The sequence below is a fragment of the Lysinibacillus sp. FSL M8-0134 genome, assembly GCF_038069745.1.
Lineage (GTDB): Bacteria > Bacillota > Bacilli > Bacillales_A > Planococcaceae > Lysinibacillus > Lysinibacillus irui.
In genome coordinates, this window is the sequence record NZ_JBBPAJ010000001.1 from 1,845,486 (window position 1) to 2,075,061 (window position 229,576).

Genomic DNA, 229,576 nt, shown 5'->3' on the forward strand with positions numbered 1-229,576 from the left:
GTGTTTACTGCAAAGAAGATATTTTAAATACGACATCTTTTTCAATCATTAGTTTCATACTCCAAACCCATAGTATATGTGTGTTTGGAGAGGATTTAATACCTCTATTACCAAGATATAAAGCGAACGAAGCTTTAGCGAATGACCACCTTATTCATTTACAGGGACAAATTAAAATTGCCTATGATGACCTTCAAGACAATTCTGATGTAGAGGATATTAAAGATTGTTGTAAATGGATTATGAAAATTATTGTAAGAGCAGGACTTGCACTTACCATAACTAAGGAAAACACATATACAAGGGATTTATACCCCGCTTACAAATTGTTTTCGGAATGTTTCCCTGAAAAGGAAAGTGACATGAGAAAGGCACTTGAATATGCGATAACACCCATCAAAGATACAAACGAATTGTTATTGTTTTTAAATGAATTTGGGTCGTGGATGGTCAGTGAAGCTGACAAATGGTTACAATGCCATAACCCTAATAGAGAATTAAAGCTGAAATGGTAATAGTTTGGTTAAATAACAAAAAGGTAATCGCATGCACGCTTGTGATTACCTTTTATTTTAACATTCTTAATAATGCTCATGGCATTATCGAAGACCCATTCGGAATTTAAATACAATATTTTACTTTTCAAAGGGATTGTTGATGTAAGGGCCTTTAATAGTAATACGCATTAACTGCGTTGCCATAAATTTGGGCGTATACGGCATGTCATTTTCTAACCACCAAACAATCACCTCGAGAAAGGCAGCAGCATAAAAACGTTCAGCCATCTCACGGGGCACTGTCAGCTTTTGATCGTCAGGCTCCATAAATTGAATACCACTTGAGACAAAATTAATAATAATGTCTTTTAGGCCATCAGAAAAATAAGGGATATTTTTTTCCGTAAGATACACTTTATAAAGCTTACTATTTGATGCAATTTGCTCAAACAAACGCATAAATGTGTCATGTGGCTGATCGTAATTAGGTAATAAATCAAACTCCTTTTTCTCTTCAAAATTTGGGTGAATACAACGAACTAATTGCTGTAAAGTTTCCATAGAGCTTTGATAAAGAAGGTCTAATTTATCGCGAAAATGTAAATAAAAAGTAGCTCGGTTTAAAGTGGCTCGTTTTGTAATATCTTGTACTGTAATTTTCTCATAGCCTTGTTCATCGATTAATTCCACCAGTGCATCTCTCAATAATTGGCGTGTTCTTATTACGCGTGGATCCATTTTTTTCGACATTTTTAAGCTCCTTGTATTAAATGATCGATTTAATCAACGTTTTAAATTAAGTTGTTGCGAAAGCGTCACATTCGCGTTCGCTGTTGTTTGCCCTTTTCAAATAGCAGGTTATAATTATATTAACGACACGGTGTCGATAATACAACTAGTTGTTAACATGTTCACGAATTGTTCATTTATAGATAAAGGAAAGGAAGTTTTAATATGGGTCGTTTAAATGGGAAAGTAGCAATTATTACAGGAGCGGCAATGGGAATGGGCGCATCAGAGGCAAAATTATTTGCTCAAGAAGGGGCAAAGGTGATTGCAACAGATGTACAAATCGAGCCATTGAACAACTTAGTTAAAGAAATTAAAGAAAACGGCGGAGAGATTATTGGTCTTCAACATAATGTGACTTCTGAAGATGAGTGGAAGGCAGTAATCGCAGAGGCTGTGAAGGCTTATGGTAAGGTGGATGTTCTTGTAAACAATGCAGGCGTTTCATCACCAAAAACAATTGCTAATATGGAAATGGATGAATGGAATAAAGTCATGGACATTAACCTTAATGGCTGTATCATCGGTATGAAATATGTCATTCCTGAAATGCAAAAAGCTGGTGGCGGCTCCATCATCAATATTTCTTCGATCGGTGGTATCGTAGGAATGGCTGGGACAAGCCCCTATACCGCAGCAAAAGGCGCACTACGCGTTCTTTCTAAATCGGCTGCGATCGAATACGGCAAAGATAAAATTCGCGTAAATTCTGTGCACCCAGGTATTATCGTTACACCAATGGTAGCACCTACCATGGAAGAGGGCGGTGCACTGCCATTCTATCAAACTTACACACAACTACCATACTTCGGTGAACCTGAAGATGTAGCGTATGGCGTAGTCTTCCTAGCATCTGACGAATCCCGCTTCATGACAGGCGCAGAGCTAGTCATCGACGGCGGCTGGACAGCAATTTAATAGAGTACAAGAAAAACTAGGCGACACGCAACGTGAGCCTAGTTTTTTTGTTGAATTAAGTGAATACCCGCGGAAGGGAAGTGAATATCCGCGGAAGCGAAGTGAATACCCGCGGAAGCGAAGTGAATACCCGCGGAAGAGAAGTGAATATCCGCGGAAGAGAAGTGAATCCCCGCGGAAGGGAAGTGAATCCCCGCGGAAGCGAGGCTAATACTCGCGAAGTGAAGCGAATACCCGCGGAAGCGAAGTGAATCCCCGCGGAAGAGAAGTGAATACCCGCGGAAGGGAAGCGAATACCCGCGGAAGCGAGGCTAATACCCGCGGAAGAGAAGTGAATCCCCGCGAAGGGAAGCGAATACCCACGAAATCAGATCCACACGCTAGAAGTAAAATCCCATTCAAATCAACGTTGTGAACAGGCAAAAGAGCACAAACATAGTGGATAATTGTGCATATCATAGGGGGAGAAAGCGTTTTCTTCATTTATATAGAAGAAAGTCAGAACGGAAAATTTCACGATTATGTGAACGTCACGAAAAAAAATTCACAAAAACCTTAACTATTTCATATGAAATCCGTATAATAAATCAAACAGTACGAAAAATGTCCATATTTCTCGATAAATTGCGTGAATTTTTTAAATTGTATTGACGTAGGAAACGATAATTTGTACACTGTGTACATTCAATTGTTTTTTGGAGGCATACAATTAATTTGAAAAAGTTAGGATTTGATAGATATGATCGTGTGTAAATTTGGTGGAACATCTGTAGCAAGCGCAGAACAAATTCAAAAAGTGGCAAACATTGTGAAATCTAATCCGGCACGTAAGATCGTTGCCGTTTCAGCACCAGGGAAACGTTCTGGTGACGATATAAAAGTAACAGACCTATTAATACAATTAGCAAATGCAGCGTTACAACAAGAGAATACGGAAGAAAAATTGCAGACTGTTGTGGATCGATTTAGAGCGATTGCGGATGGTTTGGGGATAGATTATGCCATTTGTGACGTGATTGCGGAAGATTTACGTGAACGTGTACAAGGTGACAAAACGAACGTGGAATTATTCATCGATAGCATTAAAGCGGCAGGTGAAGATAATAACGCCAAGCTCATTGCTGCCTATTTTAACGCGATTGGTATGCCCGCACGCTATGTCAGTCCTAAAGATGGGCTAGTGGTAAATGATTTACCTGAACGAACATTTGCTTTACCAGAAGCGTATGCTAATTTAGCCCCTTTAAAAGATACAAAAGAAATTATTGTTTTCCCAGGTTTCTTCGGTTACACTAGAGCGGGCGTATTGCGAACATTTGACCGCGGTGGCTCTGATATTACAGGCTCCATCTTAGCAGCAGCTGTTGAAGCGGAGCTCTATGAAAACTTTACGGATGTGGATTGTGTGTTCTCTGCGAATCCGAAAGTCGTCAATGATCCAGTGGAAATTAAAGAAATTACGTATCGCGAAATGCGCGAATTATCATATGCAGGCTTTTCAGTGTTCCATGATGAAGCGTTAATGCCTGTCTACAAGATTGGGGTGCCAGTTAACATAAAAAATACAAATAATCCATCAGCCCCAGGTACACGTATTGTACCAAGCCGTCCTGCAACAGGTCGTCCAGTTACAGGTATCTCGGCAGACAGTGGCTTTTCAACTTTATATGTCTCTAAATATTTGATGAATCGTGAAGTAGGCTTTGGACGAAAGCTACTCCAAATTTTAGAAGATGAAAATATTTCTTATGAACACACACCATCTGGTTTAGACGATATTTCTGTCATCATGCGTTCAAATCAACTAACACCAGAAAATGAAGCACGTATTATTAGTCGTGTAAAAGAAGAGCTGCATGCAGAGTATGTAGAAATGCGTCACGGTTTTTCAATGATCGTGATTGTTGGCGAAGGGATGCGTCATAATACAGGATTAGCTGCCCGTGCTGCCACAGCGATTTCAAGAACTGGCGCAAATATTGAAATGATCAATCAAGGTTCTTCTGAAGTGAGCCTCGTGTTCGGTGTCCTTCAGGAATATGAAAACCGCATTTTACAAGCGCTTTATGAAGAATTTTTTGCGCATGCGAATGCATAATGACACAATCATCACTAATCCAAGACTTTCTAGCTTGGATTAGTGTTTTCTTTTTGCTGAGAATACGGTAAAATCGAGGGCGTACATAGTTGGGAGGGTTTTTCGTGAAGAATTTAACAATTGGTATGCTTTTTTCGATTATTGGGATACTTTTTGTCTGTTTAACGATTATGGATATTTTACCGTCGTCGACAAAAACAATGAAAATTGTTTACATAGGCATTGGTTGGGTCTTTATTATTATTGGCTCTGTGATCCGCTTTAAAAATCTGAAACAGAAGCAACAATAACGCTTTGAAAATGGAATTGTGGCAATAGGCAAATTTGTGATACAATTTCAAAGAAAATAAATAATTTGAGTATTATGAAGTTGTTATTCTGTACAAACGTTCAGAAGGTTCAAATTTTAATAAAGAATCGACAGTACAAATTCTTCTTTGTAAGAATTTGTTTTTTTATGTTCTATTCCATCTTTATCGCGAGGAGGCGATCGATTGCCTATACTGACAAAGGATTGCATTCAAATTTTTGACCAATATGTGGCCCTACAAACCGATTCACCCATGAAGGTTGTATCCTCAGCCATGCATAATCCTGGCTTTGGTCATTATACCCATCTACTGAATCGAACGGTGCCTATTACCTATGATGAGCGACAGCCACATCTTGAATTACAGCAGTATTTGCAGGCACAACACTTTCCGTTAGACAACACGGTGGCGATGATGACGGCAGTCCAGGCCAAGTTTGCGACCATTCGTGACTTTACATATGAAGGTATTCAGCTTGTCGTTATGATTACTGCGGGATTAGGAAATGCGGTGGATATTACGCGGGCTTTTCATCGGGAGGAGCAGTACCATGCAGGCACCATTAATACATGGCTAGTCATTAATGGAAAACTATCTGATGAAGCGTTATTTCAAGCCATGATTTCAACAACGGAAGCCAAGGTCAAAGCGTTAATGGATGAAGGGATTACAGACCCAACAACAGGCACACAAGCTACAGGTACTTCTACTGATAGCTTGTTGATCGCTTCAACAGAAGAGGGAGACTTTCATCAATATGCTGGTCCTATTACCATGCTTGGTAAGGTCATCGGTTACGGTGTCTATGAGACAATGCGTGAGGCGATCAGCAAATACAAAAAAGATAAAGAGGAGAGGGCTTTATGATGGCTATCGTAATTGCCTGTATCATTGGGCTTTTGTTTGATTTACTCGTAGGAGACCCTCCTAAACTCCCTCATCCTGTACGCTGGATTGGACACTTGATTCAATCGCAAACGGCGCTCTGGAATAAGGGCAAATGGCGAAAGCTGCGTGGCATGGTGATGGCTCTTGCAGTCGTAGGCACGACCATGTTTGTGGTGACATTGATTTTGCTTCTTAGCTATCAGGTAAGTATTATTTTTGGCATCCTTGTAGAGGGACTTCTCATTGGGATTGGACTCGCTCAGCGGAGCTTGAAGGAGGCTGCGATGGCTGTATATGAGCCACTTGCTAAAGGTGACTTTGCAGAGGCACGTGTCAAGCTGTCGTGGATTGTCGGTCGTGACACCGATAAGCTGGGAGAAGATGAGATTGTGCGTGGTGTAGTAGAAACGGTGTCTGAAAATACAAGCGATGGTGTGACAGCTCCACTTTTTTATGCCTTCTTATTTGGTGCAATTGGTTTATGGGGCTATAAGGCTGTCAATACATTAGATTCAATGGTTGGCTATAAAAATGACAAATACAAAGACTTTGGAATGTTCTCGGCAAAGCTCGATGATGTATTGAATTTTATTCCAAGTCGAATGACAGGCTTCCTTATTGTCCTTGGCACGAAAAATGAAACGGATCGAACGCTTGGCAAGCGGCTAAAGATTTGGGCACAGGACGCTAAAAAGCATCCAAGTCCAAACAGTGGCTATTTAGAGGCAGCGACGGCCGTTCAGCTAGGTGTGCAGCTTGGTGGGAAAAATACGTATCAGGGGGTTGTCTCTCATAGGGCTATTATGGGAGAAAAATTAGTCCCTTTGACGAAGGAACATATTGCAACATCTATTATTCATATGCGTATTGCCACAATACTCTTTACGCTTGTGATGTTAGCTGTGGAGGTGCTTATTTATGCCATTACCTAATCACGGAGCAAATCCGCACAATGTCTATCAGCAATTAGGCTTAACGATGCCAGAAGTAGTTTATGATTTTAGCGAAAATGTCAATGCTGAGGGACCACCAGCCTTTGTAGAGGCTCGTTGGCGAACACTTTATCCGCTTATTCAGCGCTACCCAGATCCTGATGGCGAGCCTTTTTTAACGAAGGTTGCTGCTTTTCATCAGGTCGCAAAGGAGACGATTTTACTAGGCAATGGGGCATCAGAGCTCTTTAGTGTAGTAGCAAGACGCTATGCGGGCAAGCGTGTCATTATCGTACATCCAACTTTTTCTGAATATGAGCGAACATTGCGGGCTGCAGGTGCGGATATTGTGCCTATTTTGGTGACTGATTTTATTCATTACACATTGCCAATGGATGTGCTCAAGGAGGAAATGGAGAAGGCGGACGCTCTTTATATTTGTACGCCAAATAATCCAACAGGGGTATTACCGAAAAAAGAAGATTTACTCGCTTTAGTGGAGCACGGAAGAAGTGTTAGCTGTGAGCTTGTGATCGACGAGGCCTTTATGGATTGGGTGGGTGAAGCGTATTCTATGATTCATCATTGCGCGCAAAATCCACATGTGATAGTGGTGCGTTCGATGACCAAAATGTATGCGATTCCAGGTTTACGACTTGGTTATTTAGTCGCGCATTCTTCCATTGTAAGCACTTTAAAGGACATGCTGCCTCATTGGAATTTAAATGCCTTTGCACTTGTGATTGGTGCAGGCTGTTTAGATGAACAGCAGTATTGTCAGCAGGCGATTGCCTATGCGACAACACAAAGAGGGCGATTACATCAGTATTTACAAGAAAACGGCTGTCAAGTAACGAACAGTGTGACGAATTATGTGTGCTTCACGTTACCACAAGGACAGCAGGCCGATCCCTTTTTCACGTATTGCCTTGGACAAGGGGTTGTCTTACGTCATACAAAAAACTTTCAAGGGTTACAGGGTGAATGGTTCCGTATAGGGATAAAAGATATTGCGGCCATGACTTCTTTACATAATTGTCTGCAAGCTTGGTTTAACGCAAATAAGGGGAGAGAAAAGTGACAACTTTTTATCTAGTAAGACATGGGGAAACACAATGGAATCAAGAGCAACGACTACAGGGCTGGCTGGACTCTCCATTAACGGAAAATGGTAGAGCAGCAGCACAAAGACTTCACAAGCAACTCCAGCCTATTCAGTTTGCAGCTGCTTATTGTAGCTCAAGTGGACGTGCAAGGGAGACGATGGACATTTTGACCACTAAGCGCAAGCTTCCGATTATTTATGAGGATGATTTACGTGAAATCTATTTAGGGGATTGGCAAGGCCAAACAATTGAAGACATTCTCGCCAATCATAAGCTTGATTATGAGCTCTATACTAATTACCCAGCACAGTTTGTTGCAACACATACGGAAAGCTTTGGTGCTGTGACAGAAAGAGCCATGTTTACATTAAAGAAAATAGCGGATCAACATCCCGATGAAACGGTACTCATTGTCTCTCATGCAGTAACCATTAAATGTATCGTTAACGCTATTTTACAGCGAAGTATAAGTGAGCTATGGACAGCCCCATACATTCATGGAACAAGTGTGACAGTGATTGAACGACAAGAGCAACAATGGGCTGTGAAAGAAATTGGCAATCTTCATCATTTACAATAGGAGGTGTCCTGATGCCACTCATTTTTATTACAGGTGGTGTTCGTAGTGGGAAATCCCATTTTGCTGAGCGAACAGCGATTCAGCATTACCAAGCACAGCTAGGTCCCACAAAACGTTTAATTTATCTGGCTTCTGGCATCGCCTTAGATCGTGAAATGGCTAAGCGGATTGACCGACATCAGGCAGATCGGCAGGCACAACCTGTGCAGTGGCTAACGGTGGAGGCACCCTATGACATGGCAGAGGTTTTAGCAACACTCCAAAATGGGGATGTGGTGCTGTGGGACTGCGTGACAACGTGGCTAACAAATGCTTTTTATGAGGGCTTTGACAGTGGTACGCCATGTATAGATCAGCCAGGCTGTTTAGAAAACAAGCTACTGAACATCAAACAGGCCATCCTTTCATTACTAAATAAGGATGTGACTTTTTTAGTTGTCTCCAATGAACTGTTTGATGAGCCACCATATGATAGTGATGAAGTAGAGTTATACCGACGAACACTCGGCCAATGGCATCAATGGTTCGTTGTCATTGCACAGGAGGCCTATGAAATGAATTATGGTATTGTAAAGAGATGGAAATAATCGAGAAAGAAGGCAAGACGATGAAAACTGTTTGGCATAGCCTACAATTGGCATTTCAATTTTTTACGGTTTTGCCAGTACATAAAGAGCTACCGTTAACTAGGCCAACGATTACAGGGATGTTCGCCTGTTTACCGTGGATAGGAGCGTTAATGGGAACAACTGTGGCAGCCGTACTCTATGGTCTCACACAGTGGACAGCGAGCAGTGAAGTCATGCTAGCTTTTATAATCATAGCGCTTTTTGCCTTATGGACAGGTGGTTTGCATTTAGATGGCTTTATTGATATGGGCGATGCTTATTTTTCCTACCGAGATCGGGACAAGCGGGTAGAAATTTTAGATGATCCACGTGTTGGCGCTTTCGGTGTATTGTCTGTGCTGTTTTTACTAATGGGGAAATTTGTTGTCCTCCATGAGCTTTTCGTCCAACAGAAATTCGCCTTATGGATGGTGCTGTTTGTGCCTTTTCTGACTAGAGTTGGGATGAGCTTTTATTTTATGTCCCTCGACTGTTCGAAAGAAAAAGGTCTCGCCTATTTTTTTAAATCCCATATTCACGCAAGTCTATTAAAAGTGTTCATGCTGCTATCACTTGGCATAGCTCTGACGGTTGTTTTGATTTTCACCCAGTTCTCTCTGCTGCCCATTGTATTAGTTATTGTTTTAGCATTCGCACTGATGATTTTTAGACAATTTACGCTACGTAATTTTGGTGGTGTATCAGGGGATTTACTTGGTGCATCTATTGAAGGGATGGAGGTTGTGCTATGGGTGACATTGTTACTGTGCGCTTGATGAGGCATGCGCCAACAAAGGAGAATCTAGAAAAACGCTATCTTGGTTGGACAGATGCCCCATTAGCTGATCCAACCACGCTTTCAGTTATAGACGATGCTGTAACAAACGTATATGGGAGTGATTTACGGCGGTGTCGAGAAACCGCCGCTCATTATTTTCCGAACGCAAGCTATCATGCAGATGCTCGCTTTCGTGAGACGAATTTTGGTGCATTTGAAGGGAAAACATATGATGAGTTAAAATCGAATGCTCATTATCGTGCATGGCTAGATGATCCGATTAAGATGCCACCGCCACAAGGAGAGGCTTTTCATGACTTTGTGGCACGTGCTGTGGAAGGCTTTTGCCATTTACCGAAGGATGAGGATCAGTATGATTTAGTGGTGCATGGCGGGGTGATTCGTGCCTTACTCGTCGCCTTTGCCCCAACAGAACAGCCTTTTTGGTCGTATGATGTGCCACATGACAAACAATTTATTTTAACGTTTACAAGAAAGGCTTGGGAGGAGGGAGCAAGATGCACGTCTTTATTGGAGGCGCCTATAACGGTAAAACCGACTATGTGATGGGCTTGTATAAAGAGCGACAGGTCGCCCTTGTCGATGGCGATCTACCAGAGATTGCACCGGCCTGTGAAGTACTGGTAATTAGAAATTTAGAAAACTGGTTGGTGACACAAAATCTAGAGGACGATGACCAAGTGGTTCAAGCGGTACTTGCAACTTTAAGGAGGCTTGAACAGCACTGTACGCTAGCGCTCATTGTTAACGATATGGGGCGTGGTGTTGTGCCAATAGACAAACAAGCGCGACTCCTACGCGATACATGTGGTCGCTTATATCAGGTGTTATTTACTGAAGCTGAGCAAGTTGTACGTATTTGGTACGGAATTGCCGAACAGCTGAAGTAAGGTAGACATACTACAGAAAAGAGGACATGGAATGGATCGACAAAGATTAAGGAATTGGATATTGACGGCAATGGTTGCTGCCATTTGTGCAGTAGGGGCAGTCATTAAGGTGCCGGCATTTATTTCGACTGCTGCACTCGACTCGGCTCCTGCCTTTTTGGGCGTAGTCTTTTTATCCCCATTTTTAGCAGGGCTTGCTGGATTTATCGGTCATTTTATTACAGCGTTGACTGCTGGATTTCCATTAGGACCACTACATCTTATCATCGCGTTCGAAATGTTCATCGTCGTATGGATCTTTGGTGTGATGCATAGAAAAGGTCTACATGTTTGGAAATGGCCAGTTGCACTCGTATTGAATGGCATTGTGGCACCATTACCGTTTTATTTTTTAATTAGCCCTGCCTTTTTCTGGGGTGCATTAGGTAGCATTTTCATGGCAACCGTTATTAACCTAGTCATTGTTGCGGTAGTGATGCCGGTTTTATCAAAGGTCTTTTTACGTAAGGAAGGACGCGTTCAATGAGAAATGCTATGAAAGTGGGCACGTTCATTGTGACAATGGATAATGCGGCAGCCATTGGGGAAAAGCCACAAGATGTAGTGTCAGCATCTGACCAACTAACAGCTTACATGACAGCACGTGTGACATTTTTAGAGCAGCTTGCGGCACAGGCATTACCTTGCCAAGTTTTACTCGCTAATTTCTCTGGTGATACGGCATGGAAACGTTATGAAAGAGGTATTCAACAGGTGTTTGAGGAAACTGGTATAGCCTGTCCTGCAATTGCAGGAAGTACGGAATCGAATATGCCCACGCTACAGTCAGGTGTAGCCATTACGATGCTTGGGGAAATACAACAACGTCAACCATTTGACCATGAACAGCTCAGCTGGTACACTTATGGCTTGCCGCTTGTAGGGGAAGAAGTGTTAGCGCAGCCAGAAGACGTAGCACAGCTTCAGCCCATTTTTCAGGCATGGCAGGCGGAGATCGTGCAGCAAGTTTGGCCAGTCGGGTCAAAGGGGCTACAAGGCGAATTAGCGCGTCTTTTTGGACAGCAACAAGTTGAAAGTTCGCTTGATCTGACCAAATCAGCAGGTCCTTGTTCGGTCATTTTGCTTGGCATCGATCCTAAAAAAGAGCAGCAGGCACAAAATTTTTTCCAAAGAAATTTTGAAAAACTACGCAAAACTGCACCGTAATAGGGCTTGTTTCGAGCAAAAGGGCTGCGTTAAAAATCGCAAGGTACGAAACACCTATTGCAACACGAAACACAATATGTTAGATTTGTTTAGGAGTTAAAACACAATATATAGTATTTGGACAAGCGGTACCAATATGGTTTAAAAGGGAATTCGGAACAAGAGTCATCTTAAGCCGAAGCTGTCCCCGCAACTGTAAGTGCTGACAAATAATCAAGAGGCCACTGTTGAAAAAACGGGAAGGAGATTATTTGGAGGAAGCATGAGCCAGGAGACCTGCCGAGTTGTTCAAGACAGCAACACATTCTTCGGGGATTGAGAAGTGGAGGCGAGAGATTTGTTCACTTCTTTGTGTGCATGTCCTTCATTTCCATTTCCGATTTTACAGCGATCACGTAACCGATAGATGTTGCGTGATCGCTTTTTGTGTTGCTTGGAGAAAGAAAGGGAGAGAATGTGTACATGACAATTCAAATCGAACAGCAACTAGCTAAGTTAAAAAATAGTTATACGGAGGATGAGCTTGAAAGCTTTGTAAGGTTATCGGATCGTTGGCTACGAAAAAACGACAATGCCACATTTGAAGCATGGGCGGATGCGATGATTTTACAAACACTTAGCCTAATTGATGAGGAAGAGCCCTATTGGACATTTGTGGCTGCACACATTTATTTAGAAAAATTATACGATCAATTTGCAACGCGACGTGGCGTTTCACCAAAGGATGTTTATCAAGAATTTCCAGCTCATCTTGCACAATACACTGAAGCGGGCTTATATCATGAAAGCTTAACAACAAAATATAGTGAGCAGGAGCTTCAACAATTAGCAAGCTATTTAGAACCTAGTCGTGACGAGCTATTCACGTATATTGGCTTGAAGACATTAATGGATCGTTATGTTGTACGTGATTATACAAAAACACCTGTAGAGCTCCCACAAGAGCGTTGGATGGTCATAGCCATGACATTAATGCAGGATGAAACAGAAAATCGTCTAGAAAAAGTGCGAGAAGCTTACTGGGCGATGAGTAATTTATATATGACTGTTGCAACACCGACACTATCAAATGCTGGTAAGACACATGGTCAGCTTTCAAGTTGCTTCATCGATACAGTGGATGACAGCCTACAAAGCATTTACGATACGAATACCGATGTTGCAACATTGTCTAAATATGGTGGTGGTATAGGCGTTTACATGGGCAAAATTCGTAGCCGTGGCTCGTCCATTAAAGGCTTCAAAGGTGCATCAAGTGGTGTGCTACCGTGGATTAAGCAGCTCAATAATACGGCTGTCTCTGTCGATCAGCTAGGGCAACGTCAAGGAGCCATCGCGGTTTATCTTGATGTTTGGCATAAGGACGTCTTTACGTTTTTAGATTTACGCTTAAACAATGGTGATGAACGACTACGTGCCCATGATATTTTCACAGGGCTATGTTTACCAGATCTATTTATGGAAACAGTAGAAGCCCGTGGAGAATGGCACTTATTTGATCCACATGAAGTACGTGAAGTGATGGGCTTCTCTTTAGAGGATTTCTACGATGAAACAAAGGGCAATGGCTCCTTCCGCACGAAATATGCAGCATGTATTGCTAATCCATTATTAAGCCGTGAAGTAGTACCAGCCATCGATATTATGAAGCGTATTATGCGCTCACAACTCGAAACTGGCGTTCCATTCATGTTTTACCGAGATGAAGTGAACCGCATGAATCCGAATAAGCATGAAGGAATGATTTATAGTTCGAATTTGTGTACAGAAATATTCCAGAATATGTCAGCAACGGAGTTTGAATCCATTACATTAGAAGACGATGTTATCGTGACTCGTCGCAAGCCTGGAGATTTTGTGGTTTGTAACTTGTCCTCTATTAATCTAGGAAGAGCCGTGCCTGCTAGTGTCTTAGAGCGGTTAATTCCGATTCAGGTACGTATGCTTGATAATGTTATTGCGTTAAATACTATCCCTGTGAAACAAGCAGAGCGTACGAACCTACGCTACCGTGGTATTGGACTTGGCACATTTGGCTGGCATCATTTATTAGCCTTAAAGGAAATTCAGTGGGAATCAGATGAAGCTGTAGAATTTGCGGACAAGCTTTATGAGGACATCGCCTACCTAACAATTCGTGCCTCTAACGCTTTAGCAAGCGAAAAAGGAGCGTATCCATTATTCGAGGGCTCTGATTGGCAAACAGGTGCCTATTTTGAAAAGCGCGGCTATGACAGCGACAAATGGAATGCTTTACGTGAGGCAGTGGCGAAAGAGGGAATGCGAAATGGCTATGTTATGGCAGTAGCCCCTAACTCATCGACATCGATTCTAGCAGGAAGTACGGCGTCAATTGATCCGATTTTCCAAAAGAGCTACTCAGAAGAGAAGAAGGATTACAAAATTCCTGTAACGGTACCAGATTTATCACCCGTAACGACTTGGTACTATAAATCAGCTTATTTCATCGATCAAAATTGGACAATCAAACAAAATGCAGCCCGTGCTCGCCACATTGACCAAGGCATTTCACTAAATTTATATGTTCAAAATACGATTAAAGCAAAGGATTTACTGGCACTGCATATGAATGCTTGGGCAAGTGGTGTGAAAACGACCTATTATGTACGCTCCACATCAGTAGAATTATTAGAATGTGAGTCTTGTGCAAGCTAGGAGGAAAAACAATGACAACGATTACGAAACGACAAATTATGGATAAGGAAGCACCTAACCGTTCTACAGGTATCGTTAATGGGCGCTCCTCCAATATTTTAAATTGGGATGATGTCCGCTTTAGCTGGGCGTACCCTAAATATAAAAAAATGCTAGGAAACTTCTGGACACCATTTGAAATTAATATGAGCAATGATGTTAAGCATTTCCCTGAGCTGACGAAAGATGAACAAGAATCATTTTTAAAAATTATCGGTTTATTAGCGCTATTAGATAGTGTGCAAACTGATTTTGCAGGTAAGGTAGCCGATTATTTAACAGATTCTAGTTTAAATGCGTTAATGATTATCTTAGCGCAGCAAGAGGTTATTCATAATCATTCCTATTCGTATGTGCTTTCCAGTATCGTCAACAAGGATGAGCAGGATCGTACCTTTGATTTTTGGCGTACAGAGCCTGTTCTAGAACGACGCAATGATTTTGTTATAAAAGGCTACCAGGCTTTCTCAGAGGAGCCGACTGTCGAAAATATGCTTGAGGCCATTATTTATGATGTCATTTTAGAGGGTTTATTCTTCTATTCGGGCTTTGCCTTCTTCTATCATTTAGCACGCAATCAAAAAATGGTCGCTACGTCTACAATGATCAATTATATTAATCGTGACGAGCAGCTCCATGTCGATTTATTTGTGAAAATTTATCAAGAATTATTAGAGGAATATCCAGAATACGATACACCTGAACGTCAGGCTCGTGTTCAGGAAATCTTCCGCGAAGCCGTTCAACTAGAAATCGATTGGGCCAATGAAGTCATCGGCGATAAAATTGAAGGCCTTGATGTTGAGGACGTCCATGATTATGTCCACTTCTATGCCAATGTTCGCTGTAATCAGCTTGGCGTAGACCGTCCATTCGAGGGCTACCGCAAAAATCCATTAAAATGGATTAAAGCCTATGAAGATGTAGACCTTGGCAAAACTGACTTCTTCGAACAACGCTCCCGCCAATATGTCAAAGTCAACGTCGAAGATAACGGCTTTGATGATTTGTAATCATCGTGTCACACCACCCCCATGCCCACTTGCATGGGGGTGTTTTACTTGGGTGGATTGCTACGAGGTTGAGAAGTGTTCGCTCGATATTGGTTGATTGGCTCGGTGGAAGGGGAGCCTCCTCTTTGAAGAGAGTAGCCTACATGAAAGGTGGGGACTCCGCTCGAAAGTGTGAAGCAACCGCTCAAAGGAAAAGTGAATCCGCTCGAAAATGTGAAGCAACCGCTCATAAAAGGGTTGTCCCCGCTCGAAAATGAGAGGAAACCGCTCAAAGGAAGGGTGAACCCGCTCGAAAGTGATAGGAAACCGCTCAAAGGAAGGGTGAATCCGCTCATAAGTGAGAAGCAACCGCTCAAAGGAAGGGTAAATCCGCTCATAAGTGAGAAGCAACCGCTCAAAGGAAGGGTAAACCCGCTCAAAATGTGAAGCAACCGCTCATAAAAGGGTTGTCCCCGCTCGAAAATGAGAGGAAACCGCTCAAAGGAAGGGTGAATCCGCTCATAAGTGAGAAGAAACCGCTCATAAAAGGGTTGTCCCCGCTCGAAAATGAGAGGAAACCGCTCAAAGGAAGGATGAACCCGCTCATAAGTGAGAAGCAACCGCTCAAAGAAAAGGTGAACCCGCTTGAAAGTGAGAAGCAACCGCTCAAAAAAGGGTTGTCCCCGCTCGAAAATGAGAGGAAACCGCTCATAAGAGAGAAGAAACCGCTCAAAGGAAGGATGAACCCGCTCAAAAATGTGAAGCAACCGCTCAAAAAAGGGTTGTCCCCGCTCGAAAATGGGAGGAAGCCGCTCAAAGGAAGGATGAACCCGCTCGAAAGAAAGAGGAAACCGCTCGAAAGAAAGAGGAAACCGCTCAAAGAAAGGGTGACTCCGCTCATAAGTGAGAGGTCCGCGCTCAAAGGAAGGGTAACCCCGCTCAAAAATGTGAAGCAGCCGCTCAAAGAAAGGAGGAATCCGCTCAAAGCGAGAGAACCCCGCTCATCAAAGGCTTGACTCCGCCCGAAAGTGAATGGCCCCAGCTCAAAAGTCAGAACCCACTCATCCATTTCGACGAGGCCAGAATATTACGTGACTCGAAAAATTATTGCCAAATGGGAATGATTTTCAGTTATAATGAGGAACGAATGGGATTTAAAAAGAACGGAGACGAAGGTATGCAGGCAGTTAAACAGTTAGGGCAGTATTTGGGGCCCTATAAATTTTTCACGTTGATTGCACCTCTTTTGATGGTGTTGGAGGTGACGATGGATTTAATTCAGCCGACCATTATGCAGCATATGATTGATACGGGGATTGTCCAAGGCGATCATCAGTATGTATTGAATATGTTTGTGTTAATGCTCGGCAGTGCAGTACTTGGGCTTGTTGGTGGGGTTGGTTGCTCCTACTATAGCTCGAAGGCGGCGATTCATTTTGCGTCGGATGTTCGGCAGGCTCTGTATGAGAAGATGATGACGTATTCGGCTAAGGAGCGAGATGCGTTTACGACAGGGAAGCTTATCACCATTTTAACGAGTGATGTGGAAAGTATGCAGCGGGCGTTTATGATGACGCTGCGTATTTTTGTGCGAGGGCCGCTGTTGTTTATTGGGGCAGTCATTATTGTGTTTGTAACAGCGCGGGAGCTTTTTTCCATCCTCCTTATTATTGTGCCATTGCTGATTATCGCCATGTATTTTTTCACAAAGTATTCGGGCGTGCTATATCGTCGTGTGCAGGAGGCTATTGATGCGGTCAATACAAAGCTGCAGGAAAATTTGGCTGGTATCCGGGTGGTCAAAGCCTTTCGCCGTGAGACGCAACAGGTGGCGCAGTTTGGTGATTTAAATCATACGCTAACGAAACGATTTATTACCGCTGAGCAAATTGTTGGGGTATTGGTGCCCTTTACGATGTTCGTTGTCAATCTGGGGATTGTTGCAGCGCTTTGGCTTGGCGCAATCAAGGTAGAAGCAGGTACTGTACAAGTTGGGGTTATTCTCGCTTTTATTAACTATTTAACGATTATTTTAAATGGGCTGATGTCCTCAAGTATGGTACTCATGCAAATTGCGCGAGCATTGCCATCTGGAGAACGGATTGTCGATGTGTTAAACAAAGACATTGCTGTTAAGGAAGCACAACAGCCGCTGACAGACCCCATTAAAGGAGCGATTGACTTTGATCATGTAAGCTATCGTTACTATGAGACAGCAGAGGATGTCCTTAAAAACATTTCGTTTTCTGTTAAGCCGGGGCAAACGGTAGGAATTATTGGGAAAACAGGTAGTGGTAAATCAACACTGGTAAAGCTGTTGCCTCGCTTGTTTGATCCAACAGCTGGGGAAATTCGCTTAGATGGTAAACCACTAAAAGCCTACTCCTTATCAACGCTACGAGAGCATATTGGCTTTACCTCACAAAAAGCCCTGCTGTTTTCAGGTGCGATTGAGAAAAATATACGACTCGGCAAGGACGATGCGACTGCGGAGGAGATTCAACAGGCCTTAGAGGCGGCGTGTGCCAGTGAGTTTGTGGAGCGTCTTGATCAAGGCTTAGCCCATGAATTGTCACAGGGGGCTACGAATTTATCAGGGGGGCAAAAGCAGCGCCTTGCTTTAAGTCGTGCGTTCATTCGCAAGCCTGCCATTTTAGTGCTTGATGATACAACCTCTGCGCTCGATAGTGCTTCAGAGCAACATGTTCAGCAGGCAATTGCCACACAGTATCAAGATACAACGACGATCATTGTGGCTTCGAAAATTGCCTCTATTCAGCAAGCAGATGTCATTTTGGTTCTAGAGGATGGCGGCATTGTTGGGCAAGGAACCCATCAGCAACTACTACAATCAAATACACATTATCAAGCAATTTACGCGTCACAGCAAAAGGCTGGTGAACAAGGATGAGTCAAAGTCAACCAAAGCAAATGAATTTTGGACGTGGTCCACGCATGGGAGCGCCAGCTGAGAAAGCAAAAAATCAAAAAGCAACACTAGCACGAGTATGGCACTATGTAAAACAGCAAAAATTAGGGCTGTTTTTATCCATCTTCTTTGTCATGGCTTCTACATTTTTAAGTCTTGCAGGACCTTACATGATTGGCCATATTATTGATGACTATATTATAAAAAAGGATATTGATGGAACGATTCGTCTTGGCATCGTGTTGGCTGTCATATTTACGATTGCGTCTATTCTGACATGGCTACAAACGTATGTCATGATTCAAGTGGCCATGAAAACCATTCGGACATTACGTCTGGACCTATTTCAAAAGCTTCAAACGCTGACATTACGATTTTTTGATCAACGTGCGCTTGGCGACTTAATGAGCCGTGTCACAAATGATATTGATAATTTAAACACGGCACTGGCTCAAAGTGTCACACAAATCGTATCATCCATCTTAACGGTGATTGGTGTGAGTATCGCTATGTTCACATTAAGCTGGCAATTAGCGATCGTGACATTAATTATTATTCCGCTAATTGTTTTCACGACCAAGCAGATTATTAAACGCAGTAGTAAAAACTATGCAGCACGTCAGCGAGATCTTGGTAAGCTCAACGGCTATATCGAGGAAATGATTACAGGAGCAGAGGTGCTCACGCTTTTTGGTAAGGAGCAGCAAACAATTGACACCTTCCATCAGCAAAATGAAAACCTACGAAACTCAGCCCAGCGAGCAGAAATTACCTCGGGCTTACTTGGACCTATTAATAACTTTATGAATAATTTAGGCTTAGCTGTCGTCATTGGAACAGGAGCCTTCTTAGCTGTAAAAGGTGTTGTGACGGTTGGCATCATTGCAGCGTTTGTTACTTATACAAGGCAATTTTTCCGTCCGCTGAATCAGTTATCCAATCTATTAAATACTTTTCAATCTGCCATTGCTGGAGCAGAGCGTGTCTTTGAGATTATGGATGAACCATCAGAAGTAAGTGATGTACCAAATGCTATCGAGGCGTCGTCGTTAAAAGGAGATGTTGTTTTCAAGCAAGTGTCATTTAGCTACGTGCCAGATAAGCCTGTTCTAAAAAACATTCACTTCCATGCGAAGGCAGGGGAGACGATCGCGCTTGTTGGTCCAACAGGCTCTGGAAAAACAACGATTATCAACTTACTGACGCGTTTTTATGACGTGGATCAAGGTGAAATTCTGATTGATGGGCACAATATCGAGCACTATCAAATGGCGGGCATTCGTCAAAGAGTCGGTGTCGTCTTACAGGACACATATTTGTTCTCCGGCACCATCCGAGAAAACATTCGCTTTGGGAAGCTCGATGCGACAGATGAAGAAGTCGTCGAAGCGGCGAAAATCGCCAATGCCCATCATTTTATTAAATATTTACCAGCACAGTACGATACTCCAGTCCAGGCAGGCGGTGCTAATTTAAGTCAGGGACAACGACAGTTAATTGCGATCGCTCGGGCTATTTTAGAAAATGCTGATATTTTAATTTTGGATGAAGCGACATCGAGTGTGGATACACAAACGGAGGTCGATATTCAAAAGGGCTTACAGCATTTAATGCGGGGCCGCACAAGCTTTGTTATAGCGCACCGTTTAAAAACAATCGAGAATGCGGATCAAATACTCGTAATTCAGCAGGGTGAAATTGTCGAGCAAGGCAGTCACCATGAGCTCATGCAACAACAGGGGATTTATCGTCATCTACAGCAAAAGCTATTGTTAGAGCAGGTAGAATAGGGAATAATAGAGATATTCTTTCTGAAAGCGAGGGATTAGGATGTACGAATTAAAGACGAAAGAAACGGATGCAAGTGTCATTGAATTTATCGAGAGTGTAGACCACCCGAAAAAGCGGGAGGATGCCTTTCGACTATTAGATATTTTTACAGAGGTCACAGGCTACGATGCTAAAATGTGGGGACCGAGTATTATCGGGTTTGGTCATTATCACTACAAATATCAAACAGGCCATGAAGGCGATGCACCACTTGTTGGATACTCTCCTCGCAAAGCAAAAATTAGTCTATATTTTGCTCCAGGTGATTCTGAGCGAGAGCAGCTATTGCAGCAATTTGGTAAGCATACAACGGGAAAAGCCTGTGTTTATATTAATAAACTTGCTGACGTGGATGAAGCTATCTTAAAAGCACTCATACAACAATCCATCGCTTTTTTACGAAAAACCTATCCAGAAGCCTAGCACAAAGAAAGCTGCCTATCACTATGTAGGCAGCTTTTTTGTATCAATATGTGTAACGATACTAAATTGAGTACGTCTAAAAGGATAGAGAGTAGAAAGCGGGTGAAATTCATTTGCGTAAACTAAGTTCTATGATCCTTTTGTTATTCTTATCCTTAAGTTTATGGGGTTGTGCAGGGAAAAATAATGAACCTAATATAGTAGATGAAGCATCATCAAATGATAGGGAAAGGGTTGCAGATATAGAAGGAATTATAATCGACAAAACAGAGAAGTCTATTACAGTTGTTTGGAATGTTGCGGAAAAAGACCTTGCATTAAGTAAACGCGAAATTTTAGAATTGGCCATGCCAAATGCTTTTATTGTGTTTTATTCAGATACGAGTGATTTTACCATTGGTGATCGAGTAGCCATTTGGACTACTGGTACTTATCTTGAGTCATACCCAGCGCAGGGTACTGCAACTACGATCCAATTAATCGAAAAGTAAGAATAACAGCTCAATCATTTGGTGAAGAAGTGCCAAAGGGTTGAGTTTTTTTACGGATTTCCCGCAAAAATTAATTAGAAATTTATTTTTAACGTGTATCCTTGCAAGTATCAACGGAAAGGAGAAGCGTATGAAAAAGAAAGTAAAGAAATGGTTTGTTTACTTTGGGGCATTGCTCGTGCTTGGCATCGCGATCGTATGCATTTACCACTATACTTTAGTACAGAAGGAATCTGCCATATTACAACCTAACGGCACACTAGTGAACGTCGATGGGCAAAACATCCATGTTTATCAGGAGGGTTCAGGCAAGGATACGTATGTCTTTATGGCTGGATCAGGCATTGCAGCACCTGTTTATGAATTCAAAGGGCTTTATCGCAAGTTTTCACAGCACAATCAAATTGCTGTTGTGGATCGTGCAGGGTATGGCTATAGCGATATAGCCCATGATGAAAGAGACATTGATACGATTCTAGCGCAAACAAGAGAAGCCCTCCTGCAAAGTGGTCTTCAGCCTCCTTATACACTCGTCCCTCATTCGATCTCTGGGCTTGAAGCTATTTACTGGGCACAAAAATATCCAGAGGAAGTAAAGGGCATCATCGCACTTGATATTAGCTTACCTAGTCAATATATCAAGCATCAAATGGGGACTGTCGATAGATGGATGATAAAGGGCATGCACCTAGCCACTAAAATTGGCTTCCATCGACTTATGCCCTCACAGGTGTATAATCCACAAGTGCTGAACATGTCTTTTTTAACTGCCGAGGAAAAGAAAATATATCAGGCATTGTCCTTTAAGCAATTTTTTAATGAAGCTATGAAAAATGAGCTGTTACAGGTCTATGAAAATAGTTTACAATCAGAACAGCTTCCAAAGCCGAAAAATACGCCGGTATTACTAATTGATGCCATTGCGGAAGAAAAGAAAGATTCAATATATACGAAGCAAAATAGGCAGGATTATACTGTTTTTGCGAAGCAATTCACTCATGCAGAGGTAAAAGAGGTAAGTGGTACACATAGCATTTATCTTTATCAGCCTGATGAAATCTATCAACTAACGATGGAATTTATGACAACGAATGCTAACAGGAAAGGTCGATAAGATGCAAGGATTTAGGATTTTAATTGTGGAAGACGATGCGATGATTGGTGATTTACTACAAAAAATAGTGCAGCGTGAGGGCTATGAAGCTGTCTGGAAAACAGATGGCAAAGATGTAATGGCGCTGATTCAGCAAGTAGATTTAGTTATTATGGATATTATGCTGCCAGGAGAGGATGGCTATCAAATAAGCAAAACTATTAAACGATTAGGCTTAAACATTCCTATCATTTTTCTCTCGGCACGGAATGATATTGAAAGTAAGCTAGAGGGCTTAACGGTTGGAGAGGATTATATGACAAAGCCGTTTGACCCAAGAGAGCTTTTGCTAAGGATGAAAAAAATGCTGACTCAGCATTATGGTACATTTACACATATACAGCATTTATTTATTGATGGGGTACGGCGGAAAGTGTTTTATCAGAGTCTCCATGAGGAGATCGCCTTGACAGCAATTGAGCGCAAAATTTTCTTTTATTTATTTGATCACCGCGATAGAGTATTAACAAAGGACCATTTTTTCGACTATTTGTGGCCACTAGATGAACGCAATCATAATCTTCTCAATGTCCATATTAAAAAAATACGAACAAAGCTACACGATCCAGCAGGTACTATCTTACAAAATATCTATGGGGAAGGGTATCGGCTGAATACCTACATCAAAAAATGACCTTAAAAAACAAATACCGTACTTTATTATTTTTAGCAATTGTAAGTGTACCGTTGGTGATACTAGGTATTAGTGTGACAATGTCTATTCTTTACGATAAAGCTTTTAAAATGAAAAATGATGGGACTCCCTTTCATGAGTCATTTGCCTATCCGCTTATGCTATTTGCGTTTGTCATTTCTTTTGCCTTATTAGCTTTGTTGTTTTCAACATCGATTCATTCCTTACTGAAAAAAATCACCATGCTCAACAACACAATCCGGGAGCTGGCAAGTAATGAGCGCATTCCAGAAACGCTAGCTGTCACAAGTGAAGATGAGATCGGCCAGCTGATTCAATCAGTTAATCTCCTAATTGAGCGTACAACATACCGAGAATTAGAGCTAGCACAACAGCAGGAGCTGCAAAAAGAGCTACTACAAAAATTGCGACATGACATCCATACACCACTAACAGCTATTCGCTTGCAATTGTTTTATCTAGAAGAACAATTGCAGGAGCAGCCTAAATTGGTGGAATCGTTAACTGAACAAATTCACTATATAACAAATTTAACGAATGAATTTCAGCTTCAGTCCTTTGACACAAGCGAAAATGCCTATGTTATGCAGGAAGAAGTACAGCTTGCACAGCTATTAACAACGATGATAAAGAAATGGCGTTATTTATATCGCATGCAAAATATTGCCCTTCATTTTCATCCTGAAGATGCGCATGTAATCTGGATAAGCAATGAATTATGGCTCCAGCGTTTATTTGATAATGTTTTTCAAAATACGTTAAAGCATGCTCAAGCATCCAAGCTAGAGGTAATTATAAAAGATGGGCAAGTCATCATGTCTGATGATGGCATCGGCTTTACGCCTAATGATGCGCATGACGGACTTGGACTGACAATCATTCAAGATATTGCCAAGACGTTACATATTGAAGCTTTCTTACAATCAAACAAGGATGGTACTACCTTCCGCTTCACACACGAATAAAAAACAACGGCAGCCTTTGCCGTTGTTTTTCCATTTAAGCTGATTTACGTTGTTGCAATAAAAAGAGGGCGAGGCCTAGTAAAATGACTAGAATACCAACACCTTGTTGCACCGAAATCATCTCATCTAATATGAAATAGGCTAGTATACATGTGCCAATCGTTTCTCCTAAAATACTCATGGAGATGACCGTGGTACTTAACCATTTTAATAGCCAATTAAAAATAGTTTGGCCGAAAATCGTGGCAATGACGGCTAATCCTACAAGGGCCCACCATGTCGAAGCTGAATAATCGAAAAACGATTCCTTCATAAAGAGTGCATAAATGGCTAAGAAAATGGAGCTACTGCCATAGCCGATAACTGAATAGGGAATGAGTGATAAATCTTTGCGCACAGATTGCCCAATAAAAAAGTAGGCGGTAATAATGCCCGCTGCAATAAAGGCTAGAATATCACCATAGAGGGCTTGTCCACTAATTTGGAAATCCTGCCAGCCGATAATGAAACAGCCGATGATGGCAACGAAACAGCCAACAATGGCCCCTTTTGAAAAACGCTCCTTAAATAAAAAATAGCTTCCTACTAAAGAGAATAATGGCTGTAATGTCACAATAACCGTTGAACTTGCCACGGATGTGTAGTTCAATGATTCAAACCATAAGACATAATGGCACGATAAAAATAAACCTGATAGAATGCCAAGCCCCCACTGCTTTTTGGAGAGGCTCGTAAGTTCCTGACGCAAGCCCTTTTGCGCTAATAAAAAGGGAAGTAACACGAGCATCGCAAAAAATAGTCGATAAAAGGCCGTAATGGCAGGGGGTGCATCAGCTAATTTAACAAAAATAGCTGAGGTCGATAACGCAAATAATGCAAAAAACAACGAGATGTAATAAAACATGATGTACTCCTATGCTTTTACTAGAATAATAAAGACAAACCTATTATAGAGCAGTCACAGCATGAATAATATATTTTTTTAGAATAGTAGCACAAAATAAGGCTCAACGTTAGTTCCTCTCAAGCAATGACTCAATCACCTGTTTTAATTGCATAATAGGGGCTAGCTTACTGTCGTTTTTTTTATAAATAAAGACGGTTTCAATGACATTGTGAAGATTGTCCAAGTGATAATAATGCAAATCAGGGCAAGGATAGAGTGCGAGTAATTTTGTGTTTAACACCGCCAATGTATGCTCGATTTCAAGAAAATCAAGAATGCTACTCACGGATTTTATTTCTTTCATCGTAAAGGGTATTTGCTTGTTTGTAAGCCACTGTGCTAATGCCTTCGAATACATACACCCTTTACTTAGCACGAGTAAGGTAACAGGCGTTCGCTGTTCAAAATCAATAACATGAGCAGGGCTTGAGATCACTTCAAATGTTTCAGTAGCGATCAAATCATAGTGCAAATCGGCATAGTGCTTCAGTGGATTGCTGGTCAAGGCACAATCCAGCTCGGCATGGTGTACTCTATGATTTAACGATGTACTAGACTCTACTGTGAAATCCACATCAATCGGACTATGACTCGTTTGGAGCGCATTCATAATCGCTGCCCCATATATTTTAATGGTTGTATGAGAAGTACCAAAATGGATACTCGTTTGAGTCGATCCAATCCTATGTAAAAATTCCTCATAGTCGTGAGCGACCTTTTTTAGAAATTGTAAGTAGTGATCGCCTACCTCCGTTAGCTTTAAGCCTTGGGGCGTTCGTTTAAAAACCTCTTGTCCAATCTCACTTTCCATTTTTTTAACCTTGGATGTGAGGGCGGATTGTGTATAATTGGTGATTTCAGCGGATTTACTTAAGTTTTGCCTTTCTAAAAGCTCCATTTTTAAGGCGATTTCTTCAATGTTCATGTTGTTTGTCACACACCTATTAAATTTTTTGATAGTCGCTATCATTTTCCTCCATTTTACGTAGTGGATCGGTCAACGTAAACTCTAGATAACGAACATTATACTGCACAAATAAAGCAGTATAGCACTTATGGAGGGAACATATGCATACATATTATAAATGGATTATTTTGCTTGTGGCTACACTTTCGCAGACAGCAGCAACCTTTGTCACATACGGCATGGGGCCTGTTGCTTCGTTTTATCAAATAGAATGGGGTCTATCATCATTTCAAACTGGACTGATTGTCTCAGCTGTTAATATAGGGCCGATTTTCTCCATGCTTGTATTCGGCTATTTCATGGATAAAAAAGGAGAAAAACAACTAATCGGATGGGGCTCCATTTTACTTGGACTTTCTAGCTTATTATTAATTCCTGTGCACCATTATACGACATTGCTACTCGTATTAATAGTTGTTGGGATTTGGTATGGCAGTGCACAAACTGGTGGTAGTTCAGCTATCGTCAAGTGGTTTCCAGATAAGCATCGAGGGCTTGCTATCGGTATTCGTCAGACAGGAATTCCAATCGGCGGTGCGTTGGCCTCAAGCATTCTAACCTATCTGTACCAACACATCCACCTAACCTCTGTGCATATAACACAGGGCTTGGTAGCAATTGCGGGAGGACTGTTATTTTTACTGCTGTATCAGGAACCTAAACAGCGTGTAACCGTTGCAGCAAATCCTGTCACCTTTAAAGAGAAGGTGCATGCCATTAAGAACAATCGCGCGCTCTATCCTATTTATTTTGTAGGCATTGTCATGATGTCCTTACAAATGGTGATCATTGCCCATTTGATGAGCTATTTGCATCAAGAAGGTGGTTATTCATTAACGGAGGCTGGAAAGTATTTAAGTATCATTTTGCTTGGTGGAATGGTAGGAAGAATTGTGCTTGCGTGGATAAGTGACTGTTATTTCTCTCAAAAACGTGAATCATTATTAGTGCTCGTCATGGTAGCCACCTTTATTATGATTGGCTGTCTGCCTTTTGTCATGTCTGCGAAGAGCTTGATGATCATCTTTTGTTCGATCCTTGGATTTTTTGCTCTTGGCTGGTATTCCTTATATATCGCTTGTGTAACAGAGCAATCAGATTCTCAATCAGTAGGACTGACTGTTAGCACGGCGCTAACGATCAATCAATTCTTTATTGTCTTAGCACCAACATGCTATGGGTTATTGGTTGCCCTTTTCTCCAGTCATCAACTGGCCATGGATTTAATAGCGGTGATGGTCATCATTGGAGCGTTTAATTTATATAGAACAACCAACAGTAGTCTTACACCTGAAAATTCGGTAAAATAATGGAAAATAGAAATTGGAGGGTGTTGGAATGACAAGTTCAATTTGGATTAATGCGGGGATTGATGACGTCTGGCAGGCCATTACAGAGGAGCAATCCCTCTCCAAATGGTATGCGCCAGGCTCGACATGGGACATCCCAAAATTGGCAGCGGGGGAGAAGATGACGTTTACGTTAATGCCGAATGCCCATAACCAATTATCTGAACAACTACCTATGGAGCTAACCATTCAACAGGTAAAAAAGAATGAGACATTTTCATTTTACTTAGAGGTTCCTGAAACGTTAATAGCCATTACGTTAGCAAAACAACACAGTGGCACTAATGTTAGCTTCAATTCGTCAGGCTATGATGCCTCACTCGCTAATTTGAAAGCTTTGCTGGAGGGGCGCGCCATCCCTTATCCATAGCAGTTTCTAAGTCTCAGGTCTTAGGAAAATTTCAAGCGTAAGGTCGTATTTTAAATTATTTACTCCTATATAATGAAATTATTGGCAGATTATATAGCGGGAGGAAATAATGTTGAAAAAATTAGTTGGGTTAGGTGTCGTGATGGGCACATCTGCATTGCTATTATCAGGGTGCTTTTCCGTTTTTCCAAGCAAAATGCGTGAGGAAACGATTTTGGTGGAAAAGGATAAAGCGAAAGCATTAGAGGTAGACATCGAATTAGGTGTTGGTGAAATGAATGTATCAAGTGGCGCCAAGGAATGGGTTGAAGGCAAGGCTGACTATAATATTAAAAAGCTTGCCCCTCACGTAAGCTATGATAAACATGGTGATACAGGGGAAATCGAAATCAAGCATAAAGGCTCTACAAAGCTAGGTCTTTCTAAAATTAAGAACACATGGGCGATTCAGCTAAATGACGATATTCCAATGGATTTATCTGTGGAAACAGGTGCAGCCATTGCTAATCTCGACTTACAGGGGCTCCAGCTTGAACAATTAGATATTGAAGCAGGTGTCGGGGATCTGACAGTGAATTTAGGTGGCGATTGGAAAAAAAGCTTTACCACAAACATTGAAACGGGAGTAGGTCAAACAACTGTTATTTTACCTTCAAAGGTTGGAGTCAAATTAACAACAGAAAAGGGCATTGGTTCTTCAAATGTTGAAGGTCTTGTGTCCAAGGGTAATGGTGTTTATGTCAATGACGCCTATGATAAATCGGATGTCGTGCTAGAAATCAATTCAGAATTAGGCGTTGGAGACATTACGTTTAAACTAGATAAATAAACAGTTCGTAGGCTACTTTATGAAGTAGTCTACTTTTTTGTGTCAAAGGTCAATTGTATTTGATGCTGATTGTATGGTAGCTTTAAGAAAGCAATTGTTGAAGGAGCGAACGTAGTGAAAACTTATACATACAAGCAACCAGCAGCCATCGAATCAACAGAGGTCATTAACATTTTCAATGAAGCGGGAGAGGTGTCGTCCACTGTGCAACGTGTGTATACCAATGCGCTAAAGAAGGCCTTTGATCGAACAATGGACTATCGTTATTTTGTCCGTTTTGATGTCCATGATACAAAGGAGCAGCCTCTTTTTACATGTAAAAAAGTATCTCGACGTGGTCGTGTGCATTTTCGAGGCAAGGATTTAGTAACAGGAAAAGACTATATGATTGCATACGATGGCTGGCAAATCATGATACCTGATCTTCTAATTACGGATGGAGAACAACAAATCAAGCTCAGCAAAGAAATGGAGGACTGGTCTGTTTTTACTGTGAATGAGCAGCCCATTGCACGCTGGCAAGCTACTTTCTGTGACACTCATTTTGACATCACGTTGCAGGTGGAAGACAGTAGTCCGATTCAGCATGAAGCCTTCTTCATTGCCATTGGACAGGCTGTGTTGTTTGTTGGGGCATAAATGCAAATGAGATCAGCTTTCAGGCTGGTTTCATTTGCCTGTTCAGTGGGGAAAGAAAGTACCAATAAATGAGTGGTCGTCACCTCCTTTATTAATTGACGTATGTGCAACGCGATGCTACAATTATCTCGAATTCGAGATAATATAATTTGCTGCAATGACAAATCAAAAAGGTGAGACATGTCATTCAATATTTTTAATCGATCAAGGAAAGGTGCTTAGACTATGGTAAACATACTTCCAGCTAAAGAAATTTACTTACAAGGAAATGAGCATGCCCTATTGCTATTACATTCCTTTACAAGTCATACAAGAGATATGAAGAAGGTTGCTGCTAAGCTACATGAAGAGGGTTATACATGCTATGCGCCGCTATACCGTGGACATGGCAATGCACCAGAACAATTATTACAATATAATGTAAACGACTGGTGGCAAGATGTCGTGAATGCCTATCAGTTTTTACTCGATGAAGGCTATCAAAAGATTTCTGTTATCGGTATCTCCATTGGAGGTATTTTCACGTTGAAGCTTGCACAATTAGAACAGCTCGAACAAATCATCGTTTTATCTGTACCGGTTGAGAAGGAACCCGAACAACTAAAGCAAAGAATCATGGACTATGCTTATAATTATAAAAATATAGAGGGCAAATCAGCACATCAAATTTCTAACGAAATCGAGCCATTTACGAACATGCCGTTAGATTCTTTTATTGCATTCCAACATTTTATCAAAGATACAATGCAACATCTCAATAAAATTACAATCCCAATCGCTATCTTCTATGGTGAACGAGACGAAGATATATACGCCCAAAGCGCTGAAACAATTTATCAGCAAGTCCATTCCTCTAAAAAGAAACTAAAGGGCTTTGCAAACTCCAAACATTTAATGACTTTAGGTCGAGATCAAGAGGACATTATGAAGGAAATGATGGAATTTTTACGGTTGAATAATGGGGATCTTACCCAATAGAGAGTATTGACTACCACTCAAAATCATGATATCATTATCTCGAATTAAAGATATTTTAATTCGAGATAATTTTAAAGTATATCTCGAATTCGAGACAAATAACAAGAATGGTTTTGACGTTTTGACAAACCCTATAGGGAATCAACATGAAGTACAGGGAGAGATTTTACATGCTAACAATCACAGGACACCATCATATCTCAATGATTACAAAAAATGCACAGGAAAATCATCAATTTTATCATCAAATTTTAGGGCTTCGTCGAGTGAAGAAGACCGTCAATCAAGACGACCCAAGTATGTATCATCTATTTTACGGTGATTTAACAGGTAGCCCAGGGACAGGCCTCACATTTTTTGAATTATCGCACGCAGGTCGTACACATCGTGGGACAGATGCCATCACGAGAATTGGTTTACTTGTTCCTTCTTACGATAGCTTACTCTATTGGGAAAATCGCTTAAATGAATTTGCGATTGAGCACAGTGGCTTAACAAAATACGGTGAAACGGACGCGATTCACTTTGAAGATCCGGATGGTCTACGCCTTGTATTTTTAAATAATCAAGATAAGCAAATTCCACAAGAATGGACAAAGTGGGGAGATTCACCTGTTGAGATGGCGCATCAAATTTTAGGAATGGGGCCAGTGGAATTAACAGTTAGCTCATTAGCAGAGGCTGAACAAACTTTGGTCCAACTGTTTGGCTATACAGAGCTAACACGATCAACATCCCAAGCTGTTTTTCAGGCTGAAGAAGGTCAGTTACAAGGTCAAATTGTCGTCGTAGAACAGGATGGTCCTAAAGAAAAGCCTGGAAGAGGAAGTGTTCACCATTTAGCCATTCGTGTGAAAAATAAGGAAGAGCTAGAACAATGGGAACAAAAAATTAAAGATTTTGGCTTTAGCATCATAAAAAAAGCGGATCGCTATTATTTCTCTAGTATTTATATGAAGGAATCACACGGAATTATATTTGAACTTGCAACAGATGGACCAGGCTTTACAGTGGATACGACTGTTGAAGATTTGGGCAAAGACTTAGATTTACCACCATTTTTGGAAGGCCGCCGACATGAAATTGAAGAGAAATTAACACCGATTGACTAACAAGCATATGGTAGAGGTGGATGGACAGCTGCTGGAACTAGTTTTGAACAATACGAATAATACCATTTTTACAATTGGCTATGATTATTGCGACTCCATGTTAAATTGAAAGAGTCTTATCCAATTAGCCACTATGAATGGTGAGTTATTACAAATATTAGGATTTCTACTTTTCCGAAAGACGAAGATAATGTGAAAACTTTGATTCAAGCATTATATACCGCTAAAAAAAAGAGATAGTTATGCACTTTATAAATAGATTATAATAGAGTTGCAACTAAGAAGATAAAACGAGGGGGCAAACATATGGGGTATCGTGCATATGAAGGAGAAAAAATAACTGTTTATTTTGATAAAGATATGTGTCAGCATGCAGCTGAATGTGTAAAAGGCTTACCAGAGGTATTCAATGTCAAAGCGAAACCTTGGATCAAAGCAGATCAAGCAGAAGTCGCAAAAGTAGAAGAAGTTATCAATCGCTGTCCAAGCGGTGCACTAAAATATAAACGAAAAGAGGGAGAACACGTTTTGGAAATTAAACAAGGTAGCCAATCATTCTATATTGGGAACGAAGAAGATAGCGAAGCAGAGGTTCATTTTGTGCGTGTCGGAGAGACTCGGATCATCCTTGATCATACACATGTTTCCGAACATCTAAGAGGACAAAATGTCGGCCAGCAATTAGTCAAAGCCGCAGTCGACTATGCGAAAAAAGAAAACTTACAAGTCATCCCTCTATGTCCTTTCGCCAAAGCCGAATTCGAAAAACATCCTGAATACCAAGAATTATTAGGATAATAGATTGTTTTGCACTCCAAAGATACTGGAGTGCATTTTTTTATGGGATAATGCGTTCGATTTGGAGATGAAAATGCCACAGTGAGAGACGACGCTCAATATATGAAGAAAATGTCGCTCGAGAGTGAGTAAAAGTGATCAAAAAAGGTGCAACGCCGCTCCAAAGTGGACGGAAAGCGCTCAATCCCGGGTCATTTCCGCTCGAAAGTAGAGTAAAACCGCTCAATCCAGTGGAGAATCCGCTCCAAAGTGGAGTAAAAGCGCTCCATCCGAGAGTAAAACCGCTCCAAAGTGGACGGAAAGCGCTCAATCTAGTGGAGAATCCGCTCCAAAGTGGACGGAAAGCGCTCAATCCGGGGTCATTTCCGCTCGCAAGTAGAGTAAAAGCGCTCAATCCGGGGTATTTCCGCTCGCAAGTAGAGTAAAAGCGCTCAACCCGAGAGTAAAACCGCTCTAAAGTGGACTGAAAGCGCTCAATCCCGGGTCACTCCGCTCGAAAGTGAAGTAAAAGCGCTCAACCCAGTGGAAAAACTGCTCAACCCGAGGCCACCTCCGCTCCAAAGCGAACAACAGCCTCCTCAAATTAAAGAGGGGGCTGTTGTTTCTTATATGTCTACTATTTCATTGGCTAGTTTTTGGCGGCTAATCCAATAGCCTTGTAGAGCAAACACTATGAGTGTGGCACTTAATAGAGTGATGCTGGTGATGCCTATTGTTAAGAGGTCATAGGACATCGGGGAGCCGTCGTCGATAAAGGCTAGCATTCTTGTTAGAATTAAGCCTATAAACGTGCCAATAGTTAGACCATATAGCACGAATGATAGGACTTGTGTCAAGATGAGCTTCATTAATCCGTTGTCGCTGTGCCAGCAACAAATCAGCGCACCTTCAATTTTCCAGTGAGCCAAATCCGCGGCAAACTACGTCATGAACATCAACCACACCCCGGCTTGGTTGATGCTCTACAGGATTTTGTGGATACAACGAAGCTACACCCGGTCATTTCGGATTTCTATGAACAAACGACTAGCTATCGTTTGTTGGCAACAGTCCAGTGGAAAACATGGTTTAAGCCTTTTGCCTTTCTTTATCAAGGTATGAGTCGTTTGCTACAACAACTCAATTTGCCTTTTTCCAATCAACAAATAGAGATGACGGGAAGAATTGTTAAGGTCGATGAAGAACAAGATAGCCGTCAATCTCCGCGTGCATGGATTCGGACAATCAAGCAGCAAACTGTTTTTGTCGCGATTTATTCGAGGCACACAAGTAATCAAATAACCTATATGAATATAGCGTTACCACTACCATTTTCAACAATGGTCGGCATCCTGTATGCCTACGAAGAACAAGGTCAGCTCCACCTAACAAGTCAACAGGGAGAAGATGCGGGGATTTATTTGGCGATAGGGAACTATGTGATGAAGCTACCATTACAGGAGCATTTTCGAATTGCTGCAGTAAATGATCAGACACTTACAGCAGTACATAAGATGACACTATTTGGTATACCTTTTTTACATATTGACTACCATATCCAAAAAAATCAGCAGACTAGGCAGGGGATTTCCGGTTACAAAGAGAAGGTCCTTATAGGAACATATCAAAAGGAGTGATTGGGTGCGTTTAACGAAAGGTATTTCAGGCTTTGATGCAGAGCATTTAATCGAGCAGGATATGCGCATGTTTCAGTCAATGGTGTATCATTTAGCTACGAGTGAAAAACAGGTGAAGGTATCGGAATTTATTGATCAACCGCACTTAGTTTATATGCAGGCAGTTGTAGAAATAGATAGGGAGATGCTGACGATTCTTCATCATCGCTTCATGCCGTATATTGCCTTTGCGATGCATGATGAGGAGCTTAGCTTTACTTTTCTGTCAAAGGCCGGGCTACACAAATATTTTCCCATGCGCAAATGCTTGGAAGCGGCTACCCTCAATACATTACTTTCAAAGGATCAAGCATTGCATCACTTATCTGCTACCGAATGGAAATACATTTCTTACTTCAATAGCCAAACGATTGGAGACGTTATGTTTAATGCTTGGGATTAATGCAGTATACCCTAGATAAGAAAAAAGTAGCTATAAAAAACATGATATTGACGAAGTTATATCTGGATATCTAGTAAAAATTCCAAAAGACACCAATCTTTTTTATTAAGTGGTAAATTACTACTTATGGAATAGATTTGGAAAATAAGGAGTTTTTGCAGATGAAGTTCAAAACAATCAGTAGACGCATTGTTTTTTCCTTTAGTGTGGTAATCGCCATCATGATCAGCTACATTGTGTACAATTACTATGCCATCACACAAAGCAACAATGCGACAGAACAAATCGTTCAAAATGAATTACAATTATTAATGATCGACTACGAGCAAGCACAAACCATCGATTTAAGAATAGCTGCGGCAAGAGGCTATGTATTGTCTGGTAATGAAAAATATAAAACGATTTTCCATGACAATGTAGCACGAGAAGCTAAAAATGAGGAAAAACGATTAGCCTTAACAACCACCGGCGATTTCGGTAAGTTTATGGAGATGGCCAAAGAGTGGAATCGTTATATTGAACAAGAAGTATTTGCCATATATGACCAAGGGAATACCGAACTCGCCATTGAAAACTTAACGAAAATGGATGAGACAGCAACGACTATTCGTGAGGGCTATGAAGGCTTAGCAGAGCAACGGAAGCAAGCCATTAATGAGGTAAGCACCGATATCGTTTCCGCTGGTGAAAATGAACAACTAATCGCTATTATCGTAGGTATTGTTATTGTCCTTCTAGCAGTGATGATTGAACTCTTAAGTGCTCGTGGTATTTCGAGACCCATTATTACATTAACCGAGCGTATGCGACGAATAACAAATGGAGATTTGAGTCACCCTCCTTTAACAATTCAATCAAAGGATGAGGTTGGACAGCTAATGGAAGCAACGAATACGATGTCTGATATTTTGAATCGTCTATTGAAGCATATTCAAACGGTCTCCCATGATGTGGCTGCACATAGTGAGGAGCTATTGCAATCAACGTCAGAGGTAAAGACAGGCACAGAACAAATTGTTGATACTGTTACAGAAATTGCGAGTGGGACAGAGCTACAGGCAAGTAATGCTTCAGATGTCGCTTCCTCCATGAACGATTTTATTGGCAAAGTATCAACTGTTCATGCCAGCAGTAAAGACGTTCAACAGTATTCACAGAACGTTAAAACTTTATCAACAGAAGGTAGAGACTTAATGTCGACTTCCACAAAGCAAATGGAAGAAATCCAACATATGGTGAAGGGTGCGGTAAAACAAGTAGAAGGTTTAAGTAATCAAGCACAAGAAATCTCTCAACTTGTAGCAATCATTCAAAATATTGCAGCCCAAACGAATTTACTAGCACTGAACGCAGCGATTGAGGCGGCCAGAGCTGGGGAGCATGGCAAAGGCTTTGCTGTGGTGGCCGATGAGGTTCGAAAATTGGCCGAGCAGGTAGCTTTTTCAGTAGATGATATTACAGCTATTGTAAGAAAAATTCAGGAAGAATCACATACAGTAACTTTCTCGCTAGAGCAAGGCTATGAGGAAGTTGAAAAAGGGGCAACGCAAATTGCTAAAACGAATACCACATTTTCTCGAATTGCAGACGCAATCGATGCTATTGCGTTAAACATTGATGACATGTCATCTAGCTTAGAAGAGGTTGTTCACAATACTGCCACAATTAATAAATCGGTGGATGAAATTGCTGCCGTCTCCGAACAATCAGCAGCAGGTATTCAGGAAACATCGGCTACAATTGAACAAACCGCAAGCTCCATGGACGAAATTAAACTTAGTGCAGAGCATTTAGCGGAAATGGCCGAACAATTAAATGCCCTGATTCGTCAATTTAAGCTATAAAAATTAACGTTGAATTTCAAACTTCCATCACATTTCATCTGTATACTATGGAATTGGAAGGTGGAATCATATTGAGAAAATATTTACTTTTATTACTCATGAGTACTTTATTCATGGCACCTGTTGCCTACGCCCATACGATGGATAAAAGTACACTATTTACAGACGTGCCTGAAACAGCAGAAAATATTCAGGACATTATGGTATTACATAGTATTGGGCTACTTGGGTACAATGGCAAAGATATGGCCTTAAACCCAACAGACAACTTATCACGCAAGGATTTTGCAGGCTGGGTAGGTGGCTTCTTTGGATTAGAGGGAGCAACAGTAGATGAGCTGGCACAAGCAGCACAACAAGAGGATTACGTGTCTTCGTTAGAAGGAGACATTACGTACAAGGAAATCAATACAGCACTTTTTCATCATAAATTAGAGCTAGCAAATCCTGATGCAACGATGACGAAAGATGAGTACATTGCGTTTTTAACAGAGCATCTTACATTTGACATGGGTGGGCATACGCTCATTCTAATGGGCGGCTTTGCAGAAGGTCCAACTGGTACCATTGAAGATGTCGTAACAGGGGACGAAACTGGGATCACGATTGACGGTAAAACATATATGCTGTCAGGACATCCTCGTATCTATGCTGATTCAACAGATGTCAAAAGCTGGGTAGGTCAGCAACTTGAACGCTCTATCTTTACAACAGCTGGCGATCACCATCATGGTCACGACGGTGGACAGGAGGAAGGGCATGGTGAGCATGCGGATGGTCACGGAGACAGCCAAGAGCACGAAGCAGCCCCAACCAATACAACCACACTTCAATATGTGCAAATCAGCTCCTCACAAGTAGCAAATGAAGACGTAAAAGAAGTAAAGTCAGCAGACGCAACACCAAGGGAACAACAAACTGCTACAGATGACACAACATCCAACGCAAGCACGATGTGGATGGTTGCGATCCTAGTAGTCATAGCAGCCATTTTTGCCTTTGTTTTTGTAAAGCGAAAAAAATAAAATAATTTCATGCAACCAGCAATGATCTGAAAAAGGATCTTTGTTGGTTTTTTTATAGAGACCTTCTAAACACACACCCATTCATAAAATCTTCAAACATTTCACTGTAAACTCATGCATATTCCAGCAATTTTACTCAAAATTGAATAACCTTAAGCCTGTTCGGTATATAAATAGGGTACGATCATTTTTTTGTTGAGGAGTGTGTAAATGGCAGTACTTGTGGTGAAGCGGAGTATTATGCATCGTTATCAAAGTATCGGGCAGGCCATTGAAGAGGCTGCGCCGGGGGATATGATTGAAATACGGGATGGTATTTATGAGGAGAGCTTGGATATTGGCAAGCGCCTGACGCTATATGGGGTTGGCAATGTGACGATCAAGGGTGGCGTGTTTATTCGCTATCAAACCCATGTGGATATGCGAAATTTAAGGTTTCGACAAGGCCAGGGGCTGTATGTGAAGGGTGATGTACAGCTAGAAAACTGTATTATTGAGGAGCAGTTAATTCGGACACAGATTATGGTGAGCTATGGTAGTTTATTGATGAAAAATTGTGCTGTTCTTGCTACACCGCTTAATCATTTCGGTTTGCGTGTGGCGAATGGTTCAAGTGTTATTCTTGTTGACACGACCTTTGAGCATCATGTGAAGGCACAGGTGATTGCGCAAAACTGTGAGCTTACCTTGGCTAATTGTATGTTGCTAGAAGGGAAGAAGCATGGGATTTTTGCGATTCGACATGTCAAGATGACGCTGGAGGATTGTGAAATTCATGGGCATGAAAAGGCACAACTGATTGCAGCGTCTAGTGAGATTTCGATGACCAATTGCCTCGTTCATCAGGGGCAGGGGGTAGGTATTCAACTATTTGATAGCACGACTTTTAGGATGGATGGCTGTGAAATTAAGGAACACCTCGACTCGAACATGGTCGTACACCGCAGTGAGTTAATGGTATCTGATTCAATATTTTCAGACGGTCAAGGTCATGGGGTTTTTCTTGGCGAGAAGACGGAAGCTAAGTTTTATGATTGCCAATTTTCTAGACATGTGAAGGCACAGGTTTTCATCGAAAATAGCAAGGTGGAGCTTCGCAAATGTCAGGTGAGAAATGGCATGGCTGTTGGTGTCACAATTGTGGACGAAGCGGATGTTTCGATGGTTGAATGTCAAATTCAAAACCATCAGCAATTTCATATTATTGTCGATGCCAGTGGACTTCAGCTCCAGCAATCCACTATTCAATTTGGTCAATCGGGTGGCATCTATGGTAATGACCATGCCAAAATTATGATGCAGCATACCATCATTCGAGAGCTGACAAGTCACCATGTCTACATTAATAATGCTCGTTTGTTTACACAGCATTGCACGTTTGAACAAATGATAGGAAATGGGATTACTTGCATTGATGCTATTTTCGAAGTAGCAAACAGCTATTTTAAAGATGGTCAAGAAAGTCCCTATGCTATGATTTGGTCGGATCAATCGATGGGGCGTATTGAACATTGTACGGTGGATGGGGCAGCTCGTCCGTTTTTAGCCTTGTCCAATAAATCATTAATGGAGATGCGCCATACAGATATTAGTACCGTTAAAGCACCAGCTGTAGTACAGGAGAATAGTCAATTATTTATTCAAGGGCATGTGCATTGCGCGTCATGGCAGAAGGATACAGCATCAAAGGTTACTCGTATTGAGGGCATGTCGTTAAATAGGGAGATGAAAGAATTACTGAAACATGATATTAAGAAAATAATTTAAAAGCCGATTATACACATAAGATAAGTAGTTTCAATTTTGAAATTACTTTTTTTATGCATAAATGAGTAAAAGTTTCATTCTCGCAAAAAGTGGGTATAGGAATATGTTTGCGTAATTATATCTCCTTTTAAATTTACTAAATAGTGCTAAGATTCGACAAAATGACAGTTTGTTTTTATAATGGTATAGATGTCTTTACAGCAGTTAAGGCAATCTTTTGAAATATCATCCGAAAAATGCTACAGTCCCGTATGTAAGTTATGAATAAAATAATAAAATTTATATTTAATGTAAAAAAATTATTAAGTAATAATGGAGAATAGATTGATTATTTTCCCTGGATTAGCCTATAATTAGTAAAAATGGTTCATAGGTTAAGATAATAATACGTTAATTGCGAAATGTGTGTCATGATTTTACAATAATAAATTGAGAGAGATATTGGGGTGAGATGAGATGTTTGGGCTGACAAAAGAAGAAATTATGTTACTGTTAGAGGAGATTGAATTAGCAGAAAAGCAAAAAAATGTGATTGCTGATATCTTACATCTAAACAATATGCGAATCGAACAACAACTGGTATTAATGATTCAATTAATTATAGAAGAGCGCGAACGAACTATTTCCAACAATACATATCTAAATTAAATAATGTGTAAAAACACAAGTGCCACGTAAGACACTTGTGTTTTTTTATTTTATAATTTTTTCGTGAAGCAAATGATACGATTAGCTTCCGTAAAGCCTAGCTGCAGATGGACCTGTAAACTTTCTTCGTTGTGCATTTCACAGTCGCTGGCAAATTCTAAACAGCCTTTCTCCTTGGCCCACTGTTCACAACGTTCGACCAGTTGTCTTGCATAGCCTTGCTGTCGATACCCCTCCTTAACGAAAAGTCCTTCAAGATAGCCAACTGGACTAGAATCGGTACCCTCTACATAATCCGTTCGTAATTGACATTGGGCAAATCCAATTGCGTTGTCATAGTCGTATGCGAGAAAAATAGCTGCGCTATCTTCCGTTAGTAGCTTTTCCATTTCTTCTGTAAATTCCTCGATCGTATGATTCGGCCAAAGCAATAAGGCCAATGTAGCTGCTGCTAGCGCGTCCTGTTGTTTCGCTTGTTGTATCATCTGGAACCTCTCCTTGTTGTTTTATGGTAAAAAATGAAACGAAATGAATTTTAGCACGTACAAAGTAATAAGAGCTCTTGATGTTATGCTTATTGTAACATCAGGATCTACAGAGGGGGTACCTATGAATGTCACTCTTACAAAGGTTGATTGAACAGGCGAAAACACCAAATGGATGGATCGGCTCCTGGATGCTACGGATTATGAATATCACGCATCGAGGTATGAATGCATGGTTTATTAGACAAGGGGCTATTAATGATGGAGATCGTGTGTTGGATATAGGGTGTGGTGGAGGAAAAACACTCCAAATTTTATCAAAATTGAATCCAAATGGTATAATCTATGGTATCGATATCTCCTCACAAGCCGTAAAGGAATCGATTAAAATGAATGTAGCACAAGTCAAAAATGGCACGGTTATTGTCAAGGAGGCAAGTGTATCGAGTATTCCATACGAGGACCAATTTTTTGATGCCATCACTGCCTTTCAAACACATTATTTTTGGCCATCGTTAGAGCAGGACGTTACGGAAGTATGGCGTGTGCTAAAAAGCGGAGGGAAATTGATTATCATCGCAGAGCTTTACAAAATGAACTACCATATGGAAGCTTATCAAACACCAGCTACCATGAAGGAATTATTAGAACGTACCGGTTTTCAAACAGTCTATGTTACGGAAAAATCGAGTAAAGGATGGCTCTGTATTACAGCCATTAAGTAATCTATACATAAAAATGGAGGATCAAAAAATGAAAAGATGTGATTGGGTCAAGCTTGATGAGCCGTTGTATGTGGAATACCATGACAAGGAATGGGGTGTACCAGTCTATGATGATCGGCATTTATTTGAGATGCTTTGTTTAGAGGGGGCACAGGCAGGGCTAAGCTGGTGGACAATTTTACAAAAGCGTGAAGGCTACCGCGAGGCGTTTGATGGATTTGATGTGGAAAAAATTATCCTTTATACAGAGGACAAGCTGCAGGACTTACAGCAAGATACGCGAATTGTGCGCAATAAATTAAAAATAGCGAGCGTTGTAACGAATGCCAAGGCATATTTGCAAATTCAAGAAAAACATGGTTCATTCTCTAATTATATTTGGGGATTTGTTGATCATAAGCCCCTCATCAATGAATGGGCTTCTATTTCAGAAGTCCCCGTGACGACAGATAGTAGTGATCGTATGAGCAAGCAATTGAAGAAGGATGGCTTCAAATTTGTTGGTAGTACCATTTGTTATTCCTTTATGCAGGCTGTGGGTATGGTGAATGATCATATAATGGATTGCTGCTGCCGACAACAGGAGTTAGCACATGACAATTGAAGAAATTAGGGCTCAACTGGCAAGGCCCGCTACGGTTTTTCAAACGGGTGGCGTTCGACCTACACATCATTTGATGGAAAGCTGGATAGGGTATGTAGGTTGGTCTTTCCCAGAGGAGCAGCAACCATCCGGCTATCAGCCACTTGCTACATTCTTTCTTCAAGACCTACCATATGTACCTACAGCACTCAAATCCTTTCAATTACTAACTATATTTGTCCATGACCACGTATACGACCATTTAAATGAGGATGATCTTCGTCCTTATTTTGATATTAGAGCGTACACAACATTGGAAGGCTTGGTAAAACGTGAATGGCAGCATGATCAACTACGAGCCTTCCCGCTAATGCCAAAGCTTATCACGAATGACTATCCACTATGGGATGGTGGGGGTATGCCTGCTCAATTGGAGGAGAAGATTTTGACCTTGGAGCAGGAAGGATCGCTGGATTATTTTGATGATATCGTGGAAGAACTGTATCCGCTTCATAAAATCGGTGGCTACCCAACCTTTTGCCAAAGTGGCATTGATTTTGGAGAGGGTTCTCCATTTGTCCTTCAAATTGCCTCAGATGCCAAGGCACAGCTTAACATTGTGGATAACGGCAATTTTTATTTTTTCTATCATGAAACAACACGGTCTTGGCACGTTTATTGCGATTTCTACTAAAAGTTAGGGTCTCACTCTTTCTTGAATTGTAAAATTGATTAGTTGATAAATAACATCTAACCCGAGATAAGCACCTGTGATGAGGAAAATGGGGTGTAAGAAAACAGCGTGAATTGTTGTCATAAAGACCGCATCCTCAAGAATAATTTGCGTAATAGAGGTAGCGGCAATAACCGCTAAAATGTTGAGAGAATGGCGAAAGCTAGTCCATTTTTGCTGAAGATAAACCATGAAGCACGGTATTACAATAAGGACAGCCAGCATGGAGATGGTCATCCTATCACATCCTTTTCTTGTAGGTTGCCCTTGTTTGCTTGTGCATAAACAAAAGATCACGTTAGGAGGGAAAAGCGTTGAGGTGGCAAGATGGAGGGGTGAAAAGAGTAAAGAGGGTGAAAAAAGTGGAGCATAAAACGGTCGTTAAAAATGGTATTGGCTTTGGTTCGGTTTTGGCGATTACGATTTCATGGAGTGTCAATCATTCTATTATTTGGGCAATCATCCATGGCTGCTTTAGCTGGTTGTATGTCATTTATTATGCCATTATTCGCTAAGCTTGCATGTCAAACTATCAACTTGTTTGAATAAAAATAACTTTGGGTACATAAAAACTAACCAATCATAAATGATGATTAGTTCGCATAAATAACAAAGTGCTCTTTTTCCAAAGAACAAACAGATCGGTATGAACGAAGAAAGGTTGATAGAATGACACATCAAGTAACGGCTTTAAGTAATGTTAATGGGAAAGCTACAGGAGTAGAAAGTATTTTACAAAATGTAGCCTTTATTTTATCGACGTTTACGATCCCTTGTCCGCTTCGAGAATATGTGACAAGGTCTGATATTCGTAAACCCTTCCAACGTATGAAGAAAATAAACACAAAACGCCTCATAGAATGTATCCAACGATTTGAGCCACGAGCTGTCGTAGTGGACGTTGATTATCTTGGCGATGTGAATATAGGGAAACTAGAGCCTATTGTTAAAGTGATTGTGAATGAATAAAAATCAAAATCAAAATCTAATTCTGCCAGGTGCGATGACTAGAACCTGGCAGAAGATAAAATGTGCGAGTAGTTATACGATTTATAGTATATGAACTGGTATCAAAAGCTTCTATTACGCAGGATTTGCGCTTCTAATCGCAACAATTTGTTGGCAATCAATAATGAGTGGGGACGCTGCAGCATTCTCTACCTCAAAGAACGTAGCACAGCAAGTTTTAGGATCTAAGCTAACGAAATAAACACCAGTGAAGCTACCCCCACCTGCTAAAATAACGTCAACAAAAGCGCCAGTAGATAAGCATCTTAATTGATGACAGATACAGCCTTTACAGCGGTGATCTTGCTCTTCTTCGCAACAACATTTCTCCTCTTTTTTACAAGGGCATTTATCTTCCTTATGTTCCCACTCACATTTACATTTCTCATGTTTTCGTTCCCACTTATGCTCACACTTACATTTGTCCTGCTTTTCTTCACATTTCTTTTCTACATGACAATTGCATTTTACATTGTGTTCGCAGGATTTTTCTTTCTTTTTATTCCAATTCATATAATGATTAAATCTACTATCTTGCATCTTTTAATCTCCCTTTTTGTTAGTTTTAGTAAGGGTAGCGCTAACCTTTACATTCATAATCTATGAAGGAATAAACATTACACCTTAGTAATTTGCCCCCTGAAACAGATTAAAATTATTTTTTGAAAAACAATGAGAGAACTAACTATTTAAATGAGTAATAAAAATAACAGCTTCAGGGCTACAATTTACTAGAATTCCGCCTTTTAATTTCGTGGAGAAATGGAGTGAATGAATGAAGAGCTTACTTCAAATCTTCTGCTTATTTATATGTCTGATGGTGGTAATCCCGTTTCTAATAGAAGAAAAGAAGCCTGTAACTTCAACCACGAGCCCCGTTAACTCATCTCCTTATGCAGTAGAATTTGGCGAAAAATTACAGGCTACTAATTTTACAAAAAAGGTGTTACAAGCAATACGAGAGGCAGGTTATTCTCCTGATAGTACAGTTGGTTATTTAATAGATTCTCCTGATCATCAAGTCATTACGATTCAATTACATGATGGGGAAGAGATTGATATCAGTACAGAGAGTGAAATTCAATCCATTATCGACGAGCTGGCTAAAAAGAATAATTTGCATCTATTTATTGTCAATGTGGAGTTGCTAGAGAAATAAGAATTAGGACGGTGTAGTTTGTCCAACCTCCTGTGAAGGTCAAAACCCTTTTAACATATAATGGCGTGCTATAATGACAGGGAGGTGAGACAAATGAATATGTTAGTTTTAGGTGCTAGTGGGCGTGTAGGTCGTCATATTGTTGCACGAGCCATACAGGATCAACATACTGTGACAGCATTGGTTCGTGATCCTAATAAATTACAGCTGGACGATCAACATCTGCATGTCATCCAAGGAAATGTTTTACACAAGCAGGATGTGGAGCGAGCGATGGCCAATGTGGATGTCGTTGTGAGCGCGTTAAACACGGATGGAAGCGATACATTATCTACTAGTTTACCGTTGATTTTAGAGGTTATGACACAGCAACAAGTCAAACGAATCATTACGATAGGAACTGCAGGAATCTTACAAAGTCGAGTAACCCCGTCTATTTATCGTTATCAATCGACGGAATCAAAACGAAAATCTACCTTTGCGGCTCAGGAGCATCAACGTGTTTTTGAACAATTACAGCAATCGGAATTGGATTGGACCATCGTTTGTCCTACCTATTTGCCTGATGGCGCTTTGACCGGGAGCTATCGGGTAGAGCGAGATTTTTTGCCTGAAGAGGGCACACAAATTTCGGTTGCAGATACAGCGGACTTTGCCTACAAGCAAATTTTTAGTCAGGAATTTCTAAAAACGCGCGTTGGGATTGCATACTAAGAGGGGCGAAGGAAATGAAAGTGATTCATTCTATTATTGGGATGATGATTACTCTTGTTGGACTTGCCTTTCTCTGTACAGCCATTGATGATGCACCTATTAGAAATATCATGCTAAAAGTCTATGGAATAGTGATTGTGTTCGTTGGTACATTTTATCTCAAAAAAATCGCGAAATTTGGTAAACAGTAGCCTTTTTACTTAGATATAGGTCAAATGATTTAATGTGATGACAGTGTTCTGAAATGTAGATTGCCAAAGTGGACGAAAAGTATGAAAAAATATATGTATATTTTCCTTTTTATAGAAGGTTTGCTATACTTTATATTGAATATATCTTATAAGAGGTGATTGTTTGGACAATGAGATATCAAATAACTGTCAATATCCTAAACACCTAACAAACCAAGATGGAATCGAAACGACAGAATTATATGTCATCAAGATAACAAAGGAACAAGTGGATAGGTTGATAGAGGATATCGATCAAACTTTAAAGGCGTCTATATGACGTCTTTTTTTGTTCACTAAAATGAAAAAAGTCACCTTCCTAGGGAAAGTGACCTCAAAAACAGGAGAGGAAAGGTTAGAAATGCTTTACACTACTATACATATGTGAAAGTAGAGTCGTTTGCTAGCCATTTGCCCCAGTGGTAGATTAAAATTTCTTATATTTCTAGCATAAGCATTTGCCCCATCCCCATATACATTATGTACAACCTCAGTCCTTTTGACATGAAAAAGAATAATTCAATGCCAAATAATCTCGTACGATTTTTGGCTGTCCTCCATTTTCAAGACATAGCTTACTAGCGATTTTAATTTCCTTTTGATTATAGTGGGATTGCACACCAATTAAAAATATGCCCGACAATATGACTAAAGTACCGACCGCCAAAACATATTTTATAATTCTTTTCAATCATCTTACCCCCATCTTCTTACGTCATTGCTCTTCTTTAGCATATGTTCAATCAACAAAGGATTATGTTTAATAGACACTACGTATACATTTGTATACAATATGATCTAATTAAGTGTATACAAATGTATACAAAGGAGGGCTTTTACGAGATGAGAGGTACAGGATTTAGAGAACATATGAGAGAAGGACATCACCGTGGGGGGCGTCACAGAGGCATGGATGGTACAGCACAGCGAGGAGCTAAAACATTCCGACGTGGAAAAGCAGTATCCTTTTTAGAAATGCTACAGGTCAAACGGGCAACAATTAAACAGCAATTGGAGCAGCCAGAGTTTCAATCGATTCAACAAATATTAATTGGCGAATTAAAGGCTATTGATATGGTCATTCAGGAATTTAGTCAGCTCTTTGACATTCATGAAAGCGAAACGACGGATACATCTGATGGCTCACAGGAGCAAGAGGGAGAAAACGTACATGAAACAACTGAATAACTATATGGATGAGGTATATTATCAGCAAGATAGTATATTGGAGGATGTTCTTGCCTCCATTGCGGCTAATGGCATGCCCGCTATTTCAGTATCACCTTCCTCTGGAAAGTTACTGACGATGCTCGTATCGATTACAGGGGCTAAGGCTATTTTAGAAATTGGTGCACTAGGTGGTTATAGTGGCATCTGTTTAGCAAGAGGAATCGAGGGGGAGGGCTCATTGACCTCTCTAGAGTTAGAGGAAAAATATGCACAGCTAGCCGCTAAAAATCTTGCCAAGGCAGGCTTTGCTGAGCGTGTTACGTATATAACGGGTCGAGCACTTGCTAGTTTGGATAGGTTAGTGGCGGAGGAGCGACTTTTTGATTTCTTCTTTATTGATGCAGATAAGGAAAACTACGAAAATTATTTAGCTTATTGCATTAAGCTGGCAAACCCTGGAGCATTAATCGTGACAGATAATGTCCTCGCTGCAGGCAGTGTAGCAGATCCTACAATCGCGCCAAAGCGTTATACGGCCATCATGAAACATTTCAATGTGACAGTGGCTAATCATCCACAGCTTGAATCCATTCTTCTCCCAATTGGAGATGGCATGACCGTTTCCAAGGTCAAAAAATAGTTAATGTTTGTGGCAACTAGTAATGGTAAAATATTGATAGAAAACCATAAGGGAGAGATGCTTTTGAAGCAAGCACTAGTCGTGATCGATGCGCAGCAGGAATTGATAGAAGGAAATGACAAGGAACAAGCCGTCTATCGCAAAGATGAATTACTGGAAACAATCAATGCCGTTATTGAAAAGGCTAAAGAGGCAAATGCACCTATTATTTTTGTCCGAGATAAAGATGTAGCTGATGGAGAAGGGGATGGCTTTCAAGTACATCAAGCAATCCAAATACCCGGGACAGCAAGCTATTTTGATAAATATGCAACAAATGCTTTTTACAACACAGGCCTACTCGAGTACTTACAGGCAAATGATATCCAACATGTAGTTATAATGGGCTGTAAAACGGAGCATTGTATCGATACAGCAGTAAGAACCGCTACAATTCATGGGCTTGATGTCACCTTAGTTGCTGATGGGCATTCAACGAACGGTTCAGATTACTTATCACCAGAGGATACAGTAGCACATCATAATAATATTCTGCATGGCCATTATAATGTCGATCATTTCTCACTTGTGCGAAGTGCTGACGAAGCATTATTTGAACCGACTCATAATAGATACCGCTAATTCAAAATGACCAAGAATGCTCTGTTCTTGGTCATTTATCATCCATTTACATATAGAGAAAATTGAGTATCCAGCCTCCTATAGTGCATACAATGCCAAATATGATTAAAAGTAGCCCATGTCTCGCTGCATCATAATCCTTTCGAAGCACGACCCCCATACATATAGCCCTAAGCCCGCAAAAAGCTTGGAATAAAAGAAGGGCGAACGCCACATTGACCCAACCGATCAAGAGGAGTAATCGCTTACTATTATGTTCTTGTACCATTTATTGTTCTCCTTTATCTTGTATATGTAAATAAAGTGCATAGCTAATTGCGACTAGTAGTAATAGTTTTCCTATTAATAGTGTACAATTCCTGTACAATAGTACAAGCGGTGATTTCAAAAATGAAGACATGTAGAGGTATGTATGTTATCCCATTAAAAGTAAGGGGAGATCTTGTCCAATTATTTTATTTACAAATATTGTAACATAAGCTATTTTTATACACAAAGGTTGTTCATCTTCATAGGGCCACTGAGTGAGCAGTGACCCTACGTATCAAGTCAGGAGGTGTAAGGCTAAAATTAGCTTTACACTATTATATGTATGAAAAAGTAGCTTTTAATGCTAGTTATTGGCCTGTGTAATAGATTATTTTTTGTCGGACGACTAAATAGTGCACCAATTGTCGGATGAGGTGCTACGTTTCCTGCTATTGTTGTGACTAAGGGAGGTAATGGATGTGGATTCATTAACAAGATTGAATGAGGCTATTGCTTATATCGAGAACAATTTAACAGAGGACATTAACCTAAAGGAGGCTGCTAGAATTGCCTATTGTTCAGAATATCATTTTAAACGCATGTTTTCTTTTTTAGCAGGAGTCTCGTTGTCCGAGTATATTCGTCGTAGGCGTTTAACTCTCGCTGCGCTGGAACTATCGAACTCCTCTATGAGAGTTCTCGATATTGCGGTGCGTTATGGCTATCGCTCTGCAGACGCTTTTACAAGAGCCTTTCAGCAAATGCATGGAGTCACACCATCCGAGGCAAGACGAAGTGGTCAAAACTTTAAAGCTTTTCCAAGGATGACCTTCCAACTAACAATTAAAGGAGGTAGTGAAATGAATTATCGACTCGAGCACAAAGAAGCATTTCACATCATTGGTATTATGAAAAGAGTACCAATTGTCTTTCATGGAGAAAATCAAGCCATTACAGAAATGGCACGCACTTTAACTATGGAGGACATTGAGCAACTTAAAAAGCTGTCCAATGTAGAGCCAAAGGGCATCATCCAAGCATCTGCTAATTTTTCAGAGGGGAGAATGGAGGAAAAGGGTGAGCTTGATCATTACATCGGTGTAGCCACAACAAAAACCGTTTCTACCCATTTTACACAGTTGGATGTACCTGCTTGTACGTGGGCTGTCTTTGAAGCGATCGGGCCTTTCCCGCAAACCCTTCAAGAAACATGGGGACGCATTTATGCCGAATGGTTCCCGTCATCTGGCTATGAGCAAATAGCAGGGCCTGAAATTGTCCGTCATGCAAGCACTGAATTCTCTTCGCCAACCTTTACAAGTGAAATTTGGATACCTATTCAAAAAATGGAGCCTCTTGTATAAAGCGAGGCTCTCTACCGTATTTTCGTTCCATTAGGTACGGCTTGGTCAGGAGTTAACAGAATGACATCGCCTTCAACTGGCACCCCACCAATCACTAACACCTCTGACTTAAAACCAGCGACTCGGCGCGGTGGGAAATTGACAATCGCCACGACTTGCTTACCAATCATTTTATCGGGTGAATAGCGCTTAGTAATTTGGGCAGAAGACTGTTTAACACCAAGCTCCTCACCAAAATCGATTGTCATTTTAATAGCAGGTACTCGTGCTTTTGGCAGTTCTTCAGCTTCCAACACCGTGCCAATTCGTATATCAAGTGCTGCAAAATCTTCTATTGTCGCCATAAATAGACTCCTTTTTATAGCAATGTTATCATTATCTAGAAAAATATTCAAAAAAGAAGAGCACGCATAGTGCTCTTCCTTTTTTAACGACGGTGCTCTACAAGGTCAATGGCTCCTAACACAATGTGTGCTAAGCCAAAGCCAAAAAGGGTATTAGCTACCATTTTGTTGGAACCATGTTTTTGCTTCATGGCATATCCTGCTGCAGTAACTGCTGACCCTAAAATAGTGGGGATTAAACCTTCACGAATACCATTCATAAATAGATCCCTCCGTCGTCTAATTTGGTATGATTTTCACACCATTCTTACTATGAACGATTCGCAACCATACTATACTAAGCATCTACCGTATCGATAATAAAAGCAGTAATTGCTGTTTTTTCTGCATTCGTAAAGGCTTTGCAAAATAGCACAATAGCACTTTCTTCATGGTCAAACCATAAATAGCGTATCTCTGTTACAAAGTAACTTTGATCGTTCATTTCATACACATCAATGTCCAGCAATGCTTCATCAAGTGGCCATGTCAATTTGCCCTGTAACTCGAAAACCTCCTGCAAAAAGGTAGCCGTTTCCTCCGTTAGTGTTTGCTCTCGTATAAGTTTTTCATATCTTTTATGTACTAAATCTTCCAATGTCTTTTTTGTTAATGCGATTAATTGCTCCTCCATTTGCATCGTATTCCTCCACATTATATAGTCAATGCCTCCTGCAAAATAACATGTGCTAACTTATGATCGTTGATTAAATCAGGCACTCCCTCGGGCTCCACCCAAATCCGGTCAATTGTTTCATGCTCACCCCAAAACGGTAGACACTCTTCAATGGTCATTTTGTAAAAAAGCTGATAGCCAATCATTGGATATTTACCGCCTTCAATAAAAAATGGGTTTTCTTCGTGACTTACTTCAATCGCACCGATATATTGAATAGAACCTTTCACATAACCTTTCACATAACCTTCTTCTAAAGCCTCGCGATGCAGCGCCTCCTCTGGGGTTTCCCCAAATTCAACATGGCCACCAGGATAATTAAATCCACGATTTTTAACGTACACGAGTAAAACACGACCATGGTGAAAACAAATACCATGTACACTGGTCACTTTACTACTTTCTTGTAAGATTTGTTGAGGAAGCCATGTCAGCTTAATAGACTGTCCGCTCCAATTGACATACTGTTGTATCATCCATGTTACCTCCTATCGTAACTATTGTAGTGAATTTTAAAAAGTTTGTATATGTACATTTTGGGATAATTTTGAAACGAAAGGCACAATTAATCGTATACTAGAATAAGGGGGACTGCATATGAAGTATGTAAGTATTGGAACAGTATTGTCAATTGTAGGTGTGCTCTGTTCAATCTTTTTCTGGGGCACGGAGAAAGCCCATTTACTTCCAGGGCTGTTAGGAGGAATCTTCATCGTCGTCTCGATGCTACTGTCAGGTGCCTTGGCGAACGGAGATAGAATACGTGCCAATTTCGCCACAGAAACGGAACAAGATCGAAATGACCGCAATCGCATCATGAAAAACGCCTTACTACTAGCATTACCAAATATGATTGTAGCCATTTTCGCCTATTACATGTGAGGACTTGTAAAAAAGGGTGACCATCTGTCATGGAATGGCTATCGATCAAACTAGGAGCGCTAACCACCAGAAAGTCCGTTGTATCCATCACATATAGATTTTTATCCGCCATTTTAGGGACCCAAACCATCTGGAGCGGGGCTATCGATCAAACTAGGAGCTCTATCCACCAGATAGCACGTTGTATCCGTCACATATGGAATCCTATCCATCAGAAAGCCCATTTTATCCATCACATTTAGATTACTATCCGCCAGTTTAGGCACCTAAACCATTTGGAGTGGGGCTATCAATCAAAAAAGGCGTGCTATCCACCAGATTGTCCGTTGTATCGATCACATTTAATGTTTTATCCGCCAGTTTGAGCAGCCAATCCGTCTGGAGCGGGGCAATCAATCAAAAAAGGCGTGCTATCCACCAGATTGTCCATTGTATCCATCACATATAGATTTCTATCCGCCAGTTTAGGCACCTAAACCATTTGGAGAAATGCTATCGATCAAAAAAGAAGGATACATTATTCATCACCTCCAGTAACCCAACCGTTTTCAAAAAATCCAATCCATCTAACCAGAAAGGATGTTGTACCCTATGGAAGAAGAAAAAGATTATTATCCAGAAGCCTCCAGATATACGTTGGCTGTTGTACTTTTTACGCTTATTGTTTGGGGTATTTATGATTGGCGAAATGCCCATGTCTATAGTTTTCAGTTCCTATTAATTAATGAAATTGTTATTACGCTTAGCATCGTGCGCTATATTTTGAAGAAGAGAGATCAGAAACGTATGCGCTCTTCATAGTCGTTACATATAAAATCATAAAAAGTGTCACATCTACCCTAGGTGTGGCTTTTTTTGTTGCATTTAATAGGGATGAGTACATTTGCAATAGAGAGGTGGTACTATGCAATTAACAGATGGCACACGGACATTTGAAACGGACATGATTGATGAGGCTGCCATTAAAAAGGATCGTGATGAGCAGGAGCGGGAAATGCTCAATGCCTTTGCACGTTATGCTTACTTACGATACAAGCAAATACGCGACAAAGTAAATCCTCGTAAATGCAGATATATGTATATCCATCAAGTTCGCCAGCAACTAACATCTCCCGCTAGGCTCCAACGTGTTTGCAAGTTGTTATCGATGACGGAAGAAGAAGTTCTATACATTGTGGAATTTGTGCGAAAGTATCTGAAATACGTGAAGTAAACCTCATCTCAATAGATGGGGTTTTTTTACATAATTTCTAGAGAGAATTGTTTCTCAACCACCCACTGGATATAGTATGATGAACGTGGATAAAGGAGTGAGAGTAGTTGAGATTTATTAAATTTCTAGTGGTCATCGTAATTTTCCTTGGCTTGGTTGGATACGGTGTATTACATTTCGGTACAAAATTTGCCTCAGAAAAGATTGTTGATACATTATCAACAGAATTAGAAAACAGTGGGCAAATGGACGAAATTAAAAACACGATTGAAAATGATCCGCAATTAAAGGCCTATATGGAGGAAGCCCAAACGGTAGATAGAAGTACATTGCCATTTACGACAAAAGAAGAGGCGACTAAAGTGTTGATTCAAAAAGTGGGGATCACAGAGCTGAATGATATTCGAGTAAAATTACAAGATGGCTCGATGACACAAGAAGAAGCCCTGCAAAAGGTTGAAGGGAAACTGTCAGATGAGGAAATCGCCGCTTTAAAAGTCATCGTTTATGAAGAGCTATATCAATAAAATGAAGCAGAAGCAAACGTTTGCTTCTGCTTGCTCATTAACCATCACAAATCATTAAAATATTCCCATCTAAATCTTGAATGTTGAAGTAAGCAAAGTCATCAAAACGTTCTATTTCACGAACAATTGGAATGCCTTTGTCTTTGATATATTGATAGGCATCGTCAATATTATTGGTGTAGAAGTTAAATAACACATGTTTTGATGGCTGAAGCTTAAAGCCCGGATCAAATGTGTGATCATCTAGGGTAATACCTGTTTCTGAGGTAACGGGTAGATTGTAAACAGGAGATACTACCTTTTCTTGAGAATAGGGCAGACCGAGAAGCTGACTATACCACTCTGCTGATTGATGTAAATCTCGGACATGAATAAAAACATTATTTACTTTTTTAGTAAGAGGGGACGCTGCAATTTTCATTTATTTACCACCTTTCCATTGTTTTAGTATAATTTCGCTAAAAATTTGATTTCACCTGCTTGTAAAGGCGTGCTGTTATGGCATGTCTTTTTTTTATGAATGTCCCTTTTTCTCGGAATTTCTTTATATAAGTATTGAAGATAGACACAACAGCAAGAAAGAGGGATGGGTATGATTTATCGTGTAGCGAAAAAGGGGAATTTTGTTGTATTGGACAAAGAATTTTTAAATGATGACCAATTAAGCTGGAAAGCAAAGGGGTTACTTGCCTATATGCTGTCTTTGCCAGATGATTGGTCTTTTAGCCTTTCAGATTTAGCGACACGAAGTAAATGTGGGCGAGAAGCGACAGCGAGTATTATGGATGAACTGATAGAGGCGGGCTATTTACAAAAAGCACAAAAAAGAACAAAGGATGGTAAGTTTGGCAAGGTGGAATTTTTCGTCTTTGAAGCGCCAACATGTGCTGCCATGCCGTCAACGGGATATCCGTCAACGGTAACACCGCAAACGGAAAAGCCGACACTACTAAAGAATAAGTTACTAAATAACCAATTACTAAAAAATAAAGATCATGATGATAAGAAACCTATGTCCACTGCCTCTCACTTTTATGTGCAACAAGGCTTTGGCTCTCAATGCGCCTATATCACGAGTAAAATTCATTATTGGCTCACTATTTTTTCGGAGGAAATGGTTGTCCATGCGATGAAGCTAGCTGTGGAACACAATGTTTTACGCTGGATTTATGTAGAAAAAATCCTGCAAAATTGGTTTAATAACAAAATAAAAAGTCTGGCAGATATCGCAATCGATCAACAGCATTTTCAAGCACGTAAGCAACAGGTGCAGCCGAAGAAAGCTAAAAGACGTCGAGAAATCATTCCAAAGTGGTTTCATCAGCGTCATGAAGAAGACCCTCCAAGTAATCAGCAGCCAGCTATTGATTTTGAAGCAGAACGTCAAAAAATATTAGCATTATTAGGGAGCGGATAATCATCCGTATACCATATTGGCTTCGTCCATGAAAAGTGATCATGATCCTGTAAAATTAGCTGAATTCTCTCTAAGGCGTCGTCAAAGGATGGTGGGTCATATTGACGTGTCCACACAATGGTTGAAAAAACAGTCATGGCAGCATATAAGGCATAGAGCTGCCAAAAAGTCTCGTCTGGAGCAGAGGGGAAATAGCCATTGATTTGCCCTATACAAAAGGGGATGCTATGTCGTCTACTAAATAAGGCGATGTTATAAAAATCATGATAGGGATCGCCCACATCAAAGCCATTAAAATCGATAATCCCATTGAACGTCTGGTCTTTACAAATGATGTGACCAAGATGGAAATCATCATGAAGTAGAGTAATGGGACGGTGCTTTAAAAGTGGCAAATGGGCATCAATAAAGCTCACAAGTTTAGTTTCCTGTGGAAGATGATAGGAGTCCTGTTGGTATGCCTTAAAATAAGTAAAGAATTTCTTTCGCTGTGATGCCTCCCAATTCATGTTTTGAGGGGGTTTCACTCGATGAATAGCGCTTAATTGTTTCCCAGCAGCTAGCCCAAGCTGATATTGCTCGGAGTCAGAGAGTTGATGGATAGTCTCATCTGCAGGGGAGCCTTCCAAAAAACTGACGACCATTGCGGATAAATTGGCCTCACGAAGCACCGTATAGTCAATCGCTTTATGCGTATGAACACCTTGTTTTGCTAGGTCTTGTAGCAATGCAAATTCCTTTTGGCGTTTTTCGTGATGCACAAGGTCTGATAATCGTACGAAATAACGCGTTTCCCCAACGGTTATGAGATATTTGTCATCAGGTGAATAGCCTTTGTTGACTTTTGTCATGTGCGTAAAACCGTGTAAGCTTGGTAATTGATTCATAATATCTACTAAACGCATATTTTTCTCCCTCTCTTTCAATATTTTAGAAGATACAAAATACTACAGGAGACATTGCTTTGTCAATATCTTGGAGAGAAGGAAGGGGTAAAAAATTCATATTGAAAACATAGTAAAAGAGCACAACTAACTAGAAATCACATAAGTGCGAGCATTTACTAACAATAAGGGAATGTCTTTGCTTTCAAGGGTCCTTCCCTCTCTAGCAGTAAGCCCCATGAGTACGATCCTCTTAGCAACAAACATTTCCCTAGAACTGTAAATAAAAAGTATGATTTGTAAAAAATTGATAGGAAAGGACGGTGCACTATGAGTTATGTTATTGAGAAACAAATGATGTCAGGGTTACCTAATCAGGCGCTTGTAGCAGTAAAATACGTTGTGGCGCATGAATCAGGGAATAGCAGTAATACAGGGCCATACGCATTGGAAAACGAGATTGCCTATATGAATAAAAATAAAGCCAATGCCTTCGTATCCCACTGGGTAGGCGGTGGTGGACGAATCGTACAAGTAGCCCCAGTGAATCGGGTGCAATATGGCTGCGGTCCGAAAGGCAATCCGTATAGCTATGCCCAGGTCGAGCTGGCGCGGACGTCTGACAAGGAACAATTTAAAAAGGATTATGCGGCATATATATGGCTGTTACGTAAACTAGCCATCGAGGCAGGGGTTCCTACTGTATTAGATGGAAGTGGTAATGGCATTAAGTCCCATCGTTGGATTGCCGACAATTTGGGTGGAACCACACATTCAGATCCTTTTGACTATTTAAAAAGCATGGGGATTACAGAAGCACAGTTCCAGCAAGACATTAAAAATGGACTTGAGGAGGGATTAACCGTGTCACAATATAATGAGCTGAAACAGGAAATCGAAGCGCTAAAAAGCTTGTTGGCTGAAAAAGCGAGTTTACAATCAAGCAGGGATGTAGGCGCAGCCCATAAAGAGGCGTGGGAATGGGCTGTTAATGAGGGCATCATCCGTGGGGATGGCAGTAAGAATATGAACCCAGCCGGCGTCCTCACGCGTGAGCAAATGGCGACCATGCTCAAGCGGTATTACGATAAATTTATAGCAACCAATTAACTTGGGGATACTGAAGGATAAAGCTCATTAGCAATCAAGAGCTTTATCCTTTTTCTTAGAATAGAGGTATTCTCAAACTTTTGTCGAATGTAGTAGAAGAGAGGAGGGGTTTGGATGATAACAAAAATAAGAAAAGTGAAATTTGAACAAGAAAGGAAAAATCCATTATATCAAGTAATTATGGAGTGTCCGGATGGAAAACAATTATATGTAAAGTTTGATTATACCTATAAAACGAAAAATTTTTGGCCACTAGAAGTAAATTATAATAAAAAGAACTACGGAGCGAAATTAGCATGGTATACCAATAAAGTCGAGAAAATGACAGTCGCTTTATTTTTAGAGACGATTGCTAAAAAAATCAACAAGAAATACGACTTTGACTTAAAGCAACAATAAAAAAGCAGCACCCTAACAAGAGTACTGCTGAAAAGCCTGTTCTTTATTTTGTCGAGATATAAACAATCAATGCTGCCTCATCAAATGTTACGTTTGCGCCAAGAGCCTGACTAACAAATCGTAAAGGCACCATTGTTGTTCCTTGATAAATTTCAGCAGGATGGCTAAGCGTGATTGTTGATGAAGTACCATTTGCATCAACATAAGCTTTTTTATTCCCCACACCAATCACAATTTTTTTACTGTCCTTTACTGCCGTCACTTTTTTTGTGGCACTATCATAGGAAACCGTTGCCCCAAGCGATTCAAAAATAGCCTTCATTGGCACGAGGGTTGTACCATTTTTCATATAAGCACCTGGCGTATAATTTTGTTTTTCATTATTCAAATAAACCGCCACTTTTGTCAATGCAGGAGCAACAGTTACTACAGGTGTCTGCGTATAGTTGCTTTGTCCGCCTGAAGACGATCCACCTTGATTGCTGCCATTGCCATTATGATAATGGTAGCCTGAACAAAGACCCTTTGCCTTTGATTTTTCTGAACAGTTGTGACCGCCATTACTATCTAGACGTCCAGGATGAGCGTCCGCAATAGAGGTTGTAGCGAAAAACAATGTCAGCATCGCTAAAAATAATACTAATTTTTTCATATAAATCCTCCTAAAATTGAAATACATGGTTATTATACTATTAAAAAGTAAATTTTGACATGTTTTTATAGGATTTTAGATTGAGAACAATGATAAATGAATACAAAAGTGGCACTAACAGACAATGGAATGCGTGTCTTGTTAGTGCCTTTTTTATACCTAAGTTTATCCAAAAAAGAGCATCAACCCTTTTTTGGATCAATGCCCTGCAACGAATTAACATCTTACATATTTACGTTTAAATCCAACTCGTCCTCGTTCTACTTCCTTTTGGATATTTTCATATGCGTGGAGTGTCGTGCTTTTTTTGTTATCTCGCTTCATTTCTACTGGACCAATAGCCTGTGCCGTTTCAACAGCCAGGTCGTGAAGTGGCACATAGGAAATGGCCACAGTGTAGAGAAAATTATTCATCGCAGATTTAGTCCGTTCTGGCGCATTATGAATGGTCGTTTTCACCACTTCGAGCATGTTGGCCAACTTGCTCTCTGAAAATTCGTTATCCTTGCGATTTCCTAATAACCAGCAATAGCAGCTCCAACCCGCTGACATTTTCAGCTCCTCACCGCTCGCAATCCATGCATCCGCCACTTCTTGGGCAATCGGTGCTTCCGCTAAAGTGACCGCTACGACATAATCAGACAGCATATAAAAATAAGCGGAATCCATCCAGCGATCAAAATCTTCTGCAGTCATTGCCTTTGGATCGGCAATAACCCCAGCAAAATACATCGCATCATAATTGCCTGTAGCATAGAGCTCCTCCGCTAAAGCCTGATCAATTTTTATTTTCTTCGCGATAGGCTTCATAGCACCTGTTGCTACGCCAAACAGTGGCTCATGCGCACCATTCGACATATACATTTTTTTCGTACGTTCCTTGCCTAGAGCCTCTAGCTCCTGCATCACCATTTCTGCATCCATACTAGCACTTCCTTCTTCGCTTTTTTCTACGTCATTCTTATTATCCTATAGTGGATGTCCTTTTGTCATGGTCGATGCTGTTTCACGAAGCGTGTTAAAGTCTATTCCAAATAAACATAAATTGTGCGGCATCAGACTCGAGGGCAATTTGGTGATAGTCAGTAGAATCATCATCTATAATCAAGCGACCTTTTTGCACATTTAAAATGGCATGTTTCACTGATTCTGGATGTTCCGTTGAGTAGTGGGAATCCTTTAGGAGGGTCAGGGCAGATCGACATTTATGTTTATCAATTCGCTCATTTTTTCCTTTGAAATATAGCTTTATTAGATAGGGGGTATCATCGATAATTAAACCGAGTTCAGGATTTGATCTTACTGTTAATTCCTCACAATACCAATTAGCCTTACCAGGTTCAAACCACTTTACATCTTTATTTTTAAAGAATTTCACATAGGCTTTTACAGCTTCTTGATAATTTTTCTGTCGGGCTGGGAGGGCATTGTCCACAATGTCGAGTAAATAGGAGTCATTCAAGCGCTGTTCATGGTATTTTTTTAAACCGTCGCGTAAGGCCTTCCAATAATCTTTAATCGGATGATAATCTCCCTGATATTTTATATCTTTCACAAACTTCGTCTTAGCTGCACTTCCTTTCATCGTAAAGTCTGTAAATTGAGTTAAACCAATTGATGGCTTTGTTATAATCGTCACGCTCACATCACCCTTCTTTCATCTTCCATAGATTAGTATTATATTGGCAAGCGTAAAATTATATGATTTTATCGAGATTTTGAACGGGGTAGAAAGAGTTCTATTAAGATAGAAAAATAAGTTTTTTAAGAAAATATGTTTAGATGTGTTTGAGCTGGGAATATAAATAGCGAGCTAGTCAAAGCTCAAAAAAATATTTAGGAGGAATAGAAATGGCTAACAAGCAAAACAATCGCAACAGAAACAACAATGAAAACATGACTGTCGAAGAAGCGGGACGTAAAGGCGGAGAAGCTACCTCCAGAAATCATGATCGTGATTTTTATGAAGAGATTGGACGTAAAGGCGGAGAAGCTACGTCTAAAAATCACGGTCAAGAATTTTATCAGGAAATTGGACGCAAGGGTGGGGAAGCTACGGCTGAAAACCACGGCGAAGAATTTTATGAAGAAATTGGACGCAAAGGCGGAGAAGCTACCTCAAAAAATCACGACGGCGATTTTTATGAGGAAATAGGCCGTAAAGGTGGAGAAGCTCGCAGTAAGCAGCGTAGTGATAACTCCAACGGTAACCGTCGTAATAACGATAACAACTAAATTATTCACGTATAATATAATCCTTCACACAAAAGGCGTTTGTAGTTGATTAACTACAAACGCTTTTTTATTGTGCATTTCCTCTAAAGCGCAGGATAAATTTGTTGAATTTCTCCTAATTGTAGTATATATTTAATCCGCTTCTATTATAGTATCAATAGCTTGTGTTTTAGAGGAAATGAGGATAGAGACATGACAAAAGAAAAAGAACTATATGATGTAATCTACGCCGTCATACAGGCTGTTGGCATGACGGTGACGATAAAACAAGACCATTCGGGTATTAATATGAGTTACAATTTCATTGGGGATTATGTAGGATTCGATGCAAAACGATTAATAGAAGCGAGAAATGAGCTAAAGCTGCCAATTTCACTTGAGGTGTATGTAAAAACAATGACCTTACATGAACTAGGGCATGCGATGGATCGTGATGCATTACAAGCATCACTACCACGCACAATTGAAATTTTTACGATGAAAAAACAATATTCCTTAAATGAGATTTATCGTCAGGAGCATCTATTAACGATGATGCTTGAAGAACACGAAATGAATATTCAATTTGAGCAAACAGCATGGGATAACGCAAGAGCTCTTAACCATATACACCAGTTCGTATCAGAAACAGACTTTGACAATATAATGCAGCATAGCCTTGCAACATATAAGACATTATATGAGCACGATGTGCAAGCCTATCACCATCTTTTGAACCAGCAGGTTGTTCAATTAGCATAGCTAGAAATCATTATTTCATACCTTGCTGGGAATAGATCATACCAAATAGGGCAATGTAATACTACTTGGAGGTGATTATTTTGACAAAAGGTAAGCAATATAAACGCCAGTCAGAATTGGCGGAATTAGCGACAGATTTAAGTCCAGATGATTTAGATGTGCGTGAAGATAATCCTTTAACACAGGAACAAAAGAAAAATTCGAACGAAAGTAATCGTTCAAACAAAGCACGCAAATCTCAATCATAACCTCTACACCACAATCACTTTGATTGTGGTGTTATTTTAATTTGGTAATTTTTGGACCGATGTCGAGGATACTTCGCTTTGAGGGGCGTATCCTGTAGCTTATTACAGTGTTCTATCCATCACTTAGCGCGTGCTATCCGCTACTTTTCTAATTTTATCCGTCACTTAACGCGTGCTATCCACCACTTTCCTGATTTTATCCGTCACATTGCGCGAGCTATCCACCAGAATAAAACGTATCCTCCACTTTGATTGCTCAATCCGTTACTTAGCGTGTGCTATCCGCTACTTTTCTAATTTTATCCGTCAAATTGAGCAATCTATCCACCAGAATAAAACGTTTCTTCCACTTTGATTGCTTTATCCGTCACTTAGCGCGAGCAATCCGCTACTTTTCTAATTTTATCCGTCACTTAGCGCGAGCAATCCGCTACTTTTCTAATTTTATCCGTCACTTAACGCGTGCTATCCACCACTTTCCTGATTTTATCCGTCACATTGCGCGAGCTATCCACCAGAATAAAACGTATCCTCCACTTTGATTGCTCAATCCGTTACTTAGCGCGAGCTATCCGCTATTTTTCTAATTTTATCCGTCAAATTGAGCAATCTATCCCCAACATAAAGCGTATCCTCCACTTTGATTGCTCAATCCGTTACTTAGCGCGTGCTATCCGCTATTTTTCTAATTTTATCCGTCAAATTGAGCAATCTATCCACCAACATAAAGCGTATCCTCCATTATTGGTCAACAGGTAGAGAGAGGCAACAGATATATTTACAAATATCGTCAATGCCTACTTTAAACAGAGGAATATATGTTAGAATTTATATAACTAATGAGAGGAGTTGGAAAAATTGTCTTTATTTATTGTATTTTTAGGGATCATTGTTATTGTTGGTATCGTCAGTAACGTAAGTAAACAACACAATAAATCGAACGATGAATCACATCATATTCACTCAACAAACGATTTTCTAACCCATGATACACAGATTTCCTCACAAGACAGCCATCATTGTGCTGATTCAAGTTCACCGACCAGTGATTCGTCCTGTGGCTCATCCGCTGACTGAGTAGAAAATGGAAGATGATTCTTTAAAAGGGTTGGATACTAGCTCGAAATAGTGACTGGAGTGATCAAGTTGGAGTGGAATGCGCTCCAAAGTGAGGTCAAAGTGATCCAAAGTAGTTAGGACCCGCTCCAAAGCGAGGTCAAGGTGATCCAAGGTAGTTAGTCCCCGCTCCAAAGCGAGGTCAAAGTGATCCAAAAGAGAGTGAACCCGCTCCAAAGTGAGTTCAAGGTGATCCAAAAGAGTTAGTCCCCGCTCCAAAGAGTGATCAAAGTGATCCAAAAAAGTGTGGACCCGCTCCAAAGCGAAGTCAAGGTGATCCAAAAGAGTTAGAACCCGCTCCAAAGCGAGGTCAAGGTAATCCAAAAGAGTTAGGCTCCGCTCCAAAGCGAAGTCAAGGTGATCCAAAAGAATGGGAACCCGCTCAAAGGAGTGACCAAAGTGATCAAATAAAGTGTCAAACCGCTCCAAAGCGTCATCTAAAGTGATCCCAAAAAGTTACCCACCGCTCAAAAGCAAGTCAACTGTTAAAAGCATATATTTCAGAATGCCCAAGACCTCCGTAGAACCTCCATTATCAATAAAGCTGGAACCTAATATACAGGTCTCCAGCTTTGGTTATATGTACGACTTATTTTAATTGTCTTGTTTTTGCATCTAGCATGTACTTAGCCAGATTGACATTAGGGGGAATTATACTTGCAGTCACTTGCCATTCAACGAGGGTTTTCTTAACTGTGTTAATCCTTTGTTTTCAGGAGCAGGTAATAAATATCTGGGACTGGTTTCTCTACAATTTCTATTTATTGCGCTGATTCATCGGTGATATGTTTGGCAATAAAGTAAGAATGGCTACGCATGGCTTGTAAAATGACAATTTACTTGGATGAAACAAAAGAAAACCGCTATGAGCAACATACTTCCTATGATATAGCGGCGCTTTTTCATAGAACTAAAAGAGTTGCAAGAGAACATAATTGATGATCCACCCTCCAATAAAACCAATTACCCCGGCGAACATTAACACACGTCCATGTGTTGTTGCTTCATAGTCTCTTTTCAGAACAACACCCATACAACATGCGACAATTCCTAAAAATAGGGGGAAAAAGCCAAGAGCTAGCACAGCCGATAGCCAGCCAATGGTTATTAGTATTTTTTTGCCGTTCTTGTCGTTATTCATATCGCACCTCCATTTCCTATCATATCCATTATATATAATTTGTGGTCTTCGTATGTATGAAAAATATGTGTCCAGACATAGCGAAGTGGGTAATGGATTGTGCCAAAAATACCCCGGATAAAGATGGATAATTACAATCACCAATCATAAGCGGGCATTCTATCTACCATTTGAAAAACGGCATCCCTTTTTCCTACAAAATGGTTAACTAATTATTCTCCCTAATAGGACAATAACGTCAAGTCCTACGATAATCGATGGAATCCGTTTGATGGAAAAATTTGTGGTTTGTGATACAAGACTCCATTATGTGGGGGCTATAAGTTGTTTTGAAGATAAACAAATAGCGCAAAGGGAACAAAATACCGTAATATAATAATAGGAACTGAAAAAAATAGATTTGGAGGGGAACTATGGGCTACATCATGGATTTACGTCGGGAGGTCGGCACGAAGCCATTGATCATGGTAGGCGCAAGTGTCCTCATTTTCAATGAAAACAACGAGCTACTTCTACAGCATCGTAAGGATAATGCGTGCTGGGGACTAATTGGTGGTTCGATGGAATTGGGAGAAACACTTGAAGAGGTGGCCATCCGGGAAATGTATGAAGAGAGTGGACTCATTCCTACTGACTTAGAGCTCTTAAACGTATTTTCTGGTCAGGAATTTTATTATCAATATCCACATGGGGATGAAGTTTTTAATGTCATTGCGGCGTATGAATGTCGTAGCTTTTCAGGTGAATTAAAGTATGATGAAGAAGAAGCAATGGCGATAGCATTCTTTCCACTGGATCAGCTGCCTAAGAAGATGAGCCCGCCAGATCAACAAGTCATAAATGATTATCTTCATAAAAAATAAGCAATAGATAGAGAGAATTTGGAGGGACTAAAAATATGATACGATTTGAAAACGATTATGCGGAAGGCGCACATCCAAAAATTTTACAGCAATTAGTAGCAACGAATGAAGAGCAATCACCAGGCTATGGGATGGATGAGCATTCGGAAAAAGCACGTGTCTATATTAAAAAAGCCATTGCAGACGAGCAGGCAGACATCCACTTTTTAGTTGGAGGAACGCAAACGAATACCACTGTGATCGCCTCTATCCTGCGTCCACATCAAGGGGTAATTGCAGCAACAACGGGTCATATTGCGGTACATGAAACAGGGGCAATCGAAGCGACTGGTCATAAAGTTTTGACATTGCCAAGTGATGATGGCAAGTTAACGGCTACACAGGTGAAAGCATGCATCGAAGGACATTGGCAAGACAGCACACATGAGCATATGGTGCAGCCAGGCATCGTGTACATATCACATCCTACTGAAAATGGCACGACATATAGTAAAGCAGAATTAACGGCTTTAAGCGACGTTTGTCGAGAGTATGGTCTGCCGTTATTCTTAGATGGAGCCCGTTTAGGCTATGGACTTGTGGCGCAAGATAGCGATTTATCTTTAGCAGAGATCGCCAAGCTTTGTGATGTATTTTATATTGGTGGCACGAAAATGGGGGCATTGTTTGGCGAAGCCGTGGTGATTGTCAATCCCGCATACCAAAAGGATTTCCGCTACATGATCAAACAAAGGGGAGGGCTGCTTGCCAAAGGTCGCTTATTAGGCATTCAGTTTGAAACTTTATTTGAAGATCAACTTTATATGGATATTTCCCATCATGCTGTTGACATGGCGATGCTAATTCGCCAGGCATTTATCGACAAAGGTTTTGACCTGCGCTATGATTCAAAAACTAATCAGCAATTTCCGATTTTACCGAACAGCTTGCTCGCAACACTAGGCGAAAAATACTCCTTCTCCATTTGGGAAGCATTCGATGATCAACACACCGTTGTTCGCTTTTGCACAAGCTGGGCTACTAAAAAGGAGAATGTGGATCGTTTGATCGAGGACATTCAACAATTAGCCTAATCATCCACTGCACCTATTTGTTGGGTGCAGTTTTTTTCTAATATTCCCTCATGATTGCTATAATAGTAATGAAAGGAAAGGTGGTCATCCATGACGCAGTATGTAGCACTTTTAAGAGGCATTAATGTAGGTGGGCACAATAAATTGAAAATGGCTGAATTAAGAGAAGCTCTTATACCACTAGGCCTGCAAAATATACGGACTTATATTCAAAGTGGCAATATATTATTTGAATCAAGTGAATCGGAAGTACGCTTACAGCAGCAAATTCAAGAAACCATCCAAACAGCTTTCAATATCTCAAGTATCGTGATGATTAGAACTGCCGAAGAACTGCTAGCCATCGTAAACAACTGTCCGTTTTCACCGCAAGACATAGCGGATGCAAGTGCTACAGCAACAGGGGAAAGTCTCCATGTCGCCTTACTGCCAATGGCACCTACGGAAGAGAATGGTGCTAAATTAGTAGCATATGAAAGTGAAAAAGAGCGTTGTATCATCAATGGCAGAGATGTCTATCTGTTATTTTACGATAGCATCCGTAATGCCAAGCTTAGTCAACAGCTGCCTAAACTGGAAGTACCAGCAACTGTTCGCAATTGGAAAACGATGATGAAGCTCGCTGCTATGGTGGATCAGTAAGAATTAATAAACAGTATTGGAGGGATAGGGTGAGACGAGATCAATTAAGTTATTTCATTTATCCAATTATCTATTTCATTGTAAGAACATTTAATCAATGGAGAAAAGATCAATCTATCACATGGACAGAAAATACGGTGACACTGATTGGAACAATGGTCATCATGTATGCTTTTATTTGGTTGTGGAATTGGTCAAAAAAGCCGTATCAATGGGGAAAGAACAAAAAGGAAACATAATACAGGAGAGCAAATTTCTACGCCCCTTGAAATGTTGCTCTTTGTAGCTGCTCAAAAAGTTACTTATCATTAATACATAAAAAAACTGCAGTGAAATGAATCACTGCAGCATAGAATTGGTTGATACCCTTTGAGGTTTTCATTAGTATTATAGCAAACTTCTTTTTTTCTGTATAGAAAACATTCCCTTTACATCATTTTTTGTAATGTTTGCATCATTATCTTATGGAAGTTTTCTTTATCCCACAATAGGAAGGTTCGCTGTTCACCCAATTCGTCTACTAATTGTTTTACAAGACAATAACCTACATAATAGGCTAGCCGAGTTGCTTGAAAATGCTGACCGCCATTGATGGAGAACCACTCTTTCCACACATAGGCTGCGTCATGTGTAGTTAAATCTATGAAAAATTGTTGAGCAATGGTCGATTGGTTCGTTTCAGCAAACTCCAGCCATTTTGGATCTTCTTCAAATGCAAAGTATTCATCTAATCTTGCCTGTACAATTTTTGTCGATAGATAAGTAGCGACCCCCTCCTGTAAAAGCCACGTAATAGGATGTACCCAATCAATTTTATCCCATTGAATCCCGTGCTTGTCGCTATACAAACAGTGTGCTACATGACCAAATTCATGACCGATAATAATGTTTAGATGTCGCTCATGCTTAGGCATTTTCTCTAAGCAAAAAGCAACATCAGGGTTATATTGACGGTAAGTAAAAGCATTACTTCCATATAAGCCAACAAGTAAATGTACATCACTAGTAAAATGAATTGTATACATTTTTTCATATTGGGCTGCGATGGTCGGAATGAACTTTTGAAGCTTATCTCTTAATCGCAATAAATCAGGCAAAATGACCGCATGTTTTTCTATTGCAGCCTGCTTTTTTTCCTCAACATGATGACAATGATAGTAAAAATACTCCTCATAATGTTTTTTATTAGAAGCATAGTAATCCGTCAAATATTTCGCAGTAGGTTGATAGTGTTGCACAAACTCAGTTACCGTATCGAAAATAATCATCATATGCTCCTGACCTAATTAAATTTTTCTGGCTTGGTCACTTTGATGGATGTGACTTCTCCACATTTTTTACAAAACGTTAAAATGAGCTGAAAAAGATGCTCTATATGTTGTCGCTGCTTTGCTCAATTAGAAAATTTAAAACAGTCGTTAAGTGTACATTATGGTTTTTGACACGCGAAATTATATCCTCCAATTTTTCTAGCTTCTGTTGCATTAGTTTGTCCATTTAAACCTGCGTCATCTCTTGAATCAATTATTGGGTTTCCACCCTGATCAAAACATCGATTCATGTAGTTCATTTTTTCTTTATGTGTAAGATATCGATCCCAGAAAAAATATCCAATGAAAGAAACCAAACCAATTCCTGCAAGCCATGCTACAACGGCGTATGGTGTTATTTCTCCATCTTCATTTTCTTTATAGATGATGTCGCCATCGTAATTTTCCATGTCTATCCCTAATGTTAAAAGTGTATTATTAACCTCTTTTAGAAGTTAGTGACTCTAGAGATTCATAATAATTTAATTCTTCATCTGTGAAATGATATTTTTCTTTAGCTGTCTCTTCATCAAACTCTAGTTTCTTTGTATTAAAATTATATAATACTGATTCGGCTAAAGCACTTTCTTTACTTGCTAGTTCATTGGCATGCGCAAAATTCGATAAAACCGTAGATAATTGTATAAACATTTAACTTTTCATTACAACGATTCTCCTTGTATTTTGTTAAAATAATACATTTATGTGTTATAATATGTATTATTTGTATTATTATACATGATGACCGCGGAAATGTATAATATAATAAAGAATGTGAGGTGTGCCTAATTGTATTTCTCAAATATCCAATTTTTAATGTTGGTATTTGCTTTTATTATTGTAGTTTTCAGTGCTATTAAGGTTTATCAAATAAGAAAGGAATATTTGATTAAGCAGAGGGAACTAGAGGCTGAATTCGAGAGAATCGAATTGGAGAGACAAAAAATAAAGGCAAATATAAGCGAACCTGAGAAAGCCAATAAATAAAATAACTTGCTTGTTTATACGCTATTTTATACATGCTTAAGCTAGTAATTTAACTAAGTGCTGTTAAATCAACAATGTATAAAAATAACCTGTAATCTAACTGAAAAGGCAGTAACACGAAGGGTTGGCCCTTTGTCGTTACTCCTTTTTAAAATGTTATGTAAAGTTAAAATGTATGAACGTGAATAAAACTTTTTTTGCAATGTTCTTAAAAAGTCCGAATAAAAACCAGTTACAATACGTTTTAAACGATTGTGCGAAGCGTAAGGGTACTCACATTTTAACACCTACAGTCTTAGTGGAGTATGTAGGTGCGAGTGGTAACAATATTACTTACTCAACACAAACAAAATATTCGTACCATTCATTTTGAAAAACAAGCAAAAGGTATTAATCCTTTTGCTTGGTTTTTTATTGTGTTTGATTGTTAAATGTAATGAGAAACTTATCCCAACGATCATTATTACAGAAAAAACAACCGTGAACGTTTCTTTATAATAGATGGATGTAACAGCCATGACAATCGAACTAATGATAAGGGCTACACGTAATAATAGATCTGTTTTTTCACTTGGATTAAAAAAATCTTGAAGAATAGCAAATAAATAAGCTAATCCGAAAAATATAATGTACTCATAAACCAACACAGGCTTCACAGAATCGGGAATTCCTAAATACAGTAATTGAAATACGACAAGAAGCAATGCTACATATTTTAAATATTTATAGGAATTTTTTGACAAATTATCACCCTTTTTTATAATAGATTAACATTATTAAACAAGTGTTAGTTATTTGTATAGGAGTTGATTTTTTGGTTTAAAATCGTCTATTAAAATCTTTTTTAGAAGATGAAATGTAAGTAAGCCTGTAGCCATTATAGAGCCGATTGGGCGAACATTTCCTTCACTCGTTATACTGCCAACTTGTCCCGTTGCAAATATGTCATTGCCGTATACTTGGCAAATTTGTTTATTTTCCATCTTATCACCTCGTTATGTAAATTTTAACATAAAAGTCATCTGGTCTGCTTAAAACTTCAAGGATATTAGTTTAAAAATAAATAGTTTAATGTTAAACTATTTTACGTTACTAATGAGAGTAAATGGAGGAATGAAAGATGGATCGAGTAAAAAATAAAGTCGCCTTAGTGACAGGGGGTGCGTCTGGAATTGGTTTATCAGCAGCTACACTATTAGCTAAGGAGGGCGCAAAAGTGGTCATTGCTGATTTCAATCTAGAGGGTGCTAAAGAAGCAGCTGATGCTCTAGTAAAAGAAGGGTTTGAGGCGTCAGCGATTTTCCTTGATGCTGGGGATGCTTCATCGATAGAAGGAGCGGTGAATTTTACTGTTGAACAATATGGAACTTTAACAGTCCTATTTAACAATGTCGGTCTAACCAATTTAAAGAAAGATTTAGATGTGGTGAATATTGATTTAGATGAATGGGACCGCTTAGTCAATGTGAACTTAAAATCAATTTTACTTGGCAGTCGTTTTGCGATTCCGTATATGCAAAAAGCGGGAGGGGGCTCAATTATTAATACCGCTTCCATGGCAGCATTTGCAAGTGATCAAATACGTACAGCCTATGGCGCTACAAAAGCAGGTGTAGTGAATATGACGAAAAACATTGCCACACAATATGGCAAAGATCATATTCGTTGTAATGCGGTTGCACCAGGTCTTATTTTAACACCAGCTGCCAAAAATAATATGTCAGAAGAAATGCTAGCGATCTATTCCAAATTTAATGCGCTCCCATATCATGGGGAGGCCGATGATATCGGTCATGCAGTTGTATTTTTAGCTTCGGATGAATCAAAGTTCATGACGGGCCAAACATTACAAATCGAAGGTGGGCATTATCTCGCTAATCCAACAATAGCCGATACAAATAACTGGTTAGCCACGTTATAAGCTAGCTAAAAGAGGTTGTCTCCTAATGGACAACCTCTTTTTCAACTACATTTGCGGAGCTTCCAATCCATACTGTGCCCATTCCTCTTTTGCTGGACCGTAAATGCCTGGCACCGTTAAACCAGCCTGGCGCATTAAAACGGTCATTTGTCCACGATGATGGCTTTGGTGCTGTAACAAAAATAACAGCAGGGAGCCGTTGGGCATTTGCTGGCCGATAAATTCAATCTTTTCCTTCATTGTCTCATCAGTCCATTGTGTTCGGATCGCGTCTACGAAGGCTTGACTGGCTTGAAGATAGCGATCTGCAATTAATTGTGCAGAAGTTGGAACAGGAAAATCTTGCGCAGGTGCTTCAAATGATAAATTCGTATTCGAAGTAATTATCCGAATAGCAGCCACGGTATGCCATGCTATACGTCCTAACGTCCAATTATCAGCAGTAATGACTTGATTAAGTGATTCATCCGTAAGTTGATTGAGTAGTTTGTGTGTAGCAGCCGCTTCAAAAGACCATGATTGTAAAAAATCCTCTACTGTTTGAAACATTAAAATACCTCCCAAAATATAGTAGTCTCATTTCTATTTTGCTATGTGCCCAAAAGAAAAACAAGATAATATATTGCATAAAAAGGTAATGCAATTGAAAGCATGATATACATCGTCCATTCACCGACGGTTAGTTTTCTTTGCCATCTCGTTAATTTAAGCTGTCGACGATAGATCATACTAGCCAATAAAATTGTTATTAAAGAAAGATCCTTTACATTACCTAAAAAGGTTATCACAGTATCAGCTCCTTTAGGCTGTTGCAATATATGTGATGAGTTAAGTGAACATACCGATCTGTGACAGTTTTCATTGAACAAAAAAGTGCGTCTCTATCTAACATAGAAACGCACTAACCATTTATTCATCTCGAATAACAATAAATACTCCACTAAAAATAAAGAGGGAGCCTAACCAGAAGGACAGCCCAATAGTTTCTCCTAATAACAACCAGCCTAAAAAAGTGCCGACTATGGGTTGAAAGAAGAAAAATAAGCCGCCGCTAGAAGCATTCATTAACTGAAGCCCTTTATTCCACAATAAAAATCCACCAGCTGTTGACACAATGCCCAGATAAAGCAAGCCCCCTGTAATCGTTGGCTGCAATACAGTTGTTAAATCTAACTCTTGTAACCCAGGAAGGACAAAAGGTGTTAATAGAATAATAGCAATCATCGATGAATAGGTTGTCACAACCATTTGAGAATACTCGCTCGGTACTTTTTTCACTAACACAGACATCAATGCCCAGGTTAAGGCAGCAATTAGTAAGTAGAGTCCACCTAATTGCTGCGTGACGTCGATTTGCCCATTGCCCACGATAATCCCGACACCAATCGTTGCGAGGACAATAGATATACATTTTTTGAGCGTTATACGTTCCTTCAACATCAAACGTGCAAAGACAACCATAAAAGCAGGAGTTGTCGCTGTAATAATCGCGCCCATCTGAGCAGTAGATAGCAAGGTACCCATTTCTTGCGTAACAATTGAAATGGTATTGCCAATGAGGCCCACAAGAAAAATGACTAGCCAATCTTTTTTAGCAATTTTCCACGATTGCTTCATCATGATGCCAATAATGCCTAGTGCCACCACCGCAATTAAATAACGAATCCAAACAAGCTCCAATGGTGGCACAACATCCACCACTACTTTAACTACTACATACATGGCGCCCCATATACTCGCTGCTAGCGATAAAAAGCTAGCGCCGATCACTTTATTTCTCATGTTTTTTCCTCCGTTTTCATAGATCCCTATGCCCTTAACGGAGAAAAAGTTCTTCTACCGTTAAGGAAGAAGAAGTCCTGGTACGTCCTGTTCAAATAATGGAGCAAACATCATATCAATTACACCATCCTATTTTTCATTTTTTACTTAGTATAATGGAATACGTCTTGTTTTCATAGTGTTCGGGAAAATGCACCTTTGTAACTTTATTAAAATAATGGCTTTGGAAATCCATTCAGGTGAGCAATAATTGAGATTTGTCCAACATGGTATGCCTCATGTGTGTAAACATGATGAAACAACCACTGAAATGTTGGGACTGAAGGTGGCGTCCAGCCATCAGAAAACCTTGGTACTTCTACTAATGCATTAAGTTCTGATTGGTCCAATGTATGGAGAATGTCATCCGTATAATTTCTAATTTGAATATAGCTATCTAGTAGTTCTTTAGGCGAGCAATCCTCATGAAGATGTAATATACAACTCTTTCTAAGGCCAATTTCATTTACCCAATAGTCCTCGCTACTTGCTATATGAGAAATAATCCAAGCTAGATTATTGGGATAGCCATCTGATGTCTTAAACCAAAATGCCTCATCAAGTTTAGTTAGGTAAGGTATTAACGTTTTTCTAAGATCATTCCGATATGGAAACAGCAAAAAAATCAATCCTTTCATATATTGATAGTAGATAACGAAGAATAAAAAAATCACCTACTAACAGGTGATTAATTACGACTGCCTTTAAGTTCTCTTCCAATGAATAGAACACCCATTCCATACACAATAGAAATAGCTAAAGGTACAAGAGTGAAAGCATGTTCTACAAAGAACCCACCAAAGATGAGAGCAGAAAAACAAGCGCCTAACGTAATGAATAAATAAGCTTTACTTTTATAAATCCATAAGTAAGGAAGAAAATGAGAGCCTGCAAGTAAACCAATGGTGAAGGGAAGGTAGTCAGGTATTTTCATATACACAAGAATAAAGACAGGTAGATAAAATGCTTGAGGAGCGGCAACGATCCCTCCTAAAGTCCCTAAAGGGTTACCAGGAACGTTTAAATTAACACCAAGGATTTTACTAATGAAAAACCCAATAGGAAAAATCGCACCTAAGCCAAATATCCAAATTAAACGAACAACTTCTATTGGAAAAACAAAGGGCATGAGGGTAAAGAGTAAAAAGACAAAGGCGCCAGCAAGCAAAATCGGAAATCCTTTTTTCGCTTCAACAATCATTTCATGTTGTAAATGTCCAAGTGTTCTATTCATAAACGACCACCTTTCGTATCAATAAAATACCACTATAATATACCAGTATTACACTATTTTTACCATGGATGATTTATGAATGGAAATTTTGTGATTACTTTCTTGAAAGAAAATATGCACTGTTTATCCCTCTGATATGTAAAAATAAACTGCTAGGAGATAAATGCAGATATAAAAGACCGCAATTAATTTATACATTGATGAAGAATAGTATTTATCAAAACTAGAGGGAAGCAATACCACAATTGAGAGTATTACAATCAAGATATACAAAGGACTATATGTCAGTTGTGAAAGTAAAGTAGTTATAGGTTGTTCTGTTATATCAGTCATATTGCCTCCAAATAAAGAAACGAACTCCATTCATTTTAACAGTATTTTATTTAAGTGTTATTGGTAAATGTAGGGGATAGGATATAACTTTGTAAGAAAATTTTACTGAACAATAAGAGGAAAGAAACTATTTAGGGTCACCTTGGATAGTGGTGACCCTAAGTAACATTTGAGGAGGCAGTGACATTCAACCACCACCACAACCAAAAAAGTACGTTCGATACACTTTGTATAATAATGAAAAAGGGACAAAATAAATGACTTACAAATTTCCTTTAATATCGTTTTCTTTTGTTTCAAAGCATAGATTGACTGTTCTGCCAGTTGAACGTGTTCTATGCTGGGTGAAAGCTGGCACTTTAAATATTTCACCTGGAAGTAGAGAAATAGTTTCGCTATTTTTTAAATCAATAAATAACTCTCCCTCAAGAACCATAAATAATTCATCTGTGTCATGTTCATGCCAATGATATTCTCCATCTATAACGGCTATTCTTACCACATGATCATTTACTTCAGAGACTATAAAATTTGTATACTCTGAGATATCAGAAACTGTTTGTAGTAGATTTATTTTTCCAGGCATTGGGTGCATAAATTAGCTCCTATCAATAATAGTTATTATTGGAATTTTACAAGATCAATATTAAAAGCACAATAATATCCTAACATTTTTCTTATAGAGGCATGTTATGGGCCATGATTTGTGATTTCGCTAGATTTGTAATGGTGGGGGTACAAATGCTGGCAGCGGTTACGCAGAATTATAGGGCATATATAAGGGTAGTTACTGGAAAGAATATTTTTTAGTCCATTCCAATCAGCCTCTGTTTTTTAACTTTTTTTCCGTTTCCATACCCAAACTGAAAACAGAGAAAACCATACAAAAGAAAAATAATATTTGTGCGAATTTGTCTGCAGTCCAATACCCTAAAAAATGCATGAAAACAAGGATGACAAATAAAATTGTTGAAACAATATGCGTATAGAAACGTACATTACTAGACATATCTTACCTCCAATTTATGTAAATTATTTGCATTTCAAGGTTAACATAAATTGATCTATTTCAATAGCCCTTTACCATTATTGAATGCTTCATGAACTTCTTTAAGGTAATATTTATAATTATTTTTATATTTTTTGCAACCTTTTTTTGCCTTTAAACGAGGATAGGTTGAAAGGTGGGAAGAGATGGAACTTGAAACAATATATATCACCTATATGAATGATATATATCGCTATTTATATTCACTTACCAAAAATCATAATGCAGCTGAGGATTTGCTTCAGGACACATTTACAAAAGCACATATCACTCTTCTTGGACAAGAAATTCAAGACATTAAACCTTGGCTTTTTAAAGTTGCTTATTATACATATATCGATCGTACTCGAAAAGAAAAGCGATATATTACTTCTGACAATGTCGATCAAATTCATTCAAATACACCGGAACAAATCATTGTTGAACAAGATGCTTATCAAAAATTATTAAAGCTACTAGAACAAATTAAACCAATCGAGAAACAAGTTATCTTGTTATGTGATGTGCATGACTGTACGAATGAGCAAGCTGCAAACATTTTACATTTAAATTTGAATACAGTGAAAAGTCATCTAGCGCGAGGACGTAAAAAAATGCGTGCACTGATTATGAAGGAGGAATAGAGTTGGATTCTTATAAACAATTATTACAACAAGCAAAAGATAGTAATGATAGAGATGCACCTTCTACAACTAGTATAAAAAAAGCCATTGCATCATCGAAGTGGAAACTAATTTTAACCACGCTGACAATTGCCCTGTTAATTGTTCCTACTTGTTATATGCTAACGTTTCTGTATTATGCTTTTGGTACGAAATCGACAACATTAATGGATGTAACAAGCCAAACACTTTATGTAACAGAACCAAATACAACATTAGAAGAACTGGAATTCGATATGGATTTTTCACTTTTTTCGATGGGCTTATCATTTGAGCAATACAAGCAAATAGGTGATGAGGTTTATCCTATTAAACATTATGATACTCGCTTTATGCTGAATGATTTAGTAGAAAAGAAAATATCTTCTAAACTGGAAAAAACATATCCTAAATACCCAACGGAAACGAATCAGTGGCTAGTTCATCCTCAAAATCGAGCAGAGTTTAATTCAACGGAGGAACGACAAAAATTAAAAGGATTACCAAACGAGACCGTTGTGGAAGCATATATTTCTTTAAACGATTTATATACGGTGGATGAAGTGATAAAGCAAATGCCGAAAGTAGACGTTACATGGGCAGCAATTTATACCGGTGTAGAAGACACTATGCTTAGTGCTAAGGGGAATGTTGTATCGCCAATTGGCTATCCAGTACAACCAGATCAGACAAATTGGTCGCCATTTAAAGGTTCTCCTTCTCATGAAAAAACTTTTTTATCCATCTTACGCTTTCTAGCTAACTATGAAGAGACTGCAACGGCTGTTTCTCCACATAAAAATCTTGAACTTAAAGAACGAATCCATTATTTAGAACAACACGACATGAAAACGTATGCTGTTGTCATTACAGGTCCTAAAGCTGAAATCGAACAGTTACAAAATAATACAATGATTAAACATGTAAAACTTGGGGAGGTTAAATTATGGAATTGGGTGCATTAACAAAACAGTCCATTTTTAATGTCTTTGGCTGGGCTAGTGTTAGCTTTGGCTTGTGGACACTTATTATGATAAATAGTTGGATTATCATAGGTTATCATACGCCATTTGCTAGTCAAAATTTTATTATCTTAACATTTATTTTTGGTATTCTTGCTGTCCTATCAAAATCTAGCCGTTCACTTGGGAAGTGGGGTATCTTTCTCGGCTGCTATCTTGTCGTATTTATGACTGTCATATTTATGGTTGGATGGGCGATTACACCTTTTCCTTAAAGAGAGGAATTCTTTTTAATGAAGCCCAGGTACTCAATTATTTGAGCCTGGGCATTTTTCTGTCGTTTAATGAACTTAGTAGGCCATTGTGTCACAGTAAGATGGCTATTTTTTCATTTTACGTATATATACAAGTTGTCCGATATGGTATGCATTATGAGTCGCCGCATTCGAAATGATTGCCCACCATTCTGCCTTTACAGGATAGCCATTTACAATAGATAAAAGTTGCTCTTCCTCAATGAGCTCTTGCCATTGGAGTAGTATTTGTAACAGCTTTTCTTTTAATTCAGAGAAGGTCTCCTCATCTCGAACAAGAAAAGTGTCATCGTTATTCGTCTTTGTACTGGTATTAACTTCATTGACCTTATACCATAATTGCCACGTTTCATTCCAAAAAATTAGATGTTGGACAATTTCAGCTATACTATGACTGGACTCATCAGGTTTCCAAAATGCCTCTTCTTCAGTTAGTCCATCAACAGCTTCATCGAATGAGATATACCAACTACGATCATTCGCATTAGCTAGCAGTTGATCTAACAATATCGTCTTCGCATTTATCATTCACTTTTCATCTCCTTTATTTTTTAATATATCATTCTCCCGGAGCGGGGGAAATAAGAACTAAATTAGTATAGCTCTCATTATTAGTTTGTAAAGTAATCATTCCTTCTATAAAGTTAAGGAATAAGCAATAGAACTAGTAAAGGAGAAAATGGATATGTTATATTATGTTATTGATGCTTTTACAGATATACAGTTTGGTGGGAATCCTGCAGGCGTAGTAATTTATGAAGATTTAAACGAAGCGTTTATGCGGAAATTTGCTGCAGAAGTTCGTTTTTCAGAAACAGCATTTATTAAGAAAATAGATAATAAAAATTTTGATATCAAATTTTTTACACCGACCGCACAGGTTGACCTTTGTGGACATGCCACGATTGCATCCTTCAAAGCCCTATTGGACAGCCAACTAATTGAAGATAATAATACCTATCTTATGAAAACACGCGCAGGTACACTTTCGGTTGAAGTAAATCAATCCTTTATCAGGATGGAGCAAGCGGAACCTAAGCTAGGAAAAATATTTAATGATTATAATTGTTTATCGAACCTTTTTAATATTGATACAAATGAAATAGGAGATAAAACTTTTAATTTAGTACCTCAAGCTGCGAGCACAGGTCTTTGGGATATAATGCTGCCAATAAAAACAAAGGAAGCCCTGTATGCTTTAAATCCTGATTTTAAAGGACTTGCTGACTATGCAAAAATAAATAATATAGGTGGATTTCATGCCTTTACGCTAGACACAGAAATAGGAGTAGGAGAGAGTCGAAACTTTTGTCCACTCTACGGAATTGATGAGGAAGCTGCCACAGGTACGTCAAATGGGGCATTAACCTATTATCTATTTAAGAACCATGTATTAAATGATTTTAACCAAGAGTACACATTCCTACAGGGATATAGTATGGGAAGACCTTCTACTATTATGACAAAATTAGTTAATGAAAATAGTCCAAGAGTTATAGTTGGTGGGAATGCCGTTATTTTGACAAAAGGGAAGCTTTACTAAACGTAAAAAATATGAATCAACAAAGCTACTTTATCTAGGAAGCGTAAAAAGGGTCACTGGTTAAAGTGACCCAAAATTAAACTAGAAAAGTATAGAAAGGTAGCTTACTATTGCTTTTTATCCAAACCCTCGCTTAGAGATTGTGCCACAGCCACAAATCTTTTTATCCCTTCACTTAATTGTTGTTCATTTACATAAGAATAGCTTAAACGTATCCAGGATGATTGTTGTTTTAAAGGATCGCAAACTTGACCTGGCACGAAGGATATCGATTGTTCGATACTTTTTGTTAATAATAATTCAATTGGAAGATGATCTGGGAGCTGCACCCATAAATTAAGACCACCTTTTGGACTGACCCATTGCCAATCTGTTGCTGCTAGCTCTTTCTCCATGATTTCCTTTCGAATCTGTAGGGCGATTCGAATTTTCTCCAAGTGCTGCTGCAATCTTAGTGATGTAAAGTAATGAAGAAAAATTTTTTGATTGAGAAGCGGTGAACCATTATCAGCTAACGATTTGACTGTTTGTAGTGCATTCAGTAAGGATGATGGACAAATAACAGCTGCAATTCTCAAACCAGGTGAGATATATTTACAAAAGCTTCGGATATAAATGACGGTCCCACCAGTATCATATGTGTAAATCGGTGGTGGCGGGGCATGATCAAAAAAGATGTCGTGATAGGCATCGTCCTCAATGATTAGAAATCTGTATTGTTCAGCTAACTCAACGAGTTTTTTACGCTGTTCGATGGGAACAGTATAACCAGTTGGATTATGGAATGTTGGATTGAGATAAAATAGGAGCGGTTTATATTGTTTAATATAGGTTTCAACCTGCTCTAAATCGTATCCGTCCGGATGGATATCCACTGTCACAATTTGTGCGCCTTGTGCCCTAAAACTATCAATCGCTGCACTATAACTTGGACGTTCAAATAAAACCACGTCGCCTGGTTGAATAAAGGCTTGAGCGATTAAGTGAATGGCTTGCTGTGAGCCAGAGGTGATTAACAGATTACTTGCATGGATGTGAGTTTTATATTGATTGATAAAATATTGAGCGAGTGTTTCACGTAACTCCAAATCACCTTGCACCGTAGAGTAGGTTGCAAGTACTTTTGGATAAAGGTCAAACACTTTTTTTACATATTCTGAAAAATAATGATTCGGCAAAAGATTGGGATCAATTAACGCCTGAGAAAACTGATAGGAAACGGGTGTTTGATGGATTTCAGATAAATGATTTTTTTGTACATAGGCAGAAACAATTGGATTATCCAGGTTTAGGGACTCAAGATTTTTCTTCCCATTTGATTGGACAAAATAGCCTGCCTTATCTTTTACATAAACTTTGTCATGCTGTTTCAGTAATTGATATGCCTTTAAGACGGTTAATCGATGCACATTCATTTCACATGCTAATTGCCGTACGGAGGGAATCTTTTCGTGTTCTTTCCATTCGTTACGTTCTATTCTGTGAAGGACATAATCGTATACTTTCTTAAAAAGATAGTCTTCATTTCGAATTGCTTTCCTCACATCGATTCCTCCTTTTCAAAACGATTGTACCACGCCCCACTCGAATCTGTTCTATCTTATTCAATCTGTTCTATCCTCTGTCTTTTATGATAGAAAAAGAGGAGGAGTTTTATATGGTTATGATTAATTATTTTTTTATGTGTTTGATTTTTGGAACAACATTTTTAGCGATTAAAATTGGTGTTGATGCAGGCGTGCCTCCATTTTTATCAGCTGGACTTCGTTTTTTCTTTGCTGGTTTGCTACTATTTAGTTTTATGAAGTGGAGAAAAAAAACGGCAATAGGGTTATTATTTCGGAAAGAAGTGTTTTTTACAGGACTAGGTTTAACTTTTGGGACGTTCGCCACATTGTACTGGGCAGAACAGTATGTGACATCAGGGATTGCAGCGGTCTTATCTGCTACTGGGCCAATGATGATTATCATTATTCAGACATTCCTATTAAAGCAAAAAGGAAATCGGCTATCCTTCATTGGTTGTATCGTCGGAGTCCTTGGTGTCATACTCTTAATCTTACCTAGTTTTTCAATTGAGATTAGTCAATTCTGGATGATAGGTTGTTTTGCCATTATACTGGGTGAAACTTTTTACGCATCTGGCACGATTTATACGAAGCATGTCATCCAAACGTTTGAAACGACATCACCGATTGCTTTAAATGCAGCGCAAATGATGCATGGTGGGATCTTATTAATCTTGTTGTCATTGTTTACAGAGAACATACAGCTTCATTATCTTATAAGCCCAGCTTCCATCGGCTCACTTCTTTACTTAACGATTGTCGGTTCTATGATCGGTCATAGCATCTATTATTGGCTTGTCTCAAGAACAAATCCTGTGTTTCCTTCTACATGGCTGTACATTTCACCATTAATTGCCGTAATGCTTGGTGTTATCTTCTATCAAGAATATATTTCTTGGCTAACAGGCATCGGAACGTTAACGATTATTGTAGGAACGATTTTAGTTAATTTTGAAACATTACAGAAGCTGCATTGGAAGAAGAGAGCTGTTATTCAGGATATAAGTCGAAGTTAATCGTATGTGCAAGAGTTTTTTTAAATTTCCTTTGCCAAATGGAAGACAGAAGTTGCTGTATATTTTTGATTGAAGTTGGCATAGATGTTGCCTTTTACCTTGTCCCGTTACAGTGAGCAAAGGGCGTTCCGAGAAATCAATAGCCGAGACAAAATATTTTAGCTAAAGGAAACCGAACAAATTGCTAATAATTATGTCCCAGCCTTGTGATCCAGTTATGGCAGATACCTAAGTCTATTTTGATGAAAATAAATATGTCTTTTTGGGATTGAAATGACCAATACCTTTTAGTGGATAGTCAAAAAATTCTAATAACTCTTTTGGTTTTCGTTACCTAAATACACAAATATTTTATATTTTAGTAAAAATATTTACAATTAGGAAAATTAATGAAATAATGAATATGTAATATTTGGGATTATTACCGTAATATTCAATCTAATACTCACACTATACAAAAAGGAGAATTTTATGTTGAAAAGATTTATTCTCATTTATAATGCTATTATTTTTTGCATTTGGATTTAATAGTATAGCCAATGCAGAAGAAAATAATGAGTTATCATCAACTCAAAAAGAACATATGAGACAATTAGGTTTCTCAGAACAAATTATTGAGTCAATGACACTAGATGAATACTCTCACTATGAGAACTCTATTCCAGTAGAGCCTTTCGTTCAAACGGAAACAATATATAAAATTACATCTGATCAAGATGGCGAAGTAAAAAAAGTTGAACAATTTAATGAAGTTGATGGTTTACAAAAAATGAATTTGGAAAACTATTCGTTTCCAGCAGCTACAGCAGCAAGTTGTTCAGGTACGATTTGTACAGAAACAACAAGTTGGATGTCCATGACTACTACTGCTACAAAACTTGGCAACGGAAGAACAATGCTTCATAATAATTTTACTTGGTTAAAAAATCCTAATGTTACTCTTACTGATATGGTTGGACTAACTTATAATGATAGTGCAGTAATTGAGCCATCTACTATAAAATTTTCATATAAATGGAAAGATGGTGTAGGAGACCATTCAAGAAGTTATAAAGATATGAAGAAAAGTCCTCAAGGTTTAGCAGCTACATTTGATATTCAAGGAATAGGTACAAATGCTGGGGCAAGTAATCACCATGGCTATATTTCTGTTGAGGTATCTAAAGGAAATAAAAATGACGTAAGTGCAAATGCTTTTGGGCATTACACACATACAACATTTTCATTTAATATCACAGTAACTATAAAAACAGGTGATATTGGATTAGGTGCGACGACTGCAGAAACTAAAATGACTTCTACCGCTATCAAGTTTAATTTCTAAAAAAAAAATTACAGGTGTGATTAAATGATTGATTTTATTGTTGCTACATCGGTTTTGATGAATCCAATACTTACCCTAGTTTTATCTTTAAATGTATGTCTTTTTATAATCAAAATTTCCAAAAATGATTATCAAAGAATTAAAACAAACATAGTATGGATATGTATTTCTAGTACGTATATCATCTTTACTTTAACAATGTTGTTCGCCAACATAGGTAATATATCCTGAATATTCACCTATATTTTATAACAACTATATAGGTAGAAAATTTTACCATTATGAATAGGTTGGTCTATTTATAGTAAGTATTGGAATTTTAGGAGAGTTAATCAAGAATTGACGCTAAGTCATTTTACTCAAATAACAAGTGAAAGTATTACTTTAGAGAGCACCCCTAATATATGGATATATCCTTTATTAGGAGGTGATCTCTTTTAATGATGTAATTCCGAAAAAAGGAAGTGAATAACTATAACTGTTGTATAAACGCACTCTTAACTTTCTCAAATTCATGTTGAGAAGTCTTCTTTAACTTGGGGAATTCTGAGGCTGAAATACATTATAGCACCTTCTATTGCTTGAGGATTAATTTTAATTAACTTTATAAGTTATTTCATTAACATACCCCAAAGCCAAATTAGTACTAGTATCTTTTATTTTACAAAGATTTGTGAAATAGTCTTCAAGTACCTCATTACTACACCCTAATTTTTCATGAATTATTGTGTCAGCTCTTAGAGGTGAATAAATGGATAGCAATTTTGATACGCATTTTCTTTTCACTTATTTCATTGGGAGAATATAAAATAAATCCCATTAGTGCACTTAAAAATGAAAACGCAATAATGATATAAATTGACTTTAAATCAAAAGCCATATTGGGATAATATCTTTGTCTTAAAATAGCTATAATAAAGAGTATAGGTGCAAAGATAATCAAAAAATTCCAAATGATGCTTTGTACAAATTCGGAAAATTTTATATATGTATACCCCTTTACAATCCAAGCATTTTTTAAGGACAGGCACATACTGCCCTGATGTAACTGCACGTTCCCCATTAATCTAACTCATAAAGCTTATGTTTTACCTAAAAAACGTTATCCTCGCAATAAAGAAAAACCTTTCCGTCAACTGTCTCAAAATAATAGACATCTTTAAGATTAATCCGTTGAACCCTTCTATTGAAATTTTCAAATTATCACCTTCGAAATTCAAACTATTTCAGGTTAGATGTCCGTGATTTTACTAGTACCATAATGATTTGGAAATAACAACCTTCAGACCATTAGAGCATAATCAACTTTAATTCTTATTTTTTAATAAAACTTTATGTGGATATGTTATGGTGAAGCGTATTAAAAATTTTATATGAGATTATAGAAAAACCCTTTTCTTCAACAATCAGGTGTATTTCTTTTATAAAAGGTTACTAAAGGGTGCTTCGGGTAGGATAAAGATATATTATAAACAATACAATTTCTTGTAACGAAAAGCATTTTAATTCTATTTATAAGTATCCCAGTTAATAGTTAAGAAAAGGAGGGGGCAGGTGGAGGATTTAAGTGGAATCTATCAATCTTATGCAGATGAAGTAAAACGGTTTCTTATTTGTTTAACATCGAATGTAGATTTAGCGGAAGAGTTAACACAAGAAACGTTTTATCAAGCGGTTAAGTCAATCCACCGTTATAACGGTGATTGCAAAGTATCTGTCTGGTTATGCCAGATTGCCAAACACACTTATTATAATTACTTAAAAAAGGAGAAGAACCATCTTAATGCCAGTGTAGAAAATATGATGCAATTGGGTTTAGAAATCCCTTCAAACAAGGATTTACCAGAAGCTACGCTCATAAAGCGCAGTACACTGATTTCTATACATAAAGAAATTCATCGTTTACAGGAGCCTTATCGGGAAATCTTTTTACTCAGAACATCGATTCAACTTAGTTTTAAAGAAATTGGTGAGATATTTGATAAAAGTGAAAACTGGGCAAGAGTGACCTATTATCGTGCGAAATTAAAACTATCAGAAAGGATTGATCCGCATGAATTGTAATATTATTAAAGATTTAATGCCATCTTATATGGATGAAATTTGTAGTGAAGAGACTGCAAAAGCTGTTGAAGAACATATAGAACACTGTGAAAAGTGTCAGCAAAACTTACAGATGATGAAGCAACCAACCAATAACATTCAAGTGCTGACAAAAGAAGTAACCGTAGCAAAAGAGCCTTTTAAACGAATTAATAAAAAACGACGTATTCAAGTGCTTATAGCAGTTATGATTACCTTTATGATGACAATAATAGGAGCATGGATCGTACAAGATGTTGGGGTTGTCAATGACATCTTTTTCCCAGATGAGTGGGGAATTGCAACTGTACCGGATGATAAGGAAGAATGGGAGGGTGTAAAGTTTAATGATCAAAACTATATCATATTTGATAGTATTTTTTGGAGAAAAGCAATCGTGAATCATGCGAATAATGAAAAGAACGTGTTAGTAAGAGTAAAAGATGATAACGACAATATAGTCATTGATGCAGTGCAAGTGCCGGCAGGAACAAGTGTGAAATTAGAGGGCTTGAAAAGACATGAAAAATATTATATTGAAATCAAAGCGCCACAAGGTAAATTTACTATTAATGCGATATGAGAAAAAACGATACTAGTCATATATATTGAATTATTTCTCAAGAAAAGGGCAGTTTGTTTGAGAAAAGTAAACGTATAATTTTATATTGAAATGGTGAAGGATTGAATTTTAAGTTTGTTTTGGCATTTATTCTATTTCAGTATAAAAAACGCTAACCGAATGATTAACGTTTTATACATGATTGAGGGAACACGCAAGTGTATTTGGTGTATACTATATTAGATTCAAAAAACGATTTCGAATAATGAAAGCCCTCAAGTTTCTAAAGTAAGAATGAACAATTGGATTATAAGGAGCCGTTTTCTAATATAGAGTTGGAGTCGGAGGAGAACAACGGAAGGAGTCGATGTCTCTTAAAGCAATTGAATATTGATTCCATCTTCCACCGAAAAACCTGTAACCATAAGCTCTTTCGTGACCCACAGTAGTCAAGAAGAACCAGAAATTGTCACCGTTTCTAAGCCACATATACGTGAAACGAAATAAACAATTTTCAAGCCCCCTTGGATTCTGGCCATAGAAAGGCATTTCTTCCATATATCGCATATGTCAGATTCACTCCTTTTTAAAATTAGACTTATAACCAGTTTATGCCTAAGGTCAGAGCTTGGGTTGGATGTATGCCCTGCATAGTTTTGTAAGAGGAAGCAGCCACTGCTAAATCGACAAGCTAATATTCCTTGTTAAGTGTAACGGGCACATTTCTTTAGTATGGAAGGGTCTTTCTTCATGAAATGGGCTATATTGGAGAGGAATGGATTATTTTTAAATATACAAGTTTAAATTAATCACGGTGAACCGTATCATAAGTAAGAGAGATTGTCGTATATTCTATTATCAGATACCAGAGGATTTTGCATTTCCACAGATCAACAAAAAGGACGGATATAATGAAATATAATAAAACAACTATGCTAAAGCTTATCAATGAACATCGAACGTTGCATGATGAATTAAAAAAGCTAAAATCTGAAATGGGTTTAGAGAAAAATTTTGCAGTAAAGGCATTGTACCATTCCTATGTTGCAGAGGATGGTCCTTATATGAAAGAATACCAAGATTTAGAGCGATTATAATAAATAGATGTTGCCACTAACAAATAGATGGAAGTAACACGAACCATTTTGAGCTGATGAGTAGATGATACTCATCAGCTTTTTTACGTCTCGCATTGTGATAACAGTAAGGAGAAAATGTTATCGCTGTCTAGTCAAATGGGCGCCACTTCGACCATGTCAGTCCCTGTGGAAAGGGTAATCCTATGCTGCCGTTTTTCCTTCTGAGAAAATATAGTTACTAGAAATGAAATTCAACAGGATAAAAGGCCTGTTAATACGATTCTCATTAACTATGTAAAAGATTTATAATGTACTATTTTACATAAAATTTAGAATATTAATAGTAAATTACAATGTATTTATTATTTATCTGTTAAAATTAATATGTTAATCAAGATTTTGGTGACCAAAATTTTGTTAATTGAATTCTTATCAAATAGGAATGAGGGAGGTAGTACTCTAAGTATGGGAATTTGGTGGAATTAAAAAATTGCGTTAACTATTTCACCGATAGTAGGAACCTAATACCCAAATTACAATCGGTAACAGGTTTATCAGTTTCGTTAGGTTTACAGGTGAGGGGAACACAATAATTGAATAACTTCACAGAAACTCTTTGATCATTAATAAAAAAATATAAGGAGCTAAACGAATGAAGAGATATAAAATTAATTTCGTTTCCAAAATTGCGTTATCATTTTTACTAGTCATTTCAATGATTTTGCCTTACTTTACAGTTGTAAAGGCTGATACGACAGAGGCTATTGGAGTGGGGGAAGCGGTCAATCAATTTGATCCAACCACAGTGAAGAGTAATGTTACTGTAGAAGGATATATCGTAGGGTTTGCCAAAAGTGAAACTTCATATTCAGTGATAGCAGATAGTGACACAAATATTGCGATTGCCGATACACCGGGTGAAACAGATGTCACGAAAATGCTGTATATTCAATTACCAAGCTCCTATAGAGCCAATTTCGGTTTATATACTAACCCAAGTAATCTTGGGAAAAAAGTTAAAATAACAGGTTCACTAGAAAAATATTTTGGCAACCATGCAGGGCTAAAATCACCAACTTCAATTGAGTTTGTTGGGGATGATACAACTGAACCAAATCCTCCCGAGACGGCAACAATTGCCGAAGCTCGTGCAGCTGTTGGAACTGACCGCACAGTTCAAATTCAAGGGACGGTTACGACAACACCTGGTAGCTGGGGAGGCAAGGCCTTCTATGTACAGGATGAGACAGCAGGGGTATATGTCTTCTCTAGTTCTGCAGAAGCAGGGAGCTTAGCTGTCGGAGATATTGTCAAAATCACAGGGAAAACTAGTTTATATAGTGGAGAAGTTCAATTTAATTCACCGACAATTGAACGACTTTCTACAGGGACAGCACCTGCACCACAAACAGTGACTCTTCCGATTGATGACAGTTTACAAGGTGAATTAATTACAATTGAAAATGTGAAGATTAAAGATTTAGCGCCATCTGGTACGTATGGTACATTTGAATTTAAAGCGGTCGATGCTGCAAATAACGAGCTGTTAATTCGCCATGATAACCGTACAGGCTATCAGTTCTCTCAGTTTGAAGCAGATGGATTCAATAACAAAGATGTCATCACCGTGACAGGGATTGCGTCAATTTTTAACGGGACATATCAATTAAAAACGTTAAGCGCGGAAAGCTTCCAATTAGTATCAAACTATGAGCCAACTCAAGTAGGGAATATTAAAGCTTTACCAGCAACAGGCGAAGTTTACGCAGGAACAAAAGTAACATTATCTACAGATACACCAAATGCAACAATCTATTACACGATAGATGGTACTGAACCAACAACAGCTAGTGAGATTTATGATGCAGCAGCGGGCATTGTTGTAAATAAAGCCATGACAATTAAAGCATTTGCTACTGCAACTGGTTTAGACGATAGTGAAGTTGCGTCCTTTAATTTTACAGTGAAAGAAGAGCCGACCGTTATTTCCATTACGGAAGCACGAAATAAAGAAATCGGACAAACTGTCATCGTATCAGGTATTGTAACAGCAAAATTAGAAACAGCTACAGCACACATTCAAGATGAAGATGGTGCGGCGATAGCCATTTATCCTGCAGATAGTCTTGCTGCCAATGTCGGTGATCGGGTGACGGTGCAAGGTCAAGTAGCTGAATATAGCGGACTAAAGCAATTAATGAATATTTCGCTTGTTGGCGTGCCTGTTCCTTCGACAATACCAGAGCCGCACATTATCAAAAGTAATGAGGTTGCAGAAGACAATGAATCGAAATTAGTAACAATTAAAAATGTGGCCATTACTGGTTCGGGTCAAAACTTTACAGGAACTGACGAAGTAGGCACATTTGCTATTTACGATAAAACACGAGACTCAGGTTTAGTGAGTGGAAAAACGTATGGGGAAATTACAGGGATTATTGGTCAATATACAAACCATCAACTGCTCCCGATTCGCATTATTGAAGATGTAACAAAGGTGCAGGATATCAAAGCTTCTCACGTTGGAGGCGTAACAGCTGGCACGAAAGTCTCGCTTTCTACAATGACAGAAGGTGCAACGATTTATTACACAATGGATGGCTCTACACCAACAACAGCAAGTACAAAGTATACAGAGGAAATCCTTGTTAATAAACCAATGACGATTAAAGCGATTGCGGTAAAAGAAGGTTTAACAAACAGTGCAATAGCTACATTTGTTTATGAAATTATTGATACTAAAAATGCCAAGATTAGTGATATTCAAGGAGCAAGTCATACATCACCATATGTTGATTTAACGGTAAATGATGTGGAGGGAATAGTAACATTCGTTATTAATTCATCGAGCTTCATTATGCAAGAAGTCGATTCGGCATTCGATGGCGTAAAATCAACTGCGATCAAGGTAAATAAGTCTGCACATAATGTAGCGGTAGGGGACATTATTAAAGTATCAGGAAAAGTAATGGAAGAGGGTGGCAACTCTCGATTGAAAGATACGCAAATTTCAGCAGCCAATATTACAAAAACAGGTACAGCAGTAATTCCAGAAGCGCTTGTGATAGGAGAGGACCTATTCCCACCAAATAAAATAATCGATAATGATGCCTTTAGCATTTTTGATCCACAAGAAGATGGTATTGATTTTTGGGAATCAATCGAGTATATGCGTGTATCATTCCCAGAAGCAAGAGTGATTGGACCAATATATAATAATGATTCTCCAATTGTTGTACCGAGCACAACCAATAATACATTTAATGTCAATGGCGGTTTAAATATTGCGGCCGATGATTATAACCCCGAAAAAATTATGCTTGAAGGGGTAGCAGGGAAAAACTATGATTCAGGTGATCGTTTTAATGAAGCCCTTATCGGTTTTGTAGAGAATTTTACAGATGGCTATCGACTGAACACGAATAAAGTATTCCCGGAAGTGACAAAGGCGAATATTCAACAAGAAGTGACGCATCTCGAACCAGTAGCGGACAAGTTAAATGTCGCTTCTTATAATATCGAAAACTTCTCGAATAATCCTGCCAACACATCAAATGAAAAAGTAGCCAGAATTGCATCGACATTTGTGAAAAATATGAAGTCACCAGATATTATTACATTAGTCGAGGTACAAGATAATGATGGGCAAATTGATTCAGGAAATGCTGATGCATCAGAAAGCTACATGCGATTAATTAATGCGATTAAAGCTGCTGGTGGCCCTGCTTATGATTGGATTGACGTCATGCCAATTAACAATACAGTAGGTGGTGCACCTGGTGGTAATATTCGTGTAGGTTACTTATATAACCCGACGCGTGTTTCGTTAGTGACAGGTACAAAGGGATTGGGTGACCAAGCGAATACGTGGACAGCAGATGGAAGCCTTGCTTTAAATCCTGGCTTTGTAGATCCATCAAAATTTGTAGATACACGTAAACCAATTGCAGCAGAATTTGAATTCCAGGAAGAACGAGTAGTTATTATCGGAGCTCACTTAAATTCTAAAGGTGGGGATGGCTCACTGTGGGGACCAACGCAGCCGCCGGTGTTAGAATCCGTAACGAAACGTATTCAGCTTGCTCAAGCCATCAATGATTTTATCGATGAAGGACTTGCCATAAATCCGGAATTAAATATTATTGTAGCAGGGGACATGAATGACTTTGAATTCACACCAGCTCTTGAAACGTTAAAAGGTGATGTATTAACGAATATGGTAGATAAAGCTCCAGAGCAAGACCGATTTACGTACTTCTTCCAAGGGAACAATCAAGTGTTGGATCATATTTTAGTTTCGAATAATCTTGCTGATGATGCGAAAATTGACTTAATTCATATGAATGCGAACTTTACAGAAGCACAAGGGCGTGCATCGGATCATGACCCAGTCTTAGTTCAAATTGATTTGAAGGCAGGGAATGAGGAAGTGCCAACACCAATCATACCTGAAAATGTATACAACTTTGATAACTACAAAACAGGTAAGTTAATAATGAATCGCGAAAGTATTTCGCTAACGTTAGGGAAAAATACGAACATTAAAAATGGAATCGCGGTATTTAGTGAATATGCGGAATTCCACGGGGAAGGATTTGCAGACAAAACAGTAACAATTAGTCCGAAAAAAGGAAATGCTATTATTGATTTTAAAGGTACACAAATTGGAAAAATAATTATCGAAGGAAAAAATGTAAAAGAGATACGAAATTTACCTACTGAAGCGAACATCACCTATACGAAAGGGGCTTCAGAAGAGGAAATTGAGTTTAAGTAATAGCTCCTTGCGGTAAGTTGATTTATAAACATAGAGTTTAGTAGACAAAAAACCGAAAATGGAATGTTGTTTAACGTCATTAGGGAAAAATTCCTTAATGACGTTTTTATGTATTTTTGAGCATCATGTATTTAAATGAATTACCTTGAAAAACTAAGGTTTCAACTTTTAATTGACTATTACTTTAAATCATAAATTGGATAATCTATGTTATTATTTAAATGTAAGTTTTGATAAATTTTGTTATTAATTAGTTGATTTAAACTCTTACTTATTTAGACAGGAGGTAGCGATGACATGGAACAAAAATTACTAGAATTACTCAACGAAATATATCCAGTGGATTTTATAAAAGTTGAAGCAGTAACAAATGAAATGTTTCGCTGTACCGCAACACAAGGTGAATACTTTGCAAGAATAACAAACTACAAAGGTTATGATGAACAATTAGAAGAGGTTACATATACAAACTACCTACATAATGAAGGACTAGGTGTATCACCTGCAATTGTCTCAATAAAGGGTAGAGTGGTAGAAAAGATAACCTTAAACAAAAAGGAATTATTAACTGTTCTTTATGAATCCGCAGCTGGTAACCATTTACCAAGGAATGAATGGAATGCAAATGTTTTAAAAGAGTTAGGTAGACAAATAGGTAAATTACATCGCCTCTCTAGAAAATTTGAGGAGATACATCCGACTAGATATATCAATGATTGGTATGAAAATGAGGAGTATGCATTCTTGAAATACATTCCTGAGGAAGAGAATACGATTAGAGATGTGGCATAAGAAATATTAAGTACAATAAAAAACATGCCAAAAGACAGTTCGAATTATGGATTGTTACACGGTGACTTATGGTTAGAGAATATATTAGTAGATCAAGATTTAAAGCTGTCAATGGTTGATTTTCAAGATTGTGAGAAAAATTATTATATCTTTGATTTAGCTGTTCCCATATATAGTGCGATCGAGTATTCATTTGTCGGTGGTGGGAACATCATTGAATATGGAAGAGGTATTACAAAAGCAATCATCGAAGGATACCAAGAGGAAAACAATCTCCCAAAGGAAATGTTAGATAAACTTCCTCTATTTATCAAATTAAAAGAAATCTTTGAGTATAGCTTGATGCATATGTATTGGAATAAAGAAAACTTAACGGAAGAACAGATAAGAATAATGAACCATTTTAGAATGAGAATTGAAAAAGATCATTCTTTCCTTGACACAAACGGTTTGTTGAATCAAATCAAATAAGGGATTAACTGTAATTGTAATAGAAAGTGAAGAACTAGACCCTTTATCATGCATGCCTTTAAAAATAATCTATCAAAAATAAACGGACGCTTTTCTGTAATAAGGAAGGTGTCTTTATTCATAGAAAGGACTATTAATTATTAGAACGAAATGTTTTGTAAGTTATTAAGTAACTTCATTAAAAAGGGTATTTATAGGAATTTGTTGAATAATTTAACAAAACGATAAAAAAATGTAATTAGGAGTTCGTTTAATTGAACTTATGTGGGGAGGTTGCAGACCCTTCAAATTATTCCTAACAGAGATTTTAACTACTTGACTTGCTAAGGGAGGAGAAGATTTATGACTTATAATGAGGTTGTTAAAATGGGTGATACATATTTACTTCCATTAATATCAGAGTTGTACCAGTTGGAAGGCTATGAAATCAAGCCAGTTCAAGCACATACTGGAGGGCGTAATGTTGTTTATACCTGTGAAAAAGAGGGCACCGACGTTAAAATACTTAGAATCGCTTTCTTAAATGACAGAAGCCGAGAAGATTATCTTGGCGAAGTTGAGTATATCAGGTATTTATTCGAGCATGGCGGAAGTGTCTCAGATGTCATCAACTCAAGAAATGGGAATCTCTTAGAAGAGATTACTCATCAAAATTATACCTTTTTTGTCTGCCTGTTTAAAAAGGCTAAGGGAAAAATGCTTGTGGAAAATAATTATCAGTACAGGGAAGGCGTTTCGATTACCGAATATTATTATAACTGCGGTAAGGTGCTGGGGAAACTGCATCAATTATCGAAAGAATATAGTCCCGTCCATCGTCGGTATAGCTTTTTTGATAAGTACAATGTCGAATATATTAATAAATTGATACCTAGCTCCTTAACTCTGCTTAAGGAGAAGCTAGTCGAGCTACTTAAAACCTTAGAAGGTTTGGACAGGAACAGTGAGTCTTTCGGTATGATCCATTTTGATTTTAACGATGGGAATTATAAGATAGATTTTGATACAGGACAAATAACCGTATATGATTTCGATAATTCATGTTTCGGTTGGTATATGTATGACTTAGCAGATCTTTGGACACAAGGAGTGGGCTGGAAACAGTTTGAACTGGATGCGGGAGAACGCAAAAAGTTTATGGATGATTATTTTAATTCTGTCCTTGAGGGATATAAATCTGAGACCAGTATCGATAATACGATGTTGGATCAATTGCCCGTATTTATCGAAGCGACCATTATGGAGAATATTTTAGATAGATTTGAAATGATGCAGAATAATGACGAAGAGCTGGAGTGTGACAGGGAGCTGTCCTATCTCATAAAATGTCTGGAGGATGACATCCCGTATAAGGGTTTTTTCCATGAAATCTACTCTTGTGAAGAACCTTTTGAGTATGAGGAACGAAATATTTAGTCTTTTTGAAATACAGGGAAAGGCTTGATGACGAATTCCGGGTGCCAAAACAAGGAATTATAATTAAATAAAATCATGCTTTAAACGAAGGATTATGGCAAGCAGGGGACTTCCTAAATGGAAGTCCTTTTAGGGGAACTTCTTATTTTGCGTGTTATCAACAATTGAAAAGCACTCAAACACAAAAGGTCCTATACAAAACCTTTACAAGCTCACTAATTTTCTTACGCCCTCGGCAGGAATCAAACCTATATCTTAAGAAACGCAATCTCATGTGCTTTCCATAATAGAGTTTATTCCCGAGGGAAGCTAATACATCTAGCGATTTACAATTATTAGTTAAAATCACTGCGTGTTATTTATGCGAACATTGAGCATTCATTTCGTCCTCACTTTTTGGGATGAAGAAATATCAGAATTTTACCATCCTCAACGTCGTTAGAATAACGTTCAGCTGCATCATCTGGGACTCCAATTTCCATAAGAGCATGTTTTAACCCGCCAGCACCAGAGTTAGCCCCTACGACTGCTCCCCCAATTGTTGTAATAATAGGACCTGCAGCCAACACAGCGCCAAATCCGGGAATCAAAACAGTGGATAATCCTGCTATCACGCCTGCTATGCCAATTGCAGCCCCAGTTGCAGCTCCAGCAAGGGCTCCATCTATAGTGGAGGGTTTTACTTCCTGTGTGTTTTCAGATAATTCTTTTGCTTTTTTAGTAATAACTGAAATTTCCTCAGTTGTATAGCCTTTCTCTTTTAAATTTTCAACAACTTCAGCCGCTCTATGTTCATTATCGTATACACCAATAACTTGATTCTTCATTAAAAATTACCTCCTGTTTGCTTCAGCTGTGTTTTCTTTACCCGTTTTTTTGTATTTCTAGACACATTTCACCTTCAAGCAAATGTATACCAAAGATACTGTACAAATTTTCCATTGTTTGAACCAAGTTGTGGGCCTACTACAGCTCCTAAAGTAGTCGATTTTAATGGAAGAAGCGAGCAACTAGACGATGACAAGAATAATATGTCTTTGTGCTTTCAAAAAAGGACCTTCAGTCTCAATAGCTGAAGGTCCTTCTTTTTTATGCCATTTCATTTTTATTTTCAATATCTTCTATTTTGATAAATTTTAGGACAACGAACAGGAGAATGAATCCCAATACACCTGCCGTAATATAGCTGGCATTGAGATAGTTTTTCATGACAAGTGACATAATAGGAGGGCCGGCTGCAACGCCTATAAATCGCGCTGAGCTGTAAAAAGAGGATACGGTTCCTCTTAACTCTTTTCTAATATTGTCAGTAATAATTGTGTCAAGTGCAGGCAAAAGTGCACCAATAGCAATCCCCACTATACTCGTTACGACTAATAAAAGTATCAGTTTTTTGCTTGTAAACCCAACGAAGACAATACTGACAGACATTGCTATCAAGGAGACAATGATTATTTTTTTAATCCTTCCCAGGTTTCCTTTAATTTTTCTACCGGATATATATGAAGCGATACAAAGTAATAAAAGGGGAATGGCGAGGACAAACCCTTTTTTAATCCCTTTTATATCATGAACTTTCTCGAGGTTTTCTGACAAAAAAAATAGCATACTAAATAATATGAGCATCACAAGGACTCCGTTAAGGAATACGGTATACAACCATTTTCCTTCCTCCTTGAAAACTTTTTTTGTATTTCGTAAAAACTCTTTGAACTTCAATGGTTCATCATCATCTTTAGGAGCTTTAACGAAGAAGAAAATAAGTATAATTGAAATCAGACTAAGCGCTGAAATGGAAAAGAAGGGCAGGAACCATAAAAAAGCGGCAAATATTGAACCTAAAATGGGACTTAACACTTTCCCAAACGTGTTAGATGTTTCAATTATTCCTAATGTAGAACTTATTTTTTCGTCATCATCCTGATAAAGATCACCTACAAGAGGCAAAACGATCGGCATGGCACCAGCCGCCCCTATTCCCTGAATTATTCTGCCAACAATAATTATTGTGTACGGGTCATCCATTTTCCATGAAGCAAATCCGGCAATCAGACCACCGATTAAAGCTAAAATTAAGCTCGGTAATATGACTATTTTTCTACCGAAGCGGTCCGATAAATAGCCAGCTACTGGGATAAGAAAAATAGCTGCGACTGAATAGCTAGTTATGATCATGCTCGATTGAAATGAAGTGATCCCGACCTTATCTTCCAGTATCGGGAGCACGGGAATAAGCATCGAATTTCCCAGTGTCATGATGAGCGGAATAGAAGTCAAACTTACAATACACCAGACACTTACATTAACCTTCTCTTGGTCCATTACCACACCTCGACTAATATTCTTTTAAAGGTATGGTTTCCTTTCGTGTTCATTTTATGCGCTGTTGGTGAGATTATTGGAATAACACTTGGTAAGCCTGCTTGCCAAAGTAGATTCCGAAACCAATCATTAATAAGGCTGAGATAAAAGAGACCGTTTTCAAAAGTTTTGTAGACAATAATTTCCGAGCGACACTGGATAAAAAGGCATAAATAAAATCCACAAAAATAATGCCAATCAAGATGGCGATGCTTACCAAAATGATTTCATACCCTGTAGAGATACCAGCGTTTTTTGCAAGTATGGAGCCGTATATTCCCAGCCAGAAAAGGATGGTTAGCGGATTCAAAAAAGACATGAAAAATCCGGTCATGATGGATTGTCTCAGTCGAGTTCTTTTACCAGTTTTCGAATCCATCTCAATTTTATGTAGCGACAGTAAACTTTCGATACCGGTGTACAAAAGAACAAAACAGCCGAAAGACCATAGTATTGTTTTCAACCAAATGGAATTGACAAATTGGCCAATTCCAAAATATACGATAAACATATATATAATGTCCGTCGCTATGGCACCCAGACTAAAAAACCATGCATGAAAAAAGCCATTTTTTAAACCTGTATTTAAAAGTACAGTCTTAACAGGTCCAATTGTTGCAGCCATTGATATGCCTAAAAAGATATAGGTAAACATAGAATCCATAAATTATCCTCCAATTATCAAATGTACTTGCATTTTATTCGAAGGCAATAACTTTTAGGACAATTTAAAAGGGCGATTCTAATAGGATTTTTGTAATTGTATTCGATATTTTTTTACATAATCATTTCAGTGTCAGCTTTTTTTATGTGATAAAATAGATATGTGAAAACGAGTGTGCATTTCTTTGTAATTTTATGACAAAGGAACACCTCAATATAGTTAATTGAAACCAAAAGTAGCTTTTTGTACAAATTTCTGATAACTATAAAACTTGCTTAAAAGTAAGGTTAATACAACGAAATATAATGTAAAAGGAGCTAACGTTATTCAGTAATTTGGCGCTATTGTTGAATCAGTGAATTTACGGAGCTGAGGATTATTAAGTAAATAAGAGCAAAATAAAAGCGGCCTCCACGATTAGATTGTGGAAGGCCGCTTTTTTTATAAACACAGTCTACATTATTGTTGTTACAACGGACTCACTTGAAATAAACTAAAAGATCTTTTGAGTTTACTAAGCTTTTCGCAATGATTTCATAATTAAGCTCACTATGAAAACTAGAATAATTGCTCCAATGAGAGCAGGGAAGATATAGAAATCTGAAATTTTAGGACCCCAACTTCCAAGAAGCATACCGCCAATCCATGCACCGATTATACCTGCGATAATATTACCAATAATTCCTCCTGGGATATCTTTACCCAAAATTATACCTGCAAGCCAACCGATAATCCCGCCAATTATTAAAAACCAAATAAAACTCATACTGTCCAACTCCTATTTTTTATTTTAAATATTTCGCCATAGTGTTTTATAACCTTTATTAAACCTCTTCAAACATAAGGAGGAAAAAAATTTGTTTGAAGTTTCAAAGAAGATGGTGGACATTGTTATCTCTAATATGTTTTGTCATCAATGAAGTAAATAAAATAGTGCGTCTGTTATTATCTCCTTTTCTAATCGGGCGTGTTAGCTGTAATTGAAGCAGCAGGTTAACTTAAGGAGGGATTTTTAAAAAATAAGAGAATAACTATTGAAAGACCAAATTCTGGGATATAAGAATATAGCTAGTTTCATAAAGGAATAATGAAACTAAAAACGAGAGGAGAGAGATATTGATGGAGATAATTCAATTATCAAAGAAGGATGAATTATTTAATAAGGCTATAGATGTTTTTTGGAAAGAATGGGGTGTGGAAGGTGGTCGTGCTTTTTATGAAGATTGTATGATTCATGCCTTAATTAATCCAAATGACATACCGAGTTTTTACATTGCAAAAGTAGATGATAACATTATCGGAACTTATGCATTAATTCGTAATGATCTAAATAGCCGTCAGGATTTGAGCCCATGGCTAGCATGTTTGTTTATAGATGAAAAATTCAGAGGTAATTCTCTAGGAGCTAAATTGTTGAATCATGGACTGCAGGAAGCAGCAAAAAGAGGGTACGAATATCTCTATCTTACTTCAGATCTTAAAGACTACTATGAGAAATATGGTTGGGAAAAGATTGGGGTTGCTTACGGACTTAGTGGAGGGAGAATACCTTTGTTTAAAAAGAATACTGCTCTATAACTAATACAGCGATAGCTAATGGCAATGATTGTAAGTCTTAAAGTTGCTAAATCTCCTCTCTTTTAGGTGAAAACTTTAGCTAGTCTATTTAAGTCAGCAGAAGGTATCTTGATTATGGTTGAAAAACAAGGTCATATCGTCATATCGTGGGGCTAATGGCGAGATAGCAAGGCTTTTACAAAGAGAACTATTTTGCAGCTTTCGCGTTTTTAATTATTTAGCAATCGGGGGCTTTCCTGGAACAAGGGTAAGCCATTTTCTTTGTAGGTGCACGATAAACTAATACCATTACGATTATTAAAAGCTTATCTAAGTTCTATTGAGAAGGAGTCTTACTAAAGATGAATGAACAAAGTATCAAAAATAAAAAGGCTTGGGAATATCGAGCATATGAATTTTGGAGCAAAAGTAACGGTACTCCACAGGATTTAGCTACTCATATGGTAGAAAATCCCGGAGCATTTCTTAAAAAGCACAAACAATACTTTGAACGTATTGAAGGCAAGAAGATTGCAAATGTTTGTGGTTCAAATGGCAGAAAAGCAGTACCATTAGCATTATTGGGTGCTGGAGTAACAGTATTTGATATTTCAGCAGAAAACCAAAAATACGCCTTAGAATTAGTGGGATTTGCAAATACCTCTATTAATTATATTGTCACTGATATTTATGATATAGACTTAGAAATGTATAGCAATCATTTTGACATGATTTATTTAGAAGGTGGCATATTGCATTATTTTAATGATATTGATAAATTCATGTTTATTTTGTTTTCATTATTAAAAGATGGTGGAGAAATGATTCTAAGTGATTTTCATCCCTTAAGAAAATGTATAGTTAAAGGTCCTAACGCTGAAATCCAAAATCAAATCCAACAAGGTTATTTTGACAAGGAAATAAAAAATGGAGACTTAGCGTATAAGCATTTCTTTGATGAGCATGAACAAGAGGACTTTCCTGATGTGTCTATAAGATTATATACACTTAGCGAGATAATAAATTCTGTCATCACATCTGGTTTTAAATTAAAAAAATTTGATGAGCATCGTGGTTGGAACAATGAAAATATACCGTGGGAATTTACTATTTTGGCTTTTAAATAGCTAAATTAGTTTAATTAAGGATGCAGAAGAAAAATTGTTATTTTATTTAAATGTTATAAGACGTGTGTGGAAGTGATTGACCTTAGGAGAGGAGAAAAAGATGATTGAATTACGAAAAATAAACGGTGATAACATAGATGAAGTAATAGCACTTGAAGTTAATGAAAACCAGAAAGACTATATAGAAACGACTAACCTCAGAAGCTTTGCAGACGCTCATATGATGAACGCAGACGGAATACCAGCGACTCCATTTGCCATTTATGCCGATGAAATTGTGGTTGGATTCTTGATGTACATTTATGATACGTTAGATCATGAATCATTTGAAACTGAAGTTTTTTACGGGAAGAAGAGCTATTTTATTTGGCATATGATGATTGATAAGCATTACCAGGGGCAAGGATATGGCAAACTTGCTTTTGAAAAAATGCTGAAGGATATTGAAACTACGCCAGATGGAGAAGCAGAATATGTAACCCTCTTTTATCATACAAGTAATGTCAAAGCTAAAACATTATACGCTTCATTTGGTTTCATGGAGACTGGAATCATTCAGGATAGTTCGATGTTAGCCATTAAAAAACTAGATAGGAACATAACAGAATCCTTAGTGAATAGGATCTCTTTGAAAGAAATGTAGGCTACAACGTCTCGACTCATTATAAACCCAAATATCTATAAGGAAAAACCGATTTTGTTAGAACTGACTTAATAAGAAATAAATATTGTATACCGCGATCGGGCGCTTTCAGTAAAAGAAAGTGTCTTCTTTTGAAGCTCGCTAATAGTTCAGCAATATATTATTTTCAAAGATGTTTTATCATCTGGAAGGTCTACTATACAGCAATAGCAATTTTAAAAAAGGCAAAAGATCATATTTGATAAATACGGAGTGCTGAATAGAACAGAATTAATAATTAAATCCAAATAAAGAAGCTTAATTTTTTTCAATACATAAGAAATGCGTCTACAATCAAGAACAGTTTCACCTTCTATTTAAAAAGGTCTGTTGGCCATTTTATGAATTTTTTGAATACCGATTTCAGTCTAATTACCGATAGCATATTAAATGATTATCCTGTATTGTTAATAGGTCGTTAAAGACACTATCAGGTATATCCTGCAAATATATGAAATGATAGGTGGAAACAATGAATTATCAAATATTATTATATTATCATTACACGAAGATTGAAGATCCAGCAGCGTTTTCAGCAATGCACTTAGCCATGTGTAAAGAAATCGGTTTAAAAGGTCGTATTTTAGTAGCTACTGAGGGCATTAACGGTACTGTTTCAGGTACGATTGAGCAAACAGAGCAATACATGGCAAACATGCAAGCAGACCCATTATTTGAAGGCATTGTCTTTAAAATTGATGCGGCAGAAGGGCATGCATTCAAAAAAATGCACGTACGCCCACGTCCTGAGTTAGTAAACTTAGGCTTAGAAGAAGATGTAAACCCACATGAATTAACAGGTCGCTACCTGTCACCAGAACAATTCCTTGCCGAAATGCAAGATGAAAATACAGTAGTATTAGATGTGCGCAACACGTATGAATACGATGTCGGCCATTTTCGTGGCGCGATTCGACCAGATGTAAAAAACTTCCGTGATACACCGGAATGGGTCCGTGCAAACCGCGAGCTATTCGAAGGGAAAAATGTTTTAACTTATTGCACGGGTGGGATTCGTTGTGAGAAGTTTTCGGGCTGGATGAAACGGGAAGGCTTTGGCAATGTCGGTCAATTACATGGCGGTGTTGCCACATACGGAAAAGACCCTGTTACAAAAGGTCAATTATGGGACGGTCAAATGTACGTATTTGATGAACGTTTAACGGTGCCAATCAATCAAGTAGAGCACGTAATTATCGGTCGTGATCACTATGACGGTGAACCTTGTGAACGTTACATTAACTGTGCAAACCCTGAATGTAACAAACAAATCATCGCATCTGAAGAAAATGAAGCTAAACATTTAGGTGGCTGTACAATCGAATGTACAAAGCATGCACGCAACCGCTACATCGTGCGTCACAATTTAACAGAAGAGCAAGTAGCGCAAGCGATTGAGGCGTTACAAGCAAAAGCGTAAAAAGCCGTATATCAATCATAAAAAACGGCATAAAATATCTATCATAACCTCAACCAACGATATTGAAGTACTGAAAACACTCTATGTAAGTGTTCAAACTATCCATTCCAATAATGGACTAGTCTGCTCGCTTACACAGGGTGTTTTTTCTTTTGTAAGGAAAAAGTAAATGACTAATTAATAGGTGATGATGCTAATAACTTAAAGCTGTTTAAAGTAAATGATCATAGGGTATTCAAAAAAATGTAACAGGATGTAGCTAGTGCAAGCTCGCAAAATGTTGAAGAAGCCTTGCGGAACTTTTTAATTATTAAACAAGATCGGAGATGATTGCTGATGGGAAACCCACATCTAACTGACCCACGTACGAAATTTTATACGGAGAAATTCCCGGATCAAGAACAGAATACGCCAGCGCTACAAAATGATATGAGCCCTAAACCTGATTGTGGAGAAGAATCATATAAAGGATACAATCGCCTGGAAGGGCGCAATGCCTTGATTACCGGAGGCGATTCTGGAATTGGCCGTGCCGCCGCCATTGCATATGCACGCGAGGGAGCAAATGTGGCCATTCAATTCTTCCCTGGCGAAGAGGAAGATGCCAATGAAGTCAAAGAATTAATTGAAAAAGCAGGCAGAAAAGCATTACTGCTACCGTATGACTTGCGAGAAGATGGCACAGCGACAGAAATTGTGACAAAAACAGTGGAAGCTTTTGGCGGATTAGACATACTAGTATTGAATGCTGCGCAACAAATCGCACAGCCATCCCTAAGTGACTTAACAATCAAACAAGTGCATGACACGTTCAAAGTAAACATCATCAGCATGTTTGAGACTGTCAAAGCTGCCGAAAAACATTTGGAACCAGGAAGTGCGATTGTCATGACCACATCGGTTCAATCGTTCGATCCGTCCTCATCTTTAATGGATTATGCCGCGACAAAAGGTGCCATAAGCAACTTTATGGTATCCCTGTCCTCGTATTTTGCTTCTAAGGGTGTGCGTGTCAATGGTGTTGCACCAGGACCAATTTGGACGCCGTTACAGCTGGATAATGGAAAATTGGAAGGAGAAATTCCAAAGTTTGGCCAAAATACTCCTCTCGGCCGTGCGGGACAACCAGTAGAGCTTGCACCGGTGTATGTTCTTTTGGCCTCCGATGAAGGAAGTTATATTACCGGTCAGATTTATGGAGTGACTGGTGGCAAGCCGATAGACTTGTAATCTTACGTAAATGTCAAATAGAAAAATCTGATGCGAAAATAACCAATTTCATCACATTTAAGACACTCATGTAGAAATGGGTGTCTTTTTGTATAGGGCCATTTTATTGATTAAAAATGGGTTGAGAGATTTTGAAGAAAAGTACAATAAAGTAACAGGGCACGCTCGTTAAATATAAAAAATTTGAAAGTTGGCTATATAATAGAAATTGATATTAAGATAAGGAGTGGTTGTAATGAAGATAAGTAAGCACAATGCTGAGCATTATTTATGGGGTGATAACTGTGATGGGTGGCATCTAGTAAAAAATACAGAATTAAGCATCATCCACGAACGAATGCCAGCAAATACAACGGAAGTTGTACATTATCATAAGCAAGCACGTCAATTTTTCTTTATTTTGACAGGGATAGCAACTATTCAAATTCACGATGAAATTATTACATTAAATCCTCAAGAAGGGATAGAAATACCTCCTCTTATCAAACATCAAATGCGTAATGAATCTAATCAGGATGTTGAATTTTTAGTAATATCCCAACCAAATAGTAAAGGTGACAGAGTTAATTTGTAAAATGTTCATACATAATCTTGAATAAAGGTTACAAATAATGTGTTTATATCCTACAACAATGAAAAGACCCCATTTAGATGGTGAATATGTAAAACTGAATATGCATACTTAAAAAAGACAGTTAGAATTTGGCACAATACCAATAAAATAAGCTCGGAGGAATAAAAATATGGAACGATTGGGGACTCTCTACTTTTTCTGTGGAAAAATGGGAGCAGGAAAATCAACGAAATCAAAACAAATGGCTATAGAAAAACATGCGGTCCTGTTATCTGAGGATGAATGGCTAGCATCTCTTTATCCCGATCAGATTACATCATTTGAGGACTATCTTCAATTTTCAGCGCAGCTTAAGCCGATGATGAAAAAGCATGTCCAAAATATTTTAAGTGTTGGTACTGATGTAGTGATGGATTTTCCAGGTAACACTCAAAAACAGCGAAAGTGGTTTTTGGATATAGCGTCCGAGGTCAATGCAAACCATCAACTAATTTTCCTTAATTTAAATAACGAGCAATGCTTACATCAAATAGCACAAAGGCGTATCGAACAGCCCGAAAGAGCAGCTTTTGACACGGAAGCTACGTTTATTCACGTTACTAAATTTTTTGAAGCCCCTGAAGCATCCGAGGGTTTAAATATTTTAGAGGTTAGTGGAAAAGAATAACAAAGGTTGGTTATCATCCAGAAAATCAGGAAGCACATCACTTATATGCCAGTTTAGGATTTATTGATAATGGTGATCAATTTAGAATGGAAATGGCTGTTATCAAATAAATAAACGAGATAAGGGAGAGCCTGTATTGTGTTCTCCCTTTTAAATTTATAAATACACTATTCAAGAAGCGGGAACTACTAATTTGTTAGAATGTAAAATCTAGAATCATTTTACTCGTGTCACCTGTAAACTTATAATTATAAGATCCTTTCAGGCTCTCTAAGTCACCGGTAGCTTTGATGATTGTTGCTGGAGAATCTAGATTTCCTTTATCAAATATCCCTTGCTCTAGAGCAGTAAACGTGCCCTGTTTTCCTTTATAAGTTCCTTCAAAATGCAAAAATCCGGAAATTTTAGAAGTGGCTAAATGACCATCATCTATAGAAGAGTCTATATAAAATAATAAATATTCAACAAAAGCTTTTCCTGTTAATTCACCCTCAATATCATACTCGACATGGGCAATATTTATAGGGAATTCATTTCTAGTGTTGTCCACTGGCTTTTCATCCCATTTGCTTACTGTAAATGTTACCTCCATAGTAAATCTCCCTTCATTACTAAATGGTATTTCACCTCAAGTATAAATCCAAAAAGTACCATTATCAATAATAGAATAAGATTGCTTTTATTATTTTTTCATTACTAACTTTGGGTAATATTATACGGGCTAGATTGTCGAACAATAGTTGTTGACTAAACCAATTGATTTGAATACAATTCTTTAGAAATACAGATGTGAAGAGTAGATAAAGACTTGGAGCATCGTTCGGATCTAATGTTGTTTTTCTTAGTGATGATGCAACGGGATTTCCCATTACAGAAATAGGATATTATCATTTTCATTACCATAATTAGAGAGAGTAATAAAATGACAGATTAATCTACAATAATTAGGAGAGGGGAAAAACGAATGAACCCTTTGTTATTAGATATTCCTTTACAATTAGAAACAGAAAGACTAATTCTTCGTGCACCACTTTTAACTGGAGACGGAGAAATTGTGAACCAAGCAATTAGAGATTCCTTTTCTGAATTAAAAGAGTGGTTGTCACTTTTCCAACAAGTTCCGACCGTTGAAGAAACAGAAATCTTGTTAAAAAATGCTCATATTAATTTTTTAAAAAGAGATAGTTTTCGTTTCCTTATTTTTGATAAAGATGGAGGCAAGGACTTAATTGGAACTACGAGTCTTCATGCAATTGACTGGAACATTCCTAAAGGTGAGATTGGATACTGGATTAATACAAAATATAGTGGTAATGGATATATGACGGAAGCAGTAAAGGAGTTAGTAGACTTCGGATTAAATTATCTTAAATTTAAGAGAATTGGAATAAGATGTGAATCAACAAACGTTAAAAGTCGTTTTATACCGGAAAAACTTGGTTTTATATTAGAAGGTACTTTAAGGAATGAGGATCTAACCGCAGATGGCAGCAGGCTGACTGACATTTGTATTTATTCTAAAATAAATTAAAGGTAGCTAAAAAAAGAATTATCTAAATTGAAGTCTTAGAAAAAGGCGCTTTCCTGGAGCAAGGAAGTGCCTTTTTAAATAGAGTTCGGCACTATCAATATAGAAGGTAACCTAAAACATTATTTACCTCTAACTATTTCAATAGTTTTTTCATCATTAGCAGTGTACCTTTCTAACCAATCCTCTATTACTTTCCCAGAGTATTATTTTAATTGGATATATGAATCAGGAGTATTTACTGAATCACTATCTAGAGAGGAGAGGAAATTAGTTAGTTCATCTTGAATGTGTATGTTAATCCACTAAAAGGTATCTTAATGGATTAAAAAAATAATTCTGCAAAGGAGTTACATAATGAGCGAGCAAAGATTATTTCCAGAACTAGAAACCAGAAGATTAAAATTAAGAAATGTAAATAGGGAGGATATAGATTTTATTTTTAAACTTTTTAGCGATGAAAAAGTTTGTGAATTTCTATACGATGAAGAAATATATACGAAAAAAGAAGAAGCAATTGAATTTATTGAGTGGAATTCAGAGCCAGAAATAAGAGGATATAATAGGTGGGTTTTAGTAAAGAAAGATAGTAATGAACAAATTGGTACTTGTGGCTATGACTTGTGGGATAAAACCAATAATATAGCTGAGATTGGTTATGATTTATTGTATGAATTTTGGGGACAGGGATATATGAAAGAAGCATTGATATCAGCAATAGAAAGTGGCTTTAGTAATATGAAGTTAAATAGGATAAATGCATATGTCGCTTTAAATAACAAAAACTCTATAAAATTATTAAAAAACCTTGGATTTATAAATGAAGGCATTTATAGAAACAAACATTTTTTTAGAGGGAATTACTATGATCACTACTCTTTTTCTCTTTTAAAGAGAGATTGGAAATAAAAAATTGTGGTTGTTCATCCCTTAGGATAATCTTGAAATCGAGTCTTCAGGTAAAGCGCTTTTCTGAAATAAATCTGCACCTAAAGTGTTAGACACGACCCTAACATTTGGGGTGCAGATTAAAATAAGTAATGCGCCTATTTGCATTAAAGGGCTTGGTGTTATTTCTAAAAGAATAGGGCCCATTTTACATTTAAAGGTCATAATTCAGTAGTTAGTTATATACTTGCAAAATAAACCCCTACATTTTTTCTAGGCTATTTTTATGGGCTTTTGAAGTACGTCTATAATGGCAGCGATGATAGCAGTTACTAAAATCCCTATAAGACCAAGTGCTATCGGACCCGCTGCGTCATCACCCGTGAACATAGCCAAAACCCTTAGGTAAACTATTAAAAACAAAATGAATAAAATAGTGGTGAAAGCGCATTTTTTTATAACCTTCAAGCATTGAAGGGAAACCTCAGAAAAAGCATTATTTATATTGATAAAACTCAATAGTTTATATGCTTGATACAACGCAACAGAGAACGTGATGCATACTCCATATGCACCTATTAATAATGGATATATCGAATAATCTCCTGGACGCTCTTTTGCATCCCGTATAGCTGCTTGAGGTAACCAATATATACACACAGCAAGCACCGCAATTCCAATAAGAAAAGCAACGATCTTTAAGAATAAAATTGAATTTAGTTTACCATTCATTTGAAGCACCTCATTGACTTAATGATAATATGATATAATACGATATTAGTCTATTTTTTATCGTTTATCAATATATTTATTTCGATTTATAATATATTATTGCTGTTTTTCAATTGGTTATTTAATAATCATGTGGGAATCGTACTTCAGTTATTGTAAGTTTTTTCATGAAGTAACTGAACAAAAGAGCGCAATTCACACTTGACGTATCGATAATTCTCGATATAATGAAATGTGCAAGTTAGTTTTATTGAGGATGAATCCTATATGGCTTCGAAAAAGAGTGCGCACTTGACATTTCGATAATTCTCGATACAATAATTTGTATGAAACAAGTTGATATTTTTAAAGCATTATCCAATGAAGCAAGGTTGCAAATTTTAGAATGGCTCAAGGAACCGGATCTCCATTTTAAGCCCCATGAAGGGATTGATATGAACGAAACAGGGGTTTGCGTTAGTCAAATAACAGAAAAATTGAACATGACGCAATCGACAGCATCTCATTATCTTTCCATGCTCTTACAGGTTGGTCTTATAAAGGCTGACCGTATAGGAAAGTTTACTTATTATAAAAGAAATGAAGATGCCATCAATGGAATCGCTGAATTCTTGAAGCAAAAGAAATAACGAGTGAAACTGAATTCTTTGTGCGTTCTTTAAAGAGTTCAGTTTCATTTAGGCTAGCTAGAAAATTTTATATTTTTTTGAACTAACATATCGATAATTTGAGATATGTCTATATATATGTATGTATAAATGATTTAAAGGAGTGACATCACTTGTCTAACACAATAAAGATTTATATTTTGGCTATCGTCAGTTTTTTAGTAGGAACTTCTGAATATATAATTTCAGGAATTTTAGATACGATAGCCGATTCACTTGGCATAACTTTAGCTGCCGCAGGTCAATTAATTACAATATTTTCGCTTGTATATGCAATATTTACACCTATTTTTATGGGAATAACGTCTAGTATGGATAGACGTAAGTTAATGATTTTTTCGCTAGGTTTGTTCGTAATAGGTAATATCTTAGCGTTCATCCTACCTGGTTACGGATTATTTGTGATGGCTCGTGTCATTATGGCACTTGGAGCAGGGATGGTCGTAGTTACTGCATTAACGATCGCTGCAAAAATTGCACCAGAAGGGAAGCAAGGCAGCTCAATTGCTACAGTGGTTATGGGCTTTACAGCTTCATTAATTATAGGGGTGCCCGTTGGCAGAATTATTTCTAGCGCATTTGGTTGGAAAGCGGTATTTGGCGGGATAGCACTACTAGGAATTATTGCAATCATTATAATAAGAGCGACGATTCCACTTATTGAGGGTGATAAATCTGTACCATTAGTTAAGCAGTTGGCACTTTTAAAGAAAAGAAAGGTGGCAATTGGATTAGCCATTACTTTTTTCTGGGTTGGTGGGTACTCAATTGCTTACACGTACCTTTCACCATACTTGTTACATGTATCAGGAATAGGGAAAAACTATCTAAGTGGCGTATTACTAATTTTCGGTATCGCAAGCTTGTTTGGTTCTAAATTTGGTGGATTTAGTACAGATCGTTGGGGAGTCCAAAAAACATTGATAGGTGGCATGCTGTTACATATTATCATGTTAGTATTATTATCTGTCGTAACAAACTCCTATATTAGTGTATTAATAGTGTTAATACTATGGTCATTTGCAGCATGGACATCGGGACCAACACAACAATATAACTTGGCTACCATCGAGCCAGAATCATCTGGTATCTTATTAGGCTTAAATCAATCCGTAATGCAACTGGCAATGGCTGCTGGAGCAGGAATTGGAGGTGTTTTTGTGGAGAAAATATCACTATCTTCAGTTACTTGGATAGGTGCATTAGGAGTTACGATAGCTATTGGCGCAACGATGGCGCTTTCTCGAGCCCAGTCAAGCACGACCTCCGTAGAGTATAAAAAAGCCTAACAGTTTAGCAGAAAAATCGGTTTTTAAAATTTATCTGCTGAGTTAGGAATGCCCATTATAAAAATTAATAACATTTTTCGATGCCATGGAAAATCTAAATAAGATATATCCATGGTTTTCTTTTCTTACATCCACTAGTTAAATACGTTAATTTTTGTTTGGGCAATATATTTTTATAAATATAAAACAAATTAGTTAGTCATAATATCTAGCGACAGATACCATGTTAAAAAATATTTTCTGGAGGAACAAAATTATGGCTAAAGATTTCTATACGACACTTAAAGAAAGACGATCTTACTACGGAATTGGTAAAGAGGTAAAAATATCGGATGAAAGAATTAAAGAAATTGTAGAATTTGCTGTGAAATATACGCCATCAGCATTCAATTCTCAATCTGCACGTTTGATTGTATTATCAGGTGAAGCACATAATAAATTATGGGACATCACAACTGAAACATTAAGAAAAGTAGTTGGAGACCAAGACTTTTCAGCAACTCAACAAAAAATGGATTCCTTTAAGGCAGGGTATGGCACCGTATTATTCTTTGAAGATGAGGCTGTAGTTAAATCGCTTCAAGAGCAATTTGCTCCCTATGCTGAGAACTTTCCAATTTGGTCAAATCAAGCATCAGGTATGCACCAATTAGTAGTGTGGGCAGGATTGGAAGCAGAAGGATTAGGAGCTTCTTTACAACATTATAATCCACTAATTGATGATGAAGTAAAAAAAGAATGGTCTATACCTGAAAATTGGAAGCTTATTGCGCAAATGCCATTTGGAAATCCAACAGTCACACCTGGTGAAAAAGAATTCCGCCCACTTGAAGAACGAATTAAATTTTTTAAGTAATGAATATATATTTCTAACCAGTACCATTGCGGAACTGGTTTTTTTGTACGAAAGATACTTTAGTTTCTTAACAAATAGTAGCATTCATTCAACGAACCAATAGATTTTTTATTGGTTTTCCAAATTTTGTTTTATTGACAAATCTGTGACGTGGGAATATGATTTTACTCGTAAATAATATCTCGAATTTGAGATATTGATTAATAACTATCTTGAATTCGAGATATGTTGAAAGGAGGTTTTTCTACATGAGTATCAATTGTTCAATATCAACAGGTTTGTAATGCAGATAGGTTGTTTTGGCAATGAACTCTTTGATTTGGTTCTCATTTAGTTTTAAGTCCGTTTTTATATCAATGGTATAAAAGTTTTTGTTACGTTTCATATTACTATTGTGCTTCTCTCCTTAAAATGAGAAAAACTACTAATCGTAATAAACATGCAAAGAGCTGTCATATTGCAAGCGAAACGTACAGTACTGGGCAAAATGGCCAATCAATAAAAAATATATTATAGATAGGGGAGCAAAAGATGGATATCTTCCTAGCGATTTTACCAGCTCTGTTTTGGGGAAGTATTGTGCTCTTTAATGTCAAGCTTGGTGGTGGTCCCTATAGTCAAGTACTTGGAACAACAATTGGTGCACTGCTCTTCTCCATAGGGGTTTATTTTGTAGTTAAACCAGAACTGACACCTGTAGTTTTGGGGGTCGGCATTGTTTCAGGTCTTTTTTGGGCATTAGGACAAGCAAATCAATTAAAAAGTATTGATTTAATGGGTGTATCTAAAACCATGCCGATTTCAACAGGTTTACAGTTAGTAGCCACAACTTTATTTGGCGTTATTGTGTTTCATGAATGGTCAACAACAATGTCGGTTATATTAGGTGTTCTGGCGCTTATTAGTATTATTGTTGGGATTGTTCTTACATCTCTTCCGAATCCAGAAGAGAAAAAAGAGGACAATGGTGGCAATTTGAAAAAAGGGATATTAATTCTCCTTGTTTCAACATTCGGATATTTAGTCTATGTGGTTGTAGTTCGCTTGTTTGATGTCAATGGTTGGTCTGCTTTATTGCCACAAGCAATCGGGATGGTTATAGGTGGGATTTTATTAACCTTTAAGCATAAACCATTTAACAAATATGCAATCCGTAATATTATCCCTGGTTTAATTTGGGCTGCGGGGAATATGTTTTTATTTATTTCTCAGCCACGTGTCGGAGTAGCCACGAGTTTTTCACTTTCCCAAATGGGAATCGTGATTTCAACTTTAGGTGGAATATTTATCATTGGTGAGAAAAAAACAAAACGTCAAATGATAGCTATAGTAATTGGGATTATTTTTATTGTCGCCGCTGGAATTATGTTAGGGATGGCGAAAGGATAAGAAGGAGGATTTTACATGTATTCAGATTTAGAAGGAAAAGTTATTGTTATTACAGGTGCTTCAACAGGATTAGGAAAAGCAATGGCATTACGCTTTGGTGAGGAGAAAGCAAAAGTTATCGTTAATTTCCGCTCAGATGAAAATGAGGCCAATGCTGTTGTTGAGGGAGTAAAAAAAGCAGGTGGGGATGCCATAGCTGTAAAAGGTGATGTGACAGTTGAAGAGGATGTCATCAACCTAGTACAGACTGCTGTGAATAAATTTGGAACCCTCGATGTGATGATTAATAATGCAGGTATTGAAAATCCAGTAGCTTCACATGAAATGCCGTTAAGTGACTGGAATAGAGTCATCAATACCAATTTAACGGGTGCGTTTTTAGGAAGTCGAGAAGCAATTAAATACTTCGTGGAGAACGATATTAAAGGGTCTGTTATCAATATGTCTAGTGTTCACGAAATGATCCCATGGCCTTTGTTTGTGCATTACGCAGCAAGTAAAGGGGGAATTAAGCTGATGACACAAACATTAGCGTTAGAATATGCTCCTAAAGGAATCCGTATCAACAACATCGGGCCTGGAGCGATTAATACACCAATAAATGCGGAAAAATTTGCAGATCCAGCAAAACGTGCAGATGTAGAAAGCATGGTACCGATGGGGTATATCGGAAAACCTGAAGAAATTGCAGCCGTAGCGGCATGGCTTGCTTCTTCCCAAGCTAGCTATGTAACAGGAATCACTTTATTTGCAGATGGTGGAATGACTTTATATCCTGATTTCCAAGCTGGTCGTGGGTAAGTAACAGCACCGACAATTAATCATGCATTTGTCTTTAGGCATTGGAGGCTGGCGTTTGCCACTTCCAATGCCTTTTAATTTAATTAATGTATTATTTGGAGGAAAATCCCAAGATAAATAGAATACATATGAGTAGGATGTTTGTGAAAGGGGTGGATTTGAAGTTTGAGTAAATTATCGTTAAATGAGTTAGAAAAGAAACTTAAAGGCATTAGAATTGAAGCTTTTGTCATTCATAAAGGGGATACTCGAATCTACGAGTACTTGAAGAATAAAAAGGTAGTCGAGAAGCCTTTAAAGGTAAATTCCATTACAAAGAGCATTGTTTCTATTTTAATTGGAATTATGGTAGATAAAGGGTTAATTAAAAATATTCACGAATCCATTCAAAACTATTTTCCAGAGATATTAGAGTCTAATGATCCGCAAAAGAAAGAAATTACAATATTTCATTTGTTGACTATGACTTCGGGGTTACAAATAGGAAATTTCCAGGGGTCAAAAAACTGGGTTAAATACATACTAGAACAGCCAATTATACATAAACCTGGTTCAACCTTTCAGTATAATTCAGGAGACTCCCATTTACTAAGTGCAATCATACAAAAAATTTCTGGAATTTCCACTGCTTCATTTGCCGAAAAATATCTTTTTCATTCGCTGGGGATAAATAAATACACTTGGCTAAAGGATCCACAAGGAGTTAACGGGGGTGGTTTCAGTATTTCATTATATCTTGAGGATATGGTGAAGCTTGGATTGTTATTTTTAAACGAAGGGCAATTTAATTCAAGTCAGATCCTTTCATCCAACTGGCTCCATCAAGCAACAAGACCATATAATCAAGTGAAAAAAACAAATGAAGGAACTTATGGATATGGTTATCAGCTATGGACTTATGAAAATAATCATTCTAACACCCCGAATGATTATTATTATGCGAATGGTATATTTGGGCAATATATATTTATTGTTCCGAAATTAAATATTATGGCAGTGGTAAAAAGCCATCTCCAAGAACAGCAATCAGCACCAAGAATCTTTTTTGAAGAGCTATTAAAAAGTTGGCAGGATGAGAGAGATAGTGGAGCAAGTCAAACTGCGGTTCCTCCTTATGAGGATTGAGTAAAAAACTAAGTGATATAGTGAGAAGCTTGAATAACCATAGTGGAGGTGAATGTTTTATAGATGATAGTATTTACGTTCATTAGTATTTATGTAATGCCAATTTTAGCTATTACATTTTGTCTAAACCTTGTTGAAATAATAAAGAAAATAAAAAAAGAAGTTAACTATATCTTTTGTATTCATTGTCTGGAGCATTGCTGTTACAGCGGTAGGTGAATAATAGAGTTGCATTAACCAAAGCAATTAGCAGTTGAAAAGAAAATGCCGCAATCTTGATTGTTGACCAGTTAGTAGAAGATACATTGTAACTTTATTCCTCTAGTTTCGTTAAATTTGTTAAGAAGTGCATTAATAGTAAAATATCATAAGAGGAAGAATTAGAATGAAAACTATTTATCATTGTTTAATTATGTGGGTACCTTTTATCGTGCTGTTTGCCTTAGCTGGTGTGGGATTAGAAATTTTAGAAGGAAATAAAATCAGGACATCAGAATACATGACAGGACTTCGTGATTTTGGAATTGGTTATGTATTCCTAATGGGTTCCTATGCTTTCATTCTATACCCTCTTACATTTTGGCCATTAACATTTATTCTCAGAAAATTTATGAAAAATCAGATGTTTAAAATGGCTACCTTTACTTTATTTGGTGGGGGAATAGGGGCTTTTTCTTTAATAGTCATATATGGTTCTCGTTTTATTGTAGAATATCATTTAAATATTGTCAGCTCAATTATTTTATTTGGGATTGCAGGTTTATTTTATTCTATGGTAGAAATTTCTGTGAAGAAAAATATAAAATTTGTTTAACTAATGGGGACTTTTATTTTAATGATGATTTATCAGGCGCAGTTTCGAAGCAAAAATTGTGCCTTTTTTTATTTAGAGGAAGAGAAGAGGAGTGTGAATGGACGTGATTACTTTCAATTAATAGGAAAGGAGATATGATATACTTAGGAATATATTTACATATAGTTTATTAAATAGCAAGGAGCAGTCGAGATGCTATCGGAAAAAGTAATCAACTATTGCAAAAGTAAAAACTGGTGGTTTGAAGACATTGAAGAGGAGTATAAAGAAGCTTTAGTAAAGTTAGACATCGATTTGGGTTCTGATTTTGCTACTTTTTATTTGCATGCTGAGGATGGGCCGACTTTCTTTAGTAGACGACGTGAAATCTATCAGATTTGTTGGTTTATGATCAATACTTCTGATTATCTGTTAGGCATGAAGAGAACTCATGTCGTGTTAAACCTGCCTGAAGACTATATTCCATTGGATAATTTTGATGGGGAGTTCGGCTTTTTTTATAACAAGAATACTGACGAAGTGTTAGGCCTAGGTTTGGGCCAGCAGATGGAAGATTTTTTTGCGGGTAAATTGACTTCACAATGGAAAAGCTTTAACTCTTTCCTAGAGTGGTATTTTGAGCTGACAGATTTGTCTGTGACTCTATAGAAAAAGTCGTGAACATTTTTTTATCTATTGATTGATGCTGAGGAGAAGAATATAGTAAGAACGCCCTTTACTAATTAAGATGGAATTTATAGGGCATCCCACCATATTAAGTCTTTTCAATCTTCAACAGCCGGGCGCTTTTCTAATAAGGAAAGCGTCTTTCTTCATGAAAAGGGCCATAGTATTCTTTAACGAATGGTCGAAATGACAGTTTGTGAAGCCTTTTTAATATCCTCTAAGGATTATTGTACTCTACCACTATTGCGTTTTTCACACACCCACTATTTGGTAGAAAAGTAAATACAACTGACATATAATTCATAGTAAGGAGTGGTGCAAATGTATGGATTAGACACAAGTAAAGAAGCAATAAATATTGATTTAGCATTGATTAAATCTTGTTTGAGGCTGATTAATCAAACTGTGATTTTAAACAAACAGAGAGGAGAAACCTTTTCCGCTTTAGAAAATGAAGAGTTACATAAGTTAATTTCCAAAATTGATAAAGAGTTGAACAAAATTAAGATGAATATACACTATGATATAAATATAGATTGCTGAACCAATATATTAAATTCAAATTCAGGAACACTTTAAATCAACATTTAGAAACAATTATTCCAAACTACGCTTTGGGAACATTAAGTTTCAGCATTTAATGGAATAATTATTATTTTCACAGGGTACTTTATTTTGTATAAAGGGAGTGTAAAAGTGGACCTATTACTTTGGATAACAATTGGTTTCATTTTAATTGGATTTGTTGTTCTCATTTCTATGAAAAAAGGTATGGAAAATAAGGTCGCCTTGACAAAAGTAAATATGGAAGATGAGGAAAATTTATCAAAAGCTAAATCTGTTCTTTGGTGGATATGGAGTACTACTGCTTGGGGAATAGTAAGTATTTTTCTTGTTGTTTGGTGTTTTCATAATTACTTTGGATAATTGTTGCTTTTCATCATTAGGTGTATTGCTCTAAGAAATGTTTATTTCATATTAGAGATACAATGTGTAATTTGTAGTAGGTTTAGTACTATTTTTATTTTTTGTCTTTTCGTTTTTGTATTTAAACTTATCCTTTAGCAAATAATTAAAATCATATTCGTTCATAATAATGAAAAGGACGTGATGACGATGCTAAGTGAGAAAAAAATATCAAAGTTAAAAAATATGTTAATTGAACAAAAACACTCGCTTCAACGAAGAATGGATACAGATGATGAATATTTAGAACGAGGAAGTTTACGGGATTCTGTTGATGAATTGTCAACGATCGATAATCATCCAGCAGATTTAGGTACTGAATTATATGAACGTGAAAAAGATATGGCGTTAAAAGTCCATGACGATGATGAGTTAGCAAAAGTAAATGCCGCCTTACAAAAGATTGAGGACGGAACCTACGGCGTGTGTGAAGTTTGTCAACAAGATATCCCATATGATCGATTGGTAGCATTGCCTTATACCGCTTTTTGTATTGAACATACAGCAAAAGACGTTCCAACCGATCGACCGGTTGAAGAGCAAGTGATGCTTCCTCCAGTTGACAATTCTTTTTCTGGCCGAGATGACAAGGATGATATTCATGATTATGAAGATGTGTTTCAGGTTGTAGCAAAATACGGAACTTCCGAATCTCCGTCCGATTTTGAGGGGGACTTTGAAAATTATGATGAATTATATGAAGACCCTGAAGAAATTGCCGTTAATGATGAATGGGATTCCTACCATATCTCCGAAACAGATGAATTAACACGCCAAGTTTCCATTCAAGAAGTAGAACACGCGAGAAAATTTGATTATTTAGAGGATTAAATCAAAAAAAGTCTGACAAAATGCGTTATTAAAGTAACAGTTACTTTAGCTTAATAAACGATATTCCACAATAGTGGCGCAATTCTCGAAGATGAATTGTGCCTTTTTCAGTCATATTAACGCATGAACTATGGATTATTTCAGTTGAGCTAAATACACCGTATCTCATATTCAATAGTAGTGTGTGTAAAGAATGGAAATCCATGATGTATGAAATAATCTAGTCCTCTAATGCAAATAACACTTCTATAGAAAACCAAATCAATACGGAGGTAAAAAAATGAATGTCCTTGATTGTATCATTATAGGTGGAGGTGCTTCTGGGTTAAGTGCTAGCTTAACTTTAGGAAGGGCAAGGAGAAACATTGCATTATTGGACGATGGAACGAATAGGAATAGAGTGACACAAGCTTCACATGGATTTATTACTCGTGATGGGATAGACCCACAAGCGTTTAAAGAAAAAGCGTTGAAAGAGCTGGAGATTTACCCATCCGTATCATATTTTACTGCAACTGTTACGGAAATCATTAAGGATACAGGTAATGAGCGATTTACTGTTAAAACAGCTACTAGTCAGGAATTTGTTTCAGAAAAAATAATACTCGCCACAGGTATTCAGGAAATATTTACTATACCCAATATGAGAGAGTTTTATGGCAAAAGCCTATTTAGTTGTCCGTATTGTGATGGCTGGGAGCAAAAAGATAAGCCATTAGTGGTTATTGCAGAAAAAGAAGAGCATGTACTGCATTTGACTAAGTTAATTTATAATTGGTCGCAGGATTTGGTTGTCTTAACGAACGGAGTTCAATTATCTGAAGAAGGCAAAACAGAGTTACAAAAACACCATATCAAAATTATATCGGAAAAGATAAAAGACTTATTAGGTAATGACGGTTATTTACAAAAAATAGAGTTTGAAACAGGAGCAACAATAAATAGAACGGGTGGATTTGTTGCCCCATCTTATTATCGCCCAAATCAATTTGCTGAGAAGCTAGGCTGTGACATACAAGAAGATGGGAAAGTTATAACAGATGGTGTTGGTAGAACAACCCAAAAAAACGTATATATTGCAGGGGAGACCGAAAGATCAAAACCATCCTCTTTAATGATATCAGCTGCTAAAGGTAATAAAGCTGCGGTTTCAGTAAATACGGATCTAACGATGGAACGCTTTTAATTGTCAAAAACCTCTCCTTCATTTATATAAAAGCATAGCTAGTATGACCCATCAGCGCCAATGGGTTGCCACATCATTGCATTAGAATTCATATAAGATCGAAAGAACGGATTTTGATTTTAGAATTCGTTTTTTTCTTGTTGTTTAAAAAGGATTGAAGGGCATAGCATCGTATAATCCAGCGCATTTCTTTAGTAAGGAATGCGTTTTTTATTTCATTAATTCTTTACTCTACACGTTTTGCTTTTTGTTTTTTTAACTAAAAATTAAATTGTAAAGTTTGCTTGACATATATAAATATGTAAAGTAAACTTTACCTATTGATAAATGTACAGTTTGCTTTACATTTATAAAGGAGGCTATATGAAAAACAGAATTCGAGAATTACGAAAATTGAAGAAGATTACTCAGGAAGAATTGTCGAGACAAGTAGGTGTCTCACGGCAATCAATCATTGCTATTGAATCAGGAAAATTCAATCCATCCTTAGAGCTTGCTTACAACATTTCTAAAGCTTTCAATAGCACAATTGAAGAAGTGTTTATATTTGAAGAGGGGAGAATGTAATGATGGAGCTTAATATCTGGGGTATGATTGGATTGTATGGGGGAGTGATAGGTGGACTCCTTGGATGGTGGTTCGGACGAAGGAAAGCTAGAAAAAATAGAGGATTAGACGAGCTGTACTACCATATTTGGCAAAAGGCGAGATCCTATTCATGGTATGTGACGTTAGGAGCGCTGTATGTTTTCTTTACGTTAATCATTTTTGGAATAGAATTAAGCACTGCTATGGTTTTAGGTATCCTTTTATTAACACACATAGCGAGTTGGGGAATCATTGGAATTATTTTGAGCATTAACATGTCCAGTACAGCCCCGTTGAAGCCCTCCCGCGTGAAAATTGGTATAATCGTCTTTGTTACATCAATTATCGTTTTTACAATAATTTCGATCCTGACGACAAACTGGCTGTTCTTAATATTTAGTATCCCACCTAATTTAATTGCACTTTTTATCGCATTTACACCAAAGCAAGAAGATTCCGAGGTAACCTACTAGATTTCCTTTAACGTTTTTCCCCTTTAGATTTTGTAATCTATAGGGGTGTTTTTTTCTAAATGAAAAGAACATTATTATTTGGCAATATCGATTTGGAACTGTTTCCATTCGAGGGCAATTGGTTGATTTAGGTCATAAGGAAAATTTATGAATTTTTATAATTAACCCCTATTATTATTTATAGACTGTATGTGATATGTTAAAGAAAAAGGGGGATTGGTAATGCTATTTGATGATCAAGCTGTTGATAATATTTTCTACAAAAATGCACTTAAATAGTGTTTCAAGTAATTAATTGCACAATTTGAACTTTCACGAAAGTGGATAATCAAAGACTGATTATTCAAGGAGGGATTTAATTGGAAACAGAATATAGAATAGCTACAGAGCAAGATTTAGAAAGTATTGTTGCAATGCTTGCAGATGATGTTTTGGGACGTACCCGAGAGCGGTATGAGCATCCACTTCCCGATAGTTATAAAAAAGCATTTGAGGCTATTACATCCGACCCTAATAACGAGTTAATAGTGGCATGTCACGGTAATGAAGTGATTGGCGTACAACAAATTACGTTTACTCCTTATCTAACACATACAGGTGGATGGCGAGCTACTATTGAGGGAGTTAGAATTTCTTCTACTGTAAGAGGAATGGGTGTAGGTACTGGACTTATAAAATGGGCAATTCAGCGTGCGAAAGAACGTGGATGTCATATTGTTCAACTTACAACTGATAAACAAAGGCCAGATGCGTTAAAGTTTTATGAGCGAATAGGTTTTAAAGCAACGCACGAAGGTTTAAAACTAAAGCTTGAATAATTTTTTTATTACTAGCGGATGTTTTAATTGAATAACAGACTTCCACCAGGACGCTTTTCAGAATAAGAATAGCGTCTTTCTAGAATTCAGCAATTCTTACTTTTCTTCCCAATCAAACTCCTTTGCCCCCTGGAAAATCCCTTCACTGAAATACTTTCTTTTCGGTAGTAATGATCCTTTTAAAGGTAACCGAAAACAATAGCTAAAAACCTCTACCAGATTACGGTAATTGTATAGAAATCGTCTTACTCGAAAACATATTATATTTCCATATTTTACAGTCTATTAAAATTTGTAGCAGTCATGTAAACTACGACTATTGGAAAAAATTTAATAGAAGAAAGTAGAGGCAAACCAATGAAAGCACTATATGTTTTATTATCTTCCCTTGTACTATTTGGGTTTATTACCGTTTCTCCAGCAGAAGCAGCAGAAAAATCCATTGATTTGTATTATATGGATGATGTCGATTATGATCATTGGGCATACAATGAATTGGAGCGTTTCTTGTATGCGGATATTATTGACGGATATGTGGAAACAGAATCGTTTGAGGAAGATGGAGAGAAATATGAATATACATACGTCTCAGTAAAACCAAAAAATTCGATTACTCGTGCTGAATTTACGAAAATTTTAGTGAATTCAATGAATCTACGTGCAGGTGAAACAGTAAAAACGTTCCCTGATGTAAAACCGGCAAATTGGTATTACGAGTATGTTAAGGTTGCCAGTAGCCAAGGCATTATCAATGGTAAACCAGACGGTGCTTTTCGACCGAATGATAAGATTACACGTAATGAAATGGCAGTCATGATTTACCGTGCATTCAAGACAAAGCTTGATTTTACAGCAACAGGAAAAGCATTTCCTGATGTACCACAGGGGAATTTTGCTTATGAAGCGGTTATGAAAACGGCAGCTTTAGGAATTATCAAAGGGTACGGAGATATCTTCAAACCTTACAATGATGCAACTCGTGCTGAAGCGATCGTGATGATTGACCGTGCCTTGCATCTAGTGCCAGGAACAGATGAAGATCAACTTGCAATCATTCAAACAGTTGATCGTAACATTAAAGATGAGATGAAATTCACTAAACAACAAGATGTAGAAGCATTAAAAGCCCTTTATCGTGATACGACAATTGGTTACCAACTGGCTTATTCACTGGATAGTTTGGATATGACAGGTATGATTGAAGAATCAGATATTAAATTCACAATGGAACAGATTGGTGAAAATGAGATCAATGCTGTTTCTGTAAGTAATCATTTTGCTGAAGTCCGCATTGATAACTTAGTATATAAAGTATCTTTGACAGCTCCAGATATGTCTTTTAACACGACAATTGACTTATCAGGAACTGCTTATCTTAAGAAAAATGATGATGGTAAATGGAAAATTTATAATGTTGTTCTTGATGAAGATGACGATGACCAAGATTGGAAAGAAACATTAGAAACTGAGATCAACTAAGTACAAAAAAAGCGGATTCATCTCAAATCCGCTTTTTTTTCTTATTGTCTAACAATTCAACATCGTTTGCCTCTTGTTAAGAAAGGGTAAAGTCATCAATTTGATATTCCAATCATTTATGATATTCAATGAAAGGGCACGATTCTATAGATAGAATCGTGCTTTTTCTTTAGTATAAGTGCAGATTATGGGAATAGGATAATTGTTAGCTATTTGGGCAAAGTAATTGTTAAATCATTATTGTAGGAGAGATGGATGTGGGAATTCGAATTTTAATACTACTCACTCTACTCTGTTTTCATGTTTCATCGATAGCAAATGCTGAAACCCCACTAACAGCTGTATTTATCCGTGATCATCAGCTATGGCTCAAAGAGGGGAGTCAAGAAATACAACTTACGAAGGACCGCTATATATATTCGCCGAAATGGTCATATGACGGTCGTTTCATTGGATATATTGATGGTGATGAAAAGGGAGAAAAATCGGATTTATTCATTTATGATAGGAAGGAAAAAGACAGCTACCAACCTTACGTAAGGGTCGTAACCTCTGACTTTAAATGGTCACCGAACAAAAATCAGCTGGCCTACACCGAGCAAGGTATATTAAATGTGACAAATATACAGAATGGCCGCCCACAAGGATTTGAAAATGTCTCATTAGGTGTTAGTGCTTTTGAATGGTTTCCAAACGGCAAAGAATTTATTGTTTCATCACAATCCAACCTACTTCCTACAGGATGGAGCCCAATCCCACTGTATAGAATTCCGGTAGATGCAAATCTTGCGAAGGATAAGATAAAGCCTTTTTTTACAATTCAAACGAAAGTACCTGACTTATTTGGGATTGATGCCGATTATTTTAAGTGGAGTTCTGACGGCAAGTGGGTTAGCTTTTTAGTTGTACCTACAGCTTCTTGGTCAATGGACAGTAATACATTAAGTGTTTTATCATCACAAGGAAAATATTTTCAAGCTGTGGGGAAAATGTTAGGGTTTAAAGATTGGTTTAAGTGGGCTCCATTCGCCAATGAATTAGCTTATATATCAGGAGAAGGAAGATTTTTCGTTGAAAACAAGCACATGACGATTGCCGAAATACCTACAATTAAACAACAAAAAGAATATACACCTGAAGGCTTTGTAGACCTTGATCTGGAATGGTACTCTAAAGATTTAGTCATTGTGGCTCGTGCAAAAGAAAACAAGGAGTGGAAAGTCGGTCCTGTACCAACTATGTTCACAGCTCTTTACGCTATCAACATAAGAACGGGAGAGCAAAAACAAATTACATCTCCAGGGGAGAATGAACTTGACGAAGATCCTCAAGTTGTTGGACCCTATCTTACTTGGTTTCGAAAGAAGGCAGAGCAAATGAAAGGTGATGTATGGGTAAAAAATACTTTAACAGGTCAAGAGTATATTTGGCTCAAAAATGTAGATTATGCCCCAACATTTTTCACACCAAAGCAAAGCCCTTAAAAAATCTAACAACAAGCTGGCGCGATTCTTGAAAAAGAATGGTGCCTTTTTCTATAGAGAGTGGTTATTTAGATATGGTTTTTCAAAGTTATAGAAATAATTGAGTTTTGTCCAATTCAATAGCCACCATCAATCTATTCAAAACGTATGAATAGCAATCCAACGGGAACAATAGTTGTAAAATGGAGGGTTCGAAAGATGAGAAGACTTTTTGTATTAGTATTTATAGCTTTTATTACCTTGAATCTAACAGGTAATGTTGAAGGAGTTTTTGCAAATAGAGACAACGAAGAATTTAAAGATATTTATGAGAGAAAAGTTCCCCAAACATTTCATTTTACGTATGATTACGAAAATCTTTATAAGTTCCTTGATATGAGTGAAAAAGAATACAGGTCTGAATGGGATAGCGGAAAGACGATAGCTGAAATGGCCGAAAAACATGAGATCTATCCTCAACAATTGATATCATACCTAGCGGAAAAACAATTTGAAGCACTAGATAAAGCACTAAAGAATGGGGAAATTGACCGTTACTTTTATTATGATTACGCTATATCTTATATGAGAAGCGATATTATTGAATTTATCAATCGAAATCCAAAAAAATAATATATTGATCCAAATGTTGATGGAGAAAAAGCTTCCCAAAGCAAGGTTTAGGGTGTTGTTACCTAACTTTGATTTGGGAATGCTTTTGCTGCATAAAGCACCTGCTAAAAAAGAGCTGCCAAAGCAACTCCATAACTTAAATTAAATGCCCTTCGCAAGATCAGGTACTATGCCAAAGCTCAATTTCTTATTTATTATCGTTACTCAGGCACATTTCTACAATTCGATTGTGCCAAATATTATATAAAAAGAGTTGTAAATGTTTATGTTAAAATCTAGGTGATTTAAGTAGTTGTGTGAATAGGAGGACAAAAAGATATGAAAAGAGAGGGAATAGTTAAATGGTTTAAAGAAGAAAAGGGGAATGGTCGTATTATGCTTGACGGAGAGAATAAAAATGATGTTTTCGTTCATTTCTGTTCAATCTTACCTGATAACGAAAGGTTTTCAGATGGATTCAGGTTTCTTAAAGAAGGACAAAAAGTATCATTCGATTTAATAGAAAAGGCTAATTTTACTGAACAGAAACAAGTTGCGGAGAATGTAATAATTAATTCTGATTAAAGTATGATTAATCATCAAGGGCATTTCTTTTTTCCTTCATAATGTTTCGATATCCAGGAAGAGGGAGGGCTAATTTGAAAAAGCCAAATTAATAAAAAGGGTTCCGAAGTTTCTTTCGTTATTAAAAAAGAAAACCCACTTATTTGAAGTGGGCTTAATAATTACCGAAATGATCATTCAAGGAGTTAATCTATTGATGTCTCGCGGGAAAGCACTTGCCTCCCGAACGTTCGTTAATCCAAGGAGTTTTGCTGTTAAACGTTCCAGACCAATAGCAAAACCTCCATGCGGTGGCACACCATATTTGAATGTGTTTAAATAATTTTGGAAGTTTTCCTCGTTAAGTCCTTGTTCTCTGAATGATGCTACAAGCATTTCATATTCGTGAATTCGTTCGCCACCAGATGTGATTTCAAGACCTTTAAATAAGAGGTCAAAAGATTTAGTTAATCCATTTTCTGCAGGCATTGTATACATTGGTCTATTTTCTTTGGGGTACTCTGTAATAAAGACAAATTCACTCCCCGTCGTTTCTTTTATATAGTTTGCAATCAGTTTTTCTCCTTCAGTATTGAGGTCACCTTCTGGCATTTCTTTTTTATAACACTTCTTTAAAATTTCTCTAGCTTCATATAATGTTAGTTTTGGAATATCAGTTATAGTGGGGACCTCAATTTTCAAAAGCTTTAACTCGTTTTCATTTTTTTCTTTTACTTTTTCAAACATAAATTTTATAACTTCAGTTTCTAGCACCATTAATTCTTCATAATCTTCTATAAAAGCCATTTCAAGATCCAGAGAAATATATTCATTTAAATGTCTTGAAGAGTTGTGCTCTTCCGCACGGAAAACAGGACCAATTTCAAATACACGCTCAAGACCTGAAGCCACCATCATTTGTTTATAAAATTGAGGGGATTGTGCAAGGAATGCTTCTTTCCCAAAATAATTTAATTTAAAAACATTGGCGCCACCCTCCGCACCTTGAGAAACAATTTTTGGTGTAAAAATTCTGATAAAACCCATATTTGTTAAATATTCACGAAATGCCTCTTCAAGAGTTGATTTTATTTTAAAAATTGAAGCTATTTTTTCATGACGGAGTGATAATACCCGATGATTTAAAAGGTTCTCAAGTCCTGTGTTTACTTCTATTTTATTTACTTCAAAAGGAAGTAAACTATTTTTGTTAATCACTTTTACTGACTTTAGAAGCAGTTCAATGCCAAGTCCTGTTTTATTTGTTGAAACGACTTCTCCGATAGCTTCGATAACACTTTCTGTTTCGATAATGACGCCAGTAAGTTCTCCTTCTAAAACACATTGCAGTTCACCAGTTCGCTCTCTTATCACTAAAAAACTGATATTTCCAAGGTGCCTTACTTTTTTTACCCAGCCTTGGACTTTTACCGTTTCTCCCACTTTTTTTATACACTCGTTGGCAAGTGTACGTTTTAGATTTGTATGCATGATGGTTACCTCCCAAATTTTTAATCCTTTTATTTTTTTATCATCATCGTCATCATCCACGGACACTCACCTCCTTAAAATAAAAAAGCTCCCGCCCCTGACATTTGTCAGGGACGAGAGCCTATCTCGCGGTACCACCCTAATTGCTGCATATGTAGCCAACTCATTGCTTTTTAACGGTTGCAAACCGTCTATCCTTACTTCTTTCAGGATAACACTCACAGATGTCTTTCAATCATTGTTTAACACAATCTTTTCAGCTACCGATTGCTCTCTTTCGTTAAAGGGAATGACATACTTATTCTGTTCTTCGTTTTTTAAATATTTGAAATTTATTATAGTCATACTTTTTTGTATTTTCAATAAAATTATTGGATTTTGCTAATAAATTTTTTAATGTGACCCCCAAATAGGGACCTTATTGTAGAAAAGTCCCTATAGTTCAAGTGGATTTTTTCACAAACTAGTCACCTTAGTTTCACACTATAATACCTCATTGCTTTAGGAATTCCCTTAATTTCAAAAACTCCATTATAAATTAGGCTTCTCACTCTATACTCTATAAAAACATCGCCTAATTGATTGTGCTGTCCATAAACTTCCCCGATTAACCTTGCAGATTTCATAAAGTCTTTTTCACTTTGCTTAGCATGCAAATGTTGTGCCGTATTGACAATAAAATCATCCAAGTAATCTTCATTAACCGTATTAATTTTGTTATTTTCCCAAATCCTCACCAAACCTTTTGATTCTGCTAATGCGATCCATTCTTTTTCAAATCGTGTTCTATCCTCATCAGTTATTGGTGCTGATAATTTTTCATGATAGATTTTGTTTAAGTGTTCACCGTTTACTTCGCCCGTATGGATATCTAAACACCCAAATTCAGGTGTGTTAAATAATTCCTGAAAAGCAAATGTAGTATTGATCACGAAAATCTTATTCTTTTTTTCTTTGAGCAAGTATAAAAGATAGCGTAAGCCAGTTTGCTCATTTGCATTTTCAGCAGTCCATATAACAATAGGGGTCTCATTGCTTAAACCATCTATTTCTACAAGTGTTTTTGAAAATCTATTTTCGTACTCTTCCTCAAGATAGTCATCGGAATAATTAAGATGGTCCTTCAACCATTCATGTCTGTACTTACGACCAACCTCTTGATGAAGTGCCCAAATAGGACCAACAGCAAAGAAATCAGGAAATCCGATTACTTTATTCTCACGCCCTAATCCTACTCGTAAAGAACCAGCAGGAGATTCGCCAAACACAATATGGACTGTTGAATAATCTCGCCCAACATGATTGCTATTTTGTACAACTTCAAAAAATAGATGGTATAAAGAATTTAATTGTTCTAATATTTCCTCTGGTGAGTTCTTTGATTCCTGCATCACTTTTATTCTCAACATCATGCTTAATAAAAGGTTCTTTGCTTCGCTACCGCTTAAATCTTTTATTGATTTATGTATCTCTTCTAACACTAAATTTCACCTCGTTATTTATTGTTTCTTTGCGACCTACAAGATGCTCAACAGGCGGAGCAATAGGCACTGCTTCAACTAAAATATTAGCAATATTTTTAGCACCAGCTTTTGAAATAGTAAAGCATAGTTCATCTTCTTCTATCCACTGGTTTAAGGGCTATCCTTCACTTTCATGGTTTTATCCATCGCTTTGAGCATTTTATCCACCACTTTTTGATGGTTATCCTTCAATTCAGGGTTTCTATCCACTGGTTTAAGTGCTATCCTTCACTTTCAGGGTTCTATCCATCGCTTTGAGCATTTTATCCACCACTTTTTGATGGTTATCCCTCAATTCAGGGTTTCTATCCACTGGTTTAAGTGCTATCCTTCACTTTGAGCATTTTATCCACCACTTTTTGATGGTTATCCTTCAATTCAGGGTTTCTATCCGCTGGTTTAAGTGCTATCCTTCACTTTCAGGGTTCTATCCATCGCTTTGAGCATTTTATCCACCACTTTTTGATGGTTATCCTTCAATTCCAAGGTTCTATCCGCCAATAATAAGGTAGGGTACAATTGAACCCATTTCGCAACAGAGTGAGAACATAACTTTTTAAATGCACTTTTATATTTTACATGATTCTGGAATAAAAAAACAATTTTCCTAAACATGAGGCAGAGTTTCTCACCTTGAAAGCCTACGTTTAAGTCAAAAGTACATTAATTATAATTTATCTTAATTAAACGCCGCATTTTTTAGAAAGGATTTGTCCTTTTTTATTTTGATTCAAATTTATGGAGTAACATCTATTAAGGCTTCTAAAGAGTACGAATAGTTTTATAATTTTTGGAACCTTTGTTATTTTTTGCGTCAAACTTGCGAGATATATCATTGATTTTGAAAGGGGAAATAGGAGTGTTAAAAAAGGCAATCATTTCAGGGGTTTTATTTAGTTCAATTATGTTGGTTGGCTGTAATGGAGAATCAGAAGTCGAAGTGATAGATATTTCTGAAAATAATGAAAATGATGCAAATTTATCACCAGAATCAAGTTTTTTTTCAGAAGTACATAATGAAATAATGGGATCTATTCCAGAACAAACGAATCTTAATAGCGAGTCAATAGGTGCAATAATGGTCGATGGTAATTTTAAAGATTTGACTGTATCCGTAAGTTTTCCGAAGGATGTAAAAGTTGCTGATACGTTAATTCAACAAATTGTGGAGGATTCTATAAAGAAAGTTTCGGAAAAAGAAAAGGTCACAATAAGCAAAGAACATATAACAATAAAAATTGAGAAATACTAACGGAAAATTTCTTAAATTAATCAAAAATACTATTTTACATATCATGGTAAAGTGATATACTTGAATTAACTTTTATGAATGGAGGCTTCCGAATGATTGATATCCTATCTTTGAATCGTTAATTTTATACGTTCAAAGGCTCTGCTTATGCTCAGAGATAATAGGATAGATCTGTCTTTTTACGGAAACCCTTCATGATACGGTTTTATACCAGGGGACATTGTCTCTGCTTTTTCTATTTGTTTTTTAGAAAAAGTGTCATAAAGATGGATCCAATTGAATCATTCTATATGTTTGGAGCATGGGCAGATTGCCTATGCTTTTTATTTTTTCGATTTTGTTTTCTTATAATAATTGGAATTAATTGCTGCCTAACAAAATAGGATGAAGCGGAGGAGATTCTTAATGACAGGAAATCATATTAAAACGGCACGAGTTTGGTTTATTACCGGTGCTAGTAGTGGATTGGGATATGAATTTACGAAAAGAGCTTTGGAGTTAGGGGATAAGGTAGTTGGAGTTGCTCGAAATATTGAAAAACTGAAGGAGTTACAAAGCCAATTTGAAGGAAGGTTGTTGCCCTTAAGACTTGATGTTACGAATAGAAGCGATGTTTTTGCTACAGTAAAAGAAGCTATTAAACATTTTGGACAAATTGATATTGTCATAAACAATGCAGGTAATATGACTTTAGGAATGATTGAAGAATTTAAGGAAGAAGAAGTAAGAAGTCAAATGGAAACGAACTTTTTTGGAGCAGTTTGGGTTTGCCAAGCAGTCATGCCTTACTTAAGGGGGCAAGGTTCAGGTCATATTATTCAAATATCTAGTATCGGTGGACTCATTACGGGCCCTATGTCGGGAGTTTATAGTGCTAGTAAATTTGCTTTAGAGGGATTGAGCGAGGCTTTAGCACAGGAAGCTGCTCATTTTGGAATAAAAGTAACGATAGTAGAACCTGGGGGATACTGGACGAATCTTTATTTAAAAATGGGCTTCACAACACAGAAACTAGAATATGATTCAATACGTGAGGAATTGGCTAAACAAAATGCAACAGAATCCGTTGATAGTGCTCCTAAGTTGGCGGCCGAAGCTATTGTGAAACTAGTTAATTGTGAAAATCCGCCTCTTCGATTAATTCTAGGAAGCGTTGTCTACGATTTAGCTATTGAAAATGCGGAAAAACGGATTGCCATATGGCAGGATTGGGAATCAGTCAGTCGATCTGCGGAACATGCTATACCTGCACCAGATGGCTATGGAATGATCGAATAGAAAATAACGATGGATGGGCGTAATTCTACAATAAGAATTACGTCTATTTTATATAAAAAGTGACAATAAATTGGATTGTTATATAAAATAGATAGTGATTATTGGTTAAAGGGGATACGCACTCATGAAAAATATTTTTAATTCTATACATTCAGTAGAAGTATTAAAGCGTATTGATCAATTAACTCCAAATGCGCAACCACAATGGGGAAAAATGAATGTTGCACAAATGCTAGCGCATTGTTCGGCTTTTCAAGATATTGCCATGGGAAATTCCTTTCCACCAAGGGGGTGGCTAGGAATAATAGTAGGAAGGTTTGCGAAGCCAATTATGTACAATGACAAGACACTACCTCGTAATATGTCTACTATTCCAACGATTTTGATTGCAGATGTTAGAGATTTTGAACGAGAAAAAGAACAGCTTAAACAAAAAATAATCCTATTCCAAAATAACGGACCAGAGAAATGCACTACGCATCCTCATCCTTTTTTCGGTAAACTCACTTCTGAGCAATGGGGGATAGGAGTGTACAAGCACCTTGACCATCACCTTACACAGTTTGGGGTTTAAATAGGGGACAAATGGGCGAATGTTAATTCAAAAGTAGCCAAAAGAATAAATTCTAAATAGCTACTTCGAATGTCGTACTATGAATCCTTTTTAATTTTTTAATACTAAGTTATTCGGAGTAGTTTTAATAAACTTCGTGAATATAAAACGTACAAGTGGGCCCATAACGATAAGTTGCAATGGGTATGCTACAATGAAATTTTCACCAAACACTGAGAGGTAATCCTTGATTATCGAGTTGGAGGAAAAACCATTGTGAACATAACTTATGACTAAGCCGTATATGGACATGAAAAAGGCCATTCCAATAACCATACATGTGGAGATGGTTAAAACCTTAAAAAGCATATTATTCGTATTAGCTGTGAATCGAAAAGCTATTTTTTGTGCTACAGGTCCAACAAGGTACAAGTCAAGAATAATGGCAACCATAAACCCTAAAATAAAGTCAGTAATTCCTCCAAAGAAAGAAATTTGTCCAAATGTATCATTAAGGTAAAAATTATAAAGTGTCATAACAAGTACCATTCCAAAACACATTATTAAACCAAAATAGAGACTTTCTTTTCTAGTAGTGGGCATCTATTAACACTCCTTTCTGTTACTTAAGTTAGTATATAGATTTGAAAAATGCCTCGTAAGTGACATTTTTGTGACAGTTGAAAGGATGAATTAATTTTCTGCACCACTATACCTGCAATAATCTAGCACTGTAAAAAGGTTAAACTAGTATTTCACCTTCAATCCTAGTAATGAAGCAAAGCCTATCGCTTGTTCGGAAGAGACTTCACACCCGTTTAAACTTTCTGGCGTTACTTGCAGTCTTTTAAATGTACATGTACTTATGTCGATCCCTTTTAATGAAGTTTGAGAGAAATCGGCATCATTTAAATCACTTTCATGAAAGGCCACTTTATTGAGTAAACAATCATAAAAATTGGCACCTTGTAGCTTGGTGTTATCGAATAGTACTTGTTTGAAACGTACTTCAGGGAAATTGCATAAGTTGGCAATACAATGTTCAAAAGATACATTGCCGAGGTTAGCTTCAGTAAAATTCAACCCCAATAGTTTACAGTTTTTAAAAGCCACTCGATGGATGATACCTTCACTTAAGTTTGAGTTCGATAAATCACAGTTCTCAAAAATGACATCCGTTAAATCAATTTTTTTAAAGGTACAATTAATAAATGTGACATTTTTAAAGATAACTTTAGAGACGATTAATCGTTCAACATCTTCATGCTCAATGACAGTATCAGCGATCATGCAATTTGTTAAATAAGGTTCTTCCTCATAAAAAATATCCTGAAAATTTGCCTTTTCAAGATTTGTCGGTATTGTAGGTGATGTAATTTTGAAATTGTATGCCATATCAGCCCATCCTTTACATGAGATCTTAAACATTAGTATAAGGGCAAAGCGACAATAAAGACACCGTCTATATAACGGTGTCCTTATCGTAGATTATTAAACTAGTTCATTAGAAACTCTGTTTTTCATTACAATCTTACTAAAAACAGAAGCTAGTACTTGTTGGAATAGCATGCCAAAAACGACAGGCATGGCTACTTTACCTGGAAAATATGTTGTGGCAACAATAACGCCAACAGCAATATTTCTCATCCCTCCCGTATAGACAAAGGTAGCCATTTGTGAATAGTCTTTTAACAGATAGCGACCAATGAGAAAGGCGAAGACATAGCCTGATACAGCAAGCATCAACACTAAAAGTATAACGAAAAATAGATGCACATTAATATCCTTTAAGTAGGGAGAAATGGCACTACTATTTATTAAAATGACTGCGAATAAACATAGCTTTGAAAAAGGAGCAAGCTTCTTGCCATATTTTTTAGGAATGTCTCCTTTTGAAAGTTCATTCACCACGATTCCTAAAATGGTAGGTAATACAATCATCCATAGTAAATTGAAGATCAGCGAGACTACATCCAATTCAATTTTTTCACCTGAAACGATATAGAGAATGAATGGCAGGATGAAAGGTGAAAGCAGCGTATCAATTAAAATAATAGACAAGCCTAATGGCATATTACCTTTGCAAATTGTAATCCAAATAACACTTGTGACGCCAGTTGGAAGTGCGACCGCTAAAACAAAGCCAACAGTCAGTAAATGGTCATCGAATAGAGTGGTGGATAAGAAATAAGCCCATAATGGCATGATTAGGTGAAGAAAAAGAATTGAAAGTAAAATGAGTACGGGATGCTTCATGAAAATTTTGACATCTTTGAATTTCATATTTAAGCTGCCAGAGAATGTCATGAACGCAAATAGCCAGGATACGAGGAATAATAATTGATGTCCAATGCTTTCTAGGAATACACCTAAAACTAAACTTAACGGTGTCAGGATTGCAATGTATTTTTGGAGAAATACATTTAGTTTTTCTAACATACAAAGACCTTCTTTTTTTATCTGATTTTATCACATTATTATAATATGAATCAGGACATAGTAGGAGTATTTACCGCAAAAAAGCAGAAGGTTTACTCCTACTTGTTGAAGGTCTAGATAAGACTCGCTAAGTATTTACATGTTTTTTATCCATTTCTTTAGTAAATGGAATCCATACAATGCCTACGATAAATAAAATATTACCTGTCCACCTTATCCATAAATAATAAGGATGGTCTTTTAACAAGTACAACGAGGTTAGGATAATAACCAACCCAATACCAATGAGCAATTTTAAAAAAATCGGAATTTTTGTCATTCTACTTCCTCCTTCCTTACTTTTCACGATAAAAATGTGTTTAGATAACTCTTTTTCCTAACCTATGAGCAGTAAAGACAATGGGGAAAAATAATAGGCCAAAAGGAAGGCTTATTAAAATTATATGCCACGTAATGATTCCGCTATTAAACAAAGATTTAAATAAAATAATACTATAGGGAATAATAATGATGGCTGATGTTATAGCTCCTGGGGTGATAGAGCGAAAGAATATCGATTGTCCAATATGGGTAAAAGCATGGATAAAGAAAACAAGTGTGACGGATGTGAAAAAATAGAAAGTAAGAGCTACCCCGTTTATGAAATATTGGTTAGCTAGAATGGTAGAGAGACTCACAAATAAAAAGATAAATAATACAGCAACAGCAAATTGAGCAGTGGTCATTGAAAATTGTTTTACCACTTTATCTGCTATTTTAGGGGGTAATCTTTCATACAGCTTATGACGATTATGATGTAACCATTTTTCTATCATAATAATTTCTTCAAAGTCATGGATAATAAATATAATAGGAAACAACCAAATAAGTGTTTGGACATTCAACCAATCCATATGAATACTCTCTCCTTATCTCTATGCTGGAAGCGGCACTGAAAATACCATTTATATGTAATATGGGTTAATAATAACATACTGAAAACTGGAAAGTATAAAATATAAAATAGAGAGGTTGTTTGAATCTCAGAAATAAGGAATCGCAGGATGAAAATATGAGTGAAACAAACGAATAAACTAAACGAGGAACCCTTTACTTAGCAACTAGCAAAGAAGGGACGGTCGTTAATGATGTTCAAAGTACGCATGTTAAAATCGTGAAGAAGAAAGAGATAAAACGTCTAGTCACCAGGTGGAGGGGCAGATAGTCTTTGATAGCTAAGTTTACGGGTACATTAGGTAATAAGAAATGGGGTAAACAGACAAACAAGGATGAAGGTAAAATGATTTTTCGGTATAATAATTATACATATCGAGTAGAAATAGGTTGGGCTCGTTTTTCCTTTTTAAGGTAGAGGCTATGGGAATTATTTCGGAAATTTATTGAATTGTTTGCTTTAATAAAAATACAAACACTTGCTATGTCCAATAAGAAGAGTAAGTAAATTAACGAACAACTTTCAAATTTGAATTTTTTGTTAATGATTAGCTCATTTTACCATTTTCCCGTTCATTCGTGATATTCTATATTAGAATAATAAATCAGGAGGCGGTAATATGTATTATAGCAATGGTAACTATGAAGCTTTCGCACGACCTAAAAAACCTGAAGGGGTAGATGAAAAATCTGCGTATCTTATTGGTTCAGGACTAGCCTCCCTTTCAGCGGCATGCTTTTTAATTCGTGATGGCCAAATGAAAGGGGAAAATATTCATATTCTAGAGGAATTGGATATTTCGGGAGGTAGTCTTGATGGTACTCTTAATCCGACAAGAGGATTTATTATTCGCGGTGGTCGAGAAATGGAGGATCATTTTGAATGCTTGTGGGATTTATTCCGTTCCATTCCGTCCTTAGAAGTAGAAAATGCTTCGGTTTTAGATGAATTTTATTGGTTAAATAAAGAAGATCCTAATTATTCGAAATGTCGATTAATAAAGGATAGAGGGCAAAGACTGCAAGATGATGGGAAGTTCACCTTATCGGATCAATCATCTGAAGAAATGATTAAATTATTCTTTACCCCTGAGGAAAAATTAGAGGATAAAAAAATCACTGACGTTTTTTCAGAGGATTTTTTTGAATCGAATTTTTGGCTTTATTGGTCCACGATGTTTGCGTTTGAAAAATGGCATTCTGCTATGGAAATGCGTCGTTATATTATGCGTTTCATCCATCATATTGGGGGATTACCAGATTTATCAGCATTGAAATTTACAAAGTTTAATCAGTATGAATCTTTAGTACTGCCAATGATTAAATACTTAGAAAGCCATGATGTTGATTTCCAATATAATACGGTTGTCGAAAATGTCTTGGTTGATAAAGTGGGAGACAAAAAAGTAGCTCATACGCTCGTTTTAAGAAAAGATGGCGTGAAAAAGAATATTGAGCTGACAGAAAATGAATTAGTGTTTGTGACAAACGGTAGTATTACCGAGAGTACAACTTACGGTGATAATAATACACCAGCACCTAAAAGCACTGATTTAGGTGGCAGCTGGTCACTTTGGAAAAACATCGCTGCACAAGATAGTGAGTTTGGTCGTCCAGAAAAATTCTGCGACAATCTTCCAGAAGAAAGTTGGTTTGTGTCAGCAACACTTACGACATTGGATGATCGCGTAGCTCCATATATTGAAAAGATTAGTAAAAGAGATCCCTATGCTGGTAAGGTCGTAACAGGGGGTATTGTCACAGCGACAGATTCTAATTGGATGCTAAGCTATACATTGAACCGACAACCTCATTTTAAAAATCAACCAAAAGACCAATTAGTTGTTTGGATCTATGGTTTACTATCAAATAAGCCAGGTAATTTTATTAAAAAAAGCATTACGGAATGTACGGGAATAGAAATCGCACAAGAATGGCTTTACCATATGGGCGTACCGGTTGATGAAATTCCGGACCTAGCACAAAATTCTTGTAATACTATTCCATGTTATATGCCATATATCACCTCTTACTTTATGCCAAGAGCAATGGGAGATCGTCCGTTCGTTGTGCCGAAAGGATCTGCTAACTTAGCCTTTATTGGTAACTTTAGTGAAACAGCAAGAGACACCGTCTTTACAACGGAATATTCAGTAAGAACAGCGATGGAAGCGGTCTATCAATTATTAAATATTGACCGAGGCGTGCCAGAGGTATTTGCATCTGCTTTTGATATTCGTACCTTATTAGCTTCTACAGCTCGTTTGCTGGATGGTAAAAAATTAACGGATATTGATGCCCCATTCATTTTAAAACAAATTGGTAAATTGGGTATTCATAAAACAAAAGATACGATTATTTATGATCTACTGAAAGAAAGTAAATTAATCTAGTGATTTTGCAGAAAAATAGACAAAGCAGTTAATAAGGCTTTGTCTATTTTTTAATTTGCTTATAGCCAATCTTTGACATAGGCGAGCAATCCAATAAAGGCTCCTAATCCCATGCCAATAAAGACAGGGACTATGAGGTTTGCTTTCTTTTGTACTTTTCTCGTTTCTACCATGGATATCCCTTCTTTCTCATCGTATAACTAACATTCTAAGCGCATCGTATGGTTCATATCCTTGAACCCATGTTTTTCATATAAGGCTTTAGCACCTTTATTTTCAGTCAATACATTTAACTCCAAATAATCCAAGTGACGATAGGCTGCCCATTTTTTCGCTTCTTCTAATAAAGCAGATCCAATTCCTTGATTTTTGTATGATTTGCCAACTATCACATCAACAATAAAGGCATATTTGTGTTCAACCAAACAAGAATAGGGTGGGGTCGTTGTTTCTTTAATTAGCAAGAAGCCAACAACTTCCTTCTCTACTGTTGCGATTAATATATCAGAATCATCTTCAATGATCGTATATCTGATAAAGTTGGCATCCTGTTTTGCAGGTCTGATATATTTAGGTTGAAGAATAGACATTTCTAAAAAAAGCTCTTGGTATAAACGTTCAATTTGTGGAATTTCATCGAGAGTTGCCGTTTTTATTTCCATACTATCCCTCCGTCAATTTTACTATCATAGTAAGTAATATTTTACATTAATGGTTGAATAATAGAAAGGGGAAGGCATATGAGATTATGGCATGTAGATTTACTAGGGTATTTACCTAAAGGCCAACTACTTTCGCAGTGGAGAGAACTTAATAGTATCTTTGCTAAAGAGGATCGGCATATTCTCATTAATTATATTTATGACTATCCGAAAGCTGACTTGTATTTGTATACAACAAAATTGTTGGAGGAAATGAATAAACGTGGTTTTCAAATTAGAACCTATGAAAAAATGAATAACTACTTTGATGGATTAGGACCAGTAAAAGACAGGAAGCCTTTTTTGCATCATCATAATCAGGAATATCTAGAAATTTGTTTCTATAATTTAAAGGAGAAATTTATTCGTGGGCAGAAGGATTATGAAGAGGCATTGTATGAGCAATTATGTACGTATATTAAGGACGTGCTATAAATAGGAGGGGTATAGATGGTAAAAGCGATTATTTTTGATGTAGACGGGACGATTTTAGATACTGAGCAGGCGATTTTACAATCATTGCAAAGAACCTTACTGGAAGAGACAGATCAACAGTATTCGTTGGAGGATTTACGCTTTGCATTGGGGATACCTGGGAAAGATACGTTGATGAGGCTCAACATTGATAACATAGATGAAGTTCATCGGAAGTGGTCTGCAGCTGTTCTAGATTTTTCACATGAAGTGACTGTTTTCGAAAATCTAGAGGAAGTTATTCAACAATTAGCAGCAAAATCGCCTCTATTGGGCATTGTGACCTCTAAAACAGCTCAGGAGGTAACCGATGAATTTGATCCGTTTGGCTTAAGTCATTATTTCAAACACATTGTTAGTGCCAGTGATACGGAGAAGCATAAACCTCACCCTGAGCCTCTATTAAAATGTTTGGACGCATTACAGGTAGCTCCAGAGGATGCCATCTATATTGGTGATTCTATCTATGATTTCCAATGTGCAAAGCAGGCAGGAGCTAAATTCGCCCTTGCCCTCTGGGGTGCCAAAACGACAAATGGATTTGAAGAGGCTGATTACGTATTATATGAAGCTCAGGATATTTTGAGCTTATAATAGGGGAGGAAGAAAGAATAAAAGATGGTGTCCATTGAAAGCACACCATCTTTTCATGATTGTGTCATTACATTGTAGGTGGTATGTAGATATTTAAGAATGTTAATACAGTCAAATTCCCTATATCGACGATACAGTGGGATAAGATAATAGAACGTAAACTTTTTGTCTTTAAATACGTAATGGCCCACACGATACCTGTTACTGATAGATAGATATACAAATGAAAGGATTGACTAGCATAAGAAAAGACTCCCCACATCAATGGATGACTTATGACAAAAAGGATAGTTGTATATAAAATAGCGAACCATGCTGGAAATTTTGTTAATAAACTATCAAATAAAACGCCTCGCCAGTAGTATTCTTCAAGCCAAGGATTGATGATGGCGAATAAAAGCCAATAGAGTATTAACCAAACAGAGTGAAACAAATGGTAGTTCATAATTAAGATTGTTAATGGAAAAAGGCCAATCAGCGTTGCGAAGGTTATCCAAAAAGGAGCCTTTTTTGACTTTTGAAACCAATCTCCTAGTTTTCTGTTACCTTTAAAATAGTAAATGCAAAATCCTAACAAGCTCCAATAAACAAGCGCTAGTGGAATCCAAGCCCAGCCCTCAATAAATTGATAAAAAAATGTAGCAGTCAAGAACCCTAGTAATATAATGAAAAATGGTGATATGAAAAATAACCAAAATTTTGTATCTTGACTAAATTTTTTCATACAAAACCTCTCTTCCAAAAGATTATTTAAAAATTTTCATAATTATTTCAGCTTCTGGAACTGGACATTGTGTCCATTGTAGTTTATTAATCGCAAAACCTTGAATAAATGAATAGTAGCTAATTGCCAATTTAAGTGGATCTTCTTGAACAATTTCATTGCATTGTTGCCCCTCAGAAATTAAAGGAATGAGACCGTGAACAGGGGACTTGAATTCCTCTGAGGATAAAAATCTTTTTACTTCTTCGGGTACAGCATCAGACGTACTTGCTTGAATCATTATTAAGAATAATAAAATTTGTTGTCCCTCTGATAAACTATATAAAATCTGCTCCGTCATCCATTTCAGTTTTTCGAGTGCAGTTCCTTCTTGTAAATGCGCTTTTTCAATAATTTGCCCAGAGCTTTCAGCAGCTCTTTTAACTAAAAGTGTAAAGATTTCTTCTTTTGATTGAAAATAATGGTACACTAGTCCATGACTTAAATTCGCCTCTTTAGCTATATCACTAATCTTAGTTGCGACCATTCCTCTTCTTGAAAAGACGTTTAATGCAGCCTGTAGTATTTCTTCCCGTCTCAGCTCCCGTAATTCTATATTTTGAGCTTCAGTTCTTGGCATTATGACAGCTCCTTTTGATTGATTAACCAGTCAATATAAAAATAAAATAAAATGGAAATATTGTCAAATGTACTGTTTGTTGGAAATGTTCTGGTGGGGGAAATATAACTAGGGCAATGATCATCCAGGTTTTTAAGAGTTTGAACAAATGAAGATAAGAAAAAAGGTGTGTCACCTAAGTGCAACACCTTAAAATGTTAATCCCAAATCGTTGTTATAGGAACTTTTGCAGTACGTAAATAATCTAGTAATTGCCCAGTATGGACTGACTCATGATAGGCAATTCTAAGCAACATATCACCCAAATCTCTTATGTATCCAACGTCTGAGCGATCAATTTGTATGTTTGATAAATCTTCATTCGAAAAAGCTTGAACCGTGTTAATAAATTCATTTCTAAAAGGCTCTGCAAATAATAATTCTGCTTCTACAGTAGTGTAGGGCTGTTTTTCAAAGGGTGAATCAAATTCGCCTATACTGCCTTTATTAAGGATTGCTAGGTGGTAATAATGTTCACTTTCTAGAACATGTCTAACCATCTCGATGCACGACATGGCTTCATCATCTGGCCTCCAATGTAATTTTTCTTGGGGGATAGACCTCCAAAGCTTTATACTACGTCTTCGTACTTCATTGAAATTTAATATGATTAGATCTATGGCGTTCATCATTCATCAACCTCCATTCGCTAGTAGTAATTAAAGTATATAAGAATTTATGTTCGATTGGAAGTTTTCTCTAATTACTGCGGAAACGTTTATCCAAATGTTTATTTAAAAAAAGGATAAACCTTTCTTGAGCCTGCTTTTTCTTCAGCATTCTATTCACACGAACATTGCTTTGAAGGTAGTTTCTCACATGATAATACAAAAAAAATAAGCTGCGATACTGATCTTGATGGTATATATTGTGAAACCATTCATACTGTTGCAGACTTTCTATATTTCGATCGATTTTTCTTGTATGTAAAGCGGACTGACCACTATAGGCACCTGATAAAAAATCAAATAAATTTTCTAGCATAGATTTACTCTTGTAATTTCGAATACAACCTATAGTAATAGCTAGGGATGACATATTCAATAGGGGCACTCGCAAAAGTGCCCCTTAGTAACAAATCGGGAGGTATCATGTTAAACGTATTTCGCTTAACACTACTATTTATATGATAAGATTACTCGGTTTTGTAGACCATCGTCTTTAAAAAGCTAAAATTCCTCCTTGTTTCGAAAAATTTCTAGAAATGAAAAGGACATGTTTTGTTGAAGAATGATCAAAACATGCCCTTACATGTGAAATGGTAAGGCTATATAATATTAATTTACTTTTTAATAAACTTTGCTTTGGAACCCTTCCATAATGCGTGCCAGTGGTACCCACCCAATGAACTTTGGTTTATCCCAACCTGGTGCGGTCGATAACTTTTCTACTTCAAGGAAATGATCAATCCTTACCTTATCCCAAGCATGAATGATCTCGCCATTGCCAACAGATAATCCTACATGACCCCAATTTTTTCGCTCATCTTTAATTACACCAAAGCAATCGTAAAAAACAAAGGTTCCTTTCGGAGGTATTCCTGTTTGCATACTTGCTTCATATAAAACTGCAGATTCTTTTGCCGTATCTCCACCAAAAATTTCAATGTTATTACTTCTTTCTAAAGCATCCTCTACAAAAGCTAAACAAATGAAACAATATTCTTCAGAGTTCAAATGACTTTTAGCCCAATCAATTGCATTATTAATATACTCTTCATAATTTTTCTCCATTTAATTACTCCTTTAACATGTCGTTAAGGTAATATATTCAACAAAAATGGCTTTATAACCTTCCAAATATTACAAAATATTTTGTGGTATACCTAGAAAGGGTAATGACGAATAAATAAATTACAGGAATATTACCAAAAATGAAACTCCTGGATTTTTATCCTCGTATATACTAAAAAATACTTTTTCTGGAGGTACATATGTTTAAATTAAGAGGCTCCTTCCTGCTAAGTCTATTGTTATTAACCGCTTGTACAGAGGAAACGATTTCTAAGGAACCAATTCAAGAAGAGAAAGATGATAATATTGTAGTGACAAACGATGGAAAAATAACCTTTGAGATTAAGAATAAGGTTGGTGTTCCACAGGAAAAAGTAGAGGCTATAAAGGATGAAATTGTGACGGCATATGACCATATAAAGGATTCCATTCATACTTCCTACACGCCATCCGAGCACATAAGCGTATGGCTTAAGGAAGACGGTCAATCATGGGGTTTAGCATCGAAAATCGAATTAGCTGGTGTGAAAGAAGATCTATACCCACTTGTCCATGAAATGACCCATTCTTTACTTGGCTATGGCAAGAATTTTGACACAGATAACGGCTATTTTACGCAAGAGGGTTTTGCAAGTTATATGGAGTATCAATATGGAAAAAATAAATTATATTTTGATAAATACATGAAGCAATATATGGAGTCAGATAAGTTAATACCCATTAGTAGGTTAATTGATCCAAATCAAGATGATGTTTATTTTCGCCCTAAACTTTCAAATGTAAAAGAGAATCAAGTCCTTATGGAGGTGAGCTATACGCATGCGGCTTCATTTGTTATCTATTTAATTGATACATACGGACTCGAAAAGTTTGAACAGATCTACGACAAGAAAGAACTAGCAAAAAAATTAGAGGAAGTTTACGGAAAGAATAGTAGTGAGTTAGAAAAGGACTGGTTAGCATTTATTCAAAATCAACAAGGATTCACATATGAGGAAAAATTAAAATGGGGATTTTATGATATGAATACAATTCTTCTTCAAATAGATCCAACATATTTTGCGAAGGACTAATATTTTTCTATAGCATTCAAGTAAACCCAAGTGCTCTTTATTTTGAGGACCTGGGTTTACTTTTGTATGAATTCGGATGAAATTGTTTATGTACGAAATGAACGCCAAGTAAAATGCACAGACCACCAATGATCAGTAACTATATATTTTTTGGAGAAATAGCGAATCGTCAACAGTAATAACAATTAACATAGTCCCAATCATTATCAAAACGATTCCAAGTAATCCTTGTATTACTCTCATGATGTAGATAAACAAATGGGGATCAACTCCATTGACCATGCTGTAGATTATACAAAGTAAATCCTCCATTCAATTATCGCATGCATGTTTGAATAGGAAAAGGGTCACTAGGCTGGTAAAGTGACCCTTATGAATTGGCTAGCATAACCTAACACGACTATTGATCGTGTAAAAGGGGATTTTAGGTGCTATTAGGGATGAATTAATACATGAAAGAAGCGCCGACAATAATTAAAAGAATGAATAATACTACGATTAAAACGAATGTTGAGCCGTAATATCCGCCGCCAGAGTCGCCGCCATAATAGCAGCTGTTGTTATTGTAGTTACCTACATTTCCACCGTATCCCATTGAAAATCCCTCCTTTCTACAACCTATCATATGTAAGGTTGCTGAAAGGAGAAATGTTATTAGACCCGATGCTTATTAAAAAATTTTAGTGATGAAGCAATTTTAGAAATAAATTGATGTGATTTATTTTACTTAATTTTTTATTTTTTACATAATTAGAGTGGTGTGTCGTTAAAGAATGAAAAAGAAAGCGGGAGGAAAATGCTGCGTGACAAGCTAAAACAAAGAATAAGTAATGAACCAACAGAATGTATTTCTTATTTAAAAGAATTGGTGAAGTCAAACCGAGTTTATGATGGGGAAGCATTGGAAATCTTCATATACGTTATTAAAAATGGGCCAGAACAATTAACAAACATCCAATGGGATATTCTTTTAGATAAGGGCTTACTACCTGATTTTTATGTAGAATGCGATCGCTGTGAAGACACGATCCAGTGGTCAGATATGTATCAGGCGATTTTTATTAAGAAAGATCACTGTTGTCCTTTTTGCAGTTATTTAGTCCATAAAAAGGATGTGAGGTTATTAGACTAAGAGGGGAGATCCACTAATGAAAGGATTATTGGCAATAGGTGAAGGAATATTCTTTTTTATGTGCTGATTTGTCTATTAGTGTTAAACGTGATCCATTTTGGCAATATTTTATTTGTCGATATGCCATACGAAGAACCAATGACTGTAACTTCATCTTCACCTACAGCTTTCCTGTTCTTGTTTGGACTAGGTGGTGTTTGTTTCTTGTACATAAGGTATTTCTTGGGACGAAGCGGATATAGACGATTGAAGATTGTCTTGTGGGGGTCACTATTCGCTTTTAATACTTTTGGAAGTGGCTTTAGCCTCTTAATGAGCTATGGATTAATGCTCAATCACCGTGAAGCGATCTACCTCATATTGGCAACAGTAATGAGTTTGGTGCTCACTATACAGGCTATTATGAAATATTATGAATGGAAGTAAAAGAACAATTATAGGTTTAAGGAGCCTTACGAAGCAAAAAGCAATTTTTTATTTAATATGCCTAAGTCCTTCTACAATCCAATAGGAGAAATATGTTAAAATAAACAAAACACAAGTTTGGAGGGATGAGGTTGGTAGAAAAAAAGCGAAGGGTTTGTGAAAAGGGACATACGTTTTTTAAAAGCACGGATTGTCCAAGCTGCCCTACCTGTGATAAAGAAAATAAACCAAGTAGCGGCTTCCTTTCAAAACTTAGTTCACCTGCAAGAAATGCTTTAGTTCACGAAGGCATTGACACGTTACAAAAACTATCGCTCTATACAGAAAAAGAAATACTAAACATCCATGGTATTGGACCAGCCTCATTACCGATATTAAGATCTTCATTAGAGGAAGAAGGACTATCATTTAAATAAGTTAGGGGAGACAACGATGACCAATAAGGAATTGACACATGAACAACAAGAGGAACTCATCAAAACATTAAAAGCTCGTTTTGAGAAAAATATTGAACGCCATGAAGGCATTGATTGGGCAAGTGTACAAGCTAAACTTGACGCAAATCCAGAAAAATTGTGGTCACTTCATGAAATGGAAGCGACTGGTGGTGAACCAGATGTTGTTGGCTATGATGCAAAGACAGACGAATATATTTTCTATGATTGTTCAGCAGAAAGTCCTAAAGGTCGAAGAAGTGTATGCTACGACAGAGAAGCATGGGAAGCAAGAAAAAATCACAAACCAGAAAATACTGCAATGGACATGGCGAAGGACATGGGCATTGAACTGTTAACGGAAGAGCAATATCGCGAGTTACAACAGCTTGGGAAATTCGATTTGAAAACATCAAGCTGGGTACAAACACCAGAAAACATCAGAAAACTCGGTGGTGCCATTTTCTGTGACCGCCGCTATGACACGATTTTCATGTATCATAATGGAGCAGAATCCTACTATGCCGCAAGAGGTTTCCGTGGCTCCTTAAGAGTTTGACGTTCATAGTAAGGTAGGGAAACCTAATTTGTGAGGGTTTCCCTTTTGTTATTAAGTAACAAATTCTATAATGAAACTCCATTATTTTTAGACTGGATGAATTAACAGAGCATCTTTACTAAAAAAGCCGATCTCCAATTGAAAATCGGCATTTGCTAACAGTTCACCACTTCCTAATATCAACTATTCGGAATTTTCTCTTTATACTTTAAAGACAGAAGGTGTAGAGAATAGTTTGCAATTACTTCGGTATTAATTAACTCATTCAAGATGGTTTCAATTGCATGAATATGTTCATTAATAAGATTGATTTCTTTTATATACGTTGAATCAATCGCTACTTCTTTTAACGTCTTGAACACCACTTTTTGCTCATCAAATACATAAACCAATTCGAATTTGGAGTTGAGTATTAAGGTGGTTATTTCAGGGAAAATGACTCGATCTTTTAAAATAGTAATAATACACTCTACTGATTTAACTCCTTCAATTAGTTGTAATGCTGAAAAAATCTCACATAATTGCTCTTCAAAATCGATGTTCATCAAAATCCCCCATTAATCAAAAATCCTTTTGATAATATCATTTTTTCAGAAAAATTTTAATCGTTAATATTTTCCTTTAACTATTGTGGGAGTAGGAGTAGAATAACGTTTTGAGAATCGTTCTTAATTATTTAAATAAAATAAAACCTGTCAGAAAATATAGTAACAAATAAAGGTAATTTAAATCATTTCCGTTCATGTTTGGTGTAAGATTAAGAAAAGAGGGGGTGGAAAGTTATGCTAAAAATATTACAAATTGTTTTTTCCATCATCGGCATTTCTCTCGCAGCTTACGGACTCATCGCACGAGATTTCCAACTGAATTGTCTAATGTTCTTTTTCCTAGGCTTATACATGTTAACTTCAGGCATACAAGAATTCCAGAGAGGGAAAAAGGTTTATGGATGCTTCCTCACCGGGGTGTTTTTATTTTCAATGTATGCGTCTATTCAAAGCTTTTTATGGATGTAGTTACTATTTGAGTCCGATGGAAAGGGGCAGGTTGAGTGATTGAAATAATTTATGATTTAAGTGTACTTGAAGGTTCGTGTTATATAGAGATTTTACCTGATATATACATAGGCGAATGCTGAATACTTCTTCTATTTTCTTTACCGAAGACAACTTTGGCTACATATTGCCTGCAATTGAGAAGTGCTACAAGAAGTTTGATTACTTTGCTTTCAATGAAATAGAGATTGAGATTTGGGGCCAAATTAATAAGGAACTGGATAAAATGAAACAGGTCCTACAAAGTAATCCCACCCCTCAATCATTAAAAGATACAATCGGCTTTCTATATGTCTATTCTGAGAAAGAGTTTAGAGATAACTATGATATCAATATCAAACAACTTATCTCGATGATGACAGAATTTCAAACGTGGATCGAGGAAAAAAGTTCAACAACGAAGTTCATTTCTGTATTAGGGATATGATAGATTTCAAGTGCTTTTTAGCCAAAAAGCATGTTTTTGTACATTCACACAAAACCTTGCTATAATAGCTTTGCGAATACATAGGAAAGAGGGTAAAAGCATGAACGCTTATGATGAATATATGAAGCAGGTAGTAAAGCCGATGCGTGAGGAGCTTGTGGAGGCTGGATTTACGGAGCTAACGACTGCTGATGCGGTGAATGAATTTATGGCAGAGACGAAGGGGACTTCGTTAGTGGTGATTAACTCAGTATGCGGTTGTGCAGCAGGACTTGCTCGTCCGGCAGCGCGTGAGGCGATTGCAGCGGTGAAGCCAGACAATTTAGTGACGGTGTTTGCAGGGCAAGACCCAGAAGCAACTGCGGCAATGCGTGCTTATTTTGAAGATGTGCCACCAAGCTCACCTTCTATGGCGATTTTAAAGGATGGGCAATTGGCTTACTTTATTCCACGTGAACAAATTGAAGGCTTCCCTGTGGAGCAAATTGTTTCTCATTTAACTGGCGTGTTAGAGCAAACATGCGAGAACTAAAAACGATAGTGACGACAGCGGGCAGACCAGACGAGGTATCGATGGCGCTCGCTGCTTTTGCATGTCAAGAATTAGGCGCTACATTTGAGCCAAGAAAGAAGCGATCTATTCACAAGATGTCACAGGCATTGCAGGCCCATGTGATGGTGGCGGGGAAAAATCGTTATGACTATTATGCCTATGGGGCACAGGAGCCATTTTTCTTTCATCCCAATTCTGCGGCGTTTCGTTTAAAGCGCGTTGCACGTGGTGAGACAGAGCCTTTTTTGGAAGCGGCACAGCTTCAACAGGGTGATTCGGTGTTGGATTGTACGCTAGGGCTAGCGGCGGATGCCATGCTAGCAGCTTATACAGTGGGGGAAGCAGGTCGTGTAGTGGGACTAGAGGCGAATCCAAATGTAGCGTTTATTGTTAGACAAGGGATGCAAACCTATGATACGGCTGAGTTACCATTAACTGCCTGCATGCGACAAATTGAGGTCATTCAGTCAGAGGCTATTCATTATTTAAAAACCTTACCAGACAATGCGTTTGACGTAGTCTATATGGACCCGATGTTTGAAGAGATTATTGAAGAGGCTAATAATTTCCAAGCACTACGGCAAGCAGGAGAACATGTCACATTAACAGATGAATGGGTCCATGAAGCCAAGCGTGTGGCGAAAAAGCGTGTCGTGTTAAAGGCGCATTTTCGTTCGGAATGGTTTGCAATCTATGGTTTTCAGCAATATGAACGGATCACCGCTAAATTTCATTATGGTGTTTTAAACGTATAGAGGCTTGTTCTTGAGACAGGCCTCTATTTATTATATCGTTAGAGAAAAGAGGCTGCAATAATATGGCGAACAATGAAATAAGAACCCCATTTGAATTAGATTTGCTGGCAAAAGCACAGGCTTTGATAGGCACGAAACCTCCAAGTCCCTGGATACATGAAACCATCGTTCTAGCGAATGGTGTCCTGGCTTGTGGGTGGGATCCTGATGAAAACATCGTACTCATTAGTGGATCAGGCTATAGTGTCACAGAGCCTATAACAGGTCGTCACCTTACTAGAGAACGAGATGCAGATCGTACAGACGACAGCATAAGTGATGACCGTTTAACGTTTCAGCTGCCAATATCTAAGCAACCGATTCCTATTTTTGGCTTTGAAGCAGGAGATGGGATCCATATGACAACAGATGGCTGGCATGTGGAGGTCATTTATCCTTGGTGGCCACGAGCTACGGTAGTGCTTGATCATCTTTATACGACACATTATGAATATTTAAAAAATGCAACAGCTATTGATGTACAGCGATTGGATGGTGTAATTAAATGTGGCTTCTCTCCATCCGGCAAACATTTACTAATCATGGGCTCAGGCGGTGCCTTGATTTATTCAAGAAAGGAATGAGACCATGAATTATGAAAACGAAGGCTATGTATCCATTTGGGCAGGTAATTTTACTAATGAAGAACAGCTAGCTACCTATCTTAATACAGTTTATCAAGGTGAAGAGGAAACGGACGAATCATTTTCACAAAAGCTTAAGCAGCTTTTTTTAGCAAAAAATGAGCACCGTCCCTGTGAAGAGGCTTTTAAGGCGCTATATGATGAGTTCTATAATCAATTTGAATATGATTTTGGTTTAACATTCGATGAGGATTTCTGTGAGGCATTATTTGATGAGGTTTCTTCTAATCAACTAGGGCAACTTATACGTGATGAATTCTCCTATGCTCGGCTGTTTAAACATCAATTTATAGAAAAAATAGGGAAGGAGTTACCCAAAGCCTATAATACAGTGGTTTTATTATATGATGTGAAGTATGAAGGACAGATTCAACATATGCATCATGAAGCATTTCACTTGGATTTTATTGGTTCTATCAAAATGCGGGAAATTTAATATTACCATTAAAAGTTTTTCGTCAATTACGTATTTACTTTTATGAAATTAGATGTTATAATAATACACGTGCTATTTTAGGTGGCATATTTCCGTAATCTGGCATTCTGCTTTTTGTTTTTGTAGATACTTATTCACACTGGCGCATGCTTTGGGGCTGCAAGGACGCAAAAGATGGTAGGGTTTGCGTTGCTTAAGTTAGAAAGCTCACAGTGGAATTTTACCGCGGTAATGAAACGAATACTGTTTCAAGATAATATTCCCCAGATGATTGGGTTGAGACTTTTACAATTTACGAAAATGTTACCTATAAATACTAAAGGGGTGGTTTCGCACAAGCGAGGCTGCCCCTTGTCTAATTGTATAGCCTGTCGTGCTTTTTAACGACAGGCTATTTTTTTATACATACTATATTGGTATACATTACCGTTTACTCCATTCAGAAAATAAGTAATAATAAAAGTATGAATTTTAGTAAAAATCTAAATTCCGAATAAGAAATCTGAAAAATCAAAAAGGTGAGGGAAGTCTATGGAAAATATCAATACTCTTTCAACAAATGTAGCAGCTCAATTAATAAATTTAGCTGAATCACGGCAAGAAAATTTGGAGCAGCTCGTTTCACTTTATTGTCAAGAACGGCTACTATATCGCCTAGCTGGATCATCCTATGACGATCAATTTTATCTAGATGGAGATACATTATTATTTGCATTAACAGATGGGCTGGTAAAGCATTCAAACGTACTTACACTAACAGCTAGAAAAAGCATCCATCAGCATGACATTGTCAATCAGGCATTGAAGGAAATTTGTTTGATGACAGTTGAGGATGGGATTGAATGGTTTGCAGAAAAGATAGAGTCTATATTAACGGATAATAGTATTCATATAACAATACCAGTAGCATTGGCTCAGATGACCACATACATAGAAGTAAAAATTACCTTTAATGAAAGCGCGCGAGTGATGCCGAAAACAATTATTTTCCCAAGCTTGCTAGATTGTAAGGCTGCGGTACTTTATACATATCCAACGGAGTTTGTGCTTGCACAAAAATTTATAGAAATATATCAATATCCAGCGTTAGAGAAGACTGCAAAGGCCATAGAAGATGTACTTTCACTGATCCAAACGCAAAACATTGAAGGGCGTGCTTTACAGGAATATATTGAGGAATTATTTGATCGACATCACTTTACCATCGAATTAAATCCTACGCTTGAAATATCAGGCGTTCTGAAACACTTTTTTAATCCTGTATATGAAGTCATTTTAGATGAGGATGAATTTTTTAAAGAGTGGCAGTTTGACAATCAGGCTTGGCAATAACGATAGACACCCCCGTGAACCTCATATTGTTCACGGGGTTTTACATATTTTTGTCTCTTTTTTTATTTAAATGATCTGTTGCACGAATAAATGAAGTTGAATCGTATTATGACATGAAGGAGGTTAAGTGAAATATGATAACGTTTGCTGGCTTGTGTGTGCAAGAAATTGTTCAAACCTATAGTGACATGCTTATACGAATTGCTGTGCAACAGACAAAAAGTATGTCTGAGGCGGAGGATATTGTACAAGAGGTTTATATGACACTGATGAAACAGAAAAAGCCTTTCGATAATGAATCGCATTTAAAGGCTTGGCTTATAAAAGTGACATTCAATAAATGCAAGGATTATTTTAAATCTTCTCGTGTGAAGAAAACGGTTCCAATTACCGAAGACATGTCCTTTATCGCAAAAGAGGAGCAAATCGTTCTTGCTGAAATTTTTGAGCTTCATCCTAAAGAGAGAGCCATTGTTTATTTACATTATTATGAAGGCTACACAACTGCAGAAATTGCCAATTTATTAGAGATAAATGTCAACACAGTAGGCTCCAAGCTACGAAGGGCACGAATGAAGCTGAAAACGATATTAGAAGAGGGGAGTAAAGTATGATGAATGCTTATAAGAATGTGATGAAGCAGATTCATGCTTCGGAGGAATTTAAGGATAAGATGCAGAAAGAGATGTTGGCATATGAAAAGAAAGAAAAGAGGGCCTTTATGAAAAAAGTAAGAATAAGTGTGGCAAGTTTAGTTGCCTGTGCAGTGATTGCAGTAGTTGCTATGGTTCATACAAACAATGATACAACAATTGATTTAACGGAAAGAATTGTAGCGGATCATTCTGCACCTGCAGCAAAAGCATTAGTAAATATCGAAGGAATTATTACAGCAGTTGGAGAGGATGGGCTGAGCTTTACACTAGATAATGGAATGGAAGTCGTCGTGACAGATGAAACTAGAATTGGAATTGATGGTCCAACAGCACCACCTAAGGAAGAACAATTATTTGAGCCTACCTTTAGAGTAGGTAATTTAATAAGTGGCTTTACAGAAAATACTTCCTCACAACCAGTTCAGGCAGCTGTCATTTATACAAATTGGAATTTTGAACAACCGATACGATGAAGAATCCCTTTAGAGGGATTCTTTTTATTATGTATAGGGATAGACTATACTATGTGTGCCTTGCCAATAAATCCTTTAAATACTAAAAACACGAATTAATATTAAGAAAATATTATGTTTATACAAAAAAGTATTGTCTAATGAGAATGATGTCTTTATAATTTACCTAATAGTCTTATATTTCCGAATTGCGAAAAATAATACGCATTATGGAAAAATAGAATAGGGGGATGGGCTATGAAAAGAAAGTTAATGGTGGTACTCACAATTGTGGCAGCCTTCACACTCGTTTTAGCGGGCTGTGGTGCAAAAGAAAATTCATCGTCAGGAGATGGAGAAGGTAAAAAAGTGTATAAGGTAGGAACAGAAGCTACATTTGCTCCTATTGTCTCACTCGACGATAAAGGAAATATTGTAGGAATTGATGTGGATGTTCTACAAGCTATCGCGGATGAAATGGATTTTGACGTGAAGTGGGAAAGTATTGGTTGGGAGCCAGTATTCCAAACAATTAAAAATGGTGAGACGGATATCGGTGGTGCAGGAATTACCATTACGGACGAGCGTAAAGAAACATTTGATTTTACAGAGCCGTATTATGAATCTCAATTATTAATCGTCGTGAAAGAAGATTCAAAAATTAAATCGTTGGATGAATTAAAAGATAAAAAGATTTCCGTCCAAATTAATGCTACTGGTCATATGGCTGCTAAAAAATTACAGGGTGAATCAAGTCCAAATATTTTTGCATTTGAAAATCAACCAATCGCTATACAGGAGATGCTGAATGGCAACGTAGATGCAGCAATTGGTGATAATTCAGTCGTTTACGAATATATCAAAGCACATCCAAATGACAAGCTAAAAGTAATAAAAGATGATTCCTTTGAAAAAGAATATTATGGCTTTATGGTTCAAAAGGGGAATAAAGAGCTTTTAGATAAATTAAACGAAGGCCTTAAAAAGATTAAAGAAAACGGGAAGCTGAAGGAAATTACGGGTTCAGATTTTTAATAGTAAAGGCTAGCATAAACAAACCGTAGAAGCTCACGATAGGTGATTGTCTACGGTTTATTTTGATATAAAACCAAAAAAAGATTGGAGCCACTGTATTAGCTCCAATCATTCTTACTCAAACGTTCCTGTACACATGCCGCTTTTCACCATAGTATGAACTTAAAAATAATAGCAAAGCCTTGAACGCGTCATGTTACATTTGAATGATGCAAATTGACTAAATTAGTCCGTAAAGCATAAAGATGATAAATAACCTAACATTAATAAAAGTCCAATACCCATTACGATGTCCATGCTTTTGTACCTCCTTTAAAAAAACGACACATTATTCATAAATATTGTACAATGAATTATAGAAATATGAAACCTTTTAATGGCCAGAACGTATATAATAATAGGAGAATTACCAATTTGTACATAAAGCGTAGGTGATAAAATGAAAACGTGGGTTAAAAAAAGTATAGTCATCATGGTTGCGTTTTTAACATTTGGTTTAATCACGCCTACCCATGAGATTTGGGATGCACTCGATCAAAATCCTTCGAACCGTGCATCCATTGGCCCTGCTGCTGGGACAAGCACAGCCCTAGCTGCTGAACGTGAGGATAGCAGTGACGAGCAGCTACAGATACAAGAGGAAGAGATTGACTATAATGCCTTACTCATGGATGCAGCTAGAGAGCAATCGTACATAAAGTTTGGCACAAAAATTGGTCCAAAAATTAGTCATGAATTCGACAACATCATCTTCCCAAAAATGGAGGAAGCCATTGCGATGACAGTTGCTACTTTGGACGAGCAATCCCTAGCTTCATTAACTATCTCTGAAAAGCCAAGTGGTCATTATGGTGAGAAAATTTTCAATGTTATCAACAATGAAACTGGAACAGATCTAATTCGCTTCCATGTGCGTACAGAAAAAAGACCACAGGAAGGGTACTATTACAACTTCCATTACCACAGTGCAGAGGACAACTTTATGGCACACTACAACCTGGGCGATATCTATTGGGAAAAAAACACACCACCTAAGTGGTTGTCATAAAAGACTTGAAACACTCGTTTACATGGCGAGTGTTTTTTTGTGCGAAAACGCTTATAGCAGGTTTTATTCGGAGCACCGAGGGCAGAGGTGACGATTAAATAGTAAGGAAAGTAGAGAGTAGATTCATATTATTCATTGGGGAGGTTCATGAAATCGTTAAATTTGATAGTACACAACACCAAAAGAAACGTTTATTACACTTTGGAATCAAGGTTTAATACAAGTAAGGTAAGCTGGCTTTGATTGTGCTGGATCTTGAATGGCTGAACAAATAAAGCCAAGAGCTGGAGGAGTATTAGGTAGAGGAAAGTGGTTAGTTGAAAAGATATTGTTCAGAAAGGATGAATGAAATGGACTGGACTGTGAACAAAGGAAATTGTATTAGCCAATGCTATTGGAAAGAAATTAGATACAGGTGGTTATGCAGTAGACTTTCTCGTTAGTTGAACTTTAAGTAAAGATAGGGGAAGGTAAATCCTTCTCCCTAATCTAAGAAACATCTTCTCTGGACGGATATCATAGTTTATACAATAAATAAGAATTTTATGTAGCGAATCTTATTATACTCTGTCACCCAGAAGCAGTGGACATCTATTTCAATATTCCTTTCCAGAATACTTTCCAAGTAGATGTTAGTCTTCTTTCATATTCTTCAAATGAATAATTCATGAGATAGAACAACATTCCATCTAGGAGACAAATAAAAGATGTTGCAATGTTTTCTTTTTCGATAAACTGATGATCGTCTGATTTAACATCTAAAATCATATAAAGTAATTTTCTAATTTTATTTTCAACCATACTGTTTTTTTGAGTGATAATTTCTTTAAATCTTTCTGGTGGGAAAACCCCATACCGTTTAAGAAAAACCCCTCTGTCATTCATATAGTAGTATTCATTTAATTCTCCTAACAACTTATATAACTGATCTTTAATGGAAAGTGAACCTATAGTAGATGCTTGATCATCAATAAATTTTACATAGTCATCAATCACAAATTCTACTATTTTTTCAAAGAGTTCATCTTTACTTGAAAAATAAGCATAAATGGAAGGTGTCTTAATGTTGACTTTAGTTGCGATATCTTTAAGAGAAGTTTCCTCATAACCTTTTGAGGAAAATAATCTTAATCCATGTTCTAGAATGTTTTGTTTCGTTTCTTCTCCTTTTTTCATTTCCTCACCTCATTTAGAAGTATATACAAATTAGGACACAAGCTTAAGGCCTACGATACTAATTATAATACCACCAACCAACATTAATTTTTTTATACTTTTCGGCTCATTAAAGATTAACATACCAAGTAACACACTACCGGCTGCCCCAATACCTGTCCACAGCCCATAGCCAATACTAATAGGAATTTCTTTTAATGATAGTGAAAGAAAGAAAAAGCTCAATCCCATGCACATGATCAACAATATTGTCGGTTTAAGTTTTGTAAATCCTTCAGTTAATTTAAGGCTAATTATGCCTCCAACTTCAAATATGCCTGCCATTACTATAAAAAGCCATCCCATATTTTAATCACCACTTTCTGTTTCTGTTTCATTGGATACTATTTTCAAACCGATAATGCAGCTGATTAATATTAATACTAAAACAACTTTTGTAAAGCTCACTGGATCACCTAACAAAGTCATACCTACTATAGCTGTTCCAAAGGCCCCTAGTCCTGTAAAGACCGCATAGGCAGTTGATACAGGAAGAACCACTAATGTTTTCGAAAAACACCAAAAACTTAACACCAGTAACAACAATGTAGGAATTAGAACACTTATATTCGTAAAGCCATCAGAGTACTTTAATCCAAGTGCCCAGCCGACTTCAAAGATACCTCCAAGAATCAGATAAAACCAAGCCATTAAAATCTCTCCTTCTTCAAAATTAATTTAGTTACATTAAATTAACTAACATTCGTTAGATTTTTTGTGGGAAAAATATGACTTTAACACCTTCATTAAAGTCCTTCCTTCAAATAGCAAAATAATTACCTAACGTTAGTTAGATTTTATAATAAGAAACTTAAAGATACAACCCCTATATCTTAGGATCTGGCCGGTATGCTGAAATCATACCTTCATACCTTCATATCTTCATTAAGAGGAAAAGATACTTTCGTAAATCGCTAACAAATAGTAACTATATAGAAAGAGACATATGTGGTTAAAACCTAGAATGTGCTACAAAGTTCATTACTTAGAAAAAACTGCATCAGGTACTTTAAGAATTTGTATCATATATAGGTTCCGATTTTGATAAGGTTTCAGAAGTAAGTGAGTACCTGGACTTTTTTATGTCATTCAAATGAACATGTTAACAAACACATAAAAATATTAGTATTGTGCTCAAATTGAACGAAATAAAGAAATTTATAGAAAAAAAGAATTAAAAAAGGTATAATCAATTCAATTTAGAAAATTGGTTCATAAGTAATGGAGGTTAAATGTTTGAGCACTACTTTTATAGCAACTACACAAGTTTTGAATGAAAAAGCAGTTATATCTGCACTTGAATTAAATTTAGCAATGATAGAGTTTAATTTACAAGGCGAAATAATTTGGGTTAATAAAAACTTTTCTAGCACTTTAGGATATGAAGTGAATGAAATGAAAGATATGGAACATAAACAATTATGTACGCAAGAATTTAGAAACAGTAAAGAATACGTTTTATTATGGGATAACCTTCGCAGAGGAATCAAGTTCCAGCAAAAAATGCAGAGAGTCGGTAAAAGGGGGAATTTATTATGGCTTGAAGCTACCTATATACCAATTCTAAATGACAAGGGAAATGTAGGTCATGTTTTGAAGATTGCCACAGATATTACAGAACGTGAAAATAAAACAAGGGATGTTATAGCTCAATTAAATGATATATCTACAGAATTAGGAAATTTGGTTGTTTCTAAATCTAATGAAAACATTCAAGCACTTAATTCTCTAAAAGAAGAAACTAAATTAATAATTGAAGTATCTAAAAAGATAAGGTATATCGCTTCTCAAACAAATTTATTAGCATTAAATGCAGCCATTGAAGCAGCACGTGCTGGGGAGCATGGGAAAGGATTTGCAGTGGTTGCCGATGAGGTCCGTAAATTAGCCAATAATTCAGATGAGGCTATCAAAGATGTCAGCTCTTATGTAGGGCACATTACTGATGAAGTAACAAAGGTTAGTGATATCACGGAAAACTTACAAAAGTTAGTTGAAAGCACTCAACTAAGGATTAATAAAATTATGAATGAATTTTAAAAAGTCTAGAAGTAGTAAACAAATACCAAGGCTAAAATACTTGGTATTTGTTATTTTCTTAATTTTTATCTTCCCTATATTCAAGCGCAAGATGTTTTTTTTGTAAATTAATGTACAACTTAACTACTGATAATTTTGGTCCAAATGCTTAAATTTATTGATTAACCATTTCATTACAATAGCTATGACAAAATAGGCTATAAATGAATAGGTGTATTTCCAATGATAGGGTTCATATATTTGTAACCACACCAATAATGGTTCCAATAAAAAAGAGAATACAAAGGCATTTACCATCGCTGCAATTGTAAAAGCTTTCCACGTTTTAAAATACTGGTAAAACAACATATAAATTATAGGCATTTGTAGTCTGTGGATTTCGATAGGTAAATGTAAAGGTGTTATTGTAATTGGATATTGCCATAATCCTAACCAAAAACCTGCTATGTCTGCCAATATTGCTATAGTTCCTACAAAAAATCCATATGTGATAATCTCCATTATTCTTTTTTTATCTAAAATAATGATCCATACGATTAATAAACATAAAGATGTAACTGAAAGAATCCACCAACTCAAGGTAAAAACGTTTTCACTTAACCAATACTCTGTTTTTATATTTCTAAATTGTTGTGTCAATTCTTGAACCTCTTGCCAAGTGGGGTGCATCACGATCCTCCTGATTCGGAATTAATCTCTCTTTACTGTTAAATAATTTGATGCCCATTTATGATGGATGTAGAACATAATAAATAAAATACAATCAGTGACATATGAGAATCCTAAGTTCCACCATAAGTCATATTCAATAAAGCCTGTAGTCAAATAAAGCAGTTCAATTAAAATGACAAATATAGACCAATAAAATATATGTCGTGTAATAGATAAAAAATTTTCCTTTTTAGGTAATGACTGTAGAAAAAAAATAGATAACCACAAAGTATATCCCAAAACCATTTAGAAGATTAATAAAAAATTGTTCGATCTTTGTTCCTGGATATTCCCATAAAGGGTAAACAAACATCATCAAATTCGCAATTAATGATAAAATAATACCAACGTAACATGTGAATACATATAGTGGGAACTTCTTTTTATTAGAAAAAAATAAAAATGCAAGCCAACATATAAAAAAAGAGACTGTTCCAATCAGCACCGAATAAACACCTTCTATCACAATCTGTCTTGTGCTACTTCATAATAATATCTTTTGACAATATCTCAAATATATACTTATAGTGCTGAACTATGCCATAACATTTAGTCTTTAAACTGAAGTATGATTAATTCATTAAAATTTAAACTATAAAAAGTAATTTCAATGAACCCAAAATAGGGTGTTTTGTTCCCCGTTTAGATCTTTATCTTATGAGAGTTCCTTTTTTATCTAATTTAAGCCAAGTTATAATCAAAATATTTATTTTTTATTACAAAAAATACTAAATTATTTATAATATATAAATGAATGAAAAAACACGATTCGGTTGGTAGTCCGGATGCATCAAAATGACGATGTCAGTAGCCTTCCCCTCCTCGGGATGTCCATCATTCAAGTTTAAATTATGAGGGGGGACCTACTATGAAGCTAACCATTTATTATGATGGCCAATTTTATATAGGGCTAATAGAAAACATTTCTGAAAACAAATACAAAGCATATAGGTATGTTTTCGGCAATGAACCTAAGGACCACGAAGTCTTAGATTTTGTAAATAAAAACTTGTTTGATTTTATCAATATTGATAAACATGGTGGAATACCGATCAAACAAGATACAGTAAAAAAAATCAATCCGAAAAGACTTCAAAGAAAAGTTGCTAAAGAACTTAAAAAGCCTAGTATTTCAACTAAGGCTGAAGAAGCTCTTAAAGCAGAATTTGAACTCAGAAAAAAAGAAAAATCTGTTACCAGCAAACGACTGAAAGAAGAACGTAAAGAGTATATTAGGAATATCAAGGTTCAAAAGGCTAAAAATAAACATAAGGGTAGGTAACATCTTTTTTTACTGGCAACATTGGTTGTCAGTTTTTTAGATTATTATTAAACTTTCTCTTTCAAATTTTTCCTTGTGGTAATTTGTTTGTTGGATATTTATGTTAAAATTAATTTTAAAAGATTAACTCTTCACAAACTAAATATCGTAAAGCCATGAGGTATCAGAAACACAGTAACTATTAAGCTTAGTCTATTTGAAAAACAAGATGTAGCCTTTTAGCTTAGGAATGGAAGTGAGATATATGGATGAAAGAAATACAACAATGGAAACATACTTTCATACAAAGGATATTGCCAAACGAAACGCATTATTAAAGCAATTCGTATTTGACTTGCCTGAGAACGGAAAGGACTTTTTTCTAAAAGTGTATAAAAAAGAGCGATATTTGGATATGCGACTTACGGCCATTAGAGGATATGCTGCCTTTGCAAGCGAAGAAGAAGTTGCCATATTAATGAATAAGATGTTGGAAATCTTAAAAAAGCGTGCCGAAAGTACTCCATATAATTATCAGGAATATGAAATCTTACGATCATCTTTTCTGATGCCTTACTTGCTGGAAAACTATCCATATGACTGCTTCAAAAAATTTAATGAACAAATAAAAAAACAGTACGATGCCATGCCGGAAGTTTTCAAAGGAATTTTTACATGTGATGATAAAGGTGACCATATTCAACTAATTCCTCCCGCAATAGTGCGGAAAAAGATTGATGGTTTCCTTCGTGGAGAACAACAATAGTACTAATGGGTATCGTGCTGAAATGATTAAGCCATTTATTTTGAATGGCTTTTTATTTTTTACTTCATTCTCGCAGAGGCAACAATGAACAAATATCCTTTCTTAATAATCGTTTAGGGGAGAATTATGCAGTGGGAATAGCAAGTCCAATGTGCCTTTTTCAGTGAGTAACACATTTAAAGAAAATCATTATTGGAGCAAAGAAATTGTGAGGATTTTCACTTAAACTAAAGGGGAATTTTACTGGAATAGTTTGTATGGTATATTGTGGTAATATAAGGTTGTAAAGGGGGAAATCTAAATGGTTAGAAATGCTCAAACAAATAGTAATTCGGTAATTTCTTTAACTCTTGGTATTCTTTCAATCTTAATACCATTTATCGGTTTGTTTTTGGGTTGTATAGGTGTTTTAGTGGCTAGAAAAGCGACAAAAGAAATTGTACAAAATAACCAAAGTGGTAGTGGATTAGCTATTTCCGGTTTAATTTGTAGCGTGGTGGGAATTTTCATTCAACTCTTTGCAGTACTTAGTATTCTCGTTTTTTATTCTGTAAGAAGTGTAGGATAGTATTTAAAGCTCTTATAAAACAAAAGAGTATGCTTAAAAGAAATTTTAAGTGGTAAGTTGTACTATAGTAAAATGTTATAGGTAATTTAAGCAGGTTATGAAGAAATTTTAAAAATTATATTGACAATATAATTTTTTGCTGTAAAATGAAAAACAATTCAAAAATATTTGTATAGAACAAAGGCAATGAAAAGAAATAGTATCAATTATTTTTACGAACAGAAAGTTACCGGTTGATGAGAGGTGCATGTAAAACGATTGAGAATTCATCTTGGAGCTGTGTACCGAAAAGATTATTCTTAGTAGGCTACGCCGGTGAGCACCCGTAATCATGTGCGAGAGTATCGTCAATTGACCGTACTTCTTAAGGTAAGTAATGTGAATTGCTTATAAATTAAAGGTGGTAACACGAGTTGAATCGTCCTTTTGGTTAATCCAAAAGGGCGTTTTTTTTATTCCTTTTTTGAGCAAGTATTTGAAAATCTAAACGTAATAGGAGTTAGTCATTATGAAAGACAATCATCAAGATTCACAGCTAAAGCGCGGATTAAGTACTCGGCACATACAATTAATTGCACTTGGCGGATCCATTGGGGTCGGTTTATTTTATGGCTCTAGTTCAACCATTCAAATGGCTGGGCCATCTATTTTACTAGCTTATTTAATTGGCGGATTAGTTATTTTCACAATTATGAGAGCATTAGGCGAAATGGCAGTAGAGGAACCTGTGTCAGGCTCATTCAGTACGTACGCGAATAAATATTTAGGACGCTTTGCAGGGTTCTTATCTGGTTGGACGTATTGGTTCATGTGGATAGTCGTTGGTATGGCAGAATTAACAGTAGTCGGTGTATATATTAACTACTGGTTCCCTGATATCCCACAATGGGTAACTGCCCTTGTAGTACTTGTTATTATGACGCTTGTAAACTTAGCAAATGTAAAAGCTTACGGAGAATTCGAATTCTGGTTTGCGATGATTAAAGTTGTGGCGATTATCGGTATGATCGTTCTAGGATTAGCTATTATTTTCTTTGGTGTTGGTAACCACGGTGAAGCAATTGGCTTCGACAATTTATGGGCACACGGTGGCTTCATGCCAAACGGATTCCATGGTATTTTAATGTCACTAGTATTAGTTATGTTCTCATTCGGTGGGGTTGAGTTAGTTGGTATTTCCGCAGGAGAAGCCAAAAATCCTAGGAAGTCAATTCCTTCAGCTATTAACAATATCGTTTGGCGTATTTTAATTTTCTATATTGGTGCATTAGGCGTTATGATGGTTATTTATCCTTGGAACGAAGTTGGTTCAGAAGGTAGCCCATTCGTTCAAATTTTCGATTACGTTGGTATCCCTGCTGCGGCTCACATTATTAACTTTGTTGTCATTACAGCAGCAATGTCCGCATTTAATAGTGGTTTATATGGTTCAGGACGTATGCTACACAACTTATCAGTACAAAAAAATGGTCCAAAATATTTTAAAACAGTAAGTAAAAACGGTAGTCCGCGAAGAGGGATATTATTTTCTTCAGCGATGTTATTAATTGCGGTTGTCTTAAACTATGTAGTACCTGAAAAAGTGTTCATCTATATTTCTGCTGTTGCGACTGTTGCAGTCATAACGAGCTGGATGATTATTTTATTAGCCCAATTGAAATTTAGAAAGTCAAAAACGAAAGAGGAAGTAGCGGAACTGAAATTCAAAATTCCGCTCTATCCACTTTCTACGTATCTTGCCATTGGATTCTTATTAATGGTCATTGTGTTAATGGCATTTATTCCGGATATGCGTGTTGCCCTATATGTCGCACCAGTTTGGTTTATCATCTTATTTGTTGGATACAAAGTAGTAAATGTTAAAAGGTAGTTACATTTCATATAACTGATATTTCTTTAACAAAGACAGATGTAAAAAGTCATTTTGGTTAACTCGTTTAGTTACACCTAAATAAAGATTAATAATTTTTATATACTAGGAACTACCGTTAATAATGTTCCCAAATGTGTTGAAACCAGATTCCATATTCAATGGAATCTGGTTTTTTGTATTTTATTTATGCATGCAGAAATATTTCCTGAAGTTGCATTGTGAAATATTAACATATCCAGTATCATGTTCGATTACTGGCGAAGTTATCTCGCAGTATGTTATTTAGTAGAGGTTCGTGCTAATAATAATGTGAAGGCTGTTTTCGAGGATTATCACAATTGGCATAAAGAAGGTCGAAAAATACCTTTAACAAACTATTTTGGATTAAGTACCTTTTTTGATTAAAGTACTTAAAGTACTTATATTGAACTAAAAATACAATTTAAACAATCGGGCGCTTTTAGTAAGGAAAGCGTCTTTCTTCATCGAAAAGGGCATTTAATTGAATAATATACAATAAATAAATTAGACGTGGTAATTGGAGGAAAAATGCTTAATCAAATGGAACAGTTAGCTTGGGATGTTTGTTAATTTTAAATGGATAATTAACTTAAATTTGGAACTTATATTCATTTCAGTCGTATTAAAGAAAAGGACTATGTAAGTTCAATGAGATACATATATAATATGTAATGATAAAAGGGAGAAAATGAAATGACTATTTATTTAGTAATGTTACCAATGATTAGTATGTTGTTGGGTTTGTATTTCGTATGTCTGGGACTCTGGGAATTAAGAGTTGGTATAGATAGAAAAAGATTTATAGCCTTCTCGTTTACAGGGTTATTTTTGATCTTTATATTTCCTAAAATGTTTGGATTTTTTCAATTTAATTATTAATAGCTTTCAATAAAAAAAATTATTCGTTAACTAGACTAACGGAGTAGGTTAGTTAAAGAGGGCAAAAGTAAGAACGTATTTATATACTGTTAAGTTTTTGTTGTGTAAGGAGGGAAAACAATGCTTAAACAAATCATTCAAAATTGGAATCAGTATTGTTGAGATGAAAATTTTATTGGTATAGGTTCTACAAGAAAAGTATACAGAGTTTTCGATTATGTGATAAAAGTACATTTGCATCCGATCGGTTATAAACAATCAAAAAAAGAATTTGAAATTTACACTTCAATGGCTGATAAAGGTCTTGAAACGTTACTAGCTCAGTCATACTATGTTGATAAATTCATATCTATACAAAAATATTACAAACCATTAGAACTAAAAAATAATCAATCGTATGAGGTGAAAGTTGAAGAATATCGACACTTGATCCCTAATTTGTTTGAAGAGGTTTTAGAAGTATTAGATAAAAAGTTTGACTGCTTTGATTTAGTAGATAGTAGTAATTATGGTTTAAACAATGATGGTAAACTTGTTTTTACTGATTACGGTATGACAAAAAGTTTATATGAGAAAGAATGGGTTCCATTAGCCGAAGAGGGCATATTTCCGCAAATACATTATGATTTTTGCAGCGATTGTGGAATCGAAAAGGAACTTCGGATGTACGGAGACAATGACATAGACAAACGTTGTTATGTTTGTGGTAAAGAATAAGGATCATCCATTGCGGGAAAGATTGTAAAATAGTGTACTTATATTAGCGGGGGAGTTAGTTCTATATAAGCGATTATAGGAATTAACCCATATTTTAGTGGAGTAATGTTCAATGTGTTTCAGAAGGACAATTAAATCTGGATTGTACTAGCGGAAATAAAAAAGAGGGGCGGATTACCCCTCTTTTTTTAATCTAATTCAATGTTGTAAAGTACCTTATCTCTTCATTAGCCGTATAAAATCCAACAGATTCGTATAAAGATAAAGCGGACTTATTTGTAGTTAATACCATGAGGGTAGCGGAATGTATCTGATGAGATTTTAGATAACTCAAGGCTTGTGTAAGCAAAAACTTAGCGATTCCGCGCTTCCTCCATGGTTCACGGACAAAAACATCCTCTATTACACCATAGTCATTCTCTCGCCATACCATTAGTCCGCCCACAAGGGTATCTTCTTGACGTATGATCATCGATGTCCATAGTTTGTTTTTCTTGTATTCAGTTAATCTATTAAGTCCTAGTGGAGTGTCAGGCCAAATTTCAGCTTCTACATCTAGGTAATCTCTTTCCTCGCGAGATGTCTCCATCTTCCAATTCGAAAATTGAAAGCCTTCTTGGAGAAATAAATCAGGAATAGGTTTATTCAAGTCACGATTCATGCGAAACAAACTGTTCAGATGACGGAATCCTTTTTGGATAAAAAATTGATTGTTTGCTGTTTCTGTTGAATCGTTACCAACACAAAGTATTGTTCCATATTCTTTAGGTAAGTTATCCTTTAATTGATTGGCTCTAAAGAAAAGATACTGATAGACTTTATCGAGTAAATCAAAGTCACTTTCTCTTACGGGAATAGTTTTAAGATTAATGTATAGAGAGTGATTGTTTACTTTTGAACGACCAGGGGGGACAACGTTAATTATGCTTACTTGCCCCTTAGCGACCATTTTTCCATTTTCAAATGCACAATAAACGTTACGCCAATTATCTTCATCACCGACCCACCAAAACGTTGCATTTTCTTTTGCAGTTACTAATTGATATAACTCGCCAAGTAAAGGCATATCTTCATGTTTGAAATGACGAATGGAAATCTCTGTTGATGATTCGCTCAAAATAATACCCCTTTCAAAAGTAGGGGGTTTCGCAGTTTAGAGGGCTAGCTATGCGTTTTCCCCTTTAAAAGTTTGCCCTTTACTAACAATTCCTTAATCACATAAAACGCCTCCTTTAACTATTATTACCATTTAAAGTAACACACTTTAATACGTGTATCAACATCATTTCATTTCTTTGTTTATTTTTTTCGCTATGCATTTAATCGCATTTCAATACGCAGGACGCATACAAATAACCTACAACATACCTTTTTGGTGGGGCAATGACTAGGGGATACAAACTCGTTTATGACGAGCGTTATTTTGTGCGTAAATATTGATATATCAACGTTTATTGTAGCTCTAAGCTCTTATTCTTAAAAATTTTAAAAAGGATATGATAATTTCCCATGTGAGCTTGCTCAAAAAGAAATAATGATTGAAGCTGAAGGGGGATAATGAAGAAATCAGTCGCTTGGTGCTAGAATGTGGTATCGAACTTGTCATTTCTTGCGCTTACCCGGGAAATTATTTTATTTCCTAACTGGAGCTACTAATAAAGAAAAATAGCTACCTGTTAAGGCAGCCATTACTTATTTTGCTACATTGCCCATCGCAATAGAAATTCGATTCCAGCTATTAATTTGATTAATCAAGATAACTAGATCGACATACGTTTTTTCATCAAAATGCTTACGAACACGTTCATATAAAACATCAGGAACTCGTTTTTCTGGAATAAGTGTAATATGTTCCGTTAATTCTAATGCTACTTTTTCAGCTTCTGAATAAAATGTACATTCTCTCCAAGCACTAATACAGTATAAACGTTGTTCCGTTTCTCCCATCTTTTTAGCATCAGCAGTGTGCATGTTGATGCAATAGGCACAACCATTAATTTGAGAGGCTCTAATTTTAATGAGTTCACGAAGTTTTCTTTCGATAGCACTTTTCTTCGTGTATTTTTCCATTTCCATCATGATCTTCATAGCATCCGGTGCAATTTCATAGTAATTTATACGTTGTGTCATTGTGAATCCCTCCATTATTTATTAGCTAATTCAATTGACTTTGTTAACTACCTATCTAAAACAACCTCTCTATATAGATTAATTTAATTAACTACTTCATGATCCTATTTATTTTTTTATCAGTTTGTAGAAATTGTCTCATAGAAGTCTTTGAATCCACTTTGAGGTGTGCTTGAGCAGAGTAGTTACTACATAAAAATCCTCCCATATAATAAAGATTGAATTAATCGTCGATTAAATTAATCGTTGATTAACTTTGTCTACAATATACGCTTTTAACTATCTTTTGTCAAACTGATTCATTTATGTATTTCTAAAATGTGTTACTATCATGGTAAGGATAATGTTTTAAGTAGGTGAAGTAATGAAATATAGTGTTATGGTTGAATATGCACTACATAGTCTTGTTTATTTAATCGATGTACCACCAAATGAAAGTATTGGCATAAAAGATTTATCTGAATTTCAAGGATTATCAGAGACCTATCTTTCAAAAGTTTTAGGGAAGTTGTCCAAGGAAGGAATTGTAAGTTCCGTATCTGGAGTAAAAGGAGGGTATCGACTCAATAAAAAACCACAAGATATTTCATTTTGGGATGTTGTGCGTGCCGTAGAAGGTGAAGATCCGATATTTCAGTGTAAGAATATTAAAGCGAATTTTGCTTATCAAAAAACAAACGAACAGTGTGAATCCTGTACAGGTCAATCGAATTGCACGATTAATAGTGTAATGCTAGAAGCTGAAGAACAAATGCGTAATTATTTAAGAAGTAAAACAATAGCTTGGTTAGAAGAGGAACTACAACGGACATTACCGGGAAAGCAACTAGAAGAAGCAAAAAACTTCTTTAAAAAAGGGAATAAATAACTTCAGAAGGAAAAAACAAACCAGCTAAGTGGTAGTCAAGAAGGATGCGAAACACTCGTTTACATAGCGAGTGTTTTTTTGTTTAAGTTATTTTTACACGAGGAGGGGAGATAGGTAAAGCTTGTACTCCAACAACCATCATTTTTTTCAAGGATGAAAGGCTAGAGCATATTAGTAGTCTGAGAGATGTGATAAGTACAGTTAAAGGGAGGGTCACTCGTCCGAAAGTGACCCTAAGCACCAAAATAAAAATCTTGAACCTATTAAAGCTTTTGATTGTTTATTAAAAATTAATCATTAAGTTTCTGTAACTAATTCTACCGCTTCCACTACTAATGGAGTTCCAGCTGTGATTGTACCTGTAACACCGTTAAAAGTTAACTCTGTTGCAGAAACAGTATAAGAATCACCTTCCTGCAATACTCCATTAATATAGAAATTATAGTAGCCGTTCGCTACTACTGGGAAAGCAGTAGCGGCATTGCCACTATCATCTAGAAAGGCAGTTGCAGCAATAGTTGTACCGTCTGTGACAGCTAAATCTGCTGCTAAAACATTAAAGAATCTAGTCGAAGTGCCTGTAACATTCACATGAATATTGATAATTGAAAGTGCCATTTTTTCACCTCCTTTCAAGAGAAAAAGTTTAGTATAAAGGGATTTCCCTACATTTGTTGGAAACCTAATGATTCTATAATGATTGGAGTTCCAGTAAATATTGTTGTATTAAATGGGTTAAGGGTTAATGAATCTGGGGCTACTTCGTATGCACCGCCCTCTTGCATGACCGCATTTATATAAAGATTAACGTAGCCGTTAGGCTTAAAAAGTGTAAATTCGGTTACTGGATCGCCATTATCATCTGTAAATAAATTAGCAGCAAGTGTTGCTCCGTTTGTTAAATCAATAGCCTCTGTAACAATATAGAAATATCTATTTATTATTGGAATAATTGTTCCTTCAGGGATAACAACTGGAGGAGGTTGAATAGTATCTATATCAATAGCTTTTATACGGGGCCAAAAAACTCGATTATTTTCACAACCACTGTCGTCAATCAAATTTTGCGGGTCCAATTTTCTATTCATTTTTCTCACCTCCCTTTTTAATATCTTTTGACCCCACTAGTTAAAGGCATCTGCAACAAGAAAGATTTGCAAAATAGTATTTCCTGTATCATTTTTATCTTATGAATGAAAATTGGAAGATGATTTGGCAGTTTGTCTATTAAAGAGAATTAAATAATTTAGAATAGGTTTATGTGTAACTAAAATGATAATGAATTTTCAAAAGAAGGATAGGTCATGAGAAACTCGATAAATTGAGGGCAATGAAGAGCAACAATAGAAGTACATCAAATACATTGAAAGTTTTTAATGAAGGTGGTTAAGGGTAAATGTTACTGATAAAGAGAAAGAGGGGCATTGGTTCTTCTCTAGCCATTGAAGCAGTATACTTCCATAAGAAGAATGTATTTTGGAAGAATTTATCGTTTTCCTAATGTTTTGAAGTGGACGTGTAGGGAACTAAGGATATATGCGACATTTAGGAGATAGTATTCTATAATCCTTCTTCAATCCAAATGATGGGAGAGATAATATGGAAAACGACTGGAACAAAGCTATAGGTTCTCTTTCTCAAATAAACGTTTTTTCAAATCCAAATAACGAGCCAGTTACTATAAGTGGTGAAGCGGATGATTTGAGGTGTATCGGTGTAGGGACAGATGCGGCTGTTTTTCAATATCTTTCCGCTCCAGCTTATGCATTTAAATTATATGCCAAGGACAAAGTACACAAGGTAAAAGTTGAAGCAAATGTTTACCGAATATTAGGAGATTCACCTTTCTTTTCAACATGTTTTGCATCATCCGACGAATACCTTGTTTTAAGTTATGAAAAAGGAAAAACGCTATTTGACTGCATTCTACAAGGTATTCATATTCCTGAACAGGTTGTAAATGAAGTGGAGGCTGCAAGAGATTATGTCCGGATGAAGGGCCTTAACCCTCGTGATATTCATTTAAAAAATATTTTATTACAAAATGGCAGAATTAAAATAATTGATGTCTCTGAATACACCCAAACAGGCAATGATTGTCGATGGGAGCATTTAAAAAAAGGATATGAGCAATACTATCATCTAATAGACGGAAATTCTGTGCCGTTCTGGTTAGTAGAAACGATTCGAAAGTGGTATAACCTGCGGGGAAAAAATACTTCATATGAAGAGTTTACAAAAAATATTTTAAAACTATTGTATAAAAAATAATTGACTACTAGATGGTTTCATATTTTGAAGCGCTACTCACACCGGGTAGCGTATTTCTATTAGGAAAAGAGACTAACAACATCAACAATTCATAAAACTGTAAATACATCATTGGCATTACCTGTTATATATTTTATACATATAATTACATAAAAAAAGCCGTAGCGTTTGTAGACGCTACAGCTCTCGAAATTTCAAGCTTCTTGGTGGCAAGTTTGTATATAGAAAATGTAAAGCAAGGATGATGGACCCTTGCCTTACATCATTTTCACTATGATGAATAATAATAATTTTACTTAGGCAAGCAGCGAAGATTATAAGATAATTAATTTAAAGCCTTCCCACAGAAAATCGACTCCAACTTTATCTGGTGAAAATATTAATTAATGAAATTTTGAGGAATACATTCATGAACACCAGAATTTCTCAATGAGTTAAATAAAGCTGCACCGATTCTTAACATAACAAAGTTATCAGTGCCATTTTCTAATTCATATATCACAAAGTAAGAATTATCGACTGTAAAAATACATTTTCGTTCTAATTCAAATCCAGGTGGTACAGGAGGAAGATTAAAACGTGGTACAACTACAGGTGTATCTCCTTCATCTCTTATAAAATTGAAAGTTTGTTCGTCAATTTCATAGATATTAACTGGATCAATCTCCACACCTTTTTCTGGAATTGTGATTTCGTCTTCAACTAATAGGAAAAAGCGTTCGTTTCGAAAATTGAAAATGCCTCTCGCTCCAATTTCAAATGTTGCCATTTTATATTCACCTCCTCTCTTATAAATAAATTATTCATATCGAATACAGTTATATAGACAATAAGGAAGGTGGAGTGAAAAATATGTTCAATACAGATATTAGCCATTATAATACTAGACCGATGTCTATCCTATAAGACGTATATGAATAAAGTAACGATAAAAGGGTCACCCGGGATAGTGGTGACCCTAAGTAAAAATTCGGGAGGTCTCAAGTTAAACCAGTTTAGCTTAACACTATTATTTATATGCTAAGTACACTTGGGATTTATAGTTTATTGCCCTTTGATAATAAATGGTCAAGTAATCACACCTTTAAATGCATCTGATGTTCTTACTTTAAGAAATATTGATACAGCCCAAAACCTTTATTCAATGGAAATGTAGGCATTCCGGCTGTTATCAGCACGTCTATTGTTATTTTAAGATTAGTGTAAGGGTTTTATAGTAGATCTAGAGTATGGGTCTAGAAGAGGTAAAGCTCAATTATTTTAGATTAAAACTTCTCGACGTATTTACCAAAATAAAAGAGGTATCTATTTTAATCCTCATTAGATATACCATGTAATTGTAAAGCTATTATAAGTTGCTTAAAGTTATTTAAGTTGATGTCGTTTCAGTAGGTGGTAAGCAAGATTATGTGATCAAAACACTTGATTTACGAGGAAATACAGAATAATATTGGAATATTTGGATAGGTATGAAACAATGGACGGGAATATCGTTAATGTATTAAACGAGATTATTTTGGGAGTGTAGAATGGATCATAAGTTAATGTCTAAATATTTATCGTATATAGTTTATTTTGTAATAGGACTTATTTTAACTTATTGTATGCAATGGGTAACAGTGCTTTTTATGGGCAGTGTAAGGTTTACAGCTGCAGATAGTTATCCAGGAGATTTGAGTACTCTTTCTTTAGTTGTATGGAGTTTTTTGTTTTCAATAAGTCATTTTGTAGTTTTGACAATATTTTCTTTTTTATATAAATTTCTAGTATCTGTTTTTAAAATTAAGTTTCAAACCAAAATTGCGTTGATGTTTCATGCTTTTGTTACAGGCTGTTTAATAATGTATTTTATAAATGTTTTTTTACACTAAGTATCCTCTTTGGTGGATGCTTTTTAGTTGTGTCAAAAAGGATGTAAAGGACCAATATACGAATGGGATTCGATCATGAAGAAACGACGATAAATGTACTTCAAAGGATTGTGCATACTTTTAATAGGAGTTCCTTGGAAACAAAAAAACCGGCAGTGGTTGCCGGTTGTGGAGCTATTGATTATTTGTATTATTTTCGTTTGCAAAACGACCAGAAGCAAATTTTTTGTTCGCTTCCGCTTGTTGGATTTGTTGTCTGATTTGATTTACATCAGTTTCTCTCCCAAATTCAACGTTCATGGAATTCATTGCATTTCTTGAACCAGAAGCTTGTTGTTTGTTCGCTTCCGCTTGTTGGATTTGTTGTCGAACCTGATTCACATCAGTTTCACTACCAAATTCAACGTTCATGGAATTCATTGCATTTCTTGAACCAGAAGCTTGTTGTTTGTTCGCTTCCGCTTGTTGGATTTGTTGTCGAACCTGATTCACATCAGTTTCACTACCAAATTCAACGTTCATGGAATTCATTGCATTCCTTGAACCAGAAGCTTGTTGTTTCTTCGCTTCCGCTTGTTGAATTTGTTGTCTAACTTGGTTCACATCAGTCTCATTCCCGAATTCAACATTCATTGAATTCATTGCATTTGGCGTTGCATTAGGAATTTTAGAGCTGAAGTTTTGGTTGTTGTTATTATTTTTTGCCATTGAAAATCACCTCCTGAAAATTAGTTTGACCAGAAGGTGCTTTAGTATCCGTAAATTTTAAAAAAACTTGGTCGAAGTAAATGGCAGGTAGATTTCTTCTAAATGACTACCTCATATGGAAAATTAACAAAACTTACAGTGAGGAAGCGATTTTTATGAAATTTGGAAGGAAAATAGCTTCAAATTTGTTGATCATTTATTTTTTCGTTTTTTTTAGCATATCGACTATCTTTTCATTCTCATCTACATTCAATTATATAGTTTGTGGCATAGGGATGATTATGGCAATTATTCTACATATGTATTTTAAATGTACTAATCAAAATAATTAATTCCTAATTAAATGATGAAATGAGGGAAGGTATGATAGATCAATTAAAACTTACATACATAGACGATGTTGAGAAATACAGTTTTACTAGTATAATTGGAATAGGTTTGGAGATTGGAGAAATGTATGAAAGATCGTAAACAAGTAGTCATCGAATCAACAATACAGTTATTTACGGAAAAAGGTTATCAACATACCTCTGTGCAAGATATTTTAGATAGAGCCAATATTTCAAAAGGGACATTTTATAATTATTTTTCATCAAAGAATGAATGCTTGAAGGCCGTTTTAGAACAAAATCGGCGAGAGAGGGATGTTTTAAAAGAGGAAATTCTTGTTGGACAGAAAATGAATGATGTCGAAATTTTGGTTGATCAGTTAATGGCTTCATTAAGAATTAAGGAAAAATATAATTTAATGCCATTATTTCGTGAAATCTCTTTTTTACATGATGAAGAGTTACAAAAAATTCTTGCGGATCATCGTTTCCATGAAATCACATGGTTAAAAAATAGATTGTATGATATTTATGGCGAGGACGGAAAGCCTTATTACTATGAATGTGCCGTGATATTTTTCGGTACATTTCAATACTTGTCTTTTTACTGGAATTTAGCAACGAATACGACGATCGATATCAAAAAGGTAATCTGTAGATCATTAAGATATGTAGAAAATTTCCTTCCAGAGATGATAGCATGTGGTGAGGTTTTTTTAGATCCAAAAGATATGTATTTGATCGAAAGTGAATTCGAAACCAAGATGGTAACGAAAGACATGATACTAGAGAAATTGGGGAAGTTTGATAAAAACATGTCGACTGTCGAGCTTCCCCAACAATCCATCGAACTAACTTCTTTGCTTTTAGAAGAAATGGGTCGGGAAAAGCCTAGGATTAGTGTGTTAGAAATTATGCTAAAACCATTTCGTAACGCTTTTACTGACACAATCTATACTGTCGAGGCTGAAGAGATAGCCAATATTTTTTGGCTCTATATAAAAATGCAAAAAAATAGATCGTGATGAAAGTTGAATGCACTTAAAACAATAAGAGTCGCTTAGAATCAATAAGTATTATTTGATTTTCTTCATTTTAGGATGTCTAATGTGGGGAGTCATAAGGCTTCTTTATTCAGTTGAGATTAAGTGTAGAGAATGGCTGGTTACCAGTGATAGCTATATATATGATCCTATTTGTGCTTTATCACAATAAATTACAATTTACAGGATTTTATGAAGGTCCAAACCAGCAAAAGCTACCACATTCAATATCAGTCACTTTCCTTATGACTTTTCCTGCATTATTTATCGCTACACGCATAGTTGAACCTATGACCATACAAAAGGCAGAAATGTTGCATGCACAACATTTCTGCCTTTATTAATTCGCTATTTTTGTGTAATACGTTCGAAAAATTCGTGAGTTCTGTCCATATCTGTGACATGCTCATTACATGTTTTACTATCGGCGCAAATGTAATTACTATGGTTGGTAAATGTGCCTACCACTTGGCCTTTAATGGACGTTGTAAATAAGCCGACATCTGAATGACGATTACAGATGGCGCATATACCACGCACAGTGTTGTTGGCAAATATGCCCTTAATGCCTTTTAGCTGTCCATTTTGTTCAAGAACAACATATTTACGATGTGTTCCTGGATCATCCCAAGCAAGATAGCAAATTTGTTGAAAATCCAGTTCTTCTAAATTTGGTAACTTTAGCTTTTTTTCTTTTTTAAATAGAGCCTTGAGCGTGCTGGCTGTCACTGGCTTGAACGGGATGACATATGGTTTTAATTGTTCTAAAAATGCATCTCCCTGCGCACGATCTGTCACAGCAAATAGCTGTTCAATTAATTTTAATTCCTCGGCGGAAAGCTCTAATTTAGTTGTAATTTCAGTATCAACAAGCCCACGTACGGCAAGAATAACATTTTTATCCTTTGTTGTCGTAAGGGCATGTAAAATTTTATTTAACTGTTGTTCTAGTAAATGATAATTTGCGACCGTTAAAAACGGCTGAATTGTTTGGTTTTCCATTTGAAATCTCTCCTGATTCTTAGGCTATTTTGTTAATCTATGGCCTAAAGAGATCATTCAATTTTATGTTATTCGTATAACTTAAACTAGACCTCTTTGACCTAAAGAAGTCGTTCTAGAGCAAGCATTACAAGTGAATGCATTCATGTCGATTCCTCCTTAAAAGAAAACTATCATTATTATAACATCTTTTGACATTTTGATAAATGATAAAGTTCGAATTATTTTCTGAATTGTTCGATATACAAAAAAATTGGTATAATAGCATGAATTGGTTATAGAAGGGAGCGTTTTTTATGAAACAGACTACAAATCGTACAATAACAAAGGCTTGGAGAATTTATCAATTGTAGGAGGCACTATGATATTAAATAAACAGGGATTCGATTTATGGGCGGATGATTATGATCAAACCGTTCAACTAAGTGAGGAAAACAATCAATATCCATTTGCAGGCTATAAGGCGATATTAAATAAAATTTTTAACGAAGTAATGGACGTTCCAGCTTCGACTGTTTTAGATATAGACTTTGGAACAGGCATTTTAACAGCCAAGCTTTATGAGCATGGCCATAAGATCAATGGCTTCGATTTTTCTTCTAACATGATAGCTATTGCGAAAGAAAAAATGCCACAGGCTAATTTAATCGAGTGGGATTTAACGAAAGGGTTACCTACCGTGCTGTTGCAGCAGTCATATGATGCCATTATTAGTACCTATGCGCTCCATCATTTTACAGATGAGCAAAAGGTGTCGTATATTACCCAATTATTAGAGCATCTAAAGCCCAATGGTAAAATGTTAATTGGCGATGTTGCCTTTAACACAAGGGAGCAGCTAGAACAATGTCGACTGGATAGCAAAGGCTATTGGGATGATGATGAATTTTATTTTGTCCACGAGGAGCTACAAGCTTTATTGCAGGATAGTTGTCAGCTAACATTTGATCCGATATCACACTGTGGTGGAGTTTTTGTCATCACAAACCATATTAAGGACAATAGTTAAATGCTGATTACAGATGCACTGTATGGATCATTCGAAATTGATGGTGTGCTAGAAGAACTTATTTTAAGCGAGCGAGTGCAAAGATTAAAAGGAATTCATCAGGCTGGAGCGAGCTTTCTAGTCAACAGCAAGTGGAATATTTCGAGATTTGAGCATTCGATAGGTGTTATGCTACTGATCAAAAAGTTTGGGGGATCAGTGGAGGAGCAAATTGCGGGCCTATTACATGATGTCTCACATACTGCATTTTCTCATGTCGTGGATGTTGTCCTTGATAATGAAGCGGAAGATTATCATGAAATGATATGGTTGGATGTCATCAAGCAATCGACAATCCCTGCAATAATTAAAAAACATGGCTACGATGCAGAGAATATTTTACTTAATCCATTAAGATGGCTAATACTAGAGCAACCAGCTCCAGCATTGTGTGCGGATCGTGTAGATTATACATTAAGAGATATGTATTTTTACGGCCAAGTCTCAATTCAAGATATCCACCAATTTTTACAGGATGTATTCATTTATCAAGGGAAAATGTGTGTGACAACAATTAGAAGTGCAGAGTGGTTTGTAAAAACTTATTATCAGGAAGTGTTAGACTTTTTCCTGCATCCTTTAAATATTTATGCTACTCGTAAGTTAGCACAAGTTATTAAATTATCGCTAGACAAACAAATTCTAACACTAGGGGATCTCCAAAAAACGGATGACGACGTATTGATGTATATGAAAGCTTCGCATGATCAAGCCGTTCAAGCTCTTTTACAGCAGCTCCATGAACATGTTGAAGTATGCGAGAATCAAGAGAGTTTTGATTTTCATTTTCGGAATAAGGTACGTTTAATTGATCCATTTGTTTATCACGAGCAGCAATTATGGAAGGCAAGCGAACTATCAGACAATGTAAAATATATGAATACCCAAGCGATTGACAGGTTTAAGAAGGGTGTTTATGTGAAGATTATAAACAGGTAGACGAATTTTCGATCTACTAAAAAAGGGGCTGTCATATGGCAGCTCCTTTTTCAACTTTTAAGCGAACATCGATAGTATATATTTGCCAGATAGCATAAATACGGCATAGACAGCGAGTGCGCTCATGACCGAAATACTTGGCTTCAACCAATTCGTTAATAAAAAGACAAGTACGGTAAATAACAGCATACCGACCGCGCCAAATACTGTATTTTGTAAGACGGTATGAAAGGTATCTTCTTTCATATTTTTCATTTGCATCCCCATATTGATGAGCGTCAGAATCGGTAATGCGGTAATAATGCCTGACAAAAATAAGTATTTTGATTGGCTAAGTAGCAGCGCCAGTACCATGATTGTGCCACCAACTAGAAAATAGAGAAAGTATAACATTGGATGCCCTCGATTAAATTCAGAATAGGGTAATAATAATGTAGAAAGTTGATGATGACAAGTACCTATTTCACATCGTTAGCAAGATACGCAGAAAGATAGATGATTATGAAAAATAGATAGAAATTTTAAGAAGGTTGTTGGGGAACTGTCTGAAAATAAAAACTTTAAGGATGTCTCTTTCGTTATGTCGTATTATACGATATAATCGTGTGGAACGATATAAAGGAGTCTAGACGATGATTAAAGATATAAATGACTATTTTACAACGATTTTCTATCATCTACATACAACACATGAGGATGTCATTTCCCATCAAAGCGTCCGTATTTTACAGATGATTCAAAAGGAAGCGGAAGTAACAGTACGTGATATTGCTGGATTACTAAATATTTCTCCCAATACAGCGTCAGAGCATATTAAAAAGCTGGAGCGCCATGGCTGGGTGACAAAGGAGCGGGCGAGCGATGATCAACGGAAAGTTATTCTTCATTTAACCCCAGAAGGGCTACAGGTGCTGAAGAAAAACTCCGAATTAGATGAGGACAAGCTACAGCAGGCACTTCTTCAGCTAACTGAACAGGAACAGCAAGCTATCCTACAGGCATTTAGACGCCTAAGTGAGGTGGCGAAATAATGTATACATTTTTTAAAATTCTTAGCTCGGCGGCGATTATTGGTGTTGTAACCGAGGTAGCACGAAGATTTCCAACCTATGGTGGCATTATTGCCGCATTGCCGTTGGTGAGTATTTTAAGTATTATTTGGCTGACGGTGCAAAGTGAGTCGAGCGAGCATATTCAGCGTTTTACCGTAGGAGTCATCGTTGGCCTGCCAGCAACAATGTGCATGCTTTTTGTGATATACATGGCGATGAAATCCTCAATGCATATCGTCCTTGCTATTGGTCTAGGTGTGCTGTCATGGGCAGTGTTCCTAGGCATTCAAAAGGCGATTGCAGGTGTTTTTCATATTTCGATTTAAAAAAGGGGTTCTAAACATGACATTGACAAAAATTCACCAATTACCTCAACATGAGGTGCTTCATTTTTTTGAGGAACATTGGGGCAGTACAGAAATGGTCATTTCCAGTGGGATATATGACTGCAGTCAATTAGAAGGCTTTGCATTTTTGGATGAGCAGCGAGCGATCATTGGATTGATTACCTATATCATGCGCGAAGAGGACTGTGAAATTATATCATTGGATAGTACAGTTGAGGGGAGAGGCATTGGTTCAGCGCTTGTAAAAGCTGTAGAGCAAGAAGCTGTTGGACAAGGTTGTACAAGCATTTCCCTTATCACAACGAACGATAACTTACATGCCTTGAAATTTTATCAAAAACGAGGCTATTATTTACTCGAAATATTGCGCAATGCAGTCGAACAGGCGAGAGCCTATAAGCCTTCTATCCCTTTCATTGGTAATGATGGTATCCCGATACGAGATGAAATACGTTTACAAAAACAACTTGACTATCAATAGGTCAGGTTGTTTTTGTTATACTGATGAAAGAGAAAGAGAGGGAAAGTATGAAAAAATTACTATTTATTTTTGTATTGAGTGTACTTGTGGTCGGTGCCGTTTTTATGATTTATCTCAAAGGTAATCCGCCACTTGTCATTCAAAGCTATACAAGCAAACAGGACAATGAGGCAGTCAAAATAATAGCGCTTGAAAATAAAGGGCTACGTGAAATTAAACTCAAACAACTTCTTGTGAACGATAAGCTCCCAGACAGCGTAGAGCTTGTCATTAGTAAGTCCGAACCATTTGAGGTAGAAACAAAACTAGAGGGAAATAGCCAAATGTCTTTTCATAAATTATCACAGCGCATAATTTTACCAAGTCGATACATAGATCAACAAGCGATTGGCAAGCAGCCCCAGCATTATGCTGTTCAAGTTCAAGCTTCTGACATTAAGAAAGTAACGATTCACTATGAGTATTTAAAAATACCTTTTACACTAACAGCCGAGCTTCAAGCGGGGAAATAAGGATAAGCGAAGCAAATTTTGTCTTATCCTTTATGCCCGTGTCTATTTCTAAGATTGTTTGATGAAAAGCACCTATCTCTCCTAAATCATGGTAATATTTTAGTAACAGCAATCTTGATACTAGGAGGGACCTAATGGCATTTATCATTTTTGGTATAGTACTATTTATCTGTATTATCACTGTGACGTTAGTGTTAATGAAAAAGCTTTCGAACAATGATATTATGCTTGACGTGACAGCCACTTGTAATGGGAGAAATGAAGACAATCAAACGATAATGAAAATATATTTTATGTATTCAATTGGTCGGGTTGCCAGTCGAAGACGAGAAATAATAGGTAGTATTGAATGGTCTGAAGGTTGGTTGCCAGTTAGCTACAATTTAAAAGAGAACGGTGCTTATCATGAGGAGCGGCTTCTATTTGCAACAACTGAGCAATCCTATTGTACTTTTGACATCAATGCAGCAAAGGCAATTGATGAACAGGGGCGGGGAGAGGGCTATGTAGTTCTTGTGCTGGAAAGTCCGCCCCATTCTAATATATCGAGAGCGGGGGTTGTTCTCGCGGTCACAGCCAATATGGTCACATATCAATTATCTGACTCAACGAGCTGGCACAATGATGTTGTAGTCAATTAGCTTAGCTATCCAATGTCTTAGGGCAATGGAAAATACGTTGACGTATCCTTAAAAAAGACAACTAGCAGAAGATCTGAGGCTACTCAGAACGAACCATCGCTTGAGCATTTATGAAATTGGAGCCTTTATTCGAGTTATGGCAAAAATCTATGTTATTGCAAACTACCAAACTCTCATGGATACAAGCATCAACAAATGCTTTGCAGCGTGAATAGACAATTCATAACGTCTCCTACATATGTAGGGGACTTTTTGTGTTTCTATTGTTTGGCCGTAATAAATTTGCGATAATTTTTAAAGAGGTGGTTTAAACTTGAAAAAAAGTTATATTTGGGGTGTTCTTTTTGTAGCTGTAGTGTTGAGTATAGGTGTTGCGTTTTTTCGGATAAATGATAAAGAAACAGAGTCCATTGTTGAAGATGATGGGGAAGAATCACTTAAGGAAACGGATTTATCTTGGGTAGACGGTGTTCATGCCGCTATGCTTGATGATTGGCAAAGTGGAGATAAAACGTTTGATGAACGTTTAGTGCAAGAAGTGATGTTAGATATGACACACCAAAAGGTTGATACGCATGTAGAAGAAGGTACAATGGAGATAACAGCGGAACGAATTGATCATTTGATGCAGATAACAGAAGAAGAGGAAGCCGTCTTTTTTCATAATGAAACATATATTGATATATTAAAACGTTGGAAAGAAAATGATTTTTCAACAGTTGAGGATGACCATCAACTACTCCATTCTCTTTATGATCGATGATTTAATTACGCTAATACAGTTTTTGTCCTTATATAGAGGCACTTACACTTGAGTAAGTGCCTTTTATTTTGTTGCATTTACTAAAATACTAAAAAAATCACTATCGTTTACAATGGCATAATTTTCTCGATTATTAACAATATGCAGCGACTTTTTGTCTGAAATAAGATACATTGTATAACCTGTATTTAATGAAATCGTTATTCGGTAATCGTACTCAATGGGGTCTATTGTTGTTTTAGCAAATTTTGCATTCTGAAAAGCTTGTATAAGCTTTTTTTGCGTTTCTTCTGGAATTTCAATTCGTGTAAATATATCTTTTTTATCTGTATCAATGGTATGAACGGTTATAGTCTGCTTTTCCACATTAAAATCAGCGTTTGCTAATATATCCTTTGCGGAGTATTCAGTGTTCTCCAGTACGTCTGTTGTAGAGTTGTTATTTTTCATAACATCTGTTGTAGAATCGCTTTGGTCTTTTTTTACAATTAAAAAACCAACAGCGATAATGATAAGGAAAGACAAGATCATGATGATTTTTTTCATATAGACCCCCCTTTTTTAATTAACTGAATTATAGTAATTTTGGTACTTGAAAGTAAAATTAGGCTGTTTATGGAACCAAATGGTGGGAATATCGTATAGAAAGAAGAAGGATCGTAGGATGGAGGAGGAGTTGGATGTCTAAAATGCCAAGCAAGGGCTACGACGACCCAAGGCTAGAAGAAATAGACGAAGAAATTTGTGTACTGTTGCAACTACGGAAAGAGCAATTCAGTCATACCCCAGGTTTCCCCACTGATGAAACCATCTCGGAATGGGCGCAAAAGTATGGCCTTGATGACTTATTTTTAACCATGCTCTTTAGTTTAATAAGATCAGAAAAATACTATCAAGCAAAGGTAGAACCTACAGGCTTTCTTCAATATATTCCCGTATTACAGACAGTTGAAGCGGGGGAACGGTTATATACAGTTTCCTATATTCGCCAATACGAAAATGCAAGTGTGGTCCAGCTATTAATTGACTGGGATACGCAACAAGACGCTACTCAGCGTATTCATGAAAAATTGGACTGCAAATATTTAAAGTTGTTTATAGATGATCATTACGAATGTCGGAATACGGGTGCGAGCGGCTCGGATGGGCATGAAAGCAATAAGTTTGTGGTGACACCACCCTTACCAGATGACATCCAAGGACTCGACTTCGTTTTTACAGAATATCATGATGTTTTTGAAGAAAAGCCAACAGGATTTACTGTCACTATGCATTGTTAGGGGGAAGGCTTGTTGAAAAAATGGATACTTCCACTGGTCCTGTTTATCCTTTTAGCAGGCTGTCAAAGTGAAGAACAAGAGATTCATTACATTGCTAAAAGTGAACATTGGAAAGCGATCTATCATAATAATACCGAGGAAGGCTTACGTTTATATTATCTGGGTGACTCCCATGATTTGGGGCCTTTACAAATTACAATTGAAGGAACAAAAATCACTCAATCGTTGGATGATGCACATTTAAATAAAGAGGGATATTATTCATTCACGAAAAAAGAGAGTGAGAAAATGTTTAAACGTGATGCGAAACCTATAATTCATATGAAATGGCAAACTAAAAGCGAGACTTTAGAAGTGAAAAATCATTAAGAGATAACAAAAATGTGCGAATTGAGCAACGGGGAAATGTAGTGGTCGTGAATAAAGATTACCGGAACCAAAATACTCCACTTGTCAACGTTATGTCATTTATGATGATACCTTTGATAGTTTTATTTTTCACATGCTGTAATGAGTTGAAAGAGGAAATATGTGATGATCTGCATTGCCGCTACTGTGTACAGCGGCCTGATTACACACTGCCTAGCAATCGTTAATTTTTTCAAATCAGTGTTTGACAAAAAATCCACTATTCGTTATAGTAATTAACAATTTCATGCAAGATGAAATGGGCAATGATAAGGACAAGAGATTTAATCAACCATTTTCAGAGAGGGAGGCAATCGCTGCAAGCTTCCTAATGTCGTGATTTCTTCTTACTACCTTGGAGCCGTGCTTGGAAACTTGCACCGTTTTTGCAACGTTACAGCAAAATCAATGAGCCACTAGCAAATAAACTAGTGGGAATTTGGGTGGAACCACGGGTAATAACACATACTCGTCCCTTTGCTGGGGCGAATATGTGTTTTTTTATTTTGATTCAGCAATTGTTTTTATTTCGAAAACATAGCGACAAAGGAATCAAGATAAACGCTCAGGCGGGTGTCATGGATGTTTGGAGAGAGCTTTTCGAGCAAACTCCAAAAATCTAGACAGAAACAATGCCGAGGCGCATATTATTACATTTTTACTAAAAGGAGTAGAGAACATGTCAAATCAAGTTATTCACATTCAATTTCCAGATGGTCAACAACAAGTATTTACGAAAGGCGTGACACTAACCGATATTGCGCAGGCAATTCGTCCCGAGCTTCGTAAAAAGGCAGTGGCAGGAAGTGTTAATGGAACCATCGTTGATTTGACGCACCCGATTATGGAAGATGCTCAAGTTACATTGTACGATGCAAGCTCGAAGGAAGGGATCGAGGTTATTCGCCATTCTACGGCCCATTTATTAGCGCAAGCAATTAAGCGACTATACCCACATGCACAATTTGGGGTAGGACCAGTCATTGAAAACGGCTTTTATTATGATATAGATATTGCCAACACATTAACACCAAGTGATTTGCAGCAAATTGAGAAAAAGATGAAACAAATTGCTCAGGAAAATATCCAAATTCACAGGCGTGAAGTATCTCGGGAGGAAGCACAGCGGCTATTTGCACACGATGCGTTGAAGCTAGAGCTAATTGAGGCTATTCCGGCAGATGAAGCGGTAACGATTTATGAGCAGGGAGAGTTTTACGATTTATGTCGAGGCCCACATGTCCCAACTACAGGTAAATTGCAGCACTTTAAATTAATGCATGTGTCAGGAGCTTATTGGCGAGGTGACAGCAGTAAGCCAATGCTTCAGCGCATTTACGGTGTAGCCTTTGCTACAAAAGAAGAGCTGCACAACCATTTTGTCTTTTTAGAGGAAGCGGAAAAGCGTAATCATCGCAAGCTTGGTAAAGAGCTATCCTTATTTATGTTTTCAGAAGAAGCGCCTGGCATGCCATTTTATTTAGCAAACGGTCAAATTTTGCGCAATGAGCTGGAATCCTATTTGCGACATTTACAAGCGAAATATGATTATAGGGAAGTAAGGACACCACTAATGATGAATCAGCGCCTCTGGGAGCAGTCGGGCCATTGGGATCATTATAAGGATCAAATGTATTTTACACAGGTGGATGATCAAAGCTTTGCCTTAAAGCCAATGAACTGCCCAGGACATATGCTCATTTTTAAAAACAGCCTCCATTCCTATAGAGACTTACCAATTCGCATGGCTGAATTTGGGCAAGTACATCGACATGAATTTAGTGGAGCCTTAAATGGTTTATTACGTGTCCGATCATTTTGTCAGGATGATGCCCATATTTTTGTAACACCACAGCAAATTGAGGATGAAATTGCGCTGGCATTAAAGATTATTGACGAGGTGTACAACGTATTTGGTTTCCGCTATACAATAGAATTATCGACACGACCAGATGATTATATGGGCGATTTGGCACTATGGGATCAAGCAGAAGCGGCACTAGAGAACGTGCTAACAAATTTGGGTATTGCCTATACAATCAATGAGGGCGATGGCGCTTTTTATGGACCAAAAATTGACATTCATATTAAAGATGCAATTCAGCGCAGCCATCAATGTGCAACAGTACAGCTCGATTTCCAACTGCCAGAGAAGTTTGATTTAACATATATTAATGAACACAATGAAAAAGTAAGACCTGTTGTTATCCATCGAGCGGTATTTGGCTCGATTGATCGCTTCTTAGGCATTCTTATTGAGCATTTTGGAGGAGCATTCCCAACTTGGCTAGCACCACAGCAAGTACAAGTTATTAATGTTGCAGAAGTGCATCATGACTATGCCAAACAAGTAGTAGAAGTATTACAAGAGCAAGAAATTCGTGTGCAATTAGATGACCGCCAAGAAAAGCTTGGGAAAAAGATACGTGAAGCACAGCTACAAAAAATTCCGTATATTCTTGTCATTGGAGATCGTGAGGTTGAGAACCAACGAGTGGCTGTTCGTAGACATGGTCAGCAAAATTCCGTTGAGCAATCACTACAGCAACTAATAGATGACATCACAGGAGCTATTCAAGAAAAAAGGTTATCTTAATTCCACTGTAGAAAAAAAAGCTTGCTTTGAATGTACGTGTTCAAAGCAAGCTTTTCAATTTTTAGAAAAATTTTATTTCTATTTTTTTGAAATGACTACTAGAATCTACGTGATGTGCATACAATGAATTAAAGGTCCTTGGAACTTTCTAGAAAATGTGAATGTCCAAGTATTACTTCTTGTGTTTCAGCGTCGATGACAAGAAATTTTTGATAGGACTCATCGGTATTGTGCTGAAAGGATGCTAAAAAATAAACTTGTCGATTGGGATGAATAAAAGTATGTTGAGAGAGGTCGATTGTTTCCTGATTACTATTTGTTTGTAAATAAAAGTTTTGTGTCGCATTTTCTACATCTCTAAAAGCCATTTTTTGACGAATATTCAATGAAGCATTAGCATATTCCTCATAAATTGTACGATTAAGCTGCTGATAAAATTCGTCCTCATCACGAAACGATTGAAATTGGTTGTTTGGATATTGATATAGTGTATTGATTTCAGTTGGTGTGCAAAGTGTGGGTGTTGTTTGGTCTACTGAATGTTGAGGTGGCAATAATATTTTAGAAACAACCATAAAAGTTAAGATGAATACTTGCATCATTCAACCTCCAAATGTCTTCTTAAGAAAAACATCGCCTACTTTTACTGTATCTATACATTTCGGCTTGATGAATGAATGCATGCATGAAAGATAAAACCAGCCAAAAACTTGTCTGGCTTTATCTCAATCTATTCTTTCTTCTATATAGATGCCTCGTTTGATTAGGAAGCTTGAGCTTGTTTTAAATATCTATTAAGTAGGACATCCAATTCTTGACTGTAATCTACTACAATAGGGTGGGTGAAACCAAGATCCTTTGCCTTTTTATACATAATTCTTCGTTTGATCTCAATTTCCGCCTTCAAGAATTGTTTAAGTAATAAGTTTACCAAGATATTTTCCTCCTAATTTTTTATCCATATTCCTGAAATTAATTTCTCATGACCTCGATTCAACTTTTTCATTGTATATCACTTATATTAAAAAAAATGTCATATTGTGTATCGTTTAGCAAATTCGTAATTTAGTCACGTGTAGGGACCTTTATCCTGTTTAATAAAATGAAATGTTTTTTATAATGTTGAATAAAATGGTCTATTTAATTCCCTTTTTATAGAAAATTATACCATACTTAAAACCCTATTCATTGACTTGATAGGGTTATTTGCTTGCTTTTATTTAGAAAAAATTAAGTGAAAAAAAAGAAGGTATTGAACCTTTTATACTATGAAAATAGTTGTGAATAGAAATTGAATTTTCCGATAATTTATCCTGTGATTTTTATCTTGTCACATTTTAGCAAATTCCCTTTTATGTTGTTTAGAATTGTGGACATTTCATTATGTATGGTGAAATGTTGAGAATTTTTGAAATTAATGGAATAATAAAAGATAGATTTGAGGTGATGAAGTGTATGGTGAAAAAGCTAGTTTATGTTGCAGTTATTGCAAGTTTACTAGCAGCATGTGAAGCGAAAGAACCCGCTCAACAACCTACCATTGATGCTGACATCGTCAAGACAGCTGCGACTGACTTTAGTTATGTAGCCAATTTACCATCAGAAAAAAAGGAGCACTATCAGACGTTCTTAAATGACGGCGATATAGCAGTTTTGCAAACCTTTTCGCCAGAGGAGATGGTACTGATAATGCTCGATTTAGTGCACGAAACACGAATAGATGCATTATATGCAATTACTTACCATAATAGTGCAACTCCTACAAAAGAAAAGTTTGAACAGCAATATATGGATTTACGGGCATATGATTTGTTAGAAACCTATCTAATGTTTCGTTATTATGATCAAGTAGCTATTAATGAAGCGAGCACCCCAGATAGGCAGGTTGTTCAACTGGAAATTTCCGTGAGTAATCACAACTTCGCAAAAACCTTTGCTCTTCAAAGGCAAGATGGTATTTGGAAGATTCTTTTATTTTGAAAACAGGGGAGATGAAAAGAATAGGATGACTGTTATGTATTTTGTAAGACATGCTCATGCACATTATTCAGTGGATGAATATCACCGACCTCTCTCGACGCAAGGGATAAAGGATGCGGAGCGTGTTACAAAATTATTTAAAGAGAAACAAATTGAAGCAATCTATGCTAGTCCATATCGTCGAGCAATTCAAACAGTGGAGGGCATTGCGCATGCTCATCATCTACCCATACAAACCGTGGATGCTTTAAAAGAACGGCAGCTTTCAAGTGGAGCGATGACGGATTTTCATGCAGCTATTCAGCGAGTGTGGCAGGAGCCAAGCTTTGCGTGGGAGGGTGGGGAGTCAAATGAACAGGCGACGGCACGTGCTGTCGAGAGCTTGCAATCCATCATTCTTACCCATCCACAGGAGAGCCTTGTTTTAGGGACACATGGCAATATCATGGTATTGATGATGCAATACTTTGATGCCCGCTATGATTACGCATTTTGGCAGCAGCTTACGATGCCGGATATTTATAAACTAACATTCCAAGGTTTAGCACTACAGCAAGTAACACGCATATGGCAAGAGGAATAAAAAAAGAGATACTACAGCAACCATAGTATCTCTCTTGTAGTTATTGGTTAATTTTTCTCCCATTCCGAGCGTAGTAAGCCAAACAATAAGATGTCATGAAATGTACCGAAGCGAAAAATTTCTTGGCGTAAAGTACCTTCTTTTGTGAAGCCGCATTTTTCATAGGAGCGAATAGCTGCCTGATTAAAGCTAAAAACCTGAAGCTTGATTTTTTGTACAGCGATGTATTGAAAAATAAAATCTATGAGTGTTTTCATTGCATCAGTACCATATCCTTTGCCTTGCCACGCTTTTCCGATTGCAATGCCTACAGAGCAAGTGCTGTTTTGCCAGTTGACGGAAAAAACACCGCAGGAGCCAATCAGTTGATGGGAGTCCTTTTCATAAATGCCAAAAAAGAATTCCTCCTTTTTTCCACTTATACTATGAAAGAATGCAGTGTGATCCTCTTTCGTTTGAGGAAAGGGAATATCATCATTGGCAAGAAGCAATGTAGTTATTTCACTTTCGTTGGCTACGAAGCCTTCTAAATCAGTAGAAGCCATTTGCTGTAGCATAACTGATTGACCAGTTAGAAATGTGTTGACATAGTGTTCCATTTGTTATTCTCCCTTGTATCAGGGCTGCAAGTAGCGTTACAACCCTTTGATTGTTGATAAAACTTGAACGTCTACTGCATTGAACGCACTCATAGGCACAACTCCTTCTTCATGAATACTTCCATAGTAGCATGACGGAATAGTAAAAGTATATTAATGTAAAAAATAAGTTTAATAGAAAGAGGGATTAAAATGCGTACTAGCTATTTTCAACGTTTACTCCAACACTTACCTGAAGAGGAACAACGACAATTAGAGCGTGCAACTGGTGCAACAGATACACAAATTCAGGCATTGCTTGAAGTTTTTCCGGATTGTCCGCAGTCCTTACTAGCATTACTTCAGGATGTCAATGGTACCTATTATTGTAAGCATGGTCAAGAAACAATCTGTGTTCTTGTCCTAGGTTCCGATTTAGGTGACTACCCGTATTATCTGAAATCCGTTGAACAAATCATTGAAGATTATCATGACAATCGAGAATCAATATATGAACGTTATCAAGAGTTTTTGGAGTATGTCGAAGTCGACGGAAAAATCAATATGCATGTGCCATTAAATGAACGATTATGCTTTGCCGATTGCATGAATAATGGTGGAACATCTAGCCTGTTTCTTGATTTTTCACCAAATGAAGCGGGACAAGTAGGGCAAGTGGTTCGTTATGTGCATGATCCAGATAGCTTTGAGGTCATTGCCTCCTCCTTTGATGATTACTTACAGCAGCTTCAAGAAGAGGACTACGAATTTACAGCTATTTACGAGGAGGAGTACTAAATGTCCATGAAGCTTATGTTCTATGAGGATAGTGCGCAATCTTTAATAGAAGAATATACAATAACAGATGAGCAGCTCCGCTATACAAAGTCACCACAGGAAAATATTGAACTCGCTAGGCAGGATCACAGTCGGCATGCTATTTTAGCCATGGAAGAAGACAAGCTGGTAACCTTTTTTGTGCTACATGAAAAAGACGGGGTCAAGCCTTATACTTCTAATGATAAGGCATTGTTAATCCGTTCATTTTCTACTGATTATTACGAGCAGGGTAAAGGCTATGCCAAGAAGGCACTACAATTGTTACCTGATTTTGTGCGGCAGCATTTCCCTCATATAAATGAGCTTGTGCTAGGTGTAAATGTACCAAATAAAGCGGCACAAGCCCTTTATACAAAGTGCGGATTTGTGGATGAGGGAAGACGGGTCATGGGATTTCAAGATGAGATTAAGGTGATGAGCTATTCCATGAAGGATGATGATAAATGCAAAATATAATAGAAGCAGGAATGGAGCACTTACAGGTACTTTGTGCGATTGATCAAGAAGTAATTGGCGATCAATCAAGAAGCCATGAAATTCAACAAGCTATTAAAGAGCAACGCTGCCTTTTGTATCAAGCTAATAAGGATGCTGCGGGTTTTCTACTATTTAATAACGACTTTTTTGGTCATAGCTTTATTTCTTTAGTGATTGTCAAGCCTTCCGAGCGGAGAAAAGGGGTGGCGACTAGCTTAATGCGTGCATATTTGGAAGTCGCGAGGACACCAAAGGTATTTTCTTCTACTAATCAATCCAATACAAGCATGCAGCAAGTATTTCAAGCCTTAGGGTTTATTAAAAGTGGCTTTATTGACAACTTAGATGAAGGGGATCCAGAAATTATTTATGTAAAAAAAGCCTCACCACAGGAGTAGGGTGAGACTTTTACTTATTTTTTAGCTTTTATAAATAAAAAGGACGGACGGCGTAGCTCCTTTTCAAGGGAAGGAAGCTGAAGGATAGCTTCTTTGCTAGGAAGAGGTTCGACTATTTTCTCAATGGTTAACCCGTGGGCAATCAATGTATTGATCATCGTCGCAATGGTACGATGATATTTGACAACCCCTTCCACGAGCCATGTCTGCTCACGCAAGCCCTCTTCATGATAATGATCGATTGCATAGTGAAGACGATTATGCTCGTTATCATAAATCCAATTATCCTCCATTGCTTGACGAGCTGTAGCAATCGGATGCTCGACAGAAAAAACAAAAACACCGTTAGGACGTAGCATTCGAGCTATTCGGTCAATAACCGCATCGAAGTCTTTAACATAATGAAGGGAAAGGGAGCTTGTTATACAATCAAAGCTATAGGAAGGCCCTTCATAATCCTCGATTGCTTGTAGCTGATAGTCAATTTGCGGATGGGCATGCTCTTGTTTCGCCATTGCCAACATATTACTAGAAACATCCAGTGCGGTCACATGCTTGGCCTGATGGTCGATACAATATTTGGCGAACTCACCCATACCACAGCCGATATCGAGAATGTCGCTATTCGTTAATGGTGGTAGTAAAGATTTCATTGTGGGCTGCTCCAACAGACGATTATAATTCAATTCCTTTTGCCTTAATGCTTTGTATTGATGGAAAAATATCGGATTATCATAAATATTTTGTTTCATGGAAAACCTCCAATTTGTGAAACATAACGTTATGTCAATTGTGCGCATCATTATTTTCCCATGGGAGGCGAAAAAGAAATAGACTTTTTTTGCAATTTTTTGTAGGATGTAGATAGAGGCATATCACTTTTTCTATTACCATCTATTTACAGTTAGATGGTTTTTTGTTATGCTCTACGTCCTTCAATTCTCCTGCTATTTCACCAATTTGTAACAATTCGAAAAAATAAAAATATTTACAGGGAAAACATGGCACCTCTTGCAATCTTGTATCGTTCCTATTAGTTGGAAGCAAATTCCGAAAAAGAACATGGGAGGGATTCATGTGAATCAAGAAACCTTATTATCTATTAGTAGCAATTCTTTATTTGTTGCCTTTATCTTACTACTGATTGCAATTGTGCCATTAGGACTTGCGGTCAAATCAAAGGGCAAATTATTCGGCAAGCTAGGACTGTTTCTCACGTATGTAGCCTTTGCTTTACAGCTCGTCTATTTTGTGGTGAGATGGATGGCTGTAGATCATGCACCTGTGAGTAATATGTATGAATTTATGACATTCTTTGGCATTATGCTGACAGGAAGTTATTTAATTATTCATTTCCTCTATAAACAAATTGTAGTGGGCTTATTTACTATTCCGGTTTCATTAATCATCCTTGGATATGGAAGCGTTTTCGCGAAGGAAGTATCACCACTTGTTCCTTCACTGCAAAGCCACTGGCTAACTATTCATGTTATGACAGTTGCCTTTTCTAGTGCAATTTTATCAGTGTCCTTTGCTACAGGTTTGATTTATTTATTAAGAACGTTGGATGTCTCGAAGAAATCCATCAGTACATACGGTCTAGAATTTGTTTTATATTGTTTAGTTGTGGTCATCGGCTTTATCGGTGTTTCCACGACATTTAGCTTTGCCTCAGACGATGTCAAAGTACAATTTGACAATGCGCAGGGACAGTCAGAACAAGCCGTTTACTCGATGATGCCACTTATTGTGACAAAAGGTGCGGTCACAGAAAATGGTGAAGCAGTCGGTATGATTGAAATCACGAACAAAATTGATGCCAAAAAGTTAAATTCCATTGTTTGGGCATTTATGGTCGGTACGATTTTATACGCTGTCATTCGATTAATTACAAGAAAATCTATTAGTGCTTTATTAAAGCCATGGACAAGCCGAGTGCAGCCCCAATTAATGGATGAAATATCCTACCGTGCTGTCGTCATCGGCTTCCCCTTATTCGCATTAGGCGGCCTATTGTTTGCTATGATCTGGGCACAAATTGCGTGGAGTCGCTATTGGGGCTGGGACCCAAAAGAGGTTTGGGCATTGATTACCTTTTTATTCTACGCTGCCTTTCTCCATTTCCGACTATCCAAAGGCTGGGAAGGTGAGAAAACAGCCTGGCTAGCCATCATCGGCTTCGGCATCATCGTATTCAACCAAGTCTTCGTCAATCTAGTAATTGCCGGCCTACATTCCTATGCTTAATTTAGAGTAGCACTTGCTTGGAAGTAGACCAACCAGTGCGAGAACTGCTCCAAAGTGAGTGAGAAGTGATCCAAACAGTGAGGGAACCGCTCATTAGTGAGGGGAAAGTGATCCAAAAGGTGAGGAAACCGCTCCAAATTGGGTGAGAAGTGATCCAAAAGGTGAGGGAACCGCTCAATAGTGAGGGGAAAGTGATCCAAAAGGTGAACGAACCGCTCCAAATTGGGTGGGAAGTGATCCAAAAGGCGAGGAAACTGCTCAATAGTGAGGGGAAAGTGATCCAAAAGGTGATTGAACCGCTCATTAGTGAGGGGAAAGTGATCCAAAAGGTGAACGAACCGCTCCAAAGTGAGTGGGAAGTGATCCAAAAGGTGATCGAACCGCTCCAAAGTGAATGAGAAGTGATCCAAACAGTGAGGAAACCGCTCCAAAGTGAGTTGGAAGTGATCCAAAAAGTGATCGAGCCGCTCCAAAGTGAGTTGGAAGTGATCCAAAAAGTGACCGAACCGCTCCAAAGTGAAGTGAAAGTGATCGAACTAGTGAGGGAACCGCTCCAAATCGGGTGAGTAGTGATCCAAAAGATGATTGAACCGCTCATTAGTAAGGGGAAAGTGATCCAAAAGGTGATAGAACCTCTCCAAAGCGAGTGAGAGGTGATCGAACTAGTGAGGGAACCGCTCCAAAGTGAGTTGGAAGTGATCCAAAAGGTGAGGGAACCGCTCCAAAGTGAGTGGGAAGTGATCCAAAAAGTGACCGAACCGCTCCAAATCGGGTGAGTAGTGATCCAAAAGGTGATTGAACCGCTCATTAGTGAGGGGAAAGTGATCCAAAAGGTGAGGAAACCGCTCCAAGTGAGTTGGAAGTGATCCAAAAGGTGAGGGAACCGCTCCAAAGTGAGTTGGAAGTGATCCAAACAGTGATAGAACCGCTCCAAAGTGAGTGAGAAGTGATCCAAAAGGTGAGGAAACCGCTCCAAAGTGAGTTGGAAGTGATCCAAAAAGTGACCGAACCGCTCCACCAAATCAGGAAATCACACCAATGCAAGGCAGAACCGCTTCACCCCGAAGAGAACCTCTTAAATCCTCCGCTTCTCAACAAAAACAGGACGAGATGCTGCATGCATCTCGTCCTCTTAATTTTAATTATGCTTTGCAAAGTAGTCTAATGTTGCTTGGCCTAGAACGTTGGCAGCAATTCGTAAGGAGCGTTCGTCGATATCGAATTTCGGGTGATGGTGAGGATATACTTCCTCCCAATTTGGATTTTTTGCGCCTGTAAAGAAGAAGGCACCTGGGATTTCCTCTAAGTAATAGGCAAAATCCTCACCACCCATATTAGGGTCAACCAGTTCAACAGCTGCTACATCTGCAATTTTCTCTGCGGATTCCATAATATGCTCTGTCTCTGCTTCATGGTTAACTACAGGTGGATAGCCTCGTACAAACTCATATTCGTAGTCTGCTTTTGTTAAATAGCATGTGGCCTTTAATAGTTCTTCAATTTCACGCTCTAGCAAACTGCGCTCTTCCTCGTGGAAAGTGCGTACAGTACCTTTCATATACACTTGATCAGCAATGACATTGAATGGATTGAGGGCCTCGATATGCCCAATCGACACTACTGCTGGACGTAATGGATTGACGCGACGTGCCACGAGCTGCTGTAAATTCGTAATAAACTGTGCCGCTAAAACAATGGAATCCTTGGTGTCACTTGGGTTGGAACCGTGGCCACCTTTGCCTTTGATTGTTATATAAATACCATCTGCTGCAGCCATTAATGGTCCCTTCGCTGTTTGTACTTTTCCAAGTTCAGTTGGAGCCCATAAATGTGTACCAAAAATAACATCGACACCTTCTAGGCAGCCGTCCTTAATCATTGAAATAGCTCCACCTGGGGCCAGCTCCTCTGCATGCTGATGAATAAAGACGATAGTTCCTGCTAGGTCATCCTTCATTTTGTTGAGTGCCTTCGCTAAAATTAACAGGGAGGCAGTGTGTCCATCATGTCCGCAAGCATGCATACGACCTTTAATTTTTGATTGGAAAGGTAAGCCTGTTTCTTCTGTAATGGCTAAGGCGTCAAAATCCGCGCGTAACGCTACGGTTTTCCCGGGTTTACCACCTACTAGCTTTGCCACAACACCATTGCCACCTACACCTTCATGAACCTCATGACCTAAGGCGCGATGAAAGGCTGCGATTGTTTTCGGCGTTTCTACTTCCTCGAAGGAAAGTTCAGGATTTTCATGGAAATGACGACGAAGCTGAATCATTTCTTCCTCATATTGCTTTAATAACTCTGCTAATTGTTGTTGTAATGCTGTCATGTAAAACACTCCTTATTTTAAGTAAATATAATCACCAGGTCCTAGCGGTAAACCGAATAGGAACCAAAGAGCAAATAAGATAATCCAGCCGATTGCAAAGAATACCGAGAACGGTAATAAAGAGGAAATAAGTGTTCCGATACCGATATTTTTATCGTAGCGCTTTGCAAACGACAGAAGAATCGCGAAATACGGTAACATCGGCGTTATTGGATTTGTAATCGAATCCCCTACACGATAGGCTATTTGTGTAATCGCTGGGGTATAACCTAAGTAGAGGAACATCGGAACAAAAATCGGTGCAAGCAAAGCCCATTTGGCTGATGCACTGGCGATTAATAAGTTAACAAATGCACAAATTAAAACAAAGCCAATCATCATTGGTAAACCTGTAAAATTTAATGCTTGTAACAGCTCAGCCCCTTTAATGGCTAAAATAGAACCAATATTACTCCAGTTGAAGAAGGCGATCATTTGTGAAGCGGCAAAAGCTAATACAATAAATGGTGCCATATCAGCGATGGATTTAAAAATTTTCTCCGCAACTTCTTTATCGTTTTTAACCTCCTTCGCTGCAATACCATAGGCAAGCCCAGGTAATAGGAAGAAGAATAACATGATGGGTACAATGCCTGACATGAAAGGTGAATTTAAAAAGCCGCCTGTTTCAGGATCACGTAAAAGCCCATTCGATGGAATAACTGTAATAGCAATGACTAAAATATAAGCTAGCGTTACGATTCCAGCCCATTTTAATCCTCGTTTTTCTAGGGCTGTCAATGGCTCTAGCTTTTCAACCTCTCCGTTAAACGTACCGAAGCGAGGCTCTGTAAACTTTTTCGCAACCCACGTGCCAATAATGACTAGTAAAAACGTCGAAGCAATTAAGAAGTAGTAGTTCATCGTTGCACGACCAGTATACGTAGGGTCTGCTATATGTGCTGCTGATTCGGTAATTCCTAGTAATAATACATCGAGAGAGCTAATCAAAATGTTGGCACTGAAGCCTCCAGCTACAGCTGCATATGTAATAATTAAACCAGCTAATGGATTGCGACCAATACTCATAAAAATCATAGCTGCAATAGGTGGTAAAATGATAAATGCCGCGTCAGCAGCTAAGTTTCCAACTAAACCTGTAAAAATAATAAAAGGAACAATTAACTTTGTCGGTGCTGACATCACGATCTTCTTCATGACAGCCGAAATTAGCCCTGTTTGCTCAGCTAAACCAATACCAATCATCGTCACGATAACTAGCCCTAGAGGAGCAAAGCCTGTAAATGTCGATACCATTTGCGTTAAAATTAAGATGAGTCCTTCTTGACTTAGCAGGTTTTTGACTTCAATGACATCATCTGTACCGGGTTGAACTGCTGAAATACCTAGCATAGATAGAACCCATGATAAAACTAGTACTATACCTGCTAGAATAATAAATAACGTGATTGGGTCTGGTAATTTATTGCCTGCACGTTCGATTTTATCTAACATGTTGTCAATCCAAGATTTTTTCTTAATTGTTTGTGAATTCCCTTGCATAAATTTCATCTCCTTTTATACTTTATTAGACTTATTCTTTAAAAAATGAATGTCTGTAATTTAAGACATTAAAAATCTATGTCCTTTATACAAAGAAACCATATTTTCTGACTATTTTCAATATTTATTTTTCAATAAGGAGATATATGTATGTATAAAATTAATGTTTTTACCGCAAAACGTTCGCTTTCTTGGGTTCAGCAACTTGAAAAAATTAAACCCGCTTTTTGTAAATTTCATTACTATGCTTATAACGATAATGCACATTTACATGAGCTTTTAGAGAAGCATTTAGATGGGGGAGATGGAGCACTTTTTAGCGGGCAGATTCCTTATTTCTTTGCTAAAAGCTATTTTCAAGAAGTAACAGTACCAATGCATTATTTCGATATTTCAGAGCGTGATTTTTACCGTACCGTTACGGAGCTTTTTTATGAGAAAAAGATAGCTATGAATCGTATCGCCATCGATTTTTGTTATGAGGAAAACGGCTATCTTGGTATTCATGAATGGTCGATAGGTGAAAAACCGTTTCTTTTTAGCCAAACAATGAGCGAGTTCGCTAGTAGTGATATTATCGACAAAGCTGCAGAATGGCACATACAATTGCATAACGAAAACAAGGTTGAGCTAAGCTTTACACGCATTGCAGAAATACGTGAACGATTAGCGCTTCAAAACATACCGTTTATTGCTTTTTACCCATCTCTGTATGCCATGCAATTAACATTGGATCATTTTGTCAAACAGCTTCAAATTCGCCAGCTTAATCAAAACAAAGTCGTTGTTGTACATATTTTAATTCCGATAGACAAATCGAATCTAGATGACTTAGAATATCGGCAAATCGCCTTATATAAAGCAATTTTAGATTTCAAACAACTATATGCTTCTTCGTTTATCGTGCATCGAGAGGCTTCATTCCTTGCGATTATCACGACATATCAGCAATTCTTATCTACAACAGATCAATATACACATTGTCAGTTAGTTGATTTTTTAAATGATAAGCTATCCTTTCCTGTCAAAATAGGGTGGGGGATTGGTGACTCTCTTATTGAAAGTCAGGAGTTTGCTAAAAAAGCCGCAACCCTCTGCTCCTCAAAGGAAACACAGGGCTATATAATTGAAAATACGCGAGAAATCGGACCTTTATTATATGCAACAAAGCTACAGTTTGACGATGAAAAACAACAATACTTAAAAACGTTAAGCACTACCTATGACATTCCTTTATTACAATTACAAAAAATTGACGCTATGCTGGAAAAGCTAACGACCACTATCGTCAGTGGCGAATTGCTCAGCACTCATCTTGGCATAACAGTCCGCTCGGCAAACCGAATTTTAAAGCAGCTCCATGAAAAAAATTTAGCACACGAATTGCCAAGCAATACCTCTTCAACACGTGGGCGCCCAAAAAAGTATTATCAAATTACTTTAACGAACAAGGATATTAACTAAAATTACTATCAAAAAGGGGCTTAGTGGAGAGTTCCTTGGAGCTTGCATGATATAGCCTTGAAACATGAAAAAGAGACATCCATTGTAGGATGTCTCTTTTTGATGCACGTCTATGTTAAGTGAAGATTATAGTTTCACTACATTCGTTGCTTGAGGTCCACGGCTTCCTTCTTCTACGCCGAATTCTACTTTTTGGCCCTCTTCTAAAGTTTTGAAGCCATCTGCTTGGATCGCTGAGAAATGTACGAATACATCGTTGCCACCTTCAACTGCGATGAAGCCAAAACCTTTTTCTGCGTTAAACCATTTTACTGTTCCTTGTGTCATGTAAACACCCTCCCAAAAAAATTCAACAATCAATTGCTTCCATCACATATAAAAAACGTATTCAAAAGCTTGTATTCCTTGTGTATACGCGTTTTTAATCATCGCAACGAAGTAATGTAATTATTACCTTTATTATAGTACAGAATTGTTTGTATATCCAGTATATTCCGTTTTTAGTAAAAGAAATTTTACATTTGTCATCAAATGGTAATGAAATTAATCAATCCATGCTTTTTCCTTGGCCACAATGACGGCCTCTGCTCGTGATTCAACATTCAGTTTGACGAATAGCTTCGATAAATAATTTTCTACCGTGCGCTGAGTGACCCCTATAGCTGAGGCAATGGCTTTGTTCGTACAGCCTTGTGCAACGAGCTGTAATATTTCCTGTTCTTTATCACTTAATAATACCTCTTGTTGAACATTAGGTAGGTTGGTACGTTGCTGGACAAAGTCTAAGAAATCGGCTGCCAGCAAAATTTCGCCTCTTAGCGCTGCTTGGATCGTTTGAATCACCTGTTCCTTCGTTGCAAGCTTTGATAATAAGCCATCAATTTTTTTCTCAATGAGTAGCTCATAATAATCGGACAGCTCGTAGCCTGTATAAAGAATAATGAGTGCTTCAGGTTGTTTTTTCTTAATCATTTCTGATAATTGAATGCCATTGATTGGCTTCATATTAATATCAATTAGGAATAACTGGAAAGCTTCGGTATCCATTCTTGGTAAAACAGCTGCACTATCCTGTTCGGTTTCGATTTTGACATTGGCTAAATCCTGTAACAATGTTTTTGTACCATCTAAAACGACAGGATGGTCATCTATAATAAGTATGTTCATCATATGAATCCCCGTCCTCTTGTATTTGTATAAAAATATGCATGCCCTCATTGTGGCTAGATTGGATGGTAATATTACCATTAAAAGCACGGACACGTTCGCGAATGCCATTAATGCCCATGGATGCAGAGGACTGGATCAAATCGTCTATGTCACAGCCTATCCCATTATCATCATATTGAAGGATAAAGCCATGAGGAACTGCTTGTAATTGGAGCGAGACCTCCGTTGCTTCGGAATGCTTGATTGCATTATTGAAAAGCTCCTGAACGAGACGATAGACCACGAGATGGAGGGTTACATCCTGGAATTGCACCTGATCTATTCGAGCATCTAATAAAAAGTCGGCACGTATCTTTACCTTTTGAATCAGTTTTTTTAAGGCTATTTGTAAGCCGAAGGTATCTAGTAGAGGGGGACTTAAGTTCTCGCAATATTCTCGTAAGTCCTTCGTCGCATTTAATAGTTGCTCACGAATATCCAGCACGGTTCCTTTGTTAATAGTAGGTGAGCCAGCAAGAACATCAAGCTCTCTAGCTAAATGCAGCTGCTCCTGCAAAATGGTATCGTGTAATTCCTGTGCTAAAATACTTTTTTCTTTCTCAATAATATTCCACAGCAATTTATCGAGCCAATGAAGCGGTGTATCACTGGTGTTTTTAATTTGCTGTATGTCACGAACTAAATCCTCAATTTGCTGTAAATTATTGATGGACATGGACACATACAGCGCGAGCAACTCTAACCAAAGCAGCTCTTCCTTTTGTAAGGTATGTTGTATCTCTAACATAATTTTTTCCTCACCAGCATCATGTAGCAGCAGCCGCGTATAGGAGCTGGCAAGCTGTGGGGAATCTTCTGTTATCGTACAGATATGAAAGGCTGTCGTGCCTAGTTTTTCGGTAATTTCATATTTAAAACGGTCTAATAATTCTTGCTGGTTTTTTGCTTTCCCCATACGATGAACCGCCGCATATAAATTATGTACATAATTTCCAGTGGAAGAAAAGATAATTTTTCGATACTTAAAATCAATGCGTTCTTTTACATAAAAGCTAGCAATGATAACCAAAAACAGCAGTAAAAAAATACTTGTCATATGAACAATGGAAAGCTCGCCTAAAAATAATAGCGCAATCCCTGCTGTGGCTAGAAGGGCACTGAAAAAGGCCAGTGTTGAATAATAGCGTAAACGGGATAATTGGTATTCAATATCAAATAATCGTTCGTTCACCTGAATAAACAGAAATGAGAATGGAATAAATAATAAAAATAAAGCAGCTATTTCGGCGTGTAATAACGGCTTATGTCCTAAAATTTCAGGTGTCACGAAAAACAATAAAAATGGTAAAAATGGCACAATAAACGCAATGGCAATCAAACGGATTTTAGCTAGTTTCGTCCGTAAGTAACTCGTTAATAAAATATAAATAGCATAGAGCACAAGAATAGCAAATAAGCTCAAGTTTAAGAGAGGTGTCAACTCACGAACGGTTGGCAAAAATTCTCCTAGTAAATCACAGACCGGAATGATAAGTGGAAACAGATATAGCCATTTACTGTCGATATAGGTCCATTTAATTCGTAAGTAGTTGAAAAAATGCTGTAAAAAGTGAAGGAAGAGAACCATACATAAAATAATACATATGCCGATGACAAACTTGCCAATGACATTCCCTCTTGCAGAAGCGCCTGTGCTAATGTAGGCCAGGGAACAGGTTAATAAAAATAGAATCAATAAAAAAGTGGATAGATTATTTTTATTACGCTGACATAAATAAAGTGCAACAACGAAAGCTAAAAGAAAATAAAAGATAGGAAACAAAATTTGTAAATATAATTCTTCCGGCATATCTCGATGCTTTACAGCAATGGTTTGAATCGCCCCATCAGGTTTTTGAATCGTTAATGTATGGGCACTTCTAATGATGGAATATAGCTGAACAGAGCGGTCTTCCAAAGTCGGCTCTCCATCAATGGCTAGAACGATGTCCCCTTTATTAATATTTTTTTGCTGTGCCCATTGAGGATAGTAGCTATCGATGAAGACAGGTTGTCCATTTGTTATATCAACGCTCATACTAATAAAGGGCGACTTGATTGCAATGGCTAATACATAAATGCCAAGTATAAAATAGGTAAGAAAAATACTATATGTCCATTTTTTCATTATGAAACCTCAAGTTTGCTTATGATAATAATCTCCTATATATTATCGCTAATTATTGATAAATTTGGAATACCGAAATGACGCGTTTCGGAAAACCACTATTATTTTTTCGGAATAACGAAATAGTGTTTTCGGACATGGCTATGATAGGGTAAATTTAATCATTGTGACGAATAGGGGGGCTATTGCGTGAAAAAAGGCATTTTATCACTTATTGTGTTTTTCCTCATCGCTATGATCATGAGTCCGTTGACCACGAAAGCCAAAACGGTAGATCAAGAGAAAGTCGAAGTGGAAATTTGTCTCATCGGTAGTGATAATCATTTTGTTTATAAAATTCCGAAGCGTTTACATAAGGATATACCCTACACTGAAATGAGGAATGGCATTCAAGCTTCCTTAGCTAGTCATTGGAAAATTGAAGAAGCTCATTATGAGGCGAATAATTCAAATGTTGCTTACACCTTTTACATAGGGGATTTATTTCAAGAAAAGCAAGATGGGCAGCTGAAGGTATCGATTCCTTATCGTATTTTACTTGGGATGTTTGGGGAACAGGATCCTATTCAATTGCGTATTTTAGCGAGTAAGTTATCCCATTGGACTGTCAATACAAAGGATTGGACGGCACTTGGCTTTATGGAGCCTTTTACTTTTTTAAGTGAGCGCGAATATATATATGAGGGCGCAGTCGACGATTTATTGAACCAAAGGGTGGGTCATTTTAATGGTACGATTCAGAAAAATCAATTATTAGTATACAGTGTCATTTATTTTAGTTTTATTGGTATTCAATTGCTTGCTTGTCTCATTTTGTCGAGACGCTTAAAAAGAAAAATCATTCAAAATCCAGACAATATGCATCAGTTCCGTAAACTGAATTATCTGTATCAATTACTACCAATTTTAATTATTGTTGCCCAAATCATCTTTCTTGTGATGACTGGCCTTATTACAGCATTCGGGCTTTACTTCAGCCCTGGCATCGATTTATTAGTCATCGTTGGACCTATTTTACTCAATATTATTTTACTTCCTAGCTTTTTCGTCACGGCAGAGAGTGAAATCTCCCGGGAGCTTAACAACAAGAATTCCTACCATTCGAGCTAATAATAGACGTACGAAAATACGCTGTAAAATGGTATAATGGTCAACAACAAACTTGAAGGAGCTGTTGAAGAAAAATGACGCATCCAGAAATGGCGTACTTAAATTTACTACAACATATATTAGAACATGGCACGAAAAAAGAGGATCGTACAGGGACAGGTACATACAGTGTCTTTGGTTACCAAATGCGCTTCGATTTAAGCAAAGGCTTTCCACTATTAACAACAAAACGTGTGCCTTTTAAGCTTGTAGCGAGTGAATTGCTATGGTTCATAAAAGGGGATACAAATATTCGTTATCTATTACAGCATAATAATCACATCTGGGATGAATGGGCATTTAAAAAATGGGTAGAATCAGACGATTATAATGGCCCTGATATGACGGATTTTGGTCGCCGTTGTTTAGTGGACGAATCGTTTAATGTCCTCTATCAAAAAGAACTTGCCTCATTTTGTGAGCGTGTTTTAACAGACGATGATTTTGCACAACGGTACGGAGATCTTGGCAATGTTTATGGCAAACAATGGCGTCATTGGACAACCTCTAATGGAGAAAGCATTGACCAGTTACAGGATGTCATTGATCAAATTAAGCATAATCCTGACTCACGTCGTATCATTGTCAATGCATGGAATCCAGAGGATGTCATTAATGCGGGTGCAAAGGGCAGTAAAGCGGCATTACCGCCATGTCATGTCATGTTCCAGTTTTATGTAGCTGATGGTAAATTAAGCTGTCAGTTAATGCAGAGAAGCTTAGATACATTATTAGGCTGTCCTTTCAATATTGCTTCTTACGCCTTATTAACTCATTTGATTGCCCATGAATGTGGACTCGAGGTTGGTGAATTTATTCATAGCATTGGGGATGCTCATATCTATGCAAACCATGTGGAGCAAGTTAAGGAACAGCTTTCACGTGAGCCAAGAGACCTACCAACATTACACATCAATCCGAATAAAACATCGATTTTTGATATTGAGCTTGAGGATTTATCTATTGAAGGATATGATCCGCATCCTACGATTAAAGCTCCTATTGCCGTATAATACTAGCAGCAGCCATTATGGTTGCTGTTTTTTCTTGCTTTCATCTAGTTCTTACTAATCATTTTAGTAAACGGGTAAATAGTTAGATGACTAGTTAAAGAGAAGTTGATTATATTAATTATGGTATTATTAGCATTATTTGGAACAATGGCGTTCGTCAACATAATGGTAGAGGTGAAAGTTGTGAAGAATACACTAGTACTTCAAGCAGAAGAAAGTGAACCACATCCAAGACATCTAGAACAAAAAATTGGTTTGGAGCAACAAATGTTTTCTGTTAATACTGCAAAATTGTCAGAGCAGCAAGTCCTAGAGATGATGCAAATCATTGAGGAGATTCGGCTGAAAGGCTATAAAGAAACACTATAAATGTAAGCGCCTTCTAAGCTATAATGGCTGTGGAGGTGTTTTTTATGAACGTAATTTTTATCGATTCATTTTCAGGGGAAGAATTATTACATATGGTCTCACAGGATGTAGCGGGTATTTTGGCAGCTGCTCAGGGAGAAAGTGTGACATTTCCAGTAGGTCACTTTAAATATGAATTTCACAATTTAGATTTTTATGAGGACAATGGACAAATCCGTCAAGAATTAGTGATTTATGTGAAAAAAATATAAGTCATGCATGGGAAATAGTTAAAGGGAAACAATATTTACAGGTGACAGTGCTTGACTTTTTTCTGCACCTGTAACTATAATGGTTACAACAGGTGGTGATTCATATGGTGAACAGTCGATTTTCGGTGGCGATCCATATACTTTCGCTCATTGCCACAACATCTGATAAAAGCCTATTAACGTCCGATTTTATTGCTGGCAGTGTGAATACAAATCCGGTTGTGGTGAGACGTATGATTGGTGTCCTAAAAAAAGCGGGCTTACTTTCATCACGATCTGGGATGGCCGGCTACGAGCTATTAGTTGAGCCAAAGGATTTAACATTGTTAGCCATTTATCAAGCAATGGATGGGCCAAAGCAGCTTTTTGCGATTCATGATGAGCCTAATCCAGCGTGTGCAGTGGGACGTAAAATCCAACATACATTGGAAGGGGTTTATACATCTGTTTGGCAGGCAATGGAGGAGCAATTACAAGCACAGACGCTTCAGGACGTGCTAGATCAACTTCGTATTTAGACGGAGATGATCTTTTGTATCCAACCTGTAACTAAAATAGTTACAACTATATTTGAGGAGGAAAATTGAATGAAAATAGCAGTGATTGGTGCAACAGGGAAAGCAGGACAAAAAATAGTAGAGGAAGCGTTACAACGTGGTCATGAAGTAACAGCCATCGTTCGTTCGGCAGCAAAGGTAACAGCCTCTATTCCAGTGATTGAAAAAGAGGTTTTTGAATTAACGCAAGAAGATGTGAAGGGCTTTGATGTGGTGGTAAATGCATTTGGTGCACCAGCAGGTCAAGAGGAGTTACATGTAAAAGCAGGTCGTCATTTGATTGCAATTTTCAACGGAATTGACACAAAATTATTTGTCGTAGGTGGGGCAGGCAGTCTATTTGTGGACCCAGAGAAAAAAGTGCGTGTTATGGATACACCTGATTTCCCAGAGATGTTTTTGGCAACAGCCCAAAATCAAGGTCAAAACCTAGTGGATTTACAACAATCCTCTATTCATTGGACATTTTTAAGTCCTTCCGCATTTTTTGATCCAGAAGGCCCGCGTACAGGACACTACACAGCAGGTATTGACCACTTATTAGTAAATGACGCTGGTAACAGCTATGTAAGCTATGCCGATTATGCGGTGGCTGTATTGGATGAGCTAGAACAACCTCAACATGAAAACAGCCGTTTTACTGTGACATCAAATAAATAATAATGAAATGAAAACCAATAAAGTTGACGAAGAGAACAACTTTATTGGTTTTTTGACTTTTAATTCATGTTTCCAATCCATTTAAGTTAATTTTGACTTTACCTAAGAACAATATAACGGCTAATATTGCTCGACCATTAATAAAATATGCTCGGTTTTTAGCGGATTTTTTGCTTTTTTGAAGGATTTTTTTCGTTTACAGAAAAATGACTGTTTACAATACGACTTTTATTAGCTACTATCAAGTGTGAGTATTACATAAAAGGAGACGACAATAATGTCAACACAACGAATAGAAAAAGATTTTTTAGGTGAGCGCGTATTACCAGCAGAAGCGTATTATGGAATTCAAACACTGCGTGCTACGGAAAACTTCCCAATTACAGGCTACACAATTCACTCTTCACTAATTAAAGCAATGGGGATAGTGAAAAAAGCAGCTGCATTAAGTAATATGGAAGTACACCTATTATCAAAAGAAATTGGTGAGGCAATTGTCGAAGCTGCACAAGAAGTGATCGATGGCAAATGGGATGCAGAATTTATTGTAGACCCAATCCAAGGTGGCGCAGGTACATCCATCAATATGAATGCCAATGAAGTGATCGCGAACCGTGCCCTAGAAATTTTAGGGAAAGAAAAAGGGGACTATCACACAGTAAGTCCAAATAGTCATGTTAATATGTCACAATCAACAAACGATGCTTTCCCAACAGCGATCCATATCGCTGTGTTAAATTTAATAGATGAATTACTTGAAACGATGGATTATATGCAATCTGTCTTCCATCAAAAAGCGGAGCAATTTGCTCATGTTATTAAAATGGGCCGAACGCATTTACAAGATGCAGTGCCAATCCGTTTAGGACAAGAGTTTGAGGCTTATTGCCGTGTGATTAATCGTGATATCGTACGCATTCGTCAAACACGTCCAAATCTTTATGATGTGAACATGGGTGCAACGGCTGTAGGAACAGGCTTAAATGCTTTCCCAGATTACATTAAATCTGTTGATGAGCATCTTGCTGAAATTTCTGGTTTACCATTAAAAGGTGCGACACATTTAGTGGATGCAACACAAAATACAGATGCCTACACAGAAGTATCTGGTGCTTTAAAAATCTGTATGATTAATATGTCTAAAATCGCTAATGACTTACGTTTAATGGCTTCTGGTCCACGTGCAGGCTTAGGGGAAATCCTATTACCAGCTCGTCAACCAGGTTCTTCTATCATGCCAGGTAAAGTTAACCCTGTTATGCCAGAGGTACTGAACCAAGTTGCTTTCCAAGTAATTGGCAACGACCATACAATTTCTCTAGCTTCTGAAGCTGGACAATTAGAATTAAACGTAATGGAGCCTGTATTAGTATTCAACCTAATCCAATCGATTAGCATTATGAATAATGTTTTCCGTGCGTTTACGGAAAATTGCTTAAAAGATATTGAAGCAAATGAAGAGCGTATGAAAGAATATGTAGAGAAAAGTGTTGGGGTATTAACTGCTGTTAACCCTCATATCGGCTATGAAGTAGCTGCTCGCTTAGCGCGTGAAGCTATTCTGACAGGTCGTTCAATTCGTGAGCTTTGTATCGAAGAAGGCGTCTTAACAAAAGAGCAATTAGATTTAATCTTAGATCCATATGAAATGACACACCCAGGGATCGCTGGTTCTAGTATTATGAAATTAAAATAAATCTAGATTTCAAGACTGTAGACATGCTACTTAAGCTGTCTATAGTCTTTTTTTGTGAACAATTATCGGAGATTTAAGGAATGCTTTGTGTCTTTATTCTTATAAAAATAGAGCTTTTCTTTATGATTTTTAGGATTATTCAACTATAATGATGGTATAGAAGTAATATTTTAGTTGGGGGAATTTGTTATGAGTTTACGAAAAAAGAGTTTACTTGGCTTTTCTGTTTTAAATGTCTTAATGATTGCTATTTTATTTATTGATTTAGCCAATGTAACGTCATTAGAATGGCTTTCTACCATTTTAACCATCGTAGGAATCGCGATTACACTATCTTACACGGCGTATGTGCACTACAAAGTTATTCAGCCAATTAAACAGTTAACCAAGGCTGCACAAGGGATTACTGCAGGCCATTTAGATAATGTGAACATTGAGGTTCGAGACAATAGTGAAATTTCTCAGCTAGCACAATCCTTTTTAGAAATGAAGGAACAATTACAAACAATGTCACAAAAAATTGCACACAGCTCATCTGATTTATCAGCAAGCATTGAGGAGTTATCAGCAAGTACGAATGAAATTACTCTTGCTGTAGAAGAAGTAGATCAACAAATGGAAAAAACGTCTGAGGGCTTAAAACAGGCTGCCGAGTCGGCTTATTCTAGCGCAAATGCGATGCAGGAAACGGTCGCTGGAATCGAACGAATTACCGTTGCTACACAGGATGTTTTTGATCATGCGAAGGATGCCAATGATATTGCAGGAAATGGTGCAAAGATTTTACATGTTGCGAAGAAGCAAATGCAATTTATTTCCGCTTCAACTGAAAAAACAAGTGGTCTTATGCAACAATTATCAAGTAAAATGACAGATATAAAAGCGATGACTGATATGATTACGGCTATTACGGATCAAACAAATCTATTAGCATTAAATGCAGCCATTGAAGCTGCTCGTGCTGGGGAGCATGGGAAAGGCTTTGCGGTCGTGGCTGAGGAAGTGCGTCAGTTAGCTGAGCAATCAAAGCATTCTGCTACGCAAATTGTGGACTTAGTCGTGGGGATTGAAAGTGATACAAAACAAGTTGCGTCAGCAGTGGAAGATGATTTAAAAAATGTCCAACAGGGTGTTTATGTCATTGATGAAGCAACAACATCTTTTGGAACGATTTCACAGCATGTTCGCGAAATGACAGGTCAGCTTGAGGACATTTCAACGACAGCTGAACAGCTTGCTAGTAGCGCGAATGAAGTGGCATCCTCTGTCACAACGATTGCAGATGACATGGGCAAGCTATCTAATTACACAGAAGTTGTTTTACATTCAATGGATGAACAAACTGCCTCCATGCAAGCAGTCAATCATGTTACACAGGATTTAACCGTGCAAGCTGATAATTTACAGAAGCTAACCAATCGATTTGATTATGAAAAAGAGCGTTTTTAGTCCTGAAATAATTATTTTACATAAAATAAATTTACTAGTTTTTTAATATAATTTTTCATTCGCTTTAGCTAGCAAGACAAGAGGCTTTTTTACAGATGACCAATTTTCTGTAAAATATGCCTCTTTTTTTATTAATTATTTAGCAAACTTGTAAATTCACAGATAAATAAAAATGTTGAATTTTTTAATGTAGTTTCTTATAATGGACTAGCTGTTACCTCTATTACTCACTTCAACTATTGCAACCCGCATTCGCCGGGTCAACAAGTCATTTCTATTTCTCTTCGCAAATCCCTTGCGAAATCATAATTTGTAAGACAACAACTAAATGCACGTACAACTAAATCGTTAGAACATTTCAAACTACTGAAAGGAAGTTATGTCCAGAAAAAATATTATTGAAAGATAATTCTGAATATAGGAAAGTGAGAGATTGGATTGAAGCTATCACCAGTTGAACAAGAAAAATTACTCCTCCATGTGGCAGGAGAACTTGCGCTGAAAAGAAAAGCTCGTGGCTTAAAGCTAAATTATCCGGAAGCTGTGGCACTGATTAGTAGTTTTATTATGGAAGGTGCTCGAGACGGCAAAACGGTAGCGCAGCTGATGAGTGAGGCTAAGCATGTACTTACAGCTGAAGATGTAATGGAAGGTGTCGGGGACATGATTTCAGATGTGCAGGTTGAGTGTACATTCCCAGATGGGACGAAGCTTGTTACGGTTCACCGTCCAATTCAATAAAGGAGTGTTGGAGAATGATTCCTGGAGAAATCCGACCGAAAAACGGTGTCATTGAAATCAATGTGGGTAGAGCGACGAAAAAGGTATTGGTAGCCAATACAGGTGACCGACCTATACAAGTAGGTTCCCATTTTCATTTTATCGAGGTTAATAGATTTCTAGAGTTTAATCGGCAAGATGCTATTGGTATGCATCTCAATATTCCATCAGGGACAGCGGTGCGCTTTGAACCTGGTGAGGAAAAAGAGGTGGAGCTTGTCGAGTTTGGTGGCAAACAGCATGTCTTTGGTTTAAATAGGCTAACAGAGGGCTCTACCCACCATAAGGAAGAAATTTTAGATAAGGCAATTGAAGGTGGCTTTAAAGGAGCGGAAGAAAAATGAAGGTAACACATGAAGCTTACGCGAAAATGTTTGGTCCCACTGTCGGAGATAAAGTTCGTTTAGCAGATACAGACCTGTGGATTGAAATTGAGAAGGATTATACATCCTACGGGGACGAAGGGGTCTTCGGTGGTGGTAAATCATTACGTGTCTCGATGGGGCAAAATGGTAAAAATACACGTGATGAAGGTGTGCTTGATACCGTCATTACTAATGTCATCATTATAGATTATACAGGGATTGTCAAAGCAGATATCGGTATAAAGGATGGACGTATTATTGGTATTGGGAAAGCTGGTAATCCGAACAGCATGGACGGAGTCGATCAGGACATGATTATCGGCGTTGGTACAGAGGTTTATGCAGGTGAAGGGCTAATTGCTACGGCAGGAGCCATTGATACACATATCCATTTCATCAGCCCTGATCAGGTGGAGACGGCCCTACTAGCAGGGACAACAACTTTTATTGGTGGTGGAACAGGCCCAGCAGCTGGCTCGAAGGCGACGAGCTTAACAGCGGGTGAATGGCATTTGCATCGCATGTTGCAAGCAGTTGAGGGCTTCCCAATAAATGTTGGCTTACTTGGAAAGGGAAGTGCATCTGAGCCAGCACCCATCATAGAACAAGTCCGTGCAGGTGCGATTGGTTTGAAAATTCATGAGGACTGGGGCGCAACACCAGCAGCGCTAGATCAAAGTTTATCTGTTGCAGATGACTATGATATTCAGGTTGCTCTTCATTCGGATACATTGAATGAAGCGGGTTTTGTGGAAGATACAATTAATGCGATTGATGGGCGAGTCATTCATATTTTCCATACGGAGGGGGCAGGTGGAGGACATGCGCCAGACCAGCTTGTCATGGCATCATTACCCAATATTTTGCCAGCATCTACAAATCCAACAAAACCGTTTACAACGAACACTATAGATGAGCATTTAGATATGCTAATGGTCTGCCACCATTTAAAGCATGATGTACCAGAGGATGTGGCATTTGCGGATTCCCGCATTCGACCAGAAACGATTGCAGCGGAAGATATTATGCAAGATTTAGGGATTTTAAGTATTATGTCTTCGGACTCACAAGCGATGGGACGTGTTGGTGAGGTAACGCTACGAACGTTCCAAACAGCAGACAAAATGAAGAAGCAACGTGGTCCATTACCACAGGATGAAGGCAAGGATCATGATAATTATCGTGTTAAGCGCTATATGGCAAAGCTGAATATTAACCCGGCGATTGCCCACGGAATTAGCCATGAGGTAGGTTCGCTAGAGGAAGGGAAGCTAGCAGATATCGTCCTTTGGGAGCCAGCATTCTTTGGTGTTAAGGCAGAAGTAGTCATTAAGGCAGGGATTGCGGTCTATGGCATCACAGGTGATCCGAATGCGTCGATTCCTACGCCACAGCCAATGAAAGGACGTCAAACATTTGGCTTTTATGGTCAAGGTCCTCAAAATTGTGGCATGACATTTTTACCGAAAATCGCTGTGGAGGAAGGCCTACCTGAAAAATTAGGCTTAAAACGAATGATTGGTACGGTTTCGAATTGCCGAAATATTCGTAAAGCTGACATGAAGCTCAACAATGCAACACCACAGATTGATGTGAATCCAGAAACCTATGAAGTAAAAATTGATGGGGAACTAGCAACATGTGAGCCTGTGGATATATTACCAATGGCCCAACGATATTTCCTATTCTAAGCCATCAAAGTGAGAGGAACAGCTAAAAATAGAGGATGAGGTGCAGAACTTATGTTAATTGAAAAAGTAATAGGCAATATTGCTAATGAAGAAGAACATCAACAGAAAACAACAGAATGGATTGAGCTAGAGTGGGAGGAATTAAGCAAACGAATTCTTCGTACGACAACGGATCAAGGTACAGATATTGCTTTGCGTTTAGAGGGAGAAGAACCATTACAATATGGCGACTTATTATTTGAGGATGCCGAACGTCGTATTGCAATTCGCACGAAGCTGGAGCCCGTTATCGTTATTACCCCAAAAGACATGTACGAAATGGGGAAATCAGCATTTGAATTAGGGAATCGCCATACACCTTGCTTAATTGAAAACAATGAAATCATCGTACGAGCAGATCATACGATTAATCCATTACTAGATGAAATAGGGGTGCATTATGAAACTACTGAAAGACGTTTCAAGCAGCCATTTAAATACCGTGGACACTCTCACTAATTTATCCTTATTGCATTTATTGCAAATCCATGATTCTGCCTTTCCAATCGGTTCCTATACCCACTCTTATGGTATGGAAACGTATATTCAAGAGGATCGCATTCGCACGAAGGAACATTTAGTTGAATTTTGTCAGGTGTATCTAGAGCAAAATTTAGTGTATGGGGATGCCATCCTTATTCAGGAGGCGTTCCATGCAGCACAAGCCCGAAATGTTACACGCCTTATTGAACTGGATGAACTGTGTGGCGCTATGAAGCTAGCGAAGGAGTCAAGAGATGCTAGTGTCAATGTAGGGAAGCAATTTATGCGAACAGTAGCCCCACTTATGGATAGCCCTTTTTTATTGCAATGGAAGGATCACATTGATCAGGAAGTCGTGAAAGGTCATTATGCAGTTTTATATGGGATTTATTGTGAAGCACTAGGTGTTAACGTTTTTCATGCTGTCATGACCTTTATGTATGCAACAATTAGTGGCCTCGTTCAAAATGCCGTACGAGCAGTGCCGTTCGGTCAAAACACAGGTGTCCAAGCCCTACATAAGCTCCTTGCCTCGGTGGAGGAAGCTGCCAAAACGGTGAAGACGTTAACGCTAGATGACCTTGCCAATAATGCGCTAGGTATAGAACTAGCCTCCATGAAGCATGAGTTTTTATTTTCGAGATTATTTATTTCATAGAAAGCGAGAGGATAGATATGAAACCAGTACGCATTGGTATCGGAGGGCCTGTTGGGTCAGGCAAAACATCTTTAGTCGATCAATTAACACGTGTGATGCATGAGCACTACAATGTGGCAGTAATCACGAATGATATTTATACAAGAGAAGATGCCCAATATTTAATCACAAACGGTGTTTTAGCCGAAGAGCGAATTATTGGGGTGGAAACAGGTGGCTGTCCACATACAGCCATTCGTGAGGATGCATCGATGAATTTTGCCGCGATTGATGATTTGAATAAACGCTTTGCCGATTTAGATATTATTTTTATCGAAAGCGGTGGCGATAATTTATCGGCTACATTTAGTCCAGAGCTTGTTCATGGCTATATTTATGTCATTGATGTAGCAGAAGGACAGGATATTCCGCGCAAAGGTGGCCCAGCGTTAACACGTTCTGATTTATTACTAATCAATAAAACGTCATTGGCCCCTCATGTTGGTGTTGATTTAGAGCTGATGGATCAGGACGTGAAAAAAATGCGTGGTGGACGACCATATATTTTTGCAGATGTTCGCTCACAAACAAATGTTGATAAGGTGGTTGAATGGATTCAGCACCATATGCTCCTTGAAGGTGCCGAAGCAGTTGAAGAAAATGCTTAATCAAGGAAGGGTCAATCATTTCGGTAAGTTGGAGATGGCTTTTGAGCCTAGACGGGGTTTTACACGGCTTGTTCATGTGTATCAGCAGCCGCCATTAAAGGCAAGTCGAGAGCTGTATGAGGGCAATCATCCAACTGCCACCGTTTTTATTATGGAGTCCTCTGGTGGTATGGTCGCGGGAGACCGCAATGAAATTTCAGTAAAGCTTGCGCCAGACAGTCAGGTAAGGTTAAAGCAACAATCAGCATTAAAAATTTACCCTTCCCACACTGGCGAGTTTTGTACACAAGCCATCACAGTGGAACTCGATGAACGAGCGCGATTAGAATGGCTTCCTGAAGTGACCATTCCATTTGAACGAGCCAAATTTCAGGTAGATACAACGATTCATCTGAAAGAGAGCTCAACATTGATTTGGGGGGAGATTGTCGCCCCTGGAAGAGAAATGCGAGGAGAAATCTTTGATTATCAAGCATTCCAATCTAAGTACAAGCTCTATGTAGAGGATTCATTGATTGCTTTTGATTCCTTTCATTTCAAGCCACAGGACATGAATTTTTCAACGATTGGCTTGCTTGAAAAGGCGCTCTATATCGGCTCCTTATGGATTGTGGCGCCACAGGTTCAACATCTCAATATACGAGATTTACAGGATCGAATTCAATTGGAACCGTCCGTTCAGGCAAGTGTGACAAAACTAACCGATCAGGCCATTCATTGTAGATGGCTCGCCAAAGAGCAACGAACACTTCACAAAGAAATCAACAATATGTTTGAGTACATCTCAACATTGCTGTAATTTCTGTTGTGATAAAGGAGATAGTAAATGAAAAAGAGTTCCCTATTCATACTTTTGATGATAGTAGCAATAAGTCTTGTTGGCTGTGCCTCTAGTCAGGGGGAAGAGAAACAACCAGCTGCTGCATCATCGTCTCAGGCAAATGAGCTTATTTTTGCCTCGGAATCTGAGTTTGCGGGTTTGAATCCGCTGTTGGAGGAAACCAATCTAGATGCATTTTTATTTAGAGGTCTGATGCGCTTTGATGAGCATAATGTTCCGGTAAATGATATTGCTCAAAGCATTAAAATATCTGATGACCAGATGACTTATACAATTACCATTCAACAAGATGTGACGTTCCATGATGGGCAGGCATTAACAGTAGACGATATTATCTTTACCATTGACAGTATTTTAGATGATGAAAACGGCTCCTATTTAAAGTCTGATTTTAACCATGTAGCATCAATGAACAAGATCAATGACACAACAATGACCATTCAATTAGACGAGCCATTTACGCCGATGTTAGATAAATTAACGGTGCCAATTTTGCCAAAGCATGCCTTCGAAGGGCAAGAAATGCGAACGGCTTCGTTTAACCAACAACCAATTGGGGCTGGTCCGTACATGTTTGAGCAATGGGATAAAGGAACAAGCTTAACACTAAAAGCATACCCAGCCTTCTTTGGCACAAAGGCTTCAATTGAAAAAGTCATTTTTAAATTTATCCCTGATAGCAATGTGCGAGCTTTACAGCTAAAATCTGGTGAGGTAGATATTGCGCTTCTTGACCCGAATCAGGTGGAGGAGCTTTCAAAAGTAGAGCATTTAAAAATGTATGAAGTTGAATCAGCAGATTATCGCGGTCTCTTATTTAATATGAAGTTTCCTATTTGGCAAGATGTGACGATTCGTAAGGCCATTAGCTATGCAACTGATCGCGCTGGTATTGTAAAGGGCATTTTACATGGTTACGGTACGGAAGCATACTCACCATTACAAAAGCATGCCTTTGCCAATAGCACGATTGAACAGTATTCTTATGATGTCAAGAAAGCCAACGAGCTCCTAGAACAAGCGGGCTGGACATTAAAGGATGACGGTTTCCGCTATAAGGATGGTCAAAAATTAGCATTTACGATTACGGCTCCGATTACCGATACAGTTCGTGTCAATATGGCTAATTATGCAGCAGAAGGCTATAAAGCGGTGGGGGCAGATGTGAATGTAGCTGCCCTAGATTGGAACAATATTGTCATTGAAGATTCAGAAGCTTTTATGGTGGGCTGGGGTAGTCCATATGATGCAGATCATCATACGTATAGCTTATTCCACTCGGGTGAATCAAGCCACACAAGTGCTGGCTATAATTACGGCAGCTATGCCAATGCTAAAGTAGATGCTTTGCTAGAGGAAGGACGAACAACCGTTGATCCTGAAAAACGTAAGGAAGTCTATATGGCATTACAAGAGGAACTAGCACAAGATCCACCTTTCGCTTACTTTGCCTACGTGGATGCAGTATATGGCATCAATGAACAGATTCATGGTGTCAAAGAGCGGATTTTAGGTCACCACGGGGCTGGCTTCCTATGGAATGTCGAGGAGTGGAAATGGAATGATCGCTAAATGGATCGGGAAGCGAGTGATAATGGGGACAATGGTCCTCATTATCGTGAGCTTCCTCTCTTTTTTCATGATGCATGCCGCTCCTGGTAATCCAGCTGCAGCTTATTATGGTGGCAATGCGCAAACATTATCCGCAGCTGAGAAGGAGCGTATTGAAAAAGCCTTTGATCTCGATCAACCAGTACTGTATCAATACGGTTCTTGGCTTCGTGGCGTACTACAAGGCAATTTAGGATACTCGGCAAAAGAGGGCAGATCAGTCGCAACAATTTTACAGGAACGTTTACCGAATACACTACAGCTCGTTGTTTTGACTTTAGTTATGGTAACGATTGCGTCCATTTGGCTCGGCTTACGGGCAGGGATGCTGGAAGGTTCATTACTAGATAGAGGACTATCTATTGTCAGTATTGCAAGTTCAGCTATCCCACCATTTTGGCTCGGTATAGTATTTATCATGGTGTTTTCCGTACAGCTAGGCTGGTTTCCTTCATCGGGGATGAATGATGTACGGGGGAATGGAGGGATGGTGGATCGACTATACCATATGGTCCTTCCTTTAACAGTCCTTGTTCTGTCACATGTCGGGATATTCGCCCGCTTTTTACAGGAGAATGTGAAGGCTGAGAACCATAGCTATTATGTCCAAGTTGCACGTGCCAACGGAGTGCCAGAGCGTGAAATTCGTAAGATGATATTACGCAATGCCATGATTCCCTATATCAATTATGTCGGTGTTACCATTCCTTCATTTTTCGGAGGCTCCATTGTCGTTGAAACCTTATTTGGCTGGTCAGGCTTAGGACAGCTTTTGGTGAAATCAGTCATGGTTAAGGATTTTCCTGTACTTATGGGGGCTATTTTACTCATTGGCGTTGTGGTTGTTATGTGTTTAATTCTCATTGATATCCTAATGATTTGCCTGAATCCTAGGTTAAGAAGAGGGGGGCTTGTATGAGAAAAGAAAAACAGCGGAAGATACCCATCTTTTGGTTAGTGCTTCTTGCTTTCATTTTTGGCTTGACCCTTTTCTCCTCTATCCTCGCTCCTTTTGAACCAAATGCGATGGATATGAACCATATTTATGAGGCGCCTACTACGACACATTTCCTCGGAACAGATCAATTAGGCCGAGATGTCCTATCCCGCTTGCTTATTGGTGGGAGGGTGACTCTTTTCATCGCCATTGTTTCCGTTGTTCTAGCCAGTATAATTGGCATTATTTATGGAGGCATAAGTGGTTATTTTGGCGGGGCTATTGATGCCGTGATGATGCGTATATTAGAGGCATGCTTAACCATTCCTTCTTTAGTGATCGTCCTTGCCCTTCAAGCGATTATGCAGGGGAGCGTTTGGCGCATGGCGATTATTATGGGGGTTACGAGCTGGTTTGTCACAGCACGTATTGTGCGATCTGAATTTATCCGTTTAAAGGAAGCCGAATTTGTACAAATGGCTAAAATGTTCCGTACACCGTTGTGGAAAATTCTTTATAGCCATTTATTACGTAATAGTTTTCCCGCCATCTTTGTCGTAACGATTTTTAACTTTGCTGGCGCTATATTTACGGAGGTGTCTTTAAGCTTTTTAGGGATTGGGGTCCCACCAGCCATTCCGTCCTGGGGGACCATGCTCTATACGGCACAAAATGATTTACTAGTTGGTGCTTGGTGGATGGGGCTGTTTCCAGGACTATTAATCTTTATAACTATTTTATGTGTACAAGCAATAGGAAGTACGTTCAAGAAGGGAGGGGAGCGGACACATGTTTAAGATGTACAATGTAGCGGTACGAATGAATGAAAAAACAATTCTCAAAGATCTGTCATTCATTGTGCCGAAAGGGCAGATTACCGTGATGATTGGTGAAAGTGGTAGTGGGAAAAGCACGACTATTTCAGCCTTGCTTGGCATGCTTCCTGCTCATGCAACAGTGGAAGGGTCAATTTATTTTAATGGTCAAAATATAATGGAGCTATCGAAACAGGAGCAACTGGCACTACGTCAAAAACATTTCTTTACGATTTTCCAGGATGCCATCAATAGTTTTTCACCGACTATAAAGATAAAGCAACAAATGTATGCGTTAAGTGCTTTACGGAAGGGTCATAAGAAGAAGGATTTTTTAGCTACCATCCAAGTCATGTTAAAGGACTTTCATTTACCAGAAAATGTGTTAGATTGCTATCCCTTTGAGCTTTCAGGGGGAATGCTCCAACGCTGTATGCTCGCCTGTGCCTTATACAATGAGCCAGACATCTTAATAGCGGATGAACCAACTTCCGCCTTAGATATGCTCCATCAGCAGGAATTTATTCAACTATTGAAAAAGCTTCATACCCGACTAGGAACGACAATACTATTGATTACCCATGATTTAGGTGTTGCTGCTGCCATCGCTGATTTTATTCTTGTAATGAAAAATGGAGAAATGGTGGAGCGAGGGCATGTGAAAGACATCTTTGAACAGCCGAAGCATCCATATACGAAGCAGCTTGTGGCTAATCATTTTTAGGAGGCGTAAATTTTGTTGCTGCAGGTTGACCATGTTTTTAAAAGCTATCGAAGAGGACAGCAAGTATTAAAAGATATTAACCTTACTGTAGGAAATGGTGAATTAGTAGGTTTAGTGGGGGAAAGTGGCAGCGGCAAAAGTACATTGGCTAAAGTAATCATGCAGCTAGAAAAGCCGAACAAAGGAACAGTGCTCTTTCAAAACCAAGCTATTACCAAACATAATCGCACCTTTTTTTATGAAAGATGCCAGCTCATTTTTCAAAATGCTACAGCGGCCTTAAACCCAACGTGGACGGTAAGGGAACTATTAAGAGAGCCATTACAGCATCAATTATCAGTAAATGATACGTATTTACAGACCATGCTAGAGAAAGTTAAGCTACCAGCAGATATCTTACATGCCTTACCTACAGAGCTAAGTGGTGGTGAAAGACAACGTGTCAATTTACTAAGATCCATTTTAATTGAGCCGCAATTAATAGTCTGTGATGAAATTGTTTCGAGTCTAGATCGTTTAATACAACGGGAAATAATCGATTTATTAGTCACACTCAATAAAGAAAGAGACATGGCGATATTGTTTATTTCGCATGATCTAAAGGCCGTTTCTTATTTATGCGACCGCATTTATGTCATGAAGGCGGGAGAAATTGTGGACGAGAGCTACAAGAAACAAAATCGCTTTGCTTTCACAGACAGCTATGCCCAGAGGCTGTTTCAGGCGATCCATCATACATAAGCATTTTCCTGTAATTTCTTATGTAAGAAAAAGACTGGGAGCACGTAGATGGAGATAAAATGTAATAGGATTTAAGAGAAGAAATGACTATATATGCCATTCAAAGGGCGTTCGAGCAAGGGGGTTAACAGCCAAAGAACTAGTCATGTATTCCTAGCCAGCTTCGATCAAAAAGGACCGTATAGGCTTCCACAATAAGTACCAAAGCAGGCGATCCAACAATTGCTGTCCCAGTAGGTAATATGGCAAGTAGGAGACCCTGTGGTATTGCATTTCCTGCTACTGCATTTAGTGAAGTCACTTTAATTAAGCTAGCCTATTCTTTTGAACAAGCAATAAAATGGCAAAAGGCTCCTCAATAGCACTAAATAATCGTTAGGGTTCTACATATTAGACCAATCTACTATGTAGAACCCTTTCTTCTTTTATTCGTTAGATTGCAATAGTTTAAAAGAGCTTCGCTAGTTAGAGAAAAAGTATGGACATTAGAGGTAGTAACACCTGACGGAAAAGTGGTACACTAAGGATAATACATATATTGGTAACAAAAACCTGTATGCTTCTTTAAAATATAACATTCATTATTGAGAGGTGTAAGAATGAACTTGAAATTTATCCTCATATTATTTACTTTTACATTGTTCCTAGCTTTTGGTTTCACAGCACACGCAGAAAATCTTTATGACTATTATGAAGATGTATCTGAAAATGACTTGAAAAATAGTATGATTCTTTCTCCTGAAAGCTCCATGGCATTTATTAATGGGCAGAAAGTATCTGCTGTTCAGCCGATTGTTAAAGATGGAAGAACATTAGTACCCCTTCGTTTTATTTCTGAAGGATTTGGTGCAAAGGTAGATTTTAATACAAAAAAACAGTCCATTACCATTACATACGCTACTAAAACCATTTCCCTAAAAATAGGAGATAATAATATTTCAATAAACGGTAAATCGAGCGAAATGGATGTGGCAGCAAGCATATACAACAGTTCAACGTATATTCCTTTAAGGTATATTGGTGAAGCATTTAATAAAAAAGTCATCTATTTAAAAAATGCAGAGATTCAACCATATCGTTTGATTATAATTAGGGACGTTCATGCCACAGCAATTGAAAACCTTAATCTTATCCATATTTTTAAATTACTCTATCAAGGAAAATCCATTGTCTACAGTGATCGATATATGGCAGTCATTAAAGAAAACGGTCACTTAGTATTTAGCAACACCTTTAGTGATTTCGAGCCCTTTGTTTATCAGGAATTAATTGAGGATAAAAACTCGGTTCGATATGGGGATATATGGTTTAATACGGACATGGGCCATTTTTATTTGAATTATTCCTATAACACAACGCAGGAATTTATTTTATATCGTGTGGATGGCGAAGCAATTACAAGAGTTGCGATTGAGAAAGCACCAATAAAGTCGGTAAAAACATATCAAAACAATGTCTTTTACTTGACAAGATATGAGCGTGGAATACTCAATGCTGAGGATACAAGCAATTTAAAATCTGCAACATTTACCAATGGACAATGGTTTTCCGATTATTTAGGTAAGCCTGGATTTTATTATGGCTTTGACACATTAGGTAATGTCTATGATTGGACAATTAATGGGAACGGGATCACTACATTTGGCTTTCAACGCTCCGGTGATTTAAGCTCTGATGAAAGAAAAAAAACGTTCGGACATTATAGAATCGAGCTGAAGGGGAATCACCATGAGCTGATATCGCCATGAGTAAAAAGGGCCCTTTAGTCTAAATTAAACCATCATTTCTTGTCGTAGCCCTAAATAAACGGAAGTGTTTTTTTATAGCTGAACAAGGGCTATGAGTGCCTCGATATAATCCTTTGAGATTGTGTAGATCGTATGTGTGTCTTTCGTATTCATGAGCACACTGCTTTGTCCATTCTCACCTAGCCAAAGATGATAGCCATATTTGTTGCCAGCAGTATCCACTACTTGCAAATCATATTCAGGTGAAGCCATATCCACAACGCCTTCGTTTTTGACGGCTGTAGAAATGGCATGTTGGAATAAATCAAGTGATTCCTCATCCTCATATATAACCATAAAATCAGTATTTATTTGACCAAATTCAGCTCCAATTGAGAGGCTGACCTTAGTTAACTCGCCACCTGGTAGCCTCTCTTCATTACAGCCAAAGAGGAAAACGGCGAAAAAAGCAATCATCATTACACGCAACTCCTCACCTCCTATAAACTAAATAATACCATCATTTCTTGTCGTAGCCCTTGTATCTTTGTAATACATTAAATAAACGGAAGTGAGAGGGGAAGATCATGGGATTATTTGATGGGTTAATCGGCAATGCAAGTGAGGTCGATTTAGATAAATTACAGCAGGAAGTAAAGGATTTATTAATTCCACATGAAACAATCAAAAATGCCTATAAAATTATAAGAGATACGTTTATTTTTACCGATAAACGATTAATCCTCATTGATAAGCAGGGGGTGACGGGTAAAAAAACCGAGTACCATTCCATTCCCTATAAAAATATTGTGCATTTTTCAGTGGAAACAGCCGGCACATTTGATTTAGATGCAGAGCTCAAAATATGGGTATCAGGCAGTTCGTTACCGATTCAAAAAAACTTCAACAAGGCGACAAATATTTATAAAGTACAAAGTGTCTTAGCTCAGTATGTTCTAGGAACCTAATGTATGGTATAATAAGAGTAACATTTACAAAACACATCGTCTAAAGCCCGCATGTATGCGAGGCTTTTTTTGTTGTGCAATGAAAGGGGAATGAAGATGGAAAACTTACCATGTGAAGGGTGTAAGGGGTTATGCTGTGGTCCAGTTCCAATCACAGAGAAGGAATTAAAGAACATAAAAAAGAAGCTCAAATCGATGCCTAGCAAAATGCGTTTAGAGCTTAAAAACCAACAACGATTTGTGGGTACATGTATTTTTTACGATATACAAAAGGATCGATGTGGCATCCATGCCGTACGACCTGAAATTTGTAGAATGTTTGGCTATTACAAGGAGCTAGTTTGTTTTCGAAAACCAGCAGTCGCAACTAAAACGATTGATACTTCAACAATAGCAAATCATATCGGTATCTTATCGTTAGATTATACGTGGAAGGATTTTGAGTAGTTATCAATTTATAAGAGATACTAGGCGGGTAAACGCCTAGTCTTCTAATAATACGAACGTACTGGTGAAATAAGGTGAAGGGAAGAGGAATGATCAACCGGTTCAATGAAGATGGGTCTCATTGTACCACCAAAACTTACTTTAATCTCTTCATCTTTTATTACCTTTAAAGCATCCATTAAAAAACTGCCATCCAATGAAATACGTAGGTCACGATCACCGTTAATCGCTTTGATAGGTTGGGTTTCTTCTATTTTTCCTATTTCGGAGGAGTTGGAGGAAATTTTTATTTTACTCCCATCGATAATTTCTAAATTGACATTGTTATTTTTTCATTCGTTTGCAAAAAGGCAAGCTCTATCAATACCCTTTAATAGTTGTTTCCTGTTAAGCGTAATGATTGTCTTCGAATGATTTGGTAAGAGTTCAAAAACATTGGGATAAGTTCCAGCTATTAATCTTGTATAAAGTAAGGTAGTAGTAGATTTAAATATCATATAGTTGTCTATTACAAATAATTGTATTACACCCGATTCGTTATTTATGAGTTTCATCAGCTCACTTAGGCTTGTTCCTGGAACGGTAAATGAGCCATTTATGCTTGATTCTATTACATATTTTCTTAAAGCTAATCGTTGGGAATTCGTTGCAACACACGTCAATTGATTCTCTTTGAATATCATATTTACTCCTGTCAAAACAGGTCTCGACTCACTTTTTGCGACTGCAAACACAGTTTGTTCAATAATTTCCATTAGTACTACACTAGGGATTTCAATATAGTCGGTTTCATCAAATAGAGGAAGACTTGGGTACTCTTCAGAATAAAAGCCATTTAAATTTGTTATAATTTCGCCAGATTGAATAGTTACGAATTGTTTTTCATTCACGTTGATATGTATTTTATTAGGCAATTTCTTAACAAGCCCACTTAAAAATTTAGCAGAAATCACAACACTACCAGGTTGATAAATCTCCAGTACTTTTACTCCGTCAATCGTTAGAGGAATCACTCTCTCAATGATCATATCAGAATTGTTTCCGACGAGTACTAAACAATGATCATAAGCGATTATCTTAATACCTGCCAGAATGGGGAACGGTGTCTTTAAAGACACAGCTTTAGTAACGTCCGAAATAGCTTTGTTAAAACATTCATGATCTATGATAAATTCCATACACGAACACCTCATTATAATTGTCTATGAAACTATTTCGACAAAAAACAAGAATATCCTATCACAATCAATAAGGGATTTTTCCGAATAATGGATGATTTCTGACTAAACTATGGTAAAATAAACCATAATAGTAAACAAAGATAATTCCTTTGATTGGAGGTTAACCAGATGGATGAAAAGAGGAAGCGCAAATTGCAGGTCATTGGTATAGTTTTAATGATAGTCCTATTAGCTGCGGCGTTTCTGTTATTTTTCTTAGGTCATTATATGGTGGCGTTTGCCTTATTCGGAATTTTTATGCTCGTTCTGAATTTTGTTAGCAATTGGAAGGGACTTGATAATGCAGATTACGTTTATAGAAAAGTTCATAAGCATAATGAGAAGTGGTAATGGGGTACGCAAAACTTTGGTAAGTTGAATAAGAAGCTATTACATAAAACCGCTAGAGGATATGACCGTCTCTAGCGGTTTCCAGTTTCATCGAGATTAGTAACTCATTACATAAAAAAGCATCACCAAGGAGGAGGAGTCAATTGGAGTTATTATCATGAGGGAACTATATGGCTTTGGGTACGATGCTTACTTTATTACTAGATATAATGGTAGATGGATACCGTTTGGAATTAAAGAAGGTTGTAAATAAATGTACTTTAATGGGTTCGATTGTTTAATTATGCGCTAACGACGATGCAAGTAGAAGGGCTTTGAATATTGTTGTGATTGGCAGCAAAGCATTGGGGGAGTAGTATGTTTATAATTAGAACAGTTATTTTATGGATTATTATATCAACTATGATAAATGCATATTTAATGACATTTCCTGTTCCTGTTTTACGAAAAAGAGGATACCCGGCTAACTATCTAATTAAACGAAATAATAGAATCGACATACAAAATAACAGGGAATGTGCAGGATTTTCAACAGCGTATGTGTTGCGACATTTTGGAATAGAGGCCGATGGTGAAGCATTATATTCTAGTTTCCCTAGTAAAATGAGGTCAGGTAATGTGTATCCAAAGGGCATCCGGACGGTGTTAAGGAAAAAGGGATTGAAAACAAGCTATTTTAAAGGAACAATAGATACATTAAAGTATGAAGTAAGTAAAGGAACACCCGTAATTGTTTTCATTAAAGTACATAAGGATTTTAATAATTTGCATTTTGTCCCTGTTGTAGGATATGACGAGCAGTTTGTCTATCTTTCAGAATCATTAAGGCAACTGGTGAATTGTAATGATGCTAACAATAGCTATAATCGTAAAGTTACTATTAAGGAATTTAAAAAATTGTGGAATGTAAAAAATATTACTATGCCTCTTTATAGCAATACTTATATAACAGCAGAACCTTTATCTTAACACACCGGTGCGATTAGGGTTACAGGTATGTGAAATAGAGGTTTTGTAAGTAAATGATAGTTTGTAAAATGTTGTGAAAATTGACTTTTAATTCACAAAGATTTACAATTGAGTTTAATAATTTATAAGGGATAAGGGTAATACTAAATTCCTTATCAACTAAATAGCGTGTAGTAATAGGTGTAAATTGCGTGCAATTTGCTTAAAAGGGAAGTCGGTGAGAATCCGACACTGTCCCGCAACTGTAAATGTGAGCGACTTTTCAGCATCCACTGTCTTTGGACGGGAAGGAGAAAAGAAGCGATGATCATGAGTCAGGATACCTGCCTGTTACGAGTACACACCATAAACCTACGAGGAATAGGAGGTGGCATGTTGACAAAACAGAATGCTCTGTTCGTCACAGTACGTCAAACGCCCAAAGTTCATGAAGGGGTTCATCATCGGGCTCATTCACATTTACTTCGGGTTTGTTTGGCATTGTGTGATGAAGAAAGTTAATGTAAAGGATTTCCTCAAAGAATAGGAAGTCCTTTTTTGTTTTGAAAAAATGTACGCAAAGGGGATGCACGTATGATGTATGTAGAAATGAACATTTGTAAGCAACCACGCACAGAAACAGCCAAGAAAGCGAAAACGAGAATGGCGGTTGAATCACTGATCGATCAATTATTAGCAACGAAGCTCATTCGCAATGATCGTTTCTTTGAGCAAATTTTATATAATAAAGATATTATTTGGATCCAAAATGGGGAGGTCAATGGTCATCTTTTTGCGAAGGCATCGGTAACTGATCAACTGAAAACGAAGACCAATAGCTTTATGATGTATATGCCGTCCAATCCAATTGTCTATGAGGTGAATGGGGAGCCGTACCATTTCATAACACGTATTGATTCAACACGGGCAAAGCCTAATCTTGAACGGCTGACATTCGAGCCAAAGCCTATTTTAAGTGCTGCACGAGTGAATGATTTACTATGCTCGATTGTGATGCGTTTTTATGAAACATATATAGAGGATTTAGCACCACAGCACGACAAACTCATCGCATTTGTACAGCAGGAATATGCCCAGTTTATTGGAGCGGTACAAGAATTAAATAATGATCATTTCAACTGGCATCCGCGCGGTAACGGCCATGAGCTTTTGCTGAAATTAATTGATCATTTACAACTTATCAAAAGTCATCCAGGCAAAGTGTTAATTGATTTCACAAACTCGCATGACTATGTAATCGTCCAACCAGCATATTTCGTGCACAAGCCAACAAAAAAAGCAGTCGGTGCCCTATAAATATAAGCCCTCCAACCAACGGAGGGCTTATTTTAATTAAAGAATATCGCTGCTTGAGTGAAGACCCGCGAAAGGAGAGGAAACACCCGCGTTTGAGCGAAGAATACCCGCGGAAGGAGAGGAAATACCCGCGCAAGAGCGAGGAATACACGCGAAAGAGGTAAACACCCGCACTAGAGCGAAGAATACCCGCGAAAGAGGTAAACACCCGCACTAGAGCGAGGAAAACCCGCGGAAGGAGAGCAAATACCCGCACTAGAGCGAAGAATACCCGCGAAAGGAGCAAACACCCGCGCTAGAGCTAGGAATACCCGCGGAAGGAAGAAGCCCTGCCGCTAAGAGCAAATCCCCACGCGAGCGGGCCATCCCAATCCCGATATTATTGGCAATGCATGGCGGCTTGTACTTCTTGCCAAGGGACGGTGTAGCCTTTGCCTTTCGCGCAAAAGATGCTAGAGGAACTATATTCAGGGTCGGCATTTTTATCGTAGCCAATTTGTGCAATGACTTCCTCGGGGTTATGGCACACATCATAGCCGTCAAACTGTAGTGTTAGTGCGCCCTTTCCATTTGTATAGGCAGCAAAGGTTGTACTATAGCTCATCAAAGTGGCAACGGGCGCACGTCCTGTTAGCACTACATCTGTTTCCGTCAAGATTGGGTCATCGAATGTACCCGCTGCTTGTTGAATGTCGGTCATCATGCGGCCAATAAAGTCATTAGAGGCTTTCATTTTAAAGCGATAGTATGGCTCCAGTAAGACATTCTGCGCTTGCTCAAGTCCTTGGCGTAACGCTCGGAAAGTAGCTTCTCGGAAATCACCGCCCGATGTGTGTTCATTGTGCCCGCGACCTGTCAACAGCGTAAAATGAACATCGGTTAGCGGGAAGCCTGTCAGTAGTCCATGATGCTCCCGTTCAAATAAGTGCTTTTCAACAAGTCGTTGGTTACCTACTGATAAATCATCCGCATGACAGGCATTGCTAAAAGTTATGCCTGTTCCACGTGGATTTGGTTCCATTAATACATGCACTTCCGCATAATGCTTGAGTGGCTCAAAATGGCCATAGCCTGTAACCGTTGTCGCAATTGTCTCCATGTATAAAATTTGTGGCTCTCCGAAAGAAACGACTAATGAAAAACGCTTCTGTAATACCTCAACGAGTACCTCTAGCTGAATAACGCCCATTATATGCACGTGGATTTCCTGGAATTTTTCCTGCCAGAGAACACGTAATGAAGGCTCTTCCGCTTCTAACAAACGAAAAATTTGTAGCACTTCTTTAATATGTTGGTCGCCTTCATATTGTACCTTTGCCTGTAAGGTTGGGACGAGCTCGTACGGCTGCGATTGTGTAGTACTGCCAATGCGGTCTCCAATAGTTGCCTGACTTAACCCTTTAACAGCAAATATCTCACCCGCTTCAACATGTTGAACGGTTTCAAAGCGATTGCCATTATAAAGGCGAATTTCTGTGATTTTTTCTGTTGTCTCGCCAAAGGTAAATTCATCCCGCACATGTAAGGACCCCTGCATGGCCTTCATAAAGGTTAAACGCTGGTGGCCGTCGTGTCGTATTTTAAAAACCTCTCCCTGAAACGGTGCATCCTGTTCAAAATGAGTATCGGTTAATAGAGGAAGCTGGGCAATAAATTCCTGAATGCCCTCATCCTTTAAGGCCGAGCCTGTAAAGCAAGGGAAAGCACATTCACTTGTAATCATGTCCTTTAGCTGTGCTAGACATTGTTCATGTTCCAACGATTCATTCAAAAAGGCATCGAGTAATTCTTCATCTCGCTCTGCCAGCCATTCCATCATACTACTAGAAAGATAATCTGCTCGAAGCGGTTCATCGATCAACAAGACATCTGGTGAGCAATCTTTACGTAGCTGCTTCATGACTGCCTCTACGTTGGCCCCTTCACGATCGATTTTATTGATAAAAAAGAAGGTTGGGACATGATATTTACGTAACAGCTGCCATACTGTTTCTGTATGACCTTGCACGCCCTCCACTGCACTGATAATAATAATGGCGTAATCCATGACTCGAATGGAACGCTCCATTTCAGGGGAGAAATCGACATGCCCTGGTGTATCAATTAACGTGTATGTATCATCGCCGATGTTCATGCGACCTTGCTCGGCAAATATGGTGATGCCACGCTTGCGCTCTAATTCATGATTATCGAGAAAGGTATCCTGGTGATCGACACGGCCTCGGGCTTGAATACTATTTGTATGAAAAAGTACTTGCTCAGAAAATGTTGTTTTCCCTGCATCGACATGGGCAAGTACACCAATTGTTTTGTACATAACCAATCCTCGTTTCTATCCATTGCTATCTTCCCATTGTAACAGAATTCTCGTAGAAATATTTCTTGTAAAATAGTTCGTCTTTATGTCGAAATAGTGCTAATATAATGGGGATTATGGATGTCACGCCATGTTCCTCATTGCGTGATTAATCTTCTTCTGCTAGTCTATCAATAGTATTAACCATTATAAAATGTATTGGTGCAAATGGCATTTGTCATTTGCTTAAAAGGGAAATCGGTGTAATTCCGATGCTGTCCCGCAACTGTAAATGGGGAGTCTATACAACGTGCCACTGTAGTGTAGCTATGGGAAGGCGTATAGATGATGAACCTAAGCCAGGATACCTGCCAATATGAACTGTTAACTAAGAACCACGAGGATGGGGATAGTGATAAAGGTGACCATACCATTTTTTCACTATGCTTCTCTCTTGGCGACAAGAGGGTTTTTTTATGCCCTCAAAACTATATTCATAACAAAGGAGATTAGGACATGAAGAAATGGAATAGTTTATGGCTCATCATGGTCATTGCCTTAGTAGCTGTTTTAGGCGCTTGTAATGCAACGGACAACAAAGAGTCTGCAGAACAGGGTGAAAAGGTTGAGCCGTCCGAGACAGCAACAACAGAAGTAACGATCGAAAATAATGATACAACGCAAACATACAAGGAAGCACCAAAAAAAGCGATTAGTTTAAATCAGCATGTAACGGAAATCATGCTGGCATTAGGATTAGAGGATTCCATGGTAGGAACAGCTTACTTAGATGATACAATCTATGAGCCATTACAAGAAGCTTACGATAAGGTCCCTGTGCTTTCAGATCAATATCCAACGAAGGAGCAAGTAATTGATGCAGAGGCGGATTTCTTATATGCAGGCTGGAAAAGTGGCTTTGGTGAAAAGGGCGTAGGAACTCCGGAAGAGCTAGAGGCATTAGGGATTCATACGTATTTACATACAGCTTCCAATATGACAAAGCCGACATTAGAGGATATTTTCACTGATATTCGCAATATCGCGAAGATTTTCCGGGTGGAGGATCGTGGAGAAGCCTTAATTGAGCAAATGACGAAAGACGTAGAAAGTGTACAGTCGAAATTACCGAAAGATGATGAAAATTTACGTGTGTTAGTGTTTGACAGCGGTGAAAAGGATATCTTTACAGCTGGTCAAAACTTTATGAATGAGCTAGTGACCATCGCTGGTGGTCAAAATATTTTTGGTGATGTGGAATCCGGCTGGACAACCGTATCAAAAGAAGATGCAGTAGACCGTAACCCAGAGGTGGTGGTTGTCATTGATTACGGTGAAACAACAGCAGAACAAAAGATTCAATTCTTAAAAAATGATCCCGCATTAAAGGAGATGGAAGCTGTTAAAAATGAGCGCTTTGTTATTCTTCCGCTATCAGCAGCATCTGAAGGAGTTCGAGCAGCAGAGGCGATTGAAATTTTAGCAAAAGGCTTCTATCCTGAAAATTTTTAATCTAACAACAATCCGAGCTAGCGTTTTTGCTAGCTCCTTTTTCATAAGGAGAGATATCCATGAATGCATTTCAAAAAAACGTACCAGATCAAACCTTCGAAACACTTAGCCAACAAGGCGAATTTACACGCTTAGCTGTCAGTCCTGGCATTATTAATAAGCATTACACGCCAGCACAATTTCAAAAAATAGCCGAGATTGTTGGAGAAAAGGGGGCAATTAAGTATTCGGCTTCTTATAGTATTATAGTATCCGTCCCGACGAGTGCTGCCGCACAAGCTGTTCAAGCCTTACAGGAAGCGGGTCTACATATTGCACCAGCAGTACCTAATATCGTCATGAAGGCATGTGATTTTTGTGATGGTGAAAAAATGGAGGCAGTGCATATTACAGAACAGCTTTATCATACGTTAGAGAGGATTCAGGTCCCTTCAAGAGTGCGTGTTAACGTGAATGGCTGTGCCTCTGCCTGCTATAACCCATCTTTTGATGATATAGGACTCGTTTATCAAAACGAAAGCTTTGATGTTTATTTAGGGGCTATACCGATGGGGGCAAAGGCACAGGCTGGCACATTATTCGCAAAAAGGGTAGGAGTAGAACAGATTGAAGGCTTTGTGCTACAAATTATAAGCCTTTATCAGGAGTATGCACGTCCTCATGAGCCCTTTTATAAATTTTATCGTAGAACAAAATCCACTGAATATTGGGAAATAGTAAAAGATTCTATCAAATAGCAGGAATATTACTTAGGGTGTCGAAGTATTGTAATAAGGCAATAAAAATTACAAATCCAAAGGAGTAAGAACATGACATCGAAACAAGGAATTCAACCAGAAGATCTTTATCACTTAAAATCGGTAGCAGATCCCCAGCTATCACCTGATGGCACTGAGGTAATATATGTAGAGACGCGTATTGATGAAAAGAAAAAAGACTATATATCCAATTTATTTTACATACACTTGAAGGATAGAACGCCAAAGCAATGGACATTTGGAGAGGATAGAACAAGTTCTCCTGTTTGGTCTCCGGATGGCAGTCAAATTGCCTTTTTGTCAACGAGAACGGGGCAGCCCCAAATTTATGTTTTGTCAAAAGCGGGGGGTGAGGCAAAACAAGTGACACATTGTAAAAATGGTGCGTCATCTCCTGTATGGTCACCGTGCGGAAAGAAAATTGCCTTTTCTGTTAAGCTAGGGAAGGATGAATCTATCTTAGACAAGGTGGAGGATGAAAAGAAAGAGGAGAAAGAAGTAAAGCCTCTCGAAATAGACAAGATGAAACATAAATCAGATGCAGGTGGGTTCTTGAATTTGGAGCAGTTTACCCACATTGCCATCGTCGATTTGGAATCGGGTGAGCTTGAGCAAGTGACGGAAGGAAATGAACATTTCCATCTTGATACATGGTCGCCAAATGGACAATATCTTACGTATTTAGCAGATAAAGCGGAGGATCTAGATTTCTCATTTAATATCGATATTTTCTTATTAAATGTAGAGACAAAAGAGACGCGCCAGCTTACGCAAGGAACAGGCATGTATTATCAAACATCATGGTCACCGAATAGTCGCTTTATTTCCTATGTAGGAAGTGAAAGAGAATTTGAAAATGCTACGCAAGCTAAGCTATGGGTGTATGATTTGCAAGACAATGTGCTGACATGTATCACAGGTGAATTTGATGCACCGATTGGGGATTTTGCTATTGGAGATTTCCTACAAGGTGTAGTGACACCACGTGTTCAATGGCTGAACGATAACAAAAGCTTCTACTTCCAAGTAACAGATCATGGCAATGCGGTGATTTATTTCGGTAATATAGAGGGCGAAATCTACCCAGCTATTCACGATGATCAATATGTTTATGGTTTCTCACTTGATGCTCAACAGGATAAAGCAGTTGTTGCTATTAGCACAACAACAAATCCTGGCGATTTATTTTACATCAACTTGCAAACAGGTGACAGAGAACAGCTGACATCCATCAATGAAGAATTTTTAAAGACGAGAACCTTAGCGGTACCAGAAGCCATTGAATTCGAAGGAGCAGAGGGCTGGAAGGTTAACGGCTGGATTATGAAGCCAGTTGGCTATGAAGCTGGGAATAAATATCCTCTCGTTCTTGAAATTCATGGTGGGCCACATGCCATGTATGCCAACACCTATTTTAATGAGTTCCAAATCTTAGCTGCTCAAGGCTTTGCCGTGCTTTATACGAACCCACGTGGTAGTCATGGCTATGGTCAAACATTTGTCGATGCAGTACGAGGTGATTATGGTGGTAATGATTATCAGGATCTGATGGCTGCCGTAGACTACACGTTGGAGCACTATGATTTTATTGACCAAGACCGTCTTGGTGTAACAGGGGGAAGCTATGGAGGCTTTATGACCAACTGGATTGTTGGCCATACGAACCGCTTTAAAGCAGCCGTGACACAGCGTTCCATTTCGAACTGGATTAGCTTCTATGGTGTTAGTGATATTGGCTATTACTTTACAGACTGGCAAATTCAAGCGGGCTTTGACGATATAGAGAAGCTATGGCATCATTCTCCACTGAAATATGTAGATAATGTGGAGACACCTTTATTGATTTTACATGGTGAAAAAGATTATCGCTGTCCGATTGAGCAGGCAGAGCAATTATTTATTGCATTAAAGCATCGTAAAAAAGAAACAAAATTCGTGCGTTTCCCTGAGGCTAATCATGAGCTATCTCGAAGCGGAAAACCAACGTTACGAATTAATCGACTCGAATATATTCGCGATTGGTTTGTGAAGTATTTATAAGGTTTTATTCGTGGCTTAAGAACTTTCTTAGGCCACTTTTTTACATAAAAAAAGAATCACAGCAAAGTGTGATTCCCTCCTAGTTAGTCGATCTTTTGAATGAATACGACCTTCAAGTAATTAAATTCAGGGTATTCCCGAGGCACACGGAAATCCTTCGGTAAACCGTATTCCTCGACAATTTTATAGCGTGTACGAGTCTCTTTAAAGGCTTGGTCAATAAAGCTTTTAAACTTTTTCATACCAAAGCTTGCATTATTGGTAGAAGCAACAATGATACCGTTTTTGGCCGTAATCGCAATCGTGTCCTTCAGTAATTTAGGGTAGTCCTTCGCCGTTGAAAACGTCATTTGCTTCGTACGTGCAAAGCTAGGTGGGTCTAATACGACAAGGTCGAACTGTAATGCATGACGCTGCGCATATTTAAAATAATGAAAGACATCCATCACTTTTATATCCTGTGCTTCATAATCAATGTCATTGACACTAAATTGCTCAATCGTTTTAGCTAGACTGCGTTTAGCTACGTCCACACTCGTTGTTTTATTAGCGCCTCCGAGGGCAGCTGCCACAGAAAATGCCCCTGTATAGGAGAACGTATTGAGCATGTTGGTGCTGTTTGCATAACGCTCACGTATAGCCAATCGTACCTCACGTTGATCAAGGAAAATCCCCGTCATCGCGCCATCATTTAAATGAACCGCATAGGTCATGCCATTTTCCTTCACCAAAAGGGGAAATTCGCCAGGCGTGCCCATGACAAAATCATCCTGTTCCATGTACTGCCCTTTACTATCAAAGCGTTTTTTCTCATAAATGGCTTGGTAGTTGACTGTTTCAGCAAGCGCCTCATAAACCATTTCTTTAAATGAATAAATGCCCTCACTATACCAACTCACCATATAGTACCCATTAAAAAAGTCAATTGTTAAACCACCAATGCCATCTCCTTCACCATTAAAAACTCGGAAGGCAGTCGTGTTGTCATTGTTAAAAAATGCTGCACGATTGTCGATCGCTTTTTTGAATTTTTTTATGAAAAAAGCTTTATCAATCGTTTCGTTGGCATCTGTTGTCAGCACCCAGCCAATCCCTTTATTTTGGATACCGTAGTATCCTGTGCCGATAAATCGATTATGGTGATCCATCAGCTTCAGGAGCGTTCCTTGCTCGGTAGGCAGCTGTTTTGCATTCACTGCATCCTTTGAAATAAGCGGGTAGCCTTTTCTTAATTGATCGGAAAATGGCTGTTGTATTTGTAGAGCAATTGTTTGTGTCATCGTGTCATCCTTTAAAAAACGTTTTGCTCTATTATCGCACTGTTTGAGTGGGATAGCCAAACTTATTTTAGGAATTGGGCGATTTTTTCCACCGTTTCAATCGTTGCATCTT

265 protein-coding genes, 6 pseudogenes, 3 riboswitches and 2 other annotated features (2 of these 276 only partly in view) are annotated in these 229,576 nt (G+C 37.5%); of the genes and pseudogenes, 191 read left to right on the forward strand and 80 right to left on the reverse strand.

Annotated elements, in window-relative coordinates:
- Positions 1-515: pseudogene (locus tag MKY49_RS09130) on the forward strand (nucleotidyltransferase) (it extends 326 nt beyond the left edge of the window).
- A gap of 120 nt (positions 516-635) precedes the next feature.
- Here the strand turns inward: MKY49_RS09130 and MKY49_RS09135 are convergent.
- Positions 636-1,247: a TetR/AcrR family transcriptional regulator gene (locus MKY49_RS09135; RefSeq protein WP_274796808.1), complete on the reverse strand. Its 612-nt coding sequence runs from the start codon at positions 1,245-1,247 to the stop codon at positions 636-638.
- A gap of 204 nt (positions 1,248-1,451) precedes the next feature.
- Here MKY49_RS09135 and MKY49_RS09140 point away from each other — a divergent pair, with 204 nt between their 5' ends.
- From MKY49_RS09140 to MKY49_RS09255, 24 genes are all read left to right on the forward strand, one after another.
- The gene (locus MKY49_RS09140; RefSeq protein WP_274796809.1) at positions 1,452-2,204 is read left to right on the forward strand and encodes a glucose 1-dehydrogenase; all 753 of its coding nucleotides are present in this window, start codon (positions 1,452-1,454) and stop codon (positions 2,202-2,204) included.
- 739 nt (positions 2,205-2,943) lie between these two features.
- On the forward strand, positions 2,944-4,302 hold the full coding sequence (locus MKY49_RS09145; RefSeq protein WP_274796810.1) for an aspartate kinase: 1,359 nt from the start codon (positions 2,944-2,946) through the stop codon (positions 4,300-4,302).
- 104 nt (positions 4,303-4,406) lie between these two features.
- Positions 4,407-4,592 (forward strand): hypothetical protein, encoded by a 186-nt coding sequence (locus tag MKY49_RS09150; RefSeq protein ID WP_016994978.1) that lies wholly within the window; start codon positions 4,407-4,409, stop codon positions 4,590-4,592.
- A 204-nt stretch (positions 4,593-4,796) separates the two neighbouring features.
- Positions 4,797-5,480: an adenosylcobinamide amidohydrolase gene (locus MKY49_RS09155; protein WP_274796811.1), complete on the forward strand. Its 684-nt coding sequence runs from the start codon at positions 4,797-4,799 to the stop codon at positions 5,478-5,480.
- Positions 5,477-6,433 carry an adenosylcobinamide-phosphate synthase CbiB gene (cbiB, locus tag MKY49_RS09160; RefSeq protein WP_341386030.1) on the forward strand — a complete coding sequence of 319 codons (957 nt, stop codon included), beginning with the start codon at positions 5,477-5,479 and terminating at the stop codon, positions 6,431-6,433. Before MKY49_RS09155 ends, cbiB begins: the two co-directional genes overlap by 4 nt.
- The gene (locus MKY49_RS09165; protein WP_341386031.1) at positions 6,420-7,514 is read left to right on the forward strand and encodes a pyridoxal phosphate-dependent aminotransferase; all 1,095 of its coding nucleotides are present in this window, start codon (positions 6,420-6,422) and stop codon (positions 7,512-7,514) included. The genes cbiB and MKY49_RS09165 overlap by 14 nt, the downstream gene beginning before the upstream one ends.
- Positions 7,511-8,119: a histidine phosphatase family protein gene (locus MKY49_RS09170; RefSeq protein ID WP_274796814.1), complete on the forward strand. Its 609-nt coding sequence runs from the start codon at positions 7,511-7,513 to the stop codon at positions 8,117-8,119. Before MKY49_RS09165 ends, MKY49_RS09170 begins: the two co-directional genes overlap by 4 nt.
- An 11-nt stretch (positions 8,120-8,130) precedes the next feature.
- Positions 8,131-8,706: a bifunctional adenosylcobinamide kinase/adenosylcobinamide-phosphate guanylyltransferase gene (locus tag MKY49_RS09175; RefSeq protein WP_341386032.1), complete on the forward strand. Its 576-nt coding sequence runs from the start codon at positions 8,131-8,133 to the stop codon at positions 8,704-8,706.
- Between the two features lie 20 nt (positions 8,707-8,726).
- Positions 8,727-9,503 (forward strand): adenosylcobinamide-GDP ribazoletransferase, encoded by a 777-nt coding sequence (cobS, locus tag MKY49_RS09180; RefSeq protein WP_341386033.1) that lies wholly within the window; start codon positions 8,727-8,729, stop codon positions 9,501-9,503.
- A complete protein-coding gene (locus tag MKY49_RS09185; RefSeq protein WP_341386034.1) occupies positions 9,476-10,072 on the forward strand; it encodes a histidine phosphatase family protein in 597 nt (198 codons plus the stop codon). Before cobS ends, MKY49_RS09185 begins: the two co-directional genes overlap by 28 nt.
- Positions 10,072-10,416: a bifunctional adenosylcobinamide kinase/adenosylcobinamide-phosphate guanylyltransferase gene (locus MKY49_RS09190; protein WP_341386919.1), complete on the forward strand. Its 345-nt coding sequence runs from the start codon at positions 10,072-10,074 to the stop codon at positions 10,414-10,416. Before MKY49_RS09185 ends, MKY49_RS09190 begins: the two co-directional genes overlap by 1 nt.
- A 31-nt stretch (positions 10,417-10,447) precedes the next feature.
- Complete coding sequence (locus tag MKY49_RS09195) at positions 10,448-10,942, forward strand: ECF transporter S component (RefSeq protein WP_341386035.1); 495 nt, start codon at positions 10,448-10,450, stop codon at positions 10,940-10,942.
- Positions 10,939-11,622, forward strand: a complete 684-nt coding sequence (locus tag MKY49_RS09200; RefSeq protein WP_341386036.1) for a hypothetical protein — start codon at positions 10,939-10,941, stop codon at positions 11,620-11,622. Before MKY49_RS09195 ends, MKY49_RS09200 begins: the two co-directional genes overlap by 4 nt.
- Before the next feature lie 109 nt (positions 11,623-11,731).
- Positions 11,732-11,921, forward strand: a riboswitch (cobalamin riboswitch).
- 163 nt (positions 11,922-12,084) lie between these two features.
- Entirely contained in the window at positions 12,085-14,298 is a 2,214-nt protein-coding gene (locus tag MKY49_RS09205; protein ID WP_341386037.1) for a ribonucleoside-diphosphate reductase subunit alpha, read from the forward strand.
- Positions 14,299-14,309: 11 nt separating this feature from the next.
- Positions 14,310-15,350 carry a ribonucleotide-diphosphate reductase subunit beta gene (locus tag MKY49_RS09210; RefSeq protein WP_274796822.1) on the forward strand — a complete coding sequence of 347 codons (1,041 nt, stop codon included), beginning with the start codon at positions 14,310-14,312 and terminating at the stop codon, positions 15,348-15,350.
- Positions 15,351-15,500: 150 nt separating this feature from the next.
- Positions 15,501-15,776, forward strand: a complete 276-nt coding sequence (locus MKY49_RS09215) for a hypothetical protein (RefSeq protein ID WP_341386038.1) — start codon at positions 15,501-15,503, stop codon at positions 15,774-15,776.
- Positions 15,773-16,345, forward strand: coding sequence for a hypothetical protein (locus MKY49_RS09220; RefSeq protein ID WP_341386039.1), 573 nt, complete (start codon positions 15,773-15,775; stop codon positions 16,343-16,345). The genes MKY49_RS09215 and MKY49_RS09220 overlap by 4 nt, the downstream gene beginning before the upstream one ends.
- 161 nt (positions 16,346-16,506) lie before the next feature.
- The gene (locus tag MKY49_RS09225; protein ID WP_312506355.1) at positions 16,507-18,240 is read left to right on the forward strand and encodes an ABC transporter ATP-binding protein; all 1,734 of its coding nucleotides are present in this window, start codon (positions 16,507-16,509) and stop codon (positions 18,238-18,240) included.
- A complete protein-coding gene (locus MKY49_RS09230; RefSeq protein WP_341386040.1) occupies positions 18,237-20,048 on the forward strand; it encodes an ABC transporter ATP-binding protein in 1,812 nt (603 codons plus the stop codon). The genes MKY49_RS09225 and MKY49_RS09230 overlap by 4 nt, the downstream gene beginning before the upstream one ends.
- Positions 20,049-20,088: 40 nt before the next feature.
- A complete protein-coding gene (locus MKY49_RS09235; protein WP_274796826.1) occupies positions 20,089-20,511 on the forward strand; it encodes a DUF1801 domain-containing protein in 423 nt (140 codons plus the stop codon).
- 113 nt (positions 20,512-20,624) lie between these two features.
- Positions 20,625-21,002 carry a DUF3221 domain-containing protein gene (locus MKY49_RS09240; protein WP_341386041.1) on the forward strand — a complete coding sequence of 126 codons (378 nt, stop codon included), beginning with the start codon at positions 20,625-20,627 and terminating at the stop codon, positions 21,000-21,002.
- 130 nt (positions 21,003-21,132) lie between these two features.
- Positions 21,133-22,116 (forward strand): alpha/beta hydrolase, encoded by a 984-nt coding sequence (locus MKY49_RS09245; protein WP_341386042.1) that lies wholly within the window; start codon positions 21,133-21,135, stop codon positions 22,114-22,116.
- 1 nt (position 22,117) lies between these two features.
- Complete coding sequence (locus MKY49_RS09250; protein ID WP_341386043.1) at positions 22,118-22,789, forward strand: response regulator transcription factor; 672 nt, start codon at positions 22,118-22,120, stop codon at positions 22,787-22,789.
- On the forward strand, positions 22,786-23,775 hold the full coding sequence (locus MKY49_RS09255) for a sensor histidine kinase (RefSeq protein WP_341386044.1): 990 nt from the start codon (positions 22,786-22,788) through the stop codon (positions 23,773-23,775). The genes MKY49_RS09250 and MKY49_RS09255 overlap by 4 nt, the downstream gene beginning before the upstream one ends.
- Positions 23,776-23,809: 34 nt before the next feature.
- Here the strand turns inward: MKY49_RS09255 and MKY49_RS09260 are convergent, their stop codons facing one another.
- Together MKY49_RS09260 and MKY49_RS09265 are read right to left on the reverse strand one after the other, a co-directional pair.
- Positions 23,810-24,679, reverse strand: coding sequence for a DMT family transporter (locus tag MKY49_RS09260; protein ID WP_341386045.1), 870 nt, complete (start codon positions 24,677-24,679; stop codon positions 23,810-23,812).
- Positions 24,680-24,788: 109 nt separating this feature from the next.
- Positions 24,789-25,646, reverse strand: a complete 858-nt coding sequence (locus tag MKY49_RS09265; RefSeq protein ID WP_341386046.1) for a LysR family transcriptional regulator — start codon at positions 25,644-25,646, stop codon at positions 24,789-24,791.
- A gap of 143 nt (positions 25,647-25,789) precedes the next feature.
- Between MKY49_RS09265 and MKY49_RS09270 the strand changes: the two genes are divergently transcribed.
- The 8 genes from MKY49_RS09270 (at position 25,790) to MKY49_RS09310 (ending at position 32,188) form a co-directional block, all read left to right on the forward strand.
- Complete coding sequence (locus MKY49_RS09270; RefSeq protein ID WP_322604907.1) at positions 25,790-26,998, forward strand: MFS transporter; 1,209 nt, start codon at positions 25,790-25,792, stop codon at positions 26,996-26,998.
- A gap of 28 nt (positions 26,999-27,026) precedes the next feature.
- On the forward strand, positions 27,027-27,407 hold the full coding sequence (locus tag MKY49_RS09275; RefSeq protein ID WP_274796835.1) for an SRPBCC domain-containing protein: 381 nt from the start codon (positions 27,027-27,029) through the stop codon (positions 27,405-27,407).
- Between the two features lie 109 nt (positions 27,408-27,516).
- Positions 27,517-28,236 (forward strand): toast rack family protein, encoded by a 720-nt coding sequence (locus MKY49_RS09280; RefSeq protein WP_274796836.1) that lies wholly within the window; start codon positions 27,517-27,519, stop codon positions 28,234-28,236.
- 114 nt (positions 28,237-28,350) lie between these two features.
- On the forward strand, positions 28,351-28,875 hold the full coding sequence (locus MKY49_RS09285; RefSeq protein WP_274796837.1) for a tubby C-terminal domain-like protein: 525 nt from the start codon (positions 28,351-28,353) through the stop codon (positions 28,873-28,875).
- Positions 28,876-29,100: 225 nt separating this feature from the next.
- Positions 29,101-29,853 (forward strand): alpha/beta hydrolase, encoded by a 753-nt coding sequence (locus tag MKY49_RS09290; RefSeq protein ID WP_341386048.1) that lies wholly within the window; start codon positions 29,101-29,103, stop codon positions 29,851-29,853.
- Between the two features lie 170 nt (positions 29,854-30,023).
- Entirely contained in the window at positions 30,024-30,965 is a 942-nt protein-coding gene (locus tag MKY49_RS09295) for a VOC family protein (protein WP_341386049.1), read from the forward strand.
- A 306-nt stretch (positions 30,966-31,271) separates the two neighbouring features.
- Positions 31,272-31,763, forward strand: coding sequence for a GNAT family N-acetyltransferase (locus MKY49_RS23005; RefSeq protein ID WP_429979167.1), 492 nt, complete (start codon positions 31,272-31,274; stop codon positions 31,761-31,763).
- A gap of 134 nt (positions 31,764-31,897) precedes the next feature.
- Positions 31,898-32,188: a hypothetical protein gene (locus MKY49_RS09310; protein ID WP_341386050.1), complete on the forward strand. Its 291-nt coding sequence runs from the start codon at positions 31,898-31,900 to the stop codon at positions 32,186-32,188.
- Positions 32,189-32,368: 180 nt separating this feature from the next.
- Here the strand turns inward: MKY49_RS09310 and MKY49_RS09315 are convergent, their stop codons facing one another.
- Positions 32,369-32,599, reverse strand: coding sequence for a hypothetical protein (locus MKY49_RS09315; RefSeq protein ID WP_341386051.1), 231 nt, complete (start codon positions 32,597-32,599; stop codon positions 32,369-32,371).
- Positions 32,600-32,626: 27 nt separating this feature from the next.
- On the opposite strand from MKY49_RS09315, the gene MKY49_RS09320 reads away from it, so the two are divergent.
- The 6 genes from MKY49_RS09320 to MKY49_RS09345 all read left to right on the forward strand — a co-directional run bounded on the left by MKY49_RS09320 (position 32,627) and on the right by MKY49_RS09345 (position 39,105).
- Positions 32,627-33,379, forward strand: coding sequence for a hypothetical protein (locus MKY49_RS09320; RefSeq protein ID WP_341386052.1), 753 nt, complete (start codon positions 32,627-32,629; stop codon positions 33,377-33,379).
- A gap of 4 nt (positions 33,380-33,383) precedes the next feature.
- Positions 33,384-33,821, forward strand: coding sequence for a hypothetical protein (locus tag MKY49_RS09325; RefSeq protein WP_274796847.1), 438 nt, complete (start codon positions 33,384-33,386; stop codon positions 33,819-33,821).
- A gap of 161 nt (positions 33,822-33,982) precedes the next feature.
- Positions 33,983-35,665, forward strand: coding sequence for a methyl-accepting chemotaxis protein (locus MKY49_RS09330; RefSeq protein ID WP_341386053.1), 1,683 nt, complete (start codon positions 33,983-33,985; stop codon positions 35,663-35,665).
- A gap of 71 nt (positions 35,666-35,736) precedes the next feature.
- Positions 35,737-36,690 (forward strand): hypothetical protein, encoded by a 954-nt coding sequence (locus tag MKY49_RS09335; protein ID WP_341386054.1) that lies wholly within the window; start codon positions 35,737-35,739, stop codon positions 36,688-36,690.
- A 210-nt stretch (positions 36,691-36,900) separates the two neighbouring features.
- Positions 36,901-38,457, forward strand: a complete 1,557-nt coding sequence (locus tag MKY49_RS09340) for a right-handed parallel beta-helix repeat-containing protein (RefSeq protein ID WP_341386055.1) — start codon at positions 36,901-36,903, stop codon at positions 38,455-38,457.
- A gap of 456 nt (positions 38,458-38,913) precedes the next feature.
- Positions 38,914-39,105 carry a hypothetical protein gene (locus MKY49_RS09345; protein ID WP_274796851.1) on the forward strand — a complete coding sequence of 64 codons (192 nt, stop codon included), beginning with the start codon at positions 38,914-38,916 and terminating at the stop codon, positions 39,103-39,105.
- Positions 39,106-39,155: 50 nt separating this feature from the next.
- Here the strand turns inward: MKY49_RS09345 and aac(6') are convergent, their stop codons facing one another.
- Positions 39,156-39,590 (reverse strand): aminoglycoside 6'-N-acetyltransferase, encoded by a 435-nt coding sequence (gene aac(6'), locus MKY49_RS09350; protein ID WP_312506202.1) that lies wholly within the window; start codon positions 39,588-39,590, stop codon positions 39,156-39,158.
- Positions 39,591-39,718: 128 nt separating this feature from the next.
- On the opposite strand from aac(6'), the gene MKY49_RS09355 reads away from it, so the two are divergent.
- From MKY49_RS09355 to MKY49_RS09365, 3 genes are read left to right on the forward strand one after another with little or no spacing between them, the layout of a single operon-like run.
- A complete protein-coding gene (locus tag MKY49_RS09355; protein WP_341386057.1) occupies positions 39,719-40,315 on the forward strand; it encodes a class I SAM-dependent methyltransferase in 597 nt (198 codons plus the stop codon).
- Between the two features lie 28 nt (positions 40,316-40,343).
- A complete protein-coding gene (locus MKY49_RS09360; protein ID WP_274796854.1) occupies positions 40,344-40,919 on the forward strand; it encodes a DNA-3-methyladenine glycosylase I in 576 nt (191 codons plus the stop codon).
- Positions 40,909-41,592 carry a DUF1963 domain-containing protein gene (locus MKY49_RS09365; protein ID WP_341386059.1) on the forward strand — a complete coding sequence of 228 codons (684 nt, stop codon included), beginning with the start codon at positions 40,909-40,911 and terminating at the stop codon, positions 41,590-41,592. Before MKY49_RS09360 ends, MKY49_RS09365 begins: the two co-directional genes overlap by 11 nt.
- Before the next feature lie 3 nt (positions 41,593-41,595).
- Here MKY49_RS09365 and MKY49_RS09370 read toward each other — a convergent pair whose 3' ends face one another.
- Entirely contained in the window at positions 41,596-41,868 is a 273-nt protein-coding gene (locus tag MKY49_RS09370; protein WP_322604922.1) for a transposase, read from the reverse strand.
- Between the two features lie 77 nt (positions 41,869-41,945).
- Between MKY49_RS09370 and MKY49_RS09375 the strand changes: the two genes are divergently transcribed.
- Entirely contained in the window at positions 41,946-42,146 is a 201-nt protein-coding gene (locus tag MKY49_RS09375; RefSeq protein ID WP_274796857.1) for a hypothetical protein, read from the forward strand.
- A 154-nt stretch (positions 42,147-42,300) separates the two neighbouring features.
- Positions 42,301-42,600 carry a hypothetical protein gene (locus tag MKY49_RS09380; RefSeq protein WP_274796858.1) on the forward strand — a complete coding sequence of 100 codons (300 nt, stop codon included), beginning with the start codon at positions 42,301-42,303 and terminating at the stop codon, positions 42,598-42,600.
- 114 nt (positions 42,601-42,714) lie between these two features.
- Here the strand turns inward: MKY49_RS09380 and MKY49_RS09385 are convergent, their stop codons facing one another.
- Positions 42,715-43,179: a hypothetical protein gene (locus MKY49_RS09385; protein ID WP_274796859.1), complete on the reverse strand. Its 465-nt coding sequence runs from the start codon at positions 43,177-43,179 to the stop codon at positions 42,715-42,717.
- Between the two features lie 235 nt (positions 43,180-43,414).
- On the opposite strand from MKY49_RS09385, the gene MKY49_RS09390 reads away from it, so the two are divergent.
- From MKY49_RS09390 to MKY49_RS09405, 4 genes are all read left to right on the forward strand, one after another.
- A complete protein-coding gene (locus MKY49_RS09390; protein WP_274796860.1) occupies positions 43,415-43,798 on the forward strand; it encodes a hypothetical protein in 384 nt (127 codons plus the stop codon).
- Between the two features lie 93 nt (positions 43,799-43,891).
- On the forward strand, positions 43,892-44,512 hold the full coding sequence (locus MKY49_RS09395; RefSeq protein WP_313470818.1) for an NAD(P)-dependent oxidoreductase: 621 nt from the start codon (positions 43,892-43,894) through the stop codon (positions 44,510-44,512).
- 14 nt (positions 44,513-44,526) lie between these two features.
- Positions 44,527-44,703: a hypothetical protein gene (locus tag MKY49_RS09400; protein WP_341386060.1), complete on the forward strand. Its 177-nt coding sequence runs from the start codon at positions 44,527-44,529 to the stop codon at positions 44,701-44,703.
- Positions 44,704-44,866: 163 nt separating this feature from the next.
- The gene (locus MKY49_RS09405; protein ID WP_274796863.1) at positions 44,867-45,022 is read left to right on the forward strand and encodes a hypothetical protein; all 156 of its coding nucleotides are present in this window, start codon (positions 44,867-44,869) and stop codon (positions 45,020-45,022) included.
- 210 nt (positions 45,023-45,232) lie between these two features.
- Here MKY49_RS09405 and MKY49_RS09410 read toward each other — a convergent pair whose 3' ends face one another.
- Complete coding sequence (locus MKY49_RS09410; protein WP_274796864.1) at positions 45,233-45,433, reverse strand: hypothetical protein; 201 nt, start codon at positions 45,431-45,433, stop codon at positions 45,233-45,235.
- Positions 45,434-45,585: 152 nt separating this feature from the next.
- On the opposite strand from MKY49_RS09410, the gene MKY49_RS09415 reads away from it, so the two are divergent.
- The 4 genes from MKY49_RS09415 to MKY49_RS09430 all read left to right on the forward strand — a co-directional run bounded on the left by MKY49_RS09415 (position 45,586) and on the right by MKY49_RS09430 (position 48,786).
- Positions 45,586-45,930, forward strand: coding sequence for a hypothetical protein (locus MKY49_RS09415; protein WP_274796865.1), 345 nt, complete (start codon positions 45,586-45,588; stop codon positions 45,928-45,930).
- Positions 45,914-46,552 carry an O-methyltransferase gene (locus MKY49_RS09420; RefSeq protein ID WP_341386061.1) on the forward strand — a complete coding sequence of 213 codons (639 nt, stop codon included), beginning with the start codon at positions 45,914-45,916 and terminating at the stop codon, positions 46,550-46,552. Before MKY49_RS09415 ends, MKY49_RS09420 begins: the two co-directional genes overlap by 17 nt.
- Positions 46,553-46,615: 63 nt before the next feature.
- Positions 46,616-47,173 (forward strand): cysteine hydrolase family protein, encoded by a 558-nt coding sequence (locus MKY49_RS09425; protein ID WP_341386062.1) that lies wholly within the window; start codon positions 46,616-46,618, stop codon positions 47,171-47,173.
- A 728-nt stretch (positions 47,174-47,901) separates the two neighbouring features.
- A complete protein-coding gene (locus tag MKY49_RS09430) occupies positions 47,902-48,786 on the forward strand; it encodes an AraC family transcriptional regulator (RefSeq protein ID WP_341386063.1) in 885 nt (294 codons plus the stop codon).
- An 11-nt stretch (positions 48,787-48,797) separates the two neighbouring features.
- On the opposite strand, the gene csaA is transcribed toward MKY49_RS09430, so the two are convergent.
- The 4 genes from csaA to MKY49_RS09450 form a co-directional block, all read right to left on the reverse strand.
- Positions 48,798-49,130 carry a chaperone CsaA gene (gene csaA, locus MKY49_RS09435; protein WP_341386064.1) on the reverse strand — a complete coding sequence of 111 codons (333 nt, stop codon included), beginning with the start codon at positions 49,128-49,130 and terminating at the stop codon, positions 48,798-48,800.
- A gap of 83 nt (positions 49,131-49,213) precedes the next feature.
- Entirely contained in the window at positions 49,214-49,390 is a 177-nt protein-coding gene (locus tag MKY49_RS09440) for a hypothetical protein (protein WP_036128914.1), read from the reverse strand.
- 77 nt (positions 49,391-49,467) lie between these two features.
- Complete coding sequence (locus MKY49_RS09445) at positions 49,468-49,809, reverse strand: DUF7668 domain-containing protein (protein ID WP_341386066.1); 342 nt, start codon at positions 49,807-49,809, stop codon at positions 49,468-49,470.
- Between the two features lie 14 nt (positions 49,810-49,823).
- Positions 49,824-50,321 (reverse strand): NUDIX hydrolase, encoded by a 498-nt coding sequence (locus MKY49_RS09450; protein ID WP_341386067.1) that lies wholly within the window; start codon positions 50,319-50,321, stop codon positions 49,824-49,826.
- 121 nt (positions 50,322-50,442) lie between these two features.
- On the opposite strand from MKY49_RS09450, the gene MKY49_RS09455 reads away from it, so the two are divergent.
- The 4 genes from MKY49_RS09455 to MKY49_RS09470 all read left to right on the forward strand — a co-directional run bounded on the left by MKY49_RS09455 (position 50,443) and on the right by MKY49_RS09470 (position 52,467).
- Positions 50,443-50,727: a DUF5316 domain-containing protein gene (locus MKY49_RS09455; protein ID WP_322611668.1), complete on the forward strand. Its 285-nt coding sequence runs from the start codon at positions 50,443-50,445 to the stop codon at positions 50,725-50,727.
- 591 nt (positions 50,728-51,318) lie between these two features.
- On the forward strand, positions 51,319-51,528 hold the full coding sequence (locus tag MKY49_RS09460; protein ID WP_274796873.1) for a hypothetical protein: 210 nt from the start codon (positions 51,319-51,321) through the stop codon (positions 51,526-51,528).
- A gap of 103 nt (positions 51,529-51,631) precedes the next feature.
- Positions 51,632-51,940, forward strand: coding sequence for a hypothetical protein (locus tag MKY49_RS09465; protein WP_274796874.1), 309 nt, complete (start codon positions 51,632-51,634; stop codon positions 51,938-51,940).
- 107 nt (positions 51,941-52,047) lie between these two features.
- Positions 52,048-52,467, forward strand: coding sequence for a hypothetical protein (locus tag MKY49_RS09470; protein WP_274796875.1), 420 nt, complete (start codon positions 52,048-52,050; stop codon positions 52,465-52,467).
- Between the two features lie 37 nt (positions 52,468-52,504).
- On the opposite strand, the gene MKY49_RS09475 is transcribed toward MKY49_RS09470, so the two are convergent.
- The gene (locus tag MKY49_RS09475) at positions 52,505-52,888 is read right to left on the reverse strand and encodes a VOC family protein (protein ID WP_274796876.1); all 384 of its coding nucleotides are present in this window, start codon (positions 52,886-52,888) and stop codon (positions 52,505-52,507) included.
- A 171-nt stretch (positions 52,889-53,059) separates the two neighbouring features.
- Between MKY49_RS09475 and MKY49_RS09480 the strand changes: the two genes are divergently transcribed.
- Entirely contained in the window at positions 53,060-53,884 is an 825-nt protein-coding gene (locus MKY49_RS09480; RefSeq protein WP_341386068.1) for a DnaD domain protein, read from the forward strand.
- Here the strand turns inward: MKY49_RS09480 and MKY49_RS09485 are convergent.
- Positions 53,851-54,789, reverse strand: coding sequence for an aminoglycoside phosphotransferase family protein (locus MKY49_RS09485; RefSeq protein WP_341386069.1), 939 nt, complete (start codon positions 54,787-54,789; stop codon positions 53,851-53,853). The genes MKY49_RS09480 and MKY49_RS09485 overlap by 34 nt on opposite strands.
- 309 nt (positions 54,790-55,098) lie before the next feature.
- Here MKY49_RS09485 and MKY49_RS09490 point away from each other — a divergent pair, with 309 nt between their 5' ends.
- Together MKY49_RS09490 and MKY49_RS09495 are read left to right on the forward strand one after the other, a co-directional pair.
- Positions 55,099-55,878, forward strand: a complete 780-nt coding sequence (locus MKY49_RS09490; protein WP_312506179.1) for an N-acetylmuramoyl-L-alanine amidase — start codon at positions 55,099-55,101, stop codon at positions 55,876-55,878.
- A gap of 114 nt (positions 55,879-55,992) precedes the next feature.
- Positions 55,993-56,277 (forward strand): hypothetical protein, encoded by a 285-nt coding sequence (locus MKY49_RS09495; RefSeq protein ID WP_274796881.1) that lies wholly within the window; start codon positions 55,993-55,995, stop codon positions 56,275-56,277.
- A 43-nt stretch (positions 56,278-56,320) separates the two neighbouring features.
- Here the strand turns inward: MKY49_RS09495 and MKY49_RS09500 are convergent, their stop codons facing one another.
- The 3 genes from MKY49_RS09500 to MKY49_RS09510 form a co-directional block, all read right to left on the reverse strand.
- Entirely contained in the window at positions 56,321-56,929 is a 609-nt protein-coding gene (locus MKY49_RS09500) for a copper amine oxidase N-terminal domain-containing protein (protein WP_274796882.1), read from the reverse strand.
- A 216-nt stretch (positions 56,930-57,145) separates the two neighbouring features.
- Positions 57,146-57,853 carry a DNA alkylation repair protein gene (locus MKY49_RS09505; protein ID WP_274796883.1) on the reverse strand — a complete coding sequence of 236 codons (708 nt, stop codon included), beginning with the start codon at positions 57,851-57,853 and terminating at the stop codon, positions 57,146-57,148.
- Between the two features lie 94 nt (positions 57,854-57,947).
- The gene (locus tag MKY49_RS09510; RefSeq protein ID WP_274796884.1) at positions 57,948-58,568 is read right to left on the reverse strand and encodes a hypothetical protein; all 621 of its coding nucleotides are present in this window, start codon (positions 58,566-58,568) and stop codon (positions 57,948-57,950) included.
- 212 nt (positions 58,569-58,780) lie between these two features.
- Here MKY49_RS09510 and MKY49_RS09515 point away from each other — a divergent pair, with 212 nt between their 5' ends.
- The 3 genes from MKY49_RS09515 to MKY49_RS09525 all read left to right on the forward strand — a co-directional run bounded on the left by MKY49_RS09515 (position 58,781) and on the right by MKY49_RS09525 (position 60,153).
- Positions 58,781-59,164: a KGG domain-containing protein gene (locus MKY49_RS09515; protein WP_445928402.1), complete on the forward strand. Its 384-nt coding sequence runs from the start codon at positions 58,781-58,783 to the stop codon at positions 59,162-59,164.
- A gap of 192 nt (positions 59,165-59,356) precedes the next feature.
- Positions 59,357-59,905 (forward strand): integrase, encoded by a 549-nt coding sequence (locus tag MKY49_RS09520; RefSeq protein WP_341386070.1) that lies wholly within the window; start codon positions 59,357-59,359, stop codon positions 59,903-59,905.
- 80 nt (positions 59,906-59,985) lie between these two features.
- Positions 59,986-60,153: a hypothetical protein gene (locus tag MKY49_RS09525; RefSeq protein WP_274797402.1), complete on the forward strand. Its 168-nt coding sequence runs from the start codon at positions 59,986-59,988 to the stop codon at positions 60,151-60,153.
- 2,026 nt (positions 60,154-62,179) lie between these two features.
- On the opposite strand, the gene MKY49_RS09530 is transcribed toward MKY49_RS09525, so the two are convergent.
- A complete protein-coding gene (locus MKY49_RS09530) occupies positions 62,180-62,410 on the reverse strand; it encodes a hypothetical protein (protein WP_322611006.1) in 231 nt (76 codons plus the stop codon).
- Between the two features lie 413 nt (positions 62,411-62,823).
- On the opposite strand from MKY49_RS09530, the gene MKY49_RS09535 reads away from it, so the two are divergent.
- The 4 genes from MKY49_RS09535 to MKY49_RS09550 all read left to right on the forward strand — a co-directional run bounded on the left by MKY49_RS09535 (position 62,824) and on the right by MKY49_RS09550 (position 65,227).
- Positions 62,824-63,273, forward strand: coding sequence for an NUDIX hydrolase (locus MKY49_RS09535; protein ID WP_322604937.1), 450 nt, complete (start codon positions 62,824-62,826; stop codon positions 63,271-63,273).
- 35 nt (positions 63,274-63,308) lie between these two features.
- Positions 63,309-64,346 (forward strand): threonine aldolase family protein, encoded by a 1,038-nt coding sequence (locus MKY49_RS09540; protein ID WP_341386071.1) that lies wholly within the window; start codon positions 63,309-63,311, stop codon positions 64,344-64,346.
- Positions 64,347-64,436: 90 nt separating this feature from the next.
- The gene (locus tag MKY49_RS09545; protein ID WP_312506167.1) at positions 64,437-64,988 is read left to right on the forward strand and encodes a DUF1697 domain-containing protein; all 552 of its coding nucleotides are present in this window, start codon (positions 64,437-64,439) and stop codon (positions 64,986-64,988) included.
- A 29-nt stretch (positions 64,989-65,017) separates the two neighbouring features.
- Complete coding sequence (locus MKY49_RS09550; protein WP_312506166.1) at positions 65,018-65,227, forward strand: hypothetical protein; 210 nt, start codon at positions 65,018-65,020, stop codon at positions 65,225-65,227.
- A 189-nt stretch (positions 65,228-65,416) separates the two neighbouring features.
- Here the strand turns inward: MKY49_RS09550 and MKY49_RS09555 are convergent, their stop codons facing one another.
- The 5 genes from MKY49_RS09555 to MKY49_RS09575 form a co-directional block, all read right to left on the reverse strand.
- Positions 65,417-66,256 (reverse strand): hypothetical protein, encoded by an 840-nt coding sequence (locus MKY49_RS09555; RefSeq protein ID WP_341386072.1) that lies wholly within the window; start codon positions 66,254-66,256, stop codon positions 65,417-65,419.
- 161 nt (positions 66,257-66,417) lie between these two features.
- The gene (locus MKY49_RS09560) at positions 66,418-66,708 is read right to left on the reverse strand and encodes a hypothetical protein (protein WP_274796892.1); all 291 of its coding nucleotides are present in this window, start codon (positions 66,706-66,708) and stop codon (positions 66,418-66,420) included.
- A 28-nt stretch (positions 66,709-66,736) separates the two neighbouring features.
- Positions 66,737-66,949 carry a hypothetical protein gene (locus MKY49_RS09565; RefSeq protein WP_341386073.1) on the reverse strand — a complete coding sequence of 71 codons (213 nt, stop codon included), beginning with the start codon at positions 66,947-66,949 and terminating at the stop codon, positions 66,737-66,739.
- A gap of 665 nt (positions 66,950-67,614) precedes the next feature.
- On the reverse strand, positions 67,615-68,028 hold the full coding sequence (locus tag MKY49_RS09570) for a hypothetical protein (RefSeq protein ID WP_341386074.1): 414 nt from the start codon (positions 68,026-68,028) through the stop codon (positions 67,615-67,617).
- Positions 68,029-68,076: 48 nt separating this feature from the next.
- A complete protein-coding gene (locus MKY49_RS09575; RefSeq protein ID WP_274796894.1) occupies positions 68,077-68,268 on the reverse strand; it encodes a hypothetical protein in 192 nt (63 codons plus the stop codon).
- A gap of 137 nt (positions 68,269-68,405) precedes the next feature.
- On the opposite strand from MKY49_RS09575, the gene MKY49_RS09580 reads away from it, so the two are divergent.
- Entirely contained in the window at positions 68,406-69,206 is an 801-nt protein-coding gene (locus MKY49_RS09580; protein WP_341386075.1) for an SDR family NAD(P)-dependent oxidoreductase, read from the forward strand.
- Positions 69,207-69,251: 45 nt separating this feature from the next.
- Here MKY49_RS09580 and MKY49_RS09585 read toward each other — a convergent pair whose 3' ends face one another.
- From MKY49_RS09585 to MKY49_RS09610, 6 genes are all read right to left on the reverse strand, one after another.
- Positions 69,252-69,755 carry a DinB family protein gene (locus MKY49_RS09585; protein WP_341386076.1) on the reverse strand — a complete coding sequence of 168 codons (504 nt, stop codon included), beginning with the start codon at positions 69,753-69,755 and terminating at the stop codon, positions 69,252-69,254.
- A gap of 41 nt (positions 69,756-69,796) precedes the next feature.
- The gene (locus MKY49_RS09590) at positions 69,797-69,994 is read right to left on the reverse strand and encodes a hypothetical protein (protein ID WP_322611003.1); all 198 of its coding nucleotides are present in this window, start codon (positions 69,992-69,994) and stop codon (positions 69,797-69,799) included.
- 121 nt (positions 69,995-70,115) lie between these two features.
- The gene (locus MKY49_RS09595; protein WP_341386077.1) at positions 70,116-70,988 is read right to left on the reverse strand and encodes a DMT family transporter; all 873 of its coding nucleotides are present in this window, start codon (positions 70,986-70,988) and stop codon (positions 70,116-70,118) included.
- Positions 70,989-71,197: 209 nt separating this feature from the next.
- Positions 71,198-71,647, reverse strand: a complete 450-nt coding sequence (locus MKY49_RS09600) for a DinB family protein (RefSeq protein ID WP_341386078.1) — start codon at positions 71,645-71,647, stop codon at positions 71,198-71,200.
- 68 nt (positions 71,648-71,715) lie between these two features.
- Positions 71,716-72,261, reverse strand: coding sequence for a DUF7010 family protein (locus MKY49_RS09605; RefSeq protein WP_322611002.1), 546 nt, complete (start codon positions 72,259-72,261; stop codon positions 71,716-71,718).
- 595 nt (positions 72,262-72,856) lie between these two features.
- Positions 72,857-73,180, reverse strand: a complete 324-nt coding sequence (locus tag MKY49_RS09610) for a cupin domain-containing protein (protein ID WP_312506353.1) — start codon at positions 73,178-73,180, stop codon at positions 72,857-72,859.
- Positions 73,181-73,788: 608 nt separating this feature from the next.
- On the opposite strand from MKY49_RS09610, the gene MKY49_RS09615 reads away from it, so the two are divergent.
- The 3 genes from MKY49_RS09615 to MKY49_RS09625 are packed head-to-tail and all read left to right on the forward strand — an operon-like array spanning position 73,789 to position 75,520.
- Positions 73,789-74,265 carry a sigma-70 family RNA polymerase sigma factor gene (locus tag MKY49_RS09615; RefSeq protein WP_312506152.1) on the forward strand — a complete coding sequence of 159 codons (477 nt, stop codon included), beginning with the start codon at positions 73,789-73,791 and terminating at the stop codon, positions 74,263-74,265.
- 2 nt (positions 74,266-74,267) lie between these two features.
- Positions 74,268-75,248: an anti-sigma factor gene (locus MKY49_RS09620; RefSeq protein ID WP_312506150.1), complete on the forward strand. Its 981-nt coding sequence runs from the start codon at positions 74,268-74,270 to the stop codon at positions 75,246-75,248.
- Entirely contained in the window at positions 75,230-75,520 is a 291-nt protein-coding gene (locus MKY49_RS09625; protein ID WP_312506148.1) for a hypothetical protein, read from the forward strand. Before MKY49_RS09620 ends, MKY49_RS09625 begins: the two co-directional genes overlap by 19 nt.
- Positions 75,521-75,625: 105 nt before the next feature.
- Here the strand turns inward: MKY49_RS09625 and MKY49_RS09630 are convergent, their stop codons facing one another.
- Positions 75,626-76,087 carry a DinB family protein gene (locus tag MKY49_RS09630; protein WP_341386079.1) on the reverse strand — a complete coding sequence of 154 codons (462 nt, stop codon included), beginning with the start codon at positions 76,085-76,087 and terminating at the stop codon, positions 75,626-75,628.
- Between the two features lie 157 nt (positions 76,088-76,244).
- Here MKY49_RS09630 and MKY49_RS09635 point away from each other — a divergent pair, with 157 nt between their 5' ends.
- On the forward strand, positions 76,245-77,102 hold the full coding sequence (locus tag MKY49_RS09635; RefSeq protein ID WP_341386080.1) for a PhzF family phenazine biosynthesis protein: 858 nt from the start codon (positions 76,245-76,247) through the stop codon (positions 77,100-77,102).
- A 107-nt stretch (positions 77,103-77,209) separates the two neighbouring features.
- On the opposite strand, the gene MKY49_RS09640 is transcribed toward MKY49_RS09635, so the two are convergent.
- On the reverse strand, positions 77,210-78,646 hold the full coding sequence (locus tag MKY49_RS09640; protein ID WP_341386081.1) for an aminotransferase-like domain-containing protein: 1,437 nt from the start codon (positions 78,644-78,646) through the stop codon (positions 77,210-77,212).
- 113 nt (positions 78,647-78,759) lie between these two features.
- Between MKY49_RS09640 and MKY49_RS09645 the strand changes: the two genes are divergently transcribed.
- The 8 genes and pseudogenes from MKY49_RS09645 to MKY49_RS09680 all read left to right on the forward strand — a co-directional run bounded on the left by MKY49_RS09645 (position 78,760) and on the right by MKY49_RS09680 (position 92,189).
- On the forward strand, positions 78,760-79,686 hold the full coding sequence (locus MKY49_RS09645) for a DMT family transporter (RefSeq protein WP_312506138.1): 927 nt from the start codon (positions 78,760-78,762) through the stop codon (positions 79,684-79,686).
- A 499-nt stretch (positions 79,687-80,185) separates the two neighbouring features.
- Positions 80,186-81,010 carry a hypothetical protein gene (locus MKY49_RS09650; RefSeq protein WP_341386082.1) on the forward strand — a complete coding sequence of 275 codons (825 nt, stop codon included), beginning with the start codon at positions 80,186-80,188 and terminating at the stop codon, positions 81,008-81,010.
- A 1,554-nt stretch (positions 81,011-82,564) separates the two neighbouring features.
- A complete protein-coding gene (locus MKY49_RS09655; protein WP_341386083.1) occupies positions 82,565-83,074 on the forward strand; it encodes an RNA polymerase sigma factor in 510 nt (169 codons plus the stop codon).
- Positions 83,064-83,675, forward strand: a complete 612-nt coding sequence (locus MKY49_RS09660; protein WP_341386084.1) for a zf-HC2 domain-containing protein — start codon at positions 83,064-83,066, stop codon at positions 83,673-83,675. The genes MKY49_RS09655 and MKY49_RS09660 overlap by 11 nt, the downstream gene beginning before the upstream one ends.
- An 890-nt stretch (positions 83,676-84,565) precedes the next feature.
- Positions 84,566-84,751 (forward strand): hypothetical protein, encoded by a 186-nt coding sequence (locus MKY49_RS09665; protein WP_274796908.1) that lies wholly within the window; start codon positions 84,566-84,568, stop codon positions 84,749-84,751.
- A gap of 634 nt (positions 84,752-85,385) precedes the next feature.
- Positions 85,386-89,510: a chitobiase/beta-hexosaminidase C-terminal domain-containing protein gene (locus MKY49_RS09670; protein ID WP_341386085.1), complete on the forward strand. Its 4,125-nt coding sequence runs from the start codon at positions 85,386-85,388 to the stop codon at positions 89,508-89,510.
- Positions 89,511-89,807: 297 nt separating this feature from the next.
- A pseudogene (locus MKY49_RS09675) lies at positions 89,808-90,773 on the forward strand (phosphotransferase enzyme family protein).
- Positions 90,774-91,115: 342 nt separating this feature from the next.
- Entirely contained in the window at positions 91,116-92,189 is a 1,074-nt protein-coding gene (locus tag MKY49_RS09680) for a phosphotransferase enzyme family protein (RefSeq protein ID WP_341386086.1), read from the forward strand.
- Positions 92,190-92,578: 389 nt separating this feature from the next.
- On the opposite strand, the gene MKY49_RS09685 is transcribed toward MKY49_RS09680, so the two are convergent.
- From MKY49_RS09685 to MKY49_RS09700, 4 genes are all read right to left on the reverse strand, one after another.
- A complete protein-coding gene (locus MKY49_RS09685; protein ID WP_341386087.1) occupies positions 92,579-93,016 on the reverse strand; it encodes a general stress protein in 438 nt (145 codons plus the stop codon).
- 262 nt (positions 93,017-93,278) lie between these two features.
- Positions 93,279-94,511, reverse strand: coding sequence for an MFS transporter (locus MKY49_RS09690; RefSeq protein ID WP_312506123.1), 1,233 nt, complete (start codon positions 94,509-94,511; stop codon positions 93,279-93,281).
- Positions 94,512-94,584: 73 nt separating this feature from the next.
- A complete protein-coding gene (locus MKY49_RS09695; RefSeq protein ID WP_274796913.1) occupies positions 94,585-95,214 on the reverse strand; it encodes a LysE family translocator in 630 nt (209 codons plus the stop codon).
- Positions 95,215-95,728: 514 nt separating this feature from the next.
- Positions 95,729-95,980: a GlsB/YeaQ/YmgE family stress response membrane protein gene (locus MKY49_RS09700; protein WP_274796914.1), complete on the reverse strand. Its 252-nt coding sequence runs from the start codon at positions 95,978-95,980 to the stop codon at positions 95,729-95,731.
- Between the two features lie 353 nt (positions 95,981-96,333).
- On the opposite strand from MKY49_RS09700, the gene MKY49_RS09705 reads away from it, so the two are divergent.
- From MKY49_RS09705 to MKY49_RS09740, 8 genes and pseudogenes are all read left to right on the forward strand, one after another.
- A complete protein-coding gene (locus tag MKY49_RS09705) occupies positions 96,334-96,792 on the forward strand; it encodes a GNAT family N-acetyltransferase (RefSeq protein ID WP_341386089.1) in 459 nt (152 codons plus the stop codon).
- Positions 96,793-97,133: 341 nt separating this feature from the next.
- Entirely contained in the window at positions 97,134-97,898 is a 765-nt protein-coding gene (locus MKY49_RS09710) for a class I SAM-dependent methyltransferase (protein ID WP_274796916.1), read from the forward strand.
- Between the two features lie 100 nt (positions 97,899-97,998).
- Complete coding sequence (locus tag MKY49_RS09715; RefSeq protein ID WP_274796917.1) at positions 97,999-98,541, forward strand: GNAT family N-acetyltransferase; 543 nt, start codon at positions 97,999-98,001, stop codon at positions 98,539-98,541.
- Between the two features lie 511 nt (positions 98,542-99,052).
- On the forward strand, positions 99,053-100,000 hold the full coding sequence (trhO, locus tag MKY49_RS09720; protein ID WP_341386091.1) for an oxygen-dependent tRNA uridine(34) hydroxylase TrhO: 948 nt from the start codon (positions 99,053-99,055) through the stop codon (positions 99,998-100,000).
- A gap of 336 nt (positions 100,001-100,336) precedes the next feature.
- Positions 100,337-101,230 (forward strand): SDR family oxidoreductase, encoded by an 894-nt coding sequence (locus tag MKY49_RS09725; protein WP_341386092.1) that lies wholly within the window; start codon positions 100,337-100,339, stop codon positions 101,228-101,230.
- Positions 101,231-101,465: 235 nt separating this feature from the next.
- A complete protein-coding gene (locus tag MKY49_RS09730) occupies positions 101,466-101,804 on the forward strand; it encodes a cupin domain-containing protein (RefSeq protein WP_312506113.1) in 339 nt (112 codons plus the stop codon).
- A gap of 169 nt (positions 101,805-101,973) precedes the next feature.
- Entirely contained in the window at positions 101,974-102,471 is a 498-nt protein-coding gene (locus tag MKY49_RS09735) for an AAA family ATPase (protein ID WP_341386093.1), read from the forward strand.
- 5 nt (positions 102,472-102,476) lie between these two features.
- A pseudogene (locus MKY49_RS09740) lies at positions 102,477-102,581 on the forward strand (GNAT family N-acetyltransferase); the annotation flags it as partial.
- Positions 102,582-102,667: 86 nt separating this feature from the next.
- Here MKY49_RS09740 and MKY49_RS09745 read toward each other — a convergent pair.
- Positions 102,668-103,063, reverse strand: a complete 396-nt coding sequence (locus tag MKY49_RS09745) for a DUF3224 domain-containing protein (protein WP_274796922.1) — start codon at positions 103,061-103,063, stop codon at positions 102,668-102,670.
- A gap of 372 nt (positions 103,064-103,435) precedes the next feature.
- On the opposite strand from MKY49_RS09745, the gene MKY49_RS09750 reads away from it, so the two are divergent.
- Both MKY49_RS09750 and MKY49_RS09755 read left to right on the forward strand, forming a co-directional pair.
- A complete protein-coding gene (locus tag MKY49_RS09750; protein ID WP_341386094.1) occupies positions 103,436-104,002 on the forward strand; it encodes a GNAT family N-acetyltransferase in 567 nt (188 codons plus the stop codon).
- A 354-nt stretch (positions 104,003-104,356) separates the two neighbouring features.
- Entirely contained in the window at positions 104,357-104,908 is a 552-nt protein-coding gene (locus MKY49_RS09755; protein ID WP_341386095.1) for a GNAT family N-acetyltransferase, read from the forward strand.
- Positions 104,909-105,160: 252 nt separating this feature from the next.
- On the opposite strand, the gene MKY49_RS09760 is transcribed toward MKY49_RS09755, so the two are convergent.
- Positions 105,161-105,619: a DUF2975 domain-containing protein gene (locus MKY49_RS09760; protein WP_341386096.1), complete on the reverse strand. Its 459-nt coding sequence runs from the start codon at positions 105,617-105,619 to the stop codon at positions 105,161-105,163.
- A gap of 326 nt (positions 105,620-105,945) precedes the next feature.
- Between MKY49_RS09760 and MKY49_RS09765 the strand changes: the two genes are divergently transcribed.
- From MKY49_RS09765 to MKY49_RS09855, 19 genes are all read left to right on the forward strand, one after another.
- Positions 105,946-106,248, forward strand: coding sequence for an ArsR/SmtB family transcription factor (locus tag MKY49_RS09765; protein WP_274796925.1), 303 nt, complete (start codon positions 105,946-105,948; stop codon positions 106,246-106,248).
- A 152-nt stretch (positions 106,249-106,400) separates the two neighbouring features.
- A complete protein-coding gene (locus MKY49_RS09770) occupies positions 106,401-107,576 on the forward strand; it encodes an MFS transporter (RefSeq protein WP_341386097.1) in 1,176 nt (391 codons plus the stop codon).
- Positions 107,577-107,832: 256 nt separating this feature from the next.
- The gene (locus MKY49_RS09775; RefSeq protein ID WP_322604964.1) at positions 107,833-108,432 is read left to right on the forward strand and encodes a nitroreductase family protein; all 600 of its coding nucleotides are present in this window, start codon (positions 107,833-107,835) and stop codon (positions 108,430-108,432) included.
- 531 nt (positions 108,433-108,963) lie between these two features.
- Positions 108,964-109,821: a RhaT/GlcU family sugar-proton symporter gene (locus MKY49_RS09780; protein ID WP_274796928.1), complete on the forward strand. Its 858-nt coding sequence runs from the start codon at positions 108,964-108,966 to the stop codon at positions 109,819-109,821.
- A gap of 15 nt (positions 109,822-109,836) precedes the next feature.
- Positions 109,837-110,622, forward strand: a complete 786-nt coding sequence (gene gdh / locus MKY49_RS09785) for a glucose 1-dehydrogenase (protein WP_274796929.1) — start codon at positions 109,837-109,839, stop codon at positions 110,620-110,622.
- A 165-nt stretch (positions 110,623-110,787) separates the two neighbouring features.
- Positions 110,788-111,747 (forward strand): serine hydrolase domain-containing protein, encoded by a 960-nt coding sequence (locus MKY49_RS09790; protein WP_341386098.1) that lies wholly within the window; start codon positions 110,788-110,790, stop codon positions 111,745-111,747.
- Between the two features lie 385 nt (positions 111,748-112,132).
- A complete protein-coding gene (locus MKY49_RS09795; protein WP_341386099.1) occupies positions 112,133-112,561 on the forward strand; it encodes a hypothetical protein in 429 nt (142 codons plus the stop codon).
- Positions 112,562-112,753: 192 nt separating this feature from the next.
- Positions 112,754-113,209 (forward strand): hypothetical protein, encoded by a 456-nt coding sequence (locus MKY49_RS09800; RefSeq protein ID WP_322604967.1) that lies wholly within the window; start codon positions 112,754-112,756, stop codon positions 113,207-113,209.
- 339 nt (positions 113,210-113,548) lie between these two features.
- Entirely contained in the window at positions 113,549-113,770 is a 222-nt protein-coding gene (locus MKY49_RS09805) for a phosphoglycerate mutase (protein ID WP_322604968.1), read from the forward strand.
- 153 nt (positions 113,771-113,923) lie between these two features.
- Positions 113,924-114,154, forward strand: a complete 231-nt coding sequence (locus tag MKY49_RS09810; protein WP_341386100.1) for a hypothetical protein — start codon at positions 113,924-113,926, stop codon at positions 114,152-114,154.
- 189 nt (positions 114,155-114,343) lie between these two features.
- Positions 114,344-115,024, forward strand: coding sequence for a TraR/DksA C4-type zinc finger protein (locus MKY49_RS09815; protein WP_274796935.1), 681 nt, complete (start codon positions 114,344-114,346; stop codon positions 115,022-115,024).
- 280 nt (positions 115,025-115,304) lie between these two features.
- Complete coding sequence (locus MKY49_RS09820; RefSeq protein ID WP_341386101.1) at positions 115,305-116,210, forward strand: NAD(P)/FAD-dependent oxidoreductase; 906 nt, start codon at positions 115,305-115,307, stop codon at positions 116,208-116,210.
- A gap of 363 nt (positions 116,211-116,573) precedes the next feature.
- Complete coding sequence (locus MKY49_RS09825; RefSeq protein ID WP_312506099.1) at positions 116,574-116,777, forward strand: helix-turn-helix transcriptional regulator; 204 nt, start codon at positions 116,574-116,576, stop codon at positions 116,775-116,777.
- Positions 116,777-117,271, forward strand: a complete 495-nt coding sequence (locus MKY49_RS09830; protein ID WP_341386102.1) for a hypothetical protein — start codon at positions 116,777-116,779, stop codon at positions 117,269-117,271. Before MKY49_RS09825 ends, MKY49_RS09830 begins: the two co-directional genes overlap by 1 nt.
- A 359-nt stretch (positions 117,272-117,630) precedes the next feature.
- On the forward strand, positions 117,631-118,089 hold the full coding sequence (locus MKY49_RS09835; RefSeq protein WP_341386103.1) for a GNAT family N-acetyltransferase: 459 nt from the start codon (positions 117,631-117,633) through the stop codon (positions 118,087-118,089).
- Between the two features lie 357 nt (positions 118,090-118,446).
- Positions 118,447-119,568, forward strand: a complete 1,122-nt coding sequence (locus MKY49_RS09840) for an S-layer homology domain-containing protein (RefSeq protein ID WP_341386104.1) — start codon at positions 118,447-118,449, stop codon at positions 119,566-119,568.
- A gap of 257 nt (positions 119,569-119,825) precedes the next feature.
- Positions 119,826-121,052, forward strand: coding sequence for a TolB family protein (locus MKY49_RS09845; RefSeq protein ID WP_274796940.1), 1,227 nt, complete (start codon positions 119,826-119,828; stop codon positions 121,050-121,052).
- Between the two features lie 198 nt (positions 121,053-121,250).
- Positions 121,251-121,664 (forward strand): hypothetical protein, encoded by a 414-nt coding sequence (locus tag MKY49_RS09850; protein ID WP_312506094.1) that lies wholly within the window; start codon positions 121,251-121,253, stop codon positions 121,662-121,664.
- A gap of 318 nt (positions 121,665-121,982) precedes the next feature.
- Positions 121,983-122,228: a cold-shock protein gene (locus tag MKY49_RS09855; protein ID WP_341386105.1), complete on the forward strand. Its 246-nt coding sequence runs from the start codon at positions 121,983-121,985 to the stop codon at positions 122,226-122,228.
- A gap of 177 nt (positions 122,229-122,405) precedes the next feature.
- On the opposite strand, the gene aspS is transcribed toward MKY49_RS09855, so the two are convergent.
- Both aspS and MKY49_RS09865 read right to left on the reverse strand, forming a co-directional pair.
- Positions 122,406-123,698: an aspartate--tRNA(Asn) ligase gene (aspS, locus tag MKY49_RS09860; RefSeq protein WP_341386921.1), complete on the reverse strand. Its 1,293-nt coding sequence runs from the start codon at positions 123,696-123,698 to the stop codon at positions 122,406-122,408.
- A gap of 106 nt (positions 123,699-123,804) precedes the next feature.
- Positions 123,805-124,018 (reverse strand) — a binding site (T-box leader).
- 147 nt (positions 124,019-124,165) lie between these two features.
- Positions 124,166-125,179, reverse strand: coding sequence for a DUF1835 domain-containing protein (locus MKY49_RS09865; RefSeq protein ID WP_341386106.1), 1,014 nt, complete (start codon positions 125,177-125,179; stop codon positions 124,166-124,168).
- A gap of 901 nt (positions 125,180-126,080) precedes the next feature.
- Here MKY49_RS09865 and MKY49_RS09870 point away from each other — a divergent pair.
- From MKY49_RS09870 to MKY49_RS09880, 3 genes are all read left to right on the forward strand, one after another.
- Complete coding sequence (locus MKY49_RS09870) at positions 126,081-126,473, forward strand: topoisomerase (protein ID WP_341386107.1); 393 nt, start codon at positions 126,081-126,083, stop codon at positions 126,471-126,473.
- A 405-nt stretch (positions 126,474-126,878) separates the two neighbouring features.
- Entirely contained in the window at positions 126,879-127,751 is an 873-nt protein-coding gene (locus tag MKY49_RS09875; protein ID WP_341386108.1) for an SDR family oxidoreductase, read from the forward strand.
- A 124-nt stretch (positions 127,752-127,875) separates the two neighbouring features.
- A complete protein-coding gene (locus MKY49_RS09880; protein WP_341386109.1) occupies positions 127,876-128,325 on the forward strand; it encodes a DUF1569 domain-containing protein in 450 nt (149 codons plus the stop codon).
- A 90-nt stretch (positions 128,326-128,415) separates the two neighbouring features.
- Here MKY49_RS09880 and MKY49_RS09885 read toward each other — a convergent pair whose 3' ends face one another.
- The 5 genes from MKY49_RS09885 to MKY49_RS09905 form a co-directional block, all read right to left on the reverse strand.
- Positions 128,416-128,907: a DUF2798 domain-containing protein gene (locus MKY49_RS09885; RefSeq protein WP_341386110.1), complete on the reverse strand. Its 492-nt coding sequence runs from the start codon at positions 128,905-128,907 to the stop codon at positions 128,416-128,418.
- A 144-nt stretch (positions 128,908-129,051) separates the two neighbouring features.
- Entirely contained in the window at positions 129,052-129,699 is a 648-nt protein-coding gene (locus tag MKY49_RS09890; RefSeq protein WP_274796948.1) for a pentapeptide repeat-containing protein, read from the reverse strand.
- Positions 129,700-129,795: 96 nt separating this feature from the next.
- Positions 129,796-130,743, reverse strand: coding sequence for a bile acid:sodium symporter family protein (locus MKY49_RS09895; protein WP_312506085.1), 948 nt, complete (start codon positions 130,741-130,743; stop codon positions 129,796-129,798).
- 127 nt (positions 130,744-130,870) lie between these two features.
- Entirely contained in the window at positions 130,871-131,062 is a 192-nt protein-coding gene (locus MKY49_RS09900; RefSeq protein WP_274796950.1) for a hypothetical protein, read from the reverse strand.
- A gap of 40 nt (positions 131,063-131,102) precedes the next feature.
- A complete protein-coding gene (locus MKY49_RS09905) occupies positions 131,103-131,636 on the reverse strand; it encodes an HXXEE domain-containing protein (RefSeq protein ID WP_341386111.1) in 534 nt (177 codons plus the stop codon).
- 660 nt (positions 131,637-132,296) lie between these two features.
- Here MKY49_RS09905 and MKY49_RS09910 point away from each other — a divergent pair.
- Positions 132,297-134,069: an oleate hydratase gene (locus MKY49_RS09910; protein ID WP_341386112.1), complete on the forward strand. Its 1,773-nt coding sequence runs from the start codon at positions 132,297-132,299 to the stop codon at positions 134,067-134,069.
- 200 nt (positions 134,070-134,269) lie between these two features.
- Here MKY49_RS09910 and MKY49_RS09915 read toward each other — a convergent pair whose 3' ends face one another.
- Positions 134,270-134,731 carry a GNAT family N-acetyltransferase gene (locus tag MKY49_RS09915; RefSeq protein WP_274796954.1) on the reverse strand — a complete coding sequence of 154 codons (462 nt, stop codon included), beginning with the start codon at positions 134,729-134,731 and terminating at the stop codon, positions 134,270-134,272.
- A gap of 78 nt (positions 134,732-134,809) precedes the next feature.
- Here MKY49_RS09915 and MKY49_RS09920 point away from each other — a divergent pair, with 78 nt between their 5' ends.
- Both MKY49_RS09920 and MKY49_RS09925 read left to right on the forward strand, forming a co-directional pair.
- Positions 134,810-135,205, forward strand: coding sequence for a pyrimidine dimer DNA glycosylase/endonuclease V (locus tag MKY49_RS09920; RefSeq protein ID WP_341386113.1), 396 nt, complete (start codon positions 134,810-134,812; stop codon positions 135,203-135,205).
- A gap of 15 nt (positions 135,206-135,220) precedes the next feature.
- Positions 135,221-135,838: an HAD family hydrolase gene (locus MKY49_RS09925; RefSeq protein WP_274796956.1), complete on the forward strand. Its 618-nt coding sequence runs from the start codon at positions 135,221-135,223 to the stop codon at positions 135,836-135,838.
- Positions 135,839-135,905: 67 nt separating this feature from the next.
- Here MKY49_RS09925 and MKY49_RS09930 read toward each other — a convergent pair whose 3' ends face one another.
- From MKY49_RS09930 to MKY49_RS09950, 5 genes are all read right to left on the reverse strand, one after another.
- Complete coding sequence (locus MKY49_RS09930) at positions 135,906-136,562, reverse strand: CPBP family intramembrane glutamic endopeptidase (RefSeq protein ID WP_341386114.1); 657 nt, start codon at positions 136,560-136,562, stop codon at positions 135,906-135,908.
- A gap of 22 nt (positions 136,563-136,584) precedes the next feature.
- The gene (locus MKY49_RS09935; RefSeq protein ID WP_274796958.1) at positions 136,585-137,181 is read right to left on the reverse strand and encodes a TetR/AcrR family transcriptional regulator; all 597 of its coding nucleotides are present in this window, start codon (positions 137,179-137,181) and stop codon (positions 136,585-136,587) included.
- A 197-nt stretch (positions 137,182-137,378) separates the two neighbouring features.
- The gene (locus MKY49_RS09940) at positions 137,379-137,849 is read right to left on the reverse strand and encodes a DinB family protein (protein ID WP_274797312.1); all 471 of its coding nucleotides are present in this window, start codon (positions 137,847-137,849) and stop codon (positions 137,379-137,381) included.
- Positions 137,850-137,919: 70 nt separating this feature from the next.
- A complete protein-coding gene (locus MKY49_RS09945) occupies positions 137,920-138,204 on the reverse strand; it encodes a hypothetical protein (protein WP_341386115.1) in 285 nt (94 codons plus the stop codon).
- Between the two features lie 305 nt (positions 138,205-138,509).
- Positions 138,510-138,953: an NlpC/P60 family protein gene (locus MKY49_RS09950; RefSeq protein WP_274796960.1), complete on the reverse strand. Its 444-nt coding sequence runs from the start codon at positions 138,951-138,953 to the stop codon at positions 138,510-138,512.
- 200 nt (positions 138,954-139,153) lie between these two features.
- On the opposite strand from MKY49_RS09950, the gene MKY49_RS09955 reads away from it, so the two are divergent.
- Entirely contained in the window at positions 139,154-140,026 is an 873-nt protein-coding gene (locus MKY49_RS09955) for a hypothetical protein (protein ID WP_341386116.1), read from the forward strand.
- 445 nt (positions 140,027-140,471) lie between these two features.
- On the opposite strand, the gene MKY49_RS09960 is transcribed toward MKY49_RS09955, so the two are convergent.
- Positions 140,472-140,621, reverse strand: coding sequence for a YjcZ family sporulation protein (locus tag MKY49_RS09960; RefSeq protein WP_274796962.1), 150 nt, complete (start codon positions 140,619-140,621; stop codon positions 140,472-140,474).
- A 201-nt stretch (positions 140,622-140,822) separates the two neighbouring features.
- Between MKY49_RS09960 and MKY49_RS09965 the strand changes: the two genes are divergently transcribed.
- From MKY49_RS09965 to MKY49_RS09975, 3 genes are all read left to right on the forward strand, one after another.
- The gene (locus tag MKY49_RS09965) at positions 140,823-141,158 is read left to right on the forward strand and encodes a hypothetical protein (RefSeq protein WP_274796963.1); all 336 of its coding nucleotides are present in this window, start codon (positions 140,823-140,825) and stop codon (positions 141,156-141,158) included.
- 551 nt (positions 141,159-141,709) lie between these two features.
- The gene (locus MKY49_RS09970) at positions 141,710-142,000 is read left to right on the forward strand and encodes an RNA polymerase alpha subunit C-terminal domain-containing protein (RefSeq protein WP_274796965.1); all 291 of its coding nucleotides are present in this window, start codon (positions 141,710-141,712) and stop codon (positions 141,998-142,000) included.
- Between the two features lie 16 nt (positions 142,001-142,016).
- Positions 142,017-142,577: a DUF4256 domain-containing protein gene (locus MKY49_RS09975; RefSeq protein ID WP_341386117.1), complete on the forward strand. Its 561-nt coding sequence runs from the start codon at positions 142,017-142,019 to the stop codon at positions 142,575-142,577.
- 179 nt (positions 142,578-142,756) lie between these two features.
- On the opposite strand, the gene MKY49_RS09980 is transcribed toward MKY49_RS09975, so the two are convergent.
- Positions 142,757-143,122, reverse strand: a complete 366-nt coding sequence (locus tag MKY49_RS09980) for a hypothetical protein (RefSeq protein ID WP_312506065.1) — start codon at positions 143,120-143,122, stop codon at positions 142,757-142,759.
- A gap of 237 nt (positions 143,123-143,359) precedes the next feature.
- Here MKY49_RS09980 and MKY49_RS09985 point away from each other — a divergent pair, with 237 nt between their 5' ends.
- The 11 genes from MKY49_RS09985 (at position 143,360) to MKY49_RS10035 (ending at position 151,009) form a co-directional block, all read left to right on the forward strand.
- Positions 143,360-143,593, forward strand: a complete 234-nt coding sequence (locus tag MKY49_RS09985; protein WP_274796969.1) for a DUF3953 domain-containing protein — start codon at positions 143,360-143,362, stop codon at positions 143,591-143,593.
- A gap of 265 nt (positions 143,594-143,858) precedes the next feature.
- Positions 143,859-144,059, forward strand: coding sequence for a hypothetical protein (locus MKY49_RS09990; RefSeq protein ID WP_341386118.1), 201 nt, complete (start codon positions 143,859-143,861; stop codon positions 144,057-144,059).
- 100 nt (positions 144,060-144,159) lie between these two features.
- On the forward strand, positions 144,160-144,591 hold the full coding sequence (locus MKY49_RS09995; RefSeq protein WP_312506059.1) for a BrxA/BrxB family bacilliredoxin: 432 nt from the start codon (positions 144,160-144,162) through the stop codon (positions 144,589-144,591).
- Entirely contained in the window at positions 144,579-145,367 is a 789-nt protein-coding gene (locus tag MKY49_RS10000) for a class I SAM-dependent methyltransferase (RefSeq protein WP_341386119.1), read from the forward strand. Before MKY49_RS09995 ends, MKY49_RS10000 begins: the two co-directional genes overlap by 13 nt.
- 62 nt (positions 145,368-145,429) lie before the next feature.
- Entirely contained in the window at positions 145,430-145,990 is a 561-nt protein-coding gene (locus tag MKY49_RS10005; protein ID WP_341386120.1) for a hypothetical protein, read from the forward strand.
- Positions 145,991-145,994: 4 nt separating this feature from the next.
- The gene (locus MKY49_RS10010; protein WP_341386121.1) at positions 145,995-146,486 is read left to right on the forward strand and encodes an immunity 22 family protein; all 492 of its coding nucleotides are present in this window, start codon (positions 145,995-145,997) and stop codon (positions 146,484-146,486) included.
- A 531-nt stretch (positions 146,487-147,017) separates the two neighbouring features.
- Complete coding sequence (locus MKY49_RS10015) at positions 147,018-147,818, forward strand: nucleotidyl transferase AbiEii/AbiGii toxin family protein (RefSeq protein ID WP_341386122.1); 801 nt, start codon at positions 147,018-147,020, stop codon at positions 147,816-147,818.
- Between the two features lie 134 nt (positions 147,819-147,952).
- Positions 147,953-148,432, forward strand: coding sequence for an RNA polymerase sigma factor (locus MKY49_RS10020; protein ID WP_341386123.1), 480 nt, complete (start codon positions 147,953-147,955; stop codon positions 148,430-148,432).
- On the forward strand, positions 148,429-148,947 hold the full coding sequence (locus MKY49_RS10025; RefSeq protein WP_274796976.1) for a hypothetical protein: 519 nt from the start codon (positions 148,429-148,431) through the stop codon (positions 148,945-148,947). The genes MKY49_RS10020 and MKY49_RS10025 overlap by 4 nt, the downstream gene beginning before the upstream one ends.
- Positions 148,948-149,184: 237 nt before the next feature.
- The gene (locus tag MKY49_RS10030; protein WP_313469593.1) at positions 149,185-149,961 is read left to right on the forward strand and encodes a basic amino acid ABC transporter substrate-binding protein; all 777 of its coding nucleotides are present in this window, start codon (positions 149,185-149,187) and stop codon (positions 149,959-149,961) included.
- Between the two features lie 439 nt (positions 149,962-150,400).
- On the forward strand, positions 150,401-151,009 hold the full coding sequence (locus MKY49_RS10035) for a YpjP family protein (RefSeq protein WP_274796979.1): 609 nt from the start codon (positions 150,401-150,403) through the stop codon (positions 151,007-151,009).
- A 591-nt stretch (positions 151,010-151,600) separates the two neighbouring features.
- Here the strand turns inward: MKY49_RS10035 and MKY49_RS10040 are convergent.
- From MKY49_RS10040 to MKY49_RS10050, 3 genes are read right to left on the reverse strand one after another with little or no spacing between them, the layout of a single operon-like run.
- A complete protein-coding gene (locus MKY49_RS10040; protein ID WP_322604988.1) occupies positions 151,601-152,185 on the reverse strand; it encodes a TetR/AcrR family transcriptional regulator in 585 nt (194 codons plus the stop codon).
- Positions 152,186-152,215: 30 nt separating this feature from the next.
- Positions 152,216-152,530: a DMT family transporter gene (locus MKY49_RS10045; protein ID WP_274796982.1), complete on the reverse strand. Its 315-nt coding sequence runs from the start codon at positions 152,528-152,530 to the stop codon at positions 152,216-152,218.
- Between the two features lie 3 nt (positions 152,531-152,533).
- On the reverse strand, positions 152,534-152,875 hold the full coding sequence (locus tag MKY49_RS10050; RefSeq protein ID WP_313469595.1) for a DMT family transporter: 342 nt from the start codon (positions 152,873-152,875) through the stop codon (positions 152,534-152,536).
- Positions 152,876-153,538: 663 nt separating this feature from the next.
- Between MKY49_RS10050 and MKY49_RS23010 the strand changes: the two are divergent.
- Positions 153,539-153,847: pseudogene (locus MKY49_RS23010) on the forward strand (PAS domain-containing protein); the annotation flags it as partial.
- Positions 153,848-153,907: 60 nt separating this feature from the next.
- Complete coding sequence (locus MKY49_RS23015; protein WP_409264148.1) at positions 153,908-154,264, forward strand: methyl-accepting chemotaxis protein; 357 nt, start codon at positions 153,908-153,910, stop codon at positions 154,262-154,264.
- 123 nt (positions 154,265-154,387) lie between these two features.
- On the opposite strand, the gene MKY49_RS10060 is transcribed toward MKY49_RS23015, so the two are convergent.
- Positions 154,388-154,933, reverse strand: a complete 546-nt coding sequence (locus MKY49_RS10060; RefSeq protein ID WP_313469601.1) for a CBO0543 family protein — start codon at positions 154,931-154,933, stop codon at positions 154,388-154,390.
- A 910-nt stretch (positions 154,934-155,843) separates the two neighbouring features.
- Here MKY49_RS10060 and MKY49_RS10065 point away from each other — a divergent pair.
- The 5 genes from MKY49_RS10065 to MKY49_RS10085 all read left to right on the forward strand — a co-directional run bounded on the left by MKY49_RS10065 (position 155,844) and on the right by MKY49_RS10085 (position 161,060).
- Positions 155,844-156,257, forward strand: coding sequence for a YjdF family protein (locus MKY49_RS10065; protein WP_341386126.1), 414 nt, complete (start codon positions 155,844-155,846; stop codon positions 156,255-156,257).
- A 244-nt stretch (positions 156,258-156,501) separates the two neighbouring features.
- Positions 156,502-157,002: a hypothetical protein gene (locus MKY49_RS10070; protein ID WP_341386127.1), complete on the forward strand. Its 501-nt coding sequence runs from the start codon at positions 156,502-156,504 to the stop codon at positions 157,000-157,002.
- 301 nt (positions 157,003-157,303) lie between these two features.
- Positions 157,304-157,570: a DUF4190 domain-containing protein gene (locus MKY49_RS10075; RefSeq protein ID WP_274796988.1), complete on the forward strand. Its 267-nt coding sequence runs from the start codon at positions 157,304-157,306 to the stop codon at positions 157,568-157,570.
- A gap of 177 nt (positions 157,571-157,747) precedes the next feature.
- Positions 157,748-157,999: a binding site (T-box leader), on the forward strand.
- Between the two features lie 79 nt (positions 158,000-158,078).
- A complete protein-coding gene (locus MKY49_RS10080; RefSeq protein ID WP_341386128.1) occupies positions 158,079-159,440 on the forward strand; it encodes an amino acid permease in 1,362 nt (453 codons plus the stop codon).
- A gap of 1,122 nt (positions 159,441-160,562) precedes the next feature.
- Positions 160,563-161,060, forward strand: coding sequence for a protein kinase (locus MKY49_RS10085; protein ID WP_341386129.1), 498 nt, complete (start codon positions 160,563-160,565; stop codon positions 161,058-161,060).
- A gap of 193 nt (positions 161,061-161,253) precedes the next feature.
- Here the strand turns inward: MKY49_RS10085 and MKY49_RS10090 are convergent, their stop codons facing one another.
- Together MKY49_RS10090 and MKY49_RS10095 are read right to left on the reverse strand one after the other, a co-directional pair.
- Positions 161,254-162,177: a GNAT family N-acetyltransferase gene (locus MKY49_RS10090; protein ID WP_341386130.1), complete on the reverse strand. Its 924-nt coding sequence runs from the start codon at positions 162,175-162,177 to the stop codon at positions 161,254-161,256.
- Positions 162,178-162,752: 575 nt separating this feature from the next.
- The gene (locus MKY49_RS10095) at positions 162,753-163,190 is read right to left on the reverse strand and encodes a carboxymuconolactone decarboxylase family protein (protein ID WP_341386131.1); all 438 of its coding nucleotides are present in this window, start codon (positions 163,188-163,190) and stop codon (positions 162,753-162,755) included.
- Between the two features lie 364 nt (positions 163,191-163,554).
- Here MKY49_RS10095 and MKY49_RS10100 point away from each other — a divergent pair, with 364 nt between their 5' ends.
- On the forward strand, positions 163,555-164,058 hold the full coding sequence (locus tag MKY49_RS10100; protein ID WP_322610930.1) for an Rrf2 family transcriptional regulator: 504 nt from the start codon (positions 163,555-163,557) through the stop codon (positions 164,056-164,058).
- 297 nt (positions 164,059-164,355) lie between these two features.
- Here MKY49_RS10100 and MKY49_RS10105 read toward each other — a convergent pair whose 3' ends face one another.
- Both MKY49_RS10105 and MKY49_RS10110 read right to left on the reverse strand, forming a co-directional pair.
- A complete protein-coding gene (locus MKY49_RS10105) occupies positions 164,356-164,676 on the reverse strand; it encodes a DUF4183 domain-containing protein (protein WP_341386132.1) in 321 nt (106 codons plus the stop codon).
- A 47-nt stretch (positions 164,677-164,723) separates the two neighbouring features.
- On the reverse strand, positions 164,724-165,146 hold the full coding sequence (locus MKY49_RS10110) for a DUF4183 domain-containing protein (protein ID WP_341386133.1): 423 nt from the start codon (positions 165,144-165,146) through the stop codon (positions 164,724-164,726).
- Between the two features lie 511 nt (positions 165,147-165,657).
- Here MKY49_RS10110 and MKY49_RS10115 point away from each other — a divergent pair.
- Entirely contained in the window at positions 165,658-166,329 is a 672-nt protein-coding gene (locus MKY49_RS10115; protein WP_341386134.1) for a serine/threonine protein kinase, read from the forward strand.
- Between the two features lie 379 nt (positions 166,330-166,708).
- Here MKY49_RS10115 and MKY49_RS10120 read toward each other — a convergent pair whose 3' ends face one another.
- Complete coding sequence (locus MKY49_RS10120; protein WP_274796996.1) at positions 166,709-167,098, reverse strand: spore coat protein; 390 nt, start codon at positions 167,096-167,098, stop codon at positions 166,709-166,711.
- Positions 167,099-167,858: 760 nt separating this feature from the next.
- Between MKY49_RS10120 and MKY49_RS10125 the strand changes: the two genes are divergently transcribed.
- Entirely contained in the window at positions 167,859-168,200 is a 342-nt protein-coding gene (locus MKY49_RS10125) for a hypothetical protein (RefSeq protein ID WP_322604996.1), read from the forward strand.
- 174 nt (positions 168,201-168,374) lie between these two features.
- Here MKY49_RS10125 and MKY49_RS10130 read toward each other — a convergent pair whose 3' ends face one another.
- Positions 168,375-168,908 (reverse strand): gamma-type small acid-soluble spore protein, encoded by a 534-nt coding sequence (locus MKY49_RS10130; RefSeq protein ID WP_341386135.1) that lies wholly within the window; start codon positions 168,906-168,908, stop codon positions 168,375-168,377.
- A 457-nt stretch (positions 168,909-169,365) separates the two neighbouring features.
- On the opposite strand from MKY49_RS10130, the gene MKY49_RS10135 reads away from it, so the two are divergent.
- The gene (locus MKY49_RS10135; RefSeq protein ID WP_274796998.1) at positions 169,366-170,262 is read left to right on the forward strand and encodes a TetR/AcrR family transcriptional regulator; all 897 of its coding nucleotides are present in this window, start codon (positions 169,366-169,368) and stop codon (positions 170,260-170,262) included.
- Positions 170,263-170,628: 366 nt separating this feature from the next.
- Here the strand turns inward: MKY49_RS10135 and MKY49_RS10140 are convergent, their stop codons facing one another.
- Entirely contained in the window at positions 170,629-171,282 is a 654-nt protein-coding gene (locus tag MKY49_RS10140; RefSeq protein ID WP_274796999.1) for a FusB/FusC family EF-G-binding protein, read from the reverse strand.
- 361 nt (positions 171,283-171,643) lie between these two features.
- Here MKY49_RS10140 and MKY49_RS10145 point away from each other — a divergent pair, with 361 nt between their 5' ends.
- Positions 171,644-172,291 (forward strand): class I SAM-dependent methyltransferase, encoded by a 648-nt coding sequence (locus MKY49_RS10145; RefSeq protein WP_341386136.1) that lies wholly within the window; start codon positions 171,644-171,646, stop codon positions 172,289-172,291.
- Positions 172,292-173,269 (forward strand): HD domain-containing protein, encoded by a 978-nt coding sequence (locus tag MKY49_RS10150; RefSeq protein ID WP_322604999.1) that lies wholly within the window; start codon positions 172,292-172,294, stop codon positions 173,267-173,269.
- Positions 173,270-173,326: 57 nt separating this feature from the next.
- Here the strand turns inward: MKY49_RS10150 and MKY49_RS10155 are convergent, their stop codons facing one another.
- Positions 173,327-173,662: a hypothetical protein gene (locus MKY49_RS10155; RefSeq protein WP_274797006.1), complete on the reverse strand. Its 336-nt coding sequence runs from the start codon at positions 173,660-173,662 to the stop codon at positions 173,327-173,329.
- 239 nt (positions 173,663-173,901) lie between these two features.
- On the opposite strand from MKY49_RS10155, the gene MKY49_RS10160 reads away from it, so the two are divergent.
- The 6 genes from MKY49_RS10160 (at position 173,902) to MKY49_RS10185 (ending at position 177,065) form a co-directional block, all read left to right on the forward strand.
- Entirely contained in the window at positions 173,902-174,300 is a 399-nt protein-coding gene (locus MKY49_RS10160; RefSeq protein WP_274797007.1) for a MarR family winged helix-turn-helix transcriptional regulator, read from the forward strand.
- On the forward strand, positions 174,300-174,647 hold the full coding sequence (locus tag MKY49_RS10165) for a DUF3147 family protein (RefSeq protein WP_205443261.1): 348 nt from the start codon (positions 174,300-174,302) through the stop codon (positions 174,645-174,647). Before MKY49_RS10160 ends, MKY49_RS10165 begins: the two co-directional genes overlap by 1 nt.
- A 16-nt stretch (positions 174,648-174,663) precedes the next feature.
- A complete protein-coding gene (locus MKY49_RS10170) occupies positions 174,664-175,149 on the forward strand; it encodes a GNAT family N-acetyltransferase (protein ID WP_274797008.1) in 486 nt (161 codons plus the stop codon).
- Between the two features lie 47 nt (positions 175,150-175,196).
- Positions 175,197-175,661, forward strand: a complete 465-nt coding sequence (locus MKY49_RS10175) for a hypothetical protein (RefSeq protein WP_322605000.1) — start codon at positions 175,197-175,199, stop codon at positions 175,659-175,661.
- A gap of 134 nt (positions 175,662-175,795) precedes the next feature.
- Positions 175,796-176,302 carry a hypothetical protein gene (locus tag MKY49_RS10180; protein WP_341386139.1) on the forward strand — a complete coding sequence of 169 codons (507 nt, stop codon included), beginning with the start codon at positions 175,796-175,798 and terminating at the stop codon, positions 176,300-176,302.
- Between the two features lie 313 nt (positions 176,303-176,615).
- Positions 176,616-177,065 carry a DUF6241 domain-containing protein gene (locus tag MKY49_RS10185; RefSeq protein WP_341386140.1) on the forward strand — a complete coding sequence of 150 codons (450 nt, stop codon included), beginning with the start codon at positions 176,616-176,618 and terminating at the stop codon, positions 177,063-177,065.
- Positions 177,066-177,128: 63 nt separating this feature from the next.
- Here the strand turns inward: MKY49_RS10185 and MKY49_RS10190 are convergent, their stop codons facing one another.
- On the reverse strand, positions 177,129-177,611 hold the full coding sequence (locus tag MKY49_RS10190; protein WP_341386141.1) for a hypothetical protein: 483 nt from the start codon (positions 177,609-177,611) through the stop codon (positions 177,129-177,131).
- Between the two features lie 134 nt (positions 177,612-177,745).
- Here MKY49_RS10190 and MKY49_RS10195 point away from each other — a divergent pair, with 134 nt between their 5' ends.
- From MKY49_RS10195 to thrS, 3 genes are all read left to right on the forward strand, one after another.
- Positions 177,746-178,345: a hypothetical protein gene (locus MKY49_RS10195; RefSeq protein ID WP_341386142.1), complete on the forward strand. Its 600-nt coding sequence runs from the start codon at positions 177,746-177,748 to the stop codon at positions 178,343-178,345.
- Positions 178,346-178,357: 12 nt separating this feature from the next.
- Positions 178,358-178,714 (forward strand): hypothetical protein, encoded by a 357-nt coding sequence (locus tag MKY49_RS10200; protein WP_274797014.1) that lies wholly within the window; start codon positions 178,358-178,360, stop codon positions 178,712-178,714.
- A 718-nt stretch (positions 178,715-179,432) separates the two neighbouring features.
- Positions 179,433-181,349, forward strand: coding sequence for a threonine--tRNA ligase (gene thrS / locus MKY49_RS10205; RefSeq protein WP_341386143.1), 1,917 nt, complete (start codon positions 179,433-179,435; stop codon positions 181,347-181,349).
- Positions 181,350-181,477: 128 nt separating this feature from the next.
- On the opposite strand, the gene MKY49_RS10210 is transcribed toward thrS, so the two are convergent.
- Both MKY49_RS10210 and MKY49_RS10215 read right to left on the reverse strand, forming a co-directional pair.
- Positions 181,478-181,948, reverse strand: coding sequence for a hypothetical protein (locus tag MKY49_RS10210; RefSeq protein ID WP_312507287.1), 471 nt, complete (start codon positions 181,946-181,948; stop codon positions 181,478-181,480).
- Positions 181,949-182,112: 164 nt separating this feature from the next.
- Positions 182,113-182,283 carry an aspartyl-phosphate phosphatase Spo0E family protein gene (locus MKY49_RS10215; RefSeq protein ID WP_004230265.1) on the reverse strand — a complete coding sequence of 57 codons (171 nt, stop codon included), beginning with the start codon at positions 182,281-182,283 and terminating at the stop codon, positions 182,113-182,115.
- 521 nt (positions 182,284-182,804) lie between these two features.
- Here MKY49_RS10215 and MKY49_RS10220 point away from each other — a divergent pair.
- Positions 182,805-183,329: a hypothetical protein gene (locus MKY49_RS10220; RefSeq protein WP_341386144.1), complete on the forward strand. Its 525-nt coding sequence runs from the start codon at positions 182,805-182,807 to the stop codon at positions 183,327-183,329.
- Positions 183,330-183,354: 25 nt separating this feature from the next.
- A complete protein-coding gene (locus MKY49_RS10225) occupies positions 183,355-183,912 on the forward strand; it encodes a histidine phosphatase family protein (protein WP_445928403.1) in 558 nt (185 codons plus the stop codon).
- A 47-nt stretch (positions 183,913-183,959) separates the two neighbouring features.
- Here MKY49_RS10225 and MKY49_RS10230 read toward each other — a convergent pair whose 3' ends face one another.
- Complete coding sequence (locus tag MKY49_RS10230; protein WP_341386146.1) at positions 183,960-184,511, reverse strand: GNAT family N-acetyltransferase; 552 nt, start codon at positions 184,509-184,511, stop codon at positions 183,960-183,962.
- Positions 184,512-184,703: 192 nt separating this feature from the next.
- Between MKY49_RS10230 and MKY49_RS10235 the strand changes: the two genes are divergently transcribed.
- The 3 genes from MKY49_RS10235 to MKY49_RS10245 are packed head-to-tail and all read left to right on the forward strand — an operon-like array spanning position 184,704 to position 186,205.
- Positions 184,704-185,288: an SMI1/KNR4 family protein gene (locus MKY49_RS10235; protein ID WP_312507291.1), complete on the forward strand. Its 585-nt coding sequence runs from the start codon at positions 184,704-184,706 to the stop codon at positions 185,286-185,288.
- Entirely contained in the window at positions 185,289-185,786 is a 498-nt protein-coding gene (locus MKY49_RS10240) for a GNAT family N-acetyltransferase (protein WP_322605010.1), read from the forward strand. It abuts the gene before it with no gap.
- Positions 185,774-186,205 (forward strand): GNAT family N-acetyltransferase, encoded by a 432-nt coding sequence (locus MKY49_RS10245; protein WP_274797024.1) that lies wholly within the window; start codon positions 185,774-185,776, stop codon positions 186,203-186,205. The genes MKY49_RS10240 and MKY49_RS10245 overlap by 13 nt, the downstream gene beginning before the upstream one ends.
- Positions 186,206-186,219: 14 nt before the next feature.
- Here the strand turns inward: MKY49_RS10245 and MKY49_RS10250 are convergent, their stop codons facing one another.
- On the reverse strand, positions 186,220-186,957 hold the full coding sequence (locus tag MKY49_RS10250; protein WP_322605012.1) for a class I SAM-dependent methyltransferase: 738 nt from the start codon (positions 186,955-186,957) through the stop codon (positions 186,220-186,222).
- A 310-nt stretch (positions 186,958-187,267) separates the two neighbouring features.
- On the opposite strand from MKY49_RS10250, the gene ccsB reads away from it, so the two are divergent.
- The 3 genes from ccsB to MKY49_RS10265 all read left to right on the forward strand — a co-directional run bounded on the left by ccsB (position 187,268) and on the right by MKY49_RS10265 (position 189,018).
- Positions 187,268-188,452 (forward strand): c-type cytochrome biogenesis protein CcsB, encoded by a 1,185-nt coding sequence (gene ccsB / locus MKY49_RS10255; RefSeq protein WP_274797316.1) that lies wholly within the window; start codon positions 187,268-187,270, stop codon positions 188,450-188,452.
- A 191-nt stretch (positions 188,453-188,643) separates the two neighbouring features.
- A complete protein-coding gene (locus tag MKY49_RS10260; RefSeq protein WP_341386147.1) occupies positions 188,644-188,850 on the forward strand; it encodes a hypothetical protein in 207 nt (68 codons plus the stop codon).
- Between the two features lie 3 nt (positions 188,851-188,853).
- A complete protein-coding gene (locus tag MKY49_RS10265; RefSeq protein ID WP_341386148.1) occupies positions 188,854-189,018 on the forward strand; it encodes a hypothetical protein in 165 nt (54 codons plus the stop codon).
- Positions 189,019-189,590: 572 nt separating this feature from the next.
- Here the strand turns inward: MKY49_RS10265 and MKY49_RS10270 are convergent.
- Together MKY49_RS10270 and MKY49_RS10275 are read right to left on the reverse strand one after the other, a co-directional pair.
- Positions 189,591-190,781 (reverse strand): amidohydrolase, encoded by a 1,191-nt coding sequence (locus MKY49_RS10270; RefSeq protein ID WP_313469621.1) that lies wholly within the window; start codon positions 190,779-190,781, stop codon positions 189,591-189,593.
- A 12-nt stretch (positions 190,782-190,793) separates the two neighbouring features.
- The gene (locus MKY49_RS10275) at positions 190,794-192,323 is read right to left on the reverse strand and encodes an AbgT family transporter (protein ID WP_322605015.1); all 1,530 of its coding nucleotides are present in this window, start codon (positions 192,321-192,323) and stop codon (positions 190,794-190,796) included.
- 150 nt (positions 192,324-192,473) lie between these two features.
- Here MKY49_RS10275 and MKY49_RS10280 point away from each other — a divergent pair, with 150 nt between their 5' ends.
- Entirely contained in the window at positions 192,474-193,787 is a 1,314-nt protein-coding gene (locus MKY49_RS10280; protein ID WP_312507298.1) for a hypothetical protein, read from the forward strand.
- A 126-nt stretch (positions 193,788-193,913) separates the two neighbouring features.
- On the opposite strand, the gene MKY49_RS10285 is transcribed toward MKY49_RS10280, so the two are convergent.
- From MKY49_RS10285 to MKY49_RS10295, 3 genes are all read right to left on the reverse strand, one after another.
- Positions 193,914-194,114 carry a cold-shock protein gene (locus MKY49_RS10285; RefSeq protein ID WP_274797030.1) on the reverse strand — a complete coding sequence of 67 codons (201 nt, stop codon included), beginning with the start codon at positions 194,112-194,114 and terminating at the stop codon, positions 193,914-193,916.
- Positions 194,115-194,330: 216 nt separating this feature from the next.
- A complete protein-coding gene (locus tag MKY49_RS10290) occupies positions 194,331-194,957 on the reverse strand; it encodes a response regulator transcription factor (RefSeq protein WP_274797032.1) in 627 nt (208 codons plus the stop codon).
- Positions 194,932-197,124, reverse strand: a complete 2,193-nt coding sequence (locus MKY49_RS10295; RefSeq protein ID WP_312507299.1) for an ATP-binding protein — start codon at positions 197,122-197,124, stop codon at positions 194,932-194,934. Before MKY49_RS10295 ends, MKY49_RS10290 begins: the two co-directional genes overlap by 26 nt.
- A gap of 189 nt (positions 197,125-197,313) precedes the next feature.
- Here MKY49_RS10295 and MKY49_RS10300 point away from each other — a divergent pair, with 189 nt between their 5' ends.
- The 22 genes and pseudogenes from MKY49_RS10300 to MKY49_RS10405 all read left to right on the forward strand — a co-directional run bounded on the left by MKY49_RS10300 (position 197,314) and on the right by MKY49_RS10405 (position 216,348).
- Entirely contained in the window at positions 197,314-198,234 is a 921-nt protein-coding gene (locus MKY49_RS10300) for a hypothetical protein (RefSeq protein WP_312507300.1), read from the forward strand.
- Positions 198,235-198,308: 74 nt separating this feature from the next.
- Complete coding sequence (locus tag MKY49_RS10305; protein ID WP_341386149.1) at positions 198,309-199,286, forward strand: thymidylate synthase; 978 nt, start codon at positions 198,309-198,311, stop codon at positions 199,284-199,286.
- Positions 199,287-199,391: 105 nt separating this feature from the next.
- Positions 199,392-199,655, forward strand: coding sequence for a hypothetical protein (locus MKY49_RS10310; RefSeq protein ID WP_341386150.1), 264 nt, complete (start codon positions 199,392-199,394; stop codon positions 199,653-199,655).
- A 44-nt stretch (positions 199,656-199,699) separates the two neighbouring features.
- Positions 199,700-199,906 (forward strand): thymidylate synthase, encoded by a 207-nt coding sequence (locus tag MKY49_RS10315; RefSeq protein ID WP_274797039.1) that lies wholly within the window; start codon positions 199,700-199,702, stop codon positions 199,904-199,906.
- 104 nt (positions 199,907-200,010) lie between these two features.
- Positions 200,011-200,424 carry an Rrf2 family transcriptional regulator gene (locus MKY49_RS10320; protein WP_274797040.1) on the forward strand — a complete coding sequence of 138 codons (414 nt, stop codon included), beginning with the start codon at positions 200,011-200,013 and terminating at the stop codon, positions 200,422-200,424.
- A gap of 69 nt (positions 200,425-200,493) precedes the next feature.
- Positions 200,494-201,123 (forward strand): NAD(P)-dependent oxidoreductase, encoded by a 630-nt coding sequence (locus MKY49_RS10325; RefSeq protein ID WP_274797041.1) that lies wholly within the window; start codon positions 200,494-200,496, stop codon positions 201,121-201,123.
- Between the two features lie 277 nt (positions 201,124-201,400).
- Positions 201,401-202,819: an aspartate ammonia-lyase gene (gene aspA / locus MKY49_RS10330; protein WP_274797042.1), complete on the forward strand. Its 1,419-nt coding sequence runs from the start codon at positions 201,401-201,403 to the stop codon at positions 202,817-202,819.
- A 189-nt stretch (positions 202,820-203,008) separates the two neighbouring features.
- Positions 203,009-204,268 (forward strand): methyl-accepting chemotaxis protein, encoded by a 1,260-nt coding sequence (locus MKY49_RS10335; RefSeq protein WP_341386152.1) that lies wholly within the window; start codon positions 203,009-203,011, stop codon positions 204,266-204,268.
- Positions 204,269-204,706: 438 nt separating this feature from the next.
- Positions 204,707-205,009: an urease subunit gamma gene (gene ureA, locus MKY49_RS10340; protein ID WP_012294325.1), complete on the forward strand. Its 303-nt coding sequence runs from the start codon at positions 204,707-204,709 to the stop codon at positions 205,007-205,009.
- Positions 205,010-205,023: 14 nt separating this feature from the next.
- Positions 205,024-205,392 carry an urease subunit beta gene (locus MKY49_RS10345; protein ID WP_274797045.1) on the forward strand — a complete coding sequence of 123 codons (369 nt, stop codon included), beginning with the start codon at positions 205,024-205,026 and terminating at the stop codon, positions 205,390-205,392.
- On the forward strand, positions 205,389-207,104 hold the full coding sequence (ureC, locus tag MKY49_RS10350; protein WP_274797046.1) for an urease subunit alpha: 1,716 nt from the start codon (positions 205,389-205,391) through the stop codon (positions 207,102-207,104). The genes MKY49_RS10345 and ureC overlap by 4 nt, the downstream gene beginning before the upstream one ends.
- 51 nt (positions 207,105-207,155) lie before the next feature.
- Entirely contained in the window at positions 207,156-207,602 is a 447-nt protein-coding gene (locus tag MKY49_RS10355; RefSeq protein ID WP_274797047.1) for an urease accessory protein UreE, read from the forward strand.
- Positions 207,544-208,284, forward strand: coding sequence for an urease accessory protein UreF (locus tag MKY49_RS10360; protein WP_274797048.1), 741 nt, complete (start codon positions 207,544-207,546; stop codon positions 208,282-208,284). Before MKY49_RS10355 ends, MKY49_RS10360 begins: the two co-directional genes overlap by 59 nt.
- Before the next feature lie 17 nt (positions 208,285-208,301).
- Positions 208,302-208,931 (forward strand): urease accessory protein UreG, encoded by a 630-nt coding sequence (gene ureG / locus MKY49_RS10365; RefSeq protein WP_341386153.1) that lies wholly within the window; start codon positions 208,302-208,304, stop codon positions 208,929-208,931.
- Positions 208,924-209,730 carry an urease accessory protein UreD gene (locus MKY49_RS10370; protein WP_274797317.1) on the forward strand — a complete coding sequence of 269 codons (807 nt, stop codon included), beginning with the start codon at positions 208,924-208,926 and terminating at the stop codon, positions 209,728-209,730. The genes ureG and MKY49_RS10370 overlap by 8 nt, the downstream gene beginning before the upstream one ends.
- Positions 209,731-209,757: 27 nt before the next feature.
- On the forward strand, positions 209,758-211,344 hold the full coding sequence (locus MKY49_RS10375) for an ABC transporter substrate-binding protein (protein WP_322610907.1): 1,587 nt from the start codon (positions 209,758-209,760) through the stop codon (positions 211,342-211,344).
- Positions 211,334-212,302, forward strand: a complete 969-nt coding sequence (locus tag MKY49_RS10380; protein WP_341386154.1) for an ABC transporter permease — start codon at positions 211,334-211,336, stop codon at positions 212,300-212,302. The genes MKY49_RS10375 and MKY49_RS10380 overlap by 11 nt, the downstream gene beginning before the upstream one ends.
- Positions 212,299-213,117 carry an ABC transporter permease gene (locus MKY49_RS10385; protein WP_341386155.1) on the forward strand — a complete coding sequence of 273 codons (819 nt, stop codon included), beginning with the start codon at positions 212,299-212,301 and terminating at the stop codon, positions 213,115-213,117. Before MKY49_RS10380 ends, MKY49_RS10385 begins: the two co-directional genes overlap by 4 nt.
- A complete protein-coding gene (locus tag MKY49_RS10390) occupies positions 213,110-213,859 on the forward strand; it encodes an ABC transporter ATP-binding protein (protein ID WP_322605024.1) in 750 nt (249 codons plus the stop codon). Before MKY49_RS10385 ends, MKY49_RS10390 begins: the two co-directional genes overlap by 8 nt.
- Positions 213,860-213,871: 12 nt before the next feature.
- On the forward strand, positions 213,872-214,600 hold the full coding sequence (locus MKY49_RS10395; protein WP_341386156.1) for an ABC transporter ATP-binding protein: 729 nt from the start codon (positions 213,872-213,874) through the stop codon (positions 214,598-214,600).
- 188 nt (positions 214,601-214,788) lie between these two features.
- A pseudogene (locus MKY49_RS10400) lies at positions 214,789-214,962 on the forward strand (amidase); the annotation flags it as partial.
- 237 nt (positions 214,963-215,199) lie between these two features.
- Complete coding sequence (locus MKY49_RS10405; RefSeq protein ID WP_341386157.1) at positions 215,200-216,348, forward strand: copper amine oxidase N-terminal domain-containing protein; 1,149 nt, start codon at positions 215,200-215,202, stop codon at positions 216,346-216,348.
- A 72-nt stretch (positions 216,349-216,420) separates the two neighbouring features.
- Here the strand turns inward: MKY49_RS10405 and MKY49_RS10410 are convergent, their stop codons facing one another.
- Positions 216,421-216,807, reverse strand: coding sequence for a hypothetical protein (locus MKY49_RS10410; RefSeq protein ID WP_341386923.1), 387 nt, complete (start codon positions 216,805-216,807; stop codon positions 216,421-216,423).
- 107 nt (positions 216,808-216,914) lie between these two features.
- Between MKY49_RS10410 and MKY49_RS10415 the strand changes: the two genes are divergently transcribed.
- Positions 216,915-217,295, forward strand: a complete 381-nt coding sequence (locus MKY49_RS10415; RefSeq protein WP_312506847.1) for a PH domain-containing protein — start codon at positions 216,915-216,917, stop codon at positions 217,293-217,295.
- A gap of 96 nt (positions 217,296-217,391) precedes the next feature.
- The gene (locus tag MKY49_RS10420; protein ID WP_341386158.1) at positions 217,392-217,742 is read left to right on the forward strand and encodes a YkgJ family cysteine cluster protein; all 351 of its coding nucleotides are present in this window, start codon (positions 217,392-217,394) and stop codon (positions 217,740-217,742) included.
- A 44-nt stretch (positions 217,743-217,786) separates the two neighbouring features.
- Here MKY49_RS10420 and MKY49_RS10425 read toward each other — a convergent pair.
- Positions 217,787-218,062, reverse strand: a pseudogene (locus MKY49_RS10425) (DNA polymerase III subunit beta); the annotation flags it as partial.
- A 12-nt stretch (positions 218,063-218,074) separates the two neighbouring features.
- Entirely contained in the window at positions 218,075-218,920 is an 846-nt protein-coding gene (dnaN, locus tag MKY49_RS10430) for a DNA polymerase III subunit beta (protein ID WP_341386159.1), read from the reverse strand.
- 171 nt (positions 218,921-219,091) lie between these two features.
- Here dnaN and MKY49_RS10435 point away from each other — a divergent pair, with 171 nt between their 5' ends.
- The 4 genes from MKY49_RS10435 to MKY49_RS10450 all read left to right on the forward strand — a co-directional run bounded on the left by MKY49_RS10435 (position 219,092) and on the right by MKY49_RS10450 (position 221,578).
- Positions 219,092-219,313 carry a hypothetical protein gene (locus tag MKY49_RS10435; RefSeq protein WP_341386160.1) on the forward strand — a complete coding sequence of 74 codons (222 nt, stop codon included), beginning with the start codon at positions 219,092-219,094 and terminating at the stop codon, positions 219,311-219,313.
- Positions 219,314-219,670: 357 nt separating this feature from the next.
- A complete protein-coding gene (locus MKY49_RS10440) occupies positions 219,671-220,282 on the forward strand; it encodes a C39 family peptidase (protein WP_341386161.1) in 612 nt (203 codons plus the stop codon).
- A gap of 161 nt (positions 220,283-220,443) precedes the next feature.
- A riboswitch (cobalamin riboswitch) is annotated at positions 220,444-220,627 on the forward strand.
- 30 nt (positions 220,628-220,657) lie between these two features.
- Complete coding sequence (locus MKY49_RS10445) at positions 220,658-220,783, forward strand: hypothetical protein (protein ID WP_312506848.1); 126 nt, start codon at positions 220,658-220,660, stop codon at positions 220,781-220,783.
- A 72-nt stretch (positions 220,784-220,855) separates the two neighbouring features.
- Positions 220,856-221,578 carry a hypothetical protein gene (locus MKY49_RS10450; protein ID WP_341386162.1) on the forward strand — a complete coding sequence of 241 codons (723 nt, stop codon included), beginning with the start codon at positions 220,856-220,858 and terminating at the stop codon, positions 221,576-221,578.
- 379 nt (positions 221,579-221,957) lie between these two features.
- Here MKY49_RS10450 and MKY49_RS10455 read toward each other — a convergent pair whose 3' ends face one another.
- Positions 221,958-223,895 (reverse strand): translation factor GTPase family protein, encoded by a 1,938-nt coding sequence (locus MKY49_RS10455; RefSeq protein WP_341386163.1) that lies wholly within the window; start codon positions 223,893-223,895, stop codon positions 221,958-221,960.
- Positions 223,896-224,077: 182 nt separating this feature from the next.
- A riboswitch (cobalamin riboswitch) is annotated at positions 224,078-224,264 on the forward strand.
- 126 nt (positions 224,265-224,390) lie between these two features.
- Between MKY49_RS10455 and MKY49_RS10460 the strand changes: the two genes are divergently transcribed.
- From MKY49_RS10460 to MKY49_RS10470, 3 genes are all read left to right on the forward strand, one after another.
- Positions 224,391-225,386: an ABC transporter substrate-binding protein gene (locus MKY49_RS10460; protein WP_341386164.1), complete on the forward strand. Its 996-nt coding sequence runs from the start codon at positions 224,391-224,393 to the stop codon at positions 225,384-225,386.
- Between the two features lie 59 nt (positions 225,387-225,445).
- On the forward strand, positions 225,446-226,123 hold the full coding sequence (locus MKY49_RS10465; RefSeq protein WP_322610895.1) for a precorrin-3B methylase: 678 nt from the start codon (positions 225,446-225,448) through the stop codon (positions 226,121-226,123).
- A gap of 72 nt (positions 226,124-226,195) precedes the next feature.
- Positions 226,196-228,184 (forward strand): S9 family peptidase, encoded by a 1,989-nt coding sequence (locus MKY49_RS10470; protein WP_341386165.1) that lies wholly within the window; start codon positions 226,196-226,198, stop codon positions 228,182-228,184.
- Between the two features lie 83 nt (positions 228,185-228,267).
- Here MKY49_RS10470 and MKY49_RS10475 read toward each other — a convergent pair whose 3' ends face one another.
- Together MKY49_RS10475 and MKY49_RS10480 are read right to left on the reverse strand one after the other, a co-directional pair.
- Positions 228,268-229,464 (reverse strand): class I SAM-dependent rRNA methyltransferase, encoded by a 1,197-nt coding sequence (locus MKY49_RS10475; RefSeq protein ID WP_312506853.1) that lies wholly within the window; start codon positions 229,462-229,464, stop codon positions 228,268-228,270.
- 62 nt (positions 229,465-229,526) lie between these two features.
- Positions 229,527-229,576 carry the end of an alpha/beta hydrolase gene (locus MKY49_RS10480; RefSeq protein ID WP_341386166.1) on the reverse strand. The gene runs 868 nt beyond the window's last position, so only the last 50 of its 918 coding nucleotides appear in the window; the start codon falls outside the window, past its right edge; its stop codon occupies positions 229,527-229,529.

Excerpts from the sequence above, each read along its gene's own strand:
- MKY49_RS09875 (WP_341386108.1), top strand. The coding sequence starts at position 126,879 with ATGACAGGAAATCATATTAAAACGGCACGAGTTTGGTTTATTACCGGT.
- MKY49_RS09750 (WP_341386094.1), top strand. The coding sequence starts at position 103,436 with ATGAACCCTTTGTTATTAGATATTCCTTTACAATTAGAAACAGAAAGA.
- MKY49_RS09725 (WP_341386092.1), top strand. The coding sequence starts at position 100,337 with ATGGGAAACCCACATCTAACTGACCCACGTACGAAATTTTATACGGAG.
- MKY49_RS10230 (WP_341386146.1), bottom strand. The coding sequence starts at position 184,511 with ATGGAACACTATGTCAACACATTTCTAACTGGTCAATCAGTTATGCTA.
- MKY49_RS09595 (WP_341386077.1), bottom strand. The coding sequence starts at position 70,988 with ATGAGAAATAAAGTGATCGGCGCTAGCTTTTTATCGCTAGCAGCGAGT.
- MKY49_RS09650 (WP_341386082.1), top strand. The coding sequence starts at position 80,186 with ATGCTATTATTTTTTGCATTTGGATTTAATAGTATAGCCAATGCAGAA.
- MKY49_RS09735 (WP_341386093.1), top strand. The coding sequence starts at position 101,974 with ATGGAACGATTGGGGACTCTCTACTTTTTCTGTGGAAAAATGGGAGCA.
- MKY49_RS10275 (WP_322605015.1), bottom strand. The coding sequence starts at position 192,323 with ATGCAAGGGAATTCACAAACAATTAAGAAAAAATCTTGGATTGACAAC.
- MKY49_RS10460 (WP_341386164.1), top strand. The coding sequence starts at position 224,391 with ATGAAGAAATGGAATAGTTTATGGCTCATCATGGTCATTGCCTTAGTA.
- MKY49_RS09295 (WP_341386049.1), top strand. The coding sequence starts at position 30,024 with ATGCTAACAATCACAGGACACCATCATATCTCAATGATTACAAAAAAT.
- MKY49_RS09465 (WP_274796874.1), top strand. The coding sequence starts at position 51,632 with ATGCAATTAACAGATGGCACACGGACATTTGAAACGGACATGATTGAT.
- MKY49_RS09960 (WP_274796962.1), bottom strand. The coding sequence starts at position 140,621 with ATGGGATACGGTGGAAATGTAGGTAACTACAATAACAACAGCTGCTAT.
- MKY49_RS09685 (WP_341386087.1), bottom strand. The coding sequence starts at position 93,016 with ATGAAGAATCAAGTTATTGGTGTATACGATAATGAACATAGAGCGGCT.
- MKY49_RS09670 (WP_341386085.1), top strand. The coding sequence starts at position 85,386 with ATGAAGAGATATAAAATTAATTTCGTTTCCAAAATTGCGTTATCATTT.
- MKY49_RS09700 (WP_274796914.1), bottom strand. The coding sequence starts at position 95,980 with ATGAGTTTTATTTGGTTTTTAATAATTGGCGGGATTATCGGTTGGCTT.
- MKY49_RS09965 (WP_274796963.1), top strand. The coding sequence starts at position 140,823 with ATGCTGCGTGACAAGCTAAAACAAAGAATAAGTAATGAACCAACAGAA.
- MKY49_RS09360 (WP_274796854.1), top strand. The coding sequence starts at position 40,344 with ATGAAAAGATGTGATTGGGTCAAGCTTGATGAGCCGTTGTATGTGGAA.
- MKY49_RS10195 (WP_341386142.1), top strand. The coding sequence starts at position 177,746 with ATGTCTAAAATGCCAAGCAAGGGCTACGACGACCCAAGGCTAGAAGAA.
- MKY49_RS09995 (WP_312506059.1), top strand. The coding sequence starts at position 144,160 with ATGAACGCTTATGATGAATATATGAAGCAGGTAGTAAAGCCGATGCGT.
- MKY49_RS10320 (WP_274797040.1), top strand. The coding sequence starts at position 200,011 with ATGGTGAACAGTCGATTTTCGGTGGCGATCCATATACTTTCGCTCATT.
- MKY49_RS10065 (WP_341386126.1), top strand. The coding sequence starts at position 155,844 with ATGAAGCTAACCATTTATTATGATGGCCAATTTTATATAGGGCTAATA.
- MKY49_RS10115 (WP_341386134.1), top strand. The coding sequence starts at position 165,658 with ATGGAAAACGACTGGAACAAAGCTATAGGTTCTCTTTCTCAAATAAAC.
- MKY49_RS09145 (WP_274796810.1), top strand. The coding sequence starts at position 2,944 with ATGATCGTGTGTAAATTTGGTGGAACATCTGTAGCAAGCGCAGAACAA.
- MKY49_RS09630 (WP_341386079.1), bottom strand. The coding sequence starts at position 76,087 with ATGATAAATGCGAAGACGATATTGTTAGATCAACTGCTAGCTAATGCG.
- MKY49_RS09645 (WP_312506138.1), top strand. The coding sequence starts at position 78,760 with ATGGTTATGATTAATTATTTTTTTATGTGTTTGATTTTTGGAACAACA.
- MKY49_RS09795 (WP_341386099.1), top strand. The coding sequence starts at position 112,133 with ATGAAAACTATTTATCATTGTTTAATTATGTGGGTACCTTTTATCGTG.
- MKY49_RS09820 (WP_341386101.1), top strand. The coding sequence starts at position 115,305 with ATGAATGTCCTTGATTGTATCATTATAGGTGGAGGTGCTTCTGGGTTA.
- MKY49_RS09665 (WP_274796908.1), top strand. The coding sequence starts at position 84,566 with ATGAAATATAATAAAACAACTATGCTAAAGCTTATCAATGAACATCGA.
- MKY49_RS10125 (WP_322604996.1), top strand. The coding sequence starts at position 167,859 with ATGGATCATAAGTTAATGTCTAAATATTTATCGTATATAGTTTATTTT.
- MKY49_RS09275 (WP_274796835.1), top strand. The coding sequence starts at position 27,027 with ATGACAAGTTCAATTTGGATTAATGCGGGGATTGATGACGTCTGGCAG.
- MKY49_RS10440 (WP_341386161.1), top strand. The coding sequence starts at position 219,671 with ATGTTTATAATTAGAACAGTTATTTTATGGATTATTATATCAACTATG.
- MKY49_RS09680 (WP_341386086.1), top strand. The coding sequence starts at position 91,116 with ATGACTTATAATGAGGTTGTTAAAATGGGTGATACATATTTACTTCCA.
- MKY49_RS09690 (WP_312506123.1), bottom strand. The coding sequence starts at position 94,511 with ATGGACCAAGAGAAGGTTAATGTAAGTGTCTGGTGTATTGTAAGTTTG.
- MKY49_RS09415 (WP_274796865.1), top strand. The coding sequence starts at position 45,586 with ATGAGAGGTACAGGATTTAGAGAACATATGAGAGAAGGACATCACCGT.
- cobS (WP_341386033.1), top strand. The coding sequence starts at position 8,727 with ATGAAAACTGTTTGGCATAGCCTACAATTGGCATTTCAATTTTTTACG.
- MKY49_RS09940 (WP_274797312.1), bottom strand. The coding sequence starts at position 137,849 with ATGAACGCCATAGATCTAATCATATTAAATTTCAATGAAGTACGAAGA.
- MKY49_RS10105 (WP_341386132.1), bottom strand. The coding sequence starts at position 164,676 with ATGGCACTTTCAATTATCAATATTCATGTGAATGTTACAGGCACTTCG.
- MKY49_RS10170 (WP_274797008.1), top strand. The coding sequence starts at position 174,664 with ATGACATTGACAAAAATTCACCAATTACCTCAACATGAGGTGCTTCAT.
- cbiB (WP_341386030.1), top strand. The coding sequence starts at position 5,477 with ATGATGGCTATCGTAATTGCCTGTATCATTGGGCTTTTGTTTGATTTA.
- MKY49_RS10435 (WP_341386160.1), top strand. The coding sequence starts at position 219,092 with ATGGATGAAAAGAGGAAGCGCAAATTGCAGGTCATTGGTATAGTTTTA.
- MKY49_RS09660 (WP_341386084.1), top strand. The coding sequence starts at position 83,064 with ATGAATTGTAATATTATTAAAGATTTAATGCCATCTTATATGGATGAA.
- MKY49_RS09455 (WP_322611668.1), top strand. The coding sequence starts at position 50,443 with ATGAAGTATGTAAGTATTGGAACAGTATTGTCAATTGTAGGTGTGCTC.
- MKY49_RS09400 (WP_341386060.1), top strand. The coding sequence starts at position 44,527 with ATGAAAGTGATTCATTCTATTATTGGGATGATGATTACTCTTGTTGGA.
- MKY49_RS09460 (WP_274796873.1), top strand. The coding sequence starts at position 51,319 with ATGGAAGAAGAAAAAGATTATTATCCAGAAGCCTCCAGATATACGTTG.
- MKY49_RS10415 (WP_312506847.1), top strand. The coding sequence starts at position 216,915 with ATGGGATTATTTGATGGGTTAATCGGCAATGCAAGTGAGGTCGATTTA.
- MKY49_RS10120 (WP_274796996.1), bottom strand. The coding sequence starts at position 167,098 with ATGGCAACATTTGAAATTGGAGCGAGAGGCATTTTCAATTTTCGAAAC.
- MKY49_RS10380 (WP_341386154.1), top strand. The coding sequence starts at position 211,334 with ATGATCGCTAAATGGATCGGGAAGCGAGTGATAATGGGGACAATGGTC.
- MKY49_RS10095 (WP_341386131.1), bottom strand. The coding sequence starts at position 163,190 with ATGACACAACGTATAAATTACTATGAAATTGCACCGGATGCTATGAAG.
- MKY49_RS09715 (WP_274796917.1), top strand. The coding sequence starts at position 97,999 with ATGATTGAATTACGAAAAATAAACGGTGATAACATAGATGAAGTAATA.
- MKY49_RS09280 (WP_274796836.1), top strand. The coding sequence starts at position 27,517 with ATGTTGAAAAAATTAGTTGGGTTAGGTGTCGTGATGGGCACATCTGCA.
- MKY49_RS10075 (WP_274796988.1), top strand. The coding sequence starts at position 157,304 with ATGGTTAGAAATGCTCAAACAAATAGTAATTCGGTAATTTCTTTAACT.
- MKY49_RS10375 (WP_322610907.1), top strand. The coding sequence starts at position 209,758 with ATGAAAAAGAGTTCCCTATTCATACTTTTGATGATAGTAGCAATAAGT.
- MKY49_RS09705 (WP_341386089.1), top strand. The coding sequence starts at position 96,334 with ATGGAGATAATTCAATTATCAAAGAAGGATGAATTATTTAATAAGGCT.
- MKY49_RS09955 (WP_341386116.1), top strand. The coding sequence starts at position 139,154 with ATGTTTAAATTAAGAGGCTCCTTCCTGCTAAGTCTATTGTTATTAACC.
- MKY49_RS09530 (WP_322611006.1), bottom strand. The coding sequence starts at position 62,410 with ATGAATAACGACAAGAACGGCAAAAAAATACTAATAACCATTGGCTGG.
- gdh (WP_274796929.1), top strand. The coding sequence starts at position 109,837 with ATGTATTCAGATTTAGAAGGAAAAGTTATTGTTATTACAGGTGCTTCA.
- MKY49_RS09710 (WP_274796916.1), top strand. The coding sequence starts at position 97,134 with ATGAATGAACAAAGTATCAAAAATAAAAAGGCTTGGGAATATCGAGCA.
- MKY49_RS09635 (WP_341386080.1), top strand. The coding sequence starts at position 76,245 with ATGTTATATTATGTTATTGATGCTTTTACAGATATACAGTTTGGTGGG.
- MKY49_RS09545 (WP_312506167.1), top strand. The coding sequence starts at position 64,437 with ATGACGCAGTATGTAGCACTTTTAAGAGGCATTAATGTAGGTGGGCAC.
- MKY49_RS09200 (WP_341386036.1), top strand. The coding sequence starts at position 10,939 with ATGAGAAATGCTATGAAAGTGGGCACGTTCATTGTGACAATGGATAAT.
- MKY49_RS10240 (WP_322605010.1), top strand. The coding sequence starts at position 185,289 with ATGTCCATGAAGCTTATGTTCTATGAGGATAGTGCGCAATCTTTAATA.
- MKY49_RS09935 (WP_274796958.1), bottom strand. The coding sequence starts at position 137,181 with ATGCCAAGAACTGAAGCTCAAAATATAGAATTACGGGAGCTGAGACGG.
- MKY49_RS23005 (WP_429979167.1), top strand. The coding sequence starts at position 31,272 with ATGGGGTATCGTGCATATGAAGGAGAAAAAATAACTGTTTATTTTGAT.
- MKY49_RS10270 (WP_313469621.1), bottom strand. The coding sequence starts at position 190,781 with ATGACAGCATTACAACAACAATTAGCAGAGTTATTAAAGCAATATGAG.
- MKY49_RS09975 (WP_341386117.1), top strand. The coding sequence starts at position 142,017 with ATGACCAATAAGGAATTGACACATGAACAACAAGAGGAACTCATCAAA.
- MKY49_RS09625 (WP_312506148.1), top strand. The coding sequence starts at position 75,230 with ATGGAATTGGGTGCATTAACAAAACAGTCCATTTTTAATGTCTTTGGC.
- MKY49_RS09195 (WP_341386035.1), top strand. The coding sequence starts at position 10,448 with ATGGATCGACAAAGATTAAGGAATTGGATATTGACGGCAATGGTTGCT.
- MKY49_RS10315 (WP_274797039.1), top strand. The coding sequence starts at position 199,700 with ATGAACGTAATTTTTATCGATTCATTTTCAGGGGAAGAATTATTACAT.
- MKY49_RS09695 (WP_274796913.1), bottom strand. The coding sequence starts at position 95,214 with ATGGATTCTATGTTTACCTATATCTTTTTAGGCATATCAATGGCTGCA.
- MKY49_RS10360 (WP_274797048.1), top strand. The coding sequence starts at position 207,544 with ATGAAACTACTGAAAGACGTTTCAAGCAGCCATTTAAATACCGTGGAC.
- MKY49_RS10450 (WP_341386162.1), top strand. The coding sequence starts at position 220,856 with ATGATGTATGTAGAAATGAACATTTGTAAGCAACCACGCACAGAAACA.
- MKY49_RS10250 (WP_322605012.1), bottom strand. The coding sequence starts at position 186,957 with ATGAAACAAAATATTTATGATAATCCGATATTTTTCCATCAATACAAA.
- MKY49_RS09535 (WP_322604937.1), top strand. The coding sequence starts at position 62,824 with ATGGGCTACATCATGGATTTACGTCGGGAGGTCGGCACGAAGCCATTG.
- MKY49_RS10150 (WP_322604999.1), top strand. The coding sequence starts at position 172,292 with ATGCTGATTACAGATGCACTGTATGGATCATTCGAAATTGATGGTGTG.
- MKY49_RS09165 (WP_341386031.1), top strand. The coding sequence starts at position 6,420 with ATGCCATTACCTAATCACGGAGCAAATCCGCACAATGTCTATCAGCAA.
- MKY49_RS09560 (WP_274796892.1), bottom strand. The coding sequence starts at position 66,708 with ATGGAAAATTACGATGGCGACATCATCTATAAAGAAAATGAAGATGGA.
- MKY49_RS09475 (WP_274796876.1), bottom strand. The coding sequence starts at position 52,888 with ATGAAAATTGCAGCGTCCCCTCTTACTAAAAAAGTAAATAATGTTTTT.
- MKY49_RS10280 (WP_312507298.1), top strand. The coding sequence starts at position 192,474 with ATGTATAAAATTAATGTTTTTACCGCAAAACGTTCGCTTTCTTGGGTT.
- csaA (WP_341386064.1), bottom strand. The coding sequence starts at position 49,130 with ATGGCGACAATAGAAGATTTTGCAGCACTTGATATACGAATTGGCACG.
- MKY49_RS09420 (WP_341386061.1), top strand. The coding sequence starts at position 45,914 with ATGAAACAACTGAATAACTATATGGATGAGGTATATTATCAGCAAGAT.
- MKY49_RS09205 (WP_341386037.1), top strand. The coding sequence starts at position 12,085 with ATGACAATTCAAATCGAACAGCAACTAGCTAAGTTAAAAAATAGTTAT.
- MKY49_RS09610 (WP_312506353.1), bottom strand. The coding sequence starts at position 73,180 with ATGCCTGGAAAAATAAATCTACTACAAACAGTTTCTGATATCTCAGAG.
- MKY49_RS09210 (WP_274796822.1), top strand. The coding sequence starts at position 14,310 with ATGACAACGATTACGAAACGACAAATTATGGATAAGGAAGCACCTAAC.
- MKY49_RS09905 (WP_341386111.1), bottom strand. The coding sequence starts at position 131,636 with ATGGATTGGTTGAATGTCCAAACACTTATTTGGTTGTTTCCTATTATA.
- MKY49_RS09495 (WP_274796881.1), top strand. The coding sequence starts at position 55,993 with ATGATAACAAAAATAAGAAAAGTGAAATTTGAACAAGAAAGGAAAAAT.
- MKY49_RS10110 (WP_341386133.1), bottom strand. The coding sequence starts at position 165,146 with ATGAATAGAAAATTGGACCCGCAAAATTTGATTGACGACAGTGGTTGT.
- MKY49_RS10245 (WP_274797024.1), top strand. The coding sequence starts at position 185,774 with ATGCAAAATATAATAGAAGCAGGAATGGAGCACTTACAGGTACTTTGT.
- MKY49_RS09895 (WP_312506085.1), bottom strand. The coding sequence starts at position 130,743 with ATGTTAGAAAAACTAAATGTATTTCTCCAAAAATACATTGCAATCCTG.
- MKY49_RS09760 (WP_341386096.1), bottom strand. The coding sequence starts at position 105,619 with ATGAATGGTAAACTAAATTCAATTTTATTCTTAAAGATCGTTGCTTTT.
- MKY49_RS10135 (WP_274796998.1), top strand. The coding sequence starts at position 169,366 with ATGAAAGATCGTAAACAAGTAGTCATCGAATCAACAATACAGTTATTT.
- MKY49_RS09800 (WP_322604967.1), top strand. The coding sequence starts at position 112,754 with ATGCTATCGGAAAAAGTAATCAACTATTGCAAAAGTAAAAACTGGTGG.
- ureC (WP_274797046.1), top strand. The coding sequence starts at position 205,389 with ATGAAGGTAACACATGAAGCTTACGCGAAAATGTTTGGTCCCACTGTC.
- MKY49_RS09385 (WP_274796859.1), bottom strand. The coding sequence starts at position 43,179 with ATGCAAGATAGTAGATTTAATCATTATATGAATTGGAATAAAAAGAAA.
- MKY49_RS10305 (WP_341386149.1), top strand. The coding sequence starts at position 198,309 with ATGACGCATCCAGAAATGGCGTACTTAAATTTACTACAACATATATTA.
- MKY49_RS10410 (WP_341386923.1), bottom strand. The coding sequence starts at position 216,807 with ATGATGATTGCTTTTTTCGCCGTTTTCCTCTTTGGCTGTAATGAAGAG.
- MKY49_RS09805 (WP_322604968.1), top strand. The coding sequence starts at position 113,549 with ATGTATGGATTAGACACAAGTAAAGAAGCAATAAATATTGATTTAGCA.
- MKY49_RS10335 (WP_341386152.1), top strand. The coding sequence starts at position 203,009 with ATGAGTTTACGAAAAAAGAGTTTACTTGGCTTTTCTGTTTTAAATGTC.
- MKY49_RS09515 (WP_445928402.1), top strand. The coding sequence starts at position 58,781 with ATGGCTAACAAGCAAAACAATCGCAACAGAAACAACAATGAAAACATG.
- MKY49_RS09585 (WP_341386076.1), bottom strand. The coding sequence starts at position 69,755 with ATGTTTCAAACAGTAGAGGATTTTTTACAATCATGGTCTTTTGAAGCG.
- MKY49_RS09490 (WP_312506179.1), top strand. The coding sequence starts at position 55,099 with ATGAGTTATGTTATTGAGAAACAAATGATGTCAGGGTTACCTAATCAG.
- MKY49_RS09925 (WP_274796956.1), top strand. The coding sequence starts at position 135,221 with ATGGTAAAAGCGATTATTTTTGATGTAGACGGGACGATTTTAGATACT.
- MKY49_RS10015 (WP_341386122.1), top strand. The coding sequence starts at position 147,018 with ATGGAAAATATCAATACTCTTTCAACAAATGTAGCAGCTCAATTAATA.
- aspS (WP_341386921.1), bottom strand. The coding sequence starts at position 123,698 with ATGCATACAAATCTAAAACGTACACTTGCCAACGAGTGTATAAAAAAA.
- MKY49_RS10000 (WP_341386119.1), top strand. The coding sequence starts at position 144,579 with ATGCGAGAACTAAAAACGATAGTGACGACAGCGGGCAGACCAGACGAG.
- MKY49_RS09880 (WP_341386109.1), top strand. The coding sequence starts at position 127,876 with ATGAAAAATATTTTTAATTCTATACATTCAGTAGAAGTATTAAAGCGT.
- MKY49_RS09980 (WP_312506065.1), bottom strand. The coding sequence starts at position 143,122 with ATGAACATCGATTTTGAAGAGCAATTATGTGAGATTTTTTCAGCATTA.
- MKY49_RS09355 (WP_341386057.1), top strand. The coding sequence starts at position 39,719 with ATGTCACTCTTACAAAGGTTGATTGAACAGGCGAAAACACCAAATGGA.
- dnaN (WP_341386159.1), bottom strand. The coding sequence starts at position 218,920 with ATGGAATTTATCATAGATCATGAATGTTTTAACAAAGCTATTTCGGAC.
- MKY49_RS10285 (WP_274797030.1), bottom strand. The coding sequence starts at position 194,114 with ATGACACAAGGAACAGTAAAATGGTTTAACGCAGAAAAAGGTTTTGGC.
- MKY49_RS09920 (WP_341386113.1), top strand. The coding sequence starts at position 134,810 with ATGAGATTATGGCATGTAGATTTACTAGGGTATTTACCTAAAGGCCAA.
- MKY49_RS10220 (WP_341386144.1), top strand. The coding sequence starts at position 182,805 with ATGGTGAAAAAGCTAGTTTATGTTGCAGTTATTGCAAGTTTACTAGCA.
- MKY49_RS09440 (WP_036128914.1), bottom strand. The coding sequence starts at position 49,390 with ATGAATGGTATTCGTGAAGGTTTAATCCCCACTATTTTAGGGTCAGCA.
- MKY49_RS10455 (WP_341386163.1), bottom strand. The coding sequence starts at position 223,895 with ATGTACAAAACAATTGGTGTACTTGCCCATGTCGATGCAGGGAAAACA.
- MKY49_RS09255 (WP_341386044.1), top strand. The coding sequence starts at position 22,786 with ATGACCTTAAAAAACAAATACCGTACTTTATTATTTTTAGCAATTGTA.
- MKY49_RS09370 (WP_322604922.1), bottom strand. The coding sequence starts at position 41,868 with ATGACCATCTCCATGCTGGCTGTCCTTATTGTAATACCGTGCTTCATG.
- MKY49_RS09890 (WP_274796948.1), bottom strand. The coding sequence starts at position 129,699 with ATGGCATACAATTTCAAAATTACATCACCTACAATACCGACAAATCTT.
- MKY49_RS09135 (WP_274796808.1), bottom strand. The coding sequence starts at position 1,247 with ATGTCGAAAAAAATGGATCCACGCGTAATAAGAACACGCCAATTATTG.
- MKY49_RS09190 (WP_341386919.1), top strand. The coding sequence starts at position 10,072 with ATGGGCTTGTATAAAGAGCGACAGGTCGCCCTTGTCGATGGCGATCTA.
- MKY49_RS09840 (WP_341386104.1), top strand. The coding sequence starts at position 118,447 with ATGAAAGCACTATATGTTTTATTATCTTCCCTTGTACTATTTGGGTTT.
- MKY49_RS10080 (WP_341386128.1), top strand. The coding sequence starts at position 158,079 with ATGAAAGACAATCATCAAGATTCACAGCTAAAGCGCGGATTAAGTACT.
- MKY49_RS09365 (WP_341386059.1), top strand. The coding sequence starts at position 40,909 with ATGACAATTGAAGAAATTAGGGCTCAACTGGCAAGGCCCGCTACGGTT.
- MKY49_RS09245 (WP_341386042.1), top strand. The coding sequence starts at position 21,133 with ATGAAAAAGAAAGTAAAGAAATGGTTTGTTTACTTTGGGGCATTGCTC.
- MKY49_RS09990 (WP_341386118.1), top strand. The coding sequence starts at position 143,859 with ATGAAACAGGTCCTACAAAGTAATCCCACCCCTCAATCATTAAAAGAT.
- MKY49_RS10180 (WP_341386139.1), top strand. The coding sequence starts at position 175,796 with ATGGCATTTATCATTTTTGGTATAGTACTATTTATCTGTATTATCACT.
- MKY49_RS10290 (WP_274797032.1), bottom strand. The coding sequence starts at position 194,957 with ATGATGAACATACTTATTATAGATGACCATCCTGTCGTTTTAGATGGT.
- MKY49_RS10100 (WP_322610930.1), top strand. The coding sequence starts at position 163,555 with ATGAAATATAGTGTTATGGTTGAATATGCACTACATAGTCTTGTTTAT.
- MKY49_RS09505 (WP_274796883.1), bottom strand. The coding sequence starts at position 57,853 with ATGGATGCAGAAATGGTGATGCAGGAGCTAGAGGCTCTAGGCAAGGAA.
- MKY49_RS10405 (WP_341386157.1), top strand. The coding sequence starts at position 215,200 with ATGAACTTGAAATTTATCCTCATATTATTTACTTTTACATTGTTCCTA.
- MKY49_RS09900 (WP_274796950.1), bottom strand. The coding sequence starts at position 131,062 with ATGACAAAAATTCCGATTTTTTTAAAATTGCTCATTGGTATTGGGTTG.
- MKY49_RS10190 (WP_341386141.1), bottom strand. The coding sequence starts at position 177,611 with ATGAAAAAAATCATCATGATCTTGTCTTTCCTTATCATTATCGCTGTT.
- MKY49_RS09265 (WP_341386046.1), bottom strand. The coding sequence starts at position 25,646 with ATGAACATTGAAGAAATCGCCTTAAAAATGGAGCTTTTAGAAAGGCAA.
- MKY49_RS09615 (WP_312506152.1), top strand. The coding sequence starts at position 73,789 with ATGGAACTTGAAACAATATATATCACCTATATGAATGATATATATCGC.
- MKY49_RS10225 (WP_445928403.1), top strand. The coding sequence starts at position 183,355 with ATGACTGTTATGTATTTTGTAAGACATGCTCATGCACATTATTCAGTG.
- MKY49_RS09485 (WP_341386069.1), bottom strand. The coding sequence starts at position 54,789 with ATGCGTTTAGTAGATATTATGAATCAATTACCAAGCTTACACGGTTTT.
- MKY49_RS10325 (WP_274797041.1), top strand. The coding sequence starts at position 200,494 with ATGAAAATAGCAGTGATTGGTGCAACAGGGAAAGCAGGACAAAAAATA.
- MKY49_RS10355 (WP_274797047.1), top strand. The coding sequence starts at position 207,156 with ATGTTAATTGAAAAAGTAATAGGCAATATTGCTAATGAAGAAGAACAT.
- MKY49_RS09225 (WP_312506355.1), top strand. The coding sequence starts at position 16,507 with ATGCAGGCAGTTAAACAGTTAGGGCAGTATTTGGGGCCCTATAAATTT.
- MKY49_RS09330 (WP_341386053.1), top strand. The coding sequence starts at position 33,983 with ATGAAGTTCAAAACAATCAGTAGACGCATTGTTTTTTCCTTTAGTGTG.
- MKY49_RS10295 (WP_312507299.1), bottom strand. The coding sequence starts at position 197,124 with ATGAAAAAATGGACATATAGTATTTTTCTTACCTATTTTATACTTGGC.
- MKY49_RS10070 (WP_341386127.1), top strand. The coding sequence starts at position 156,502 with ATGGATGAAAGAAATACAACAATGGAAACATACTTTCATACAAAGGAT.
- MKY49_RS10175 (WP_322605000.1), top strand. The coding sequence starts at position 175,197 with ATGAAAAAATTACTATTTATTTTTGTATTGAGTGTACTTGTGGTCGGT.
- MKY49_RS09500 (WP_274796882.1), bottom strand. The coding sequence starts at position 56,929 with ATGAAAAAATTAGTATTATTTTTAGCGATGCTGACATTGTTTTTCGCT.
- MKY49_RS09250 (WP_341386043.1), top strand. The coding sequence starts at position 22,118 with ATGCAAGGATTTAGGATTTTAATTGTGGAAGACGATGCGATGATTGGT.
- MKY49_RS09755 (WP_341386095.1), top strand. The coding sequence starts at position 104,357 with ATGAGCGAGCAAAGATTATTTCCAGAACTAGAAACCAGAAGATTAAAA.
- MKY49_RS09345 (WP_274796851.1), top strand. The coding sequence starts at position 38,914 with ATGTTTGGGCTGACAAAAGAAGAAATTATGTTACTGTTAGAGGAGATT.
- MKY49_RS10060 (WP_313469601.1), bottom strand. The coding sequence starts at position 154,933 with ATGCACCCCACTTGGCAAGAGGTTCAAGAATTGACACAACAATTTAGA.
- MKY49_RS10145 (WP_341386136.1), top strand. The coding sequence starts at position 171,644 with ATGATATTAAATAAACAGGGATTCGATTTATGGGCGGATGATTATGAT.
- MKY49_RS10385 (WP_341386155.1), top strand. The coding sequence starts at position 212,299 with ATGAGAAAAGAAAAACAGCGGAAGATACCCATCTTTTGGTTAGTGCTT.
- MKY49_RS09340 (WP_341386055.1), top strand. The coding sequence starts at position 36,901 with ATGGCAGTACTTGTGGTGAAGCGGAGTATTATGCATCGTTATCAAAGT.
- MKY49_RS09565 (WP_341386073.1), bottom strand. The coding sequence starts at position 66,949 with ATGTTTATACAATTATCTACGGTTTTATCGAATTTTGCGCATGCCAAT.
- MKY49_RS09230 (WP_341386040.1), top strand. The coding sequence starts at position 18,237 with ATGAGTCAAAGTCAACCAAAGCAAATGAATTTTGGACGTGGTCCACGC.
- MKY49_RS09290 (WP_341386048.1), top strand. The coding sequence starts at position 29,101 with ATGGTAAACATACTTCCAGCTAAAGAAATTTACTTACAAGGAAATGAG.
- MKY49_RS10025 (WP_274796976.1), top strand. The coding sequence starts at position 148,429 with ATGATGAATGCTTATAAGAATGTGATGAAGCAGATTCATGCTTCGGAG.
- MKY49_RS10020 (WP_341386123.1), top strand. The coding sequence starts at position 147,953 with ATGATAACGTTTGCTGGCTTGTGTGTGCAAGAAATTGTTCAAACCTAT.
- trhO (WP_341386091.1), top strand. The coding sequence starts at position 99,053 with ATGAATTATCAAATATTATTATATTATCATTACACGAAGATTGAAGAT.
- MKY49_RS10155 (WP_274797006.1), bottom strand. The coding sequence starts at position 173,662 with ATGTTATACTTTCTCTATTTTCTAGTTGGTGGCACAATCATGGTACTG.
- MKY49_RS10465 (WP_322610895.1), top strand. The coding sequence starts at position 225,446 with ATGAATGCATTTCAAAAAAACGTACCAGATCAAACCTTCGAAACACTT.
- MKY49_RS09445 (WP_341386066.1), bottom strand. The coding sequence starts at position 49,809 with ATGCAAATGGAGGAGCAATTAATCGCATTAACAAAAAAGACATTGGAA.
- MKY49_RS09885 (WP_341386110.1), bottom strand. The coding sequence starts at position 128,907 with ATGCCCACTACTAGAAAAGAAAGTCTCTATTTTGGTTTAATAATGTGT.
- MKY49_RS09780 (WP_274796928.1), top strand. The coding sequence starts at position 108,964 with ATGGATATCTTCCTAGCGATTTTACCAGCTCTGTTTTGGGGAAGTATT.
- MKY49_RS09540 (WP_341386071.1), top strand. The coding sequence starts at position 63,309 with ATGATACGATTTGAAAACGATTATGCGGAAGGCGCACATCCAAAAATT.
- MKY49_RS09910 (WP_341386112.1), top strand. The coding sequence starts at position 132,297 with ATGTATTATAGCAATGGTAACTATGAAGCTTTCGCACGACCTAAAAAA.
- MKY49_RS10035 (WP_274796979.1), top strand. The coding sequence starts at position 150,401 with ATGAAAACGTGGGTTAAAAAAAGTATAGTCATCATGGTTGCGTTTTTA.
- ccsB (WP_274797316.1), top strand. The coding sequence starts at position 187,268 with ATGGGAGGGATTCATGTGAATCAAGAAACCTTATTATCTATTAGTAGC.
- MKY49_RS09985 (WP_274796969.1), top strand. The coding sequence starts at position 143,360 with ATGCTAAAAATATTACAAATTGTTTTTTCCATCATCGGCATTTCTCTC.
- thrS (WP_341386143.1), top strand. The coding sequence starts at position 179,433 with ATGTCAAATCAAGTTATTCACATTCAATTTCCAGATGGTCAACAACAA.
- MKY49_RS09745 (WP_274796922.1), bottom strand. The coding sequence starts at position 103,063 with ATGGAGGTAACATTTACAGTAAGCAAATGGGATGAAAAGCCAGTGGAC.
- MKY49_RS09930 (WP_341386114.1), bottom strand. The coding sequence starts at position 136,562 with ATGAAAAAATTTAGTCAAGATACAAAATTTTGGTTATTTTTCATATCA.
- MKY49_RS09395 (WP_313470818.1), top strand. The coding sequence starts at position 43,892 with ATGAATATGTTAGTTTTAGGTGCTAGTGGGCGTGTAGGTCGTCATATT.
- MKY49_RS09480 (WP_341386068.1), top strand. The coding sequence starts at position 53,060 with ATGATTTATCGTGTAGCGAAAAAGGGGAATTTTGTTGTATTGGACAAA.
- MKY49_RS09730 (WP_312506113.1), top strand. The coding sequence starts at position 101,466 with ATGAAGATAAGTAAGCACAATGCTGAGCATTATTTATGGGGTGATAAC.
- MKY49_RS10165 (WP_205443261.1), top strand. The coding sequence starts at position 174,300 with ATGTATACATTTTTTAAAATTCTTAGCTCGGCGGCGATTATTGGTGTT.
- MKY49_RS09855 (WP_341386105.1), top strand. The coding sequence starts at position 121,983 with ATGAAAAGAGAGGGAATAGTTAAATGGTTTAAAGAAGAAAAGGGGAAT.
- MKY49_RS09815 (WP_274796935.1), top strand. The coding sequence starts at position 114,344 with ATGCTAAGTGAGAAAAAAATATCAAAGTTAAAAAATATGTTAATTGAA.
- MKY49_RS10140 (WP_274796999.1), bottom strand. The coding sequence starts at position 171,282 with ATGGAAAACCAAACAATTCAGCCGTTTTTAACGGTCGCAAATTATCAT.
- MKY49_RS09450 (WP_341386067.1), bottom strand. The coding sequence starts at position 50,321 with ATGATACAACAGTATGTCAATTGGAGCGGACAGTCTATTAAGCTGACA.
- aspA (WP_274797042.1), top strand. The coding sequence starts at position 201,401 with ATGTCAACACAACGAATAGAAAAAGATTTTTTAGGTGAGCGCGTATTA.
- MKY49_RS09575 (WP_274796894.1), bottom strand. The coding sequence starts at position 68,268 with ATGGAAAATAAACAAATTTGCCAAGTATACGGCAATGACATATTTGCA.
- MKY49_RS09765 (WP_274796925.1), top strand. The coding sequence starts at position 105,946 with ATGAAACAAGTTGATATTTTTAAAGCATTATCCAATGAAGCAAGGTTG.
- MKY49_RS10345 (WP_274797045.1), top strand. The coding sequence starts at position 205,024 with ATGATTCCTGGAGAAATCCGACCGAAAAACGGTGTCATTGAAATCAAT.
- MKY49_RS09235 (WP_274796826.1), top strand. The coding sequence starts at position 20,089 with ATGTACGAATTAAAGACGAAAGAAACGGATGCAAGTGTCATTGAATTT.
- MKY49_RS09825 (WP_312506099.1), top strand. The coding sequence starts at position 116,574 with ATGAAAAACAGAATTCGAGAATTACGAAAATTGAAGAAGATTACTCAG.
- MKY49_RS10130 (WP_341386135.1), bottom strand. The coding sequence starts at position 168,908 with ATGGCAAAAAATAATAACAACAACCAAAACTTCAGCTCTAAAATTCCT.
- MKY49_RS09915 (WP_274796954.1), bottom strand. The coding sequence starts at position 134,731 with ATGGAAATAAAAACGGCAACTCTCGATGAAATTCCACAAATTGAACGT.
- MKY49_RS10005 (WP_341386120.1), top strand. The coding sequence starts at position 145,430 with ATGGCGAACAATGAAATAAGAACCCCATTTGAATTAGATTTGCTGGCA.
- MKY49_RS10050 (WP_313469595.1), bottom strand. The coding sequence starts at position 152,875 with ATGGCTTGGTTTTATCTGATTCTTGGAGGTATCTTTGAAGTCGGCTGG.
- MKY49_RS09380 (WP_274796858.1), top strand. The coding sequence starts at position 42,301 with ATGACACATCAAGTAACGGCTTTAAGTAATGTTAATGGGAAAGCTACA.
- MKY49_RS10040 (WP_322604988.1), bottom strand. The coding sequence starts at position 152,185 with ATGAAAAAAGGAGAAGAAACGAAACAAAACATTCTAGAACATGGATTA.
- MKY49_RS09970 (WP_274796965.1), top strand. The coding sequence starts at position 141,710 with ATGAGGTTGGTAGAAAAAAAGCGAAGGGTTTGTGAAAAGGGACATACG.
- MKY49_RS09390 (WP_274796860.1), top strand. The coding sequence starts at position 43,415 with ATGAAGAGCTTACTTCAAATCTTCTGCTTATTTATATGTCTGATGGTG.
- MKY49_RS10030 (WP_313469593.1), top strand. The coding sequence starts at position 149,185 with ATGAAAAGAAAGTTAATGGTGGTACTCACAATTGTGGCAGCCTTCACA.
- MKY49_RS10210 (WP_312507287.1), bottom strand. The coding sequence starts at position 181,948 with ATGCAAGTATTCATCTTAACTTTTATGGTTGTTTCTAAAATATTATTG.
- MKY49_RS09830 (WP_341386102.1), top strand. The coding sequence starts at position 116,777 with ATGATGGAGCTTAATATCTGGGGTATGATTGGATTGTATGGGGGAGTG.
- MKY49_RS10475 (WP_312506853.1), bottom strand. The coding sequence starts at position 229,464 with ATGACACAAACAATTGCTCTACAAATACAACAGCCATTTTCCGATCAA.
- MKY49_RS09945 (WP_341386115.1), bottom strand. The coding sequence starts at position 138,204 with ATGCTAGAAAATTTATTTGATTTTTTATCAGGTGCCTATAGTGGTCAG.
- MKY49_RS09580 (WP_341386075.1), top strand. The coding sequence starts at position 68,406 with ATGGATCGAGTAAAAAATAAAGTCGCCTTAGTGACAGGGGGTGCGTCT.
- MKY49_RS09140 (WP_274796809.1), top strand. The coding sequence starts at position 1,452 with ATGGGTCGTTTAAATGGGAAAGTAGCAATTATTACAGGAGCGGCAATG.
- MKY49_RS09605 (WP_322611002.1), bottom strand. The coding sequence starts at position 72,261 with ATGAATAGAACACTTGGACATTTACAACATGAAATGATTGTTGAAGCG.
- MKY49_RS09175 (WP_341386032.1), top strand. The coding sequence starts at position 8,131 with ATGCCACTCATTTTTATTACAGGTGGTGTTCGTAGTGGGAAATCCCAT.
- ureG (WP_341386153.1), top strand. The coding sequence starts at position 208,302 with ATGAAACCAGTACGCATTGGTATCGGAGGGCCTGTTGGGTCAGGCAAA.
- MKY49_RS09520 (WP_341386070.1), top strand. The coding sequence starts at position 59,357 with ATGACAAAAGAAAAAGAACTATATGATGTAATCTACGCCGTCATACAG.
- MKY49_RS09775 (WP_322604964.1), top strand. The coding sequence starts at position 107,833 with ATGGCTAAAGATTTCTATACGACACTTAAAGAAAGACGATCTTACTAC.
- MKY49_RS10010 (WP_341386121.1), top strand. The coding sequence starts at position 145,995 with ATGAATTATGAAAACGAAGGCTATGTATCCATTTGGGCAGGTAATTTT.
- MKY49_RS09950 (WP_274796960.1), bottom strand. The coding sequence starts at position 138,953 with ATGGAGAAAAATTATGAAGAGTATATTAATAATGCAATTGATTGGGCT.
- MKY49_RS10420 (WP_341386158.1), top strand. The coding sequence starts at position 217,392 with ATGGAAAACTTACCATGTGAAGGGTGTAAGGGGTTATGCTGTGGTCCA.
- MKY49_RS10045 (WP_274796982.1), bottom strand. The coding sequence starts at position 152,530 with ATGGGATGGCTTTTTATAGTAATGGCAGGCATATTTGAAGTTGGAGGC.
- MKY49_RS10160 (WP_274797007.1), top strand. The coding sequence starts at position 173,902 with ATGATTAAAGATATAAATGACTATTTTACAACGATTTTCTATCATCTA.
- MKY49_RS10470 (WP_341386165.1), top strand. The coding sequence starts at position 226,196 with ATGACATCGAAACAAGGAATTCAACCAGAAGATCTTTATCACTTAAAA.
- MKY49_RS09185 (WP_341386034.1), top strand. The coding sequence starts at position 9,476 with ATGGGTGACATTGTTACTGTGCGCTTGATGAGGCATGCGCCAACAAAG.
- MKY49_RS10235 (WP_312507291.1), top strand. The coding sequence starts at position 184,704 with ATGCGTACTAGCTATTTTCAACGTTTACTCCAACACTTACCTGAAGAG.
- MKY49_RS09555 (WP_341386072.1), bottom strand. The coding sequence starts at position 66,256 with ATGATTATTTTCGATACGGTAACTGAGTTTGTGCAACACTATCAACCT.
- MKY49_RS10370 (WP_274797317.1), top strand. The coding sequence starts at position 208,924 with ATGCTTAATCAAGGAAGGGTCAATCATTTCGGTAAGTTGGAGATGGCT.
- MKY49_RS09850 (WP_312506094.1), top strand. The coding sequence starts at position 121,251 with ATGAGAAGACTTTTTGTATTAGTATTTATAGCTTTTATTACCTTGAAT.
- MKY49_RS10390 (WP_322605024.1), top strand. The coding sequence starts at position 213,110 with ATGTTTAAGATGTACAATGTAGCGGTACGAATGAATGAAAAAACAATT.
- MKY49_RS09270 (WP_322604907.1), top strand. The coding sequence starts at position 25,790 with ATGCATACATATTATAAATGGATTATTTTGCTTGTGGCTACACTTTCG.
- MKY49_RS09260 (WP_341386045.1), bottom strand. The coding sequence starts at position 24,679 with ATGTTTTATTACATCTCGTTGTTTTTTGCATTATTTGCGTTATCGACC.